Annotated in this window: 199 protein-coding genes and 1 pseudogene (1 of these 200 running past the window's edge); 113 read left to right on the plus strand and 87 right to left on the minus strand. The window is 68.7% G+C overall.

Features of this window, described 5'->3' with window-relative positions:
- The first annotated feature begins 1153 nt into the window (after positions 1 to 1153).
- The 6 genes from ACFYRU_RS17540 to xylA all read left to right on the plus strand — a co-directional run bounded on the left by ACFYRU_RS17540 (position 1154) and on the right by xylA (position 10420).
- Positions 1154 to 3379, plus strand: a complete 2226-nt coding sequence (locus tag ACFYRU_RS17540) for a DUF222 domain-containing protein (protein WP_387659533.1) — start codon at positions 1154 to 1156, stop codon at positions 3377 to 3379.
- Entirely contained in the window at positions 3357 to 4703 is a 1347-nt protein-coding gene (locus ACFYRU_RS17545; protein ID WP_387659536.1) for an amidohydrolase, read from the plus strand. Before ACFYRU_RS17540 ends, ACFYRU_RS17545 begins: the two co-directional genes overlap by 23 nt.
- A 543-nt stretch (positions 4704 to 5246) precedes the next feature.
- Complete coding sequence (locus ACFYRU_RS17550; protein ID WP_387659537.1) at positions 5247 to 5942, plus strand: hypothetical protein; 696 nt, start codon at positions 5247 to 5249, stop codon at positions 5940 to 5942.
- A gap of 863 nt (positions 5943 to 6805) precedes the next feature.
- A complete protein-coding gene (locus ACFYRU_RS17555; protein ID WP_387659540.1) occupies positions 6806 to 8023 on the plus strand; it encodes an ROK family protein in 1218 nt (405 codons plus the stop codon).
- Positions 8024 to 8099: 76 nt separating this feature from the next.
- On the plus strand, positions 8100 to 9263 hold the full coding sequence (locus ACFYRU_RS17560) for a Gfo/Idh/MocA family protein (RefSeq protein ID WP_387659541.1): 1164 nt from the start codon (positions 8100 to 8102) through the stop codon (positions 9261 to 9263).
- Positions 9260 to 10420 (plus strand): xylose isomerase, encoded by a 1161-nt coding sequence (gene xylA, locus ACFYRU_RS17565; protein WP_387659544.1) that lies wholly within the window; start codon positions 9260 to 9262, stop codon positions 10418 to 10420. Before ACFYRU_RS17560 ends, xylA begins: the two co-directional genes overlap by 4 nt.
- Here the strand turns inward: xylA and ACFYRU_RS17570 are convergent, their stop codons facing one another.
- Positions 10421 to 11476 (minus strand): epoxide hydrolase family protein, encoded by a 1056-nt coding sequence (locus ACFYRU_RS17570; protein WP_387659547.1) that lies wholly within the window; start codon positions 11474 to 11476, stop codon positions 10421 to 10423. It lies immediately after the preceding gene.
- Between the two features lie 54 nt (positions 11477 to 11530).
- Here ACFYRU_RS17570 and ACFYRU_RS17575 point away from each other — a divergent pair, with 54 nt between their 5' ends.
- Complete coding sequence (locus tag ACFYRU_RS17575; RefSeq protein ID WP_387659550.1) at positions 11531 to 11833, plus strand: hypothetical protein; 303 nt, start codon at positions 11531 to 11533, stop codon at positions 11831 to 11833.
- Positions 11779 to 12552 (plus strand): YqjF family protein, encoded by a 774-nt coding sequence (locus tag ACFYRU_RS17580; RefSeq protein WP_387659553.1) that lies wholly within the window; start codon positions 11779 to 11781, stop codon positions 12550 to 12552. The genes ACFYRU_RS17575 and ACFYRU_RS17580 overlap by 55 nt, the downstream gene beginning before the upstream one ends.
- Here ACFYRU_RS17580 and ACFYRU_RS17585 read toward each other — a convergent pair.
- The gene (locus ACFYRU_RS17585; RefSeq protein WP_387659556.1) at positions 12494 to 13243 is read right to left on the minus strand and encodes a hypothetical protein; all 750 of its coding nucleotides are present in this window, start codon (positions 13241 to 13243) and stop codon (positions 12494 to 12496) included. The genes ACFYRU_RS17580 and ACFYRU_RS17585 overlap by 59 nt on opposite strands.
- Before the next feature lie 67 nt (positions 13244 to 13310).
- Between ACFYRU_RS17585 and ACFYRU_RS17590 the strand changes: the two genes are divergently transcribed.
- Positions 13311 to 13805, plus strand: a complete 495-nt coding sequence (locus tag ACFYRU_RS17590) for a MarR family winged helix-turn-helix transcriptional regulator (RefSeq protein ID WP_387659558.1) — start codon at positions 13311 to 13313, stop codon at positions 13803 to 13805.
- A gap of 168 nt (positions 13806 to 13973) precedes the next feature.
- Here the strand turns inward: ACFYRU_RS17590 and ACFYRU_RS17595 are convergent, their stop codons facing one another.
- Both ACFYRU_RS17595 and ACFYRU_RS17600 read right to left on the minus strand, forming a co-directional pair.
- A complete protein-coding gene (locus ACFYRU_RS17595; RefSeq protein WP_387659561.1) occupies positions 13974 to 14558 on the minus strand; it encodes a GNAT family N-acetyltransferase in 585 nt (194 codons plus the stop codon).
- Positions 14555 to 15349 carry an SGNH/GDSL hydrolase family protein gene (locus ACFYRU_RS17600; protein WP_387659563.1) on the minus strand — a complete coding sequence of 265 codons (795 nt, stop codon included), beginning with the start codon at positions 15347 to 15349 and terminating at the stop codon, positions 14555 to 14557. The genes ACFYRU_RS17595 and ACFYRU_RS17600 overlap by 4 nt, the downstream gene beginning before the upstream one ends.
- Positions 15350 to 15377: 28 nt before the next feature.
- Between ACFYRU_RS17600 and ACFYRU_RS17605 the strand changes: the two genes are divergently transcribed.
- From ACFYRU_RS17605 to ACFYRU_RS17640, 8 genes are all read left to right on the plus strand, one after another.
- The gene (locus ACFYRU_RS17605) at positions 15378 to 15809 is read left to right on the plus strand and encodes a cupin domain-containing protein (RefSeq protein WP_387659566.1); all 432 of its coding nucleotides are present in this window, start codon (positions 15378 to 15380) and stop codon (positions 15807 to 15809) included.
- Positions 15810 to 15818: 9 nt separating this feature from the next.
- A complete protein-coding gene (locus ACFYRU_RS17610; RefSeq protein ID WP_387659569.1) occupies positions 15819 to 18809 on the plus strand; it encodes a sacsin N-terminal ATP-binding-like domain-containing protein in 2991 nt (996 codons plus the stop codon).
- Positions 18810 to 19049: 240 nt separating this feature from the next.
- Positions 19050 to 20882, plus strand: a complete 1833-nt coding sequence (locus ACFYRU_RS17615; RefSeq protein ID WP_387659572.1) for an ABC transporter substrate-binding protein — start codon at positions 19050 to 19052, stop codon at positions 20880 to 20882.
- On the plus strand, positions 20879 to 21973 hold the full coding sequence (locus ACFYRU_RS17620) for an ABC transporter permease (RefSeq protein ID WP_387659575.1): 1095 nt from the start codon (positions 20879 to 20881) through the stop codon (positions 21971 to 21973). The genes ACFYRU_RS17615 and ACFYRU_RS17620 overlap by 4 nt, the downstream gene beginning before the upstream one ends.
- Before the next feature lie 5 nt (positions 21974 to 21978).
- Positions 21979 to 22854 carry an ABC transporter permease gene (locus ACFYRU_RS17625; RefSeq protein ID WP_387659578.1) on the plus strand — a complete coding sequence of 292 codons (876 nt, stop codon included), beginning with the start codon at positions 21979 to 21981 and terminating at the stop codon, positions 22852 to 22854.
- Entirely contained in the window at positions 22847 to 23656 is an 810-nt protein-coding gene (locus ACFYRU_RS17630) for an ABC transporter ATP-binding protein (protein WP_387659581.1), read from the plus strand. Before ACFYRU_RS17625 ends, ACFYRU_RS17630 begins: the two co-directional genes overlap by 8 nt.
- Positions 23653 to 24540 (plus strand): ABC transporter ATP-binding protein, encoded by an 888-nt coding sequence (locus ACFYRU_RS17635; protein ID WP_387659584.1) that lies wholly within the window; start codon positions 23653 to 23655, stop codon positions 24538 to 24540. Before ACFYRU_RS17630 ends, ACFYRU_RS17635 begins: the two co-directional genes overlap by 4 nt.
- An 827-nt stretch (positions 24541 to 25367) precedes the next feature.
- Positions 25368 to 28517 carry a type ISP restriction/modification enzyme gene (locus ACFYRU_RS17640; protein ID WP_387659587.1) on the plus strand — a complete coding sequence of 1050 codons (3150 nt, stop codon included), beginning with the start codon at positions 25368 to 25370 and terminating at the stop codon, positions 28515 to 28517.
- A gap of 106 nt (positions 28518 to 28623) precedes the next feature.
- Here the strand turns inward: ACFYRU_RS17640 and ACFYRU_RS17645 are convergent, their stop codons facing one another.
- Entirely contained in the window at positions 28624 to 30657 is a 2034-nt protein-coding gene (locus ACFYRU_RS17645) for a phosphocholine-specific phospholipase C (RefSeq protein ID WP_387659590.1), read from the minus strand.
- Positions 30658 to 30732: 75 nt separating this feature from the next.
- Here ACFYRU_RS17645 and ACFYRU_RS17650 point away from each other — a divergent pair, with 75 nt between their 5' ends.
- Entirely contained in the window at positions 30733 to 31371 is a 639-nt protein-coding gene (locus ACFYRU_RS17650) for a histone deacetylase (RefSeq protein ID WP_387659593.1), read from the plus strand.
- On the opposite strand, the gene ACFYRU_RS17655 is transcribed toward ACFYRU_RS17650, so the two are convergent.
- Positions 31339 to 33348, minus strand: a complete 2010-nt coding sequence (locus tag ACFYRU_RS17655) for a M6 family metalloprotease domain-containing protein (RefSeq protein WP_387659596.1) — start codon at positions 33346 to 33348, stop codon at positions 31339 to 31341. The genes ACFYRU_RS17650 and ACFYRU_RS17655 overlap by 33 nt on opposite strands.
- Positions 33349 to 33538: 190 nt before the next feature.
- On the opposite strand from ACFYRU_RS17655, the gene ACFYRU_RS17660 reads away from it, so the two are divergent.
- From ACFYRU_RS17660 to ACFYRU_RS17670, 3 genes are read left to right on the plus strand one after another with little or no spacing between them, the layout of a single operon-like run.
- Positions 33539 to 34900, plus strand: coding sequence for an NAD-dependent succinate-semialdehyde dehydrogenase (locus ACFYRU_RS17660; protein ID WP_387659599.1), 1362 nt, complete (start codon positions 33539 to 33541; stop codon positions 34898 to 34900).
- A 54-nt stretch (positions 34901 to 34954) separates the two neighbouring features.
- Positions 34955 to 36406, plus strand: coding sequence for a tol-pal system YbgF family protein (locus ACFYRU_RS17665; RefSeq protein WP_387659601.1), 1452 nt, complete (start codon positions 34955 to 34957; stop codon positions 36404 to 36406).
- A gap of 33 nt (positions 36407 to 36439) precedes the next feature.
- Entirely contained in the window at positions 36440 to 37300 is an 861-nt protein-coding gene (locus tag ACFYRU_RS17670) for a hypothetical protein (protein ID WP_387659604.1), read from the plus strand.
- Here the strand turns inward: ACFYRU_RS17670 and ACFYRU_RS17675 are convergent.
- The gene (locus ACFYRU_RS17675; RefSeq protein WP_387659607.1) at positions 37258 to 37869 is read right to left on the minus strand and encodes an excalibur calcium-binding domain-containing protein; all 612 of its coding nucleotides are present in this window, start codon (positions 37867 to 37869) and stop codon (positions 37258 to 37260) included. The genes ACFYRU_RS17670 and ACFYRU_RS17675 overlap by 43 nt on opposite strands.
- Before the next feature lie 103 nt (positions 37870 to 37972).
- Here ACFYRU_RS17675 and ACFYRU_RS17680 point away from each other — a divergent pair, with 103 nt between their 5' ends.
- Entirely contained in the window at positions 37973 to 38485 is a 513-nt protein-coding gene (locus ACFYRU_RS17680) for a PaaI family thioesterase (protein ID WP_387659610.1), read from the plus strand.
- On the opposite strand, the gene ACFYRU_RS17685 is transcribed toward ACFYRU_RS17680, so the two are convergent.
- Entirely contained in the window at positions 38476 to 39738 is a 1263-nt protein-coding gene (locus ACFYRU_RS17685; RefSeq protein WP_387659613.1) for an aminotransferase class I/II-fold pyridoxal phosphate-dependent enzyme, read from the minus strand. The genes ACFYRU_RS17680 and ACFYRU_RS17685 overlap by 10 nt on opposite strands.
- A 52-nt stretch (positions 39739 to 39790) precedes the next feature.
- A complete protein-coding gene (locus tag ACFYRU_RS17690; protein ID WP_387659616.1) occupies positions 39791 to 42199 on the minus strand; it encodes a penicillin-binding protein in 2409 nt (802 codons plus the stop codon).
- Between the two features lie 188 nt (positions 42200 to 42387).
- Between ACFYRU_RS17690 and ACFYRU_RS17695 the strand changes: the two genes are divergently transcribed.
- Positions 42388 to 42978 carry a hypothetical protein gene (locus tag ACFYRU_RS17695; protein ID WP_387659619.1) on the plus strand — a complete coding sequence of 197 codons (591 nt, stop codon included), beginning with the start codon at positions 42388 to 42390 and terminating at the stop codon, positions 42976 to 42978.
- A 49-nt stretch (positions 42979 to 43027) separates the two neighbouring features.
- On the opposite strand, the gene ACFYRU_RS17700 is transcribed toward ACFYRU_RS17695, so the two are convergent.
- The gene (locus ACFYRU_RS17700; protein WP_387659622.1) at positions 43028 to 44065 is read right to left on the minus strand and encodes a zinc-binding dehydrogenase; all 1038 of its coding nucleotides are present in this window, start codon (positions 44063 to 44065) and stop codon (positions 43028 to 43030) included.
- 101 nt (positions 44066 to 44166) lie between these two features.
- Here ACFYRU_RS17700 and ACFYRU_RS17705 point away from each other — a divergent pair, with 101 nt between their 5' ends.
- The gene (locus tag ACFYRU_RS17705) at positions 44167 to 45033 is read left to right on the plus strand and encodes a helix-turn-helix transcriptional regulator (RefSeq protein WP_387659625.1); all 867 of its coding nucleotides are present in this window, start codon (positions 44167 to 44169) and stop codon (positions 45031 to 45033) included.
- Between the two features lie 4 nt (positions 45034 to 45037).
- The gene (locus ACFYRU_RS17710) at positions 45038 to 45439 is read left to right on the plus strand and encodes a cupin domain-containing protein (protein WP_387659628.1); all 402 of its coding nucleotides are present in this window, start codon (positions 45038 to 45040) and stop codon (positions 45437 to 45439) included.
- On the opposite strand, the gene ACFYRU_RS17715 is transcribed toward ACFYRU_RS17710, so the two are convergent.
- Complete coding sequence (locus ACFYRU_RS17715; RefSeq protein ID WP_387659631.1) at positions 45408 to 47624, minus strand: HelD family protein; 2217 nt, start codon at positions 47622 to 47624, stop codon at positions 45408 to 45410. The two genes, ACFYRU_RS17710 and ACFYRU_RS17715, sit on opposite strands and share 32 nt — an antisense overlap.
- Before the next feature lie 176 nt (positions 47625 to 47800).
- Positions 47801 to 48322 (minus strand): TetR/AcrR family transcriptional regulator, encoded by a 522-nt coding sequence (locus ACFYRU_RS17720; protein WP_387659634.1) that lies wholly within the window; start codon positions 48320 to 48322, stop codon positions 47801 to 47803.
- Between the two features lie 24 nt (positions 48323 to 48346).
- Here ACFYRU_RS17720 and ACFYRU_RS17725 point away from each other — a divergent pair, with 24 nt between their 5' ends.
- Positions 48347 to 48718: a DoxX family protein gene (locus ACFYRU_RS17725; protein ID WP_387659636.1), complete on the plus strand. Its 372-nt coding sequence runs from the start codon at positions 48347 to 48349 to the stop codon at positions 48716 to 48718.
- Here the strand turns inward: ACFYRU_RS17725 and ACFYRU_RS17730 are convergent.
- From ACFYRU_RS17730 to ACFYRU_RS17745, 4 genes are all read right to left on the minus strand, one after another.
- Positions 48699 to 49886 (minus strand): sialidase family protein, encoded by a 1188-nt coding sequence (locus ACFYRU_RS17730; protein WP_387659639.1) that lies wholly within the window; start codon positions 49884 to 49886, stop codon positions 48699 to 48701. The genes ACFYRU_RS17725 and ACFYRU_RS17730 overlap by 20 nt on opposite strands.
- Positions 49887 to 49956: 70 nt before the next feature.
- On the minus strand, positions 49957 to 50790 hold the full coding sequence (locus tag ACFYRU_RS17735) for a carbohydrate ABC transporter permease (RefSeq protein ID WP_387659642.1): 834 nt from the start codon (positions 50788 to 50790) through the stop codon (positions 49957 to 49959).
- Positions 50791 to 50793: 3 nt separating this feature from the next.
- A complete protein-coding gene (locus tag ACFYRU_RS17740; protein ID WP_387659645.1) occupies positions 50794 to 51735 on the minus strand; it encodes a carbohydrate ABC transporter permease in 942 nt (313 codons plus the stop codon).
- Positions 51732 to 53102, minus strand: coding sequence for an extracellular solute-binding protein (locus ACFYRU_RS17745; protein ID WP_387659648.1), 1371 nt, complete (start codon positions 53100 to 53102; stop codon positions 51732 to 51734). Before ACFYRU_RS17745 ends, ACFYRU_RS17740 begins: the two co-directional genes overlap by 4 nt.
- A 259-nt stretch (positions 53103 to 53361) precedes the next feature.
- Between ACFYRU_RS17745 and ACFYRU_RS17750 the strand changes: the two genes are divergently transcribed.
- The gene (locus ACFYRU_RS17750) at positions 53362 to 55725 is read left to right on the plus strand and encodes a glycoside hydrolase family 3 N-terminal domain-containing protein (RefSeq protein WP_387659651.1); all 2364 of its coding nucleotides are present in this window, start codon (positions 53362 to 53364) and stop codon (positions 55723 to 55725) included.
- Positions 55726 to 55729: 4 nt separating this feature from the next.
- Entirely contained in the window at positions 55730 to 56782 is a 1053-nt protein-coding gene (locus ACFYRU_RS17755) for a LacI family DNA-binding transcriptional regulator (protein WP_387659654.1), read from the plus strand.
- Between the two features lie 7 nt (positions 56783 to 56789).
- Here ACFYRU_RS17755 and ACFYRU_RS17760 read toward each other — a convergent pair whose 3' ends face one another.
- The 3 genes from ACFYRU_RS17760 to ACFYRU_RS17770 are packed head-to-tail and all read right to left on the minus strand — an operon-like array spanning position 56790 to position 59405.
- The gene (locus ACFYRU_RS17760; RefSeq protein WP_387659657.1) at positions 56790 to 57443 is read right to left on the minus strand and encodes a hypothetical protein; all 654 of its coding nucleotides are present in this window, start codon (positions 57441 to 57443) and stop codon (positions 56790 to 56792) included.
- The gene (locus ACFYRU_RS17765) at positions 57440 to 58249 is read right to left on the minus strand and encodes an ATP-binding cassette domain-containing protein (RefSeq protein WP_387659660.1); all 810 of its coding nucleotides are present in this window, start codon (positions 58247 to 58249) and stop codon (positions 57440 to 57442) included. Before ACFYRU_RS17765 ends, ACFYRU_RS17760 begins: the two co-directional genes overlap by 4 nt.
- A complete protein-coding gene (locus ACFYRU_RS17770; RefSeq protein WP_387659663.1) occupies positions 58161 to 59405 on the minus strand; it encodes an MFS transporter in 1245 nt (414 codons plus the stop codon). Before ACFYRU_RS17770 ends, ACFYRU_RS17765 begins: the two co-directional genes overlap by 89 nt.
- 58 nt (positions 59406 to 59463) lie before the next feature.
- Between ACFYRU_RS17770 and ACFYRU_RS17775 the strand changes: the two genes are divergently transcribed.
- Positions 59464 to 60438, plus strand: coding sequence for an ArsR/SmtB family transcription factor (locus ACFYRU_RS17775; protein ID WP_387659666.1), 975 nt, complete (start codon positions 59464 to 59466; stop codon positions 60436 to 60438).
- A gap of 19 nt (positions 60439 to 60457) precedes the next feature.
- On the opposite strand, the gene ACFYRU_RS17780 is transcribed toward ACFYRU_RS17775, so the two are convergent.
- The gene (locus tag ACFYRU_RS17780) at positions 60458 to 62857 is read right to left on the minus strand and encodes a glycoside hydrolase family 3 C-terminal domain-containing protein (RefSeq protein ID WP_387659669.1); all 2400 of its coding nucleotides are present in this window, start codon (positions 62855 to 62857) and stop codon (positions 60458 to 60460) included.
- Positions 62858 to 62903: 46 nt separating this feature from the next.
- Here ACFYRU_RS17780 and ACFYRU_RS17785 point away from each other — a divergent pair, with 46 nt between their 5' ends.
- From ACFYRU_RS17785 to ACFYRU_RS17800, 4 genes are all read left to right on the plus strand, one after another.
- Positions 62904 to 63488: a TetR/AcrR family transcriptional regulator gene (locus ACFYRU_RS17785; RefSeq protein WP_387659672.1), complete on the plus strand. Its 585-nt coding sequence runs from the start codon at positions 62904 to 62906 to the stop codon at positions 63486 to 63488.
- A gap of 3 nt (positions 63489 to 63491) precedes the next feature.
- Positions 63492 to 64280 carry a CPBP family intramembrane glutamic endopeptidase gene (locus ACFYRU_RS17790; protein WP_387659675.1) on the plus strand — a complete coding sequence of 263 codons (789 nt, stop codon included), beginning with the start codon at positions 63492 to 63494 and terminating at the stop codon, positions 64278 to 64280.
- A gap of 72 nt (positions 64281 to 64352) precedes the next feature.
- On the plus strand, positions 64353 to 64670 hold the full coding sequence (locus tag ACFYRU_RS17795; protein ID WP_387659678.1) for a hypothetical protein: 318 nt from the start codon (positions 64353 to 64355) through the stop codon (positions 64668 to 64670).
- Positions 64671 to 64712: 42 nt separating this feature from the next.
- Positions 64713 to 65234: a GNAT family N-acetyltransferase gene (locus ACFYRU_RS17800; protein WP_387659681.1), complete on the plus strand. Its 522-nt coding sequence runs from the start codon at positions 64713 to 64715 to the stop codon at positions 65232 to 65234.
- Here the strand turns inward: ACFYRU_RS17800 and ACFYRU_RS17805 are convergent.
- The 4 genes from ACFYRU_RS17805 to ACFYRU_RS17820 all read right to left on the minus strand — a co-directional run bounded on the left by ACFYRU_RS17805 (position 65231) and on the right by ACFYRU_RS17820 (position 69207).
- Positions 65231 to 65962, minus strand: a complete 732-nt coding sequence (locus ACFYRU_RS17805) for an amidohydrolase family protein (protein ID WP_387659683.1) — start codon at positions 65960 to 65962, stop codon at positions 65231 to 65233. The two genes, ACFYRU_RS17800 and ACFYRU_RS17805, sit on opposite strands and share 4 nt — an antisense overlap.
- Complete coding sequence (locus ACFYRU_RS17810) at positions 65956 to 66684, minus strand: hypothetical protein (RefSeq protein WP_387659686.1); 729 nt, start codon at positions 66682 to 66684, stop codon at positions 65956 to 65958. The genes ACFYRU_RS17805 and ACFYRU_RS17810 overlap by 7 nt, the downstream gene beginning before the upstream one ends.
- A complete protein-coding gene (locus ACFYRU_RS17815; RefSeq protein WP_387659688.1) occupies positions 66684 to 67907 on the minus strand; it encodes a DegT/DnrJ/EryC1/StrS family aminotransferase in 1224 nt (407 codons plus the stop codon). Before ACFYRU_RS17815 ends, ACFYRU_RS17810 begins: the two co-directional genes overlap by 1 nt.
- An 85-nt stretch (positions 67908 to 67992) precedes the next feature.
- A complete protein-coding gene (locus tag ACFYRU_RS17820; RefSeq protein ID WP_387659691.1) occupies positions 67993 to 69207 on the minus strand; it encodes a helix-turn-helix domain-containing protein in 1215 nt (404 codons plus the stop codon).
- An 88-nt stretch (positions 69208 to 69295) separates the two neighbouring features.
- On the opposite strand from ACFYRU_RS17820, the gene ACFYRU_RS17825 reads away from it, so the two are divergent.
- On the plus strand, positions 69296 to 69910 hold the full coding sequence (locus ACFYRU_RS17825; RefSeq protein ID WP_387659694.1) for a maleylpyruvate isomerase family mycothiol-dependent enzyme: 615 nt from the start codon (positions 69296 to 69298) through the stop codon (positions 69908 to 69910).
- On the opposite strand, the gene ACFYRU_RS17830 is transcribed toward ACFYRU_RS17825, so the two are convergent.
- Positions 69911 to 71836, minus strand: coding sequence for a potassium transporter Kup (locus ACFYRU_RS17830; RefSeq protein WP_387659697.1), 1926 nt, complete (start codon positions 71834 to 71836; stop codon positions 69911 to 69913).
- A 76-nt stretch (positions 71837 to 71912) separates the two neighbouring features.
- Between ACFYRU_RS17830 and ACFYRU_RS17835 the strand changes: the two genes are divergently transcribed.
- Positions 71913 to 73154, plus strand: a complete 1242-nt coding sequence (locus ACFYRU_RS17835) for an MFS transporter (RefSeq protein ID WP_387659700.1) — start codon at positions 71913 to 71915, stop codon at positions 73152 to 73154.
- The gene (gene cpt / locus ACFYRU_RS17840) at positions 73151 to 73678 is read left to right on the plus strand and encodes a chloramphenicol phosphotransferase CPT (RefSeq protein ID WP_387659703.1); all 528 of its coding nucleotides are present in this window, start codon (positions 73151 to 73153) and stop codon (positions 73676 to 73678) included. Before ACFYRU_RS17835 ends, cpt begins: the two co-directional genes overlap by 4 nt.
- Here cpt and ACFYRU_RS17845 read toward each other — a convergent pair.
- Entirely contained in the window at positions 73663 to 74268 is a 606-nt protein-coding gene (locus ACFYRU_RS17845) for a TetR/AcrR family transcriptional regulator (RefSeq protein ID WP_387659706.1), read from the minus strand. The two genes, cpt and ACFYRU_RS17845, sit on opposite strands and share 16 nt — an antisense overlap.
- Before the next feature lie 61 nt (positions 74269 to 74329).
- On the opposite strand from ACFYRU_RS17845, the gene ACFYRU_RS17850 reads away from it, so the two are divergent.
- Genes ACFYRU_RS17850 through ACFYRU_RS17860 form a run of 3 tightly spaced genes read left to right on the plus strand, consistent with a single transcriptional unit; the run spans position 74330 to position 76877 of the window.
- The gene (locus ACFYRU_RS17850) at positions 74330 to 75331 is read left to right on the plus strand and encodes a hypothetical protein (protein WP_387659709.1); all 1002 of its coding nucleotides are present in this window, start codon (positions 74330 to 74332) and stop codon (positions 75329 to 75331) included.
- Positions 75331 to 76275, plus strand: coding sequence for an aldo/keto reductase (locus tag ACFYRU_RS17855; protein WP_387659712.1), 945 nt, complete (start codon positions 75331 to 75333; stop codon positions 76273 to 76275). Before ACFYRU_RS17850 ends, ACFYRU_RS17855 begins: the two co-directional genes overlap by 1 nt.
- Positions 76276 to 76292: 17 nt before the next feature.
- Positions 76293 to 76877 (plus strand): TetR/AcrR family transcriptional regulator, encoded by a 585-nt coding sequence (locus ACFYRU_RS17860; protein WP_387659715.1) that lies wholly within the window; start codon positions 76293 to 76295, stop codon positions 76875 to 76877.
- Here ACFYRU_RS17860 and ACFYRU_RS17865 read toward each other — a convergent pair.
- A complete protein-coding gene (locus ACFYRU_RS17865) occupies positions 76864 to 77961 on the minus strand; it encodes an aldo/keto reductase (protein ID WP_387659718.1) in 1098 nt (365 codons plus the stop codon). The two genes, ACFYRU_RS17860 and ACFYRU_RS17865, sit on opposite strands and share 14 nt — an antisense overlap.
- 73 nt (positions 77962 to 78034) lie before the next feature.
- Here ACFYRU_RS17865 and ACFYRU_RS17870 point away from each other — a divergent pair, with 73 nt between their 5' ends.
- Positions 78035 to 79963, plus strand: coding sequence for a GMC family oxidoreductase (locus ACFYRU_RS17870; protein ID WP_387659721.1), 1929 nt, complete (start codon positions 78035 to 78037; stop codon positions 79961 to 79963).
- Positions 79964 to 80049: 86 nt separating this feature from the next.
- On the opposite strand, the gene ACFYRU_RS17875 is transcribed toward ACFYRU_RS17870, so the two are convergent.
- Positions 80050 to 80565: a VOC family protein gene (locus ACFYRU_RS17875; RefSeq protein WP_387659724.1), complete on the minus strand. Its 516-nt coding sequence runs from the start codon at positions 80563 to 80565 to the stop codon at positions 80050 to 80052.
- A 33-nt stretch (positions 80566 to 80598) separates the two neighbouring features.
- Positions 80599 to 81267, minus strand: coding sequence for a LysR substrate-binding domain-containing protein (locus tag ACFYRU_RS17880; protein WP_387659727.1), 669 nt, complete (start codon positions 81265 to 81267; stop codon positions 80599 to 80601).
- Positions 81268 to 81300: 33 nt separating this feature from the next.
- On the opposite strand from ACFYRU_RS17880, the gene ACFYRU_RS17885 reads away from it, so the two are divergent.
- Entirely contained in the window at positions 81301 to 81672 is a 372-nt protein-coding gene (locus ACFYRU_RS17885; protein ID WP_387659729.1) for a DUF5997 family protein, read from the plus strand.
- On the opposite strand, the gene ACFYRU_RS17890 is transcribed toward ACFYRU_RS17885, so the two are convergent.
- Together ACFYRU_RS17890 and ACFYRU_RS17895 are read right to left on the minus strand one after the other, a co-directional pair.
- Positions 81665 to 82384, minus strand: a complete 720-nt coding sequence (locus tag ACFYRU_RS17890) for an alanyl-tRNA editing protein (RefSeq protein ID WP_387659731.1) — start codon at positions 82382 to 82384, stop codon at positions 81665 to 81667. The two genes, ACFYRU_RS17885 and ACFYRU_RS17890, sit on opposite strands and share 8 nt — an antisense overlap.
- Positions 82381 to 83541, minus strand: a complete 1161-nt coding sequence (locus ACFYRU_RS17895) for a pyridoxal phosphate-dependent aminotransferase (protein ID WP_387659734.1) — start codon at positions 83539 to 83541, stop codon at positions 82381 to 82383. The genes ACFYRU_RS17890 and ACFYRU_RS17895 overlap by 4 nt, the downstream gene beginning before the upstream one ends.
- A 31-nt stretch (positions 83542 to 83572) precedes the next feature.
- Between ACFYRU_RS17895 and ACFYRU_RS17900 the strand changes: the two genes are divergently transcribed.
- Entirely contained in the window at positions 83573 to 84448 is an 876-nt protein-coding gene (locus ACFYRU_RS17900; protein WP_387659737.1) for an NAD-dependent epimerase/dehydratase family protein, read from the plus strand.
- On the opposite strand, the gene ACFYRU_RS17905 is transcribed toward ACFYRU_RS17900, so the two are convergent.
- Positions 84391 to 85767 carry an FAD-binding oxidoreductase gene (locus tag ACFYRU_RS17905; RefSeq protein ID WP_387659740.1) on the minus strand — a complete coding sequence of 459 codons (1377 nt, stop codon included), beginning with the start codon at positions 85765 to 85767 and terminating at the stop codon, positions 84391 to 84393. The genes ACFYRU_RS17900 and ACFYRU_RS17905 overlap by 58 nt on opposite strands.
- Before the next feature lie 191 nt (positions 85768 to 85958).
- Between ACFYRU_RS17905 and ACFYRU_RS17910 the strand changes: the two genes are divergently transcribed.
- Complete coding sequence (locus ACFYRU_RS17910) at positions 85959 to 91460, plus strand: carboxyl transferase domain-containing protein (protein WP_387659743.1); 5502 nt, start codon at positions 85959 to 85961, stop codon at positions 91458 to 91460.
- 21 nt (positions 91461 to 91481) lie between these two features.
- Positions 91482 to 93617: a transglycosylase domain-containing protein gene (locus tag ACFYRU_RS17915; protein WP_387659746.1), complete on the plus strand. Its 2136-nt coding sequence runs from the start codon at positions 91482 to 91484 to the stop codon at positions 93615 to 93617.
- Here the strand turns inward: ACFYRU_RS17915 and ACFYRU_RS17920 are convergent.
- From ACFYRU_RS17920 to ACFYRU_RS17930, 3 genes are all read right to left on the minus strand, one after another.
- Entirely contained in the window at positions 93614 to 93949 is a 336-nt protein-coding gene (locus tag ACFYRU_RS17920) for a hypothetical protein (protein ID WP_387659749.1), read from the minus strand. The genes ACFYRU_RS17915 and ACFYRU_RS17920 overlap by 4 nt on opposite strands.
- 91 nt (positions 93950 to 94040) lie before the next feature.
- Entirely contained in the window at positions 94041 to 94265 is a 225-nt protein-coding gene (gene infA, locus ACFYRU_RS17925) for a translation initiation factor IF-1 (RefSeq protein WP_387659752.1), read from the minus strand.
- A gap of 2 nt (positions 94266 to 94267) precedes the next feature.
- Positions 94268 to 95032, minus strand: coding sequence for a GNAT family N-acetyltransferase (locus ACFYRU_RS17930; protein WP_387659755.1), 765 nt, complete (start codon positions 95030 to 95032; stop codon positions 94268 to 94270).
- 230 nt (positions 95033 to 95262) lie between these two features.
- Here ACFYRU_RS17930 and ACFYRU_RS17935 point away from each other — a divergent pair, with 230 nt between their 5' ends.
- Positions 95263 to 98688, plus strand: coding sequence for an error-prone DNA polymerase (locus ACFYRU_RS17935; RefSeq protein WP_387659757.1), 3426 nt, complete (start codon positions 95263 to 95265; stop codon positions 98686 to 98688).
- Between the two features lie 669 nt (positions 98689 to 99357).
- On the opposite strand, the gene ACFYRU_RS17940 is transcribed toward ACFYRU_RS17935, so the two are convergent.
- From ACFYRU_RS17940 to ACFYRU_RS17955, 4 genes are all read right to left on the minus strand, one after another.
- Complete coding sequence (locus ACFYRU_RS17940; RefSeq protein WP_387659760.1) at positions 99358 to 100836, minus strand: FAD-dependent oxidoreductase; 1479 nt, start codon at positions 100834 to 100836, stop codon at positions 99358 to 99360.
- Position 100837: 1 nt separating this feature from the next.
- Entirely contained in the window at positions 100838 to 104092 is a 3255-nt protein-coding gene (locus ACFYRU_RS17945) for a LodA/GoxA family CTQ-dependent oxidase (protein WP_387659763.1), read from the minus strand.
- Between the two features lie 68 nt (positions 104093 to 104160).
- Positions 104161 to 104667 (minus strand): hypothetical protein, encoded by a 507-nt coding sequence (locus ACFYRU_RS17950; protein ID WP_387659765.1) that lies wholly within the window; start codon positions 104665 to 104667, stop codon positions 104161 to 104163.
- Positions 104668 to 104722: 55 nt separating this feature from the next.
- Entirely contained in the window at positions 104723 to 105862 is a 1140-nt protein-coding gene (locus ACFYRU_RS17955) for a hypothetical protein (protein WP_387659768.1), read from the minus strand.
- 87 nt (positions 105863 to 105949) lie between these two features.
- On the opposite strand from ACFYRU_RS17955, the gene ACFYRU_RS17960 reads away from it, so the two are divergent.
- Positions 105950 to 106399 carry an SRPBCC family protein gene (locus ACFYRU_RS17960; protein ID WP_387659770.1) on the plus strand — a complete coding sequence of 150 codons (450 nt, stop codon included), beginning with the start codon at positions 105950 to 105952 and terminating at the stop codon, positions 106397 to 106399.
- On the opposite strand, the gene ACFYRU_RS17965 is transcribed toward ACFYRU_RS17960, so the two are convergent.
- Entirely contained in the window at positions 106387 to 106878 is a 492-nt protein-coding gene (locus tag ACFYRU_RS17965; RefSeq protein WP_387659773.1) for a MarR family winged helix-turn-helix transcriptional regulator, read from the minus strand. The genes ACFYRU_RS17960 and ACFYRU_RS17965 overlap by 13 nt on opposite strands.
- Before the next feature lie 71 nt (positions 106879 to 106949).
- On the opposite strand from ACFYRU_RS17965, the gene ACFYRU_RS17970 reads away from it, so the two are divergent.
- Positions 106950 to 107522, plus strand: coding sequence for an NADPH-dependent F420 reductase (locus tag ACFYRU_RS17970; protein ID WP_387659776.1), 573 nt, complete (start codon positions 106950 to 106952; stop codon positions 107520 to 107522).
- Here the strand turns inward: ACFYRU_RS17970 and ACFYRU_RS17975 are convergent.
- Positions 107519 to 108148, minus strand: a complete 630-nt coding sequence (locus ACFYRU_RS17975) for a LysE family translocator (protein WP_387659778.1) — start codon at positions 108146 to 108148, stop codon at positions 107519 to 107521. The genes ACFYRU_RS17970 and ACFYRU_RS17975 overlap by 4 nt on opposite strands.
- Positions 108149 to 108231: 83 nt before the next feature.
- On the opposite strand from ACFYRU_RS17975, the gene ACFYRU_RS17980 reads away from it, so the two are divergent.
- A complete protein-coding gene (locus tag ACFYRU_RS17980) occupies positions 108232 to 109518 on the plus strand; it encodes a BNR-4 repeat-containing protein (RefSeq protein WP_387659780.1) in 1287 nt (428 codons plus the stop codon).
- A 111-nt stretch (positions 109519 to 109629) separates the two neighbouring features.
- Positions 109630 to 110763 (plus strand): MFS transporter, encoded by a 1134-nt coding sequence (locus tag ACFYRU_RS17985; protein WP_387659783.1) that lies wholly within the window; start codon positions 109630 to 109632, stop codon positions 110761 to 110763.
- Here the strand turns inward: ACFYRU_RS17985 and ACFYRU_RS17990 are convergent.
- The gene (locus ACFYRU_RS17990; RefSeq protein ID WP_387659786.1) at positions 110729 to 111307 is read right to left on the minus strand and encodes a TetR/AcrR family transcriptional regulator; all 579 of its coding nucleotides are present in this window, start codon (positions 111305 to 111307) and stop codon (positions 110729 to 110731) included. The two genes, ACFYRU_RS17985 and ACFYRU_RS17990, sit on opposite strands and share 35 nt — an antisense overlap.
- A gap of 72 nt (positions 111308 to 111379) precedes the next feature.
- Between ACFYRU_RS17990 and ACFYRU_RS17995 the strand changes: the two genes are divergently transcribed.
- A complete protein-coding gene (locus tag ACFYRU_RS17995; RefSeq protein WP_387659788.1) occupies positions 111380 to 112441 on the plus strand; it encodes a serine hydrolase domain-containing protein in 1062 nt (353 codons plus the stop codon).
- On the opposite strand, the gene ACFYRU_RS18000 is transcribed toward ACFYRU_RS17995, so the two are convergent.
- Positions 112410 to 113867, minus strand: a complete 1458-nt coding sequence (locus tag ACFYRU_RS18000) for an alkaline phosphatase PhoX (RefSeq protein WP_387659791.1) — start codon at positions 113865 to 113867, stop codon at positions 112410 to 112412. The two genes, ACFYRU_RS17995 and ACFYRU_RS18000, sit on opposite strands and share 32 nt — an antisense overlap.
- Positions 113868 to 114020: 153 nt before the next feature.
- Between ACFYRU_RS18000 and ACFYRU_RS18005 the strand changes: the two genes are divergently transcribed.
- Complete coding sequence (locus tag ACFYRU_RS18005; protein ID WP_387659794.1) at positions 114021 to 114416, plus strand: hypothetical protein; 396 nt, start codon at positions 114021 to 114023, stop codon at positions 114414 to 114416.
- 183 nt (positions 114417 to 114599) lie between these two features.
- Here ACFYRU_RS18005 and ACFYRU_RS18010 read toward each other — a convergent pair whose 3' ends face one another.
- Entirely contained in the window at positions 114600 to 115865 is a 1266-nt protein-coding gene (locus ACFYRU_RS18010) for a S8 family serine peptidase (RefSeq protein ID WP_387659797.1), read from the minus strand.
- A 48-nt stretch (positions 115866 to 115913) separates the two neighbouring features.
- On the opposite strand from ACFYRU_RS18010, the gene ACFYRU_RS18015 reads away from it, so the two are divergent.
- The 3 genes from ACFYRU_RS18015 (at position 115914) to ACFYRU_RS18025 (ending at position 119652) form a co-directional block, all read left to right on the plus strand.
- Complete coding sequence (locus tag ACFYRU_RS18015; protein WP_387659800.1) at positions 115914 to 118535, plus strand: CHAT domain-containing protein; 2622 nt, start codon at positions 115914 to 115916, stop codon at positions 118533 to 118535.
- A 65-nt stretch (positions 118536 to 118600) separates the two neighbouring features.
- Positions 118601 to 119185, plus strand: coding sequence for an RNA polymerase sigma factor (locus tag ACFYRU_RS18020; protein ID WP_387659803.1), 585 nt, complete (start codon positions 118601 to 118603; stop codon positions 119183 to 119185).
- A 5-nt stretch (positions 119186 to 119190) separates the two neighbouring features.
- Positions 119191 to 119652, plus strand: coding sequence for a hypothetical protein (locus ACFYRU_RS18025; RefSeq protein WP_387659806.1), 462 nt, complete (start codon positions 119191 to 119193; stop codon positions 119650 to 119652).
- Between the two features lies 1 nt (position 119653).
- On the opposite strand, the gene ACFYRU_RS18030 is transcribed toward ACFYRU_RS18025, so the two are convergent.
- Complete coding sequence (locus ACFYRU_RS18030; protein WP_387659808.1) at positions 119654 to 120475, minus strand: IclR family transcriptional regulator C-terminal domain-containing protein; 822 nt, start codon at positions 120473 to 120475, stop codon at positions 119654 to 119656.
- A gap of 15 nt (positions 120476 to 120490) precedes the next feature.
- Entirely contained in the window at positions 120491 to 121984 is a 1494-nt protein-coding gene (locus tag ACFYRU_RS18035) for an amidohydrolase family protein (protein ID WP_387659811.1), read from the minus strand.
- Positions 121985 to 122160: 176 nt separating this feature from the next.
- On the opposite strand from ACFYRU_RS18035, the gene ACFYRU_RS18040 reads away from it, so the two are divergent.
- From ACFYRU_RS18040 to ACFYRU_RS18060, 5 genes are read left to right on the plus strand one after another with little or no spacing between them, the layout of a single operon-like run.
- The gene (locus tag ACFYRU_RS18040; protein WP_387659813.1) at positions 122161 to 123291 is read left to right on the plus strand and encodes a CaiB/BaiF CoA transferase family protein; all 1131 of its coding nucleotides are present in this window, start codon (positions 122161 to 122163) and stop codon (positions 123289 to 123291) included.
- Position 123292: 1 nt separating this feature from the next.
- On the plus strand, positions 123293 to 124111 hold the full coding sequence (locus tag ACFYRU_RS18045) for a citryl-CoA lyase (protein WP_387659816.1): 819 nt from the start codon (positions 123293 to 123295) through the stop codon (positions 124109 to 124111).
- A 10-nt stretch (positions 124112 to 124121) separates the two neighbouring features.
- Positions 124122 to 124985, plus strand: coding sequence for a hypothetical protein (locus ACFYRU_RS18050; protein ID WP_387659819.1), 864 nt, complete (start codon positions 124122 to 124124; stop codon positions 124983 to 124985).
- The gene (locus ACFYRU_RS18055) at positions 124982 to 125341 is read left to right on the plus strand and encodes a hypothetical protein (RefSeq protein ID WP_387659821.1); all 360 of its coding nucleotides are present in this window, start codon (positions 124982 to 124984) and stop codon (positions 125339 to 125341) included. Before ACFYRU_RS18050 ends, ACFYRU_RS18055 begins: the two co-directional genes overlap by 4 nt.
- A gap of 9 nt (positions 125342 to 125350) precedes the next feature.
- Positions 125351 to 126316 (plus strand): zinc-binding dehydrogenase, encoded by a 966-nt coding sequence (locus ACFYRU_RS18060; RefSeq protein WP_387659824.1) that lies wholly within the window; start codon positions 125351 to 125353, stop codon positions 126314 to 126316.
- 339 nt (positions 126317 to 126655) lie between these two features.
- On the opposite strand, the gene ACFYRU_RS18065 is transcribed toward ACFYRU_RS18060, so the two are convergent.
- Both ACFYRU_RS18065 and ACFYRU_RS18070 read right to left on the minus strand, forming a co-directional pair.
- The gene (locus ACFYRU_RS18065) at positions 126656 to 127162 is read right to left on the minus strand and encodes an ATP-dependent Clp protease proteolytic subunit (protein WP_387659827.1); all 507 of its coding nucleotides are present in this window, start codon (positions 127160 to 127162) and stop codon (positions 126656 to 126658) included.
- A gap of 281 nt (positions 127163 to 127443) precedes the next feature.
- Positions 127444 to 128367 (minus strand): nucleoside hydrolase, encoded by a 924-nt coding sequence (locus tag ACFYRU_RS18070; RefSeq protein ID WP_387659829.1) that lies wholly within the window; start codon positions 128365 to 128367, stop codon positions 127444 to 127446.
- A 48-nt stretch (positions 128368 to 128415) separates the two neighbouring features.
- Between ACFYRU_RS18070 and ftsH the strand changes: the two genes are divergently transcribed.
- Entirely contained in the window at positions 128416 to 130443 is a 2028-nt protein-coding gene (ftsH, locus tag ACFYRU_RS18075) for an ATP-dependent zinc metalloprotease FtsH (RefSeq protein WP_387659832.1), read from the plus strand.
- Here ftsH and ACFYRU_RS18080 read toward each other — a convergent pair.
- Both ACFYRU_RS18080 and ACFYRU_RS18085 read right to left on the minus strand, forming a co-directional pair.
- Positions 130433 to 131872 (minus strand): DUF4832 domain-containing protein, encoded by a 1440-nt coding sequence (locus tag ACFYRU_RS18080; protein ID WP_387659835.1) that lies wholly within the window; start codon positions 131870 to 131872, stop codon positions 130433 to 130435. The two genes, ftsH and ACFYRU_RS18080, sit on opposite strands and share 11 nt — an antisense overlap.
- 56 nt (positions 131873 to 131928) lie before the next feature.
- A complete protein-coding gene (locus tag ACFYRU_RS18085) occupies positions 131929 to 133056 on the minus strand; it encodes an ROK family protein (RefSeq protein WP_387659838.1) in 1128 nt (375 codons plus the stop codon).
- 175 nt (positions 133057 to 133231) lie between these two features.
- Between ACFYRU_RS18085 and ACFYRU_RS18090 the strand changes: the two genes are divergently transcribed.
- Entirely contained in the window at positions 133232 to 134212 is a 981-nt protein-coding gene (locus tag ACFYRU_RS18090) for a Gfo/Idh/MocA family protein (protein WP_387659841.1), read from the plus strand.
- Positions 134213 to 134226: 14 nt separating this feature from the next.
- Positions 134227 to 135219 (plus strand): Gfo/Idh/MocA family protein, encoded by a 993-nt coding sequence (locus ACFYRU_RS18095; protein WP_387659843.1) that lies wholly within the window; start codon positions 134227 to 134229, stop codon positions 135217 to 135219.
- Here the strand turns inward: ACFYRU_RS18095 and ACFYRU_RS18100 are convergent.
- Entirely contained in the window at positions 135216 to 136127 is a 912-nt protein-coding gene (locus ACFYRU_RS18100) for an SDR family oxidoreductase (protein WP_387659846.1), read from the minus strand. The two genes, ACFYRU_RS18095 and ACFYRU_RS18100, sit on opposite strands and share 4 nt — an antisense overlap.
- 88 nt (positions 136128 to 136215) lie before the next feature.
- On the opposite strand from ACFYRU_RS18100, the gene ACFYRU_RS18105 reads away from it, so the two are divergent.
- Complete coding sequence (locus ACFYRU_RS18105) at positions 136216 to 136779, plus strand: TetR/AcrR family transcriptional regulator (protein ID WP_387659849.1); 564 nt, start codon at positions 136216 to 136218, stop codon at positions 136777 to 136779.
- Here ACFYRU_RS18105 and ACFYRU_RS18110 read toward each other — a convergent pair.
- Positions 136769 to 137926 (minus strand): low temperature requirement protein A, encoded by a 1158-nt coding sequence (locus ACFYRU_RS18110; protein WP_387659852.1) that lies wholly within the window; start codon positions 137924 to 137926, stop codon positions 136769 to 136771. The two genes, ACFYRU_RS18105 and ACFYRU_RS18110, sit on opposite strands and share 11 nt — an antisense overlap.
- A gap of 124 nt (positions 137927 to 138050) precedes the next feature.
- Between ACFYRU_RS18110 and ACFYRU_RS18115 the strand changes: the two genes are divergently transcribed.
- From ACFYRU_RS18115 to ACFYRU_RS18145, 7 genes are all read left to right on the plus strand, one after another.
- The gene (locus ACFYRU_RS18115) at positions 138051 to 138797 is read left to right on the plus strand and encodes an SDR family oxidoreductase (RefSeq protein ID WP_387659855.1); all 747 of its coding nucleotides are present in this window, start codon (positions 138051 to 138053) and stop codon (positions 138795 to 138797) included.
- On the plus strand, positions 138794 to 139003 hold the full coding sequence (locus ACFYRU_RS18120; RefSeq protein WP_387659857.1) for a hypothetical protein: 210 nt from the start codon (positions 138794 to 138796) through the stop codon (positions 139001 to 139003). Before ACFYRU_RS18115 ends, ACFYRU_RS18120 begins: the two co-directional genes overlap by 4 nt.
- On the plus strand, positions 138996 to 139859 hold the full coding sequence (gene sigJ / locus ACFYRU_RS18125) for an RNA polymerase sigma factor SigJ (protein ID WP_387659860.1): 864 nt from the start codon (positions 138996 to 138998) through the stop codon (positions 139857 to 139859). The genes ACFYRU_RS18120 and sigJ overlap by 8 nt, the downstream gene beginning before the upstream one ends.
- Positions 139860 to 139872: 13 nt before the next feature.
- Positions 139873 to 140226 (plus strand): hypothetical protein, encoded by a 354-nt coding sequence (locus tag ACFYRU_RS18130; RefSeq protein WP_387659862.1) that lies wholly within the window; start codon positions 139873 to 139875, stop codon positions 140224 to 140226.
- A 45-nt stretch (positions 140227 to 140271) separates the two neighbouring features.
- On the plus strand, positions 140272 to 141345 hold the full coding sequence (locus ACFYRU_RS18135) for an LLM class flavin-dependent oxidoreductase (protein ID WP_387659865.1): 1074 nt from the start codon (positions 140272 to 140274) through the stop codon (positions 141343 to 141345).
- Positions 141342 to 142013, plus strand: a complete 672-nt coding sequence (locus ACFYRU_RS18140) for an NADPH-dependent F420 reductase (protein ID WP_387659868.1) — start codon at positions 141342 to 141344, stop codon at positions 142011 to 142013. Before ACFYRU_RS18135 ends, ACFYRU_RS18140 begins: the two co-directional genes overlap by 4 nt.
- Positions 142014 to 142078: 65 nt before the next feature.
- Complete coding sequence (locus ACFYRU_RS18145) at positions 142079 to 142714, plus strand: GNAT family N-acetyltransferase (RefSeq protein ID WP_387659871.1); 636 nt, start codon at positions 142079 to 142081, stop codon at positions 142712 to 142714.
- Between the two features lie 4 nt (positions 142715 to 142718).
- Here the strand turns inward: ACFYRU_RS18145 and ACFYRU_RS18150 are convergent, their stop codons facing one another.
- Together ACFYRU_RS18150 and ACFYRU_RS18155 are read right to left on the minus strand one after the other, a co-directional pair.
- Positions 142719 to 145556 (minus strand): discoidin domain-containing protein, encoded by a 2838-nt coding sequence (locus ACFYRU_RS18150; protein ID WP_387659873.1) that lies wholly within the window; start codon positions 145554 to 145556, stop codon positions 142719 to 142721.
- Between the two features lie 86 nt (positions 145557 to 145642).
- Positions 145643 to 146944: an ROK family protein gene (locus ACFYRU_RS18155; RefSeq protein WP_387659876.1), complete on the minus strand. Its 1302-nt coding sequence runs from the start codon at positions 146942 to 146944 to the stop codon at positions 145643 to 145645.
- Between the two features lie 71 nt (positions 146945 to 147015).
- Between ACFYRU_RS18155 and ACFYRU_RS18160 the strand changes: the two genes are divergently transcribed.
- The 4 genes and pseudogenes from ACFYRU_RS18160 to ACFYRU_RS18175 form a co-directional block, all read left to right on the plus strand.
- Complete coding sequence (locus tag ACFYRU_RS18160; protein WP_387659879.1) at positions 147016 to 148311, plus strand: ABC transporter substrate-binding protein; 1296 nt, start codon at positions 147016 to 147018, stop codon at positions 148309 to 148311.
- Entirely contained in the window at positions 148295 to 149140 is an 846-nt protein-coding gene (locus ACFYRU_RS18165; RefSeq protein ID WP_387659882.1) for a carbohydrate ABC transporter permease, read from the plus strand. The genes ACFYRU_RS18160 and ACFYRU_RS18165 overlap by 17 nt, the downstream gene beginning before the upstream one ends.
- The gene (locus ACFYRU_RS18170; RefSeq protein ID WP_387659885.1) at positions 149137 to 149949 is read left to right on the plus strand and encodes a carbohydrate ABC transporter permease; all 813 of its coding nucleotides are present in this window, start codon (positions 149137 to 149139) and stop codon (positions 149947 to 149949) included. Before ACFYRU_RS18165 ends, ACFYRU_RS18170 begins: the two co-directional genes overlap by 4 nt.
- Positions 149946 to 151952: pseudogene (locus tag ACFYRU_RS18175) on the plus strand (alpha-galactosidase); the annotation flags it as partial. The gene ACFYRU_RS18170 and the pseudogene ACFYRU_RS18175, both read left to right, overlap by 4 nt.
- Here the strand turns inward: ACFYRU_RS18175 and ACFYRU_RS18180 are convergent.
- Entirely contained in the window at positions 151938 to 152828 is an 891-nt protein-coding gene (locus ACFYRU_RS18180) for a DMT family transporter (RefSeq protein WP_387659887.1), read from the minus strand. The pseudogene ACFYRU_RS18175 and the gene ACFYRU_RS18180 sit on opposite strands and share 15 nt — an antisense overlap.
- Before the next feature lie 72 nt (positions 152829 to 152900).
- Here ACFYRU_RS18180 and ACFYRU_RS18185 point away from each other — a divergent pair, with 72 nt between their 5' ends.
- Positions 152901 to 153773: a LysR family transcriptional regulator gene (locus tag ACFYRU_RS18185; protein ID WP_387659888.1), complete on the plus strand. Its 873-nt coding sequence runs from the start codon at positions 152901 to 152903 to the stop codon at positions 153771 to 153773.
- Here the strand turns inward: ACFYRU_RS18185 and ACFYRU_RS18190 are convergent, their stop codons facing one another.
- From ACFYRU_RS18190 to ACFYRU_RS18225, 8 genes are read right to left on the minus strand one after another with little or no spacing between them, the layout of a single operon-like run.
- Positions 153774 to 154199, minus strand: a complete 426-nt coding sequence (locus tag ACFYRU_RS18190) for a helix-turn-helix transcriptional regulator (protein ID WP_387659891.1) — start codon at positions 154197 to 154199, stop codon at positions 153774 to 153776.
- On the minus strand, positions 154196 to 155578 hold the full coding sequence (locus ACFYRU_RS18195; RefSeq protein ID WP_387659894.1) for a M20/M25/M40 family metallo-hydrolase: 1383 nt from the start codon (positions 155576 to 155578) through the stop codon (positions 154196 to 154198). The genes ACFYRU_RS18190 and ACFYRU_RS18195 overlap by 4 nt, the downstream gene beginning before the upstream one ends.
- Positions 155575 to 156810 (minus strand): hypothetical protein, encoded by a 1236-nt coding sequence (locus tag ACFYRU_RS18200; RefSeq protein ID WP_387659897.1) that lies wholly within the window; start codon positions 156808 to 156810, stop codon positions 155575 to 155577. Before ACFYRU_RS18200 ends, ACFYRU_RS18195 begins: the two co-directional genes overlap by 4 nt.
- 1 nt (position 156811) lies before the next feature.
- Positions 156812 to 158971, minus strand: a complete 2160-nt coding sequence (locus ACFYRU_RS18205) for a hypothetical protein (protein WP_387659899.1) — start codon at positions 158969 to 158971, stop codon at positions 156812 to 156814.
- On the minus strand, positions 158968 to 159453 hold the full coding sequence (locus tag ACFYRU_RS18210; protein WP_387659902.1) for a hypothetical protein: 486 nt from the start codon (positions 159451 to 159453) through the stop codon (positions 158968 to 158970). The genes ACFYRU_RS18205 and ACFYRU_RS18210 overlap by 4 nt, the downstream gene beginning before the upstream one ends.
- 5 nt (positions 159454 to 159458) lie before the next feature.
- On the minus strand, positions 159459 to 161444 hold the full coding sequence (locus ACFYRU_RS18215; protein ID WP_387659905.1) for an N-acetylmuramoyl-L-alanine amidase: 1986 nt from the start codon (positions 161442 to 161444) through the stop codon (positions 159459 to 159461).
- A gap of 57 nt (positions 161445 to 161501) precedes the next feature.
- Positions 161502 to 162296: a hypothetical protein gene (locus ACFYRU_RS18220; RefSeq protein ID WP_387659908.1), complete on the minus strand. Its 795-nt coding sequence runs from the start codon at positions 162294 to 162296 to the stop codon at positions 161502 to 161504.
- Between the two features lie 47 nt (positions 162297 to 162343).
- Entirely contained in the window at positions 162344 to 163687 is a 1344-nt protein-coding gene (locus ACFYRU_RS18225; protein WP_387659911.1) for a hypothetical protein, read from the minus strand.
- A gap of 187 nt (positions 163688 to 163874) precedes the next feature.
- Between ACFYRU_RS18225 and ACFYRU_RS18230 the strand changes: the two genes are divergently transcribed.
- On the plus strand, positions 163875 to 165242 hold the full coding sequence (locus ACFYRU_RS18230; RefSeq protein ID WP_387659913.1) for an NAD(P)/FAD-dependent oxidoreductase: 1368 nt from the start codon (positions 163875 to 163877) through the stop codon (positions 165240 to 165242).
- Here ACFYRU_RS18230 and ACFYRU_RS18235 read toward each other — a convergent pair.
- Positions 165188 to 166015: an EamA family transporter gene (locus ACFYRU_RS18235; protein ID WP_387659915.1), complete on the minus strand. Its 828-nt coding sequence runs from the start codon at positions 166013 to 166015 to the stop codon at positions 165188 to 165190. The two genes, ACFYRU_RS18230 and ACFYRU_RS18235, sit on opposite strands and share 55 nt — an antisense overlap.
- Before the next feature lie 39 nt (positions 166016 to 166054).
- On the minus strand, positions 166055 to 167992 hold the full coding sequence (locus ACFYRU_RS18240; RefSeq protein ID WP_387659917.1) for a heparinase II/III family protein: 1938 nt from the start codon (positions 167990 to 167992) through the stop codon (positions 166055 to 166057).
- Between the two features lie 125 nt (positions 167993 to 168117).
- On the opposite strand from ACFYRU_RS18240, the gene ACFYRU_RS18245 reads away from it, so the two are divergent.
- Positions 168118 to 168789 carry a class I SAM-dependent methyltransferase gene (locus tag ACFYRU_RS18245; RefSeq protein WP_387659919.1) on the plus strand — a complete coding sequence of 224 codons (672 nt, stop codon included), beginning with the start codon at positions 168118 to 168120 and terminating at the stop codon, positions 168787 to 168789.
- Here the strand turns inward: ACFYRU_RS18245 and ACFYRU_RS18250 are convergent.
- Together ACFYRU_RS18250 and ACFYRU_RS18255 are read right to left on the minus strand one after the other, a co-directional pair.
- Positions 168725 to 169393: a helix-turn-helix domain-containing protein gene (locus ACFYRU_RS18250; RefSeq protein WP_387659921.1), complete on the minus strand. Its 669-nt coding sequence runs from the start codon at positions 169391 to 169393 to the stop codon at positions 168725 to 168727. The genes ACFYRU_RS18245 and ACFYRU_RS18250 overlap by 65 nt on opposite strands.
- A complete protein-coding gene (locus ACFYRU_RS18255) occupies positions 169390 to 170751 on the minus strand; it encodes an MFS transporter (RefSeq protein WP_387659924.1) in 1362 nt (453 codons plus the stop codon). The genes ACFYRU_RS18250 and ACFYRU_RS18255 overlap by 4 nt, the downstream gene beginning before the upstream one ends.
- A 152-nt stretch (positions 170752 to 170903) precedes the next feature.
- On the opposite strand from ACFYRU_RS18255, the gene ACFYRU_RS18260 reads away from it, so the two are divergent.
- Complete coding sequence (locus ACFYRU_RS18260; protein ID WP_387659927.1) at positions 170904 to 174542, plus strand: GH116 family glycosyl hydrolase; 3639 nt, start codon at positions 170904 to 170906, stop codon at positions 174540 to 174542.
- Between the two features lie 63 nt (positions 174543 to 174605).
- On the opposite strand, the gene ACFYRU_RS18265 is transcribed toward ACFYRU_RS18260, so the two are convergent.
- The 6 genes from ACFYRU_RS18265 to ACFYRU_RS18290 are packed head-to-tail and all read right to left on the minus strand — an operon-like array spanning position 174606 to position 181263.
- Positions 174606 to 175637 carry an ABC transporter ATP-binding protein gene (locus ACFYRU_RS18265; protein WP_387659930.1) on the minus strand — a complete coding sequence of 344 codons (1032 nt, stop codon included), beginning with the start codon at positions 175635 to 175637 and terminating at the stop codon, positions 174606 to 174608.
- Positions 175634 to 176605, minus strand: a complete 972-nt coding sequence (locus ACFYRU_RS18270; protein WP_387659933.1) for an ABC transporter ATP-binding protein — start codon at positions 176603 to 176605, stop codon at positions 175634 to 175636. The genes ACFYRU_RS18265 and ACFYRU_RS18270 overlap by 4 nt, the downstream gene beginning before the upstream one ends.
- Positions 176586 to 177518, minus strand: coding sequence for an ABC transporter permease (locus ACFYRU_RS18275; protein ID WP_387659936.1), 933 nt, complete (start codon positions 177516 to 177518; stop codon positions 176586 to 176588). The genes ACFYRU_RS18270 and ACFYRU_RS18275 overlap by 20 nt, the downstream gene beginning before the upstream one ends.
- Before the next feature lie 4 nt (positions 177519 to 177522).
- Positions 177523 to 178521 (minus strand): ABC transporter permease, encoded by a 999-nt coding sequence (locus ACFYRU_RS18280; protein WP_387659939.1) that lies wholly within the window; start codon positions 178519 to 178521, stop codon positions 177523 to 177525.
- 53 nt (positions 178522 to 178574) lie between these two features.
- Positions 178575 to 180296, minus strand: a complete 1722-nt coding sequence (locus ACFYRU_RS18285) for an ABC transporter substrate-binding protein (protein ID WP_387659942.1) — start codon at positions 180294 to 180296, stop codon at positions 178575 to 178577.
- 31 nt (positions 180297 to 180327) lie between these two features.
- On the minus strand, positions 180328 to 181263 hold the full coding sequence (locus ACFYRU_RS18290; protein ID WP_387659945.1) for an ROK family protein: 936 nt from the start codon (positions 181261 to 181263) through the stop codon (positions 180328 to 180330).
- Positions 181264 to 181393: 130 nt separating this feature from the next.
- Here ACFYRU_RS18290 and ACFYRU_RS18295 point away from each other — a divergent pair, with 130 nt between their 5' ends.
- Genes ACFYRU_RS18295 through ACFYRU_RS18305 form a run of 3 tightly spaced genes read left to right on the plus strand, consistent with a single transcriptional unit; the run spans position 181394 to position 183397 of the window.
- Positions 181394 to 182572 carry an ROK family transcriptional regulator gene (locus tag ACFYRU_RS18295; RefSeq protein ID WP_387659948.1) on the plus strand — a complete coding sequence of 393 codons (1179 nt, stop codon included), beginning with the start codon at positions 181394 to 181396 and terminating at the stop codon, positions 182570 to 182572.
- Between the two features lie 44 nt (positions 182573 to 182616).
- Positions 182617 to 182976 (plus strand): VOC family protein, encoded by a 360-nt coding sequence (locus tag ACFYRU_RS18300; RefSeq protein WP_387659951.1) that lies wholly within the window; start codon positions 182617 to 182619, stop codon positions 182974 to 182976.
- Positions 182977 to 182992: 16 nt separating this feature from the next.
- Entirely contained in the window at positions 182993 to 183397 is a 405-nt protein-coding gene (locus ACFYRU_RS18305; RefSeq protein ID WP_387659954.1) for a hypothetical protein, read from the plus strand.
- On the opposite strand, the gene ACFYRU_RS18310 is transcribed toward ACFYRU_RS18305, so the two are convergent.
- A complete protein-coding gene (locus ACFYRU_RS18310; protein WP_387659957.1) occupies positions 183374 to 183880 on the minus strand; it encodes a winged helix-turn-helix transcriptional regulator in 507 nt (168 codons plus the stop codon). The genes ACFYRU_RS18305 and ACFYRU_RS18310 overlap by 24 nt on opposite strands.
- Before the next feature lie 55 nt (positions 183881 to 183935).
- On the opposite strand from ACFYRU_RS18310, the gene ACFYRU_RS18315 reads away from it, so the two are divergent.
- From ACFYRU_RS18315 to ACFYRU_RS18395, 17 genes are all read left to right on the plus strand, one after another.
- Positions 183936 to 184394, plus strand: a complete 459-nt coding sequence (locus tag ACFYRU_RS18315) for a nuclear transport factor 2 family protein (RefSeq protein WP_387659960.1) — start codon at positions 183936 to 183938, stop codon at positions 184392 to 184394.
- Positions 184395 to 184457: 63 nt separating this feature from the next.
- The gene (locus tag ACFYRU_RS18320) at positions 184458 to 185501 is read left to right on the plus strand and encodes a M4 family metallopeptidase (RefSeq protein ID WP_387659963.1); all 1044 of its coding nucleotides are present in this window, start codon (positions 184458 to 184460) and stop codon (positions 185499 to 185501) included.
- A 122-nt stretch (positions 185502 to 185623) separates the two neighbouring features.
- Positions 185624 to 187375, plus strand: coding sequence for an ABC transporter ATP-binding protein (locus tag ACFYRU_RS18325; protein ID WP_387659966.1), 1752 nt, complete (start codon positions 185624 to 185626; stop codon positions 187373 to 187375).
- Positions 187368 to 189161 carry an ABC transporter ATP-binding protein gene (locus ACFYRU_RS18330; protein ID WP_387659969.1) on the plus strand — a complete coding sequence of 598 codons (1794 nt, stop codon included), beginning with the start codon at positions 187368 to 187370 and terminating at the stop codon, positions 189159 to 189161. Before ACFYRU_RS18325 ends, ACFYRU_RS18330 begins: the two co-directional genes overlap by 8 nt.
- A 37-nt stretch (positions 189162 to 189198) precedes the next feature.
- On the plus strand, positions 189199 to 190215 hold the full coding sequence (locus tag ACFYRU_RS18335) for a ferritin-like protein (RefSeq protein ID WP_387659971.1): 1017 nt from the start codon (positions 189199 to 189201) through the stop codon (positions 190213 to 190215).
- Between the two features lie 117 nt (positions 190216 to 190332).
- A complete protein-coding gene (locus ACFYRU_RS18340) occupies positions 190333 to 191253 on the plus strand; it encodes an ABC transporter ATP-binding protein (RefSeq protein WP_387659973.1) in 921 nt (306 codons plus the stop codon).
- Complete coding sequence (locus ACFYRU_RS18345; RefSeq protein ID WP_387659976.1) at positions 191253 to 192599, plus strand: ABC transporter permease; 1347 nt, start codon at positions 191253 to 191255, stop codon at positions 192597 to 192599. Before ACFYRU_RS18340 ends, ACFYRU_RS18345 begins: the two co-directional genes overlap by 1 nt.
- A gap of 24 nt (positions 192600 to 192623) precedes the next feature.
- Positions 192624 to 195362: an alkaline phosphatase family protein gene (locus tag ACFYRU_RS18350; RefSeq protein WP_387659979.1), complete on the plus strand. Its 2739-nt coding sequence runs from the start codon at positions 192624 to 192626 to the stop codon at positions 195360 to 195362.
- Between the two features lie 60 nt (positions 195363 to 195422).
- Positions 195423 to 196079, plus strand: a complete 657-nt coding sequence (locus ACFYRU_RS18355) for a DNA/RNA non-specific endonuclease (RefSeq protein ID WP_387659981.1) — start codon at positions 195423 to 195425, stop codon at positions 196077 to 196079.
- Positions 196076 to 196459: an immunity protein YezG family protein gene (locus ACFYRU_RS18360; protein ID WP_387659984.1), complete on the plus strand. Its 384-nt coding sequence runs from the start codon at positions 196076 to 196078 to the stop codon at positions 196457 to 196459. Before ACFYRU_RS18355 ends, ACFYRU_RS18360 begins: the two co-directional genes overlap by 4 nt.
- A 172-nt stretch (positions 196460 to 196631) precedes the next feature.
- Positions 196632 to 198659, plus strand: a complete 2028-nt coding sequence (locus ACFYRU_RS18365) for a HelD family protein (protein ID WP_387659986.1) — start codon at positions 196632 to 196634, stop codon at positions 198657 to 198659.
- A gap of 889 nt (positions 198660 to 199548) precedes the next feature.
- Complete coding sequence (locus tag ACFYRU_RS18370; RefSeq protein ID WP_387662909.1) at positions 199549 to 199836, plus strand: hypothetical protein; 288 nt, start codon at positions 199549 to 199551, stop codon at positions 199834 to 199836.
- Between the two features lie 36 nt (positions 199837 to 199872).
- A complete protein-coding gene (locus tag ACFYRU_RS18375) occupies positions 199873 to 201213 on the plus strand; it encodes a glucose-6-phosphate dehydrogenase (RefSeq protein ID WP_387659989.1) in 1341 nt (446 codons plus the stop codon).
- A gap of 85 nt (positions 201214 to 201298) precedes the next feature.
- On the plus strand, positions 201299 to 202870 hold the full coding sequence (locus ACFYRU_RS18380) for a carboxylesterase/lipase family protein (RefSeq protein WP_387659992.1): 1572 nt from the start codon (positions 201299 to 201301) through the stop codon (positions 202868 to 202870).
- Positions 202871 to 202931: 61 nt separating this feature from the next.
- Positions 202932 to 205388, plus strand: a complete 2457-nt coding sequence (locus tag ACFYRU_RS18385) for a X2-like carbohydrate binding domain-containing protein (RefSeq protein WP_387659995.1) — start codon at positions 202932 to 202934, stop codon at positions 205386 to 205388.
- A 151-nt stretch (positions 205389 to 205539) separates the two neighbouring features.
- Positions 205540 to 206466 (plus strand): GTP-binding protein LepA, encoded by a 927-nt coding sequence (locus tag ACFYRU_RS18390; protein ID WP_387659998.1) that lies wholly within the window; start codon positions 205540 to 205542, stop codon positions 206464 to 206466.
- The gene (locus tag ACFYRU_RS18395) at positions 206463 to 207050 is read left to right on the plus strand and encodes a TetR/AcrR family transcriptional regulator (protein ID WP_387660001.1); all 588 of its coding nucleotides are present in this window, start codon (positions 206463 to 206465) and stop codon (positions 207048 to 207050) included. The genes ACFYRU_RS18390 and ACFYRU_RS18395 overlap by 4 nt, the downstream gene beginning before the upstream one ends.
- On the opposite strand, the gene ACFYRU_RS18400 is transcribed toward ACFYRU_RS18395, so the two are convergent.
- Positions 207051 to 207821 (minus strand): NPP1 family protein, encoded by a 771-nt coding sequence (locus ACFYRU_RS18400; RefSeq protein WP_387660004.1) that lies wholly within the window; start codon positions 207819 to 207821, stop codon positions 207051 to 207053. It lies immediately after the preceding gene.
- A gap of 174 nt (positions 207822 to 207995) precedes the next feature.
- Here ACFYRU_RS18400 and ACFYRU_RS18405 point away from each other — a divergent pair, with 174 nt between their 5' ends.
- Positions 207996 to 208247, plus strand: coding sequence for a hypothetical protein (locus ACFYRU_RS18405; RefSeq protein WP_387660007.1), 252 nt, complete (start codon positions 207996 to 207998; stop codon positions 208245 to 208247).
- Between the two features lie 5 nt (positions 208248 to 208252).
- Here ACFYRU_RS18405 and ACFYRU_RS18410 read toward each other — a convergent pair whose 3' ends face one another.
- From ACFYRU_RS18410 to ACFYRU_RS18440, 7 genes are all read right to left on the minus strand, one after another.
- The gene (locus ACFYRU_RS18410) at positions 208253 to 209014 is read right to left on the minus strand and encodes a hypothetical protein (protein ID WP_387660010.1); all 762 of its coding nucleotides are present in this window, start codon (positions 209012 to 209014) and stop codon (positions 208253 to 208255) included.
- On the minus strand, positions 209011 to 209547 hold the full coding sequence (locus ACFYRU_RS18415; RefSeq protein ID WP_387660013.1) for an RNA polymerase sigma factor: 537 nt from the start codon (positions 209545 to 209547) through the stop codon (positions 209011 to 209013). Before ACFYRU_RS18415 ends, ACFYRU_RS18410 begins: the two co-directional genes overlap by 4 nt.
- 42 nt (positions 209548 to 209589) lie before the next feature.
- Entirely contained in the window at positions 209590 to 210783 is a 1194-nt protein-coding gene (locus ACFYRU_RS18420) for an MFS transporter (protein ID WP_387660015.1), read from the minus strand.
- A gap of 184 nt (positions 210784 to 210967) precedes the next feature.
- The gene (gene crcB / locus ACFYRU_RS18425; protein ID WP_387660018.1) at positions 210968 to 211339 is read right to left on the minus strand and encodes a fluoride efflux transporter CrcB; all 372 of its coding nucleotides are present in this window, start codon (positions 211337 to 211339) and stop codon (positions 210968 to 210970) included.
- Positions 211336 to 211818 carry a fluoride efflux transporter CrcB gene (gene crcB, locus ACFYRU_RS18430; protein WP_387660021.1) on the minus strand — a complete coding sequence of 161 codons (483 nt, stop codon included), beginning with the start codon at positions 211816 to 211818 and terminating at the stop codon, positions 211336 to 211338. The genes crcB (ACFYRU_RS18425) and crcB (ACFYRU_RS18430) overlap by 4 nt, the downstream gene beginning before the upstream one ends.
- Positions 211819 to 211861: 43 nt before the next feature.
- Positions 211862 to 214126, minus strand: a complete 2265-nt coding sequence (locus tag ACFYRU_RS18435) for an FdhF/YdeP family oxidoreductase (RefSeq protein WP_387660024.1) — start codon at positions 214124 to 214126, stop codon at positions 211862 to 211864.
- Between the two features lie 111 nt (positions 214127 to 214237).
- A complete protein-coding gene (locus ACFYRU_RS18440) occupies positions 214238 to 215176 on the minus strand; it encodes a hypothetical protein (protein ID WP_387660027.1) in 939 nt (312 codons plus the stop codon).
- A gap of 135 nt (positions 215177 to 215311) precedes the next feature.
- On the opposite strand from ACFYRU_RS18440, the gene ACFYRU_RS18445 reads away from it, so the two are divergent.
- Together ACFYRU_RS18445 and ACFYRU_RS18450 are read left to right on the plus strand one after the other, a co-directional pair.
- On the plus strand, positions 215312 to 215740 hold the full coding sequence (locus ACFYRU_RS18445; RefSeq protein ID WP_387660030.1) for a MarR family winged helix-turn-helix transcriptional regulator: 429 nt from the start codon (positions 215312 to 215314) through the stop codon (positions 215738 to 215740).
- A gap of 104 nt (positions 215741 to 215844) precedes the next feature.
- On the plus strand, positions 215845 to 216261 hold the full coding sequence (locus tag ACFYRU_RS18450; RefSeq protein WP_387660033.1) for a DUF6069 family protein: 417 nt from the start codon (positions 215845 to 215847) through the stop codon (positions 216259 to 216261).
- Here the strand turns inward: ACFYRU_RS18450 and ACFYRU_RS18455 are convergent.
- Entirely contained in the window at positions 216245 to 217060 is an 816-nt protein-coding gene (locus ACFYRU_RS18455; RefSeq protein ID WP_387660035.1) for a PIG-L deacetylase family protein, read from the minus strand. The genes ACFYRU_RS18450 and ACFYRU_RS18455 overlap by 17 nt on opposite strands.
- 81 nt (positions 217061 to 217141) lie before the next feature.
- Here ACFYRU_RS18455 and ACFYRU_RS18460 point away from each other — a divergent pair, with 81 nt between their 5' ends.
- The 9 genes from ACFYRU_RS18460 to ACFYRU_RS18500 all read left to right on the plus strand — a co-directional run bounded on the left by ACFYRU_RS18460 (position 217142) and on the right by ACFYRU_RS18500 (position 224725).
- Positions 217142 to 218155, plus strand: a complete 1014-nt coding sequence (locus tag ACFYRU_RS18460) for a YbhN family protein (protein WP_387660038.1) — start codon at positions 217142 to 217144, stop codon at positions 218153 to 218155.
- On the plus strand, positions 218152 to 219219 hold the full coding sequence (locus ACFYRU_RS18465) for a glycosyltransferase family 4 protein (RefSeq protein WP_387660040.1): 1068 nt from the start codon (positions 218152 to 218154) through the stop codon (positions 219217 to 219219). Before ACFYRU_RS18460 ends, ACFYRU_RS18465 begins: the two co-directional genes overlap by 4 nt.
- Complete coding sequence (locus tag ACFYRU_RS18470) at positions 219216 to 219959, plus strand: FAD:protein FMN transferase (RefSeq protein ID WP_387660043.1); 744 nt, start codon at positions 219216 to 219218, stop codon at positions 219957 to 219959. The genes ACFYRU_RS18465 and ACFYRU_RS18470 overlap by 4 nt, the downstream gene beginning before the upstream one ends.
- Positions 219956 to 220615 carry a response regulator transcription factor gene (locus ACFYRU_RS18475; protein ID WP_387660045.1) on the plus strand — a complete coding sequence of 220 codons (660 nt, stop codon included), beginning with the start codon at positions 219956 to 219958 and terminating at the stop codon, positions 220613 to 220615. The genes ACFYRU_RS18470 and ACFYRU_RS18475 overlap by 4 nt, the downstream gene beginning before the upstream one ends.
- On the plus strand, positions 220612 to 221847 hold the full coding sequence (locus ACFYRU_RS18480) for a sensor histidine kinase (protein WP_387660048.1): 1236 nt from the start codon (positions 220612 to 220614) through the stop codon (positions 221845 to 221847). The genes ACFYRU_RS18475 and ACFYRU_RS18480 overlap by 4 nt, the downstream gene beginning before the upstream one ends.
- A gap of 230 nt (positions 221848 to 222077) precedes the next feature.
- On the plus strand, positions 222078 to 223277 hold the full coding sequence (locus ACFYRU_RS18485) for a ferric reductase-like transmembrane domain-containing protein (RefSeq protein WP_387660050.1): 1200 nt from the start codon (positions 222078 to 222080) through the stop codon (positions 223275 to 223277).
- Positions 223278 to 223521: 244 nt separating this feature from the next.
- Positions 223522 to 223779, plus strand: coding sequence for an FMN-binding protein (locus tag ACFYRU_RS18490; protein ID WP_387660052.1), 258 nt, complete (start codon positions 223522 to 223524; stop codon positions 223777 to 223779).
- Positions 223776 to 224210, plus strand: coding sequence for an FMN-binding protein (locus ACFYRU_RS18495; protein WP_387660055.1), 435 nt, complete (start codon positions 223776 to 223778; stop codon positions 224208 to 224210). Before ACFYRU_RS18490 ends, ACFYRU_RS18495 begins: the two co-directional genes overlap by 4 nt.
- Positions 224211 to 224263: 53 nt before the next feature.
- Positions 224264 to 224725: a hypothetical protein gene (locus ACFYRU_RS18500; RefSeq protein ID WP_387660058.1), complete on the plus strand. Its 462-nt coding sequence runs from the start codon at positions 224264 to 224266 to the stop codon at positions 224723 to 224725.
- An 86-nt stretch (positions 224726 to 224811) separates the two neighbouring features.
- On the opposite strand, the gene ACFYRU_RS18505 is transcribed toward ACFYRU_RS18500, so the two are convergent.
- The 4 genes from ACFYRU_RS18505 to ACFYRU_RS18520 form a co-directional block, all read right to left on the minus strand.
- A complete protein-coding gene (locus tag ACFYRU_RS18505) occupies positions 224812 to 225048 on the minus strand; it encodes an antitoxin (protein WP_387660060.1) in 237 nt (78 codons plus the stop codon).
- 15 nt (positions 225049 to 225063) lie between these two features.
- The gene (locus ACFYRU_RS18510; RefSeq protein WP_387660063.1) at positions 225064 to 225402 is read right to left on the minus strand and encodes a hypothetical protein; all 339 of its coding nucleotides are present in this window, start codon (positions 225400 to 225402) and stop codon (positions 225064 to 225066) included.
- 139 nt (positions 225403 to 225541) lie between these two features.
- The gene (locus ACFYRU_RS18515; RefSeq protein ID WP_387660065.1) at positions 225542 to 225928 is read right to left on the minus strand and encodes an ArsR/SmtB family transcription factor; all 387 of its coding nucleotides are present in this window, start codon (positions 225926 to 225928) and stop codon (positions 225542 to 225544) included.
- Positions 225929 to 225948: 20 nt separating this feature from the next.
- Positions 225949 to 226515, minus strand: coding sequence for an RNA polymerase sigma factor (locus tag ACFYRU_RS18520; RefSeq protein WP_387660068.1), 567 nt, complete (start codon positions 226513 to 226515; stop codon positions 225949 to 225951).
- 149 nt (positions 226516 to 226664) lie between these two features.
- Here ACFYRU_RS18520 and ACFYRU_RS18525 point away from each other — a divergent pair, with 149 nt between their 5' ends.
- The 3 genes from ACFYRU_RS18525 to ACFYRU_RS18535 all read left to right on the plus strand — a co-directional run.
- A complete protein-coding gene (locus ACFYRU_RS18525; RefSeq protein WP_387660071.1) occupies positions 226665 to 227174 on the plus strand; it encodes a DUF2505 domain-containing protein in 510 nt (169 codons plus the stop codon).
- A gap of 73 nt (positions 227175 to 227247) precedes the next feature.
- Positions 227248 to 227760, plus strand: a complete 513-nt coding sequence (locus ACFYRU_RS18530; protein WP_387660074.1) for an NADH-quinone oxidoreductase subunit B family protein — start codon at positions 227248 to 227250, stop codon at positions 227758 to 227760.
- On the plus strand, positions 227757 to 229005 hold the 5' portion of the coding sequence (locus ACFYRU_RS18535; protein ID WP_387660076.1) for a proton-conducting transporter membrane subunit. 743 nt of this gene lie beyond the right edge of the window; 1249 of the gene's 1992 nt are visible here — the first part of the coding sequence; its start codon is at positions 227757 to 227759; its stop codon lies off the right edge, out of view. The genes ACFYRU_RS18530 and ACFYRU_RS18535 overlap by 4 nt, the downstream gene beginning before the upstream one ends.

Consider the following 229005-nt stretch of genomic DNA (forward strand, 5'->3'; position numbering starts at 1 on the left):
GACCCGTCCTGCCTGACCGACCCGTCCTGCCTGACCGACCCGTCCTGCCTGACCGACCCGTCCTGCCTGACCGACCCGTCCTGCCTGACCGACCCGTCCTGCCTGACCGACCCGGCCTGCCTGACCCGGCCCGGCCCGGCCCGCGTGACCCAACCCGACGTCTGGCCCAACTCGATCTGGCTGTCCCGACTCGGCCGGCCTGACCAATCCGGCCTGCCTGACCCGGCCCGGGCGTGCGCCCCCTACGGGGCCTTTAACGGCCCGGCCGAGCAGGTCTCGACGTGCCGGCACTGTCGACCGGCCGCGCCTCCCCGGCCTCCATCCGCACTGCGCGCCGCGCCGGGCTATACCGCGCGCCGCCCTTCCAGCCTGACGCCGCCCCGCCCACCGCGTGGAACTCCCGCCGGGCCCGCTGCGCTGCCGCGCTCCGACACCGCGCTCCGACACCGCGCTCCGACACCGCGCTCCGACACCGCGCTCGGCCTGTCCGCCCTGCTGCGCTCTACTCCTGCCCACCGCGCTTGCCGGCACTGCCCAGCCAGCCCGCCGCCCCCCAGCCCCGCCTGCAGTGTCCGCTCGTGTCGGGGCTTCCGAGCTTCCAGCCCGCTTCGCTCGGCTCGGCTGATAGCTCGGCCATGCCCGTCCTACTCCGCTTGCGTCCGACCTCAATCTCATCGTCGACGCCCGCGCCTGCACACTCGCTCGGGAACACCCGCGCCGCAGACCCACGCCTGTCGCCTGCTCCTGGCCCCGGCTTTCGTCCGCCCTTCTCACTCAGCCCCGCCACCGAGCCCTCGTCCAGTCTCGCCCGTCCTCTTCCAGTCCCGCCCGGCCCACCTGGCGGGGCTCGCTCCGGCACCTGCGAGGCTCGCCTTGGTCGAGCCCCGCTAGGCCCGGCGCCCACCGCCTCCCCGCACAGATCTCTGGCTGGCTCGAAGCTTCGTCGGGCGCCGTCGCGCAACCCTCGGGCGGCCGGTTGGAATTGAAGTTGCTTCTAGCAACGATTTATCTCCCAGCTCGCCAACCGCCTCTGTCTGCAGGGCTGTATATCCGGTTCGGGCGCACGTGGAGTGTGATGTTTTCCCTTGTGGACAAGGGGATTCGGCCTGTCCCGGGTTTGGTTTCCGATCCGCGATCACGTAGAGTCGAACACATGTTCGAGATGGATCTGAATGCACTCGCCACCCGCGCCCTGCTGGAGCGGGCCGCCGGTCGCCGCGCGGTCGCGAACGAGGCCGACGCCGACCTGCTCGAGTGCGCCCAGATCTACGCCGACCGCTTCCACCCCTCGACCTCCCCGTCCCGCCCCACCCACAACGCCCACGACGGCCGTGAACGCGCCATCGTCCTGGGCGGTGAAGGCTGCCCCGAGATCGCGGAGTTCGCGATCGCCGAATTCGCGGTCGTGATCGGGGTATCTCCCGGCGTCGGCCGCGACCTGATCGCCGACGCGCTCGCCCTGCGCCATCGCTTCCCGCTCACCTGGGCCCGGATCCGGGCCGGCGAGGCCACCGCGTGGAAGGCTCGTCAGATCGTGCGGGCCTGCACCAAGCTCGATCACGCCGCGGCGGAGTACGTCGACCGCCGGGTCGCCGCGATCATCGACACGGTCTCGCCGCACCGCCTGGGCAAGATCGCAGACGCCGCCAAGAAGTATGCCGATCCTCAGCGTGCCGCCGACGAGGCCGCGGAGGCGGCGGACGAGCGGGGTGTGTTCGTGGGCCGCGGTGACAAGCACGGCAACAAGACCATTTACATCAAGGCCCCCGCTGCCGCGGTCCATCGCCACGACACAGCCATCGCCGACATCGCCGAGGCCCTGAAGATGCTGGGTGACACCCGCCCGATCCAACACCGCCGAGCCGAAGCCGTAGGTATCCTCCCCGACCCCCGCTTCACCCAAGAACTCCTCACCCAAGCCGCCCAAACCCCCACCCAACCCACCCCGACCCAGTCCGCCCCCACCGAGCCCGCACACAGCGAACCCGCACACAGCGAACCCGCACACAGCGAACCCGCTCCCACCAGGCCCGCTCGCAACCAGCCCGCTGTCACCGAAGGACGCCCCACCGACACACGGTCCACCGAACGGCGCGGCACCGAGTCACGGCCCTCCGAGCCGTGGCCCACTGAGTCACGGCTCTCTGGGGCGCGGCCGTCTGGGGCGCGGCCCAAGGAAGGGCGCCGCATCGAGTCGCGTGCGACGGAGTCTCCTTCCAACGGGTCTCCTTCCAACGGGTCTCCTTCCAACGGGTCTGCATCCAACGGGGCTGAGCCCGTCGGGACCGATCTCGTGGGCAGGGATGATTGGGCTGGCGTGCTGGAACCATTGGGGCCGCCGGATGATCTGTGGCTCGAGGCTGCTGGGCCGGAAGACCCGGATCCGCTGGCCGATCCGTTCGACAACTGTGCTCTGGACCAGGATTCGCATCCGATCGACGCATCTGATGAAGGTGCGCCGATGGACGGTGTCGCCCTCCGTGCACTGAATGCCGTGCTCGCGCAGATCAAGCAGAACGCCTACGCCAACCCGAGCTATCTCGACCGTCCGTGCAGCAAGACGGATCCCGCTAACCTGAACAACTCGCAGAACGTGCGCAGTTCGCGGAACGTGGAGGACTCGCCGAGCCTGGACGACCCGCGGAACCTGGGCAGCTCGCGGAATCTTGGCAACCCGCACAGCCTGGACAACTCGAGGAAGACGAACAACCGCGGCAACCCAGTCGGCTCGACCGACGCGGCAGATCCACCTGAACCGGGCTGCTCGAGTAGCCAGGGCAGGCCTGGTGCGGCGGACCTGGTATCGCGGAGCAAGGGACAGGTACGTCCGGGGAAGACCGAGGTTGTTGTGCATCTGACCGATCACACGCTCGCCAGTGGCAGCGGTGTGCTGCGGGTCGAGGGCATTGGCCCTCTCCTCGCGGCGCAGCTGACCGAGCTTGTCGGCCATGGACCGTACGTCGTCAAACCCGTCATCGACCTCAACGACGCCGTGAGCGTCAACGCCTACGAGATCCCGATGCGCATCCGCGAACGCGTCAAGCTGATCCATCCGGTGGAGCTCTTCCCGTACGGCACCCGCGAGACCACGAACACCATCGACCTCGACCACATCCAGCCCTACGACCCACTCGGCCCACCCGGGCAGACCAGCACCACCAACCTCGCACCGCTCGGCCGCTTCGGCCACCGGGTGAAGACCCACGCCCGCGGCTGGACCGTCCACCGCATCAACGACAGGACGCTCGAATGGACCACACCCCACGGCTTCACCTTCCGCGTCGACCCGGAGGGCACGCATCGGGTGGACCCACGGATCAACCAGACTGCCGTACACAACTCAGTCAGGAGGACGAATGCCGCGACTGTTGATCCGTAACGTCTCCGTCCTGGTGGTTCCCGAGCAGGGGGAGTGCCGTATCGACGACGCGCAGGACGTCCACGTGCAGGACGATCTGATCGTTGCCATCACTCCCACGGACGCAGCCGGCCCGGAGGATGCGGTGATCGACGGGCCCGGGTTGCTGGCGGTGCCGGGGCTGGTGAACTCGCATACGCACAGTCCGATGGTGATGATGCGCGGAGCGGCGGAGGATCTCGCGATCGAGGACTGGTTCAACCAGCGGATCTGGCCGATGGAGATGAACCTGACGCCGGAGCGGGTACGGGTCGGCGCACGGTTGGCCTGTGCGGAGATGCTGCTCGGCGGCGTCACCACGTTCGTCGATCACTACTTTCACGCCGACCAGATCGCTGCCGCCGCAATCGAGTCCGGCATCCGGGCGAATCTCGCGCCGACCTTCTTCTCCGCGACGGACGCTACAGGCTCCACGAACAAGGAGATGCAGGCCGCCTTCGACGTGACCCGTGAGCTTGGAGAGTTGCATCCAAGGATCACCGCGAGTCTCGGGCCACACGCGACCTACACCGTGAACGACGACGACCTGCGGCGTACGGCGGAGGTCGCGCGGGACGAGGGGTTCCGGATCCACCTGCATGCGGCCGAGACCGACGACCAGACGCAGGCCTCGCTCGACAAGTACGGGGTCACGCCGATCCAGGTGCTCGAGCGGACCGGGGTGCTCGACGCCGGTGCACTGATCGCGCACGGTTGCGGGATTCGGCCGGAGGATCTCCCGATCCTGGGGCGGTACGCCGGTCGTACCGCGGTGGCGTCGTGCCCGAAGGTGTACCTCAAGCTTGCGATGGGCGAGGTCACACCGATCAAGGGCCTCATGACCGCAGGCGTCAGCGTGGGCGTCGGTACGGATGGAGCCGCCGTACACAACACCCTCGACGTCTGGGAAGCGATTCGCATGGTTGCCCTCACCCAGAAGCAACGCGAACAAGACGCCGAGTGGATGACCGTGGACGACACGCTCCGCCTTGCGATGAGAGGCAGCGCCGCCGCGGCAGGTCTCACCGGCAAGGTCGGCGTACTCGAACCAGGCCACCAAGCCGACGTGGTGCTCGTCGACCTCAACGCGCCGCACAACCAACCGCTCCACGATCCACGGGCCGCGCTCGTGTACTCGGTCAGAGCCACCGACGTCGTTACGGTCCTCGTCGCCGGGCAGGTCGTCGTACGTGACCACCGCCTGACGAGCATGGACCTCGACGAGGTCGTGGCCGATGCTCGGTCGCTTGCGCACACCCTGGTCGACCTGTCCAAAGGAGGCTCGATACAGCATTACGACCCATGAGTTCGCAAGGAGGAGCAAGAACTCGACAAGATCGAGCAACGGACCCGGGACGACGGGTGCGCGTTCTCGCGGTGCGGTTCGGTCGCGGCCGGATGGCGGTGGTGCGGGAGGTTCGTGACGCTGCGTGCGTAGCTGGGCGACGCGTGCGAGGTGATCGAGGTGGTCGAGGCGATCGAAGTTGAGTCGGCGCCCGGTGGCGCGGAGGGACATCCGCGCAGGGCGGGGCTCGGTGCTCACGGAAGTGCGTGCGGGCCTATCGGACTCGGCGTGTCACTGCCCGCATCCGAATCGCGGAGCACCTGTCAGCAACGGCGTGACGACCGTCCGTTGGGAAATGCAAAGATCGCGTTGGGTAACCCGAACGGTGTGATTCGGTAGCCCTCTGGTGGGGAAGTCTTTCGTTGTCCGGGGGTTGATTGTTGCTGTCCGCAAGACCGGGGGAACGGTGGGTGACACCATCGGTTTTGCTCTGGTCCTGGGTACCGGACACATGGCACGATCGGCCACCGAGGCACCACAGGGGACTGGGACGAGTGAGGCTGTATGAACGGGCGGACTGCGGAGGACAACCGGATCCCGGTGAACGGGACCGCGGGTACGAACGGGGCCGGCAACGGTCACGCTCCGCAACCAGCCGCTAACCTCGGAGCACCAACCGAGTGGCGGTCCGGGCAACAGATCGCCGAGGTCCAGGTGCCGAAGTCGGAGTGGCTGTCCGAGGTTCGCGATCGTCCGCGGGATCCGAGCGGTACGACGCTGCGCCAGTTCAACACCCCGGTCCGGGTGGACGAGATCGCGGTCGCCGCGATGACGCTCGCCGAGGACCTGCACGCGGCGACCCAGAACATGCCCGAGTCCGTCGAACTGCGGCGCTTCCGGCGCGAGCTCGACCAGGCTGCGACCACGTTCCGGGACCTGGCGAGCAAGCTGGAGGTCACCGCCGGCAAGCTGGTCCGGTTGGCCGCGAACGAGGGCCAGGCGTGTGGTGTCGGCTGGGGCGTCTGCCCCGAGCACGGCCTGACGCTGATGAACATCGGCGATGCCGTCACCTGCCACGTACTGGGCTGCGGCCGCGAGAACGTCGGCGAGGTCGAACGCTGCGAACACCCGGTCGGGTACCGGGTCGTCGACGCAGCCGGGCCGTCACTCCTCACCTGCGCCGGCCACGCGATCGCCTGCCGCCTGTACTTCGACAACCCGGTCATCACCGCAACCGCCGACAGCATGGAACTCTTCTAGGAGCCACGCGGTGCCGTCGGACGTACGGCAGTCTGAGGGGTCTGGCGCTTGAACGTGCAGCCGCCGCCGATGATGAGCCGGAGGTAGTAGTCCGACGAGCGCGCCGTCGTCGAGGGCGCGGACGCTCGAGCCGGCCAGGCGTCACCGGAGCCCTCGGCGGTCTTGACGGTCCCGGAGGTCCCGGAGGTCCCGGCGGTCCCGGCGGTCCCGGCGGTCCCGGAGGTCCCGGCGGTCCCGGAGGTCCCGGAGGTCTGGTTGCCCTCGTGGTCTGCGGACTGGCGTGGTTGCAGACGTGATCTGCGGACTGGCGTGGTTGCAGACGTGGTCTGCCGTCCGCCGTCCGCTCCGCAGTCCGTTCCGCAGTCCGATCTGCAGTCCGATCTGCCGTCCGCGTCCCCCGTCGCGGCCGCTGGTCGGGTTGAAGCGCCGCGGTGCGGCGGTGGCGCAGCCGTTCGGCTGCATCCGCTGGACGTGCGTGTCGACGGGTCGTACGACGAGAACAGGCGCGAGCCCGGTGTCCCACGCCGACGGCCTGGTGGCTCGCTCGGTTCGCGTTGCGAGCGCCGGGGTGGTGCCGTCTCCTGACCGTTGCCGAGATTCGGGTACGTCGACGTGAGTCGGGGAAGTCCTGCCAGCTCACGGGCGGTGGCGACGGTGGACGCGGACGGTCGGGCGGAGCTGTGGCGGTGGTGGCGCGGATGTGCCGGATGAGACTCGTTGTGGGCAGGAGTGCGGAGGTCCTGAGGGTACGGATCTCGACAAAGGGCTGCAAGAACTTCACGGGTGTGGAGCTCTTGACGAGCGGCGTGCCTGAACTTAGTTTGTTGGATCAACAGACAAAGTCGACGAAAGGGCTGCAAACGATGGTGATCCGGGGTGTTGCCGCCGATCACGTGTCGTTGCGCCGCAACAACCTCTCCGTCGTCCTGCGGCACGTCCACGACCTCGGTCCGCGCTCGCGGGCACGGATCGCCGAGGAGACCGGCCTCAACAAGGCAACCGTCAGCAGTCTGGTCGCCGAACTCGTCGAGCGCGGCCTGCTCCGCGAAGGTTCCGCCGACTCCAGCCGCGCCCTCGGCCGCCCCGGGCAGCTCGTCGAGGTCGACGGCACCGGCGTCTGCGGTGTCGGCGCCGAGATCAACGTCGACTACCTGGCGGTGGTCGCGCTCGACCTGACCGGCAACGTCGTCTTCGAGAAGCGTGTACCGGTGGACGTCGCGCATCTCGGACCCGGTACGACACTCGACCGGTTCGCCGTACTCGTACAAGAAGCCGTCCAGGCCGTCGCTGCCGGCGGAGGGCAGTTGGCCGGCGTCACGCTCGCCGTACCCGGTCTGGTCGAGGGTGAGACCGGCGAGCTCAAGCTCGCCCCGAACCTCGGCTGGAGCGAGCTGTCCGTCGCCAAGGAGATGCGTACGCGTCTCGGCGACCCGACCTACCCGCTGCACGTCGAGAACGAGGCGAACCTCGCGACGCTGGCCGCGTACGCCGAACTGCGCGAGCACGACCTCGTACTGCTGACCGGTGCCGTCGGTGTCGGTGGCGGCGTGGTGTCCGGCGGCCATCTGCTCCGCGGCGAGCACGGGTACAGCGGCGAGGTCGGCCACATGCCGGTCGCGCCGCCCGGGCAGACCTGTGGTTGCGGGCGTACCGGCTGCTGGGAGACCGTCGTCGGCCTGACCGCACTGTTGCGCAAGGCAACGGATCGCACCGATCCGGTACGGGACCCGGCGCTGGACGTCGAGCGCCGGCTGGCGGCGATCGTCGAGCGCGCCGAGGCAGGCGACGTACGGACCCTCGCAGCGTTGAAGGACGTCGGCAGCTGGCTGGGCGTCGGGGGAGCGATCCTCGTGAACATCCTGAACCCGGCGGTGCTCGTCCTCGGCGGGTACTTCGCCGTGCTCGGACCGTGGCTGCAAGAACCGCTGGAGCAGGCCCTTCGAGAGCGTGTGCTCGCGCAGGACGGCGGCGGCTGCCGGGTGGTCCGCTCCGACCTGGGCTTCGGCGCAGCCGTCCGTGGCGGCGCGCAGATCTGTCTCGACCAAGTATTCGCCGACCCGACACAGCTAGGAGAGTCATGACCGAACGAAGTGCGGTCATCAATTCAATACAGTCGACTCGTGCCTCATCGGCGCCCGGAGCGAAGCGAGGACGCCGATGAGTGACCTGGGCATCGGCCTGATCGGCTACGCGTTCATGGGCGCGGCCCACTCGCAGGCCTGGCGGAGCGCGCCGCGCTTCTTCGACCTGCCGCTCGATCCGCAGATGAACGTCCTGTGCGGCCGGAACGCCGAGTCCCTCCAGGCCGCCGCTGCCAAACTCGGCTGGAAGGCGACCGAGACCGACTGGCGCAAGCTCATCGCCCGCGACGACGTGCAACTGGTGGATGTGTGTACGCCGGGCGACAGCCACGCGGAGATCGCGATCGCGGCGCTGGAGGCCGGCAAGCACGTACTGTGCGAGAAGCCGCTGGCCAACACCGTCGAGGAGGCCGAGGCGATGACCGCCGCGGCGGAGGCGGCGAAGGCCAAGGGGATCCGGTCGATGGTCGGATTCACGTACCGCCGGGTCCCGGCCATCGCGCTGGCGCGGCAGCTCGTTGCCGAAGGCAAGCTCGGGACGATCCGGCACGTCCGCGCGCAGTACCTGCAGGACTGGATCGCCGACCCGGAGGCGCCGCTGTCCTGGCGGCTGGACAAGACGAAGGCCGGCTCCGGAGCGCTCGGCGACATCGGCGCGCACATCGTCGACATGACGCAGTACATCACCGGCGACACGATCGGCGAGGTCAGCGCGCGGCTGGAGACGTTCGTGAAGGAGCGTCCGGTCGCGGCGGAGCACTCGGGACTGTCCGGCACCGCCGGAACGCAAAGAGGTCCAGTGACGGTCGACGATGCCGCGGTGTTCCTGGCGACGTTCCGCGGCGGTGCGTTGGGCGTGTTCGAGGCCACCAGGTTCGCGACCGGGCGGAAGAACGCGATCCGGATCGAGATCAACGGCAGCCTCGGAAGTCTCGCGTTCGACTTCGAGGACATGAACCTCCTGCACTTCTACGACGCAGGAGACGACGCGCGGACGGCGGGCTTCCGCCGCATCCTCGCCACCGAACCCGACCACCCGTACGTCGGCGCGTGGTGGCCGCCGGGCCACCTGCTCGGGTACGAGCACGGGTTCACCCACCAGGCCGTCGACCTGGTCACGGCGATCGCCGACGGCACCGACCCGGCGCCGTCGTTCGCCGACGGGCTGCAGGTCCAGCGTGTGCTGGCCGCGGTCGAGGCCAGTTCGAACTCACGTCAATGGCAGGAGATTGCAGGATGAGTGACTACACCCCGTCCAAGGACGACAAGTTCTCCTTCGGGCTGTGGACCGTCGGCTGGCAGGGCGTCGACGTCTTCGGTACGGCGGTACGCCCGGCGATGGACCCCGTGCACACGGTCGAGAAGCTGGCCGAGCTGGGCGCCGCCGCGGTGACGTTCCACGACCAGGACGTCGTACCGGACGACAGCACCCGCGAACAGGTGCTCGAGCGGTTCAAGAAGGCGCTCGCCGAGACCGGCCTGGGCGTCGAGATGATGACGACCGACCTGTTCAGCCACCCCGTCTTCAAGGACGGCGGCCTCACCGCGAACGACCGGCAGGTACGGCGGTACGCGCTGGCGAAGGTACTGCGCAACGTCGACCTGGCGGCGGAGCTCGGCGCGACGACCTACGTACTGTGGGGCGGCCGGGAGGGCGCCGAGTCGGGCGGCTCGAAGGACGTCCGCGCGGCGCTGGACCGCTACAAGGAGTCGATGGACCTGCTCTGCGCGTACGTCCGCGAGCAGGGGTACGACATCCGCTTCGCGCTCGAGCCGAAGCCGAACGAGCCGCGCGGCGACATCCTGCTGCCGTCGATCGGCCATGCCATTGCCTTCATCAACGACCTCGCCGACCCCGAACTGGTCGGCATCAACCCCGAGGTCGGGCACGAGGAGATGGCCGGCCTGAACTACGCGCATGGCATCGCGCAGGCGTTGTGGCACGGGAAGCTGTACCACATCGACCTCAACGGGCAGCACGGTCCGCGGTTCGACCAGGACCTGCGGTTCGGGGCCGGGAACCTGCGCGGCGCGTTCTGGACGGTCGACGCGCTGCAGGGATCCGGAAAGTACCCGGCGTACGACGGCCACATCCACTTCGACTACAAGCCGCCGCGCACCGAGGACGAGGAAGGCGTCTGGGAGACGGCCCGCGCGTGCATGCGGAACTACCTCATCCTGCGTGAGAAGGCCCTCGCGTTCCGGGCTGACCCGGAGGTTGCCGAGGCGCTGGCCGCGGCGCGGGTCGCGGAGCTGTCCGAGCCGACGCTGGGCGAGGGCGAGAGCCTGGACGAGCTCCGCAACGAGAAGTACGACCGTGATGCGCTGGCCGATCGCGGTCTGGGCTTCGAGAAGCTGGACCAGCTCGCGATGGAGCACCTGCTCGGCGTGCGGTAACTACAGCTTCGCGAAGAAGGCGCGGAGGTCCTCGACGACGAGCCCGGGGACCTCCAGCGCCGCGAAGTGCCCGCCGTGGTCGAACTCGGTGTAGTGCACGACGTCGAACTCGCGCTCGACGAGCTTGCGGACCGTGCTGTCGTTCGGGAACACCGCGAGCCCCGTGCGCACCGGGCAGTACGAGACCTGCGCGCCCCACGCCGACTGCGCCTCGCGGTACAGCCGCGCCTGGGATCCCGCGGTCCGCGTCAACCAGGTCAGCGTGACCGTGTCGAGGATGTGGTCGTTGCTGATGGCACCTTCCCGGTGGCCGTAGTCGTCGTACCACTCGAGGTTCCAGGCGAGCTGTCCGACCGGGGAGTCGAGCAACGAGTACGCGAGCGTCTGTGGGCGCGTGCCCTGGATCGCGGCGTACCCGGATCGTTCGTTCTGCCAACGGTCCAGCCCGCCGAGTCGTTGTTGCTCCGCCTCGGTGAGCTCCTCGCCCTGCGGGAACACGAAGTACCCGTCGAGGTGCAGCCCGATCACCCGCTCCGGCACGATCCGCGCGACGGCAGGCCCGATCCGGGCGCCCCAGTCGTACCCGTGTACGCCGTACCGCTCGAAGCCGAGCTGCTCCATCAGCGCGATCCAGGCACGCGCCATCCGGTCGACGCCCCAGCCGCTCGCGGTCGTCACCCCACTGAACCCGAACCCGGGCATCGTCGGTACGACGACGGTGAAGTCCTGCGCGAGCGCGTCAATCACCTCCAGGTAGTCGGACGCGGCGCCCGGCCAACCGTGCAACAGCAACAGTGGTGCGCCGTGGCCGGTCTGCACGTAGTGCACCCGCTGACCGTCGATCTCGGTCACGAACTGTGGATACGTATTCAGCTGCTTCTCGAAGCGGCGCCAGTCGTACTTCGTCCGCCAGTACTCGGTCACGTCACGCAGCCGGCCGAGCTCCACGCCGTACGACGAACCCGCGTCCGGCAACTGGTCCGGCCAGCGGGCGGCATCCAGCCGGCGCTGCAGCTCGTCCAACTCTGACTGCGGTACTTCTGCTCGAAACTCCATACGAACGACGGTAGAAGCAGTACCGGACAGCCACTGACCGCTACGATCGAATTCATGAAGTACGTTGCGCGGATCGTGGAGGTGCCGGACCACGGCATCAAGCTGGAGCCGGTCGAGGGGACCACCGTTCCGGAGCAGCCGACCGAGGTGAATCTGCTCGGGATGGCGATCGGGTTGGCGCTCGGCGCGGCCGGGTACCGGCATCACGCCGAGCAGCGGGACCCGGAACTGCAGACGCTGGACGCGCTGCTCGCAGGCGACGCGGTGATGCCCTGGAAGCCGGGCACCGGCGGGTTCCTCGTGTGCGAGCTGAACGATGGCCGGCCGACCTGCGAGGTCCGGTCCAGCGCGGAGTGACCTGGCCGGACGCGCCGGTGCTGCCGCGGCCGCGGATCCTGCGGCAGCGGTGGCTCGATCTGACCTTTGTCCATTGGGCTTTCGAGCCGGACGAGGTCGCGCACTTCTTTCCGCCGGGCACGCGGCCGGACACCTTCGAGGGTCGTACGTACGTGGGTCTGGTGCCGTTCCGGATGGTCGACACCGGGCTACCCGTCGGGCCGGGGGTGCCGTACTTCGGGTCGTTCCTGGAGACGAACATCCGGTTGTACTCCGTCGACGAGACCGGTCGGCGTGGCGTGGTGTTCCTGAGCCTGGACGCGGATCGGCTGGCCGTGGTGGCGACCGCCCGGAGCGTGTTCGGGCTGCCGTACCGGTGGGCTCGCATGACCCATCAGCGGGACGGCAATCACCACCACTACAGCACGACTGTGCGACGTTCCGGTGCTGCCGCGACGGTTGGAGTCGAGATGGGGGAGCGGCTGCGGATCGGGCCGTTGGAGGACTTCCTCACAGCACGGTGGGGGCTGCACGTACACCGCGCCGGGCGGACCTGGTACCTGCCGAACCGGCATCCGCCGTGGATCCTGCACGCTGCGACGCTCACGACACTGGACGCCGACAGCCTGCTGCGCTCGGTGGGATTGGAGCCGCCCGGGCGGGCGCCGGATCAGGTCGCTTTCAGCGCGGGTGTTCCTGCGGAGTTCGCCGTACCACCAGCTCCTCGGTCTGCTGGATGATGAAGCCGACGCCGAGTTGACGCGCCCAGCGGTTCACCTCGGTCGCCAGCGCGGCTGAGCCGGCTTCGTCGCCCTCGTCGCGGAGCAGGATCGCCAGGTGGGTCTGCTGGGCGAGCGTCGGACGTAGGTGACCGTTCTGCTGCAGGAGCTCGGTCGAGCGCTCCCACTGTTCTCTCGCGAGCTTCAGATCGCCGGCAGCGTGCGAGTGGTGCCCGAGGTGGCGGAGGGCCTGCGCCATCGTCAGCTCGTCACCCAGCTCCAGCGCGAGGGTGTAGTGCTCGATGGCGTCCGTGGGCTGCTCGTAGATGTTGTCGGCGATCGCGCCGGCCCAGAAGTTCGCCGTACCGCGCCGTGCGTCGTCAGGGGCGTCCTTGATGAGGCCGAGCACGCGGTCGCGCAGGTCGCGGTCGCCTGACTTGAACAGCGCGTTCGCGTAGTCGTTGCGGAGCTTCAGCATCGCGAGGTCCCACGAGTCCTCGGTGACGGCGGCGAGCGCGGCCGTGGCGTGGTCGGACTGCTGGCCGAAGTCGTGGTCGACGGCGACGGTGGCGCGAGCCAGCGCGAGGATCTGCTGCTCTTCGGGATCGTCGGTCTGAGCTGCGGTCAGGAGAGCGGTGGCGGCGGTCCAGTGGCCGGCGAGCATCAGTTTGCTGGCTGCGTCGGCGACGGCGGCGGCTGGGAGTTGGCTCATGCCGTGCAGAGTATTTCGACGTCGAAACATTTGACAACTAACCTTTAGCCACTGAAAAGTTAGTCCGGTGAAGGATTTTGTGGACACCCACATCGACCTCTGGTCCGGAGAGCTGCCCGACCTCGACCGCGACGTCGAGGGGATCACGGTGCGCCTGCAGGTGCTGACGCGGTACCTCGAGCGCCGGCGGGAGGCGGTGCTGGCGACGTACGGGCTGCAGCTGTGGGAGTTCAAGACGCTGCACATGCTGCGCCGCGGCGGTACTCCGTACCGAGCGACGCCCGGTCAGCTCGCCCGGGCGCTGAACATGTCCCCGGCCGCGCTGACGAACCGGCTGGACGCGCTCGAGCGCCGTGGGTACGTCGAACGTACGCACGACCGCGACGACCGCCGCAAGGTCGTCGCCACGCTCACAGCGGAGGGGAACGAGCTGTGGGAACGGAGCATCGGCGACATCGGCCGGGTCGAGGAGGAACTGATCCATCAACTTCCCGGCCCGGACCGAACCGCCCTCGACAACCTGCTCCGCCGGCTCGTCGTCGGCACCGGAGAAAATTTGTAGCCACCGGATGTCAAGAACGCCTGCTCTCCTCCGACGTACCCGTGTAAGCGTCGAGAGAGGACAGACCGATGGAACCCCTGAACCTGATGGTGTCGCTGAGCCACTTCGCCAACGACGACCCGAAGAACAAGCACGGCCTCAGCACTCCGGCGGGCCGGCGCCGCAAGATCAAGCTGTGGAGGCTGGGCGGTAGAGGGCGTAGTGCATGGGGCCGTTATGAGGAAGTTCCAGTTCCGCGATGACGGTGAAGCCGAACGATTCGTAGAAGCCCACGTTGGCGGGGTCCTGGGTTTCTACGAAGGTGGGGGAGTTGGCCGCGTCGGCCATTGCCAGCCCAGGGTTGATGACTGCGTGGCCGAGGCCTTGGCGTTGACGGTCCGGGTGGACGGCGGCCAGGGCCAGGAGCCAGGTGGGGGTTCTGGGATGGAAGAGTGCGATCGCCTGGCCGTACTCCGCGGTGAGGTCTGCTTTTGAGCCTGCGAGCGTCTTGAACTCGGCGGCGTGTGGGGCGAAGGCTTCGGCCGGTAGGTTCGGGGGTAACCAGATCGCGACCGCGCTGACGTCGTCGGTGACCCAGACGCGGCCGTGGGGCAGGCCGATGCCGGTGACGAACAACCGGTGGTACTGCGTGAGCCGGTCGGTGAACCCGTCCGGGTCGAGGCACGCGCGCGTCATCGGGTAGTCGAGCAAGGCCTGCGTCAGCGTCTCGACCGCCGCGTCGACGTCCGCGTCCGTTGCCTCGCGCACCTTCATCGGCCGAGCTCGTCCAGGATCAGGTCGGCGACCGCGCGCATCCCCGCGGCGTTCGGGTGGTACGGGACGAAGCCGCCGAGGTTCGGCGGCAGCATCGTGAAGCCGGTGGTCCACGGTTCGGCTGATCCGATCGCGTGGTCGCGGCTGGCTGCTGACGCCGCGATCAGGTCCGCACCGGTCGCGGCGGCCGCCTTCGCGAATGACGCCGCGAGTCCGTCGGCCATCATCGCGATGCTCGGCAACTGCTCCTCGTTCAGCGGTACGTCGAGGCGCGGGCGGGTGGCCGGGCCGACCAGGGTCAGGTAGTCGACGAGCATGATCCGTGCCTCGGGCGAACGTTCCCGGGCGCGCTCGACGACGGTGGTCAGAGCGTCGGTGACGGACTGGTACGACGCTTCGTCCTTGAGGTAGCTGACGCGCGCGCGGATCCGGTTCGCGACCCGGCGGCCGAGGATCGTGGCCGGTTTCGCGATCGTGTTGAGGAAACTCCCGCGCAGGAACGTACCGACGTACTCGAGGTCGTTGCCACCGACGGTGATCGTGACGAGCGCGGTGTCCGGGGTGAGCGCCTCGAGCTGCGGCGGAGCCTCGTTCTGCGCGGTGTCGATGAGGTTCGCGGTGGTGGCGCCGGAGTACGACACGTCGACCAGTTCGAGACCGCGGTCGGCTGCGACCAGGTGCGCGTAGTTGCCGCCCGAACGACCCGCCGGCGGATCTACGATCGGGCTGATCCCCGGCCCGGCCGCGAACGAGCTGCCGAGTGCGACGTACCGACTGCCGGATGCGATCACCGGATCACCATAGAACGAAGGGGAGAGCATGTTCACTCGGGGAGTACTCGCCGCCGTCGCTGCCGGGGGACTGGCCGTCGGGCTGGTTCCGTCCGCCGCCGAGGCGACACCGAGTTCGGGCGTGACCGCGACGATCATCTCCAAGTCCACGCTCGGGCGGACCGACTACATCCTGCGCGAGATCACCATCCAGCCAGGTGGCACCACCGGATGGCACTTCCACGACGGGACGCTGTACGCGTTCGTGAAGGCTGGGACGCTGACGCACTCGGGGTCCAACTGCAAGACGGACGGGGTGTACCGGACCGGCGCGGCGTTCACGGAGCCGAGCGGATCCGACCACGTGCACGTCGGCCGGAACCTCGGGACCAAGCCGTTGGTACTCGACGTCCTGTACGTACTGCCGACCGGCAGCCCACTGTCCGAGGACGCACCGAACCCGGGTTGCCCGTTCCAGTAGCCTGCCGCCGTGACTGACGACGCGTTCGGAACGGCCCAGCTCCGCCAGAAGGTCCTCGCTGCTTGGGCAGCCTCCCCGGTCCGCTTCCGCGAGGACGCCAACGCCGAGGAGGAACTGGCGCTCGGAGGATACGCCGACCGCGTCGTCATCGAACTGGCCCAGAACGCCGCCGACGCCGCCTCCCGCGCCGGGGTGCCGGGGCGGGTGCTGTACGAGCTGCGCAACAACACCCTGGTGGTCGCCAACACCGGCGCCCCGCTGGACGCCGAGGGTGTGCAGTCGCTGGCGACGCTCCGCGCGTCCGCGAAGCGGGTCGGGGAGGGTTTTGATCCCGGATCGGGCGGAAATCCTCCCCAACCGTCGTCGGTTGGGCGGTTCGGGGTGGGGTTTTCGGCTGTGCTCGCCGTGACGGACGAGCCGGTGGTGTTGTCGCGGACGGGTGGCGTGCGGTTCTCGAAGGCGGACACGTCGGCGGCGATCGCGGAGGTGCCGTCCTTGGAGACGGAGGTGCGGCGACGGGACGGGCACGTGCCGGCGCTGCGGCTGCCGTTCGAGGCCGAGGGGGAGCCGCCGGCCGGGTACGACACCGCGGTCATTCTTCCGTTGCGGGACGAGGCCGCGGTCGCCCTCGTACGCCGACTGCTTGCGGAAGCTGACGACGCGCTTCTCCTCGCGCTTCCCGGGCTCGAGCGGATCGAGATCGAGACCGACGACACCCATCGCGTCCTCGAGAACGTCGTGACCCGCTGGCACATTCAGCGCGCCGGCGGTGTGTTCGGTCCGGGGGAACGCGAACAACTCTTCGCCGACCGCCCCACCGAAGAACGCTCTCGCCCTACCTGGTCGGTCGTGTGGGCGCTTCCTCGTGGTGAGCACACACCACCGTCCGTCGTCCACGCCCCGACGCCCACGGACGAACCGCTGTCGCTTCCAGCGTTGCTGTTGGCAACTTTCCCGCTGGACTCGACGCGCCGGCATGTGGCGAAGGGTCCGCTGACGGACCGGCTCGTGCAGGAGGCGGCAATCGCGTACGCCGAACTGCTTCACGACCGCGCCGCGGCTGGTGATGACGTACTTCACCTAGTACCCACAGGCCTCGCCGCGGGGGCCGTGGATCGAATGCTCCGAGAAGAGATTCTGCACCGCCTGCCCAGCACTGCCATGCTTCGAGCCGTGGACGCCGGTGCCCTGGATGGTGTGTCGGGGGCCGGGTTGTTGCGGCCCGTGGATGCTGTGGTGATGGAGGGGGCCGATGGGGAGTTCGAGGGGGTGTTGGCGCCGCTTGTGCAGGGGTTGATTCATGGGCGGCGGGAGGATCGACAGGCGCTGGATGCCTTGCAGGTAAGGCGGATCGAGCTCGCCGAGGTGGTTGACCAGCTCGGGGGAGAGAAGTCGCCGGCGTGGTGGCGGGACCTGTACCTGGCGCTTGCGAACATGGTGACGGACCCGATGCTCCGGGAGTCGCTGGGTACGCTGCCCGTTCCGCTCGCTGATGGACGGCTGGTGCGGGGTGCTCGCGGGCTGCTGTTGCCCGGTCCGGAGATCCCGCTCGACACGCTCGCGGCGTTCAGCGAGTACGGCGTACGCGTCGTACATCCGGACGCGGTCGCCCCAGCCCTCGAACGGCTCGGCGCGATCCCCGCCACCCCGCGTACCCTCCTCGAGGACAGCGCCGTACGTACCGCCGTGGAGCATTCCGCCGACGCGGACGACCCGGACACGATCGCCCACGCCGTACTCGGCATGGTCGCCGCCGACCCCGCCCAGGCCGACGGACTCTGGTGGCTCTCCGACCTCGTACTGCGCGACGCCGACGGCGAACTGGTCCCCGCGAACGCCCTCGTCATCCCAGGCTCACCCGCACACGCGATCCTCGACCCCGACGAGGTCGCCCCGATCGCGAACGACCTCGTCGAACGCTACGGCCGTTCCGCCCTCGAAGCCGTCCTGAGTACGCTCGCCGTGGTCACTGCCTCCGACGTCGTCCTCGACCAGCTCCCCGAATCTCTTCAGGACCTCGACGGGATCGACGACTGGGTGTACGACGTGGCGCCCGGCGGCTCGCCGTACGGTGCGACGATCGGCGAACTGGAGGTGATCCGCGACCTCGACTGGATCACCGACTGGCCGAAAGCCCTGCAAACACTGGCCTCCGACCCCGACCTACGCCGCGCCCTCGTCACCCAGGTCCGCATCACCGGCCCCGACGACCGCCCCCGCGACGTCCCGTCCTACCCCGCCTGGTGGATCCGCGAACACGTCGACTCGCTCGCCGGCCGAGGGGATCCGGACGCCGAGCCGGTGCTCGCGACCTTCCTCGACGAAGCACCCGGCTGGACCGCCGCCCTCGACCCGGAGGTTCGAACGGCGATCGGGCTGGTGCGCGACGTCGGGGATCTGGACGCCGAGGGCCTCGCGCTCGTGCTCGATCGGCTTGCCGACCCGGAGCGGGACGTCGACGAGGCCGCGGTCCTGCGGCTCTGGTCCCGGCTCGGGACGCTCACGCTGTTCCCCGGCGAAGCGCCGGACCGGGTGCGGGTACTTGATCCGGAAGGTGGGACCCGGGTCACGGACGCGGACCATGCGGTGGTGGTCGACGGTCCGATGTGGGTGCAGCGCGGGGACCTCGGTGGGTTCGTGGTCGGGTCGGGCGCGACCGCGGACGGGCTCAGCGACCTGTTCGACGTACCGCTCGCCCAAGAAGTTGCCGAAGGCAAGATCGACGGCACCGGCACGGCGGCCGACGTACCACCGATCGTCCGCGAACTGGTCCCCGAGGTACCGGCGACCTGGTGGGAGCACGAGGAGCTCACGGTGGACGGCGTCGAAGTCTCGTGGTGGGTCGACGCCGACGGGGCTCCGCACGCGGCGACGTTCGACGGACTGGCGAAGGCCCTCGCCTGGGCTGCCGGCCGGTGGGACCAGCGGCATGTGATCCGCGCGGTTCTCAACGAACCGGACCGTTCCGCCGAACTTCTGGTCGACGCAGTGTTCGACTGACCGGAACCGGCCGGTCGCCACACCGCGTGACGACGCCTGGAAGCGTTTCCGCCTAGAGGCGTCACCCAGAGCGAGCAACGTTGTCATAGGTTGGTATATCGACTGATCTGCGGATATGACGTTGCGGTTCCAACGTAGGAACGAACTCTTGTCAACGTTGTCAACGCTACTTATAGTCCGTGGCACCTCTCGGTCGGTGATCCGCCCGTCCACGCAACGTCAACGGAGGTGACATTCATCATGAATGACGCGCCGCGCCCGCAGTTCGAAGACGTCGAAGATGTCGTCCGGTACCAGCTGAGCCGCCGAGCCATGATGGGAGGAGGCGCCGCCGCGATGACCGCGTTCCTGGCCGCCTGCTCCGGCAAAGGCTCGTACTCCGACAAGCCGGCGAACAACAAGCCCGTCGCCACCAAGTCCATCCAGATCGGCAAGGCGAACATCCCGGTCCCACGCGACCAGACAGTGATCGTCGGTCAGGTCGACTACACGGTCTTCGACAGCTTCAACGGCATGATCCCGAACGGGTCGCCCTCGGGCGCCGGCGTCGAGTTGAGCACCGAGCCCTTGTTCTTCCTCAGCTTCGCGACGGGCAAGCTCACGCCCTGGCTGGCCACGGAGTACAAGTACAACGACGCTTTCACCGAGCTGACCATGAAGTTCGACCCGAAGGCCCATTGGAACGACGGCCAGCCGCTGGGTGCCAACGACTTCAAGTTCACCGTGATGCTGCTGAAGGACCGTCCGGACCTCTTCGGCGGCGGCGGCGACCTGAAGGAGTTCGTCAAGACGGTCGACGTGACCGACCCGCACACCGCGAAGGTCACGTTCCTGAAGCCGGCGCCGCGCTTCCACTACAACTTCATCGCCGCGATCGCCGGTGCGCCGAACAACATCATGCCGGAGCACATCTGGAAGTCGCAGGACCCGACGAAGTACAAGGACAACCCGCCGGTCCGCAGCGGTCCGTACAAGCTGAAGACCGCGATCCGCAACCAGAAGATGTTCATCTGGGAGAAGGATCCGAACTACTGGAACAAGGACAAACTCGACGTCAAGCCCCAGTACGTCGTGTTCCAGAGCACCTCGAAGCAGCTCGACCAGGCGTCGCTGGCGTTCGAGCGGGCCGAGTTCGACGTCGGCTCGGTCGACGAGCCGCACGCCAAGCAGCTGCGGAACACCGGCTACCCGAACCTCGTCACCACGCAGTTCCACGACCCGAACCCACGGGTCCTGTGGCTGAACTGCGACCCGGGCCGCGGCGTGATGGCGGAGCCGAAGATGCGCTGGGCGATCAACTACTGCGTCGACCGGGAGAAGATCGGCAACTCGATCTGGCCGGTGAAGGTGCCGCCGGCGCAGTACCCGTGGGCGGACTACCCGACCAACGACAAGTGGAAGAACGACGACCTCGCGAACAAGTACAAGTTCGAGTTCAGCCCCGACAAGGCGACCCAGTTGCTGGACGAGATCGCGCCGAAGAACGCGGCCGGCAAGCGCACGTACAAGGGCAAGGAGATCAACCTCGAGATCATCACGGTCTCGCCGGTCGACGGTCCCGAGTACGCGATCGCGAACCTGCTGAAGACGCAGCTCGGGAAGGTCGGCGTGCCGGCCACGTTGCGCAGCCTGGCCGGTAGCGTCCACGACGACAAGTTCCAGCGCGGGCAGTACGACATCGACTCCAACTGGGCCGGCTTCGCGATCGACCCGGTGCAGCTGTACACCGACTGGACCAGCGACAAGTACCAGCCGATCGGCAAGAACTCGGCCGGCAAGAACAAGATGCGGTTCCGCAACCCCGACTTCGACAAGATCATCGACCAGCTGGGCCAGCTCAACCCGGACTCGCCGGAGGCCAAGCCGCTGCTCGACAAGGCGCTGGAGATCTACTTCCAGCAGCTGCCGTTGCTCGCCTCGATCCAGACCGGCTACCCGTCGTACTTCAACACGGCGTTCTGGAAGGACTGGCCGACCGACGACGACCTGTACGAGGTGCCGCTGAACTGGTGGCCGCACTTCATCTTCGTGCTCGGCAAGATCAGCGCCACCGGGCAGAAGGGACCGGCGTGACGGCGGAGGCACCGCCGGTCGCAGCTGTCGACAAGAGCCGGGACTCCGCACCCCAGTCCGGGGTGCGGGCCTGGCTGTCGCAGCATCCGCTGGCGGCGTACGCCATCCGGAGGTTCGGGCTCTACCTGGTGGAGTTGTGGGGCGCGCTGACGATCGCGTTCTTCTTCTTCCGGATGATGCCCGGCGACCCCGTCCAGACACTGATCCAGACCCTGCAGCAGAACTACGTCTACAACGCACAGGCCAGTACCGAGCTGATCGCCCGCTACCGGCACGAGTTCGGGCTCGACGGGAACCTGCTGACCCAGTACTTCAAGTACATGGAGAAGCTGATCCTGCACGGGGATCTCGGGCCTTCGCTCATCAACTATCCTACGCCGGCGCAGACCGTGATCCTGCGGTCGTTGCCGTGGACAATCGGTCTGCTCGGGATCTCAGCGGTGATGGCGTGGATCCTCGGCATGATCATCGGCGCGATCGCCGGCTGGCGGCGCGGCAAGCTCGGTTCCGCGATCGCCACCAACCTGTCGATCGCGCTGTCGCACGTGCCGTACTTCTTCGTCGCGCTGATTCTGGTGTACGTCTTCGCGTACTCGATGGGACTGTTGCCTGCGAGATCGGCATACGACTCGAACATCAATCCAGGGATCAGTTTCGCCTTCATCGGCAGTGTGCTGAAGTACGGGTTGCTGCCGGGGTTGTCGATCGTGATCATCGGGACGTTCAGCTGGATCCTGTCCACCCGGATGCTGATGATCCCGATCCTCGGCGAGGACTACCTGGTGTACGCCGAGGCGAAAGGACTGAAGGGCCGCCGGATCCTGACCCGGTACGCGCTGCGGAACTGCTACCTGCCGCAGATCACCGCGTTCGGCATCTCGCTCGGCTTCATCTTCAACGGCAACGTACTGGTCGAGCAGCTGTTCAACTACCCGGGGCTGGGGACCACGCTGGTCACCGCGATCCAGCAGCTCGACTTCAACACGATCCTCGGTGTCACCGACATCGCGATCTTCTCCGTACTGACCGCCGTCCTGCTGCTGGATCTGCTGCTGCCGCTGCTCGATCCGCGCGTGAAGTACTGGAAGTGATGACGATGAGACTACTGACCGCGGTACTGCGAACGATCCGGAACAGCCGGCGGCTGGCGACCGGGCTGGTCATCCTCGGGCTGCTGATCCTGCTCGCGCTCTTCAGCCCACTGATCGCGAAGGCGATCGGCCACGGCCAGGACCCGATCGAGCTGGCGGCGTACGACAAGTGGCTCGTCCCCGGACCGGGCCATCTGCTCGGCACCGACCAGTTCGGGCGGGACGTGTTCGCGATGGTGGTGAAGGCGCTCGCGGTGTCCCTGCAGATCGGGGCGATCGCCGGTGTGATCTCCACCGTCGTCGGCGTGATCGTCGCGTTCGTCGCCGGGTACAAGGGCGGCTGGATCGACGGCATCCTGTCCACCTTCACCGGGATCCTGTTGGTCATTCCAACGTTCCCGTTGCTGATCGCGCTGTCGGCGTACGCGAAGAACGTCAGCCTGTTCCAGGTCGGCGTGATGATCTCGATCTTCTCCTGGCCGTTCGCGGCGAAGACGATCCGTTCCCAGGTACTCAGCCTGCGGACCCGGCCGTACGTCGACCTCGCCCGGGTCAGCAAGGCCCGCGACCTGGAGATCATCGTGACCGAGCTGCTGCCGAACCTGCTGCCGTTCATCGGCGTCGGGTTCGCCTCCTCGGCGCTCGGCGCGATCTTCGGCCTGGTCGGCCTGGAGATCATCGGTCTCGGGCCCGGTGGGGTGATCGACCTGGGGCAGATCATCTTCAACGCGATCGGCACCGGGGCACTGACGCTGGGGGCGTGGCCGATGTTCGTGGTCCCGATCGCCTTGCTGACGTTGCTGTTCGCGGCGCTGAACATGGTGAACATCGGCCTCGAAGAGGTCTACAACCCGCGGCTGAGGGGAGTGGCCGGTGAATAACGTCCTTGAAGTCAAGGGGCTCGAGGTCGCGTACCTCACCAACCGCGGCGATGTGAAGGCGGTCCGCGGGATCGATCTCGACGTACGCCGCGGCGAGATCCTCGGCATCGCCGGGGAGTCGGGCAGCGGGAAGAGCACGCTCGCGGTCGCGTTGCTCCGGCTCCTCAAGGCGCCGGGGAAGGTGACCGGGGGATCGGTCATGTTCCACCCCGCCGGACGGTCGCCGGTGGATCTGCTCAAGGTCAACGGCGAAGAGCTGCGCGTCCTTCGGTGGTCGGCGTTGTCCTATCTGCCGCAGGGGTCGATGAGCTCGCTGAACCCCGTGATGCGCGTCCAGGACCAGTTCAAGGACGTGATCCTGGAACACGCGCCCGCGCGCAAGGACTCCTTGGGCGAGCTGGTTCCGCGGTTGCTCGAACAGGTCGGACTGGAGAAACGGGTCGGCCGGATGTACCCGCACGAGCTGTCCGGCGGGATGAAGCAGCGGGTCCTGATGGCGATCGCGGTCGCGCTCGAACCGGACCTGGTGATCGCGGACGAGCCGACCACCGCGCTCGACGTCACGATCCAGCGGGTCATCCTGCAGTCGCTCGCGGACCTGCGGACCGACTTCGGCGTCACGCTGATGGTGATCTCGCACGACATGGGCGTACACGCGCAGCTCGCCGACCGGGTCGCGGTGATGTACGAAGGGCAGCTCGTCGAGGTCGGCGACGTACGGCAGGTGTTCAAGGATCCGCAGGACCCGTACACCCGGCAGCTGATCGACTCGATTCCGAAGTTCGGCAGGAGGGCCTCGTGAAGTCGTCACTCGAACTAAGGGGCGTACAGCAACGATTCCACGCGCGTGGGGTCGCCGAGGGCTACATCACCGCGGTCGACGACGTCAGCTTCAGCCTGGCCGCGTCGCCGCCGCAGATCGTCAGCCTGGTCGGGCAGAGCGGCAGCGGGAAGAGCACGATCGCCCGCAACGTCCTCGGCCTGCAGAAGCCGACGGCCGGCTCGGTGCTGTACGGCGGCAAGGACATCTTCAAACTGAGCCGGGCCGAGTACGACGAGTACCGGCGCGACGTACAGCCCGTCTTCCAGGACCCGTACGCGATCTTCAACCCCTTCTACCGGGTCGATCGCGTGCTGTGGAAGGCGGTGAAGAAGTTCAAGCTTGCCGACTCCCGGACCAAGGGTCTCCAGCTGATCGAGGAGTCGTTGCGCGCGGTCCGCCTCGAACCGGAGAACGTCCTCGGCCGGTACCCGCACCAGCTGTCCGGTGGCCAACGGCAACGAATCATGCTGGCCCGTGTGCATATGCTCCGGCCGTCGTTCATCATCGCCGACGAACCGGTGTCGATGCTGGATGCCCAGGTGCGCAAGCACTTCCTCGACATCCTGCTCGACTTCCAGCGTGAACATGGCATGACGACGCTCTTCATCACGCACGACCTGTCGACGGTGTACTACCTCGGCGGCGAGGTCATGGTCATCACCAAGGGCCAGATCGTCGAACGCGGCCCGGTCTCCACGGTGATGCACGAGCCCTCCCACCCGTACACCAAACTCCTGCTCGACTCCATCCCCCAACCCGACCCCGACCAACGCTGGACCACCCGCATCGCCGTCGACGAACTCGACCACCTCGACGACAAGACCCCCGGCGACTCAACGGCGCCGGAGGTCCCGATCATCTGATCCCAAAGAAAGGGAGAGAAAGACAAAGGAAGAAGAGGAGAACAGAAGAAGAGGAGAACAGAAGAAGAGAAAGGAAAGAAAAGAGAATTTAGAATAGTGGCTGGCTTGGTGGAGAGTCGGAGATTTGTCTGTGGTGACCTTCAAGAGAACATTTAAAGAAAGACAGAGAAAAAACAGAAGAGGGAGAGGGAGTTGGGTGTTTGGTCCGGTTTGATGCGCCGCCGGCGGCTCGCGTCACGGGCGGACCTGAAGTAACGTCCGACGGCGAGGAGGCAACCAGTCACCTGTTGTCCTCCGTCGGAAACTGCAAGATCCGGTCGAACCTTGGATATCAGGCGGTCGTCTCGCCGGCGACTGGATTGAGGTCCGGCACGAAACCGCCCACTGTTGCTCTTTGCCGTCGATCGAGTAGTGCGCGAGTACACGTACTCAGTCCCCCGGGCAGTAGTTCCGTTTTTCCAAAGGCTCATTGCTCGGGGTGTTGCGCTGCCTCGCGCCGCGCTGGTGAGTCCAGGTCCACCGCGCCTGAGCTGTCTTTCCCGTTGACGACGTCGCTCGCCCCTGCGGTCAAAGGTGGCGCGCCGATTCGAGTCGCCACGCAGAGTTGAGTATCGGAAACTCGGTTGAAGAGGTGCTGTGTGGTGAGGTGAATTCGGGCGTCTGACACCAGTGGGAGGGTGCGCATGCCCCGATCAAGTGCTGCCGAGAACCCAAATGGAACGACCCCGATCGACCTTGCGGTCGCACGATTCGGACGTGAAGTCACACGGAAGCTCCGAACGGGGGCCGGATCTTCCGAGGATCACATACGCGGGCCGTTCGAACGGATGACACGCGCGATCGCCGAAAGCCTCGGTCTCACGGTCACGATGATCGGCGAAACGCGACTGCCGGACTTGTCGATCCGGCCCGACTACGCCGTCGACGTCGCCGGTGCTCGAGTGGGGTATGTGGAGCTGAAGAGGCCGGGGTTCGGCATCCCGGAGACCTGGCAACGCCCGGCCAAGCACGACCTGGAGCAGTGGCAGCGGTTTCAGCAGCTCCCGAATGTTATCTACTCGGACGGCGAGCAGTTCGCCCGCTATAGCTTTGGAAAATTGCAGGGCAGAGTAGCCCGACTGGAGCCTGGGCTCGTCCATGCGTCCGGAAGGTTGCAGACCGTCGGGACCGAGTTTGCGCGCGTCATGACCACCTTCCTGCTGTGGGAGCCAGAACGGCCTCGAAACCTGGACGAGCTGGTTCGGCTGGTCGCAAATCTCTGTCGACTTCTGCGCGACGACATTGCTACGGAGCTGGGAAGGGAAAGAAGAGGGCAGGCAGCGCCCAACTTCACGAGACTTGCCACCGACTGGCGGCAAGTCCTGTTTCCGAACCTCACTGACGATGAGTTCGCAGATCAATATGCGCAGACAGTAACCTTCGCGCTTCTGCTCGCGCGCGTCGAAGAAGTCAGCTTTGATCATCAGTCGATCGGCGAAATCGCTCGCCTGCTCGGAAAGAAGCATTCGCTGATGGGACGAGCGTTGACCGTCCTGACGGATCAGCCGGAGGATGAGCATAGCGTTGCACTGGCGACGATGATTCGCGTACTCAGTGTCGTCGACTGGAGCTCGTTCCCCGACGACTCCTACGAGCTGCTGTACGAGAACTTTCTCGCGAAGTACGATCCGCAGTTGCGCAAGAAGAGCGGCGTGTACTACACGCCAGCGACATTGGTCTCGTTCATGACGAGGTTTGTGGACGACATCTTGCGGGACAGGCTTGATCGATCGCTCGGTTTCGCGGAACGGGATGTCATCGTCGTTGATCCTGCGATGGGTACGGGCAGCTTTCTCGCTGACGTCATCAACAAGGTCGCTGAGACGGTCTCGCACGAGGAGGGGCCAGGCTCGGTGGTCCCGCACCTGCGCGAGCTCTCGAACCGACTGATCGGCTTCGAGAACCAAGCAGCGCCGTACGCGGTCGCGGAGCTCCGCATCCATACCTTGCTGAAGAAGCGCCATCGGGCCGAGGTACCGGCCAAGGAACGGCGGTTCCTGAGTGACACCCTCGACGATCCCGATCTTCAACTTCTCCCACTGGGTCGGATGTACGAAGCGATCGAACAGTCGCGGCACGGAGCCAACCGAGTGAAGCGTGACGAGCCAGTGATGGTCGTCATCGGAAATCCGCCGTACAAGGACAAGGCCAAGGGTACGTCGAGTTGGATCGAGGAGCCGTCCGAGACGGCGGCGTCGCCGAGCCTCTCAGCGTTCCGGAAACCTGGCAACGGGAAACTCGAGTACGTGCTCTCCAACAAGTACGTCTACTTTTGGCGCTGGGCGACATGGAAGGCCTTCGACGCGCATCCGGCTGATCCTGCGGGGGTGGTTGCCATGGTTTGCTCTGCCGGCTTCACGACCGGTCGAGGATTTGCCGGTATGCGAGAGTACCTCCGCAGGACCACCGACGAGGGCTGGTTGATCGACCTTACTCCGGAGGGGCACCAGCCGCATATGCGCACTAGATTCTTCACAGCGAATCAGCAGCCGATCTGTGTTGCCGTGTTCATCCGCCGGGGCCGCCCGGACGCAAACACTCCGGCGCGAATACGCCGGATTGAGGTGACCGGATCAGTCGACGAGAAGGCGGCCAAGCTCAGGGCAATCGGGATCGACGGCAATGGTTGGGTAGAGTGCGCCGCCGGCTGGACCGATCCACTCCAGGCGGTTGCCGACACCCAATGGTCCTCGATGCCTGCGTTGGACGACCTGATGCCGTGGACATCCCCTGGGGTCACGCCCAATCGAAGCTGGGTCTATGCGCCTGATCGGGACTCGCTCGAACGGCGCTGGCACGACCTGATTGTCGCGCCGCCTGAGGACAAGCCGCTCCTTCTGAAGGAGACTGTGACGACAGCCGTGCATTCGGAGGTTTCCCAGCTACCCGGCGTGCGCCCTCATACAAGACCGCTCGCAACCGAATCTGATCCAGTTCCGACGCTGCAACGAGTTGCCCACAGGTCGTTCGATCGGAAATGGCTGATCGCGGACGCGCGGGTTCTCGACCGTCCTCGTACACCCCTGTGGCTCACCTACTCGGATCAGCAGATCTTCGTTGTGGAGCAGCATGATCGGCCGATCACAGCGGGTCCGGGCTTGATGTTTCCCGGCTTGATTCCGGATGTCCACCATTTTATGGGGCGGGGTGGTCGGGTGGCACCGCTCTATCGGGACGCTGCGGCCATGACCCCCAATGTCGTCAGCGGACTGTTGGAGCTTCTCGAGGCCAAGTTTGATTTTGCTGTCGGTGCGCAGGACTTGGTTGCGTACATCGCTGCTGTCACGGCCCACGGCGGGTTCGCCAGGCGATTCGCGCCCTTCCTTGCCACACCTGGCATCCGGATCCCGTTGACGGCTGACGCCGGGGCGTGGGTGGATGCACTTGAGCTAGGCCGTGAGGTCCTCTGGTTGCACAGCTATGGCGAGCGTTCAACCAGCAGAGCGGCAGGACGGCCGCCTGGCCCTCCCCGGATGTCTGTCGGTCGACCGAAGGTGCGAGTAGGCATTCCGGATACAGAGGAAGGCATGCCAACACGGCTGGACTATGACGCGGCGACCTGCACCTTGTTTGTTGGCGCGGGAGAGATCGCACCGGTCCCTCCGGAAGTTTTCGAATACCAGGTATCGGGGATGCTGGTCCTGAAACACTGGTTCGACTATCGGCGGAGTACGCCGTCAGGCAAACGAACATCTCCGCTGAATGACATTGTTGCGACGCGGTGGACTGCGAGGACGACGACGGAGTTGCTCGAACTGCTCAATGTTCTCGGTCGATGCGTCGCACTGGAGCCGGCGCAAGACGAACTCCTGACCCGGATCCTCGATGGCGACCTGATTGGAATATCTGAGCTTGAGGCCGCACAGTTATTGCCGCCACCCACATCTGCTCGCAGGCCACTGGTGCCGTCCGCCGACGGAGATCTTTTCAGCGAGTGACCAACGTCTCAGCCAATCATGAATTGCCGAAGCGTGCTGGGGGCAGCAAGGTCTCAGCAGATCCGCTGCTGCTGAGACCTTGCTGGCTGCGCTGCCTTGTGCGATCTCAGACGGTTTTGATGGCTGGGTCGCTCAGGCCCGGCACGCCCGTTTCGACGTGGCCGGCGAAGCGGCGGAGGTACGTGGAGTCGGTTGTCGTGGTGATGGAGACGTCGTACCAGCAGGTGGTGCTGGTGACGTTGTAGGTGGTCTTGCCCGGCTTGAGGGTGAGCTTCTTCGGTGTGCCGCCGTAGGCGTTGGTGATGGTGACGGTGCGCGCGACGTCCGTCGTCAGCGTCAGGGTGACGTTGCCGGTGGTGGTGTTCTCGCGGGCGATGATCTCCAGGGCGGTTGCGGGCTTGCCCTTGAAGGTGCGGAGGAAGCCGTTCGGGCCATGGACGGTGAGGTCGGTGACGCCGCCCGAGTAGATCGGGTTCCAGCTGTCGGCGACGGTCTTGCCGGCCTCGGTGGTGTAGGTCCACGGGCCGTCGGTGCGGTTCGCGGACGTGATCAGGAACTGCGCGCCGGCGTGCGGGCCGGAGCTGAAGGTCAGCTTGTATTTGCTGTCGGCAACCGTCCCGTCGACGACCGGTGCGTACGGCAACGGACGGGTCCGGCGCCGGCCGCGCTCCTGGGCCGGGAGCGTTCCGGACGCGGGCGGCGTCGGTACGTAGTCCGGGTGCCGCTTGTTGTCCGGCGGCTGGTACGCGCTGGTGTCCGGGAGCTTCGCCGGCAGCGTGGCCGACGTACCGAAGTCGAACGCGGAGCTCAGGTCGCCGCAGACCGCGCGCCGCCACGGCGAGATGTTCGGCTCGTGCACGCCGAACCGGGACTCCATGAACCGGATGATCGACGTGTGGTCGAACACCTCGGAGCAGGTATAGCCGCCGGTGCTCCACGGCGACACGACCAGCATCGGCACCCGCTGCCCGAGACCGTACTGCCCGTGCGCGGCCTTCGATCCGGTGTAGAGGTCGAGCGTCGGGTCCACCGTCGACAGGCCCTGGTTGGCGTCCATCGGCGGGAACGGCGGAACGACGTGGTCGAAGAAGCCGTCGTTCTCGTCGTAGGTGATGAACAGCGCGGTCTTGCTCCACACCTCGGGGTTCGCGGTGAGCGCGTCGAGGACCTGGGAGATGTACCACGCGCCGTAGTTGGCCGGCCAGTTCGGGTGCTCGGTGAACGCCTCGGGCGCGGCGATCCAGGAGATCTTCGGCAGCCGGTTGTTCTTCACGTCGGCGGCGAGCTGCGCGAACAGGCTCTCGCCGGCCTTCGCGTTCGTGCCGGTACGGGCCTTGTCGTACAAGGGGTTCCCGGGCTGCGCGTTGCGGTAGTTGTCGAAGTACAGCAGCGAGTTGTCGCCGTAGTTGCCGCGGTACGCGTCGTTGATCCAGCCCCAACCGCCGTTGGCGTCCAGGCCGTCACCGATGTCCTGGTAGATCTTCCACGAGACGCCGGCCTTCTCGAGGCGCTCCGGGTACGTCGTCCACCCGTAGCCGGCCTCGTCGTTCCCGAGGACCGGGCCGCCGCCGGTACCGTCGTTGCCCGTATAGCCGGTCCACATGTAGTACCGGTTCGGGTCGGTCGAGCCCATGAACGAGCAGTGGTACGCGTCGCAGAGCGTGAACTTGTCCGCGAGCGCGTAGTGGAACGGGATGTCCTCGCGGGTCAGGTACGCCATCGTGGTCGTCGTCTTCGCGGGGATCCACTGGTCGTACCGGCCGCTGTTGAACGCGGCGTGCGCGTCCGGCCAGCTGTGCGCGAGGTCCTGGATGAACTGCAGCCCGAGGTTGTCCGCCTCCGGCCGGAACGGCAGGATCTCCTTGCCGAGAGCGTTCTTCTGGTAGAACGTCGGTTTCCCGCTCGGCATGGTCACCGGCCGCGGGTCGCCGTACCCGCGAACACCGTGCAGCGTGCCGAAGTAGTGGTCGAACGAGCGGTTCTCCTGCATCAGTACGACGATGTGTTCGACGTCCTGGATGTTGCCGAACCGGCGGTGCGCGGGGATCGCGGCGGCCTGCTCGATGCTGTTCGTCATCGCGGCGAACGCGGCCGACGCACCGGCCAGTTGCAGGAACCTCCGGCGGTTGATGTCTGGCATCTGGGTCTCCTTGTCGGGGCGGATGGAGCCTCCGGCACCCTAATCTGATCGTCCGAGCCCACGGAAGGTGCAGGCGTGACGAATCAGGTGTGGTATGTCGCCTACGGCTCCAACCTCGCCTTGGCACGATTCACCTGCTACCTGTCCGGCGGACAACCACCAGGTGGCGCCCGGATGTATCCCGGCTGCCGCAATCCCACCGCCCCGGCGCGCTCCGCAGGCGTCCTGGTGCCAGGCGGTCTGGCCTTCGCCGGTGCGTCGAAGGTGTGGGGCGGCGGCTCCGCCTTCTACAACCCTGCTGCCGACGGCGAGCTGGCTGGACGGGCGTACCTGCTGACCGCGGACCAGTTCGCCGACGTCGCCGCTCAGGAGATGTGGCGCGAGCCCGGCGGGGCGTACGCGCTGGCAGTCGCCGCGGTCCTGCCGTCCGTGACGACGCTGCATTCCGTCGGTGACGGCCGGTACGAGACCGTCGTACGGCTGGGGGAGTTGGACGGGCTGCCGATGTACACGATCACGCACGGGACCATCGGTGTGCCGGTCGCGCCCGCAGAGTCGTACCTGCGGTGGATCGCGACCGGGCTGGTCGAGGCGCACGGGTGGGACGCCGAGCGGGTGGCCTCCTACTTGCACGCGGCGCCGGGCGTTGGTCTTGGGTGGACGCTCGGCGCGCTGATGTCGCTACTTGATGGCGGTGCAGGTGGCGGTGGATGACTTTGTCGGGTCGCTTTCGGAGGTTGCGGTGAGGGTGATCTTGGAGAGGGGGCCGGTGCCTGGCTTCGTGTAGACGGGGACGGTGATCTGCTGGCCGGCGGTTGCGGTGGCGAGGGCGTTCGGGAGGGCGATCGGCCAGTTGCTTGTCTTCGCGGTCAGGCGGTAGACATCGCCCTTCGTGTACGGCGTCGTACCGGGCTTGCCCGTGTTCGTGAGGCGGAAGTTGCACGTGCCGTTCGTGGCGACCGTGGGCAGGACGCGTACGCCGCGCTTCTGGGGTCCGGAGCCGTCGAGGGAACGGATCGCGACGGTGTACGACAGCTCGCCCTTCGCATTGCGGTGGACGTTGGTGATGTAGAAGTGCAGCCGGTTCGCCGTGTCCGTGTATTCGTATTCACTGCCCGAGTTGGTGCCGGCGTGGAACAGCGCGTCCGACAACTGGCGGTAGTCGCCGATCGTGATCGGTACATTCGTACCGTCCGGCAGCACGTAGTCGGTCATGTTGATGTCCTGCGGGTTCGCGTCGATCACCCACTCGAACGGCGCGCGGTCCTGGTTCTTGGTCTTCGCGAGCAGTACGCCGGCATCGGGCGTGAACGAGTCCGTACCCATCCGGTCCACCACCTCGACGGTGTAGTTCTGGTACCCGCGTCCGTCGCAGAGCGGATCCTTCGTCACGTCGCACGGCGCGTCCAGATCGCCCGCGGTACCAAGGTCGATGTTGATCCCGGACAGCTCGGCCGGGCCTGGTTGCACACTGCGCGCCTTGACGTTCGCGACGACGACTCCGGAGGTGGCAAGGCCCGCGCGGTCGAGTCGCAGGACGTTCTGCTCGGCGACCATGTTCAGCTTGATCTTGTTGCGGAGCATGTGCTGGGCGCCCATCGACGCGCCGCCGGTCGCCGGGATCATCCACCGGCTGTGCGGGCCGCCCGGCCCGTTGAAGCTGCCCCGGCTGAGCATCTCCCAGATCCCGGTGTACGCGCGCCGGGGCGGGACGCCGTACGGGTTGTTGTAGTTGTCGCCGATCCCGAGGATGTGGCTGAACTCGTGCGCGAACACCGCCATCCCGGAACTCTCCGCCTGGGTCGACGAACCGCCGCCCGCGTTCGGCCAGATCGACGAACCGGCCGCCCACGAGGTCCAGTCGACGTACCGCGTCTTCGACCAGTTCGGCAGCGCCGGGTCCGGCGGGCCGAAGTCGTCGGTGACGTCCTCCTTGGTCGGGAACTTCATCATCCCGAACTCCTGCCAGGTGGACGACTCGTCCTGCCCGGCGCTGAGGAAGAACACGAAGTCGTACCCGGCCGGTACGTCCGGACCCTGGTCCGCGACCCAGGCGGCCTTGCCGTCCGTACGGATGTCCTTGGTGCACGTGTCGCCGGCCGGACAGCCCGTACCGCCCTGGAACTCCATGCCGTACTCGTGCGACTTGCCCGGCATCCGGTACGGCCCGAACGCGGTCAGGTCCACGCCGTACCGGCCGCCGGAGTCCTCCATCCAGTACTCGTGCAGCGTGTGACCGTGGTTGAGCGGCTCCGGGGTGTTCAGGAAGTCCTTGTAGAACTTCGCGACCTGGTCCCGCGGTACGCCGTTCGCCGCCGCGCTCGGGTTCCCGAACACCGTCGATCCCTTGGGCTTGGTGATGACGAAGTCCTGGTTCGGGTAGTCGAGCAGTACGAGCGCGCCTTTGAACGTCCTGGCCGACCCCTTCACCGCCGGGTCGGCCCAATTCGTCCCCGGCGGTTTCACGTAGTCCGCCCAGGTCATGTGGTCCGGGTTCTCCCAGTTCTGCGGGTCGATCGGCCCCGGCAACCCGTTCGCCAAGGTCTTCGCGACCCGCGAGTCCTTCCCCGAGGTCTGCCAAGGCTGCTTCTGCGGCCAGTGCGGGTACTGCCAGGCATTCACCGGATCCGGCGGAGCCGACCCACCCGGCGAAGCCAGCGCCACCGAAGGCACCGAAACCGCAACCAACACACCAACCACCCGAACAACCCGACGAAACAACCCAGCCACAACAGCCATCCGATCGACGAAGGGGCGGACATCGACCACCCGAGCATGCCTCCTGAGCCCCCAGGTCTCAACCGGTCCCGGCGCGCTTCCCGGATCGCAGAACACTGTATACAGTATGTGCCCTTCGCTGATCTCGTGATGGAGGTGGCTCGTGTACTCGGTGACCGATCCGGTGTGTGGGGTGTTGGTGGAGGAAGTGGCGAATTCGACGGAGGGGGAGGTTCGGGGGGCGATCGGGCGGGTGGCGGGGGCTTATCCGGGGTGGCGGGCGCGGGGGGTGGGGGAGCGGGCGGGGATCGTGGCGCGGGCGGCGGAGTTGTTCGCGGAGCGGGTGGACGAGTTGGCCGCGATCATGACGCTGGAGATGGGGAAGCGGATCAATGAGGGGCGCGGCGAGGTCGGCATCGTCGTCGACATCTTCCGGTACTACGCGGAGCACGGGCCGGCGTTGCTCGCGGACGAACCGGTCGACATCAAAGGCGGCCGGGCCGTCATCACGAAGGGCCCGATCGGTGCGCTGCTCGGGATCATGCCGTGGAACTTCCCGTGCTACCAGGTCGCCCGGTTCGTCGCGCCGAACCTCGTACTCGGGAACACGATCCTGTTGAAGCACGCCTCGATCTGTCCGCGGTCGGCACGCGCGATCGAGGAGCTCCTGCACGCGGCCGGCGTACCGGAGGACGTGTACGTCAACACGTTCGCATCCAGCCGGCAGATCCCGGCGATCCTGGCCGATCCGCGGATCGCCGGCGTCTCGCTCACCGGCAGCGAACAAGCGGGTATCAGTGTCGCCGCCGAGGCCGGCAAGAACCTGAAGAAGACCGTCCTCGAACTCGGCGGCTCCGATCCGCTGATCGTGCTCGACACCGACGACCTCGACGAGACCGTGAACGCCACCGCGACCGCACGGATGCGCAACTGCGGCCAGTCCTGCAACGCACCAAAGCGGATGATCGTGCTCGCCGACCTGTACGACGAGTACGTCGACCGGCTGACCAAGCGCGTCACGGAGTACTACGTACCGGGCGACCCGGCCGACCCCGCGACCAGGCTCCCACCGCTCGCCTCGAACGCCGCCGCGGACGAGGTCGCCGCCCAGGTCGCGAAGGCGGTCGAGCAAGGCGCGACGCTGCGCGCGGGCGGCCACCGGATCACGCCCGGCGCATACCTCGAGGCGACGGTGCTCACCGACGTCACATCGGACATGGACGCCTACTACGAGGAGATCTTCGGCCCGGTGGTGATCGTCTTCAAGGCCGCCGACGAGGACGACGCCGTACGGCTGGCGAACGACACACCGTTCGGGCTCGGCGCGTCGGTATGGGGTACCGACGAGGCCCGGAACCGCCGGGTCGCGGACCGCATCGACGCGGGCATGGTGTACCTGAACCGGGCTGGCGGATCGCAGGCCGACCTCCCGTTCGGCGGCATCAAACGGTCCGGCCTCGGCCGCGAACTCGGCCCCGCCGGCATCGAGGAGTTCATGAACAAGAAGAGCATCCGGCTGGCGTGACAGGAACCGGTCATTCGAGCTGCGGTTGCGTACTGGACCGGTCAGAATTGCAGGGTGAGCTACCAGCAGTTACCGCCCCCGACCGGTCTGCCGTACCTGGGACCGCCACCCAGGCAGCCGTCGAAGTACATCCACGATCCACTGGCCGTTGCCTTGGGCAACGCTTCGCTGCTGGGGCTGGGTTACTTCCTGATCCGCCGCTGGCTCTTCGGCGCGCTCGGTCTGATCGGTACCGCGGTCCTGGTCGTACTGCTGTGCAGCCAGCGTGAACCGGGGTACGAGTTCGCGCTGATCGCGTGGGGTCTGCTGCAGGTCGTTCACGGCTGGTTCCTCGCGAGCCGGCAACCGCTCCGGGCGGCCAACCTCACCAAGCGACTGGTCGCGCTCGGCGTGACGCTGCTGGTGTTCGCGGGCGTCGCCTTCGAGCGGTACGACGCGCACCGGATCGACCAGGAGGCGGTCGCGTCGCGGGACGCGGGCAGCTGCGACGGAGTACGGGACGCGCGGGCGAAGTACAACCTCGGTCACCGGATCGGCGACGCGCCGCGGACGACCCGGGTCGAGACGGACGTAGCCGCCTGCGACCGGATCGACGTGGCGTCCGACCGCCTGCGTACCGCGAAGGCATCCGCCGATGTCGCCGGGATGCAGGGCGGGTTCAACGTACTGGCCTCCGTCCTCGCCCAGCCGAACCAGGAGCACACGGTCAAGACCGCGCTGGACGAGTTCCTCAACGGGCTGCCGGTCAAGGACCCGTGCCAGACGCTCGCGATCAGCGACTGGCTGCGTGCCCGTACGAAGGCCAACAACATCCTCGACCAGGCGAACGCCGCCGTCCCGCGGATCGAGCCGAACGCGCTGCTCGGCTGCGGCGACGCCCAGGCCGCAGCCAAGGACTGGCCGAACGCGCGCAACATCTACGCCCAGCTGGTGACTCGCTACCCGCACTCGAAGCAGGCGGACCGCGCCCGCGCCGGCATGAAGAAGGCCGACCACGAGATTCTGCAGGCGAAGATCCGCGCGGAACTGGCGCGCGTACGCGGCCTGGTCGCCTCCGGTAAGTACTGCGAGACGCCGGCCAAGTTCAGCCTCGCGCCGCGGCTCCGGCCCGGCGTGAATCGTGCCGTGTTCACGGGTGCCGACGACTACGTGAGCAAGCTGCCGTCGCAGTGGAAGGGGACGACGGCCGACAACGCCGCGCTCGTGATCTGTGCGGGCGAGGACAGCCAGGGCCCGGCGGTCCGCACCTGCCAGTACGAAGGCATCAAGGGATACGTCGGCGTCCGGTCGGTGACCTTCCACAAGATCGCCGTACCGGTCAACGTGTACGAGCTACGTACCGGCCGGCTGATCAAGAAGACGACCGTGCAGATCAGCGGCTCGGCCTGTCCCGCGACGATCTCGTTCACGACCTACTACGGCGTCGGCTCGCCCGACCCGGACATGGACGTGACCCCGACAACCGCGACGATTCAGGAGGCGTTCCGGCCACTCGTCGTGCGATAGTGAATCAGCGCATGCACGCCGAGGGGGCCCGCCATGACCGGTTACCCGATCAAGACCTATCGCTACTTGCGGATGGCGATGGTGGCGATGATCGTGCTGCTCGGGGCCGCGGTGGTGATCGAGTGGTCGAAGACCGACCCGCACTGCCTGCAGACCTCGATCAGCGCGTACTACTACACACCGGTCCGGGCGATCTTCGTCGGTGCCCTGATCACGATCGGCGTCTGCATGGTGGTGCTCAAGGGCAACACCGAGACCGAGGACATCCTGCTGAACGTGGCCGGCATCCTCGCGCCCGGTGTCGCGCTCGTGCCGACGCCGGGGCAGGGGCACTGTCATTCGGTGCCGGTGGTGCTCGGGGACGCGGCCGCCAACGTCTCGAACAACATGCTCGCGCTGTTCGTGGTCGGCGTACCGTGCCTGCTGCTGACCGCGGTCTTCATCGTCCGTGACCGGATCCGCGACCCGGACGGCTGGACACCGCTGTACCTACTGGGACTGGGCGTCGCGGTGCTGATCTTCGGCGGCGGGCTGGCCTGGTTCGTGGTCGACCGGTCCGGCTTCATCGGCCACGCGCACTACGCGGCAGCGATCGTAATGTTCGCGTGCATCGTCGTGGTCGTGCTGGCGAACGCCGAGCAGCTCCGGCGCAAGCGCGGCGTACCGCGCTCGCGAGCCAACCGGTACTCGGTGATCGCGGTCGCGATGGTCGTCGTACCGCTGCTGATGTACGTCTGGAAGAAGCTCTTCGGCTGGGACCACGCGGTGCTCGGGATCGAGGCCGCGCTGATCGTGCTGTTCGCGGCGTTCTGGATCAGCCAGACCGCCGAGCTGTGGAACGAGGGTTTGCGTCAGGAGTTGCCGCGGTCGCAGGCCACGCCGTCGCCGTTGTGATCGAGGGCCTCGGAGTAGCCGGGGTCGCCACGGTGCAGTGGTGCCTTGCCGGCGGCGCGGACCTCGGCGCAGTTCTTGTAGACGACCACGGTCGGGGTGGGCGTCGGCGTCACTACCGGCGTTGACGTTGACGACGTGGCGGCCGTCGGCGTCGCCTTGGTTGTGGTGCTCGACCGGGTCGGCGTGGGGGTCGGGGTACGGATCTCCTGGCGGGCCGGGCGCTCGGTCCGCTGCACGGTTGGATGCGCCACAGTGGTCGGCGGCGCCGTCGCGGCGACAGTCGCGCGGTACGGGGGCACCGTACTCGTCGACTCGTTGTGGCCGAACGGGTTCAGCAGTACGAGCGTCATCAGCGCGACCGGCACCACGACCAGCGCGAGCGCGGTCCGCCGGCGAGTGCCGCCGTACCTGCCGATCGGTCCGCGGACGGGCCGGCCGTGCTCGTCGACCCAGAACGCCCAGCGGCGGGGCGCGGCGGGCCAGGACTCGGGTGGTTGCCAGCGCCGTGGTGGCCGCCAGTCCGCTCTCGGTGGTGACGGCCACTCCGGCGGTGCGTTGAACTGCCTCACTTCGATCCTCCCGCAGGGCAGCCTATCCGCAATCCGTCGGGAAGATGGCCAGGAGAGCTAAGTCTCGTTGACAGACTCAGCTCGGCGGTGTGAGGCTCGATCCATGACGGACACTCAGCAGGGGTTGCGGAGCCGGACGTTCGAGTGGAGCGATCCGGCGCAGACCGCGGCGCGGCTCGGACGGTCGTCCGGGTTGGAGATGTTGCGCGCGATGCGCGACGGCGAACTGCCCGCGCCGCCGATCCTGCACCTGGTCGGCGGGACCGGGATCGAGGTCGAGGAGGGCAAGGTCACCGTGCTGATGCCGGCGGCCGAGTTCCATTACAACCCGCTCGGTACCGTGCACGGCGGCGTCATCGCGACACTGCTCGACACCGCGGCCGGCTGCACCGTGCACTCGACGCTGCCGGCCGGGTTCGGTTATACGTCGCTCGACCTGATGACGCGGTTCATCAAGCCGGTCACGGTCGAGTCGGGCCTGATGCGCTGCGAGGGCGGGATCATCAGCCGCGGTCGCCGTACGGCGGTCGCCGAAGCGCACCTGTACGACGAACGCGGCAAACTCCTCGCCCACGCAACCTCGAACTGCCTGATCTTCGAGCTACCTCAGCTCTGATCCGCGAGGCGCTTCTCCAGAGAGACCAGGCGCACGCAGATGGCAAGACCGGTGATGGCGGCCTCGACCTCAGGGAGCTCCGGGTACGTCGGGGCGATCCGGATCACCTGGTCCGTCGGGTCGTCACCGTACGGGTGGGTGGCACCGGCCGGGGTGATCGCGATCCCGGCCGCCTTCGCCTTCGCGACCACCTCGCGGGCACAGCCCTCCGGCACCTGCAGGCTGACGAAGTAGCCACCGGCCGGCGCGGTCCAGGACGCGAGCCCGGTGCCGCCCAGCTCCGCGGTGAGGATCTTGTCGACCGCGTCGAACTTCGGCCGGATCAGCGCGGCCAGCGTACGCATGTGCTCGTGCAGTCCGTCCGCGTCGCGGAGGAACTGGACGTGCCGGAGCTGGTTGATCTTGTCCGGGCCGATGCTCCGCTTGACCGTGTGGCTCAGCCACCACTTGATGTTGTCCGGGGACGACCCGAAGAACGCGACCCCCGCTCCGGCGAAGGTGATCTTCGAGCTCGACCCGAACACGAACGCCCGGTCCGGGTGCCCGTTCTCGGCGCAGAGCGCGAGCACGTCGGCCAGCTGCGCGGGGGAGTCGGTCAGGTGGTGCACGGCGTACGCGTTGTCCCAGAAGATCCGGAAGTCCGGCGCCGCGGTCTCCATCGCGGCGAGCCGGCGGACCGTCTCGTCGGAGTACACCGTGCCGTCCGGGTTGCTGTACTTCGGCACGCACCAGATGCCCTTGATCGCGGCGTCCCCGGCCACGAGGCGCTCGACCACGTCCATGTCCGGGCCGTCGGCCGTCATCGGCACCGGGATCATCTTGATCCCGTACCGCTCACAGATCCCGAAGTGCCGGTCGTACCCCGGCACCGGGCAGAGGAACGACAACCCCTCGACGTCCGCCCAGCGCGTCTCCGCTCCCGGAACCTTCCCGAGCAGCGCGAACACGACCGCGTCGTGCATCAGCTCGAGGCTCGAGTTCCCCGCAGCCAGCAGCTGGTCCACCGGCACCTGTAGATCCGCGGCGAAGATCGCCCGCACCTCCGGCAGCCCGTTCAGCCCACCGTAGTTCCGCAGGTCGGTCCCGTCCGCCGACACCGGATCCCCAGTCAGCGACAGCACCCCTTCGGCCGCATCCAACTGCTTCGGCGACGGCTTCCCCCGCGTCAGATCAAGCTTGAGCCCCTTCGCCACCAACGCCTCGTAATCCTGGCGCGCACGCTCAACCTGACCAACCAGCTCATCCACACTCACGGGGGAGTCCTTTCACAAGTGCTATGTGTCGGACCCCAGCCTAGTGAATACCTCAGCGGCCCCTGCACTTGGGGAACTTGGGGTCCCAGGGTGGGCAGGTGGGGATGTTGGGTGGGGGTTTGATCGTGGGCGGCGGGATGACCGGGGGAGTGATGGGTGGGGTCGGCGGTTGGGCCTTGCTGCCGTTGGAGATGAAGAGCACGACGATCGAGCCTGCGGGTGCGCCGTCCTCCTGGCGGGGGTTCGTCCAGGCGACTGTGCCGGCCGGGGCGTCGGAGTCGACCTGGGGGCCGTGGTCCATGCGGACCTGGAAGCCCATCGACAGGAGCTTGGCGGCCGCGTCCGCGGGGGTCATGCCCTTGAGATTCGGGAGGTCCTTCACGTTGCCGCGGATGATCTTGTCGTCGGCCTTGACGAACTTGCTGCTCGGCTTGCCCTGCAGCGCGAGCTGCATCGCGGTCTCCCAGATCGGGCCCGCGGTACCCGAACCGGAAGCGTCCTTCAGCTTCTTGCCGTTGAACGTCTGGCCGATCATGTTCCTGGCGGGCGGATCCGCGTCGGCGACCACGGCGGCGCCGGCGAGCTGCGACGTGTACCCGGCGAACCAGACCGACAGGTTGTCGTTGGTCGTACCGGTCTTGCCCGCGAGGTCGCTGTTGCCGAACTTCAGTTTCGCACCCGTACCGCCCTTGACCATCACCTGCTGGAGGACGTAGTTGACACCGTCCGCGACGCCCGGCGAGAGCACGCGGTGGCAGTTCGGGCCGGGCGTCGGGATCGTCTTGCCGGTCTTCAGCGACGTGATCGACTGGATCACTGTCGGGCTGCAGTACATGCCGCGGGCGGCGAACGTCGCGTAGGCGTTCGACAGCATCATCGGTGTGACGTAACCGGCCGCGCCGAGCGTGTACGACACGACCTGCTTGAGCGGTTTCAGTTGCTGGGCGTCGTACATGCCGAGCTGGCCCGCGATGGTCGCGATCGGGCACAGGCCGATCTGCTGCGAGAGTTGCAGGAAGTACGTGTTGGTGGAGGCCCGGGCCGCGTCGACCATCGACGGATCGAGGATCGTCTTCGTCGAGTTCTTCGGCACGTAGTTCGGATCGGAGGTCGGGCCGTTGCAGGTCTCGAAGTTCTTGCCGCTCAGGTCGATGGTCTGGGGCGAGCGGATCCGGTACGTGGTCGGTACGCCCTTCGCGATCGCGGCCGCGATCGTGAAGGCCTTCATCGTGGACCCGTTCTGGAACCCACCGAAGCCACCTGCGTAGGACTTCTCGACGTTGTAGTTGTACGCCGTCTGTCCTTTCTTGGCGCCGTACGGGCGGCTCTGCGCCATTGCCCGGACCAGGCCGGTGTTCGGCTCGACCAGTGTGACCGCGCCGATCACGTTGTCGGTGGGCTTGGAATGCTGTGCGACCGCCGTCGCGGCGGCGGCCTGCATGTCCTGGTCCAGCGAGGTCTTGATCACCAGACCCGATGTCTCGATGTAGTTCTCCCGCTCGTCCGGTGTCTTGCCGAAGGCGTTGTTGGCCTTCAACTTCGAGACGACGTACTCGCAGAAGAACGGGTACCTGGAGTTGGCGCAGCCGCTGGGGACGACCTGGACCTTCGCGGGGTCGATGACCGGGGTCTTGATCGCGTCCTGGGCCTGCTTGGCGGTGATGACGTTCAGTTCCTGCATCCGGCGCAGCACGACGTCGCGGCGGGCCTTGGCGCGTTTCGGATTGTCGAGCGGGTCGTAGCCGGTCGGGTTCTTCACGATGCCGGCGAGCATCGCGGCCTGTGGCAGGTTGAGCTTCGCGGCGTGGACGCCGAAGTAGTGCTGCGCGGCGGCGTCGACGCCGTACGAGCGGTCGCCGAAGAACGCCAGGTTCAGGTATCCGTTGAGGATCTCGCCCTTGGACATGGTCTTCTCGACGGCGATCGCGTAGCGCAGTTCGGCGATCTTCCGCTCGTACGTCTCGGCGGTCGCCTCCTTGACCTCTTCGGGCGTGCGGGCCTTGTTGATCAGGCTCTGCTTCACGTACTGCTGGGTGATGCTCGAGCCGCCCTGCTGGACGCCTCCCGAGGACTTGTTGCGCAGCAGCGCGCGGAGCGTGCCCTTGAAGTCGAGCGCGCCGTGCTCGTAGAACCGGTCGTCCTCGATCGCGACGATCGCCTTGAGCATGATCGGGCTGATCTGCTTCAGCGTGACCGGCGTCCGGTTCTGCTGGTACAGCGTGGCGATGGTGCGGCCTTCGGAGTCCTGGATGATCGACTTCTGGGCCAGCGGTGCGGTCTCCAGGTCCTGGGGCAGGTACTGGACCGAGTCGTGCGCCTTCGCCGTGGTCACGCCGACCAGACCGGCGAACGGGAGGGCCAGTCCGGCGGCCAGCGCTCCCGCGACCGCACTGGCCACCAGGAACACGAACACCGACCACACGACATTGGGCCGCTTGGCCCGTCGCTCGCCTCTGTGCATGGTTGGGCAGAGTACGTGACGAGAGAGCCGTTCGGGAGTCTCCTCGTTACGGAATTTACACATTAGCCCAACGATCTCACCCTCAGTGACGACAGGCTCACTGCCAGACGATCATGCCACCTCCCAACCAACGGCTCGTACGCGGCGTCCCATCAGCAGGGGAACAACTCGATCCAAGGGGGAGCGGGATGAAGCGTTGGGGAGCGGGAATCGCGCTGATGGGAACCGCGGGGCTGCTGGTGTCGGCGGCACTGCCGGCGGAGGCATCCGTTGACGGCGCAACCAAGTACGCCGCGGTGAGTACAGCATCGCCGGTGTTCGTGAAGCGGTATTTCAACTGTTACTACGACGAGGGGTGTTTCGCGACCGCCGTACTGCCGAGGACGTGGCGGGCGGTCCGGCTGGGCACCGACGAGTACCGGTTCGCGGACCGGTCGGCGCCGCGGATGATCCGGATCCGGATGAACCTGACCGGTCCGAGCCCGGCGGCGGCCGCGAAGCACAAGCAGGCGGCGCTCAAGGGTACGCGCGGCCTGAAGATCCTGAGCAGGAAGTCGGCAACGAACACGCACGCCCAGCAGGGGCCGCTGACGATGACGACCTTGGTCTACACGTATCGGAGCGGATCGACGACGCGCTGGGTCGCCACCCGGTACGTCGCGCAGTGGGGCATGACGACGGCCAACATCGAGCTGACCGTCGGCGGCCGGCTGCAGGACCGGGTGCTGCTGACGAAGGTCCTCGACAAGGCGACCACGTCGATCGCCCTGGCCGGCTGAGGTACCGCGGCTACCGGGCCCATCCCACCTCACCCGGTAGCCGCACTTGTCACGGCTCGATCAGCACCTTGAGCGCGGTCCGGTCGTCCATCGCGCGGTAACCGGCCGGGATGTCGTCGAAGCTGACGGTGCGGTCGAAGACCTTGCCTGGGGCAACCGTTCCGTCCAGGATGCCGGGGAGTAAGCGTTCGATGTACGCGCGAGCCGGGGCGGGGCCGCCGGTGAGGGTGATGTTCGGGAGGAAGAGCGTGCCGAAACCGATCGGCGCCTCGTCGTACTGCGGCACGCCGACGCGGCTGATCACCCCGCCCGGGCGGACCACGCCGAGCGCCTGTTCGTACGCCGGCAGGTGCCCGACCGCTTCGAGTACGACATGCGTACCGTCTCCGCCGGTCAGCTCACGGACCTTCGCGATTCCTTCCTCGCCCCGCTCGGCCACCACGTCGGTCGCGCCGAACTCGACACCGAGATCGGTACGGTCCTTGTGCCGCCCCATCAGCACGATGCGCTCGGCACCGAACTGCTTCGCCGCGAGCACGGCGAGCAGCCCGACCGCGCCGTCACCGATCACCGTGACCGTGGTCCGCTCGGACACCCCGCCCTTCAGCGCGGCGTGGTATCCGGTGCCGTAGACGTCAGAAAGCGTCAGCAGCGACGGGAGCAACGCGGGATCGGCACCACCCGGCACCTTCACCAACGTCCCGTCCGCCAGCGGTACGCGGACCGCCTCGGCCTGGCCGCCGCCGACGCCGTTCGCGTTCCAGAATCCACCGTGCCAGCAGGACGTTTGCAGGTCCTCGCGGCAGAAGTCGCACGTGCCGTCGGACCATGCGAACGGCGCGATCACGAAGTCGCCCTTCCGCAGCGTGCGCACGTCCGGCCCGACGTCCTCGACGACACCGACGAACTCGTGACCGATGGTCTTGCCGCCCGGGGTGTCGGGCAGGTTGTGGAACGGGTGCAGGTCACTGCCGCAGATGCAGGACCGTACGACCCGCACCAGGGCGTCTGTTGGTTGCTGGATCACCGGATCCGGTACGTCGATGACGCGCACGTCTCCGGCGCTGTAGATGTAAGTCGCTCGCATGGCTCCAGTGAAGGCTGCTCCGGACGGGCGTGGCAGTGCCTGTCGTTCCAGGTAATGGCAGTGCCTCCCTTACCGCCGTACTGCTCCGTAGGCTGGAGGACATGGACCACCGAGCCGAGATCAAGGAATTCCTCAGCTCCCGGCGTGCGCGGCTGACTCCTCAGCAGGCCGGTCTGCCGGCGTACGGCGGCAACCGTCGCGTGAAGGGGCTGCGCCGCGAGGAGGTGGCCCTGCTGGCGGGCGTTTCGGTGGACTACTACGTCCGGATGGAACGCGGGAACCTTGCCGGCGCGTCCGAGAGCGTGCTGGAGGCGCTCGCCCGGGCGCTGCAGCTCGACGAGGCGGAGCGTGACCACCTGTACGCGCTGGCGCGTGAGTCCGATGCCACTCCGGTACGGCGACGTCCGGCGACGAAGGGTGTACGGCCGGCGCTGCAGCAGATCCTCGAAGCGATCACCGATGCGCCGGCGTGGATCCGCAACGCACACTTCGACATCCTCGCCGCGAACCAGCTGTCCCGGGCGCTGTACGCGTCGATGTTCGCCGACCCGCGCCGCCCGGCGAACACGGCGCGCTTCACGTTCCTCGACCCGGCCGCCCAGAAGTTCTTCGTCGACTGGGACCGCGCCGCCGACGACATCGCCGCCGTACTGCGGTTGCAAGCAGGCCAGAACCCGCACGACAAAGCGCTCAGCGACCTGATCGGCGAACTCTCCACCCAGAGCGAGACGTTCCGTGCGCGATGGGCGGACCACAACGTCCGCTTCCACCGCTCCGGCCGCAAGAAACTGCACCACCCGGTCGTCGGTGACCTCGAAATCGACTTCGAAGCAATGGAATTCCCCTCCGACCCAGGCCTCACCATGGTCGTCTACACCGCCCCCACCAACACCCCCACCGCCGACGCCCTGAAATTACTGGCCAGCTGGGCGGCCACCCAAAATACTGTTGCCCAAGACAAGGAATAGTGCTGTGGAAATCCTGCCCAAGCCGCCGACCGCGAAGGGCCCGGCGGAGTGGTTCACCGGCGACGTCTGGTTCGACGTGATCATCCGCGGCGAAGCCCCGTCGCGCGTCCGGGTGAACACCGTCCGCTTCGCCCCCGGCGCCCACACCGCCTGGCACCGCCACGCGAACGGCCAGACCCTGCACGTCACCGAAGGCATCGGCCTGGTCCAGTCGCGCGGCGGCGACGTCACGGTCATCCGCCCCGGTGACGTCATCTACACGCCGCCGGGCGAATGGCACTGGCACGGTGCCTGCCCGGACAACTTCATGACCCACACCGCCATCTGGGAAGGCGCCGACGACGGCACCCCGGAAACCGAATGGGGCGAACACGTCACGGATGCGGAGTACGTCGTACCTGAGTGAGCACCTCCGGGAGGTTGCCGAGGACGGTGAGGCGTTTGGTGGCTCGGGTGATGGCTACGTAGAGGTCGGAGAGGCCGCGGTCGGAGGCGGCGACGATGCCTGCGGGGTCGGCAATGACGACCGAGTCGAATTCGAGGCCCTTGGACTGGGGGACATCGAGGAGGGCGACTGTGCCGTCGAGGACGGACGGGTCGTGGGTGTGGGCAACGTTGGGGAGGGCGGCGGCGAACTCGTCGTAGCGGTGCGCCGGGACGATGACCGCGATCCGGCCGTCGTCGACGGCTCGTTGTTCGGATTTGACGGCGGCTCTGAGGGCGTCGACCAGGCACCCAGTGGGGATCGGGTCGATGAAGGGCTCGGTGCCGGTGTCGCGTACGGACGCCGGGGGCTGGAGGGTGGGGTCGATCGCCGCCAGGACGCCGGCGGCGACCGTCATGATCTCGCTGGGGGTGCGGTAGTTGACGGTGAGTTCGGCGGTGCGCCAGCGGCGTGGGGCGTAGTGGTCGAGGAGCTCGGCCCAGGAGCGTACGCCGGAGGCCGATCCGGTCTGGGCGATGTCGCCGACCAGCGTCATCGAGCGGCGCGGGGCGCGGCGCATCAGCATCCGCCAGTCCATCGCGGACAGTTCCTGGGCTTCGTCGACGATCACGTGGCCGAAGACCGACGTACGGTCGAAGGCGCCGGGCTCCGCCGGGGCCGGGTTCGCGAGTTGCTGGGTGCGTTGGGCGATCAGGTCGCGGAACTGCTCGATCTCCCACGGCATGATCTCGATCCGTTCCGCGGTCAGCTCGATGTCGACCACGCCGCTCGCGTACTCGCGGTTCGCCTCCGCCGCGGCGGCCGCCTCGGACGCCTCGCGTTTGCGGCCGACGACGACGTCCGCGGTCTCGCCGAGCAGTTCGGCCGCCTCGTCGAGCAGGGCGGCGTCCGACGGGGTCCAGTCCGCCGCGAGAGGTCGTAGTACGGCCGCACGCTCGGCGCTGGTGAGGTACGGGGCAGCGGCCGCGAGGCGGTCGTCGGACGAGAACAGCACCGATACCAGCAGCTGGGGTGTGAGCTCGGGCCACAACTGGTCGAGGAGTTCGAGGACCTGGTCGTCCTGGAACAGCTCCTGCTCGAGGTCCTCGACGTCCGCGTCCCCGACGTACTGCTTGCCGATCCGGTCGACGATCTGGTTCGTCAGCGTCTTGATGATCCGCCGGACGAAGATCGGCCGCGCCCGGTTGTGCAGCGGCTGCGCGGTCAGTGCGCCCTGCTGCGCCTTGCGGATCGCGTCCGGCCGGAGGACGAGCTCGTCGGAGTTGACCTTGAACCGGATTGCCTTGGCCGGCACGATCCGGAACGCCGCGACCGCCCGCGCGATCACGTCCGCCATCGCCAGTTCGCCCTTGATCCGCGCCGCCTCGGCGGATTCCGGCGCGGTCGCGGTCACGCCCGGGAACAGCTCGCTCACCGTCGCCAGGACGACGTCGTTCTCGCCGAGCGAGGGGAGTACCTGGTCGATGTAGCGCAGGAACGTGGTGTTGGGGCCGACGACGAGTACGCCGGTACGCCCGAGTTGCTCGCGGTACGTGTAGAGCAGGTACGCCGCCCGATGCAGTGCGACCACGGTCTTGCCGGTCCCCGGGCCGCCCTGGACGACGAGTACGCCGGGAAGCCCGGAGCGGATGATCTCGTCCTGCTCGGACTGGATCGTGGCGACGATCTCGTTCATCCGGCCGGTCCGGCTCGCGCCGAGCGACGACAGCAGCGCGGCCTCGCCGATCAGCGTGCTGCGTTCGCCGTCTCCGAGCGCGGCGGCGTCCAGTAGATCGTCGTCGACGCCGACGACGGTACGGCCGTGCAAGCGGATGTGCCGGCGGCGCTTGACGCCCAGCGGCTCGGCCGTGGTGGCCCGGTAGAACACCTGCGCGACAGGCGTCCGCCAGTCGATCAACAACGGGTTGTAGTCGTCGTCGAACAGCCCGATCCGGCCGATGTGGAACCGTTCGCCTGCGGTCTCGTCGATCCGCCCGAAACACAGTCCACGTTCGACCGACGACAATTGCCCGAACCGGCCGGAAAAGAGTTTGGTGAACGACTCGCGTTCGGAGCGGGCCTGGTCGGTGCCGGTGGTTTCTTCCACCTGGACCCTTCCGAGTTCACCGCGCGCCTTTTCCCGCAGCACGTCGAGCCGTGCGTACATCTGTGTCACTTCGCCTTGTTCTGCGGCGATCTCCTGCTCCAGCACGCCTACCCCCGACCTCTCTTGCATTACCCGAGAAGCTCTGATATTCTGAACCTGTGAGCCCGAAGAGGGCTCTTTTTTATTTCCCGACACAAACACCCAACGGTACCTCTTTGGAGCGGTGCCGTAAAGGTTCAGATCTTCGGGAACAGGACGCGGGCGATCACGTCGCCGACCATCCGTCGGGGAATGGGGCGGTGGGCAACGAAATGACGGTAGAAGAACGGGCTGGTCAGTAGGTCGGTGGTCAGCTCGGGGTCGGTGTCCGGTGGGAGTTCGCCGCGGTCGCGGCCGCGTTGCAGGACGGCGAGCATGGGTTCGCGACGGCGCTTCGTCAGGTCCTGATGGATCTCGGAGAGTGCTGGATCGCGTTCGGCGGCGTCGATGAACGCGGCGAGCAGGCGGGGGAACGGCGTCCGTTCGAGCAGGGTGACGAACGCGGTCAGGATCTCGGTGACATCCTTGGCCACCGAGCCGGTGTCGGGAACCGGGAACGGGCGGTAGGTGGCGTCCATCGCGTCGACCAGAAGAGCGCCGGTGGTCGGCCAGCGGCGGTAGAGGGTCGCCTTGCTGGCGCCGGCGCGGCGGGCGACCGCCTCCATGGTGAACCCGGCCAGACCGGACTCGTCGAGTACGGACAGCGCCGCCTCGAGCATCCGCTGCCGCGCACGGAGAGTCGGATGCGAAGAAGAACCTACTGGGCCACGACCGCGATTGTCGTGGGGGAGTGTGCTGTCGGCGGCGCGATGGACCTGTTCCGGATGGCGCCGTTCTATCCGATGCTGATCGAGCTCGGGTATCCGGGCTACCTGTCGCCGATGCTCGGTGGTGCGAAGCTCGCCGCCGCGGTGGTGATCGCGGTGCCGGGGTTTCCGCGGCTGAAGGAGTGGGCGTACGCCGGGGTGCTGATCAACATGACCGGCGCGGCGGCCTCGAACTTCGCCGCGCAGCAGTACTCCGGGACGGTCGCCCCCGCCGCGTTCGCCGTACTGGCGCTCGCGTCGTGGGCGACCAGGCCCCGGAGCCGGAAGCTCAGCCTGCCAGCGAGATGATGCCCGCCTCGACAGGCCCGGACTTGCCGTACTGCGCGCCCGTGATGACGAACACCAGGCCACGGTTGTGCGGGTCCCCTGGGCCTTCCAGCGGGATCGTGAACCGGCTGTAGCCGGCCGGCATCGGCGACGAGAACCGCCGCCATGCCGCGGGGTCGCCGAGGTTGCGGTTGATCAGGAAGTCCTGGTCGTCGTTGCCCGTGACAATGATCGTTCCGTTCGCGCCCCCGAACTGCGACCACGTGACGACGGGAGCCCCGTTCGGGGTGTAGCCGTACGGGTCCACGAGCGGGATGTCGGGGGAGAACCGGAACGACTCCGGGTCCTTCGCGATCCGGTAGTGCACGTGGTACGAGTAGTTGTTCTGATCGGGGTGCTCCGGGTCGTCGGGCTCCCCGAATTCGTAGGTCATGATCCACAGGTCGCCCCGCAGCCGCGCCACCGTGGTCATGCCGGGCCGTTCGGCGTAGGCGGTTCCGGTCGCGTCGTCGACGACAGGGCCCCATGTGTACAGGTCCGTGCTGGTCTGATGCGCGAGCTTCTGGCCGAAGTTGGGGTCGCGCTGGTCGGAGTAGTAGCAGATGAGATTGTCGTTGTGCAGCAGCAGGAACGGCTCCCACACCGGCGTCGCGCCGTTCGTCGTGTTGGCCGGTCCGCCCTGGGCCACGGTGCTCAGGAACTGCCACGTGATGCCGCTGTCCGTACTGGCGTACAGCTGGATGTTCGTGCTGCCGAAGTTCTTCCCGAGCCAGTTGCACGCGAACAGCAGCGTCCCCTTCGGAAAACCGGCGAACGCGCGCGGCAACTCGTAGAGGTAGGGCTGCAGATACACCCCGGACGGCGCGGCGGGGACGCTGCTCTGCTTCGTCCACGTGCGGCCGTCGTCGTCACTGCGGTAGACAGGGAACCCCGGGCCGCCACCTTGATAGGTGGCGAGCAGGGTCCGCGACTTGCCCGGCGCCGAGGTGCCGAGCCGGACAGCGCGGGCGTAGGACGTGCGCCCGCCTTGACCAGCCACGACGACGGGCCCGAACGGGACTTCACCACCGGGACTGTCCGGGGCTGCGAACGCCGGCCCCGCGAGGCCTACGCCCGCAGCGACTGCTGCGCCCGCACCGAGAAACATGCGGCGGGAAATCTGGAATGCCGGATCGGTCGAACTGGTCATGCGCGCATGGCGATACTGCACTTCTGCCTCCCGGGCGAAAGAATTGAAGCGCTGGTTCCGCAAGCACTGATTAACGGCTGAAGCCTGCGGTGAGGCCGCTGAGGAGCTGCCGGCGGCTGACGGCGTAGAGGATGACGATCGGGAGCGTGGTGAGGACGACGGAGGCGAGCACCGCCGGGACGTTGACGCTGTACTGGCCCTGGAACGTCCACAGCGCCAGCGGGAGGGTGCGCTTGTCCGGGCTCTGCGTCAGGATCAGCGGCAGCAGGAACCCGTTCCACACACCGAGGCCGTTGTAGATCGAGACGGTGACCAGCGCGGGCCGGGTGAGCGGCAGCGCGAGCTTGCGCATCATGCCCCACTCGGTGGCGCCGTCGACCCGCATCGACTCGAAGAGTTCCTTCGGTACGTCGCGGATGAAGTTCGCGAGGACCAGGACCGACAGCGGGATCGAGAACGCGATCGACGGCAGGATCAGCGCCAGCAGACTGTCGTACAGGTGCATCCGGATGATCAGCAGGTAGACCGGGATGATCGTGGCCTGCAGCGGGATCGCCAGCCCCATCAGGAACAGGCCGTTGACCCCGGCGAGGAACCTGCTACCCGCGCCGCGGATGATCGCGTACGCCGCCATGAACGAGATCGCGATCGCCGGCAGGATCGTGCCCGCGGTGACGATCACGCTGTTCAGGAAGTACCGCGGGAAGTCGGACTGGATCACGAGCTTGTAGTTGTTCGTGGTCGGCGCGGACGGCAGCGCGAACGGGTTCTGCGCGAAGTACGCGGTCTGGTCCTTGAAGCTGGTGACGACGATCCAGTACAGCGGGATCAGTACGATCGCCAGCCAGATCCAGCCGGCAAAACCGCCGGCCCAGTTCAGTTGGGTGAGTTTGCGAGCCTGCATCGTTCAGGCACCTTCCTGCTGGCTGGCCGTCGTACTGCCGCCGAGGCGTCGCAGGATCAGCGCGAGCGCGAGGCCGAGCAGCACGATCAACGAGGCGATCACACTCGCCGGACCCATCTGGTTGGACATGAAGCCGCGCTTGTACATGTCGAGCGCGAGTACCCGGGTGGCGTCACCGGGACCACCGGCGGTGAGGACGAAGATCAGGTCGAAGAAGGTCAGCGAACCGACGACCATCAGCGTCGAGGACGTGATGATCGTGTACTTCAGCTGCGGCACCGTGATGCTGAAGAACTGCCGGATCCGCCCGGCGCCGTCGATCGAGGCCGCCTCGTACATCGTGGTCGGGATCTGCCGGACGCCGCCTTGGTAGATCAGCGAGTGGAACGGGATGAACTGCCAGGACACGATGAAGATCACCACGCCGATCGCGAGGTTGTTCCGGCCCAGCCAGTCCTGGGTGAGGAACCCAAGCTTCAGGCCGGGCCCGAGCCCGAAGTTCGGGTCGAGCAGCGCCTTGTACGTGATCGCGATGGCGGCCGAGCTGAGCAGCAGCGGGATGAAGTACAGCACGGCGAGGAACGCGCGATAGCGCTGCCGGCCGGCCAGGAACGTGCCGAGCAACAGGCTCATCGGGGTCTGCACGGCCCACGAGAGGATCATGATCTCGAAGGTCACCAGGATGCTGTGCGGGAGTTGCGAGTCGGTCAGCACCGACTTCCAGTTGGCCAGCCCCGCGGTGTGGATCGGGCCGAGCCCGTCCCACTGGGTGAAGCTCAGGACCAGTACGCCGACCAGCGGGACGACGCCGAACACCAGGAACAGCAGCAGTGCGGGAAGCACCATCCAGGCGACCGCACCGCTCCGCCCGGCGCCGGAGGAGCCGGCGCGGGACGCTGCGGTGCGGCCGGTCGGCGGCGCGACGGGCGGAGCGGTAACTGTCACTGTCCAATCACCGCGTTCATGTTCGTCGCGAACTGCTGCGGGGAGATGGACAGCTGGAAGAGCTTGGCGATGTTGTCGAGCAGGGTCTCGGCCTGGGTCGGGCTGAGCGCCTGGTCCCACGACTGCGCGAAGTTCTTCGCGTTCGCCGCGGTGTCGTAGACGAAGTTCAGCCAGGCATTGTCGTTCTTGTCGGTGATCGAGGAGAGCTTGTCCTTGGCGCTCTTCACGACCGGGATGTTGCCGGACTTCACCCAGGCGTCGACCGTGGCGTCGTCGAGGGTGTTGTTGGCGATGAACTTCTTCGCGGTGTCCTTCTCGGCCGCGGTGGCCTTGGAGGAGATCGACATGTACTGACCCGGGTTGCCGACGGTGTCGCTCGGGTCGCCCTTGCCGCCGTCGACCGGCGGGAAGTTCATGTAGCCCAGGTGCCCGCCGGTCACGAAGTCGCCACCGGAGGACTTCATGTTGCCGTAGGTCCAGGCGCCGTGCAGCATCATCGCGGCCTTGCCGGTGAACAGCAGGGCCTGGTCGGCGTTGGAGTCGGCGGTGATCGAGGAGAAGCCCTTGACGAAGCCGTTCGCCTTGATCAGCTTCTGCATCTCGTCGAGCGCCTTGAGCGCGGACGGGTCGGACCAGCCGTCCTTCTTGCCGTCGAAGATGTTCTGGAAGACCTCGCTGCCGCCGATCCGGTCGAACAGGAACTCCAGCCACATCATGTTGGTCCAGCGCGACTGGCCACCGAGCGAGAACGGCGCGATGCCCTTCTCGTTGAACTTCGGCACCAGGTCCATGATGTCGCCCCACGACTGCGGGGGCTGGGCACCGATCTTCTCGAACGCGCGCTTGTCGTAGAACAGCACGATCGGCGTCACGGTCTCGCCCGGGATCGCGTAGAGCTTGCCGTTCACGGTCGCCGCCCCGAAGGCGGACGGGAAGATCTCGCTCTTGAGGGCGGACTGCTCGGTGTTGAACCAGTCGGTCAGGTCCTCGACCTGGCCGGCTTCCACGTACGCCTTGAGGCCGCCGCCGCCCCAGCCCCAGATCAGCGTCGGGCCCTGGCCCGCACCGATGGCGGTCTTGATCTTCTGCTTGAAGGCGTCGTTCTGGAACTCGCTCGTCTTGAGCTTGGTGTTCGGGTTCGCGTCGTTGAACCGCTTGACCTGGGCCTCGCGGATGGCCTGCTGCGGCTGTCCGGTGAGGAACCAGTACGACGCACCGCTGCCGGCGCCCCCGCCGCCTCCGGCGCTCGTGGTGGAACCGGGCGTGCTGGTCGGCCCGGAACTACCGCACGCTGCGAGGCCGGCTGCCAGCGCGCCACCGCCGACCAGGCTGAGGAAAGTACGCCGGGATGTCGTGTTGGGATCCACAGTGATCTCCGTACTCCGTGCTGCCCCCACAGGTTGCGGAAGCACCTGCCGATATGACTTGTTTTCGAAACATAGATTTCGAGGATTGTGCTGTCAAGACTTGAACTAAGGACTTTTCAGGGTCACAGTGAGGTCACGTAATCGCCTGGTCATACAGGGGATACAGAGACCGGCGACCGGCAGCCTCGATCGCCCGGGGAGCATCGAAAAGTTTTCGATAATTGCTCACCGAAACGAAAGTTCAGTAAGGGAGATTTTCTTGTCCATCTCGACCGACCGCCCCTGGAGCGACCCCGCCCTGCCCGCTGCCGAGCGTGCCGGTCTGCTGCTGGCGGCGATGACGCTGGACGAGAAGATCGCCCAGCTCGGCAGCCGCTGGGCCGGCAACGACATGGCCGACCACGACCTGCCCGCGGACGAGACGATGAACGTCGCGCCGATGGAGGACGTGTTCTCGACCGGCGGGTCGGTGTCGCTGGAGGACGCGAGCCGGGACGGTCTCGGGCACCTCACCCGGGTCTGGGGCAGCTACCCGCAGACGGTCGGGCAGGGCGTCGCCGAGGTCATCCGCCAGCACGAGGTGGTGCTGAAGGGATCGCGGCTCGGCGTACCGGCGATCGTGCACGAGGAGTGCCTGACCGGGTTCACGACGTACGGCGCGACCGTGTATCCGGCGTCGATCGCGTGGGGCGCGACGTTCGACCCCGGGCTGGTCGAGCGGATGGCGGCCGCGATCGGGCGCGACATGGCCGCGGTCGGCGTGCACCAGGGGCTCTCGCCGGTGCTGGACGTGGTCCGCGACTACCGGTGGGGCCGGGTCGAGGAGACGATGGGCGAAGACCCTTATCTGGTAGCGATTCTGGGCTCGGCGTACGTCCGCGGTCTGCAGAGCGCGGGCGTGATCGCGACCCTGAAGCACTTCGCCGGGTACTCCGCCTCTCGGGCCGGCCGCAACCACGGGCCGGTGTCGATGGGACGTCGCGAACTGCTCGACATCATCCTGCCGACGTTCGAGACGGCGATCGCGACGGCCGCCGCCGGTTCGGTGATGAGCTCGTACGCCGACCTCGACGGACTGCCCGCGAGCGCCGACCCGTGGCTGTTCACCGACGTACTTCGTGACGACTGGGGCTTCGAGGGTACGGTCGTCTCCGACTACTGGGCGGTGCCGTTCCTCTCCTCGATGCACCGCGTCGCGGCCGACGACGCCGACGCCGGAGCGCTCGCACTGACCGCCGGCACCGACGTCGAACTGCCGGACACGATCGGCTTCGCCGGGCTGGCGGACAAGGTCCGAGCCGGCGAGATCTCCGAAGACCTGATCGACCGAGCAGCCCGAAGAGTCCTGCAACAAAAGGCCGAACTGGGCCTCCTGGACGCCGACTGGACCCCCCAAACCTCGGTCAGCACCGAGACCATCGACCTGAACTCGGAACAGAACAGGGCCATCGGAGCCGAGCTGGCCGAGAAGTCGATCGTCCTCCTCGACGCGGGCACAGCCCTCCCACTCACCGACCTGACGAAGATCGCGATCGTAGGACCGTGCGCCGACGACCCGCGGACGTTGATGGGCTGCTACGCGTTCCCGAACCACGTCCTCCCGCGCTACCCCGAGCGTGGGCTGGGCATCACGATCAACTCCCCGTTGGATGCCTTGCGCAACGAGTTTTCCGCGGCGGAGTTGTCGTACGCCAAGGGCTGTGAGGTGATGGGTGACGATCGCTCCGGGTTCGAGCAAGCTGTTGCGCTGGCCCAGGACTGTGAGCTGACGGTGGCGTTCGTTGGTGATCTGTCGGGGTTGTTCGGGCATGGGACGTCTGGCGAGGGGTGCGACGCGGAGGACCTGCGGTTGCCGGGTGTGCAGGGGGAGCTTGTCGACGCGTTGCTTGCTACTGGGAAGCCTGTCGTACTTGTTGTGGTGTCGGGGCGGCCGTACGCGTTGGGTGAGTTCGACGGGCGGCTGGCCGGGTTGGTGCAGGCGTTCCTGCCCGGCCAGGAGGGCGCCGCGGCGATCGCCGGTGTGTTGAGCGGACGGATCGTGCCGAGCGGGAAGTTGCCGGTGCAGATCCCGCGGCACGTGGGTGGACAGCCCGGTACGTACCTGCAGCCGGCGCTCGGGAGTGTCGAGAGTGCGGGGATCAGCGGGCTGGAGACGCGCCCGTTGTACCCGTTCGGCTACGGGGCGTCGTACACGAGCTTCTCGGTCGGCGAGCTGCGGCTGAGTGCGGACGAGATCGCCAGTGACGGCGAGTTCACCGCGACGGTGCGGGTGACGAACACCGGCAGCCGGGCCGGCGACGAGGTCGCGCAGTTGTACCTGCGGGACGTGGTGGCGCAGGTCGCGCGTCCGTTGAAGCTGCTGACCGGGTTCGCGCGGGTGTCGCTCGAGCCGGGACAGGCCGCCGAGGTCACGTTCCGCGTGCATGCCGATCGCACCGCGTACACAGGCCCTGACCTGCGCCGGATCGTCGAGCCGGGCGAGTTCGAAGTGATGGTCGGCACGTCTGCGCTGGACCTGCCGTGTCGTGCGATGCTGCGGATGACGGGGGATGTGAGGGTGGTGGGGCACGACCGGGTCCTGACGACGCCGGTCTCGATCAGCGCGGACCCAGGAGGAGGGTGATGAGGTGTCGCGGTTGAAGGGTCGCGTCACCCTGGCGACGGTCGCCGGTTCGGCCGGCGTCTCGGTCGCCACGGTCTCCAAGGTGCTGAACGGGCGCAGCGACGTCTCGCCGGGCACCCGCGCGCGGGTGCAGGAGATCCTGGAGCGGCACGGGTACGTCGGACGCCGGCCCGAGCCAGCGCAGCGGGAAACGGTCGAGCTGTTCTACCAGGGCGTCGTCAATGCGTACTCGGTCGAGGTGATCCAGGGCGTGGTCGAGGCCGGTCAGGCGGCCGGCGTCGACGTCGTCCTGACGTCCCATCCGAAGCATCCACCGGGCACCGCCACCGCGGCGCCGGGCCGGACGGCGAGCTGGATCCGGCAGCTGATCGCGAACGGCCGGCGGGCCGCGATCGGTATCACCAGCGAGCTGTCCGCCGCCGACCTGGCCGCGCTGGCGCGGGCGCGGCTGTCGCTGGTCGTCATCGATCCGGGCAACGTCCCCGAGCCCGATGTGACCAGCGTCGGCTCGACGAACTTCGCCGGCGGCATGGCGGCGACCCAGCACCTGCTGTCGCTCGGTCATCGCCGGATCGCTTACGTCGGCGGACCGCCGACGTCGACGTGCAACCAGGCGCGGATGAGCGGCTACCGCAGTGCGATGGAGTCGGTCGGCGCCAGCGTGCCTGCGGAGTACGTCTGGCTCAGCGACTTCCTGTACGACGACGGGGTGGTCGGTGGCACCAAGCTGCTCGACCTGCCGGAGCGGCCGACAGCGATCTTCGCCGGCAGCGACGAGGTCGCACTCGGCATTCTGGAGGCGGCCCGGGCACGCGGCCTGCGGGTGCCGGAGGACCTCAGCCTGGTCGGCTTCGACGACACCGAGGTCGCCCGGCTCGCGTCACCGCCGCTCACGACGGTCCGCCAGCCGCTCCGCGAGATGGGCGCGGTCGCCCTGCGGACAGCGCTGCAGCTCGCGGCGGGCGAGCCGGTCGCATCGCACCACGTCGAGCTGGCGACCACCCTGATCGTCCGCGGCTCGGCCGCCCACCACGGCCTGTCGGTCGCCGCCTCCTGACTAGGCCCTACTCCCTCCGGTCGGAGATCGTCCGCGCGACGAGGACGGCGGCGACCAGTACCGCGAGGCAGACGGCCGCGAGGAGGGTGGCCGGTACCGCGTTGGTCGCGGCGGACTTCTCGTCCGACAGCACCTTCATCAGCGCACTGACCGGCGAGATCCGGCGCACCATCATCAGCAGGATCAGCGTCGCCGCGGTCAGCATCGCGATCCCGATCCGGCGGATCAGCAGCCGTGAGCACAGCACCCCGATCGCGATCCCGACCATCGCCGAGGCCAGCTGCGCGACGGTCCCGATCAGCAGGTCGCCGATCGTCACCTTGTGGTCGCCGGTGACGAGCGGGCAGATCAGCCCGAACAGCAGCAGCGGAACGCACCACGTGACGACGACGGCGATCGTGACCGCCAGCACCCGGAGCGAGTCGCCGACGGTGACCAGCGTGATCTGCCGCTGCCGCGGGTCTTCGTGGTTGACGATCGCGACCGTCAGCCAGGTCGAGCAGACGAGCATCACCAGTACGCCGAACGCGTACGACGACTGCAGCGGCCCGTTGTCGGACGCCGTACCGACGGCCAGCGCACCGAAGAAGATCAGCATCGGCGGGAGGTAGCGCTGGGAGAGCAGCACGCTGTTCATCAGGTACCGGTACAGGGAGGTCATGGCACCCGCCGTACGGTCGTGACCGACCAGCCGTGGTTCAACGCAGTCAGCAATGCGGCGTCGTGCCGTCCCGTCGGCAGGGTCAGCGTGACGTGGCCGTTCTGGCGGCGTACGTCGATGATGTCGGGGTGCTCGGACCAGTCGATGTCTGCGCCTGGGATCAGCGAAACCTCGGTGATGCTCAGCTGCTCGGACGTGGTCGTGAGCCGGCCGTGGTCGAGCTCGCAGACGCGGGTCGCGGTCGTACGGACGGTCTCGGCGGAGTGCTCGGTGAACGCGACGGCGGCACCTTGCGCGGCGGTCTCGGTGAGGAGCTCGCGCAAGGTGCTGTGAGCGTTGACGTCGAGGCCCGACCACGGTTCGTCGAGGACGAGCAGTTGTGGTGGTGCGAGCAGGGCCTGCGCCAGCGCTACCTTCTGCGCGTTGCCCTTCGACAGCTTGCGCATCGGCGTACCGGCACCGCCCGACAGCGCGAGCCGTTCGAGCAGCTCGTGCGCGCGGTCGTGCGCGGTCCGGGTGCCGAGGCCGCGGATCCGTCCCAGGTGCGTGAGGTACGCCGAGGCGGACAGCCGATCGTGCGACGCGAAGACGTCCGGCACGTAGCCGACGATGCGGGCCGCGCGCTCCACCGAACCCGCGGACGGCTGCGACAGTCCGACCAGCAGCCGCAGTACGGTCGACTTCCCGGAACCGTTGGCGCCGATCAGCGCGACCAGTTCACCCGCGTTCAGGTGCAGGTCGACGTCGGTCAGGATCTCCCGCCGTCCGTACCGTTTGGAGACCTTCCGCAGCCGCGCCACTTCCATGCAACGAGCTTAGAGGGCGGGTCAGGGCAACCGAGACCAGCAGCGAGGCCGCGGCGCAGGCCGTCATCGTCGGCGCGGGTGCCGTCAGGTCGGCGAACGTGCCGGCGAGGATCGCGACCACGCCGAACGTCGTCATCCGCAGCGCGGACTCCAGTCCGAGCACCTGGCCGCGAAGGTCGGCCGGCGTGACGTCGACGAGCAACTCCTGCTGCGCAAGCGAAGCGGCGTACCCGCTGCTGCCGATCCCGACGAGTACGCACAGCACCGGGATCGGCAGGCCGAACGCGAACCCGAGGAACGGTACGGCGAGTACGAACCGCAGGAACCGCGCCGCGATCCGCCGGCCGTTCCGGGTCAGGAACCGGCCGACCACGAGGTCGCCCGTCATCATCCCGGCGGCGCCTGCCGCGAGCAGCCAGCCCGCGCGCGAACCGGCGTACGGGACGAACAGCGCCTCGCAGCCGACGATCAGACCGTTCGGCAGCGCGAGCGCGAGCAGCAACGGCCGGGTACGGCGCTGGGCGAGCAGTGTGCGGTTCCCGCGCCAGGTCTCGGCGAGCCCGGTCCGCGCGGTCCGGCGCGGCGGGCGGTCCCGCAGGCCGAAACGGTTGACCAGTACGGAGACCGCCGAGCATCCGGTGGCGAGCCACAGGACGGTCGACGGGCTGAGGGTCTGCAGCAGGATGCCGGCGATGCCGAAACCGGCGATCTGCATCGCGCCGACCGACAGGTTGATCGCGGACCGGGCGAGGACGAACTGGCGCTCGTCGACCACCTCGCTCAGCAGGCCCCAGCGCGCACCGGACCCGATCGACAGGCCGTACGCCAATGCGAGCGCCAGCACGAGCCGCGCGGCCGGCGGGAGGTCGAAGGCGGCCTGGGCCGAGACCTCGACAGTCGCCAGCACGCTCAGCATCGTGAGAACCTGCCGCGGGCGGGCGGTGTCGGCGGCCGACATCAGGGTCGAGATACCGAGCACCTGCGCGAGCGACGGGCCGAACATGATCATCGCGGTGAGCAGAGCGGAACCGGTCGTGGTGTCGACCAGCAGCGCAAGCGTCAGGCTCGTCATCGTTGCCGACGCGTTGCTCAGCGCGCTGCCGATCCACAGGTTCCGGAACTCGGAGTTGGCGAAGATCGCCCGGTAGGTGCTCATGGTGTGCAGGATCGACGGCACGCCGGATGCGGCCTAGAGTTTCGGGTGGAGGCGAAACGTGTCCGAATTCCTGGTCGATGCCGACACCCTGGCGAACGCCAGGTTCGGTACGTCGCAGCTCACCGAGACGGTGTCTGCGCTGAAGCTGCTGCGGATGCCCGTAGAGCCGTGGTACCGGCCGTGGAAGGACGCGCACGTGGCTGCGTACGAGGCCGTGCTGGAGGCGAACCCGTTGTGGGCGACGCTGATCGACTGCTCGTTCGGAGTGAGCTGGGCCGCGGACTTCCTGACCTTCCCACCTCTCGAGCCCGACCTCACGTTGGAGGAGGAGCTCGAGTACCTGACCTCGCTGGACGACGACCACATCCGCGCCGATCTCAGCGTCGTACGTACGCCGCTGCCGGCGACGATCCTTTCGGCTTCAGGGCTCGCCGCGGAGGCGGCGGAGTTGCTGCGGTGGGTGTGGAAGGAGACGGTAGAGCCGGACTGGCCGCGGCGGTTGCGGGTACTGCAGGCCGACGTGGTGTCCCGGACGTCGCGGCTCAGTGAGCAGGGCTGGTCCGGCGTACTGCGTGGGCTCGGGCCGGACGTGCAGTGGCTCGGCGACGGGCGAATCCAGGTGAACCGCTGGGACTACCCGGTGACCGATGTCCGCGGGCGCGATCTGATGTTCATCGCCGCGCACACGCAGCGGGTGAACGTGAGCTGGCGGTTGCCGGACCGGTTCGCGCTGACCTATCCGGTGACGGGGATCTTCGCTGCTCCTTCGCAGGAACCGGCCGAGCCGTTGGTGCAGCTGCTCGGGCGGAACCGGGCGCGCATCCTGGTCGAGGCGGCGTCGCCGGTGAGTACGACGTTGCTGGTGGCAACTACTGGGTTGTCGCTGGCAACGATCTCGGATCACCTACGGGTGTTGACCGATGCCGGCCTGCTGGAGCGGCGGCGGTCCGGTCGGTCGGTGCTGTACTGGCAGTCCGATACCGGCCGCCGCGTCGTACGACGGCCGGCATCGAACCCTTCCGAGCCCGGTTAGAGCTCGTTCAGCCGGGCAGCTAACGAACCTGCAGCTCCGTGGAGAGCGGCAGGTCCGAAACCGACGAGCCGGCTCGGATCGTGAAAGCACCAGGCTCTGTGGTCCAGCCGTTCGTCCAGTGCTCAAAGGTGTGCTGGTGCAGGTTGACGGTGATCTCGCGGGCCTGCCCGGCGTCGAGCCGTACGACGGCGAACCCGGCGAGCCAGCGCACCGGACGGTCCACCGCGCTGTCCGGGCGTTCGACGTACACCTGGACGACGTGCTTGCCGGCCCGGTCGCCCGTGTTGCGAACGGTCAGCGCGACCGACGACGGGTCGTTCGCTCGCAGGTCCGACAGCTCCCACGTGGTGTAGCCGAGACCGTGGCCGAACTCGTACGCCGGTTCGGTCCCAGCCTTCAGCCAGGCGCGGTACCCGATGTGGATGCCTTCGTCGTACCGGACGACGCCGTTGTCCGGCGTGACGTTGATGACCGGTACGTCGGCCTGCTCCCGCGGCCACGTGGTGGGAAGACGGCCGCCCGGCTCGGTCCGGCCGAGCAGTACGTCGGCGAGCGCGTCGCCGTACTCCTGACCACCGAAGTACGTCACCAGCACCGCGGCGACGTCGTCGCGCCAGGGGAGGAGGACGGGGGAGCCGGCGTTGACCACGACGACTGTACGGGGGTTCGCAGCCGCGACAGCGCGGACCAGATCGTCCTGGCGGCCGGGGAGGTCGAGCGTGGTGCGGTCGTAGCCCTCGGACTCGACCTTCGAGTTGGTGCCGACGACAACGAGTGCGACGTCCGCGTCGCGAGCCGCCGCGACCGCCTCGTCGATCAGCGCCTGCGGGTCGTCGTTGGCCGGCTCGACGCCGACTGTGATGCTGAGCGCGTTGCTCAGACCGCCGTCGCGCTCGGGCAGATCGAGTTCGATCCGTACGTCGACCGGCTGACCGGCGGTCACCTCCAGGGGCGCCGAGATCGACGGCGGGGAGAGCAGCGCGGCACCGAGGTCGTTGCCGACCGGTACGGCGGTGTCCTCGCGGAGGAGGTTGCCGTCGGCAAAGATCCGGCCGTGGCCGACCGACGCGAACCCGAGGTTGACCGTACCGGACTCGGCCGGGGTCCAGGTGGTACGGAACTCGAACGTCGCGGACTCGCCGATCGGGGCGTTGCCGCCGAGGTACACCAGCGCGCTGGAGAACCGGTCCTCGGCGAACAGCTCCGCGCCGTCGGCCGCCAGGAACCGGACGCGGGCGCCGTTCGCACCGGACTGCGGGTTGGTGATCGTACCGAGCGGGAACTCCGCGACACCCTCCTGAACAACCGCACCGATCGAGTAGGTGATCTCCGCATCCGGAAGCGCCGCCCGCAAACCGTCCAGCGGCGACACCACCTTCTTCGGGATGACGGTCGCGCTACCACCACCTTGCGTACGAGCATCCCGCGCGTTGTGCCCGATAACAGCAACCTTTTGTACGTTCTTCCAGGGGAGGGCGCCTTCGTTGCGGAGCAGAACGGTGCCTTCGGCCGCTGCCGTTCGTGCGAAGGCTTGTCCGTCTTCCTGCGGTAGATCGGCCGGCTTCGCAGTGCCTTCGAGCGCGCCGACCCGAGCCGCGAGTGCCAGGATGCGTAGTACCTTCCGGTCGATCGCGTCCTCCTTCACCTCGCCGGACTGAACCGCCTCGACCAGCGCATCACCCCACGCGCCGATCGGCCCCGGCATCGCCAGGTCCTGCGAGTGCTTCGCGCTCTCGATGCTGCGAACCGCGGTCCAGTCGCTGACCACCACACCGTCGAACCCCCAGTCGGTGTTGAGCGGCGTCTCGAGCAGCTCGTTCTCCGAGGCGGTGGCGCCGTTGATCGAGTTGTACGCGCTCATCACCAGCCACGCCTTCGACTCGGTGACGGCCTTCTCGAACGCGAGCAGGTACACCTCGCGGAGTGTGCGCTCGTCCACCTCGACGTTCGCGGTGAAGCGGTCGGTCTCGAAGTCGTTCGCCACGTAGTGCTTCGGGGTGGCGCCGACGCCGAGCTCCTGGACGCCCGCGACGTACGCGGCGGCGAGATCCGCGGTCAGTACCGGGTCCTCGCTGAACGCCTCGAAGTGCCGGCCGCCCAGGGGCGATCGATGGAGGTTGATGGTCGGGCCGAGTACGACGTCGACGTTCTTGCGGCGCGCCTCGAGCGCGGACACCACGCCGTACCGATGCGCGATGCCGACGTCCCAGGACGACGACAGCGCGGTCGCGGACGGGAGGTTGAGCGACGGGTCGCGCTCGTCCCAGACCGCACCGCGGACACCGCTCGGGCCGTCGGACAGCACCATCGAGCGGAGGCCGATCGACGGCAGGGCGTGGGTGGACCAGAAGTCCTGGCCGGTGAGGATCCGGACCTTCTCCTCCAGGGAGAGCCGGCCGAGCAGCTCGTCGAAGTTCATGGCGACGATGCTACGACTGAAAACCGAGTGATGCTAGGTTTTGGATATGGCTACTTCCCGGGGTCCGTACGCGAAAGGGGTCGCGAAGCGCGCCGAGATTCTGCGCGCCGCGCTGGAGGTGATCGCGCGGCACGGCTACCGGAAGACGTCGACGCGCGAGCTCGCGGCAGCCGCCGGGTTGAGCGAGGCGGGGATGCTGCACTACTTCGGCTCCAAGGAGAAGCTGTTCGAGGAGGTGCTGCGCGCCCGCGACGAGGCGGACATGGAACGGATCGACGCCACCGACTCGATCGACGGCCTGCGGGCGGTCATCCGGCACAACGGGACCGTTCCGGGGCTGGTCCAGCTCTACTCCACGTTCTCCGCCGAGGCCGGCGACCCCGAGCACACCTCCCACGACTTCTTCGTCGACCGCTACGCCACCCTCCGCAGCCGCCTCGCCGAAACCGTCCGCACCCGCCAGTCCGAAGGCACCCTCACCGCCGACGCCGACCCGGACACTATCGCCACCCTCCTGATCGCCCTCTCCGACGGCCTCCAGGTCCAATCCCAGTACGAACTGACCACCGACCCCGCGGACGCCTTCCACCACCTCCTCGACCTACTGTCCGCCCCACCGCGCAATAGTTGACCCATGACGAAGTCTGCTGACCCGCCTGAAGCTCCGGTGGGTGTCGAGCGGCGCCTACTGACCAAAGAGGTTTGGTTGGTGTTGGCGCTGTCGTTGGGGGCGTCGGGGGTGGCGGCTGTTATTTCGTTTGCGGGGGTGTTGACCTCGGGGAAGCCGCTGGGTGGGCAGACGGCGGTGATTGTGGGGTCTCGGGCGCCGGGGCGGCCGTGGCTGGATCTGGCGTGGCAGGTGTTCGCGGTGGCGACCGCTCTCGTACCGGTCGCGCTGGTGGGGCATCTGCTGGTTCGTACGAAGGAGTCGTTCCGGACCATCGGCTTCGACCTGCGGGAACGCGGCCGCGATCTCGGGCGCGGTACGGCGATCGCCGCGATCATCGGCGGTGCGGGTCTGCTGTTCTACATCGGTGCACACGCGACCGGCGCGAACCTGACCGTCGACCCGTCGCAACTACCGGACTACTGGTGGCGGATCCCGATCCTGATCGCCGTCTCCGCGCAGAACGCCGTACTCGAGGAAGTCGTCGTACTCGGCTACCTCAACCACCGGCTCGACCAGCTCGGCTGGTCCGTCCGCCGCGCGACCGCGACCAGCGCCCTGCTCCGCGGTTCGTACCACCTCTACCAAGGCCTGGGCGGCTTCGCGGGCAACGTGATCATGGGCGTGATCTTCACGTACCTGTACCGCCGCTGGGGCCGCGTCATGCCGCTCGTCGTCGCCCACACCTTGATCGATACAACAGCTCTGATCGGCGCGACGTACCTGCTGGGCAAGGTCTCCTGGCTCCCCAGCTGACCCCTGTTGAGCGTTAGTCAACTGTCAAGAGTCACACGTAACCGATCCGCCCCCCGGCGGGTTGTTGGTGTCGTGACAGTCAACGGGGAAATCACGAATCCGCCTGAAATCGATGCCGGACTGGCCGCCGCCGCGCTGGCCGTGTTCGCGCACCGGCACGAGGTCGTCCATCTGCTGTACGCCGCCACCGACGAGCCGGACGCGCTCGCCCGGATCGGCGGCCTGCTGAAGGTCGACCAGGCGACCATCGCACGCGTACTGGACCAGCCGTTGCGCTGGATGCTTCCGCAGTTCCGTTCCGAACTGGAGACGATCGCGGCGACGCCCGACGCGATTCCGGTTCCACCGCCGGCTCCGGCGGACCTGGAAGAGGCGGCCGCGGCCCAGTAGACGCGCAGTACGACGCACCGCTCGATCGCCTAGGTTGGAGCGGTGCAGACGTATGGGCGGGACATCCTGGACATCGCGGACGAACTGACGGCGGCGTACGTGGAGGTGTTCACGGCGCCGCCGTTCGAGCGCCGGCACCCGGAGGAGACCCGGATCGCGTTCCGGAAGCGGCTGGACGGTGACGCCGAGCGGGCCGGGTTCCAGGCGTGGGTGGAGCGCTCGGACGACGGGCGGATCGCCGGGTTCGTGACCGGGTGGACGACGCCGGCGCCGTTCCGGACCGACCGGTCGTACGGCAGTGTGCTGGACCGGCTCGGCGCGGAGCAGGTCGAGGAGTTGTTGATCGGCGCGTTCGAGGTGGACGAGCTCGGCGTCCGCGCGCACGCCCGCGGCACCGGCCTGGCCCGTCGCCTCCTCGAAGCTGCGACCCAGGCGAACACCCGCGCCTGGCTGCTCGCCTGGAACCAGAACCACGCCGCGATCGCCTTCTACCGCCACCTTGGCTGGCACGAGCCCGAGGTCCGCGGCCCCGAACGCGACATTCTCGTGTTCGTGAACAGTTAGAGCCCGAACAGGGCCTGCGCGTTCCGGTGGGTGATCGCGGCGTGCTCGTCCGGTGTGAGTTCGGCGGCCTCGAGGGCGCCGAGCGCGACGGACGGGTCGATCAAGGTCGCGTCGGTGCCGAACATCATCCGGTCGGGCCCGATCCGGTCCAGGATCCAGCGGATCCGGTTCGCCTCGGGGGCGGACCAGCACGGTTCGAACCAGATCCGGTCGGAGCGGTCCGCGGCCTCCGGAACCCGCGGCCAGCCGTTCGCGCCCATGTGACCGGCGAGCACCCGCGCGCCCGGGACCCGCGCGGCGACGTCCGCGAGATCGACGACCGTGTCGCCCCAGGTGTGGACGAGCGTCGGCAGGCCGTACTCCGTGGTCAGTTCGATCGCGGCCTGCATCGGCGGCGTGCGGATCGGCGTCCGGCTGTACTCGCTGTGGATCTTCGCGCCGACCCACCGCGTCCGCCCGTCCCCGGCGAGCAGTTCGTCGAGGTCGTTCCGCGCCTCGTCCAGCCGGCGCGGGTCGACGACGATCATCCCGCGCAACCGCGGGTCCGCCGGCAGTTGCGCGGCGAGCGAGCGGTTGCCGAGCGGAGCGTCGTACACGATCGCCTCGATCGCCGAGACCAGCTGGAGGTCGATGCCGAACCGGTCGAGACCGTCGACGTTGACGTCGATGCTCGCCACGTCCATCGAGAAGAACCACGGGCCCCAGTGGGCGTGCACGTCGATCAGCATGCCGGCTCCAGGAGGGTGGTGAGGCTGCGGCTGCCGGCTTGTGCGATCTCGTCCGGGGTGAGCTTCGAGGAGAGCAATCGCCGGACGACCGAACGCGTCTCGTGGAACGGCGTACGGCTGCCGAAGACGAGCCGCTCCGCGCCGACTTCCGCGGCCACGATCTCCAGCGAGTCCGGCCCGGTGAGCATCCGCGTCGACGTGTGGAACCCGGGCTCGGACCGGGCCAGCAGTACGAAGTCGCCCAGGTAGTAGAAGTGCGTGTCGAGGAATACCACCCGCGCCCCGAGGCCACGCAGCGCCGGGCCGACCTTTCGTACGTCGCCCTCGGTGAAGATCGTCAGTCCTGCGTCGACGAGCAGCTGTACGACGTGCCCGAACGCCGGGTACCCGGGCTCGACCGCCTGCGCAGTCGGCGCCAACCGCACCGCCCGCGGCGGCTTCGCACCGGCGAGCTGTCGCTCCAGCTCCTGCTCCGCGCCGAGCGGATCCCGCAGGTCGAGCACCGGGACCGCCGTCCATCCGTTGCCGTCGGCAACCTGCGACGCCTCGTCGTTCCCGGACGGTACGTCGAAGTGCACGGCCCGCAGCGCCGCCACCAGACCGCCCGAGATCCCGCTGTCCGCGAGCACCTTCGCGATGTTCTCCGGCCGCCCCCAGCGCCCGGTCGTCACGTCGTGCCCGACCAGGAGGTCGCAGTCGAGCAGCGGGGGAGTGTCACTCATCAGGGCTCCAGGGCGTGGTGGACTTTTCGGATCGCGGCGGCGATGTCGTCCACGTCCGCGTCGGTGTAGTTCTCGTTCCAGGGCAGGACGAGCAGCGTCCGGCCGATCAGTTCCTCGGCGTTCGGGCACAGGCCGACCGGGTACTCGACGTCCCGCAGCGGGAACCCGGACCGGCCGTACGTGATCCGCTCCCGGACGGCGGGTGCGGCGTACAGCGGGCTGGTCAGGTAGCCGCCGTTCGCCGGAATGCCTTCGGCAGTGAGCGCGGCCGCCCACTCCCGTACGTCACCGGAGACGATCAGCGGGTACTGCCAATACACGTGATCGCCGCCGTCCGGCGGTGCCGTCACCCCGGCCAGATCCACGATCGCGGCGGACAGCCGGGCGGCCGCCGTACGGCGATCCTGCACGACGCCGCGGAGCTTGGTGAGCTGCGCGCGGGTCACCGACGCGACCAGCTCGGTCATCCGGTAGTTGAGCGCGAGGAACAGGTACGTACGCTCGTCGGTGTCGCGCGGCCAGCCCTTGTCCGCGAACAGCCGCATCCGCCGCGCGTGCTGCGCGTCGTCCGTGACGGTCAGCCCGCCGTCGCCGGCGCTGATGTGCTTCGTCTGCTGCAAGCTGAAGCAGCCGATGTGCCCGATTCGGCCGACGTACGTGTCGCCGACCGGCGCGAGGTACGCCTGCGCACAGTCTTCGATCAGCAGGATCCCGTGCCGGTCGCACAGCTCGCGCAACTCCCGGACCGCGGCCGGTTTGCCGAACAGGTGGACGACGATCACCGCTTTGGTACGCGGCGTGATCGCGGCCGCGACCGTCTCCGGCGTCAGGTTCCCGGTGATCGGGTCGACGTCGGCGAACACCGGCACGGCGTTCTGCATCATGATCGGGAACACCGTACCCATGTCGCTGATCGGCGTGGTGATGATCTCGTCACCCGGCTCCGGGTTCACCGCGGCGACCGCCAGGTGGAGGGCCGCCGTACCGGAGCTGCACGCGACCGCGTACCCGGCGCCGAGCAGCGACGCGAACTCCAGCTCCAGCGCGGGTACTTCAGTACCCCAGGTCCCGGACAGCATGCCGCTGCGCAGCACCCGCTCGACCGCCTTCACCTCGTCGTCATCGAACCGCCGCCCGCTGGCGTCCATCGTCGACGGTAGCGGATCGGTTCGGACCGGCGTACCGCCGTCCCTTGCCAGCCGGCTGTTGGATCGCTTGTCCACAAGGCCTCCTGGGACGGTGCGCGCCGAATTACGGTCATGGCTGAAATTAGCCGGACGTGCGTGAGTCCGTCAACCGTTCCGAGGTTTACAGGTGTACGCGGTAGACCACCAGTGGGCGGCCGCTGCCGGTGCCGAGTTGGGTGCCGGTGGCATCGGCCAGCCCGGCCCGCTCGAGGCGGTTCAGGACGCGGCGGGCGGTCCGCGGCTGGATGCCGAGGTGGTCGGCGACCGAGCGGGTGGTGAGGCCGTCCTCCGGAGTGGCGCGGACGAGTTCCTGGAGACGTTCCAGCGTCGCCTTCGAGAGGCCGGCGCGTTGCGCGAGGAGCTGCAGCTTCGAACGCTGCTGGGCCCGCGGCGGTGCGCCGCCGACCAGGACGAGGTCGATGTCGTTGCGCAGCGACACGACGGCCGCCGTACGTCCGGCCGTCTTCGCGCGGCCGAGGGCGCGGCGGGCCAGCGCCTCGGTCTCGGTCCCCGAACCGCCGATGCCGAAGCCGATCCGGACCGGCCCGAACTGCTCCTTCAGCCGGGTCAGCATGCTCAGTTCGGTGAACGCCGACGACGCCTGCTCGAGCGGGCCCCGGGTCGCGACCAGCATCCAGCGCTTGTCGTCGTAGCGGATGATGCTGCCGCCGAGCGTGCCGGCCTCGCGGCGCAGCGCGCTCTCGGCGTCCGGCGAGATCTCTACCAGACCAAGCGCGATCTGCGCGTCGTCGCTGCGCAGGGCGTCATGGACGAGCAGCAGGCTGTTCACCGCCGAACGGACCGAGTGCACGGACGGCGCGAGCCGCAGCGTGGTCTGCTCCATGCGGAGCTTCTCGTACGCCGACCGCAGACAGGTGATCGCGACCTTCGCCCGCGCCTGCTGGTGGAACTCGACGATGTCGTCGACGCTGAGGCCGGGGCGGTACGGCAGTACCTGGACGCCACGCATCGGCAGCCCGACCTCGTCGAACGTCTCCCGTACGTCGGCCTCGTCCAGTACGTCGATGCTCAGCGAGGTCACGTCGTGGCCCTCGCGGAGCAGTTGCACCAGGGCGCGCATCAGCGTGGCGCCGGTGTACTCGACGTACGCGGCCGGCCGGTCGAGCAGGTCCTGCGCGGCGGCGATCTGGTACGGCACCACGCCGGTGAACAGCCACGCGTCCACGCTGCCCGGCGCGTCGGCCATCACCTTCGGCGTGTCGGTCTCCCGCCGGTACCGCAGCGGGATCACCTCGACACCACGCAGCCCCTTCACGATCCGGCTGCTCGAGGTGACCAGGTCCGACGGCCCCACCACTCCGATCGTCGTCACCATGCGCTGGTCCCCTCCTTCATGCGGGTCAGTCTCACCACAAGACCCCACCGCTGCAAGAACCCGCGCCGTCGTGGGCTACGTTCCCCTCATGGACCGGATGCTGGACTGGATCGACGAAGGTACGAAGTTGTGCCGCAGCGCGCTCAAGGACCTGGACGCGCCGTCACTGCTCCCGGGCTGGTCGCGACGCCACGTAGCCGCGCACCTGGCCCTCAACGCCATGGCCCTCGGCAACCTCGTGCACTGGGCAAAGACCGGCGAGGAACGTCCGATGTACCTGTCCGCCGAGGCGCGCAACGCCGACATCGAGGAGGCTGCGACCCGCGACGCCGTCCTCCTGCGCGGCTGGTTCGACCGCTCGGCCGCCGCACTGAACGCCGAGCTGGCGACGCTGTCCGACGCCCAATGGCAAACCCAGGTCCGCACCGCCCAGGGCGACCCGATCCCCGCCACTCGCATCCCGTGGCTCCGCTCGCGCGAAGTCCTCATCCACGCCGTAGACCTGAACACCGGCCTGACCTTCGCCGACCTCCCCGAAGACTTCCTCACCACCCTCTGCCAAGACATCCAAACCCAACGAGCCGACGTACCACCCGTCACCGGCCCCCTACCCGACCTAGCCGCCTACCTGTCCGGCCGCCCCTACACCAACGTCACCACCTCAGACGGCACCCCCGCGGAACCACTCCCGCCCTGGCTCTGATCAGAGTTCGATGTGGGAGCCGATGATTACGGTGCGGTCGCGGGGGAGGGCGAAGTGTTCGGCTGCGTCGGCGGTGATGTGGGAGGTGGCCAGGAACAGTTGTTTGCGCCAGCCGGCCATTGTGGGTTCCTTGCCGCGGCGTAGCTCGATCTTCGACAGGAAGTACGACGCCTTGTCGAGGTCGAGCGGGCCCTCGGAGTCGGACGGATCGAGTCGCGCCAGGGCGGCCGGTACGTCGGGCGACTCCATGTAGCCGAACTTGATCGTGACGTGCGTGATCCCGTCGTCGCCGTACCCGAGGTCGTCGACCATGACCCGGTGCTCGTCCGGGACCCGGGGCACCGGCTCGGTCTCGATCGCGACGATCACCACGTGCTCGTGCCGGACCTGGTTGTGCTCGACGTTCGCCCGCAGCGCGAGCGGTGCGCTGACACCGCCACGGTTCAGGAAGATCGCCGTACCCGGGACCGTCCGGACCGGCAGCTTGCCGGAGCTCAGTTCGTCGATGAACTCCTGCAGCGAGCCCTCGGCCCGTTCCCGCTCGCGGGTGACGACCTCGCGGCCTCGCTGCCACGTCGTCATCACGGTGAACGAGGTGAGCGCGATCAGCAGCGGCAGCCACGCGCCGTGCAACAGCTTGGTCAGGTTGGCGGCGATGAACAGCCCGTCGATCAGGAGCAGCGGTATCGCGCCGGCGAGGATCAGCCAGCGAGGCACGTTCCAGCGGTAGTGCGCGACGTAGAAGAACAGCAGCGTGGTGATGGTGATCGTCCCGGTGACGGTCATGCCGTACGCGTACGCCAGCGCGGCCGAGCTGCGGAACGCGAAGATCAGCGTCAGCACCGACACGAACAGCAGCCAGTTCACGAACGGTACGTAGATCTGCCCGATCGTCGTCGCCGACGTGTGCGTCACCCGCAGCCGCGGCAGGTACCCGAGCTGCGCGGCCTGCGCCATCACCGAGTACGCGCCCGTGATGACCGCCTGCGACGCGATCACCGTCGCCGCGGTCGCGAGTAGTACCAGCGGGAGCCGGCCCCAGCTCGGTACCAGGAGGAAGAACGGGCTGCTGATGTTCTCGTGGTTCTTGAGGATCAGCGCGCCCTGGCCCAGGTAGCTGAGCGTCAGCGCCGGCAGCACCAGGAACAGCCAGCCGCGGCTGATCGCCTTCCGGCCGAAGTGGCCCATGTCGGCGTACAGCGCTTCGGCGCCGGTGATCGACAGCACGACCGCCGCGAGCGCGAAGAACGCGATGTGGAAGTGCCCGGCGAGGAAGCTGATCGCGTACGTCGGGGACAGCGCCTTGAGGATCTGCACGTGCTCGACGATGCCGCCGATCCCGGCCGCGCCGATCACGGCGAACCACACGATCATCACCGGCCCGAACGCCCGCCCGATGGACTCGGTGCCGCGGCGCTGGACCATGAACAGCCCGATGATGATCACCGCGGTGATCGGGATCACGTACTCGCCGAGCGACGGCTGTACGGTCTTGAGTCCCTCGACCGCGGACAGTACCGAGATCGCCGGCGTGATCATGCCGTCGCCGAAGAACAGCGACGCGCCGAACAGGCCGACCGTCGCCAGGATCGCGGCGGCCTTCCGGTTCGGGTGCGTACGGCGCCACTTGCGGAGCAGCGTGATCAGCGCCACCACGCCACCCTCGCCGTTGTTGTCGGCGCGCATCGTGAGCAGGATGTACGTGACGGTGACGACGATCATCACCGACCAGAAGATCAGCGACACCACCCCGTACACGTTGTGGTCACTGAGCGGCACCGGATGCGGGTCCTCGGGGTTGAAGACCGTCTGCAGGGTGTAGATGGGGCTGGTGCCGATGTCGCCGAACACGACACCGAGGGCGCCGACCACGATGGCGAGCTTCACCGTGTCGCGCGCCGTGGGGTGGGCATGCTGATCCGTCACGGGATCGGACGATACCCGCCCAGGGAGCTATCGACGCGCATGTCGAGCATCGGCGGACGGCTCCGACGTACCGGACATGACAGCCGAACGGGTACTGCGGACCTACCTGACGCTGGTCGTGGTGTCGACCGGGGCGTCGTCGATGATCTGGGGCATCAACACGGTGTTCCTGCTGGACGCGGGGCTGAGCGTCGGGAAGACGTTCGCGGCGAACGCGTTCTTCACCGCGGGGATGGTGCTGTTCGAGGTGCCGACCGGGGTGGTCGCGGACACAGTCGGGCGGCGTACGTCGTACCTGCTGGGGACCGCGACGTTGATCGGTACGACGCTGGCGTATCTGCTGCTGTGGCGGGTGCATGCGCCGTTCGTCTGGTGGGCGGTGGTGTCGGCGTTGCTCGGGCTCGGGTTCACGTTCTTCAGCGGGGCGACCGAGGCGTGGCTGGTCGACGGGCTGCACGCGACCGGGTACAGCGGGTCGCTGGATGCCGCGTTCGCGAAGGGGCAGGTGGCGAACGGTGTCGCGATGATGGTGGGGTCGATCGGCGGTGGTGTGCTGGCCCAAGTGACGAACCTCGGTGTGCCGTACGCCGTGCGTGCGCTGTTGCTGACGGCCACGTTCGTGGTCGCGTGGCGGGCGATGCACGACATCGGCTTCGCCCCGAAGCCCCGCGTGTCGGTCCGCGGCGAGCTGACGTCGATCGTCCGGGCATCCCTGCGCCACGGCCTCCAGAACCCCAGAGTCCGCTGGGTCATGCTCGCCGGCCCCTTCACCGCCGGTGTAGGCGTCTACGGCTTCTACGCCGCCCAGCCCTACCTACTGGCCCTCTACGGCCACACCCACTCCTACGCCATAGCCGGCCTCTCCGCCGGCGTCGTAGCCGCCGCCCAAATAACCGGCGGCACCACCGCCCCCCACCTCACTCGCCTGTTCCGGGACCGGATCCGGACACTCGTCGCGGCGGTCGTCGTGTCCGGGGTGGTGATCGCCGGCCTCGGACTGGTTACCCACTTCTGGGCCGCCCTCCTGTTGTTGATGGTTTGGGGTTCGATGTTTGCCGCGATGGGGCCGGTGCGGCAGGCGTATTTGAACAGTCATATTCCGTCCGGGCAGCGGGCGACCGTGTTGTCGTTCGACAACCTGCTCGGGTCCGCGGGTGGGGTTGTGCTGCAGCCGGCGCTCGGCCGTACGGCGGACGTCTGGGGCTACGGACCGGCGTACGTCGTGTCCGCAGTCGTCCAACTGCTCGCCGTACCGGTCCTCGCCCGAAGTAAACCGGTCGAGACCACGGGCGACCAACCTCTAGCCTTGCGGGCGTGACAGCCCGACTGATCATCGTCAACGGCGGTTCGAGTTCCGGGAAGACCGGGATCGTACGGTGCCTGCAAGCCGTGCTGCCCGACCCGTGGCTCGGGCTCAGCGTGGACGACTTCGTCGACGCGCTGCCGGCCGTGATGGAGGGCGGGATCGAGTTCGGCCCGGACGGTGGCGTGTCCGTCGGGCCGGCGTTCCGCGAACTCGAAGCGGCCTGGACCGCGGGCATCGTCGCGCTGTGCCGCGCCGGCGGCCGCGCGATCGTCGACGACGTGTTCCTCGGCGGAGCGTCGTCCCAGCAACGCTGGCGTACCGCGGCCGGCGACCTGGAGATCGTCTTCGTCGGCGTCCACTGCGACCCGCAGACAGCGGCCGGCCGCGAGATCGCCCGCGGCGACCGCGCCCGTGGAATGGCCGAGCAACAGGCGTACGTCGTCCACGAAGGCATCGAGTACGACGTGGAGGTCGACAGCTCCCACACCGAGTCCATCGACTGCGCCCGCCGGATCGCCGCCTACTTGCAGAGCTGATCCACAGCGGCGAGCGTACTGATGATCCGCGCCCGGTGGTCCGCCGCAACGACCGCCGCGTCCTCCCCGGCAAGGATCCGCCGTACCGCCTCCAGATGCACGACCCGATAAGCAGCAACCGTCAACGCCGCCGTCAACCGCGGATCGGGTACGCCGGTCCGCTCCATCGCGCTGGCGATCGCTTCCTCAAGGTGCTGCAGCAGCTCCCGCGCCCGGGCCTGCAACGCCCGCGACTCCGCGACCACCTCCCAGAACCGGCTGAACTGCCCGCGGATCGTCGACAACGGATGCCCTTCGTCGGCGAGGCGGACCAGCAGCCCGGACAACGCCGCCACCGCCGACGTACCAGCGGGCCGATCGTTGACCGCGGCAACGACCAGCGCCACGGCCTCCGGATACCGGTCGAAGAGCAGGTCCTCCTTGCGCGGGAAATGCGCGAACACCGTAGGCCGGGCTACATCGGCCGCCTCGGCGACCTCCGACACCGACACCGCGTCGAACCCGCGCTCGAGGAACAGCCCGGTCGCGACGTCGGAGATCCGCGCCCGGACCTCCGCCTTCTTCCGCTCCCGGCGGCCCTGGTGCTCCACGGCGTAACCATACTGGATAAAAAGATGTACCGAGTATGGCTTCAGCTGTAGGCTGCCGAGCATGGTTTCGATCGGGGTGAACTACGACACCGGATTCGTGTACGGCGGACGAAACACCCGGCGGCACTTCGACGCGGACGCGGTGCGCAACGACATGACGGTGATCGCCGAGCAGCTGCACGCGCCGGCGGTCCGGATCTCGGGCGACAACCCGGACCGGCTGGTCGCCGCCGCCGAGGCGGCCCTCGCCGTCGGCCTGGAGGTGTGGTTCTCGCCGATGCCGATCGACCTGGAGCCCGGCGAGTTCATCCCGTTCCTCGCCCACTGCGCCACCCGCGCCGAGGCGCTGCGATCAAGCGGCGAGGTGGTCATGGTCCTCGGCTGTGAGCTGACGCTGTTCTGCAAGGGATTCATACCGGGGGAGACCTCGCAGGAGCGGATCGCGCTGATGTCGGATCCGGCGACCTGGACCGACCCGGTCAAGGTCGGCGAGTTCCAGGCCGGCTTGGCCCGGTGGGCCACCGTCCAGGCCGAGCTGGCCGCAGCCGCGCGGAAGGTGTTCGGCGGCCGGATCACGTACGCCGCCGGAATGTGGGAGGACGTGAACTGGGACCTGTTCGACATCGTCGCCGTCGACGCGTACCGGGACGCGCAGAACACTGCGACGTTCGCCGACGAACTGGCGTCGCGGTCGAAGTGGGGCAAGCCAGTGGTGGCGACCGAGTTCGGCTGCTGTACGTACCGGGGTGCCGCGGACCGCGGCGGTCTGGGCTGGGCGATCGTCGACCCGAAGTCCGACCCGCCCGCGCTCGACGGCGCGTACGAGCGACGGGAGGAGGAACAAGTGGAGTATCTGCTCGAGCTGGTCGAGGAGTTCGAACGGATCAACCTCGCGGCCGCGTTCTGGTTCAGCTTCGCCGGCTTCGAACTGCCGCATCGGCCGGACGATCCGCAGCACGACCTGGATCTGGCGGCGTATGGTCTGGTCGCGGTCGACGACGACGGCAACTGGCAGCCGAAGCAGGTCTTCGGCAAGCTCGCCGAGCTGAACGCGGACCGCTGATGGAACAGGTCAGGCTCGGCCGGACCGGTCTGCGGGTGTCGCGGATCTGCCTCGGCATGATGAGCTTCGGCACCGGCGGCGCCCGCGAGTGGCATCTCGACGAGGACGCGGCCGAGCCGATCGTACGGCGGGCCGTCGACGCGGGCGTGACGTTCTTCGACACCGCGGACGCGTACTCGAAGGGCACCGGCGAGGAGCTGACCGGCCGGCTGCTCCGCAAGTTCTTCGAACGCCGCGAGGACTACGTACTCGCCACCAAGGTCTACTACCCGACCGGCCCCGGCCCGAACGACCGCGGTCTGTCCCGCAAGCACATCCTGGACGCGATCGACGCCTCGCTGCGACGGCTCGGGACGGAGTACGTCGACCTCTACCAGATCCACCGCTGGGACGACGAGACGCCGATCGAGGAGACGATGGACGCGCTCGCCGACGTCGTCCGCGCGGGCAAGGCGCGGTATCTCGGCGCGTCGAACATGGCGGCCTGGCAGTTCGCCAAGGCTCAACGAGTGGCGCCGGTCCCGTTCGTGGCGATGCAGAACCACTACAACCTCGTGTACCGCGAGGAGGAGCGCGAGATGATCCCGCTCTGCATCGACCAGGGCGTCGGCGTGATCCCGTACAGCCCGCTCGCCCGCGGCCTGCTCGCCCGGACCGGCAGTACGACGAGAGCCGGTACGGATCCTGTCGCCGACGACCTGTACGGCGCGAACGACCGCGAGGTGGTGGACGCCGTCCATGCACTGGCCGCCGAACGCGACGTACCACCGGCACAGGTCGCACTCGCCTGGCTGCTGGGCTCGGCCGGCGTGACCGCACCGATCCTCGGGGCGACCAAGACGCGGCACATCGACGACGGCGTGGCCGCAGTGGAGCTGGTGCTGTCGGCGGAGGAGCGTGCGCGGCTCGAAGCGCCGTACCGGCCGCACCCGGTCTTGGACTGACGGGTACATTCGACGGTGTGCTGACTGCGAAGGGTGCCGCGACCAGAGACCGGATCGTCGCGGCCGCCGCGGCGGAGATCCGCGAGCGCGGGATCGCCGCTGTGAAGCTCGACGACATCGGCCGCCGCAGCCGGACCGGGAAGAGTCAGCTGTTCCACTACTTTCCGGACGGCAAGGAGCAACTGCTGCTCGCGGTCGCCCAGCGCGAGGCGGAGCAGGTGCTCGAGGACCAGGAACCGCACCTCGGGCAGCTGACCAGCTGGGGCGCGTGGCGCGACTGGCGGGACGCGGTCGTCGAGAAGTACCGGCGGCAGGGCGTGAACTGCCCGCTCGGCGTACTGATCACCGAGATCGGCCGCCACACCCCGGCCGCGCAGGCGGTCACCGGGCAGCTGCTCGCGCAGTGGCAGCGGCGGCTCGAGCTCGGGATCGAGGAGATGCAGGCGGCGGGCGAGATCCGTACCGATGTGGATCCCGCCCGCGCCGCGGCCGCACTGATCGCCGCGATCCAGGGCGGGGTCGCGATCCTGATGTCGTCCGGATCGGCGACCCACCTGGAGTACGCGCTCGACCTCTGCCTGGACTACCTCAGCGCCAGTTGAGGACCGGCGGCCGGTAGCCGGCCGGCTTGTCCGCGACCTTCGCACCCGGGCTGACCATCCAGCCCTGGTACTCCGGCGTGAACATCCGATAGACCGACGACGGCGGTACGGCGCTCGCCTGGTCGAGCTGCGACCGCAACTCGGCCGGGAGCTCGAACCCGAGCGCCGCGATGCTCGACCCGAGCTGCGCCGGGTTGCTCGCGCCGACGATCGCCGAGGCGACACCGGGTTGCGTGGCGGCCCAGTTCACCGCGACCTGCGCCATCGTCACGCCGAGCTCGTCCGCAACGTCGCGGACCGCCGGCAGCAGGTCCCACTGCCGATCGGTCCAGCTCTGCCCGGCCGCGCCGTCCCCCGTCAGCCGGCCGTCGCCGGACATCCTCTTCGCCTCGTCGCGGAGGTACTTCCCGGTCAGGAAGCCGGCGCCGAGTGGACTCCACGCGGTGATCCCGAGCCCGAGCTGCTGTGCCATCGGTACGTGCTCGGTCTCGATCCCGCGCTCGATCAGCGAGTACGGCAGCTGCAGGCTGACCATCGGCGTCAACGCGTGCGCGTCGGCCAGCGTCTGCGCGCGAGCGGCGTACCAGGACGGTACGTCGGACAGTCCGGCGTACCGGATCTTGCCGGCCCGGGCCAGGTCGTCGAGGGTCCGCAGTACCTCGTCGACCGGGGTGATCCGGTCCCAGGTGTGCAGCAGGAACAGGTCGACGTAGTCGGTGCCGAGCCGGCGCAGCGAGTCGTCCAGCGCGCGGATCAGGTGTTTGCGGCTGTTGCCGCCGGCGTTCGGGTCGCCGGTGTCGACGCTGTTGGTCGCCTTGGTGGTGAGTACGATCCGCTCCCGGACGCCGGCCTCGGCGATCAGCCGGCCGACGATCCGTTCGCTCTCGCCCGCGGTGTAGAAGTCGGCGGTGTCAATGAAGTTGCCGCCGGCATCGATATAGGTACGGAAGATCGCCCGCGCCTCGTCCTCGGTCTTCCCGTACGGTGCGTGGAACCCGTCCTGTCCGAAGTTCATCGTGCCCAGAGCCAGCCGGCTGACCCGCAGTCCGGACCGCCCGAGCAGGTAGTAGTCGTCAAGTGCCATACCCACAGCGTTACGCGGCAAAAATGGACCAGCAAGTACAAACTGCTCCGTGGTCGCGTGAAAGGATTCAGGGGTGCGCCTGTCTGAACAGCAACGGATCGAGCTGGAGCGGTTTGCGGAGTCTGTTGTACCAGGGGAGGGCTGGGAACGGTCCGCGGTCGCGTTCGTCGAGCGGGTGCTGACGGAGGACCGGCCGGACTGGACCGGGCGAGTCGAGCGGGCGCTGGCCGGTGCGGACCGGGACTGGCTGACCCGATTGGTTGCGCAGGGCTACTACGCGCAACCTTCGGCGTGGAAGTCGGTCGGGTGGTGGACGGGGGAGTTCGCGACTGTACAGACCGAGCTGCGGGTGACGCCCTGGGAAGCGCTGGGGGACCGGTACGACTGCGTGGTGATCGGGTCCGGCGCCGGTGGTGGCGCGGCGGCTCAGGTGCTTGCGGAGTCGGGGCGTACCGTCCTGGTCGTCGAGTTGGGCAGCTACCCGTCGACGGATGCGCTGGCTCGTGATCACCTGCGCAATCCACGGTCGACGCTCGGGTTGCCGGCGCCGACCGATCCCGATCCGACCGGGCGGCCACGGGTCGCGATCGCGGACGGCGTACGTTCGCAGGTCCTGCCGCCTGACGGAGCGTGGGGGAACAACGCGTTCACGGTCGGCGGGGGCACCCGGGTGTACGGCGCGCAGGCGTGGCGGTTCGTCCCGCGGGACTTCCGGATGGCCAGCACGTACGGCGTACCGGAAGGCAGTTCGCTCGCCGACTGGCCGATCTCGTACGACGACCTCGAGCCCTACTATTCGTTGGCGGAACAGCGGTTCGGGGTGAGCGGTGGCGGAACGGATCCGTGGCACGGGCCGCGGTCGATCCCGTTGCCGATGCCGCCGCTGCCGCGGACCGGACCGGCGGAGTTGCTGGCCGGTGCCGCCGAGCGGCTCGGATGGGGCACGCTCGACGTACCGCTTCTGATCAACTCGGTCGACTACCAGGGACGCGCGGGATGTGTGCGGTGCGGGCAGTGCGTCGGGTTCGCCTGCCCGGTCGAGGCCAAGAGCGGTACGCACAACACGGCGCTGCCCGCCGCCCTCGCGACCGGCAACTGCACTCTCGTCGTCGAGACCACCGCCGAACGTCTGGTCACCGACTCAGCCGGCCGCGTCGTCGGCGTGGCACTGGTCGGCGCCTTCGGACGACGGACCGTTCTGTGCGACGACGTGGTGGTGGCCGCGGGTGCCTCGGAGACGCCGCGGCTGCTGCTGAACAGCGCGCACGACAGCGAGCCGCATGGGATCGGCAACAACCAGGACCAGGTCGGGCGGCATCTGCAGGCGCATGTGTACGCCGGTGCGGTCGGGTTGTTCGAGGACGAGGTGCTCGACCTCGTCGGTCCGGGCGTGTCGATCGCGACCTGCGACTTCCGGCACGGGAACGACGGGATCGTCGGTGGTGGGATGCTCGCCAACGAGTTCGTACCAACGCCCGCGTCGACGTACGACTACCTCACCGGCGCCGGGTTGATCCCGCCGGCCGGGGCCGAGAGCGTGCGGGCGATGCGGTACGCCGTACGGCGGATGGTCCGGGTGGTCGGGCCGATCCAGGAGATGACGTCGGCGGACTCCCGCGTCCGGGTCGACCCGTCCGTGGTGGATCGGTACGGGAACCCGGTGGTGGTGTCGAGCGGCTCGATCCATCCGGAGGACGCGCGCGTACACGACTACATGAGTGACAAGGCGTTGGAATGGCTGACCGCGGCCGGTGCCGTCCGGGTGTCAGCTTCGAGGCTCGGCAGCCTGGGAAGGCCGAGCATCGGACAGCATCAGGCCGGGACGTGCCGGATGGGCGACGACCCGGCCCGCTCGGTCACCGACCCGCACGGCCGCGTCTGGGGCCACGACAACCTGTGGATCGCCGACGCCTCGGTCCACGTCACCAACGGCGGGGTCAACCCCGTGCTGACCGTCTTGGCCACTTCCCTGCGGACCGCCCAGGGGATCTGCGGTCCCTAACGACAGGACGTAGTCGTATACGTACGTCCCGGTCCCCGCCTAAGCGGGCCGCGGATGAGGCCGGCAAGCCGGACACCTCCTGTCGTTCAGCCCACCCGCGAGATCCCCACGCCGCTGCGGGCGTCGGCGCCGTACTTGGCCAGCTCGGAGGGCAGGTCCAGCCGGGAGATGCCGGTCTTGTTGCGGTCCTCGTCGGTGAGCAGGTCGGCGGGGATGATCCAGACGATCTCGAACTCCAGACCGTCGGGGTCCTTGCCGTACAGGGACTTGGTGGTGCCGTGGTCGGACGCGCCGACCAGCGCACCGGCTTCACTCAGCGCACCGGCCAGCGACTCCAGGTCGCCGAGCGTGTCGACCTCCCACGCGAGGTGGTACAGCCCGACCGTGGTCCGGCCCGCGCCGGACGGACCGGCCTGGGACCCGATCTGGAACAGGCCGAGGTCGTGGTCGTTGCTGGACCCGGGCGCGCGCAGGAACGCCGCGCCGGGAATCGCGTCGCCGGTCTCGGTGTAGCCGAAGCCGAGGACGTCTCGGTAGAACGCGACGCTCGCCGCGACGTCGCGCACGTACAGGACCGCGTGGTTCAACCGGAAGATCGCCATGTCACCGATGATAGTTGAAGGCTAAACTTTTTTCTAGCGCCGGCGTCTGAATTTCTTCTGCGGGGTCTTCTGGGCGGTCTTCTGGGGCGCGCGCTTGGGCTTGGGGAGATCTGGACCACGTGAGCTGTTCACGGTCCGGCCGCGGACGATCCCGATCAGGTGCTCGACCAGTTCGCGGTCGTCGCCCTCCCGCCAGCTGAGCGCGACCTGCGACTCCGGTACCCCGGTCAGCGGGCGGTAGGTGAGGTCCTTGCGATGGTGCAGCCGGGCCAGCGACTGCGGGACCACCAGCAGACCGGTGCCCATGGCAACCAGTTCGACCGCGTCCCGGGTCCGCTCCGGACGGTCCTCGATCAGCCGGCCGGGTGGGTGTGCCCAGTCGAGTACGTCGTCCAGCGGGTGCAGCATCAGCTCGTCGGCGAGGTCGTCCGTACCGATCTCCTCCGCGGCCGTGATCACGTGGTCCTTCGGCACGACCACGACGCTCTGCTCGACGTACAGCGGGATCGCGTGCAGGCCGGTGCGGTCGATCGGGAGCCGGAGCAGTACGGCGTCGAGCTCGCTGCGCCGGACCAGGTCGGGGGCGTCGGCCGCGCCCACCTGGACGAGCTCGAGCGGGATGCGGGGGAGTCGCTCCGCCCAGATCCGGGACCATTTGGCGGGCGTCACGCCGGGGACGTAGCCCAGCCGGAATCCGGTCACGGTCGCCAGGCTACCGGGCACTACGCTGCTGCCATGACAGCGCGTAAGGCCCAGACCATGAAGCCCGCCACCGCGGCGAAGAAGCTGGACGTGTACCTGCCGGCCACGCCGGCCGAGTTCCAGGAAGGCGTCGTGTCCCGGGACGAGCTGAACGCGCTGCAGACGGACCCGCCGGAGTGGCTCCGCGAGCTCCGCAAGAACGGCCCGCACCCACGCTCGGTGGTCGCGGCCCGGCTCGGTGTGTCGATCAGTGGGCTCGCGCGGGCCGGGATCACCGAGGCGCTCACGACCGAGGACATCGAGGCGATCCGGGCCGAGAACCCCGACTGGCTGGAGCGCGAACGCGCCACCCAGGCCGAGGTCCGCCGCCAGGAGGCCGAACTCCGGAACCGCAGCTCTAGCTGATCCGGACCCGCAGCCGGCGGAAGCCGCGGCCCTTGCTCTCCATCTTCACGACCTCCATCCGGCCGATCAGCGCGGTCGAGGCGACATGGGTGCCGCCGTCGGCCTGGGTGTCCAGGCCCGCGATGTCGACGATCCGGACCACCTCGAGGTCCGGCGGCAGCAGGTTGGTCGCGGTCCGGATGATGTCCGGGATCGCGAACGCCTCGTCCCGCGGCAGGTTGCTGACGGTGATCGCCCGGTCGGTCCGGATCTCGGCGTTGACCGCCTCCGCGACCCGGTCCTTGAAGTCCGGCGGCACTTCGTCCAGGCCGAAGTCCATCCGCGCCGACAGCGGCTCCATGTTCCCGCCGGTGACGAGTGCCCCGAAGTCGCGGAACACCACGCCGGTCAGCACGTGCAGCCCGGAATGGGTCCGCATCAGCTGGGTACGCCGCTCGTCGTCGAGCGCGCCGCGGACCGCCGTACCGACGACCGGAACCGGGTCGCCTTCGTGCGGGACCAGGTACAGGTCGTCGCCCTTGACTGTTCCGGTGATCCGGGTCCGGACGCCGCCCCACAGCAACACGCCTTCGTCCGGCGGCTGGCCGCCGCCGCCCGGGTAGAACGCGGACCGGTCGAGTACGATCCCGCGCTCCGGGTCCACGCCGACGACCGTCGCGTCCCACTCCCGTACCGATGCGTCGTCCAGGTCGAGCCGATGGGTATGGGTCATGACTCGACCAACGCCGTGAACGCTTCGAGGGCATGGTTGATGTTGTCGATCGAGTTCGCGTACGAGAACCGCAGGTGCCCCTCGCCGTACACCCCGAACGACGTACCGGGCAGGCAGGCGACGCCGGCCTCGGCCAAGAGGCGGTCGGACAGGGTTGCGGCCGGTACGCCGAGTTCGGTGATGTTCGGGAACGCGTAGAACGCGCCGCCGGGCTGCACACACGACACACCCGGTACGGCGTTCAGGCCGGACACGATCACCTCGCGCCGTTCGCGGAACGCTTCGAGCATCCGGTCGACGTCGTCCCACGGACCTTCGAGTGCGGCGATCGCGGCGTACTGGCTGAACGCCGACGTACACGACACCGAGTTGATCATCAGCCGGGTCACGGGTTCCACCAGCGGCTCCGGGAACACGCCGTACCCGAGCCGCCAGCCGGTCATCGCGAACGTCTTCGACCAGCCGTCGAGCAGCACGGTCCTGGACGCCATGCCGTCGACGTCGAGCACGCTGTGGTGCGCGCCGTCGTACCGCAGGGCCCAGTAGACCTCGTCGCTCAGTACGACCAGGTCGTGCTCGATCGCGATCTCCGCGATCGCCTGCAACTGCTCCGGCGTGGACGCGCTGCCACACGGGTTGTGCGGCGAGTTGAGGATCAGCAGCTTGGTCCGCTCGGTCACCAGCGAGCGCAGTTCCTCGGGGTCGACGACGAACCCGTTCTCCTCGCGCAGCGGGACCGGGACCGGGGTGGCGCCGGCGAAGGACGCGATCGATGCGTACATCGGGAAGCCCGGGTCCGGGTAGAGGACCTCGTCGCCCTGCTCGCAGAGCGCCAGGATCGTGAAGAACATGATCGGCTTCGCGCCCGGGGTGATCAGAACCCGGTCGGGCGTGGTCCGCAGCCGGTCGGTCCGCTCCAGGAAGTCCGCTACCGCGGTCCGCAGCTCGGGGATGCCGGGCGCCGGCACGTAGTGCGTGTAGCCCTTGTCCAGCGCCTGCTGTGCCGCGGCGATCACGTGCGACGGCGTGTCGAAGTCCGGCTCGCCGATCTCCAGGTGCACGATCTCGCGGCCCTGTGCCTCCAGCGCCTTGGCCTTGGCCAGCACCTCGAACGCCGACTCGGTTCCCAACCGGTCCATCCGTTGAGCAAGTTTCACGCCACCACCCTAGGCCTGCGAGGATTGCTACGTGGCACAGGTAGCGGTTACCGGAAGCAGCGGCAAGCTCGGGCGAGCGGTCGTCGACCATCTCGCGGAGCACGGGTGGGACGTGGTGGCGCTGGACCAGGCGCCGCCGGCGCGGACCGACGTGACGTCGACGCGGGTGGACCTGACCGACTTCGGCCAGACCTACGAGGCGATCGCGGGCCTCGACGACCGGCACGACGGGGTCGACGCGGTGGTCCATCTGGCCGCGGTGCCGGCGCCGGGCCTGCGGCCGAACGCGGCGACGTTCCACAACAACATGACCGTGACGTACAACGTGTTCTCCGCGGCGCTGCGGGCCGGCGTCCGGAACGTCGTCTGGGCGTCGAGCGAGACCGTGCTCGGGCTGCCGTTCGACGAGTTCCCGCCGTACGTGCCGGTGGACGAGGACTACCCGCCGCGGCCGAACAGCACGTACTCGCTGGTCAAGACGCTGGAGGAGGAGCTCGCCCGGCAGCTGTGCCGGTGGCACCCGGACCTGAAGCTGATCGGGCTGCGCTTCTCGAACGTGATGTACCCGGAGGACTACGCGCGGTTCCCGTCGTTCGACGCCGACGCGCAGGCCCGGAAATGGAACCTGTGGGGCTACATCGACGCCCGCGACGGCGCGCAGGCGGTCCGCAAGGCCCTCGAGTACGACGTGACCGGGACCGACGTGTTCATCGTCGCCAACGCCGACACGGTGATGTCGCGGCCGAACGAGGAACTGCTCGCCGAGGTGTTCCCCGGCGTGCCGGTCAAACGACCGTTCGGACCGAACGAGACGCTGCTGTCGATCGACAAGGCACGCCGGTTGCTCGGCTACGAGCCCGAGTACTCCTGGCGGGGCCCGAACGGGAACAGCCCGTCCGGGTCGTAGGCGGCCCGTACTTCGGCCAGCCGGGCGAACGTGTCCGCCGGCCAGGACGCCTCGTACGAACCCGGTAGCGCGAACCCACCCGCGAAGTTGACCGTGGTCTCGGCGCAGACCCACGGCGCCAGCTTCGCGAGCAGGGCGTCGACCGTTGCCGGGAGCACCTTTTCGAACAGGCTCGGGTCCGGTACGCCGATCATCGTCATCGTGCACGCCCCGCCGCGGCCGCCGACCGCGCTGCCCTCGGGGACGTCGCGCTCGGTGGCGCCGCCGAGGTGCCGCACCTCGACCGCGATCAGCGGGAGCTGCTGGTCCGGGCCGGCCACGTCCAGGAAGGCCGCGACGAAGTCGGCGTCGGGTTCGTCGAGCAACAGCCCACGGTCCCAGGCCGGCGTCGGGTCCTTGGGGTCGTTGTGGATCAGTGCGATGTCGGCGGCCGGCATCTCGCCGACGGCGTCGATCAGCGTCGTACCGGCGTCCCGGATCGGCTGGAACAGGCGCTTGCCCGCGGCCGCGTCACCGACGTACGCGAACCGGACGCTGAGTACGGTCTTGCCGCGCAGCGGTGCCGGGATGAACTCCAGCGGCGGCAGCCGGAGGACGACGACCGACGAGTTCGCCTCCTCGGGCAGCGTCTTGGTCCACTCGACCCAGGTGCCGAACACCGGCGCGATGTGCTCGGCGTCGAAGAACACCGAGCCGCCGTAGAGCGTGCTCAGCTCGACCAGCGCGAAGTCCATCGAGGTGACGATGCCGAACCCGCCCTTGCCGCCGCGCAACGCCCAGAACAGGTCGTCGTTCTCGGTCGTACTGGCTGTCACCGCGCCGGTCGCCGTCACCACCCGGAAGCTGCGCACCCAGTCGGACGAGAAGCCGTACGTGCGGGCCAGCGGGCCGAGGCCGCCGCCGAGGGTGTACCCGATACAGCCGACCGCGTCGGACGCGCCGGTGATCGGCGCGAGCCCGTGCGGCGCGGCGGCCGCGATCACCTCGGCCCAGCGGGAGCCTGCGTTGATGTGGGCGGTCTGCGTCTCGGCGTCGACGGTCACGCCGGTCATCCGGGTCGTGGTGACGACGATCCCGCCCTGGATCGGGTTCGGGATGCCGTGGCCGGTGGCCAGCACGCGGACCGGCGTACCGGTCGCGGCGGCGGCGCGTACGACCGCCACGGCGTCGTCCTCGGACGTCAGCCCGACCACGACGTCCGGGGTGTGCGTCACCGCCAGGTTGAAGCCGGACAGTTCCTCGGCGTACCCGTCGTCGGTGGGCGTCAGTACCGGTCCGGCAACCTCGTTGCGCAGCCGGGTGATCAGCTCTTCAGTCATGTGGTTTCCCCTCCTGCGCGGCAGTTTTCCGCACACCGGGGTCATGCTCTAGCAGAGCTGAGAACACGCCTTGGAAGGGGGCCGACTCGACGGTAACAGGCCAAGCCTGAAAGCCTGTGCCAGCAACGGCCAAGCTTTTGCGATCCAAAACGGCCCGTTGGCGGACGCAGGGTGAGACACGGAGGCGGTCTATGTTCAAGCGTATCGCAATAGTGAACCGGGGAGAAGCCGCGATGCGGCTGATCAACGCGGTCCGGGAGGTCAACGCCGAAGGCGGTGACCCGATCGAGACCGTGGCCTTGTTCACCGACGGCGAGCGCACGGCCACGTTCGCGCGGGCCGCGGACATCGCGTACCCGCTCGGGCCGGCGTCGGCCCGGCCGTACCTGGACCTGGCCGTGTTGGAGCGTGCGCTGCTGGAGACCGGGGCGGACGCCGCCTGGGTCGGCTGGGGGTTCGTCGCCGAGGACCCGGCGTTCGCGGAGCTGTGCGACCGGATCGGCGTCACCTTCATCGGCCCGTCGGCCGAGGCGATGCGCAAGCTCGGCGACAAGATCGGCTCGAAGCTGATCGCCGAGGAGGTCGGCGTACCGGTCGCACCGTGGAGCCGGGGCGCGGTCGAGTCGCTGGACGCGGCACTCGCGGCCGCGGAGCGGATCGGGTACCCGTTGATGCTCAAGGCAACGGCCGGCGGCGGTGGCCGCGGCATCCGGGTCGTGCGGTCCGCGGAGGAGCTGTCCGACGCGTACGCGCGCACCAGCGAGGAGGCGGCCCGCGCCTTCGGTAGCGGCATCGTCTTCCTGGAGCGGCTCGTCACCGGCGCCCGGCACGTCGAGGTCCAGGTGATCGCGGACGGCCAGGGTACGGCGTGGGCGCTCGGCGTCCGGGACTGCTCGGTGCAGCGCCGCAACCAGAAGGTGATCGAGGAGTCGGCGTCGCCGCTGCTGTCCGCGTCCCAGGTCGAGGACCTGAAGGCGTCGGCCGAGCGGCTCGCGATCGCGGTCGGGTACCGCGGCGCGGCCACGGTCGAGTTCCTGTACCACCCGGGGGAGAAGTCGTTCGCGTTCCTCGAGGTGAACACCCGGCTGCAGGTCGAGCACCCGATCACCGAGCTGACCACCGGGTTCGACCTGGTCAAGGCCCAGCTGCACGTCGCGAACGGCGGCCGGCTCGAGGGCACCAAGCCGGTCGAGAGCGGGCACGCGGTCGAGGCCCGCCTGAACGCCGAGGACCCGGACCGCGACTTCGCGCCGTCGCCCGGCCGGATCGCCGTACTGGACCTGCCGGCCGGTCCCGGGATCCGGGTCGACACCGGGGTGAGTGCCGGCGACAGCATCCCGGCCGACTTCGACTCGATGATCGCGAAGATCATCGGGTACGGCCGGACCCGCGAGGAGGCGCTCGCGCGGCTGCGGCGGGCGATGCAGGCGACGACCGTACTGATCGAGGGCGGCGCCACCAACAAGAGCTTCATCCTCGAACTGCTCGACCAGCCCGAGGTGATCGACGGCAGCGCGGACACCGGCTGGATCGACCGGGTCCGCGGCGAGGGCCGGCTGGTCTCGCACCGGCACTCCGGGATCGCGCTGGTCGCAGCCGCGATCGAGGGGTACGAGGACGCCGAGCAGGTCGAGCGGACCCGGCTGTTCGAGACCGCGCACGGCGGCCGTCCGCAGGTGCAGCACGAGGTCGGCCGCGCGATCGACCTGAAGCTGCGCGGCGCGAGCTACCAGGTGACCGTGGCGCGGATCGGCCCCGAGCGGTTCCGGGTCGGCGTCGGCAACGGGCAGCTGAAGATCGTGGACGCCGAGCTCGAGCGGCTGGACGAGTACACGAGCCGGCTGGTCGTCGGCGGGCAGCGGTTCCGGCTGGTGACCGCGACGCACGGCCCGGTGCACCTGATCGAGGTCGACGGCGTCACCCACCGGGTCAGCCGCGACGAGGGCGGCGTACTGCGGTCGCCCGCGCCCGCGCTGGTCGTCGCGACGCCCGTACAGGCCGGTGCCGAGGTCGAGGCCGGCGCGCCGGTGCTCGTACTCGAGTCGATGAAGATGGAGACGGTGCTGTACGCGCCGTTCAAGGCCACCGTCAAGGAGCTGCAGGTCTCCACCGGTAGCCAGGTCGAGACCGGCGCGCCGCTGCTCCGGCTGGAGCCGGTCGCTGACGAGGGCGAGTCGGCCGAGGCCGCTCCGGTGCACAACGGCGTCGAGCTGGACCTGCCGAACGGGAGCGGCGAGAAGTCCGCGGCCGAGCGGGTGGAGCGCGGGCTGGACGACCTGCGGAGCATGCTGCTCGGGTTCGACATCGACCCGCAGGACGAGGGCGGCATGCTCGCCGACTACCTGACCGCGCGGTCGGAGCTCGCGCATCAGCAGTCCGGGCCGCCGGTCGGCTCCGAGATCCAGCTGCTGACCGTGTTCGCGGACTTCGCCGAGCTGAGCCGGAACCGGCCGGCCGGTGCGGACACCAGCATCGAGAACCGGGTGCACAGCCCGCGCGAGTACTTCTACACGTACCTGCAGAGCCTCGACCCGGACCGCGGCGGGCTGCCGCCCGAGTTCCAGGCGCGGCTGACCCGGGTGCTCAGCCACTACGGCGTGAACGGTCTCGAACGGAGCCCGGAACTCGAAGAGGCGGTCTTCCGGATCTTCCTGGCGCAGCAGCGGTCGACGCCCGACGTACTGATCGTCACGTCGGTGCTGCAGCGGTGGATCGCCGAGCCGCTGCCGCTGGACGAGTCCGTGCACGACCTGCTGGACCGGCTCGTGCTGGCCACCCAGCTGCGGTTCCCGGTGGTCGGGGACCTGGCCCGGAGCGTGCGGTTCCGGTGGTTCGACCAGCCGCAGGTGGACGCCGAGCGGGCGTCGATCATCGCGGGCGTGGGTGACGAGGTCGCGGACCTGGCCGAGCGGCCGGACGCGCCGGACCGGCAGCAGCGGATCGACGCGCTGGCCGCGATCCCGGAGCCGATCGTCCGGTTCCTGGCCCAGCGGCTGGAGGCCGGCTGGGGCGAGCGGGAGCCGATGCTCGAGGTGCTCGTGCGCCGGCACTACCGCGAGTACGAACTGCACGACCTGCGCGCGTTCGCCGTCGACGGGCGGCCGTTCGCGACCGCCGACTACTCGATCGACGACAAGCCGAGCCACCTGGTCACGACCGTCGGCACGGTCGCCGAGCTGGCCGACCCGGACAGCGGCCTGTCCCGCGCGCTGACCGACCGGATCGACGCCCGGACCGCGGGCCACGAGGCCGTCGTCGAGCTGTACCTGTACGGCCCGGACCTGCCCGAGTCGCAGCAGGAGGCGTCCGACCTGTACCGCCGGATGGTCGCCGGCCTGCCGATCGCCCAGCGGGTCCGGCGGATCTCGGTCGCGGTCGCGCCGGGGCAGGGCCGCCCGGTCTCGTACTTCACCTACCGCCCGGCCGGCGGGTCGATGGCCGAGGACGACAACGTCCGCGGCGTGCACCCGATGGTCGGCCGCCGGCTGAACCTGTGGCGGCTGCGGGACTTCCGGATCACCCGCCTGGACGCGCCGGAGGACGTACTGCTCTACTACTGCGTCGCGCGCGACAACGAGGCCGACCGGCGGCTGGTCGCGCTGGCCCAGGTACGCCAGTTCGCGGTCGCCCGCGACGAGGACGGCCAGGTCACGTCGCTGCCGCACGCCGAGCGGGCGATCTCGAACTGCCTGGAGGCGATCCGGCGGGCCCGGACCGCGCGCGGCGCGGCCGGCGCCAAGCTCGACATGAACCACGTGTGGGTGCAGATCTGGCCGGTGGTCGACGTCCAGGTCGACGAGGTGACCGCGCTGCAGCGCAACATCGCCCCGATGACCGCGGGCGCCGGCATCGAGGAGGTCCTGGTCCAGGGCGACGTGGTCGCGCCGGACGGTTCGGTCAACCCGGTCGCGGCCCGGTTCTACTACCAGCACGGCGCCGGGGTCGTGACGTCGATCGAGCAGCCGCCGACCGGGCGGTTGCTGCCGCTGGACGATTACGCGCAGAAGGTGCAGCGGTCCCGGCGGCGCAACACCATCTACCCGTACGAGGTCAGCGGGATGGTGGCCGGCCAGGGCGGGTCGTTCGTCGAGCACGACCTCGACGACGCCGGCAACCTGGTCCCGGTGGACCGGCCGAAGGGCCTGAACAAGGCCGGCCTGATCGTCGGCATCGTCACCACGCCGACCGAGCGGTACCCCGAGGGCGTCACCCGGGTCGCGATGAGCGGCGACCCGACCAAGGCGCTCGGCGCGGTCGCCGAGGCGGAGTGCTCGCGGATCATCGCGGCGCTCGACCTGGCCGAGCGGCTCCGGATCCCGGTCGAGTGGTACTCGCTGTCGGCCGGCGCCCGGATCTCGATGGACTCCGGCACCGAGAACATGGACTGGGTCGCGAAGGCGCTGAAGCGGATCGTCGAGTTCACCCAGGACGGCGGCGAGATCAACGTCGTGGTCGCGGGCATCAACGTCGGCGCGCAGCCGTACTGGAACGCCGAGGCGACGATGCTGATGCACACCAAGGGCATCCTGGTGATGACGCCGGACAGCGCGATGGTGCTGACCGGCAAGCAGACGCTGGACTTCTCCGGCAGCGTGTCGGCCGAGGACAACTTCGGCATCGGCGGGTACGACCGGGTGATGGGCCCGAACGGCCAGGCGCAGTACTGGGCCGCGGACCTGAAGGGTGCCCGGGACGTCCTGATGACGTACTACGACCACACCTACATCGCGCCGGGGGAGCGTGCGCCGCGGCGGGCGGTTTCCACTGACCCGGTGGATCGCGACGTCACGCCGTACCCGCACGAGGCGGCCGGCAGCGACTTCAAGACCGTCGGCGAGATCTTCTCGGCCGCGACCAACCCGGACCGGAAGAAGGCGTTCGACATCCGCACGCTGATGCGGGCGGTCACCGACCAGGACCACCCGGTGCTGGAGCGCTGGGCCGGGATGGCCGACGCCGACACCGCGGTGGTGGTGGACGCGCGGCTCGGCGGGTTCCCGGTCTGCCTGGTCGGGATCGAGTCCCGGTCGGTGCCGCGCCGGGGCTTCCCGCCCACCGACGGCCCGGACACCTACACCGCGGGCACGCTGTTCCCGCGGTCGTCGAAGAAGGTCGCCCGGGCGATCAACTCGGCCAGCGGGAACCGGCCGCTGGTGGTGCTGGCGAACCTGTCCGGGTTCGACGGCTCGCCGGACTCGATGCGGAACCTGCAGCTCGAGTACGGCGCGGAGATCGGCCGCGCGATGGTCAACTTCCGCGGGCCGATCGTGTTCTGCGTCGTCTCCCGGTACCACGGCGGCGCGTTCGTGGTGTTCTCGAAGTCGCTGAACCCGTCGATGACCGTGCTCGCGGTGGAGGGATCGTTCGCCTCGGTGCTCGGCGGCGCGCCGGCCGCGGCGGTCGTGTTCGCGGGCGAGGTCGACGCCCGGACGGCCGCCGACCCGCGGGTCGCGTCGCTGGCCGAACGGGTCGGCGAGGCGTCCGGTGCGGAGCGGGCCGCCCTCGCGACGGAGCTCGCCGACGTACGAACCGTCGTCCGGGCGGAGAAACTGGGCGAGGTGGCGACCGAGTTCGACCGGGTGCACAGCATCGAACGGGCCCGCGAGGTCGGGTCGGTCGACGAGGTGATCAAGGCCAGCGAGCTGCGGCCGAAGTTGATCGAGGCAATCAGTTCCGGGGTACCCGGACAGTGATCGGTGGTCTAGCCTTGAGTAATGCGTGCCGACAGGGGCGGTCGCAACTGGGCTCGGTCGTTGATCATGTTCATCGGCGTGAGCGCGCTTTCCGGTGCGCTCGCGGCCGGACTGGCGATCCCGTTCGCGGGGTTCGTCGGGCAGGGATCGGCACAGGTCGCGGCGACCGTTGAGAACCTGCCCCGAGAGTTCGAGAGCGATCCACCCGCCGTCCGCAGCCGGATCCTGGCCGCGGACGGCACCCTGCTCGCCACCCTCTACGAGCAGAACCGGGTACCGATACCGCTGAGTTCGGTCGCGCCGATCATGCGCAAGGCGATCGTCGCGATCGAGGACTCCCGGTTCTACGACCACGGCGCGCTCGACCTGAAGGGCACGCTGCGCGCGATGGTGCGCAACCAGACCGGCGGTGAGGTGCAGCAGGGCGGGTCCAGCATCACCCAGCAGTTCGTCAAGATGAGCCTGGTCGAGAAGGCGAAGACCGCGGCCGAACGCGCCAAGGCGACCGAGGTCTCGTACGAACGCAAGCTGACCGAACTGCGCTACGCGATCGCGGTCGAGAGCGAGTTCTCCAAGGACGAGATCCTCGAGCGGTACCTGAACCTGGCGAACTTCGGCGCCGGGACGTACGGCGTACAGGCCGCCGCGCAGCACTACTTCCGGACCTCGGCCGCCAAGCTCACGCTGCCGCAGGCGGCGATGCTGGCCGGCATCGTGAAGAACCCGTCCGGCTACAACCCGACCCGCGATCGCGCCCGCGCCCGGGCCCGCCGGGACGTGGTGATCAAACGGATGCTCGAACTCGGCGTGATCACCGTGGGCCAGGCGAACCAGGCGCTGCGGACGCCGATCGACCTCTCGCAGATCGAGCCGGTGCCGAACGGCTGCGCGAACTCGCGGTACCCGTTCTACTGCGACTACGTCGTGTCGAAGCTGCTCGCCAACCCGGCGCTCGGTGCCACTGTGAAGGACCGCGACCACTACCTGAAGACCGGCGGGCTGCTGATCCGGACCTCGATCGACCCGCAGATCCAGGCCGCCGCGCAGGCGTCGATCGACAAGCACAGCAAACGGACCGACAGCACGATCGCCGCGATCACGATCGTCGAGCCGGGGACCGGTCTGGTGAAGGCGATGGTGCAGAGCAAGCCGTACGGGAACGGGCGGCATGAGACGAACTACAACTACAACGTCGAGAAGTCGTACGCCGGCGGGTACGGCGGGTTCCAGAACGGCTCGACGATGAAGGCGTTCACGATCGCGGCCGCGCTGGCCAAGGGCATCCCGATGGACTACCGGATCAACTCGCCGGAGCAGATCGACCTGACCAACGCGCGGTTCCAGACCTGCCACGGGTGGACGCGGGACCCGACGTACCGGCCGAAGAACTCGACCCACAGCGGCAACCTGACCATGGTCGAGGCGGCGCGGTTCTCGACGAACACGTACTTCCTGCAGCTGTCGGAACGGACCGGCCTGTGCTCGATCGCGAAGATCGCGGGCAAGCTCGGGATGTACAACGCGCAGACCGGCGAGCCGCTGGACCAGGTGATGTCGATGACGCTCGGCGTCGGGTACGTGACGCCGCTGATGTTGTCGAACGCGTACGCGACCTTCGCGGCGCGCGGGAAGTACTGCAAGCCGCTCGTGGTCACGTCGGTGCGGGACAAGGCCGGACGGCCGGTGCCCGGGCCGGGCTTCGACTGCCGGCAAGCCATTCCGCGGCAGGTCGCCGACGGGGTGAACCGGATGCTCAGCCAGGTGATGATGCCGGGCGGGACAGGTGGGCACCTGCGGTTCGGGAGCCGCGACATGGCCGGCAAGACCGGAACGATCCAGCAGAACCTGGCCGTCTGGTTCTCCGGCTACACCCCGAACCTGGCCGCGGCCGCGGTCGTCGCGGACGCCAGCCTGCCGTACAAGAACCTGATGCGGCAGACCCTGAACGGGGAGCGCATCGCCGACCCGACCGGCTCCGGCACCGCCGGACCGCTGTGGGAGACCGCCATGCAGGGCGCCCTGCACGGCCTCCCGGTCGAGCGGTTCGTCGCGCCGCCGAAGAAGATGATCGGCGACCCGAACGCCGTCGGGGACACCAGCAAGAAGAACGACCCGAAGAACCCGAAACCGAACCCCAAACCGAAGCCGCACGGTTAGAGCGGGCGGAGGTCCTTGCCGGACACCCAGGTGAGCTCGCCGTCCTTGGTCCGGAACCGGCCGAGCCACTCGCCGTTGTGCCGGATCCAGACGTCGAGCTCACCGGTGGTCCAGGTCGCCCGTTGCACCTCCTGGGCCGGATCGACGTGCCGTACGGCGTCCGCGGCGCGGGGGCCGTGGGCGTCGTACTGCACGTCCAGATCCGACGCGAGCTCGCGGGCCCGCGCCTCGTCGTCGATCCCTGTTGCACGCCACCCGTTGACCGCACCGTCCCAGACGCCGAACCTGTTGGATCCGTCGTCGGACGGGCGAACCGTGAACCGACCAAGCATGTTTTCAGATTAGCGCTTCATCGAACACATGTTCTAGTCTTGATCGGGACGGGAGGTGTGTGTGATGGCTGACAGCTCAGGTTCGGTGGTGTCAGGTCCGGTAGCGGAAGACGATCCGCCCGCGGTCCAGGTCGTAGGGGCTGAGTTCCACCAGGACGCGGTCCTCGGGGAGGATCTTGATGTAGTTCTTCCGGATCTTCCCGCTGATGTGCGCGAGCACCCGGTGACCGTTGGTGAGCTCGACCCGGAAGTTGGCGTTCCGCAGGCACTCCACGACGGTGCCCTCCATCTCGATACCACCTGCTTTTCTGGGCATGGTCAGGCCCTCCCGGTGGTGAGTTCGAGACTGCGGCCGGTGCGGTCCCCGCATGCTCCGAACAGAGCCATCGCGGCCGTGTTGGTCTCGTCGACCTCCACGGTGGCCGCTTCCGCGCTCAGCTGGTTGAGGGTGTGGCTGAGGAGGGCTCGGCCGACACCTTGCCTGCGTTCGGCTTCCAGGACCGCCAGGAGGCCGATCCGCGGGCGGCGGGTGTGCGTGGCGACGCGGAGCAGGCCGACATACCTGCCGTCCCGGATCGCGACCGTATAGGCCGAGGGGTCGAGCGGTCGGGTTCCGCCCTGCCAAGGCAGCACCTCGGCCGGCATCGTGTGCCAGCCGGGGCCGGCCTCGATCTCGGCGCGGATCGCCTTGTCGAGTTCACGCAACGGTGCTTCGTCGGCGGTGGTGATGGTGACGCCGGGTGGGGTTGGTGCCGGCTTGTCGCGGGTGGGTACGAGGAATTCCGACTCGCGGCGCCAGATCGTGAGGCCGGCGCGTTCCCAGTTCGCGATCAGCTCGTGGTCGGTCTCGTCCACCACGGTGTACAACGGGTCCGGCTGATTGGCCAGCATCACCGCGGCGAGCTGGTCGAAGACTGCGTCCTGCCAGGTGTCGATGCTGAGGAAGATCCGGCCGTCGAGCCGCCGGGACGCGTAGCCGCGGCCGACGGTCAGATCGTTCCGGATCGCGTGCCACTGGTTGCCGGCGACCTGCGAGATCGTCACGCCGGTCCGGTGGCGCCGCTGGATAGGCAAAGGGTTCATAGGTGTTTCCTTTCGGGAGTAGCGGCGCTCCCGACGACACCTACGTCAATCGCCCGCCCGTGACCACGAGAGGGGGAGCACCCACAGCGCTTCAGCGTTCATGCGGGCCTCACCTCCAACTGTGATGTCACGGACCGGAGAACCGTACCAACCCGCCGGTTGCGCGGGCCAACCGGTTTTTGATTCCTCGAACAGGTGTTCTATTCTTGATCTCGAAGGGAGGTGCTGGGATGGGGTACAACAACCCTCCGATCAAATGGTCGGAGTTGGAGCGGAAGCTGTCGGATCGCTCGCGGCCGGGGAGTCACGGCGGGCGGCCGGTGACCGCCGACGGTGGGGACAGTCCGGCCTGGTCGCAGCACCGCGGGCCGTACGTTCCGGAGCCGGTGCACCGGCCGGCGCACTCGGTGCCGTACGCCGAGCTCCACGTCCATTCGAACTTCTCCTTCCTGGACGGCGCCTCCCAGCCGGAGGACCTGGTCGCGGCCGCGGTCCGGCAGGGGCTGCACGCGCTGGCGCTGACCGACCACGACGGGTTCTACGGTGCGGCGCGCTTCGCCGAGGCCGCCGCGGCGTACTCGCTGCCCACGGTGTTCGGGGCGGAGCTGTCGCTGGGACTGACCGGCCCGCAGAACGGGGTGGCCGATCCGGAGGGCAGTCACCTGCTGGTGCTCGCCGAGGGACAGGAGGGGTATCACAAGCTCGCCGGTGCGATCACCGAGGCGCAGTTGGAGGGCGGCGAGAAGGGCAAGCCGGTCTACTCGTTGGAGGAGCTGGCCGCTGTCGGCCGGACGGACTGGGTGATCCTGACCGGTTGCCGCAAAGGGCTGGTCCGGCAGGCGCTCGAGCTCGGCGGGCACGCCGACGGCCCGGCCGCGGCCGGGCGCGAGCTGGACCGGTTGACCGCGCTGTTCGGCCGGGACCGCGTGGTCGTCGAGCTGATCGACCACCACCTTCCCGCCGACACCACCCGGAACCGGATCCTGGCCGGCCTGGCCGCCGACCGCGGCCTCCCGGTAGTTGCCACGAACAACGTTCACTACGCGACCCCGGCGCAGTACAAGCTGGCCGCGGCCCTGGCCGCCGTACGGGCTCGCCGGGACCTGGACTCGATGGACGGCTGGCTGCCGTCGAGCGGGATGGCGTTCCTGCGCTCCGGCGCGGAGCTGGCGACGCGCTTCCAGCGGTACGACGGGGCCGTGGCCCGCTCGGTGACGCTGGCGGACCAGCTCGCGTTCGACCTGGCGCGGGCGAAACCGAAGCTGCCGCTGCGGGACGTGCCGGACGGGGAGACGCCGATGTCGTGGCTGCGGGTGCTGACGTTCCGCGGGGCCGCGAAGCGGTACGGGACCCGCGCGCAGCGCCCGGACGCGTACGAGCGGCTGGAGCGGGAGCTGGCCGTCATCGAGGAGAAGGAGTTCCCGGGGTACTTCCTGATCGTGGAGGACATCGTCCGGTTCGCCCACGACAACGGGATCCTCTGCCAGGGCAGGGGATCCGCGGCGAACTCCGCGGTCTGCTACGCGCTCGGGATCACCGCGGTGGACAGCATCCTCTACAACCTGCCGTTCGAGCGGTTCCTGGCGACGACCCGGGCCGAGGAACCGGACATCGACGTCGACTTCGACTCCGGGCGGCGCGAGGAGGTGATCCAGCACGTCTACTCCAAGTACGGGCGGCGCAACGCGGCCCAGGTGGCGAACGTGATCTCCTACCGCCCGAAGTCCGCGGTCCGGGACATGGCCAAGGCCCTGGGGTACTCCGTCGGTCAGCAGGACGCCTGGTCGAAACAGGTGGACGGCTGGAGCCCCGAGATCACCTCGACCGAGCACGACATCCCGCCGCAGGTGGTGGCGATGGCGAGTGAGCTGCTGAAGTTCCCGCGGCACCTGGGGATCCACTCCGGCGGGATGGTGCTGACCGAGCGACCGGTCGGCGAGGTGGTGCCGATCGAGCACGCCCGGATGGACAACCGCACGGTCCTGCAGTGGGACAAGGACGACTGCGCGTGGATGGGGCTGGTGAAGTTCGACCTGCTCGGGCTGGGCATGCTCGCCGCCCTGCAGTACTGCCTGGACATGGTCCGCGAGCAGCTCGGGGAGCACTGGGAGCTGCACACGATCCCGCGCGAGGAGGCCGGCGTCTACGACCAGCTCTGCCGGGCGGACTCGGTCGGGGTGTTCCAGGTCGAGTCCCGGGCCCAGATGGCGACCCTGCCGCGGCTGAAACCGCGCCGGTTCTACGACCTGGTCACCGAGATCGCGCTGATCCGCCCCGGCCCGATCCAGGGCGGCGCCGTGCACCCGTACATCCGCCGCCGGACCGGGGAGGAGCCGATCACCTACCTGCACCCGAAGCTGCAGCCGGTGCTGGAACGGACGATGGGCGTACCGCTGTTCCAGGAACAGCTGATGCAGATGGCGATGGCGGTCGGCGAGATCGACGGCGACGAGGCCGACCTGCTCCGCCGCGCGATGGGGTCGAAGCGCGGCATCGAACGGATCTCCTCGCTGAAGGCGAAGCTGTACGCGGGGATGGCCGGCAACGGGATCACCGGCGACCTGGCCGACGACATCTACGCCAAGATCGAGGCGTTCGCGAACTTCGGGTTCGCCGAGTCGCACTCGATCAGCTTCGCGCTGCTCGTCTACTCCAGCACCTGGCTGCGCCTGCACTACCCGGCCGCGTTCCTCGCCGCACTGCTCCGGGCCCAGCCGATGGGGTTCTACTCGCCGCAGTCGCTGGTCGCGGACGCCCGCCGCCACGGTGTCGAGGTACGCCGCCCGCACCTGCACCTGTCCGGTGTCGACGCCGGGCTGGAGTACCTGGTCGACGGGCAGGAGCTCACCGGGCCGACCGGGTCCCCGGACTGCCTCGCGGACCCGCAACCACCGGTGGGTGAGTTCGACCCGAAGGCGCCGTTCGACACCACCGTGCACCGGCGCGACGGTGCGTTCGCGGTCCGGCTCGGACTGGCCGAAGTACGCACCGTGGGGGAGAAGGGGGCGGAGCTGATCGTCGCCGAACGCGACCGCGGCGGGCCGTTCACCGAGATGGCCGACCTGGTCCGGCGGACCGGCATCACCGCCGCCCAGGTCGAGGCGCTCGCGACCGCCGGCGCGTTCGACTGCTTCGGCCTCGACCGCCGTCAGGCGTTGTGGGAAGCCGGTCGCGCCGCCGAGGAACGCCCCGGCCAGCTCGCCGGTATCACCGCCGCCGGCCCACCGCCGACCCTGCCCGGGATGAGCGACATCGAAGCCGACATGGCCGACCTGTGGTCTACCGCGATCACCACCACCAGCCACCCGATGCAACGCGTCCGCGAACAACTCCGCGCCGAGGGCATCCTCTCCGCCGCCGAACTCCGCGAAGCCCCCAACGGCGCCCGCGTCCGCGTCGCCGGCGTCGTCACCCACCGGCAACGCCCTGCCACCGCCTCCGGCGTCACCTTCATGAACCTCGAGGACGAAACCGGCATGGCCAACATCGTCATCACCGTAGGCTGCTGGCACCACCACGCCGCCGTCGCCCGCAACGCCGCCGCCCTCATCATCCGCGGCCGGGTAGAACGCGCCGGCGAAGTAACCAACCTCTCCGCCGACCACCTCCAACGCCTCCCCCTAACCGCCCGCACCAAATCCCGAGACTTCAGATAAACCCCTCCCACCCCGACCCCCCCGCCCCACCGCACCCCACCTCGGCCCAGTTCGCCCCGGCCCGCCCGGTTGTCCCGCCCGGGCCCGGCTCGGTTCGCCATGCCCCACCCCGGTTCGCCACGTCCCGCCTCGGCCTGGTTCGTCCCCCCGTCCCGGTTGTCCTGCCCGGGCCCGGCTCGGTTCGCCATGCCCCACCCCGGTTCGCCACGTCCCGCCTAGGCCTGGTTCGTCCCGTCCCGTCCCGGTTCGCCAGGCCCCGGTTCGTCCCGCCCCGGTTCGTCTCGCCCCGGTTCTCCGCCTCGGCTCGGCCCGGCCCGGTTCGCAGGCCCCGGTTCGGCCCGCCCCGCCCCGGTTCGGTTCGGCCCGCCATGCCCGCTCCGCCCGCCCCGCCATGCCCGCCCGGCCCGGTTCGGTTCGCCCCGCCACGCCCGTCCGCCCGGCTCGCCACGCCCGCTCTGTCCCGGCTCGCCCCGGTTCGCCTCGTCCCGGCCCGCTCCGTCCCGGCTCGTCACGCTTCGCGCCGACTCGGCTCGCCATGTCCCGGCCTGGATCACCCGGCCCGGTTCGGGTCTTGTTGTGCGTCTTGGGTCGTGGGGGCTCGGTTGATTATCGGAAACTGTTCGTCGTCTGCTGCCGAAAAACTTCCGGAAATCGGCTTGTACGAAGGTGTCACGACCCAGCGAGACTGCTGTTCTGGGGTGATCGGCGGCGGGTCCAGAACGGGGTGGGGTGTGGGGTCGCGGCTGCGTAGTAGGCGGCTCGGGTTGTCAGGTAGGTGGTGCATTCGGTGTTTCGGGTGGACTCGTAGGCCTCGATCAGCGCGGCGGCCTGGTCGGGGTGGGTCAGAAGGGCGGCGGCGGTTCGGGCGGCGGATTCGGCGGTGCGGAGGGCTCGGGGGACTCCGCTGCCGGAGATGGGGTCGACCGCCAGGGCAGCGTCGCCTACTGCCAACCAGGGGCGTGGGTCGTCCGGGCGAATGACTCGGTGGCTGGCGGCCGAGTAGACCCGGAGCCGGCTCGGAGCGCCGAGGCTGAGCGGGGGATGGGGCCGGCTCGGGGTGTCGAGGTTGAGCGGAGGATGAGGCTGGCTCGAGGGGTCGAGGTTGGGCGGGGGATGGGGCCGGCTCGAGAGGTCGGGGTTGGGCGGGGGATGAGGTTGGCTCGGGGTGTCGGGGTTGAGCGGGGGACGTGGCTGGTTCGGCGTGTCGGGGTTGAGCGGGGGATGGGGCCGGCTCGGGGTGTCGCGGTCGGGCGAGTGGGTCGCGGGGAGATTGGTGTCGGCGGTTGGGGGGTGGTGGTGGGGTTTGGTTGTGCTGTTGGTTGCTAGGCGGGTTGCGGTGGTGGGGGCTTGGGATTGGTGGGAGTGGTAGGCGGCGAGAGTCGACAGGTGGTGGTGACGGCAGAGGTCGGTGTCGGTGATGAGCATGGCTATCAGCTGGTTTTGGGGGAGCGGGGCCGTGTACCACCACCCGAGAGGGGTGGGTTCGATCAGTAGGTATTGCTCGTTCGTGGTGTCCTTGTCGGGGTAGCGGGCGGTGATGCCGACCAGGTGGTCGAAGAGGATTCGGCGGGCGCCCAAGGAACGCGCGATGGTGGCTTGGCGACCGGTGGCATCTATCAGGACTCGAGCGGTCAGGCGGAGGCCGGTGGCACACGTCAGGTGCCAGATGCCGGAGGTGTAGAGGCAGCTGGTTAAGGAAGTGCCGGGGAACGCTGAGGCGCCAGCGATGGCGGCGGCGTCGAAGAGCATCTGGTCGAACGTACGGCGGTCCACGTGCCAGCCGGAGTCGTAGCCGCTCATCAGATGCGAGTGGGAGGCCGGTTCCGCCCAGAGACTGCGGGTGCCCCAGGACGGGAGGTGGCCCGCGGCAACGAACTCCTGCCAGACTCCGAGGTCGCGGAGCAGCGGTTGGATGCTCGGGGCAAGAGTTTCGCCGACGCGGGGACGGTCGAAGGTGGTGCGTTCCAGCAGCGCGACGGAGTACCCGGCCCGGGCCAGCCGGAGCGCTGTCGCCGCGCCGGCGGGTCCACCGCCGGCAACGACGACGTCATACCCGCCGGCAACGACGACGTCGTACCCGGCGCCGTGGTCGTCCCGTCCCACGTGGTGGAGCACGTGGGACGGGACGGTGTGCGGTGCGCTCGACATGTCAGTCCCCGCTACAGCCGCAGGCTTCGAGGCACTTATGCAGGGCACCCAGGTCGAGGCCCGAGCGGCGCAGTTCTTCGATGAGTTTGTCGTTGATCACGCCGTTCTTGAACAGGCAGGACAGGAAATCGCAGAACGAGTTGGTCTCGGGCCGCGGAGGTGGCGTGTCGCCGCCGTGCCAGACGGTTGCCGTGAGCAAACGTTCGCGCGTGAACGGCTGCCCCGAGCGCGTACGCCCACGTGCGCGGACCCGGATCCGGTACGCGCCGGGCAGCGTTGCGATGAAGCTACCCACCAGCGAACTCAGCTCGACGTTCAGGACAGAGCCGTCCGGCTGCGTGACCTCGGCCCAGAGGTACGGATCGCCGTCGACGGGTACGCCGGACTGCGTCAAGGTCGCCCGCACCACGATCTCGGCGCCGGGCTCGTACGAACGCTGGTCGGCGGTCGCACTCAGCGAAACGTTCGAGTACGAGTGCACCACCAGGCTGTACGGCAGACCGCGCTGGACGACGGCCGGTTCGTTCGCCACCGCGAACGCCCGTTGGAACTCGAACGGGCGTGACGCGACCGCCGGAGCGTTCCGCCCGCGGAGGATCGACAGGTCCGCCCCGTCGGTGCCGTCCGGATCAGGGTCCGTGTGCGGTCGTCCGATGGTCAGCAGCGCATGCCAGGTGCCGGCTTGGTCGAAGCGGCCCGGTACGAGCTGGGTCGGCAGCGTGAGGCGGTAGTACGAGACACCGTCGCCGGCCACGTACCGCATCGCCGGCTCGGCCATCGCCCGCCACGGCTCGAGCAGCAGCCCGTTCGGAGTCTGCAGCCGGAAGTCGACGATGTCCGGCCGCGGTGTCAGCAGTACGACGTCCACGCCCGAGTCGCCGTCGGTGAGCTGGAACGGGATGCGTTGCACCGTGCCGCGGGTAAGTACGCCGTCCGGGTCCAGGACGATCTCGGCGTTGCTGATCCCGGCCAGGATCTGCAGGAAGTACTTCTGCAGCAGGAACCGGTTGTCCGCGGTGATCGCCCCGGTCACCAGCAGGTACCCGCCGTTGTTCCCGGAGATGGTCTGCAACGCCGGAACGCTGATGTTCTGCGGCTGCCCGAGCCCGACCGCGTACGTCCGCGAGTTGATCTGCGCGGCGACATCGGAGATCCAGCGCGGGCTGTTCTCCATTCCGTCCGTCAGCACAACCAACGATTTCACGTCGTACGCGGGCGCCGCGTCGAGCAGACCGCGTCCTTCGAAGATGCCGTCGCCGATCGACGTCGAACCCGACGGGTCGAGGCCGGTGCCGTTGATCGTGTCGTGGGTCGCGTTCCGGTTCAGGTCGGACAGCCCGCCCGGACCGAGTTCGAGGACGGACTGCAGCGGCTGCGCGTCCTCGTTGAACCGGACGATCCCGACGCCGTCGCCTTCGAGCATCACGTCGACGAAGATGTTCGCGGCCTGCTGCAGCGCGGTGTGCTTGCTCTGCCCGTCGCCGCGGTCCTCGCTCATACTGCCCGAACGGTCGAGTACGAGCGCGGTCGCGGCCGTAGTACGGGCGACCGTGTTGCCGGTGACCGTGACCTGCCACGTCTGCCCGGCGCCCTCGAGCGTCAGCACCTGCGGTGGGATCGAGGACGGCGCCGCGCCGGTACGGTAGACGACCCACAGCCGGGCGGTGGCGACCGCGTTCGGCGCGGTCGGGCCGACGGTGACCGACGTGGTGACCGCGACGAGTTGCGGATGCGACGGCGCGCCGCCGGCCGCATAGTCGATCGTCACGGCGGACGACGGCGAGATCACCTCGAAGGCGATCGCGAGTGCTGCTTCCCGCACCATGCCGAGAGGGCCCTGCGGTACGTCGACGAAATGCAACTCGGGCGTCAGCAACGTGATCGATGCCTCGTCGCAGTGTTCGACCTCGACGTGCTGGGATCCCTGCTGGACAACGAATCCGAGCGTGTGCCACAACGACACCATGTCGTCCATGCTGGCCACGTCGCGGTCCCACCGGGCCGTGCCGCCTCCCTCAGGGATGACGTCGTTCGGACGGGGGACCGGCCACCAGTTGTCGCCGCACGCCTTGAAGTCGGCCTGCCACGGCAGCGCCATCGCCTGGCTGATCGTGCCGGCCGGCACCGAGGACGCGATCCGGAACGCCCCGGCGTACGACGTCTCGATGATCGGCCGGTCGCCCGCGGACAGGCCACCGGCCTCGATCCCGGGGAAGAACGCGCCGCCGACGCACGCTTCGAGCGCGGCCCGGTCCATGCCGTCCGGGGTCAGGTCGGTCTGCGCCGGTGGTACGCCGGTCCAGTCCGCGGTGTAGTTGCCGGCCTGCCAGCGTTGCATGTGCGCGTACTGCGTCGGCGTCAGCGCGGAGTCGCCGCCGTTCAGCCGCGGCATGTCGCCGGACGGACGCAGCCGCGCGAAGATCGCGTCGATCACCGGCTGCGAGGTGACCGGGTCCGGCCAGGTGTGCGCGCCGAAGATCCCTTCCACCCAACGCATGTCGCGGGCACGCTGCAGGATCGGGTAGATGTCGTTCGTGTACGACGTGGTCGTTGGCGCCGGGGCCAGTCCGAGGTCGATCATCCGCTGTAGCACCCGGTCGTACAACGTGGTCACGCTGTCCTGGTGCGGCGCGAACTTCGGCGGTGTGACGATCACCCACGCGCCCTCGACCGCCGGCGTCGAGTTGTCCGCGCGCAGCGTGATCGTCGCGGTCACCGGCCCGTCCGACACGTCGTCGTACCAGCCCGCGTTGCCCCAGAACGTACCGATGACGTTGCCGGCTGGGGACGCGGAACTGCCGTGCCCGCCGAGTACCAGCAGGTGGTTGTCGTCGTCGCTGCGGAGCTCGCCGAGCGGTACGGTCACCGTCGACTGCCCGGCGAAGCTGATCGTCCCGGTGTCGAACAGTTGCCGCTGATCCGGTCCGGTCAGTGTCCGCGGGCCTGGATCGATCGTGACCTGCCCGGCCGGTTCGCTGTTGCCGCGGCTCGGGTGCGCGGCCTTCGCGTTCACCAGGTGCACGGTCCACGAGATCTCGGCGGTCGCGTCGGTCAGTTCCTCGACTGTTCCGTCGTCGTTGTGCGCGAAGATCCGGAACCGCGCCGCCTGCCGCTTCACCCGGCACTGCGCGTCCTTGAACCCGCCCGCCGGATCCGGCCGCTCACCGAGATGCTCCGGCCCGACGAAGAACTCGTCCGGGCTGTTCCCGACCCGCGCGATCCCGATCGCCGGATGAACCTTGTACGTCGTCACCATGACCGATTCCCCCTAGTCCTCAGGCCCCTTGTCACCTCGGAGTCCGGAGAACCGGCCACAGATACACCTCACCCCGAACGAGGCCTGAGCATCCGCCGCAACCGGCCCAGCACCTGGTCGGTGAACAGACCGGCCAGACAGCCGGTCAGGACGAGTACGGCGACCGCGGCGCTCGAGGTCGTCTCGTCGCCGATGCTCAACAGACCGGTGTTCACGGCGACGACCGAGACAGAGCCGAGCAATGCGGACCACAGTGGGCGCATCACGTACCAGCTCACCTGATGATCCGGTGCGCTGCTCCGTCCGAACGCCATGCTCTGCCGGATCACACTCCCGACCGCCCCCGCGGCCGCACCCACGATCAACAGGCTCATGTTCAACGTGACGGCGACGCCCACGACCGACACATTCGCGACCTGATGAGCCCCGGCAACTTCCTGTGCAGCAACAAGCCGCTCAGCCAACCCGTACGCCACAATCAAACACGGCAACGCGACCACGGCTTCGACAACGTTGACCCCCACAATCACCCGCCGCAAAAACCGAACCCGCCCCACCCGAACTGTGTTCCCCATAACAACCCCTCCCCCCACTAGGTCGGAGTCGCGAACGGGCGGCGCGATACATGTATCAGCTGTTTGAGCCTCCGAGGCGGTCGAGGATGGAGGCGGCAAGCACGGAACGGCTGGTGTCGCCTGCCCACTTGTTGCGGACTTCGTCCGCCTCCAGGGTCTGCCGTAGTTGTGCCTTGGCGTCCGCGGACAGCGAGTCCGCCATCATGTTGGCGACGGTCAGCGCGTGGTACTGCTCGAACGCGGACCGCGAGTTCCGGATCGCGCTCAGCACCGACGGGAAGTCGGCCAGGCGCAGGTCGCTCTCCATCAGAGCGAGCGCGACGATCCGGCTGCCGTGGGTGGCCTCGTTGAAGAGTTGGACGACATCGAGCGCGGTGAAAGGCTGGCTGTCTGTCAGGCGCCTTGCCTGGCGGACGATCTCGGACATCTGCGAGGTACGCCGCGTACCGGCCGGCGTGTCACGCAGCCGGTTGTACTGCTGGATCAGGTCGGTCGTCCCGACTGGGGTGGCAGGGGCAGCGTCGCTGGCCAGGCTCACCTGGCGGTTGGCTTCCTGGCGCGCGGTCTCCGCGGTCAGCGGATCGCCTGCCCGCTCCGCCCGGAGCGCGAGCAGCAGGAGGGCGTCGGTGTTGCTCATCAGGAGACTGAGCCGGAGCCGTGCGTACAGCCAGCCGCTCAGGAAGCCGACCACGAAGAAGTAGATCACCACGCTGCCCGCGAACGAGGTCCGTCCGCTGCCGTCTCCCAGCGCGGGAGCGAGCGCATGGAAGAGTTGCGCGCTCTCACGTTTGATCGCCGGGAACTGGGTCAGACTGACGCCGACGAGGATCTTGGTGAGCCAGTCGGAGATCTGTTCCAGATTGGTGTTCGCACCGATGCCCGGTACGACGGGATGTCCCTCGGCCGGCCGATCGGTACCGGCGGTGGTCCGCGGTACGCCGAAGAGGATCCCGATCAGGACACCGCTGCCGAGTGCGGCGACCGCGATCATCACGGAGGCGGACACGACGGTCAGACTCGCCTTCGGGCCGGTTGCTGCGTACGCGATGGTTGCGAGGAGGCCGCCGATGATGTCTGTTCCCTCGACGGCGTAGACGGCCGAGACCCTTGATCCCGGCGTCGCGTCGCGTGTCGAACGGCTTCGCCAGAAGCGCCACCAAGGCCTCCGGCTCGTTTCCTGCTGATTGTCGGACATGAGCCCCACCCCGCCCCCTGAGACCGAGAATGGACGTGTGGTCACGTGCTGTAAATGGCTCGGGAGGGTGGTCGTACAGTCAAACGTATGGCTGTCGATGTGGTGACGGAGACGGTGATCGGGCGGGCGGTTGGGGTGGTGGCCGGGTATGCGGGGGATCCGGCGAATGCGCCGGAGTGGTACTCGAACATCGAGTCGGTGCAGTGGCGGACCGAGCCGCCGGTTGCGGTCGGGTCGCGGATGGACTTCGTCGCGCACTTTCTCGGCAGGCGGCTGGCGTACACGTACGAGGTCGTCGAACTGGTGCCGGACCGGCGGTTGGTGATGCGGACCGCGCAGGGGCCGTTTCCGATGGAGACCAGTTACGAATGGGAGCCGATGAGCGAGAGCAGTACCCGGATGACGTTGCGGAACCGTGGTGAGCCGAGCGGGTTCGCCGGGGTCGCCGCGCCGTTGATGGCGGCGGCGATGCGGCGCGCCAACACGAAGGACCTGGCGAGGCTGAAACAGGTGCTGGAACAGGGTCAGCGGCGGTAGACCGCGCTGAGGTTGCCTTCGAGGTCCACCGATTCGAGGATCGCGCCGGTGATGCCGGCGAGTTGGGTGATCTGTTCGGGAGTCAGTACGTCGATGACGTGCCGGCGGACCGTTTCGACGTGGCCGGGTGCGGTCGCCTTGATCTTCTTCCAGCCGGACGCGGTGAGCCGTGCGTTGGTGGCGCGGGCGTCCTGGGGGCAGGGGAAGCGTTCGATCAGGCCGCGGTCCTCGAGGCGCTTCACGACGTGGGAAAGGCGGGGGAGGGTGGCGTTCGTACGTTGCGCGAGCTCGGTCATGCGCAGCGTTCGCTTCGGGGCCTCGGAGAGCATCGCCATCACGTAGTAGTCGTAGTGGGTCAGCTCGGCGTCCCGGCGTAGTTGGGAGTCGAGGACGCCGGGCAGCAGTTCCAGTACGGCGGCGAGCCGCACCCAGGCGGTCATCTCGGCGTCGTCCAGCCATCGTGTGCTCACGGCCACCATTCTAGTGGTTGTAGCTACAACCATCGTGCGCTACCGTATTGGTTGAAGGTACAACCAAAAGGAGCGAGAGCATGACGCACGTCAGCATCATCGGCAGCGGCAACATGGGCCAGGCGATCTCCGCGGTCGTCGCGAAGGGTGGCAACACCGTCGAGCTGTTCAACTCCACCGACAAGGACAAGGCGGTCACCGGCGAGGTCGTGATCCTCGCGACGCCGTACCCGGCCTACGAGCAGGTGCTCGCGGACCGCGCCGACCAGTTGGCCGGCAAGGTCGTGGTCGACATCAGCAACCCGCTGAACTTCGAGACCTTCGACTCGCTGACCGTTCCCGCCGACGGTTCCGCGGCCGCCGAGCTGGCCGCGAAGCTCCCGGACTCCAAGGTGCTGAAGGCGTTCAACACGAACTTCGCCGCGACCGTTGCCACCGGCAAGGTCGGTGAGGCCGCTGCGACCGTGCTGATCGCCGGCGACGACGCGGACGCCAAGGCGCAACTGGCCGGGATCGTCTCCGCGGGTGGTCTGCGCGCGGTCGACGCCGGCTCCCTCAAGCGCGCCCGCGAGCTGGAAGCGGCCGGCTTCCTCCAGCTCACCCTCGCCGTCGGCGAGAAGACTTCCTGGACCGGCGGTTTCGCCCTGGTCTAACGCAGCAGCGCAAGGCGTACGCCGAGCCCGATGAAGATCCCGCCCGTGGCCGTGTCGATCCGGCGACGGGCGGTACGCCGGGTGCGCAGCCAGTTCCCGATCCGCCCCGCCAGCAGGCCGACCGTCCCGTCGACGAGGAACTCGAGGACGATCAGGATCGCGCCGAGCGCCGCGAACTGCAGCCACACGTGACCCCGCGCCGGGGACACGAACTGGGGCAGGAACGCGATCGTGAACGTGACCATCTTCGGGTTCAGCAGGTTCGTGGTCAGGCCGGTCAGGTAGACCCTCCGGCCGGACATGGCGACGTCGCCGGATGCGTCGTCGACGGGATCGTTGCGGTGCCGGATCAGCTGTACGCCCAGATAGATCAGGTACGCCGCGCCGGCGATCCGTACCGCGGTGAACGCGACCGGTACCGCCGCCAGCAACGCGGCCAGCCCGGCCGCGGCCACCGCGACGTGCACCAGCTCGCTCGTCGCGACGCCGGCGGTCGCGAGCAGTCCTGCCCGCGGCCCGTTCCGCATGCCGCAGCCGAGGATGAACAGCATGTCCGGCCCAGGCGTGATCATCGCGACCGTGGTGGTCAGCAGGAACGCGAGCAGCAGGTGCGATTCGACGGGCATGTTCGCGATCCTCGCACGAGGTTCCGACACTATTTGGGCAAGCGCTTACCCATGGACGCCGAAGTCTGCGAGCATGGCTGCCCATGGCGCGAGTGATCAACGACAACGGTGCGTGGTGCTGGTTCCAGGACGAGCGGGCGCTGGTCGACCCGGACAGCGGCGTCCTCGTCGTCGGGTCGATCGCGGCGCCCGAGGGTCCGGGTGGAGACGCGCGGGCCGGGAACGTCGAGCTGACGGTCGTCGAGCTGCGGACCGGTACGGCCGACGTCGTCGTACTGCACGAACGCTTCGAGGCCGACGACCACGACGTGCCGGCGTTGTGGCGGCGTACGGACGGTCGCTGGCTGGCGGTCTACACCAAGCACAAGACCGACGACCTGACGCGCTGGCGGGTGAGTGAGCCGGGCGATCCGCGGACCTGGGGGCCGGAGCGGACGTTCGACTGGAGCGAGTTCACCGGCGGTCGCGGTGTCACGTACTCGAACCTGCACGAGCTCGACGGCCGGCTGTACTGCTTCGCGCGGGCGGTGAACGACGACCCGTGTGCGCTGGTGTCCGACGACGAGGGCGACACGTGGACGTACGCGGGCAAGCTCTTCACCCGCCCGAAGGTCGGCTACGTCAACGGCTACACGCGGTACGTCTCCACGCCGACGCGGATCGACCTGATCACCACGGACCATCACCCGCGCGACTACAACAACTCGATCTACCACGGCTACCTGGAGAACGGCGCCCTGCACCGCACCGATGGCACCACCATCGCCGCGAAGGCACTGGACGCCGACGCGCCGTCGCAGGTCGAGTTGACCACGATCCTCCAAGCCGGCTCGGTGTGGGACGGCGAACCGATGACGCACTGCTGGACCGTCGACATCCGCAACGCCCCAGACGGAACGGTCGCGGCCGTCATGCTGGCGCGGCACGACACACCGGAGAACCCGGAGGACACCTACGAACGGCAGCATCCGGTGCCAGACCACCGCTTCTTCTACGCGCGCCTGACCCAAGGCGCCTGGCAGGTCCACCAACTGGCCAAGGCCGGCCCCGGCCTGTTGCCGCACGAGAACGACTACACCGGCCTGGTCGCGATCGACCCGTACGACCTCGACTCGCTCTACGTCTCCACCCCGATCGACCCACGCGATAGCACCGAGCTGAACCATCACGAGATCTTCCATGCCCGTACGGCGGACGCCGGCGAAACGTGGACCTGGACCCCGATCACCGAGAACTCACAGGCAGACAACCTCCGCCCGATCGTCGCGCCGGGCGACCCAGGCCGGATCCCGTTGCTGTGGTTCCGCGGGGAGATGACCGCCTCGCAGCACTACAACTGCGAGGTCGTCCTGCACGATCAGCTCAGGTGACGGTCGCGGGCCCGTCCGCCGGTGCTTTCCGGAAACAAAGTCGCTCTCCGCGACGAATTTGTTCCGGAAAGGCGGATGCGGATAGATGGTAACGGGCGGTACTATCTCTCGGTGACGGTTCCGGTGCGGCGGTTGTGGGTGGCGGTGTTGTGCGGGTACCTGGCGTTCGGGGCGGCGTTGCAGGTGTTGCCGACGTACGTGCCGGAGAAGTTCGGCGGCGGCGCGCTGGCGTCCGGGACCGCGGTCGGGATCGCCTTCCTGGCAACGGCTTGCGGGCGCCCGTTCGCCGGGTGGTTGGCGGATGCGGGCTGGTCTCGCCCGGTCGTGATCACCGGGGGAGTGCTGGCGGCCGTCGGTGGCCTCGGGCAACTACTTGCGCCTTCCTTGCTGGTGCTGCTGCTCGCGCGCCTGGTGATGGGCGCAGGCGAGGCGGCCCTGTTCTCAGCCGCCCTCCCATGGGTCCTCTCCGGCACCCGGACCACCAACCGAGGAAAGCTGGCCGGCTGGTTCGGCCTCTCCATGTGGGGCGGCCTAGCCGCCGGCCCGGTCCTTGCAACCGCCCTTGCGGGGAGTCGGGTGGTGGTGGTTTGGGGGGTGATTGTTTTGCTTTGTGTTGTGTCGGTTGGGCTTGTGGTTACTACTCGGGGAGAGGCGGGGCGGGAGGTGGGGCGGATTGGTGGGGTGCGGGAGTTCGTGCCGGTGGGGGTGCCGTTGCCGGGGGTGGTTTTGGGGTTGGCGGCTTATTGCTACGGGACGGTGGCTGCGTTGCTGGTGTTGTGGTTGCGGGCCGGGCGGTTGGGGGTGGACGGGTTTGCGTTGAGTGTGTTTGCGGGGGCGTTTCTGGTGCTGCGGTTCGCGGGGAGTCCGTTGGTTGATCGGTACGGCGGACGCATCGTCGCTGTGGTGACGATCGGGGTGGAGATCGTGGCGTTGACGGGGATCGCGGTCGCGAGCAACCCGGCGGAGGTGGTCGTTGCGACGGCGTTCGCGGGGTTCGGGATGGCGTTGGTCTACCCGGCGTGTGCCTCGATGACACTGGACCGGGTACGCGGACTGAGGCCCGGCGTGTCGATGGGGGTGATGACGTCGTTCTGGGATCTCGGCGTGATGGTCGCGGGGCCGCTCGGCGGATTGATCGCGGAGCGAGCCGGCTTCCGGGATGCGTTCCTCGTCGCGGCCGGTGCAGGAGTCGCGTGTGTCGTCGTACTGCTCAGAATGCCGCGTCCAGCAAGGTCTCCACGATGATCCGCGCCTCCGCGCCCAACCCGGGATCCTGGTCGATCGCGCTGATCAGCGTCGCGCCTTCGAGTACGACGACCAACTGCCGCGCCGTCACCTCGGGCTTGCGCGCCCCGGCCAGCAACCGCTCGAACAGCGCCCGGTAGAACCGCAGATGATCCTGCGCGAGCCGCCGCGGCGCACCCTCCTGCCCGCGGTCCTCGGTGGCGGCGTTCATCATCGCGCACCCGCGGAACCCGGGCTCGGCGTACCAGGTCGCGATCAGGTCGAACACCGCAAGGATCTGCCCGCGCCCAGCTGGCGCACCCTCGACGGCCTCGTTGTGCCAGGCCCGAACCCGCTGCGTACGGTCCAGGAGAACGGCCTCGACGAGACCCTCCTTGGAGCCGAAGTTCTTGTAGATCGTCAGCTTCGACGCGCCGGCCGCCTCGACGATCTCGTTGATCCCGGCCGCGTGGATCCCGCGCCGGCCGAACACCTCCGCGGCCGCCTTCAGGATCCGGGCGCGGGTCGCCTCGGGATCGAGTCGTTCCCCAGCCTTCACCGGCATCGTGCGATCACCTCCACGAGGTCCACCCTACCGAGCTGGACCAAGATAAGAACGATCGGTACTATCAACTCCATGTGGGAACAGGTGGCCGAGGCGTTCGAGCGGAACTTCACCGAGCGGGACGAGCTGGGCGCGGCGTTCGCGGCGTACCACCGCGGTGAACTGGTGGTCGACCTGTGGGGCGGTACGGCGGACCCGGACACCGGCCGGCCGTGGGACCGCGACACCATCCAGCTGATGTTCTCCGGTACGAAGGGCCTCACCGCGGCGTGCGTCCTGCTGCTTGTCCAGCGCGGGCTGATCACGCTGGACGATCCGCTCAGCCGCTACTGGCCCGAGTTCGGTGCCAAGGGCAAGGAGTACACGACGATCGCGGAGGTGCTGTCGCATCAGGCGCGACTGCCTGGGGTGGAGGCGGGGTACGCCGATCTCCTGGACCACGACGCGATGGCGGCACGTCTGGCTGCGCAGGCGCCGGCGACGGATGTGCGTACCGGGTTCGTCTACCACCCGATCACCTGGGGATGGTTGCTGGACGAACTTGTGCGGCGGGTGGACGGGCGGAGCGTTGGGCAGGTCTTTGCTGACGAGTTCGCTAAGCCGCTCGAGCTTGAGGTGTGGATCGGGTTGCCGGAGGAGCTGCACCATCGGGTGGCGACGATGGTGGCGCCGGAAGGGGTGCTGGTAGAGGGGCCGAACCCCTTGTGGGTGCCGGGCGCGGAGAAGATCTGGAACAGCACGGAGTACCGGAGCGCCGGACTGGCGGCGGTCGGTGGCTATGCGACGGCCCGCGGGATGGCCAAGTTCTACGCATCGCTGCTGGACCCGGCCGGTGTCCTCGCGCCTGAGACCGTCGAGCTGGGACGACGCGAGATCCGCCGGGGGACCGAGCCGAACTGGGGCACCCCGATGGCGTACGGCGCCGGCTTCGAACTCCAGACCGGCGACGGCCGGATGGGCGACGACCCGGACGCGTTCGGGCATGCGGGAGCAGGTGGTTCCCGGCACGGCGCCTGGCCGAGCCGGGGAACCACCTTCTCCTACTCGATGAACGAAGTACGCAACGCCCCGGACGAGCGTCCGGTCAGCCTGTTGCGGGCGCTCAGCCGAGGTAGTCGCGCCACGGGCCGGTGATCGCCAGCGTGATCCCCGGGGTCTGGATGTTGACGAACAGGACCTTGCCGTCGGCCGAGAACGACGGCCCGGTGAACTCGGAGTCGTTCAGCATGTTGCGCGCGATGGCGTACGCCGGACCGCCCGGGGTCGCGCTCAGCACGTGGCTGCTGGCGTTGCCGTCCTCGGCGAGGACCAGCGAGCCCCACGGGGTGACGGTGACGTTGTCCGGGCTGTCGAAGTTGTAGTCGTCGTACTTGGCGTCCGGGCCGAGGTCGGCGGCCGCGTTGTCCGGGAAGTACGTGACCAGCTGGATGGTCTCGGTCCGGTAGTTGTAGAACCAGACCATGCCGTCGTGCGGGACGGCGTCCTTGGGCAGGTCCGCCGTACCGGACTCGGCGTACGAGTTCACCACGTACACGCCCTGCTCGGTGCCGAAGACGCCCTCGAACTTCTTGCCGCGGGTGATCTGGCCGTCGGTGAACTGCTTGCGGACCGACGTGGTGGTGCCGTCGCGGTCCGGCACCGCGACCCACTTGACCCGGAACGGGCGGAGCAGCTGCGCCGACGTCAGGTACGCGACGTCCGGGATCGGCTTGCCGTCGTCGCCGAGGATGGCCAGCGCTTCGAGGGTGCCGAAGTCCTTGTTCTGCAGGTCCTGCCAGCTGCGCGGGCCGAGCTTGTAGCCGCGCGGCGCGGTCCACCGGTAGAACGTACCGTTCGGGCCGGAGGCGTCCTCGGACAGATAGACGTGGGTACGGTCCGCGTCGATCGCGAGCGCCTCGTGGGCGTACCGGCCGAGCGCCTTCAGCGGGACCGGGTGCGCGGTCTTGCCGTCGCCCCAGACCTCGAACACGTAGCCGTGGTCCTTCAGCCGGGTGGTGCCGTTGGCCTTGTTCTCGGTCTCCTCGCAGGTCATCCAGGTGCCCCACGGGGTCGGACCGCCGGCGCAGTTCGTCAGCGTGCCGGAGATGCCGACCCACTCGCCGAGGTTGTTGCCGTCGCGGTCGACGTCGATGACCGTGCAGCCGCCGGCCGCGCCGACGCCGCTGTCGTAGACGGTGCCCTCGAGCTGCGGTACGCCGAGCTCGTTCGCGCTGCCGATCTCGTGGTTCTGGATCAGCTGGTAGCGGCCGTGGTTCGCCGCGAACACCGCCGTGCCGTCGTGCAGGCCCGGCGTCGGGTGGCCGCTCTTCAGCTTGGTCTCGCCGGCCTTGGTGACGATCTTGTACTTGAATCCGGCCGGCAGCGCGAGGATGCCCTTCGGGTCGTCGAGCAGCGGCGGGAATGGCCGGTGCTGCGGGAACGGCGCGCCCGTACCGCCGTGGCCGCCGTGCGCTGCCGGTGCGGCCTCGGCGAGCGTCGGTACGGCGCCGACGGTGGTGAACCCGACCCCGGCGGCACCCACAGCGGCACCACGGAGGACGGAACGACGATCGACAGACATGGTGTTGACTCCTTGGCAATGGCGGTTCCCGAGGTTCGAATCCTTCCGGCCATTGGCTGACACGCGGGAAACACCAGGTGAACTGCTCTCAGCCAACTCTCAGTTCCGGTGGTGCAACGAACGGTCACGGTACGGCGTCTACTGTGAGAGGTGATGGCGATGCGCACGGTACTGACCGTGGTGGCCGCGGCCGCACTGCTGGTTGCGTGCGGCAACGAATCGACGAGTGGAGGACAACCGTCCATGACGCCGAGCACGAGTAGCAGTTCCGAACCGGCCACCCCCGCGGGCGGGCTGGTCGAGCAGGCCAAGGCCGACCTGGTGAAGCGGCTGGGCGTGGACGCCGCCGCGGTGCAGGTGGTCAGCTCGACCGAGGTGACCTGGCCGGACGGGAGCCTCGGCTGCCCGGAGCCGGGCATGTTCTACACCCAGATGCTGGTGAACGGGAACCGGACCGTTCTGGAGGTCGACGGCAAGCAGTACGCGTACCACTCGAGCGCACACCGGGCACCGTTCCTCTGTGAGCATCCGGCGCCGACCGTTCGTTGAAAACTTTCCGGACCACCGGGTGTATCAATCCGCGCCGAGGGTGACTCCGCAGAAATGTGGGGGGAAGCCTTCGGGCCGTTGCAGGGGGGAGGGCGGCGCGGGGCTGCGTAGAGGGGGAGCCTGACGCGGTGCGGAGGGTCCGGTTGGTCAGGCCGGAGGTCCGCACCGCGTCGGCGCGTCCAGCTAAGGCAGGGAAGCCAGGGCGTCGCCGGCCCGCAGGACCGGGCCGGTGCCCGGCTCGGGCTGGGTGAGCGCGTACGCGAGCAGCGCGTCCGAGGCCTGCTTGGCCGATTCGCCGGTGACCGACATCCGGCCGGCGATCAGGCCGGCCACCAGCGGCGTCGCGAACGACGTACCGCTCCAGCGCGCCATGCCCTGGAACGAGCGAACCTGGCCGCTGTACGGCGGTTCGGTGCACTGGTAGTCGCCGGTGAGGAACGCGTTCACCAGGCCCGTACCCGGTGCGTACACGTCGACCCAGCCGCCGAAGTTGCTGTACGACGCGCGGTCCCGGCCGTTGTCCGCGAGCGCGCCGACGCCGACCACCTCCGGGAACGCGGCCGGCCAGAAGTAGTCCCTGGTCGACTCGTTACCTGCGGCGGCGACCAGCGTCAGGCCGTTGATCCGGTCGAGACGCGTCTTCACGAACACGTCCAGCCCGAGCGGCGCCAGGTTGTGGCGGGTCCGGGTCCCGGCCGACAGGCTGATGATGTCCGGCGCGAGGTCGAGTACCTCGTCCAGCGCCTGCGCGAGGTCGAACTCCCAGATCGCTCCGGCCGTGGTGAAGTAGCTCTTCACCACGATCTCCACGTTCCGCGCGATCGCCCGCATGACGCCGGCGATGAACGTACCGTGCCCGGCGTACGGCCGGATCCGGCCGGAGCCGTCGAACGCGTTCTCCGGGTCACCGGTGACGTCGTTCAGCCAGTACGCCGCCGGGGCGTCCGACCAGCCGACGTCGAGTACGACGACCTTGACGCCACGGCCGTCCGCGGCGCCGGCGGACAGGAACGGGGTCGGCAGCACCGGGTCCGGCGGGATCCCGGGCGGTACCTCCTCCGGCTCCGTCGCGGGACACGGGCTGACGCTCGGGCAGACGTAGAAGAGGTGCTCGGGCGTGACCACGCCACGCCCGAGGCGCAGGTCGGCGTACCGGAGGAATCGTTGGGTCGGCGAACGATCTTCCGGTGCCTGCTCCGGCACCCGCTCCGGCAGCAGCAGGCGGGTGACGCCACCGATACCGCCCTCGGCGGGCCGGCCGCCCTCGAACAGTTCGATCACCCGGCCGAGGTCCTCGTCGCGGATCAGTACGACGCCGGCGCGGTACAGGTACTGAGCCCCCTCCGGCTCCTTCTCCCAGTCCAGCGGGTAGACCTCGACGTCCTTGAACGCCTCCAGAATCAGTTCGATCTGGGCGACGTACTTTCGTTCGTTTGATTGATTTTCCATCTCCTGGTTTCCCCCCTCGAGCAACGAAATGCTCGTTATCATTACAGAGTGCCACCGGCCGGGGGGAGTGCCGAGGCAGTAGAAAATCTGCTGCCGCTCGCGTTGTCGCGTCCGCACGACGCGATCGCTTCCGCACGCACCCTGCTGGCCGCGGACCCGGCTACGGCCGAGGCGTCGATCGCCCACCAGGCATGCGGGATCGGTCTGCGCCAGCTCGGCGACGTACCGACGGCGGTTCGCGAACTGCGGACGGCGTTGCGGTTGGCGGAGCAGTCCGGGCGGTCGGAGCGTGAGGCGGATGTCCTTGCCACGTTGGGCGCAACGCTCGGCCGGGCCGGGCGGAGCCGCGAGGGACTGGCCCGGCTCGACCGCGCGGTGGACCTCAGCCGGGGTGCGTTGACGGGGCGCGTGCTGCTGCGGCGGGCCGACGTACTGCTGGTGCTCGGGCGGCATCGCGAAGCGCTCGACGACCTGCGCGCGGCGATCTCGCGGTTGCGGCGGTCCGGCGATCAGGTGTGGGAGGCGCGGTCGCGGAACTACCGCGGCTTCATCCAGCTGGCGTTGGGCGGGACCAAGCGGGCGGACGCGGACTTCGCGGTCGCGGAGAAGTTGTACGCCGCGACCGGGCAGGAGTTCGAGTACGCCGAGGCGCGGCAGAACCGCGGGCTGGTCGCGTACTCGCGAGGCGATCTGCCGGCCGCGCTGCGGTACTTCGACGAGGCGGGCCGGCGGTTCGCCGCGGTCGGCGTGGTGTGGCCGGACCTGGTGATCGATCGGTGCGGCGTCCTGCTGGCGGCGGGGCTCGCCGCCGAAGCGGTTGCCGAGATGGATCAGGCGCTGGCTACGTTCGGTGGTACGGCGACCAAGCGGGGAGAGCTGTGGTTCGCGGCGGCCACCGCGACGCTGGCGGCGGGGGATGCCGCCGGGGCGCGGGAGCGGGCGGAACGGGCGCGGCGCTTGTTCTCGGCGCAGCGGCGCGAGTGGTGGGCGGTCCGGTCGTCGATGGTCGTGCTGGAGGCGCGGTACCGGTCGGGGGAGCGGGGTGAGGCGCTGCTGCGGCGCGTACGTTCGGTGGCGCAGCGGTTGGATGTGCTGGGGGCTTCGGAGGCGTCGGCCGCGCATCTGCTGGCCGGGCGGTTGGCGTTGGACGTGGGGCGTGCCCGGGCCGCGGATCGGCAGTTGGAGCTGGCCGGGCGGCACAGCAAGGACGCGCCGCCGATCGCCCGGAGTGCGGCGTGGTTGGGGAAGGCGTTGCGGGCCGAGGCTCGCGGCGAGGTGCGATCGATGTTGTCGGCGTGTGCTCGTGGGCTCGATGCGTTGGACGAGCATCGGTTGACGATGGGGGCTACCGAGCTGCGGGCGTTGGCCACGGGGCAGGGCGCGGAGTTGGCCGGGTTGGCGTTGCGGGACGCGTTGCGGCGCGACGATCCGCGGCGGTTGTTGCTGTGGGGCGAGCGGTGGCGGGCGACGGCGCTCGGCGTACCACCTGTGCGGCCGTCCGACGACGAGCAGCTGGTGGGGGAGCTGGCGGCGTTGCGGGATGTCGTACGGCGGTTGGACGCGGCGCCGGATCCGTCACTGGACAAGGAACGCCGACGCCTGGAGAAAGCAGTCCGCGACCGAGCCCTCCGCGCCGCCGGCGGATCACTCGAACACACCAACCGCCTACAGCTTGACGAGCTGATCGAAGCGCTCGGCGAAACAGTCCTGATCGAACTGATAGAAATCGCCGGCACCCTCCACGCAGTAGTTGTAAAAGACGGCAAACTCACCCGCCACGAAGTAGGCCCCCTCACAACAGCCGCCCTCGAAGTAGAACGCTCAAGATTCCGCCTCCGCCGCCTCGCCCACGCCCGCCCACTTGGTGGGGAGGACAGCGGCCGGAGCGGCACCTCTCACACCTCCTTTCCGGGGCCTTCGCTGGACGTGCTCGGGAACCGATTGGGGGAGGCGATCCTGGGACCTGCGCGGACCCTGATCGGGGATCGGGATGTGGTGGTTGTGCCGCCGGGGCGGTTGCAGGCTTTGCCTTGGGGGATGGTGTTGGGGGATCGGGCGGTGAACGTGGTGCCTTCGGCGGCGGCTTGGTTGCGGGCGCGAGGGCTGCGGGCGCCGGGGGATCGGCGGGTGGTGCTGGTGCTGGGGCCGGGGTTGTCGGCGGGACGGACGGAAGTGATGCGGCTGGCCGAGCAGTACCCGGACGCGACTGTGCTCGCCAACGGCGACGCGACAGCCGAGAAAGTACTGCGTGCCCTCGACGGCGCGTGGATCGCGCACATCGCCGCGCACGGCACCTTCCGTTCCGACAGCCCGTTGTTCTCGTCGTTGCGGCTCGACGACGGACCACTGACCGTGTACGACTTCGAGCGGCTGCGCAGAGCCCCGTACCGGATGGTGCTCTCGAGCTGCGACTCCGGACTCGCGAAACCGGTCGGCGCGGACGAGCTGCTCGGGTTGAGCAGCAGCCTGATCCCACTCGGCGCGGCCGGCATCCTCGCGAGCGTCGTACCGGTCAACGACCCGGCCACCGCCCCGCTGATGCTCGCCCTCCACGAGAACCTGCGCGCCGGCCAGACCCTCGCACAAGCCTTCGCGACCGCCCGCCAGGAAGCCCGCGGCGACCCGGTCGCGGACGCGGCGGGCCGGTCGTTCGTCGCCCTCGGCGCTTGATGTATCACCAGTCGTCCGGAGCGCTCTGTACCAGTAAGAGAGCGGTCCGGTGAAAGGGGGACGGCATGCGGGACGACCCGACGGTCGTCGACCTGGTCGCCAGGGCCAGGGACGGCGAGAAGAGCGCATGGGACGAGCTGGTCGAGCGGTACGCGCCGCTGGTCTACTCGATCTGCCGGCGGTACCGGTTGGCGCAGCCTGACATCGACGACGTCGGGCAGAGCGTGTGGCTGCGGTTGGTCGAGCACCTGCCCGGCCTGCGCGAGCCGGCCGCGTTGCCGGGCTGGATCGCGACCACGACCCAGCGCGAGTGCTTCCGGCTGATCCGCGCGAGCAGTCGCGTCGAGCCGGTCGACCTGGCGGATTCGCCCGACGTACCCGAGCAGGCCGTCGCCGAGGAAGAGGTCCTCCGGCACGAACGCGGCACGATCCTGCGGACCGCGTTCGGCGAGCTGTCGCGGCGCTGCCAGCAGCTGCTGTCGTTGCTCATGCAGGACCCACCGGCGCCGTACGACGAGATCAGCCGGCGACTGGAACTACCGATCGGCAGCATCGGCCCGAACCGCGCGCGGTGCCTGGGCCGGCTCCGGCAGACCCCCGCACTGATGCGGCTGGCAGCAGACGGACCCGACGACGGAACAGGGAGGTGAGACCCGTGATGGACCCGGACTGGAACGACGACGAGAAGTTGATCGAGGCCTTGCGTGAGGCATTCGCCGCCACGGACGACGTACCGGCGGCGTTCGTCGAGGCCGGCAAGTCGGCGTTCGCGTGGCGCACGATCGACGCCGAGCTCGCGGCGCTCACCTACGACTCCGCGCTGGAACCGCTGGCGATCCGGTCCGAGAGCGCGATCCTGCGATCGCTCACCTTCGCCTCGGACAGCTGGACGGTCGAGCTGGAACTCACCCCGAACGCGATCCTCGGCCAACTCGACCCACCCGAGGTCGGCACCGTCACCGTCCGCGCCGACGGCGGCAAACTCGACCCCGGCCTCGCCGCCGACATCGACGAACTGGGCTTCTTCGTCCTCGGCCCCCCGCCGACCATTCCATACCGTTTGGTATGCACGACGCGGTCAGGCATGACGATCCTGACCGGCTGGATCACGCCCTAGTTCAAGCGGTCGTCTCGGTGCGTTGGGGGAGTTCGACGTGGGGGCGGGACTGCCAGAGTGCCCATTCGGCGCTGACGTCTCCGGCTGTGCGTAGCAGGAGGGGGAGGTGGTCGTGGAGGAGTGTGTCGACGCTGGTTTCGGCGGCGTGGACTGTCACGTTCATGGCGGCCCGGACGGTTCCGTTGCCGTCTCGCACCGGCGCGGCGACCGAGCGGACCCCGGGGGCGAGTTCCTCGTCGGCGAGGGCCCAACCGCGGGCCCGGATCTCGGTCAGCTCGTCGCGTAGCTGGTCGCGGGTGCGGCCGATGTACGGCGGGAGCCCGGCGCGGCTGGGCTGCGCCAGTACGTCGGCCAGTTCGTCGGGTGTGAGCGCCGACAGCAGTACCTTGCCCTGCGACGTCTGCACCGCCGGGAAGCGCGTCCCGATGTCGACGCGTAACGCGATCAGCTTCGGCACCGACACGCGGGCGACGTACACGATGTCCGACCCGTCGAGCTGCGCCATCGACGACGACTCGCCGGTTCGCGCGACCAGCGACTCGAGGTGCGGCTTCGCGATGTCCCACAGGCCGAGCGAACCGACGTATGCCATCCCGAGCGTGAGCACTTTCGGCGTCAGCTGGTACGCACCGCCGGCGGTGCGCACGAAACCGAGCTCCTCCAGCGTCAGCAGCAACCGGCGCGCCGTCGGCCGGGCGAGCCCGGCCGCGGTCGCGACCTCGGACAGCGACATCGTGCGGTGGCCCGCGTCGAAGCAGGCGAGCACGTCCAGCCCGCGAGCCAGCGACTCGACGAAATCCGGACCCGAGCCACGCCCTGCCATCTGTCCTCCTGTCGGCTAGTGACCTTCACCGAAGATGGTGCCACGTGCCTCGCGGGTCGAGTCGGACTTGTAGTCCGTGTACTGGTACGGGTTGTCCAGCACCTCGCCCGCCGGCAGCTCCGGATTCATCCCGCTCTTCCACGCCTCCTCGCCGAGCGCCGACCGCAGGTGCTCGACGGTCGCCTCGACCTCCCGCCGTACGGCAGCCAGGTCGCAACCGACCAACTGGTGGTCCTGCTTCACGATCCTGCCGTCGACGATCACCGTGTGGACGTCGCCGCGCTGCGCCTGGAACGCGACCTGTCCGTACGGGTTGATCAGCGGGAACGAAACCGGCGACGCGTCGTTCTTGATCAGGATCACGTCCGCCGTCTTGCCGACCTCCAGGCTGCCGAGGTCGTCGCGCCCGAGGGCCTTCGCGCCGCCGCGGGTGGCCCAGTCGACGACCTGCTCGGCGCGCAGATGGCTGTGCGTCACGGTGGCGCCCTTCATGTGCGCCTCGAGGTGTTCGCGGGCCCGGTCGGCGCCGAGGGTCGTACGCATCGCGCTGAACAGGTCGCCGCTCCACCACACACTGGTGTCCATCGAGAGTGAGACAGGGATGTTGTGCCGGCGAACCTGCCAGGTCGGCGGGTAGCCCTGGCCGGCGCTCTGTTCGGACTCGGTGGAGACCGAGATCGAGCCGCCGGTCGCGGCGATCCGCTGGTACGAGTCGGTGGTCAGCGTGGCCGCGTGCACGTAGATGTTCTTCGGCGTCATGAAGTCGTTCTCGTGCATGAGCTTGATGCCGTTGTCGTTGGTCGCACCCCAGACGCCCGCGTGCGTGGTGACGGCGAGGTCGAGCTCGCGGGCGACCTCGAACGCGGCCCGCTCCGGGAACGCCGGGTCGCCGGTGACGTCGAAGGCCAACTGCAGTCCGATCCGGTCGTCGTCGCGCAGTCGTTCGAGGAACGCCCGGACCGACGGGTCCGCGGACCACTCCCACGGGCCGGCCTGGATGTTGCCGTAGGCAAGTACGAACCGGCCGGGTACTGCTCGGAGCGCGTCCACCGCGGCCTCGGCGTGGTCGACGCTCTGCAGGCCGTGCGACCAGTCGACCGTCGTGGTGACGCCGGCCTCGAGCGACTCCCACGCCGACGTCAGGTTGCCGGCCCGGATGTCCTCGGGACGGAACGTCTTGCCGTGCTCGAGGTAGTACCAGACGAAGTACTGCGTGAGCGTCCAGTCGGCGCCGTACGCGCGCATCGCGGTCTGCCACATGTGCCGGTGGGTGTCGATCATCCCGGGCATCACGATCCCGCCGGACGCGTCGATGATCTGCGCGCCCTCGGGTACGTCGAGGTCCGGGCCGACGGCCGCGATCCGGTTGCCGGCAATCAGGACGTCGGCATCCTGCAGGACCGTGTGCCGGTCGTCCATCGTGAGCACGGTCCCGCCCTGCAACAGCACCGGCCGCCCGGCCGCCGGCGCGGAGCCGCCCTCCGGGCCCGGCGTTTGGTTCGTCGTCATGATCCCCTCCAGAGCTCTCCGGACATACGTCCGTATCACGGTCAACGGGGCGATGGAGCTCACTCTCTGCTCGCCGTGTGGTGCTGTCAAGGGCTCGGCGCGAGTGGTTGACATGCCTTCTTTGCCAGCTGAGACTGAGGCGGACAGATGTCCGCGAATGCGTGCGGGAGGCTCGAGTGACTGGTCCGTTGTCGGGGCTGCTGGTGGCCGACTTCTCGCGGATCCTGGCCGGTCCGTACGCGACCATGCTGCTTGCGGACCTCGGCGCGGACGTGATCAAGGTCGAGGCGCCGGCCGGTGACGACACCCGGTCCTGGCAGCCACCGGTCCGCGACGGCAGCTCGACGTACTACCTCGCGGTGAACCGGAACAAGCGGTCGATCGCACTGGATCTGAAGGACCCCGCGGACCTCGCGGCGGCGCAGGAGTTGGCGCGGCGAGCCGACGTACTGGTGGAGAACTTCCGGCCCGGTGGGCTGGCGCGGTTCGGGCTCGACTACGAGACCGTTGCCGAGGGCAACCCCGCGGTGATCTACGCGTCGATCAGCGGGTTCGGGTCCGGGCCGCGGGGGGCGGCACTACCTGGGTACGACCTGATCGTGCAGGCGATCTCCGGGTTGATGAGTCTGACCGGTGATCCGGACGGGGAACCGTTCCGGGCCGGGATCTCGGTGTTCGACGTGATGGCAGGCCTGCACGCGACGATCGGCGTACTGTCCGCGCTGCATGTGCGGGCGGAGAGCGGCCGCGGGCAGCACGTCGAGGTGAACCTCTTGTCGTCGGCGTTGTCCGGGCTGGTCAACCAGTCGAGCGCGTACGTCGCGGGCGGCGTCGTACCGCAGCGGATGGGGAACAGCCACCCGAGCCTGTTCCCGTACGAGCCGCTGCCCTGCGCGGACGGGGAGCTGATCATCACCGCCGGGAACAACGGGCAGTTCCGCAAGCTGGTGGAAGTACTCGGGGTGCCGGAGCTGGCCGACGATCCGCGGTTCGACCGGAACGAGAAACGTACCGCCAACCGGGACGAACTGCGCCCGCTGCTGGTGGAGCGGCTGCGGACACGTACCCGGATGGAGTGGTTCGCCGACATCATCGCGGCCGGCGTCCCGTGCGGTCCGATCAACACCGTCGACGGAGGCGTCGCGTTCGCCGAGGACATCGGCCTGGACCCGGTCGTCACGGTCGGCGGCATCCCCGGCATCCGCAACCCGATCACGTTCTCCGGCACCACCGCGTCGTACCGCCTACCCCCACCGTCCCTCGACGAACACGGCCCCGAGCTGAGGAAGTGGCTGACCAATGAGTGACATGCCGAGATTTCCGACGTCGTTGGGGACGTCGACGGCGGACGAGATCCGGCTGCTCGGGCAGGACTTGACGGCAGATCTGATGGGCAAGGTCGGCTTCGGTGAACTCGCCTTCTGGCTGGTCGCGATGCGCCGCCCGACGCCGTCCGAGACGCGGGTCTTCGAGGCGGTCCTGGTGGCTCTTGCCGACCACGGCTTCACGCCGACCGCGATCGCGGCACGCCTGACGTACTTGTCGGCGCCGGACTCACTGCAGGGCGCACTCGCGGCCGGCCTTCTCGGCGGAGGCTCCCGCTTCCTCGGGGTGACAGAAGACTGCGCAACCTTCCTCCACCAAGCCCTAACCACCCACCACCCCGACAGAACGGAGAACGCCGGGCTGCCGACAGAGGACGCCGGGCTGCCGATGGATGACGCCGGGTGGGACACCCTCGCGTTAGAGCTCGTCCAACAGTCCAAGGCCAACGGTACGTTCATCCCGGGGTTGGGGCATCCGGTGCACAAAGTAGAGGATCCTCGGACGCCTGTGCTGATTGGGATTGCCCGTGCGGAAGGGCTGGAAGGCCCACATCTGAAGCTGTTTCAAGCTGTCGGGCGAATGCACGAGCAGGTGTTGGGGCGCCGGCTTCCTCTGAATGGTGCAGGGGTGTGTGGGGCTGCGCTGGCTGATCTGGGGTTGCCTGTCGAGCTGTTGCGTGGGTTTGCGTTGTTGGCCCGTGCGGCGGGGTTGCTCGGGCAGCTCGCTGAGGAGCGGCGGCGGCCGATCGGTATGGACGCCTACCTGACCATCGACCGCAACGCCGAGTACGTCGAACCCTAAGGAGCACCAGATGGCCACAGTCGCCGCGGTGATCGCCTCCACCCACCACCCGTTCTACTACCGCGCGAGCACCGCGACCGGTGCAGACCGGCCGCCGTTCGCCGACGAGTGGGTCGCGAAGATCACCGCGTTCCGGGAGACCCTGACGAAGGCCCGCCCCGACATCCTGGTGATGGTCGGCAGCGACCACTTCCACCAGTTGTGGCTGGACAACATGCCGCAGTTCCTCGTCGGCAAGGCGCCGTACTTCGACGCCAACTGGTACAACGAGGAACGCGAGTTCGGCTTGCCCCGGATGCGTCTGGCGGGCGACGAACAGCTGGCGTCACACATCCTCCGCAACGGCCTGGACGCCGGGTTCGATCTTGCCTTCAGCAACGAACTGCGGATCGACCACAGCATCACCTGCCCGATCATCACGCTCCGCCCGGACGCGGACCTGCCGATCGTGCCGATCTACACCAACATCTTCGCCCCGCCGCTGCCCCGCCCGGGCCGGTTCGTCGAACTCGGCCGGACGATCCGGCAGTTGGTCGAGTCGTGGCCGACCGACCAGCGGGTCGCGATCATCGGCACCGGGCACCTGTCGCTGGAGCTCGGCGGGCCGCGGCAGTTCGGCGCGCACGGGCCGGACCCGGAGTTCGACCGCAAGGCCGTCGACTGGATCGCGAGCGGGGACATCGAGGGCTGTCTGTCCGAAGTGACGCTGGACAGCCTGCATCTGCCCGGCAACGCGACCCACGGGTTCATGGACTTCATGCTGATGATGGGCGTCGCGGGCGCCGGCGCGAAGGCGGATCACGTGGACTCGCTCGACCTGTTCCACACCATGGAGGCGTACTTCACCTGGTACCCGAACGGAGTGCCCGCATGAGCAGGTACCTGCTGAACAAGTTTCTGTACACGGTCGACCGGGACCCGGAGTTGGTCGAGCGCTACCGAGAGGACCCGGGAGCGACGGTGACGTGGTGGGAGGCGGAGGTCGCGAACCAGCTCCTCAACTGTGCCGTCCCGGAGAAGTCCACGTGGCAGTCGTTCACCGAAGCGGAGCGCAAAGCGTTGCGCGAACAGGACCACGTGGCGCTGTTCGACTTGGGCGCGCATCCGTTTCTCACGCTGACGCTGTTCATCGCGATGTTCGAACGGGACAACGGGCCGCTCGAGTACCAGAAGGCGTACGGACGGGCGCTGCAGACGCACTCGTTACCCTATCCGGACATCGCCACCTGAGGAGGACGCGTGCGCGCCGCAGTACTGCACACCCACGGTGAACCGCCGACGCACACGGATCATCCCGATCCGGTTGCGGGCGAGGGCCGCTCGATCGTGCGCGTGACGGCGGCGCCGATCGTGCCGCTGGACCTGTTGTGCGCTTCCGGTACGTCGTACTTCGGCGCTCCGGTGCTGCCGTACGTACCCGGTGTGCAAGGCGTCGGCGTGGTGGAGGAGTCCGCGACGGTCGCGCCCGGTACGCGGGTGTTCTTCGCGACCTCCGCCGGGATGGCTCCTGGAGATGGCAGCTTGGCCGAGCGGGCCGCCGTACCGGATGAGGATCTGGTGGTTCTGAAGGCAGCAGCAGACGATGCGACCGTGGCGGCGATCGGGTTGTCGGGGGTCGCGGGGTGGATGACGCTCACCTGGCGGGCCGGGATGCGGAGCGGGGAGCAGGTGCTGGTGCTCGGCGGCGGTGGTGCGGTCGGGCAGGTCGCGATCGGGGCGGCGCAGGTGCTCGGGGCGTCGCGGGTGGTGGCCGTCGTACGGTCGGCTGCTTCGCGGGAGCGGGCGCTCGCGGCCGGCGCCGACGAAGTAGTTGCCTTGAGCGACGATGTGGACGAGTTGACGGCACGGCTAGGGGAGCCGGCGTACGACGTGGTGATCGACCCGGTGTTCGGGGTGGCGGCGACGGCTGCTTCGCGCGTACTGGCGCCGGGTGGTCGACTGGTGAACCTCGGCGGGTCGTCGGGCGACGAGGCGGCGTTCTCGTCGGCCGTACTGCGGAGCAAGTCCGCGAGCGTACTCGGCTACACGAACAACGCGCTGACCGCGGCGCAGCGCCGCGACGCGTTGACCGCCGTACTCCAGCACGCCACGACCGGAGCCATCCGAGTGGCCCACGAGACCGTCACGCTCGCGCACGTGACGGACGCATGGACCCGGCAGGCGACCGGCGCCGGCTCCGGTCGCCTCGTCCTTACCTTCGACTGAGCCGCGCCAGTTTGCCTGGCCAACCCGGCAATTTGCCTGGCAGACCCACCAAATGTGGGGTTCGTGCTGGAGGTGTGGGCGGTTGGAGTTGTGGTGATGCAGCGTGCAGTTCGACAGGATGTGTCGACTGCTGAGGTAGTGCACCTGAGCGTGACTGGCTTCGCGTGTACACCGTCCCGCGGGTGTACTACCTGTCGATCTTGCACAGCAAGGTGATCCGGAAGAACCCAATTTGATGGGTAGACCCATCTGGTGCCGGGTTCCCCACCCCGGCTGTGGCTCCGGAACCCTGGATTTGGTGGGTCTGCCAGGCAAATGCTTCCGGGGATTCGGCTTGGATCAGCGGAGGTTGGTGATCAGGCCGTAGGTTTCGGCTTCCTCGGCGGAGAGGATGCGGCCGGCGCTGAGGTCCTCGGCCACCTCGTCATCGGTGCGGCCGGTGGCCTGGGTGATGAGGTCCCGGAGGCGGCCGACTTCGCGTTCGTGCTGGGAGACGAGAGCGGCGAGCTCGTCAGCGGTTCCGTTCGCGGTGAACGGCGGGACCGACAGCGTGAACGTCGTATGCCGGTGGGCCTCACGTTTCGCGGCTGCCGCGAGTACAGCCACCGCCGGACCGCGAACGGTGCCACGGGCAACAACCTCGACGGGTGAGCTCACCAGGTCCATCGCGGCCGCTACCGAGAGCGCTGCCTCCAGCTCCGAGTCCGTCGACGACAGGTGGAGCTTGATCGGGTCGTTGCTGCTGGCATCCAGTAACAGCAGTTGCGCCGCCACATGATTGGCCAGTCCATCATCCAGCCGCCCGCCGATCAGCACCACCCGCTCGGCCAGCAACCGATCAGCCACCTCCCGCTCCACAGAAACCGAAACCGGCTCGTACCATGCAGGCAAGATCGGCTGCGGCGCAGGCGCCTCCGGGCTCGGCGGAGCACCAGGAACTCCCGGCCGAGGACCCGGCACCCCCGGCCACGGCCGCCCGGGCACATCACCCCGCGTTGACCTCGGTCCTGGGGAAGCGGGGCCTAGGGGCGGCAGTGGGGCGATCCGCTGTTCGACGTACATCATGTCCTCCTTCGACATGCTCCAGCCTGGGGGAGTGAGCTGGTGAGGAGAAGGGTGTTCCGCTGTCAGCAGACGGAGATGGCGGTGAGGAGCCTGTTCCAGAAGGCTTCGCGGTCGAGGGCAACCGCGATACGGGCGTTGGGCGAGCGGCCGGTGTAACCGTCGAGGTCGACGACCGTGGCACCGGCGGTCCACTGACCGGCTGTTTCGATCACCAGGTTGGCGTCGACGCACGCGACGATTGCGGGGTCGATGACTCGGGCTACCGCGACCGGATCATGCAGGGGTGGGAATTCGAAGCCGAACAACCGCGTGTACGTCGACGCGAAGAACGTCATCCACTCGGCGCAGATCCCGGCCAGCGGTGTGCCGATCCGGGCCAGGCGTTCGAGGACGTCGGGCGTGACCAGCGCCCGGTGGGTGACGTTCAGGCCGCACATCGTGAACGGGATGCCGGAGCGGACGACCAGGTCCGCCGCCTCCGGATCGACGTACGCGTTCGCCTCGGCCAGTGGGGCGATGTTGCCGCGGTCCGTCGAACCACCCATCCACACGATCTCGGTGATGTTGGCGGCTGCCTCCGGCGACTCGGTGATCAGCCGCGCGATGTTCGTCAGCGCTCCGGTGGCTACGACAGTTGCCGGAGTACGCAGTACGTCGGCCAGCAGTTCCTGCGCCGGCAGCTCGGACTCCGGCACCGACGGCGAGCCGGTGAACGTCGGCCCGTCCAGCCCCGTCCCCCCGTGTACGTCGTCGGCGATCCGGAGCGGGCGGACCAGCGGCCGGTCGGCGCCGCGTGCCACCGGGACCGACGTGACGCCGGCCAGCGACAGCACCCGGCGCGCGTTCAGTGTGCACTTGTCGACGGTCTGATTCCCGGCGACTGTGGTGACGGCCCGGAGGGAGACCGCGGGATCGGCGACGGCCAGGAGGATCGCCAGAGCGTCGTCGTGGCCGGGGTCGCAGTCGAGGATCAGTGGCGTGGCCATGTGTCAATCTACTGTGTGCGGGTTGCGAAAGGTCCTATGTTTGACTCCATGAGCGAGAAGGAACCGCCGGTCAAGGACCAGGCCTCCGAGCCGAGCGGCGCCGACCAGAACGGCGACCGGAAGGACGACCGGCCCCGCCCGCCGCACAAACCGTGGCGCACCGAGGGCCTGCCGGCCGGGCACGGGGACGACGACAAGCCGCGTCGGCCGCGTTGGTGGAAGTGGGCGGCGTGGATCATCGGTGGCTACCTGGTGCTGTTCCTGCTCACCACGATGCAGGACCAGTTGGCCGGCGGCGAGCAGACGGTTGCGTACACCGACTTCACCGCGCAGGTGCAGAAGCAGAACGTGGCCGAGATCTTCTCCCGCGGCGACACCATCGAGGGCCGGTTGAAGCAGGCCGCCGAGGTGCCGGGCAAGTCCGGCCAGACGTACACGAAGTTCACCACCGAGCGGCCGACGTTCGCGAACGACAACCTGTACGGCGACCTGCAGAAGGGCGGTGCCACGGTCCGGGCCACCCCGGTGGTCGCGCAACGTGGCGTGCTGCTGAACCTGCTGATCTCGCTCGGCCCGTTCATCCTGATCGCGGCGTTCTACTTCTGGCTGTTCCGGCGCAGCCGCGCCGGTGGCGGGATCGGCGGGTTGCTCGGCGGCGGCGGTCAGCAGAAGAAGCCGATCGATCCGAGTACGGTCCGGGTGACGTTCGCGGACGTGGCCGGGATCGACGAGGTCGAGGCCGAGATCGAAGAGGTCGTCGACTACCTGAAGGATCCAGGCAAGTACCGGCGGCTCGGGGCGCGCGCTCCGAAGGGCGTGCTGCTGGCCGGCGCACCCGGTACCGGCAAGACCCTGCTGGCCCGGGCGACCGCGGGTGAGGCCGGCGTACCGTTCTTCTCCGCGAGCGCGTCGGAGTTCATCGAGATGATCGTGGGTGTCGGCGCGAGCCGGGTGCGGGAGCTGTTCGGCGAGGCGCGGAAGGTGGCGCCGGCGATCATCTTCATCGACGAGATCGACACCATCGGCCGGGCCCGGGGCGGTGCGCGGTCGGTCGGCGGGCACGACGAGGGCGAGCAGACGCTGAACCAGATCCTCACCGAGATGGACGGCTTCTCCGGTACCGAAGGGGTCGTCGTACTCGCCGCCACCAACCGGGCCGACGTACTCGACCCGGCCCTGCTTCGCCCCGGCCGCTTCGACCGGACGATCACCGTGCACGCGCCCGACCAGCCTGGACGCGAGGCGATCCTCAAGGTGCACGCCCGCGGCAAGCCGCTCGCACCCGACGCCGACCTGGCCGCGCTGTCGCGGTCCACACCGGGCATGACCGGGGCCGACCTCGCCAACCTGCTGAACGAGGCGGCCCTCGCGGCGGCCCGGCAGGGCGAGTCGCAGATCACCATGCGGGACCTCACCGACGCGCTCGAGAAAGTCCAGCTCGGTACGGCGCGCAACGTCGTGATGCCGGAGGAGGAGCGCCGGCGGACTGCGTACCACGAAGGCGGTCACGCGCTCCTCGGCATGATCCAGAAGGGCGCGGACCCGGTCCGGAAGGTCTCGATCATCCCGCGCGGGCGGGCGCTCGGCGTGACGCTGTCGACGCCCGAGTCCGACCGGTACGGGTACGACGTGGAGTACCTGCGAGGCCGGATCATCGGTGCGCTCGGTGGGATGGCGGCCGAGCAGGAGGTGCTCGGCGTCGTCACCACCGGCGCGGAGAGCGACCTGGAGACCGCGACCCGGATCGCCCGCTCGATGGTCGGCCGCTGGGGCATGTCCGAGGCGATCGGCCCGGTGTCGGTGCTGCCGGCCGAAGGTGACGCCCGGACGGCGGGGGTGTCGGACGAGCTGCTGAACACGGTCGACGAAGAGGTACGCCGGCTCATCGAGCAGTGCTACGCCGAAGCACGCCGGCTGCTCCGAGAGAACCGTCCGAAGCTCGACTCGATCGCGGAGCAGCTCCTCGAACACGAGACCCTGGACGAAGCCGACGCCTACGCGGCAGCCGGCATCGCCCGAGTGGCGCGCGTACCCGAGCCCCAGGCGGCCCGGGTCGACGGCAGCGCTAGCCGATAGTCACCGTTTGTTGTAGATCGTTGTAACCGGTGGCCGGCTGCCAGGTTCCGTTGTTCGCGAAACGTACGGCGTACACCGCGTTGTATGTCTCGCTCGAACCTGGTAGCCGGCCCTGGCCCTGGAGCTTCGGATCGGCCACGTTGAGCAGCACGTGGTACTGGCCTGGTACTGGGGGAGCGTTCACTGTCCAGTTCAGGGAGATCGGGGTGCCGGGGCCCCAGCGGCGGGGGTCGGCGGGGACGTTGTACTTGAAGGTGTGTTTGCTGTTCTGGAAGATCAGCTGCACCTGGCGCGGGTTGTAGGGCGCTGCCCAACCGTCGTTCCGGAGCTGCACGTTGACCTTCACCGTCCCGCGCTGCGCCGACACCGTGGACTGCGTGAGTGCGAACCGGTAGCCGAGCTTCTGCTTGGCGATCTCGATGTTCGAACCCCAGCTCGCCAGCACGTCCGGGTGGTACTCGATGTTCAGGAACGAGAAGTGCAGCCGCGCCATCTCCGCCGACGCGGACGGCCACTCCGACCGCGGCGGGTTCACCCCACACGTCTCGCCACCCTCGGGCACGTAATTGGTGTCCTGGGCAACGAAGTCCTTGTCCAGCTCGATCGGGTCGCTCAGGTACGTACCGTAGTCGTCGGGACTCGCGAGGAAGCAGTCGTTGTGCTGCCCGATCCGCGCTACCGCGGACCCGTCGTACGCCTGCGCCGCGGTCAGACCACCAGCGGTCCCGGTCGGTAGGCCGTACATCCGTTGCTTCATGTACGGCGTCCGTACCTGGACCATCTTGTCCTTCGGCAGCGCCTGGAGCAGCGCGTCGATGACCGCCTTGCGGTCCGCCCAGTTCTGGTTCGAGACCTGGCTCGGGTCGGCCGGGTCGGAGAAGTAGTCGGTGTAGTAGCCCTCGCCCCAGAGCCCGACGAACCCGGATTGGACGACCGCGATCATGTCGGAGTTCGCCCGCAGGATCGGCGTCAGCTGCTTGATCTGCTTGACGACACGCGACACCGGAGCATCGCCGTACGGCGTGGGCGGCGGCCAGCCGTCGCCTGGCAGCGCGTACGCGAACCGGACGATCATCTTCACGCCGGCGGCGCGTGCGGTGTCGAAGTCGGCCTGCATCAGGTCGAGGTAGTGCTTGTCGATCACGTCCTGCTTGCTGAACTTCTCCAGGTAGAACAGGCGGAGGATCTGGGTGATGTGCTCCTGGGTGCGGAAGTTGCGCAGCTTGGTGACGTCCAACGGGACGTACCCGGAATTGTTCGCGTAGTAGTGCGTCTCGGCGTGGTGGTAGAAGCCGCGTTCCTGGTTGGCGATCACCTCGTCGTTCGTCGTGTAGGTGACCGTCGTCGCGGGTGCTGCGTCGTGGGCCATCGCTGCTTGGGCCGGCAGCAGCAGGCCGAAGGCTGTGAGCGCTGTGGCAAGCCGTCTCATGATGCTTCCTCTCGCTGGCGGGCGATGGGATAATCATGGAGTCCAGGGAAATTATGTCAAGGCCTGAGTCCGCTGGTGATGGTCGCGTCCACCTCGTCCAGCGCCAGCCGGACCGCTCCGAGTGCCACCCCTTCGTCCGCGAACGCCGATACCCGGATCTCGGGTGTTCGCAGACACCAGCGGTCCAGCTCCCGCCGCAACGGCTCCACCATCACGTCCGCCGACCGCGAGAACCCACCTCCGATCACCACGAGCTGCGGATCCAGCGTGAGCACCAACGCGGACGCACCGACGGCCAGGTCTCGTACGTACGCCTCGACAGCTCCCTGCGCGCTCTCGTCCCCACCCCGAGCAGCCACAAACACCCGTTCAAACCCATCACCCGAATCACCTACCTGGCTGCTACTGAGCCAGGTTTCGAGGTGGGTTGGGGCCTGGAGCCAGCCGGCTGCGGGTAAGGCGCCTATTTCGCCGGACCAGTTGGCGAAGCCTCGGTGGAGTTTGCCGTCGATGATCAGGCCGGCGCCGGTGCGCAGGCCGGCCAGGAGGAAGACGACATCCTTGGCGTAGCGCGCAACTCCGCGCCACGTTTCGGCCAGTGCGGCGAGCTTGCAGTCGTTCTCCACGCGCACCGGTCCTGCGACCAGACGCCGTACGTGCGCCGCCAGATCCACCCCGGTCCACTCCGGCAACGAGTCCGACAGCATCACCTTCCCGCTGCCGTCCACCAGTCCGGTAGATGCGACGCCGGTCGCCCAGATCTCCCCGGCACCAGCGACGGCCTTATCGACACACCGGTCCACCGCCGCGAGCCGCTCGCGGCGGCCGGCGTCGGCAGGTACGTCGACGCGGGCCTGGTGGAGGACCTCGCCGTCCAGGTCGGTCACCAACGCGAGCACCTTGTGGCCGCCGACGTCGATCCCGAGCAGCCGGCCGGCGCCGGCGTTGAAGCGATAGCGCCGGGCGGGGCGGCCGACCGAGCCGGAGGCGGGTGCCACCTCGGCCAGCCAGCCGCGGCCGAGCAGGTCTCGAGCCACGTCCTCGGTCGAAGCGCGCGACAGACCTGTTCGTTTCGACAGTTCGGTGAGCGTCAGCGGCTGGCCGCCGCGCAGTTCCCGCAGTACGGCGGTCGCGTTCAGTTGGCGCAACCGCGACAGATCCCCGCCGGCCGGCTCCTCGCTCATCCGCGACTCCTAATCCTGGACTCCTGGATAACTATAAGCATCCGGACTGCGCGCGGGTCTCACCGTGTGAACGCCCCGGGAAGAAGTCTGTTGCGGACTCCTGACAACGTTGTACCGTGATCAGCCGACGGTCGATCAGAAACGTTTCCGCAGGTTTCCACTGAGGAGGACCAGCGTGTCCAATCCACTGAAGATCGCGACGCTCAGCTTCTGGCACGTTCATGCCGGCGACTACTCGAAACAGGCCCAGGCGCATCCCGGGACGGAGCTCGTGGCCGTCTGGGACGACGACGCCGAGCGCGGCCGCGAAGGCGCCGAGCGGTTCGGCGCCGAGTACGTCGACGACCTGGACGCGCTGCTGGCGCGCGACGATCTCGACGGCGTGGTGATCACGACGCCGACCGATGTCCACCGCGACGTGATGGTCCAGGCTGCCCAGGCGGGCAAGCACATCTTCACCGAGAAGGTACTCGCGCCGACGGTCGCCGAGGCCGAGGAGATCGTCGCCGCCACCGACGCCGCCGGGGTGAAGCTGATCGTCTCGCTGCCCAGGCTGTACCACGGCTACACGACCGCGATCCGCGAAGTGCTCGACAAAGGCACGCTCGGTACGTTGACGTACGGCCGGGTCCGGCTGTCGCACGACGGCGCGATCGGGCGCGACGGCAAGGAGGGCTGGCTGCCGCAGCGGTTCTTCGAGCCGAAGGCCGCGATCGGCGGCGCGCTCACGGACCTCGGCTGCCATCCGGTGTACCTGACCCAGCTCTTCCTCGGCGCGACGCCCGAGACGGTGAGCGCGACCTACCGTTCGGTGGCCGGGCGCGGGCTGGAGGACAACGCTGTCGTCGTCGCCGGGTACGGCGACCAGCGGATCGGGGTGATCGAGGCCGGGTTCGCGAGCAACAACCCGTTCACGATCGAGCTGTTCGGTACCGAGGGGACGCTGACGTACACGGACGCGGGGAACGTACTCCTGGTGAACGGCGAGCAGGTCGACGTACCTGACCACTCGCCGGATGCGTTCGCGCAGTGGGTTTCGCACATCAACGACGGCACGCGGGCGGACGACAACATCGCGCGCGCCGTCGAGCTGACGCGTCTGGTGGTGGCGGCGAATGCTGCGGCCGAGTCCAACCGAGTGATTTCCTACAGCTGATCGGGGAGTGGCGCATGATCAAGGTTGGGCTGATCGGGGCGGGTGGGATTGCCTCGGCGCATATCAAGGGGTATCGGGCGCACTCCGGCAAGATCGGGGTGACGGCTGTCGCGGATGCGGTGGAGGAGACCGCCAAGACGCGTGGCGAGGAGCTGGGTGCGGCCGCGTACACGGACTACAACGAGATGCTGGCGAACGAGGAGTTGGATGCGGTCGACATCTGTCTGCCGCACCACCTGCACCGGGACGCGATCGTCGCCGCGGCGCAGGCCGGTAAGCACATCCTCTGCGAGAAGCCGCTGTGCCTGTCCGCCGAGGAGGCAGCGGAGGTTCGCAAAGCGGTGACCGAGAACGGCGTGACGCTGATGTGTGCGCACAACCAGCTGTTCATGCCGGCGGTCGCCAAGGCGCGGGAGCTGTTGCAGGGCGGCACGATCGGCACCGTCTACGAGGTACGGACGACCGACAGCTTCTACAACGACTTCGACCCGAGCTCCATGGGCTGGCGGGCGAGCAGCAAGACAAGTGGTGGTGGCGAGCTCATCGACACCGGGTACCACCCCACTTATCTGATGCTGCACCTGGCCGGCGGGATGCCGGTCGAGGCGACCGCGATGCTCTCCACGCACCGGTTGAAGTTCATGGAGGGCGAGGACTCCGCGCAGGTACTGATCAGGTTCGACAACGGAGTCGTCGGGCAACTCGTGACCAGCTGGGCCTACCAGCCGGCCGAGTCGACCGAGCGGTTCTCCGCCGTCGGCGAGCTGGGCGCGTTGACCAGCGACGGTACGACGCTGACGTACCGGCTGCGGTCCGGCGAGACCGAGACCTTCGAGTTCGAGCCGGTCGACACGTTCGTCGCCGAGATCGGGCACTTCGCCGACTCCCTCGACGGCAAGCAGCGCCCGCTGCACACCGAGGAAGAAGGGATCGCCGTCCTCGGCATCCTGCTGGCCGCGTACGAGGGCTCGAAGTCGAAGACCATCGCGCCGGTGCTGAAGGTCTAGTTCTCCTTGAAGTAGAAGCCTTCCGCGAGGTCGGCGAGCAGGTCGGGGTGAGTGGGCTGCCAGTCGAGCAGCTCACTCGTCCGGGCCGCGGACGTGGGGTTGTCCATCACCGCGAACCGGCTCAGGAAGCCGATGTACTCCGCCGCCTCGTCCGGCGTGACCGAACGAGCCGGCAGGTCGAGCCCGCGGCCGATGGCCGCCGCGATCGTCCGGAACTCGATCCCTTCGTCCTGGACCGCGTGCAGCCGGCTGCCGGCCGGCGCCGATTCCAGCGCGAGGCGGTACGCGCGGGCCGCGTCGAGCGTGTGCACCGACGGCCAGCGGTTGGTGCCGTCGCCGACGTACGCGGCGAATCCGTTGCGCCGGGCGAACGAGATCAGCGACGGGGCGAACCCGTGCAGGTCGAGCCGGCTGTGGGTGATCGCCGGCAGTCGCAGGACCGACGTACGGACGCCCTTGCCGGCCAGCTCGACGACGTAGTTCTCGGCGTCGATGCGGTAGCCGCCGTTCGGGTCGTAGTCCGCCTCGGTCGCGACCCGGTCGTGCACGATGCCGGCGAGCATGCCGGTGCCCGACGTACTGACCAGTGGCTTGTCGGTGCCGGCCAGGGCGTCGCCGATCGCCTGCAGTGCGGCGAGGTCGGACTCGGCCGCGCCGGCCAGGTCGCCGACCATCATCGCGTCGTGGCGGAACGCGAGGTGCACGACGCCGTCCGCAGCCGCGGCGGCCGCGCGCAGGCGGTCGAGGTCGTGCAGGTCGCCGCGGACCACTTCGGCGCCCCAGTCGGTGAGCCGCTTGGCCGACTCGTCGGAGCGGGCCAGGCCGAGCACCTGGTGGCCGTTGTGCAGGAGCTCCGGGACCAGCGCCGAGCCGACGTGTCCGGACGCTCCGGTGATGAAGACGCGCATCAGAGATTCCTTCCGAGTGATGTCATTGACTGACATCAGTGATGCTACACCCTGATGTCATTCGATGACATCGGTTAGGATCGACCTCATGGGACGGTGGGAACCGGACGCGGCGGGACGGCTGCGGGAGGCCGCGATGGCGCTGTACGCCGAGCGCGGGTACGACGGCACGACCGTCGCCGAGATCGCCGACCGTGCCGGAGTCACCGCGCGGACGTTCTTCCGGCACTTCGCCGACAAGCGCGAGGTGCTGTTCGCCGGGTCCGAGTTGCTCCAGGAGCAGATGGTCGCGGCGCTCGCGGCCGCGCCGGCGGACGCGACGCCGATGGAGGCGATGACGACCGCGGTGCTCTCGTCGGCCGCGTTCTTCGACGACATCCGCCGCGACTACTCACGCCGTCGCGCCGCGGTGATCAGTTCGACCCCGGAGCTGCTGGAACGCGAGCTGATCAAGATGGCCAAGCTCACGACCGCACTGAGTCAGGGTCTGCTCGACCGTGGTGTCGCGCCGGACGTGGCCGCGCTGGCGGCCGAGACCGGTGTCGCGGTCTTCCGAGTGTCGTTCGAGCGCTGGATCGCCGCGGCGGACGACGTGCCGATCGTGGACGTCATTCAGTCGACGCTGAAGAATCTCGCCGCGCTCACTGCCTAGCGTTCCAGGCGGCGACGACCGCGACACAGGTCGCCGCCATCAGCGCGAGGTCCGCGACCGCTCCGATCGCCGGCGTGACGAGCGGCAGCAGGAGCAGCGTCGCGACGCCGGCGAGCGCGGTTCCGAAGTGAGAGGGCGCCGCGAGCGAGTGGTGGATGACCCACAGGAGCCCGATGAAGCACGCGGCCGGTACGGCGACCGCGTAGCTCGCGCCGGTAGGGGAGAGCCGCAGGTCCCGCCCGGTCTGCTCGACCGCGACCTCCAGCCCGGCCCCGAGTGCGGCGAGCGAAGCGAACAGGCCGTAGTGGACGTAGCCCCAGCGGTACGAGCGGTCGCGGCGGTCCTCGAGCCGCGGGCCGGCCGGATGCAGGAAGTACAGCCACCAGAGCGCGAACAGGATGACCAGTCCGCACCCCGCGACCGCGAACAGTTCGGCTCCGGCCTGCGAGACGGCCCGCCGTACGGCGTTGGACGCGGCCAGCACCGCCTCGCCGAGCAGGATGATCGTGAACAGCCCGTACCGCTCAGCGATGTGATGCGGGTGCCAGGTCGTCGTCCAGTGCCGCTCGGCCCAGCGCGGCACCGACAACTCGAGTACTGCGAGCGCGACGAATGCTGCGAGCAGTACTCCCTGGGACGCGCCGGCGTCGGCGAGGAACAGCCGGCCGAACCACCCGACCTGCAACGCCCCGATTCCGACCGCGTACCGGAACGCTGTCCGACGAGACGCCGGATCCTCGATGCCCGCGCGCAGCCAGAGCGAGATCAGCCCGAGCCGCATCACCAGATAACCGCAGGTCATCAGCAGGTAGTCGCCGTGGTCCGCGGCGGCCGGGACGCCCGCGGCGAGCAGCAGTACGCCGGCCATCTGGACCATGGTGAGGAGCCGGTACGTGACGTCGTCGGTGTCGTACGACGAGGCGAACCAGGTGAAGTTCATCCACGCCCACCAGATCGCGAAGAACACCTGCAGGAACGGCAGTACCCCGGCGTGACCGGCGGAGATCGTGTGCGCGAACTGTTCGGTGACCGCGGCGACCGCGACCACGAAGGTCAGGTCGAACAGCAGTTCCAGCTGGCTGGAGACCCGGTGCGGCTCGTCGATCGGGCGCGCCGACATCCGTACGCGGATCCGGACGGTGGGCACAGGTCGTTCCTTTCGCAGGCGTCACTGATACAGACCGGACAGCAGGCCCGGATGTGACTCGTCACAACTCGACGGGCTGCCCTGTCTTACCTGTGACAGCTCAAACAAGCGAAGGGGATCAGTGATGAAGATCGTCGTGATCGGCGGCACCGGTCTGATCGGTACGAAGCTGGTGGCGAAGCTCACCGAGCACGGGCATGAGGCGGTGCCGGCCGCGCCGAACACCGGCGTCAACACGATCACCGGCGAGGGACTGGCGGACGTGCTGAAGGGCGCCGACGTGGTGGTCGACGTGGCCAACTCGCCGTCGTTCGAGGCCGGGCCGGTGATGGAGTTCTTCAGGACGTCGACGGCGAACGTGCTCGCGGCCGAGCAGGAAGCCGGCGTCGGGCACCACGTCGGCATCTCGATCGTCGGCACCGAGCGGCTGGCCGACAACGCCTACTTCGCCGCGAAGATCGCGCAGGAGGACCTGATCAAGGCCTCCGGTCGCCCGTACTCGCTGGTGCACGCGACCCAGTTCATGGAGTTCGTCGCGGCGATCGCCGACGAGGGCACCTGGGACGACGGCAAGGTGCACATCGCGCCGGTGGCGTGGGCGCCGATCGCGGCCGAGGACGTCGCGAAGAACCTCGCCCGGGTCGCCGTCGGCGCGCCGCTGAACGCGCGGATCGACATCGCCGGGCCGGACGAGTACCGGATGGACGAGTTCTTCCGGAAGGCGCTGGCACAGCGCGGCGACACCCGCGAGGTGGTCGGGGACGTCCACGCCAAGTACTTCGGCTCCGAGCTCACCGAGCGCAGCCTGGTCCCGATCGGCGAGGCCACGCTGGGCGAGCTGCACTACGACGACTGGTACGCGGCCCAATGACCGGCCCTGAGAACGAGTTCCTCCGCGAGCTCGAGGTAGAGGTCGAGGACGACATCCAGCTGGACGCCTCCGCGGTCCCGCCCGAGGAGGAGTCGCCGGCCGAGTGGCTCCTGGACCCGTACGAGGCTCAGGTCGAGTCGGCGGACCTGAACAGTCTGCACGGCGCGATCGAGGCGCTGGAGCCGTATCGTCACAGTGATGACTGATCTCGACGACGCGGTCGCGGTCTTCAACCAGGTGCGGCCGCGCCTGATGGGGATCGCGTACCGGATGCTGGGCAGCCACGCCGAGGCCGAGGACCTGGTCCAGGAGGTGTGGCTGCGCTGGCAGGCCGCGGACCGCAGTACGGTCCAGAGCCCGGTGGCGTACCTCTCGACAGCGGTGACCAGGCTCGCGATCAACGCGAGCCAGTCCGCGCGCGCCCGGCGCGAGACGTACATCGGGCCGTGGCTGCCGGAGCCGGTCGACACCAGCGCCGACCCGTACCTCGGTGCCGAGCACGGGGAGGCGCTGAGTTTCGCGGTCCTGCTCGTACTCGAGCGGCTGACGCCGACCGAGCGGGCCGCGTACATCCTGCGCGAGGCGTTCGACTACCCGTACGACGAGCTCGCGGTCGTGCTGCAGTCGACCGCGCCCGCCGTCCGGCAGCTGGTCAGCCGGGCCCGGAAGCGGATCCGCGCGGAAGGCCGTACGGAGGTGTCCGGCACGCAGCAGAAGAAGTTGCTGACGGCCTTCATCGCGGCGGCCCGGGCGGGCGACCTGGGCGCGCTCCAGGAGTTGCTGGCCGCGGACGCGATCAGCTACTCCGACGGCAACGGCGCGCGGCAGGTGTCGAAGTTCCCCGTCGTCGGCCGGGAGCGGGTCGCGAAGTTTCACCGGGCGTTCGCGTCGCACTTCTGGACCGGGGTCGAGGTGGAGTTCGGTACGGCGAACGGCGGCCCGGCCGCGTTCCTCTCGCGCGACGGCAGGCTGTTCGCGGTCTGCACCGTGATCGCGACGGCCGACGGGATCAACGACGTGCTGTGGCAGCTGAACGGCGCCAAGCTCGGCGCGATCGCCTGAGCGGGAGGTGGCTGTGTTCAGGGGTGATCATGCCGTCGTCCATCGGTTCGCGACCGCGTGCCGGGCCGGCAGCAGCGCGGCGATCCGGAGTCTGCTCGCGGCCGAGGTGACAGCGGTCAGCGACGGCGGCGGGCAGGTCGCGGCCGCGATGGAGCCGGTCCACGGGCCGGTGCAGGTCGCTCGGTGCCTGTCCGAGCTGCTGCAGCCGGAACTGGCGCTGACGGTCGAGGCGGTGAACGGCGAGCCCGGCGTGGTCCTGCGGTCCGTCGAGCGCGTGGTCGCGGTGATGAGTCTGAAGGTCACCGGGCCGAAGGTCTCCACGGTCTGGATCGTGCTGAATCCGGACAAGCTGCGGCACTGGGAATGAACCCCGGCCGGTCTGGTGTTGACATGTCAACCTAGACTTTCAGCCGTGGTGAGTGAACAGGAGCGTGCAGAGATGGCCGACAGCGTCGGGACGGCGTTCGGTTTGGATACCTTCGGGGACATCCCGGTCGACGACAGCGGTGCGCCGGTGACGGCTGCCGCCGCGATCCGGCAGGTGGTGGACGAGGCGGTGCTGGCCGACCAGATCGGGGTCGACGCGATCGCGCTCGGCGAGCACCACCGGCCGGAGTTCTCGATCTCGACCCCGGAGACGGTGCTGGCCGGGATCGCGACGAAGACGTCGAACATCAAGCTCGGGTCCGGCGTGACGGTGCTGAGCTCGGACGACCCGGTGCGGGTGTTCCAGCGGTTCGCCACCGTGGACGCGCTGTCGAACGGTCGCGCCGAGGTGATCCTCGGGCGCGGGTCGTTCACCGAGTCGTTCCCGCTGTTCGGGTACGACCTGGCCGACTACGACAAGCTGTTCGAGGAGAAGCTGCAGCTGTTCGTGCAGTTGCTCGACGAGAAGCCGGTGACCTGGGAAGGGACCGTACGGGCGGCGCTCGACAACGCCGACGTCTACCCGAAGACCGAGTCCGGCCGGCTGACCACCTGGGTCGGCGTCGGTGGCTCGCCGCAGTCCGTCGTCCGGACGGCGTACTACGGGTTGCCGTTGATGCTCGCGATCATCGGTGGCTCGCCGGAGCGGTTCGCGCCGTACGTCGATCTGTACCAGCGGGCGGCGCAGGAGTTCGGTACGGTCGCGCACCCGGTCGGCATGCACTCGCCGGGGTTCGTCGCGGAGACCGACGAGCAGGCGAAGGAGATCTACTACGCGCCGTACAAGGTGATGCGCGACCGGATCGGCGCGCTCCGCGGCTGGCCGCCGCTGAAGCGCGAGGAGTTCGAGTCCGAGGTGCTGCACGGATCGATGTACGTCGGGTCGCCGGAGACGGTCGCGAAGCGGATCGCCGCCGCGGTGCAGGCGCTCGGGGTGGCGCGGTTCGACCTGATCTACTCGGGCGGCCCGCTGCCGGCGAGCGCCCGGATGAAGGCGGTCGAGCTGTACGGCACGAAGGTCGTCCCGCTGGTCCGCGAGATCCTGGCGGAGTCCAAGTGACAACCGTTGGGATTCTCGGGGCGGGCAAGGTCGGCACCGTGCTGGCGCGGCTCGCGGTCGCGGCCGGGTACGAGGTGCTGATCGCCGGGTCGGGTGAGGTCTCGAAGATCTCGTTGATCGTGGAGGTCGTGACGCCTGGCGCGGTGGCGGTGACTGCCGAGGAAGCTGCCGGGGCCGACGTGGTCATCCTGGCGTTGCCGCTCGGGAAGTACCGGACGATCCCTGTGGACGCGTTGCGCGGGAAGCTGGTTGTCGACGCGATGAACTACTGGTGGGAGGTCGACGGCATCCGCGACGACCTCACCGATCCGCGAACCTCGTCGTCGGAGCTCGTGCAGGAGTACCTGCCGGAGTCGCGGGTCGTGAAGGCCTTCAACCACATGGGCTACCACGACCTGGACGAAGGACCTCGGCCGGCCGGAGCGCCGGACCGCAAGGCGATCGCGCTCGCCGGCTCCCCCGCCGACGTCGAGCAGGTCGCGGCGCTGGTCGACGCGCTGGGCTTCGACCCGGTCGTCGCCGGTCCGCTTGCCGAGGGCAAGCGTCTGGAGCCGGGTACGGAACCGTTCGGGGCGAACGTCGACGCCACGGAACTCCAGGCCATGCTCGACCGCTACCCACGAACCGTCCGCGGCCAGGAGATCGCCCACGCCCGAGCTGTGTCCTAGCCGCACCTCCCGGAAAGCGGTTGTGGGTGGCTTCGTCCGGCGCATACGGTCCGATGGTGACCTCCATGTACCCTCCACTGAACCTTCAAGTGCGGACTCCTCGGCTGACGTTGGCCGGGGCAACAGACGACTTGCTCGAGCAACTGGTTCCGATCGTCCGGGCCGGGATCGCGGACACCGAGCCGTTGCCGTTCGACGATCCGATCTCGTTCTACGAGGACAGCCCGGAGCGCGAGTGGCGGTGGCTGCGGAGCATCTGGCGCGGGCGTTCCCGCGTGGAGCCGGCCTCCTGGCGCCTGTACTTCGCCGTCGTCGTCGACGGTGAGCCGGTCGGGATGCAGGACGTGTCCGGCGTCGACTTCGACAGATTCGGGACGGTGACCTCGTTCTCGTGGCTGGCGCCGGGGCAGCGCGGGCGGGGGATCGGGAAGGAAGCCCGCGCGGCCGTACTGCATCTCGCCTTCGACGGCTTCAACGCACGCGAGGCCGAGAGCGACGCGTTCATCGACAACCATGCGTCGAACCGGGTGTCCCAGGCGCTCGGCTACGAGCCGAACGGAACCACCTGGGACACCCGCCGGGGCGAGGTCGCCCCCATCCAACGCTGGCGCCTCACCCGCGAGACCTGGCTGCAGACCCGCCGCGACGACATCGAACTCTCTGGCGTCGAGGCCTGCCTCCCGGTCCTCGGACTCACCTGACGCCTCAGCCGATCGAGATTCGGTCCAGGTCTGGGGCGGCCGAGGTCTCGTTGTAGATGCGGATGGTGTTGGTGGTGGCGGTCAGGTGGAGGGGGAGCTGGGCGGTTTGGACGGTGTTGTTGCCGATGCCGTCCACCTTGACCTCCGCGGGCGGTCCTCCGTTGACGGAGACGAAGTACGACTTCGGGCCGTTGACGGTGTAGTCGAGGTAGAGCGTGTAGTCGCCGGCCGCCGGGACGGTGACGTCCGGGAACACCACGTGGGCATCCGGTGCCCCGCCCAGGTTGCGGACCTTCTGCGCGCCGGAGCACGGTGAGCAGGTGGTGATACCTGCGGAACCGATCTGATTGAGCGAGCTCTCCGCCTCGCGCATGAAGACGCGGTCGGCGGGGCGGATCTGGATCGGTACCGTCTTGCTGATCTTGTGGGGGAGGCCAACGGTGTCGAAGGTGACGTCCACCGGGATCTGCGCGGCGGTCGAACCGGTCAGGGTCCAGGTGCCGGTGATGGTTTGACCTAGGCGCAGGCGGGTGGTGGTGACCGGGGCGCCGGTGATGGTCCAGCCTGCTGGAGGGGTCGGGGTCAGTTTGACGTTGTCGATGGCGTCTTCGTCCAGGCGGAGGGTTGCGGTCAGCTTGACTTGTTGTTCGCCTGGGCCTACCCAGACTATGCCTGAAGGTTGGACAGTCATTGTTGTCTTCGGGATGTACGAGGTGGGTGGTAGTGGGCCTACTGTGATGCGGTCGAGGGGCGAATCTCCCTTGATTTGAACGATGTTCGCGCCTGCCCGGAGCTGCACAGGAAGCGCGAGGGTGGTTGGTACGTCCGGGTTGCCTGGGTCCAGAGTTGCCCGCCGGGGTGCGCCGCCGTTGGTGCGTACCTCGTAGGTGCGGGTCTGGGTGGGGAGGGCGTGGAGCTCCAGTTTGTAGGATCCGTCGGTCGGGGCTTGCACGTTCTTGTAGGTGATGGTGCCGACCGCGGCGGCGGACCCGGAGCATGCGTCGCACTTGCGTACGTGCACACCGGGGACGGACTCGGCTTCCAGCGGGAGTGGGTTGCGGAGGTTCTGGGGGTACGCGTACCCGATGCGGATCTCGTCGATCCTGAGTTTGCCGTAGTAGGTGGGGGACTGCGGGCCGGCCCACGTGTTCAGCACGTCCAGCTTGATGTAGCGCGCGACCTGGTTGCCGATGTCGATGAACTGGACACCGCGGCGGCTCGGCATCGCGGCGGCGCTGACCTGCTTCCAGCGCCGGCCGTCGACGCTGACAGAGATCTGGTAGTCCTTGATCCGGGCCGAGTCCTCGGGGCGGCCGAAGGATTCGCGGGCCTGCGTGGGGGACCACTCGGTCTGGTTCACCGCGAGGTACTTCGCCGGGCGCGGGCGGCCGAGATCCAGGGTCATCGTGGCCGGGAGCTTGCCGTCGGCGTCCCAGTAGCTCGGGTAGCTGCCGTCCACCAGTGCGGAGGCGGGATGTCCCGCCGCGGCTGACGAAGCGGTTGCCTTGAGCAAACTGTTCGGATACACCCCAGACTGTTCGGAGGTGGTGACCTTGAAGACCGTGTCGTACGGGTCCCCGTCAGTGATGCCGAGGATTGTCAGGTAGCCGGCGGACTGGTTGAAGGCGAACTGCTTGCCGGTGCGGACGTCGGTGACGGAGGTGACCAGGTAGCCGTTGTCACGGAGGCGGATCAGGTTCTGCGACGTGGGCTTGGTGAGGACGTGGACGTACTGCACGTCACCCGACAGCGTGATGACGCCGTGCGCGCCGTCGTTCCAGAAGCCGGGTTGCATGCCGCCGTACATGTAGCCGCCGCCCTGGGTCTTCGCCAGCGAGGGCCAGATCGGCGGCAGCCACTGGGCCATGAAGTTGTTGAACGCGACCTGCTGCGGCGGGAACTTGCCGTTCACCATCGCGGTCTCGGCCATCAGCGACTTGATCGACGAGCCGGCGTTCGCGACGTACCGGCCGACGCTCAGTCCGACGTCGACCTTGCTGTCGCTGCCGTCGTACCACCACTGGCCGGACGTCGGCAGTTTGTAGTCGGCCTCGGTCAGCCGCGGCATCGGCGTCCAGACGGCCTGGGGATAGTCGTACGCGGGGGTCATGCCGGTCTTCTGCTCGTTGCTGACCGTGTCCATGATCGGCGTGTCCTCGTTGTTGTTGCTGAGCAACCACGAGGGTCGTTGCTGGCGGATCTGTTCGTAGAGTCCGTGCTGTTCCCAGTACTCGTTGTCGTTGTCGATCCAGAAGCCGCCGAGGTCCGGATAGTTGTCCATCACCTCATGGAACAGGTCGTAGCTGTACATCCCGAAACCCTGCCGGGTGGTCAGGTCGACCTGCTGGCCCTTGTAAGCCGAGTACGCGGCGGAGTCGAGTGTCTCCACGCCGGGGACCTCGTTGTGCCACTGCGGGTCGTCGGTCATGTAGAGCAGTACGTGCACGCCTTTCGCCTTGCCCGCGGCGATCAGTTCGCCGAGGAAGTCTCGTTGCGTCGCGCAACTACCGGGAATCTTGGACGGCCACGGGCGGGCGTAACCGAGGCGGCTGTGGAAGGTCGCGAGCACGATGTACGACGCGTGCAGCTTCTGGGCCTCGTCGACCCAGTAGCCGGCGTCCCAGCCGCCGGCAGTGACGTCGCGCTCCCAGGCGGCGCAGTCGGTGTGCCGGGGCGCGGTGAACATGCCCCAGTGCAGGAACAGGCCGGCGGTGGAGTCACGCAGCCACTGCTGGCGGGGGTTCTCGACCTCGGCGCGGGCCGAGGTCATGACGAGGAAGGTCGAGAGCAGGGCCAGGGCGAGCAGGAGGGCACGGGATCGCCTCGGGGGTCGGAGGGCCATGGGGGATCTCCAGGGTGGGCGGAAGAATTACGGCAACTAGATTGCCTATTTAGAGATCCGATCTTTCATTGCCCGGCCGGTCCAGGTCAAGACCCCGGGACGGCCAACAGGTCGGCAACGACGGCGTCGAGTGCGGTCCGGGCGGCTCCGAGCGCGACCGAGTCGGCGCCCATGGTCGAGGTGACGACGTCGACCGGGACCAGTGTCAGCTTGGCCAGCTCCCGCCGGAACGGCTCGGCGATGATCGCCCCGCCCCGCGACATACCGCCGCCGAGCACAATCACCTCGGGGTCAACCGCCAGCGCCAGCACCGCCGCACCCCGCGCCAGCACCTCCGCGAACTCGATCAGCACCGCAAGACTCTCCGCATCCTGCCGAGCCGCCGAAGCAATCACCAGTTCACCCTCCCGCCCGGACTCGGGCACCTCCCGCCCGCCCGCCGCTCTCCCGGCGTTGCCGCGCTCAGGGCCGCCGTGCTCAGGGCCGCCCGCGTCCTGGCCGGTGCGGCCGCGGTCGCTCGCTTCGGTGCGCGCGAGCTCGCGGCCGCGGGCGTGGAGGCGTTCCATCGCCGGGGCCCAGCCGAGGGCTGGGAAGACGCCGATCTCGCCGGCGGCGCCGTGCCTGCCCTGGTGTACCTGACCGTCGATCAGCACGCCCGCACCCGCCCGATGCCCGGCGAACATGTACACGACATCCCGGTACTCCCGCGCCGCCCCCTTCCAGTGCTCGGCCAGCGCCGCCAGCTTCACGTCGTTCGCCACCACGACCGGCTTTCCCAGTCCCGCGGACAGTTCCGCCGCGACATCGAGCTCGGTGAAACCAGGCAGCGAGTACGGCGCCAACGCCGACCCGAACGGCCCCTCGCGGACGTCGTGCACCCCCTCACCCGCCCGCAGTGCACCGGTCACCCCGCACGCGATCCCGGTGATGTCCGCCGGATCGATCCGGGCCTGCGCCCAACTGGCCCGCGCCACGTCGATCGCCGCGCGGATCCGGTCCCGCGCCTCGAGCGCCGGATCCAGCGAGACCCGGTGCGTGGCCAGCAGGTTGCCGCGCAGATCGGTGACCACTGCCATCGCCTTGTGCGCCCCGATGTCGAGCCCGGCCACGTACCCGGACTCGGCCCGGAAGCGGAAGTGCCGGGCCGGCCGGCCGGCGCCGCGCGACGACGACGGCGTACGCGGGGCGGTCGTCTCCTCGACCCGCCCCTCGGTGAGCAGCTCGGCGAGCAGGTCCTCGGCGGTCGGCCGGGAGACGCCGACGACCGCGCGGAGCTCGCGCAGGGTCAGCGACTCGGCGGACAGGAAGGCGTCCAGGGCCGCGGCCAGGTTGAGCCTGCGCAGCAGCGACGAGTCGCCCATCCGTCCGGTCACTCGATCTTGACTCATCCGATCAGTCGTCCTTATGCTCACGCCGATATTGCTAACTAGATTGCATATTACCGCCGAGAGGAACCCTGATGAGCTCACGGTTGACGGTCGCCCTGGCCTTCCTGGCTGCCTCGACGGTAGCGCTTGCCGGCTGTACCCAAGGGGGCAAACCCGCCGACAGTGCCAAGAGCGGCGGAACGGTCGAGCTGACCATGCTCACCTTCGAGACGCCGAACCTGCCGGCCTCGCTCTGGGACTCCGCGATCGCCCGCGTCGAGCAGAAGGTCCCGGGCGTGAAGATCAAGAAGCTGGTCACGCCGAACGTGGACCGGACCACGTACGCGAAACAGCTGGCCAGCTCCGGGCAGCTGCCGGACATCATGATCGCGGTGAACCCGCAGGGCTTCGCCGAGGGCGGTCAGCTGGCCGCGTTCACGCCCGACGAACTGAAGGACTTCGCCGACCCGGCGTCCGGTGCGATCAAGGGCAAGATCTACCAGCTGCCGACGAACGCGCAGCCGCAGTCGTTGCTGTACTACAACAAGGACGACTTCGCGAAGGCCAAGATCGCCGCGCCGCCGAAGACCTGGTCCGAGTTCCTCGCCGACTGCGCCAAGCTGAAGGCGGCCGGCATCACGCCGATCGCGGTCGGCGGCGGTGGCCAGGACACGTTCGCGAGCATGTACACCTGGGTCGGCACCGTCGGTACCGACGTGTACTTGACCGATCCGGACTTCTCGAAGGAGATCACCAGCGGCGCGAAGACGTTCGACGACCCGCTGTTCGTGAAGGCCACCGACAAGGTCGCGCAGCTGGCCAAGCTGGGGTACCTGGACAAGCAGGGCACGAGCCGTTCGTACGCCGACCACGAGAAGGCGTTCCGGGCCGGGTCCGCGGCGATGTACCCGATGGGCTCGTGGTTCGCGACGTCGGCCGACAACGACAAGCCGAAGTTCGGCGTCGGCGTGTTCGCGTGGCCGTCCGACGACGGGAAGGCCGTCGTACCGAACCTGACCGGCGGCGGGCTGAGCGTCAGCGCCAAGGCGGACAACGTCGACCTGGCGAAGAAGTTCGCGCTGGAGTGGACCAAGGACAAGGAGACGTCGGACGCCTTCACCAAGGCGGACGGGACGTTCAACACCATCAAGGGCTACCAGCCGCCCGCCGACATGGGTCCGTTGTTCAAGCAGACCCTGGCGATCTACAACCAGGCCGTGAAAGACGGGACCGTGACGCCTGCGCTGTCGATCGAGCAGGGCGACAACGGGCTGCCCGCGGACCTGACCGTGCCGGTGCAGCAGATCGCCGTCGAGTTGCTGAACGGGAAGTCCGACGCCAAGGCCGCGGTGACGAAACTGAACAAGGAATATGCGTCGCTCAAGTAAGGCGGAGTTCGCCGGCTTCGCGTTGCCCGGACTGTTCCTCTACACGCTGCTCGTGCTGGTTCCGATCGGCTGGACCGTGGCTCTCGGGTTCACCGACCGGAACCGGTTCGCCGCCGCGACGCACTGGGTCGGGTTCGGGCAGTTCCACAAGCTGTTCACCGACGACCAGTTCTGGCTGGTACTGCGGAACACCTTCGTCGTGACGGCGATCGTGGTCGTCGTACCGAACCTGCTCGGCCTGGCCCTCGCGCTGCTGCTGAACCGGAACACGCTGCTCTACCGCCTGCTGCGGTCGGTCTTCTTCACGCCGGTGGTCCTCAGCGGGATCGTGGTCAGCGTGATCTGGCAGAGCATGCTGCGCCCCGGCGGCGTGCTCGACCAGGTCGGCTGGCTGTCCGATCCGAGCATCGCGTTGTACTCGATCTCCGGGATCATCTGCTGGCAGATGCTCGGCTTCTGCGTGGTCGTCTACCTGGCGGGGCTGAACGGCGTACCGCGGGAGCTGTACGAGGCGGCGATCGTCGACGGGGCCGGCTGGTGGCGTCGGTTCCGATCGGTGACCTGGCCGTTGATCGCGTCCGCGGTGACGATCAACACGGTGATGCTGCTGATCAGCGGCTTCAAGGTGTACGAGCACATCCTGGTGCTCACCAACGGTGGCCCCGGGCGGAACACCACCGCGTCGATCGCGTTCGACGTGATCGAGAAGGGTGTCCGCGGTGACCGGATCGGGTTCGCCGCGGCCGAGGCGACCGTGATGCTCGCGATCATCGTCGTACTGAGTGGCGTCGTACTGCGGCTGCTCCGCCGCCGGGAGGTTCACCTGTGAGGACCCTGCGACCGATCGCCGCGATCGCCCTCGCCGCGCTGTTCTTCTTCCCCGTGTACGTCGCCGTGACCGGCATGCTGAAACCGGTCAAGGACATCCAGTCGTCGCCGCTCGGCCTGCCGGCACCACCGACCGGTGCGAACCTGCAAGCCGTACTGGGTCGCGAGGACGGGCTGTACTGGTCGGCGTTGCTGAACAGTGTGCAGATCACGGTACTGTCCGTGGTCGCCCTGACGTTGCTGTCGGCAATGCTGGCGCACTACCTCGTCCGTTCGACCGCACGCTGGACCCGTCCGGCGTTGCTGATGTTGTTGTCCGGGCTGATGATCCCGCCCGCGGTGATCCTGCAGCCGGTCACGCAGGTCCTCGGCGCGGTCGGCTTGATGAACTCGGTGGTCGGCGTCGTCTGTGCGAACGTGGCGTACTACCTGCCGTTCGGCGTGTTCGTGTTCGCCGGCTTCATCGGCGGGGTACCGGTCGAGATGGAGGAGGCGGCGAGTATCGACGGCGCGAACCGGTTCCGGTTGTTCTGGCAGGTGGTGTTCCCGACGCTGCGGCCGGCCGCGGCCAGCGTGATGATCTTCCTCGGCGTCTGGGTGTGGAACGACTTCCTCACCCCGTTGATCGTGCTCGGCCCGGAGTCCGGGACGACCGTGACCGTCGGGGTCTATCGTTCGGTCGGGGAGTACTCGACCAATTTCGGCACGTTGTACGCGTTCTCGTTCCTCGCGTCGCTGCCGGTGCTGTTGTTCTTCGTCGCACTGCAGAAGCAGTTCGTCGCCGGTCTCACCGCGGGGGCGGTCAAATGAGCATCCAGTTCGCCGATGGAGTCCTGCTGGTCGGTACGCCAGGTACGTCGTACTCGGCGTACGTCGGAGACGACGGCATCCCGATCCACACGCACTGGGGTGCCCGGATCACGTTCGCCGACGCGGTGTGGCTGGCAAGGTCGACGGCGGAACGGCTGGCGGGGGAGTGGGAGAGCTTCCGGTCGGCGGCGAACGGGCACGAGGAGTACCCGCTGGACGGGCGCCTGCAGTTCGGGCGGGCAGCGTTGTCGCTCGCATACGGCGACATCCGCAGCACCGAGTGGTCGTTCGTCGAGGCGGTTGTCGACGGCAACGATGCGCAGTTGGTGTTCGACGCGCACGGCGTACGGGTTTCGCTGCACTACAAGGTCTACGACGACTGCGACGTGATCGATCGATGGGTGTCGGTGCGGAACGAGTCCGGCGCCGAGGTCGACGTACATCGGCTGGACTCCGCGGCCTGGGTGCTGCCGGAGCAGCCGGCGTACCGGATGTCGACGCTGACCGGGCGGTGGGCCGCCGAGACGCGGCTGAGCCGGCACGCACTCGCGGAGGGGCGGTTCGTGCTGGAGAGTCGTCGCGGGATCACCAGTCACCACGTGAACCCGTGGTTCGCGATCGACGACGGGACGGCGACCGAGGAATACGGCGACGTGTACAGCGCGGCGTTGCACTGGAGCGGGTCGTGGCGGATGCTCGCGCAGCACGAGCTCGGCGAGCCGGTGCAGGCGTTGTTCGGCTGGGGCCACGAGGACTTCGGACCGCTCGCGCTGGAGCCAGGATCGGAGCTGGTCACCCCGGTGAGCTCGGGGATGTTCAGTCCGGGCGGCTTCGGTACCACGAGTCGCGCGTGGCATACGTATTCATTGCGGCACGTCCTCCCGCGGGCGGACGAGGTACGGCCGGTGCTGTTCAACTCGTGGGAGGCGACCGGGTTCGACGTCGGCGAGACGGGACAGCTCCAGCTCGCCGGTCGCGCCGCGGAGCTGGGCTGCGAGCTGTTCGTGCTGGACGACGGGTGGTTCGGTGGTCGCACCAACGACCGCGCCGGCCTCGGCGACTGGTGGGTGAACCGGGACCGGTTCCCCGACGGGTTGCAGCCGCTGATCGCGAAGGTGCACGCGCTCGGCATGGGGGTCGGTCTGTGGGTCGAGCCGGAGATGGTGAATCCCGACTCCGACCTGTACCGCGCGCATCCGGACTGGGTCTACCACTTCGAGGGCCGCGAGCCGTCGCTGCGCCGCAACCAGTTGGTGCTGAACCTGGCCCGGCCGGACGTCGCGCGCTGGGTGCTGGAGACCCTCGACGCGTTGCTGTCCGCGCACGACGTGCAGTTCGTGAAGTGGGACATGAACCGGCCGTTCGCCGACACCGGCTGGCCGGCCGAGCCGTCGAGGCAGAACCGGATCTGGTTCGATCACGTGACCGCGGTGTACGGCATCCTCGACGCGTTGCGGGCGAAGCATCCCGCGGTGGCGTTCGAGGGGTGTTCGGGCGGTGGCGGCCGGGTCGATCTCGGCATGATGGCGCGCACCGACCAGTTCTGGACGTCGGACAACACCGACGCGCTGGACCGGCGCTACATCCAGCACGGGTTCAGTCAGGTCTACCCGGCGCGGACGATGTCGTGCTGGGTGACCGACGTACCGACGTTCATCAACAAGCGGTCGGTACCACTGCGGTACCGCTTCCACGTGGCGATGGCCGGCGTACTGGGGATCGGTGGCGACCTGACGGCGTGGTCGCCGGACGAATTCACCGAGGCGCGGGAGCTGGTTGCCGACTACAAGCGGATCCGGCATCTCGTACAGCACGGCGCGCAGTACCGCCTCGGCGAGCCCGGGCGGGCCGCGTCGGCCGTCCAGTACGTCAGCCCGGACCGGCGCGAGACAGTCGTGTTCGTGTACCAGGAGGCGCAGCAGTACGACGCGGCACCGTTCCCGCTTCGGCTGCGCGGGCTCGATCCGCAGGCGACGTACGGCGAGCTCTCAGGCGCTGCACTCATGTCCGCGGGCCTGGTCCTCGACCTGACCGGCGACTACGCGAGCGAGCTGATTCACCTGCGCGCGCTCGGCGCCGATGCCCGCGGCCACGACGCAGCCGATGCCGACGACCTGGAGCAGGCCGGGGGACTGCCCGAGGAGTAGCCAGCCGATCAGGAGGGCGAGCGCCGGTTCGAGGCTCATCAGCGTGCCGAACACGCCCGCGTCGAGCCGACGGAGCGCCAGGTACTCGAGGCTGAACGGGATCACCGGCAGCAGCAGCGCGAGCCCGAACCCGATCGCGACCAGTTGCCAGGTCATGACCGGGATCGTGGCCGGTCCGGCGACGGCCGTGGCCACCACGGCGGCGACGGGGAGCGAGACGCCCATGCCCTGCAGACCGGTCACGGTGCTGCCGACGTGCTGCGTCAGGACGATGTACGCCGCCCAGCACGCCGCCGCGCCGAGCGCGAACAGCACGCCCGCGCCGTCGACCGAGCCGTGCCACGGCTGGGTCAGGAGCAGTACGCCGATGAATGCCAGCACCGGCCAGATCAGCCGCCCGCGACTTCGCAGTACCGCGACCGTGAGCGGACCGAGGAACTCCAGCGCGCTCGCCGTTCCGAGCGGCAACCTGGCCGCGGCCGCCATGAACAGCAACGTGACGCCGGCCGTCGCGACCCCGAGACCGACGGCCGCCAGGAACGAGTTCCGGTCGAACGAACTCGGCCGCGGCCGGAACAGCACCAGGACGATCAGCCCCGCACACGCCAGCCGCAGCCAGGCGGCACCCTCCGGACCGACCCGGTCGAACAGCCCGACGGAAGCGGCCAGCCCCAACTGAACCATCGTCATCGACAGCACCGCGAAGGCGATCCCGGTCTCACGTGTGCGCATACCGTCCAGTGAAGCCTGCGCATTCGTTTGCGTCCACGTGAGAATCCTGGACACATCGTTCATGATTGATGAATGGACGTACGCCGCCTCGAACTGCTGCTCGCGCTGTCACGGCTCGGCTCGATGCACGCGGTCTCGGAGACCCTCGGCGTCACCACCTCGACCGTGTCGCAACAGATCGCCGCGCTCGCCAAGGAGGCCGGACTCCCGTTGATCGAGCCCGACGGCCGCCGCGTCCGGCTCACGCCGGCGGGCCGCCGGCTGGCTGGTCACGCCGTCGACATCCTTGCCGCGCACGAAGCCGCCCGCGCCGATCTCGACCCGTCCGCGGAACCCGCCGGAACGGTCCGGATCGCTGCGTTCCACACCGCGATCCGGGACACGTTGCTGCCCGTCGTACCGCGACTGCCACCCGCCGTCCGGGTCGAGATCCAGGAACAGGAACCACCCGACGCGATCGCACTGCTCGAACGCGACGAGGTCGACCTCGCGCTCACCTACGACTACAACCTCGCACCGGCGCCGTTGGACCCCGCCCTGCACGCCACCCCGCTGTGGGAGAACAGCTGGAGCCTCGCGGTCCCGTCGCGCTCACGCCGCAGCTCCGGTACGGCGGGCGAGGTCGTCGCGGCGTTCGCGGACCACGACTGGATCGTGAACTCGCGGCACACCGCGGACGAGCAGGTACTCCGTACCCTCGGCGCGCTGGCCGGTTTCGAGCCGCGCGTCACCCAGCGCGCCGACAGCCTGCAGCTGGTCCAGGAAATGATCAGCGCCGGCCTCGGCGTCGCGCTGATGCCCGCCGCCTACCCGAAGACCACCGGCATCTCCCTCCGCCGCCTCCGCAACCCCGAGCCCCGCATGCGTGCCGTCGCCCTCACCCGCCGCGGCCGCACCGGCTGGGCGCCGCTGACGTTCCTGCTCGGCCTGCTGGCGCCCGGCTGATCAGGCGCCGAAGAACTGGGCGACCATTTCGGCGCGGCTGGTGACGTCGAGTTTGGCGAAGATCCGGCGCATGTGGGTCGAGACCGTCCAGGGGCTGATGTCCAGTGAGCTCGCGATCGCGCGGTTGGTGGCACCGTCCGCGACCAGGCGGGCGATCTGCAGTTCCCGCGGGCTGAGGGTGTGCCGCGGGACCTGGGACGAGACGACGAGGACGCAGCGCACGTTGTCGTGCTCGAGCATCACCGACACCCCGCTGTCGCTGGTGGTGGTCTCGACCGAGTACAGCTCGACGTGGTCCAGCATCGCCTGGAGCGCCGCCACGATGCACTGCCGCAGCGCGGTGTCACTCTCGTCGTCGGCAGGCGGCGGCGACGGTCCCACAACGACAGGCCCCCCGGCTGACGCAGGTGTGACGGTAGCAGTCATTGTTCCTCCCCCTCGAAATGCACCGGCAATTCGCCGTGGCGAAACAGCCGGTGCTTCCCATGGTGATCCTTTCGCCGCAATACCGGTACCGGATCGGCTCGGATCGGGCCGGACAATGCGCACAACAGTGCCGCGGAAACCTTCACCGCGGCCGCCCAGCCGGCGATGTCCATCGTTTCGTCCGGTCCGTGCGCGTTCCCGCCGGGTGGCCCGAATCCCAGCAACAGCGGGTTGATCCCGAACGCGCGGCGGAGCATGCCGACCGCCGGAACGGTGCCGCCGGACCCGACGTACACCGGTGGCCGGCCGATCGCCGAAACACACGCTTGATGAACGGATTTCCTGGTAAATTCGTCCGGCACGCTCTCTTGTGCGGCTATTCCACGAGTGAAATGCAGTTCGACCCGCGTGCCTCGCGGAGCGCGGCCGTCGAGCAGCCGACGGGCACGGCGTACGACCTCCGCCGGGGCCGACCGTGGTGGCAGCCGCAGGTCGAGGGTTGCCTCGGCGCGGGACGGGAGCGCGGCCCGGCCGGAGCCGGCGGCGAGACGAGTGACGCCGACCGATCCGTTCCGGGTGATGCGGCTGTCGAGGTCGGTCCCGACGGTGGCCCGGCCGCGAGCGGCCCGACGGACGGCGTCGTCGGTACGGGTACCTGCGGCCGGCCGGACCGTGAAGAGTTGTTCGCGGAGGACGCGGAGCGCGTCGGCCAGGACCAGGCTCGGGTCGACGACGGCACCACCCAGGCGGCCGGCGTGTACCGCCGTACCGCCGGTGTCGACGACCAGCGTCGCGGTGAGCTGACCACGCTGGCTGATCGTCACGCTCGGGGTGCGGTCGTCGTACCGCTCGGTGTCGGAGACGATCACCGCGGCCGGGCGGAGCCGCAGCTCGCGGACGACCTCGGCGAAGCCGGGACTGCCCACCTCCTCGGCACCTTCCGCGATCACGACGACCTCGACCGGGAGGAGACCGGGCCACGCATCGAGGGCGCAGAGATGCGCGAACAGCTGGCCCTTGTCGTCGTTCGCGCCACGCGCGTGGATCAGGCCGTCGCGGATCACTGGCCGGAACGGATGCGACGACCAGCCAGGACCGGGAGGTTGTACGTCGTAGTGCCCGTAGATCACCACTTGCCGCGCACCCGTCGGCGCCGGCCATCGCGCGACCACGACATCACGTCCCAGGCGGGTCGGGCGCAGGTCGACGGTCGCGCCACGTGCCCGCTGCCAGGACGCGAGCCAGCGGGCCGCGCGGCGGACGTCGGGCTGGTGGCGTGGATCCGCGCTGATCGAGGGCATCGCGAGCCAGTCCAGGAGTTCGATCAGGCGTCGTGCCTGCCGCTGCTCGGCAGCGGCAAGCACGCCCGGTGGAATCACTGGCGTGCCCTGACCGGCACACCACCCTGACCACCGCGATAGGTGCCGAGGCCGCCGCGTTGCGGATACATCGGTCCGCCGGACCGCGCGGACGACGGCATCTGGGCGGGCGAACGTTCACCGTACCGGGCCGCGACGCCGGACTGCCCGAGCTGCTCCCACGGCATCACGCGGTCGGTCCCGGTCCGCCGGGCCAGGCTCATCGCCTGCGCGGACGTCAACCACTCCTCGGCCGGTTCGGCGATCTCCATCAGCAGCGTCTCGAACTGACCGCGGCCCGTCTCCATCACGTGGTTGCCGGACAACCAGCGCAGTACCTCGCGGCCGTTGACCGCCATCCGCTGCCGCGGGCTGCTCTGCAGGCGTACGTCGAAGTACCTGATCAGGACCTCGTCGACCACGTCCCACGCGTTGGCCGCACCGAACAGGTCCTTCACGTCGTCGGATCCGAGGATCGCGAAGCACTCCTCGAGCAGCTGCATGACCTCGACCCGGAGCACGTTCAGGTGACCGTACGACGTGAACTTCAGGTTGTTGCGCAGATCGAGCCCGGCTCGCCGGACGACCGCGATCGACCCGAAGCTCGGGTCCAGCGCGCGTTCCCGGATCACGTCGGAGATCCGCTTGTCCCGCCAGAACAGCGTGACCTGGTTGATGAAGTGCGAGAACAACATGTGGAAGTCGGTGTTCGGCCGGCTCTGCCCGGCGCCGAGCCCGCGCCCGTAGCCGAGCACCCGGCGGTACGCGGCGGTGCGGTCCTTCGCGGTGTAGCGCAGTACATCTCTGCGGTCGAACTGGTAGAGCCGGTACGCGCCCTCGCCGCCGGACAGCCGGATCGCGCCGCCTTCGAACAGCTGCTTCAAGCGCTGGACGACCTTGAAGACACCGATCTTCTCGTGCTGGTAGATGTAGTACAGATCCCCGACCGCGACGACGCGCTCGGAGTTGACGTTCTCGTCGTACTCCGCGACGCCCTGCGGAATCTTGACGTCCCCGAACTTCTGCGCGGCGTCCGGGCCGACGCCCACCAACTCGGCCAGCCCACGGTCGGGCGGCTGCGGACCCTTGGCATCCGCGAGCTCCGCGGCGGTCACGAGGTCGTCCAGCTGCTTGTTGATCTCCTCGGCCAGCGCCGGGTTCGACACCAGACTGCCCGACAACCGCTCGGCCACCTGGCTGCGCAGCGCCTGCACCCGATCCAGCAGATCCTGGTAGTCCCGCTCGGTCAACATGTCAGCGCTCCTCTCCGTTGGAGCTGGGTCGGCCGTCCGTCGGTGCCTCCAGGAGGCTCAACAGGAGCCGCTGGAGTTCCGGCTTCGTGGTGAGTCTGGCCACCTTCGTCGCCGGCTTGCCCCTCCCTTGGTTGACTTCTTGGCGGATGACTTCCAGGTCTGGCACCGCTTCGAGCGGAACCTGCCACGTGCGTCCGGCCTGCCACACGGACGGGTTGCCGGACGGCGTCGGGGTGCTCCGGCCGTCGTCCGCGGGATGTGCGTCGTCGTTCGCGGGGTGCGAGTCGTTCTCGTCGTCCACGTACCAGTCCGCCGGAAAGTCGAATTCGTCGGCCTCGTCGACGGCCGGCTCGATCGGGCCGGGTGGTGCCTCCGGGACGAACCGCTGGTCGGACGGGATGCTGCCCCAGGCGTCCGGCAGGTCGTCGACGTTCGTGTCGTCGAGGTCGTCGGCCCGCCGGAGCCTCGGCCAGGTGGTGACGGCCGGGCCGGCGACCACGCGACCGAGCTCGCCGTCCAGGACAGCGATCGGGACCGCGCTCGCCGCCGTCAGCACGCCACCGGGGTTGACCTGGACGAGCCGTTGCAGCTCGGCCGGCAGTTGGTGGAGCTGGAAGATGCCTGACAGGTGATCGTCGTCGGCGCTTGCACTGCCCTGCAGTGGAAGCAGGAAGTCGGACAGCGACGTACCGTCCCCGACGACGAGTGCCGGGATGTACGTCGGCTGCAGGTTCAGGCCTCGTACTTCGACCCGCGCGAACTCCGGCCGGGTCTCGAACGGGACCACCGACACATCCAGCAGGACCGCGCCCGCGTACCGGCCGATGCGCATCGACCTCGCGGTCAGGCGTTCCATCAGGCCGCAGAGTGTCGAGGCTGCGATCTTGACGCGACCGGAGTACATGCCCGGTGGGAGCGGCGTGTAGCAGCCGAGCGGTATGCAGCTGGTCCGGTTCTGTGCGCCGCAGTGGCAGCCGTTCGCGCACCCCGGCCCGGCACACGGCACGAGCCGCTGGACGAGCTCGGTCCGGAGCGTGAGCATCAGCTCCTTCACGGTCGGCGTGAACGTCGACACCAGCCCGTCGCGACCGGTGTCACGGACGATGTTGGGGCCGTCCTGCGTGACGAAGACGCGCAGCCACTGCACGAGGTCGTCGAGGGTCAGGCCGGTGCTGCGGTCGAGCAGTACGGTCTGGCGTTCGGCCCCGGACACCAGGACCGAGTCGAGGACGGCTTCGAACTCGTCGACCTGCTCGGACGTGGCGGCGAGCAGGCGGCTGATCTGGACCAGGTCGGTGCCGAGGAACCCAGCGCCGTTGCCGAGGGTGAAGCCGATCCGGCGGTTCGTCCAGGAGTTCTGCAGGTCGACGACCAGATCGACCAGCGTCCAGAAGCTCGTCCGCTGCTTCTCCTCGTCGACCGTGTTGACGTGGTTGTCGTCGAGACCGAAACGGTCCCGCAGCGCACCGAGCTGGCCGGGAATGGTGTCGGGGTCGGTTCCCGGCGACACGGCCGGGACCGTCGGCACCTTGCCGTTCGCCGCCACCCTCCGCCCACCGTGGCGCCACGCGGTGACATGGCTGAAGTCGTCGTCGAGCACACCGAACGGGACGCTGGCGGAGGGCTCCGCGGACGGGTCGACGCCGGTCAGCACATTGAACGTAGAGTCGACCAGCGCCACCCGCGGACCGCCTTCGCGCCCGAATTCGGTGACGATGCGGCGGACCGAGTCGCGGACCAGGGTGCGGTACGCCTCGCAGTCCTGTGGGTCGGCGTCGGTGCGCAGCGGCTTCAGGCTGTCGAGCATCCGGGTGATCTGCTCGTGCGCCGACTTGGCCCGCAGGTACAGCGACGCCTGGCCGCCGGTGACGCCACCGAGGTCGGCCTGTACGGCGACACCGCGGGGGACGTACTTCGCGATCACGTGGTCCTCGAACGTGGACAGCTCGAAGGAGGCCGAGAGCGCGGCGGTGAAGGCCTGCGGGTCCTCGACCCGCGGGCGCCAGCCGAGCACGTCCCGGATGGCGGCGGCCACCACCGGGGCCTGGTCGTTGGTGCCGCCCGCGGCGGCCGGCCGGGCGACCGCGGCTGTCGTCAGCAACGGGAAGGCCTGGTCCACCTCGACGACCGGGAGTCCTGGCTGCACCTGTTTTTCGGTCACGACGACCTCCTGGAGGTATTCGTCCGGGCCGTCGCGAGAGACGGTCCGGTGACGAGCTCGTGCCACGCGTCGCCGACCGCCGTACCGGCGGCGACGAGCGGGTCTTCACAGCGTTCGAGGCTCTGCTCGACGCCGGTCCACCACGACGGCCAGGTACCACCCCGGCGCCGGGTCGATCCGCGCAGTCGCGAGACCGCCTCGTGGGCGCGCAGGTCGCGCCAGTAGATCAGGTTCGCTTCGCGGAGCAGCCGTTCCACCGCGGCGAGCTCGAGGCCCGTACCGGCGGGTGGGGTGCTCACCGCGGACAGTGCCTCGGCGAGCCGGGCCTGCAGTTCGACGGTCAGCTGCGCGACGTGTTCGGCCGACGCCAGGTCGCTCTCGACCGGCTGGTCGTCGTTCGCGGTCAGCACCAGTTCGGCGACCGCGAGCCAGAGGGTGCGGAGCGCCTGCTGCACGGCCGTACGGCGGTCTGCGATCGTCATCGCGTTCACCGCCTGGCCAGCTGGGTGTAGAAGTTCCGCATCAGCCGGTCGGGTTCGGCCCGGTGCTGGTCCAGCGCGGACCGGACGGCGCCGATCAGGAACCGTTCCGGCACCACCCCGGGGTCGACGCCTTTCGCGAGCCGGACGCCGGCCTCCTCGATCATCGCCTGGTGGCGTGGTTCGAAGAAGATCACCTGCCGCAACGACTTGCCTCCGAGGCCCTTGAACGGGGTGTAGCAGACGGCCTCGACGACGGCGGGGATCGCGGTCCGCGCAGTGGACAGCAACTTCGGTGGCAGCATCGACTCCCGCGGCACCGGGTAGAGCTCCGACCACGCGCGACTGAACTCGGCCGCGCGCTCCGGAAAACCCATCCGCCGCAACAGCTCGCAGGACAGGAACGTCCGTAGGTACGGCGTCGGATGTACCGACCGCGACGTGTAGCCGAACGCCTGCGCCGGCGCGCGGCCGATGACGTCCATCAACGACGAGACGAAGGCCTCGCCGCCCAGCAGGCAGCCGACCATGTCCCCGAAGATCTCCCGGTTCCACCTGGTCCAGATGTTGCTGATGGCAACAGGTACCCCGGCGGCGCGGAGCCGGTGCCGGATCGAGGCGGGAACGGCCTGCTCGAGCTGGAGCTCGTTCTGCAGGTTGTGCGAGACCTCGTGCAGGATCGCACCGATGGTCCACGGGTTCACCAGCCGGTGATATGGCAACTGGACCAGGGGAAACGGGTTCAGTTGCCGTCCCAGCCTGCGCAGCGGAATGCCGCGGCGGAACGTCGCCGGCGAGAACCCGGTACGCATGTAGCAGAACGGCGGTGGCGCCGGGATACTGCGCTCGTTGCCCAGGTGCATGAACACGTGCTGATAGCAATCAAGGGTGATCCGGTCGCAGGCGTCGAGCCAGTCGCCGAACGCGCTCTGCCGCTGGCCGAACAGTTCGAAGTAGAAGTCCCACACCCGCTCCGTGGCGCGGACCAGGTCGTGGGCCTGCGTCTTCAGGTCGAGGGCCAGGCCGATGCGATGTGGCGACGGGTTGGTCTGGGCGGCGTCGGCGGCGCGGTCGAGGCGTTCGACCAGGGTGTTCAAGGGGCCGCGAAGGGTTGCCAGCAACGCGTTGACGGCCTGTACGTGGCCCTCGCTCGGGCGGGCCGGCTGGCCGCCGAACTCGTCGCGGCGGAAGTCACGGAGGGCGGTCAGGTGGCGGCGGACGTTGAGCGCCTGGCCGGAGAGGTAGGCCGGGAGTACGTCGTGCTCCACGGATCTCGGAGCGGTGACGGGTACCGGGCCGGAGGACTCGCCCTCGAACCAGGGCAGCGAGGGCAACCACGACGGCCAGGAGCTGTCGGATGCCGGCGCCGGCGGCAGGGCGGGGGAGACCGGGAGCGTCGGCGAGACCGGGACGGTGGGTGAGCTCGAGAGGGCCGCGGCCGGGGCGAGAGCCGGGGGGTTCGCCGTACCGCTCAGGGCGTTGATGCGGGCGCGGAAGGCGGGCATGTCGAAGTTCGGGTCGATCTTGCGGCCCGGGGGATCGGCGACCTCCTTGTGGCCGAGGACGGCGCTCGCGCTGAGGCCGAAGTGGTCGATCAGCACCCGGCACAGCTGCGCGAACGCGGCCAGCTGGACCTCGGGCCAGGTCGCGTCGGTACCGGTCGCCTCGGCCTCGATCCCGATCGCGTGGCTGTTGCCCCAGGACGGATCGCGGACCGTACCGGCGTGGTTGCAGCGGCCGGCTGCGATCACGTACACCTTGCCGGACCTCGACAGCCCGAAGTGCGCCAGCGGACCGGTCAGGTCCGGGCGGCCGTCGACCAGGGTGTCCAGCGACGGCATGTCGGCGGTCCGGTTCAGCGTCGCGGTGTGGTGGCAGACCACCGCGCGGACGTCGCTCATCTCGCCCCGCCCACGGGTCTCCCAGCCGGGCACCTCGATCACCTCGAGGCTGGTCTTGCGGGCGACGCCCGCGAGGTCCGTCAGGTACGGCATCGTCCCTCCCCACCAGAAGTCGTACGGTCAGAACTCGTCCGGCCGGAACTCGTACGCTCAGCGCCGGCGCCGGCGCCTCGGCGCGGGCGGCCGGGTACGACGGACGCCGGGACCGGCCGGCCCGGTCGCACCGGTCGCGCGGCGGCGGTAGCGGCGGTCGAAGGTGCTCACGGCCCGCATCGCGCGGGTACGCTCCGGGGCCTGGCGGAACATCCGCCCGGCGATCCGGGTCAGCGTCGCGATCGCGGTCTCCGGCGTGACCGGGCGCCCGGAGGCGGCCTGGTCGGCGAGGCTCTGCGCGGTCCGTTGCAGGATCACCGGCAGCGCCAGCACGTACCTGCGGGTCGCCGGGTTGCGGCGCAGCCTCCGGCCGAGTGCCGTCGTACCGCGGATCAACGCCGGTGCGCTGCGGGCCAGGACGCCGGCGGCGCGCGGGATCAGCTTCGAGACCAGCGGAACCAGCGCACCGAAGAACGCCTCGGCCTCGCCCTCGCTGGCGGTCTGCGCGGCGCGGGCCGACAGGTGCGCCATCAGCTCGGCGTCGGGGTAGATCCGCCGGACCGGGTTCACGAACGCCTCGTCCTCGTACTCCTCCTCGGCCTCGTCCTCGGTCTCCGCCTCCGCCTCGAACTCGAAGTCGGCCTCGTACTCGCCGTCGCCGCCACCCAGCAGCCCGCCGAGCGCCTTGCCGATGCCGCCGATCGCGCCGAGGAAGTCCTCGTCCTCGTCCTCGGCTTCGAACTCGTCCTCGAGTTCGTACTCCGCCGTCGCGACGGCCTCGTCCTCGAACTCGTCCTCCTGCTCGAACTCACCCTGGATCTCCGGGTAGCTCCGGTTCAGCGCGGATGCCATGGTCGGTGTCCCTCCCAGCTCGATGTGGTTCAGCAGCTCGATGTGGTTCAGCGCCGCGGCCGGTGTCCACCGGCGCTGGTCGGCCGCCCGGCCGGTACGGCGCCCCGCGGGACCTTCACGTCGCTGACGACCCGGACGACCCGCGCGGGCCGGCCGCCCTTCGGCGGGATCCGTACCGGGGTGGTGATCCGGACGACACCCGGCCGCGGCCGCGGGACCCGCCCGGCGCCGACGGTGCGGGTGCGCAGCGGCTGCCGGCGTACGGTCAGCGTCCGGCGGCTCGCCCCGGAGCGCGGACCTCCGTGGCGGTGACCGGTACGGCGCCCGTACCCGTCGTAGCTGCCGTACCCGCGGCGGTACGAGCCGTCGTACCAGCCTCGGCCCCCGTAGCCGCCCCCGTAACCGCGACGCGAGCGGCCGTGGTACCGGCGGCTGCGGCCGAGGCCGCGGGCGTGCCGGCGCAGGACGGCCTGCCGTACCCGGCCCGGCATCAGTGCGCGGGAGGTCGCGGCGCCCATCACCTGTCCGAGCTCGACCGGTCCGACCGGCTCGCCGGCGGCGATCCGCCGGACGATGGTCCGGGCCGCCCCGTCGGCGATGCCGGGAACCAGGCGCACGGCCTGCCGCGTGCTGCGGTTGCCGTGCAGCATCCGCGTGATGGTCGCGGCGCCGCGCAGCAGGTGTGGCAGCAGCCGCTCGAGTTCGCGGCGGTCCTGCGGGCTGATCGCCGAGTAGGCCGCCGCGCCACCGAGCGCCTCCGCTTCGGCTTCGGACTCACTGGCCGCGGCCTGCGCCGCGAGGTATTCCGCGAACGACTGCGAAGGTGCGAGGGCTGTCGCGGCCATGTCCTCGAACTCGGCCTCGAACTCGTCCTCGTACTCGCCTTCGAGCTGGGAGGTGACGGCTCGCGCGAGTGCCCCGGCGGCCGGTCCGCCGATGGCGGTGGCGACCAGCGGGCCGGCGGTCTTGGCGAGCGTCCGGAGGAACGGCGCGGCCTTGCGGAACACGCCCTTCAGCCGCTTGAAGAACTCCTCGGCCTCTTCCTCGGACTCGAACTCGTCCTCGTACTCACCGTCGCCACCGCCGCCGAGCAATCCGCCGGCGACCTTGGCGATCGGGCCGAGCAGCCCGAGGAAGGCCTCGTCCTCGTACTCGTCCTCGCCCTCTTCTTCCCACTCGTACTCCTCCTCGCCGAGCAGGCCGCCGATCGCGTTCACCACGCCGCCGAGGCCGGGGAAGAAGTCCTCGTCCTCGTACTCCTCCTCGAGCTCGGACTCGTCCTCGAGCTCGTCCTCCCACTCGGCTTCGTCCTCGGTCTCGTACTCCGCCTCCCATTCGGCCTCGTACTCGGTCTCGAACTCGTCCTCGTAATCCGTGGTCTGACGCGCCATGGTGGCCCTCCTCGCTCGGCCGGGACAGCTTGCCCCTCCATGGCAGCCCCGATCGGTGGCGGCGGTCAGTCACCTCTCGGGGTGAAGCACATCGGTGCTCCACCACCCGTGCGACCCGGACCGAAGTACCCCATCCGCGCGACGGGTCGGCTAGCGTCTGCGGGGACAGGCGACGAAGGGAGTTCCGGTGCGCAGGATCCTGGTGGTGGGTGGCGGGTACGCCGGGTTCTACACGGCGTGGCGGCTGGAGAAGAAGTTGCGCCGTGGTGAGGCCGAGGTGGTCGTCGTCGACCCGCGGCCGTACATGACCTACCAGCCGTTCCTGCCCGAGGTGGTCGCCGGCTCGGTCGAGGCGCGGCACGCGGCGGTGTCGCTGCGCCGGAACCTGCGGCACACGAAGCTGATCGCCGGCATGGTCACCGGGATCTCGCACGCGGACCGTACCGTCACGATCCGGCCGTCGTCGGGCGACGAGTACACGATGACGTACGACGTGATCGCGGTCACCGCGGGCGCGGTGACGCGGACGTTCGACGTACCGGGCGTGGCCGAGCGCGCGATCGGGATGAAGCACGTCGAGGAGGCGGTCGCGATCCGGGACCGGCTGTTCACCGCGTTCGACGAGGCGGCCGGGCTGGCGCCGGGCCCGCAGCGGCGCAAGCTGCTCACGGTCACGTTCGTCGGCGGTGGGTTCTCCGGCGTGGAAGGGTTCGCCGAACTGTTGTCGCTGGCGCGGGCGCTGCTGAAGAAGTACCCGGAGCTGTCCGAGAGCGACCTGGGGTTCCACCTGGTCGAGGCGTCCGGGCGGATCCTGCCCGAGGTCAGCGACAAGCCGGGCGACTGGGTGGTGAAGATGCTGGAGAAGCGTGGCGCGGCCGTGCACCTGAACACCACGATGGACTCGGCCGACGACGGTCATGTCGTCCTGTCCGACGGGTCCGAGTTCGACTCGGAGCTGATCGTCTGGACGGCCGGCAACGCCGCGACCCGGCTGCTGCGCAACCACACCGACCTGCCGCACAACGAGCGCGGGATGGTGCAGGTGCGGGCGGACCTGCGGATCGGTACCGAGACCGAGGTGATCCCGGACGCGTGGGCGGCCGGCGACGACGCGGCGGTGCCGGACCTCGCGACCGGTTCCGGGTACACCGTGCCGAACGCGCAGAACGCCGTCCGGCAGGGGAAGGTGCTGGCGAAGAACCTGCTGCGGTCGTTGCGCGGGAAGGCCCCCAAGAACTACGTACACCACAGCCTCGGCGTGATCGCGACGCTCGGGCTCGGGTCCGGGATCTTCCAGTACAAGGGGATCGTGATCAAGGGCCTGCTCGCGTGGCTGATGCACCGCGGCTACCACGTGCTCGCGGTGCCGACGTGGGACCGCAAGATGCGGGTGCTGGCGATCTGGCTGGTGGCGTTCTTCTACGGCCGCGACATCGTGTCGCTGGCCTCGGTCCAGAGCCCACGTGAGGCGTTCCAGACCGAGGCGAAGGCCCGCACCGCTCAGAGTGAAACGAGTACTACTGTCGCCGCGGCACAAACGAGTCCGACTGCCTGACGTCGGGTCAGGCGTTCGCGCAGCACGGTCAGGCCGAGGAGGACTGTGACCGCGGGGTAGAGCGAGGTGAGTACGACCGCGACCGAGAGTGCCTGCGCTCGGGTGGCGATCATGAAGGCGGCGATCGCGGACGTACCGAGGATGCCGGATCCGATCGCCAGCAACGCGGTCCGGCGGCTCATCCGCAGCCGTTCGCGGCGGACGGCGATCGGGGCGACCGTGAGGACGGCGACGAGCCGGTTCATTGCCAACGGCCACAATCCGGCGGCGGCGTCGGCGCGGGCCAGAGCGACGTACTGCAAGGCGAACGCGGCGCCGGACAGCAACGCCCAGCCGGCGCCCGCGGTCGGCGTGGTCCGTGCTCCTCGACCGCTGGTGATCAGCCAGATCGCGGGGACGGCGATCACGCAACCGGCCCAGGCCCACCAGCCGAGCCGGTCGTGCAGGAGCGCCACGCCGATCACCACCGGGATCGCGACTCCGGCGACATCACTGAGCGGTACGACGAGGCTGAACCGGCCGACCTTCATCGCCTGGAACAGGAACGCCGCGCCCAGCCCGGTACCGATCCCCGAGAACGCGCCCCACCCGACGGCGACCGGTGTGAGGTTCGGCGCGGCGACGAACAGCGCGAGGACACTGACGAGGACGACGCCGCAGAGTTGCCCGATCAGCACGACCGCCGCGCTGTGCAGCCGACGGGCCGCGAGGCCGGCCGCGAAGTCCGACAACCCGAAACACAGCGCGGAGGCCAGCGCCAGAGCAACACCCATAGATGCTTGGTAACCGGTTAGCGGCCGGGCAAACGGGTCTCAGTTGATGCGCGTGAGGCGGCCGTCCTGCGTGATGCGGACGGTGGTTTTGCGGGATCCCACCGTCAGGTCCACGAAGTACATGCCGGCGACCGTACGGGTCTTGTACGTGACGGCTTCGGTCGGAGCGGTGGGGACGATCGCGGAGAGGATTGTCGCGTCGTTGCCGTTGCGGTTGAACTTCACCACCGGGGCCGACTCTCGGTGGAAGATGTCCGGGTAGTACCAGCCCTGGACCGGGTCCTGTTGTCCTTCGACGACGGTGATGCCGTCCTTGGCCGGCTGCTGCTGGTACGGGATCTGGAGCAGGTACGTCTTGGCGTCGCGGCTGGTCGCGACCGCCTCCGTCGGCGATTGGACCGTCACCTTCTGACCCGGTGCGAGGTGCCAGAGCGTCTCGTACCGTTGGGTGCTCGTCGCCTGGCCACGGTCGAGGGTGACGATCAGGTCCGGGTCCTTCAGCACGAGGACGTCGCGTTTGCGGGTGATGCCGGGCGCGGGGGAGTCGGCCAGCGAGTACGACTCCCAGGTCGGGGTGATCGACGCCCGGGTCAGCTGGGTCGGAACGGACGCGGTGTCCGCGGACGGGATCGTCATCACGTTGTGCGCGGCAGCGCTCTTCGACCACGCCTGCCACTTGTCGAGCTGGTACCCGGAATGGCCCGGGTCGATCAGGATGTCGCGGCCGTGCGACGAGTACGTGATCGACGTGTGGTCGTCATGACCGTGCAGTGTCCGCGCAGCGCCGTACCGGATGCTGTAGGTCGACTCCTGCGCGAACGGGCGCGTCTCGCCCCAGCCGGTGCGGCCGAAGACGTACCCGGCGTCGAAGACCGCGACACGCTTGCCTGGCTTGGCGCCGTGCTTGCCCAGGGAGGCGACGTAGTCGAGGGCCGTCCCGGCCGCACCGGTCGGCTTCTGCCGTACGGCGTCGCCAACCTGCTGCAGTTCGCCGGTGGACTTGGTCGCGAGCGCGAGCCATTCGGAGAGGGCGGCTCGTCGTTGGGCGATCACTGTACCGGGGCTGGAACCACAGCGTTGCAGGGCAGTCGTGGCGCGGCCCCAGAGGAGGTAGTTGAACATCGCGTACCCGACGGACTGCTCGTTGGTCGAACCCTGCGGATCGATCGCGGTCGTGATCGCCTGCGTCAGCCGGTTGACGGCGAGCACCTTCAGCTCCGGGCGCTTGAGCGTGCAGCCGACACCGAACAGCGCGATGCTCTCGTCGGTACCGTGGTTCGACTGGCCGCTCCAGTTCACGATCATGAACTGCGCGTGGTCGACGAGCGCCTTGTCGAGCCAGGCGTACTGCGTGGGCAGCTTGGTGACGTGCGTCCCGGTGAGGACAGCCTGGCGGGCGCACAGCAGGACGTTGGTCCGGTGCATCGTCGCCTCCCACGCGCCGACGTCGCCCTTCCAGCTGTACGGGTTGTCACGGACCCAGTCGTGGATGATCGCCAGCACGTGATCGAGCGTCTTGCGGTCGCCGCGCGCACCGGCCTCGATCCCGGCGCCGAGCCAGCGCAGCGAGTGCAGCCACATGTACCAGCTGGGCTTCTTGTACGGGTTGGAGCGCCAGTTGATGTCGCCGCTGCCGTTGCCGACCTTGTACGGCGGGTCGTCGCCCCACGCGAACGTGTCGCTCATCAGCATCGGGACCGGTACCTGGATACCGCTGTAGCCCGGGCACTCGTACGTTCCGGTGTTCGCGACCGGGGTCGACGGCGGGGGAGTCGCCGGGGTGTCCACACCCGGCAGTGGCTCGTCGGTGGACTGCGGGACGGTCGGGGTTGGTGTCAGTGTCGGCGGCTTCGGCGTGGTGCTGGTTGGTGAGCTGGCGGTGGTCCTACTGCGGGTGCCCGGCATCAGTACGAGCACCGCGCCGGCGAACGCGACGCCGCAGACCAGTACGCAGGCAAGCGTCAGCGCGACGGTCACACCCAACCGCCTCTTCCGCTGCGCCACTCGCCCCCCTCTCCATCAACAAGACGCCGCAACCCACCCGCCAGGTTGCGAGCGATTTCTTCAAGCCAGACCACCCACCCCGGAGGAAAGCTACCCGCATGCCCGAAAACACGTTCACTCCGGCCCTGGGCCGTTTCCTCCCCGCCCGCTTCTTCGACCTGGTAGCCCTGCTCCTGCGCCAACCCGTCTGGCGCACCCAGGTGGTCACCATGGCCGCCTTACAGCCCGGAGAGGTGGCCGTGGATGTGGGTTGCGGCACCGGCACCCTCGCCCTGCTCCTCCACGGCTCCGAACCCACCGCCCAGGTGATCGGCGTAGACCCCGACCCCCAGCTCCTCGCCCAAGCCAGCCAGAAGGCAGCCGGTCGGGGAGTCGAGTGGCGGGAGGGGTTCGGGGATGAGTTGGTGGGAGTGGTTGGGGCGGGGAGTGCGGATGTGGTGGTGTCGAGTTTGGTGTTGCATCAGTGTCCGTTGGGGGTGAAGCGGGGGATTCTGGCGGCTGCGTATGACGTACTGCGGCCCGGTGGGCGGTTGGTGATCGCGGACTACGGGTTGCAGCGAACGCGGCTGATGCGGACGGCGTTCCGGATTGTGCAGTTGGTGGACGGGCGCGAGGACACCCAGCCGAACGCGGACGGGATCCTGCCGGAGCTGATCACCGCGGCCGGGTTCCTGGACGTTCGCGAGGTGAGCGTCGTGCTGACGGTCACCGGTTCGATCTCGGTGCTGACGGCGTACCGCGGAGCGCCGGAAGAACCTCCCGCGGAGTGAGCCCCATCATCTCGCGCATCCACCGGCTCAGATGCGCCTGATCGGAGAACCCGGCCACCACCGCCGCCTCCGCCAACGAACGCCCGGCCGCCAGCTCCTCCGCCGCCCGCCGCAACCGCGCCCACACCCGCCACCGCGCCAACGACATCCCCAACCCCTCCCGAGCGACCGCCCGCAACCGCGCTCCCGACAACCCGACCCGCCCGGCGACTTCTCCCATCCCCAAGCCCGGCTCCGCCACCACCAGTTCCATCGCCGCCACCAAGCGCGAATCCACCCGCCCCGCCCCGGTCGCCTCCCACGACAGCTCCTCGGGTGGAGCGGACAGGGTCGTGATCGTGGTGTAGGTGCGGAACGCGTCGGCGAACACTGACTGCGGTTCGATGAAGTAGGTGAGGAGGTCCGTACAGGGGAGTAAGCGATGCCAGGTCATGGGTGGTACGACCAGTGCCGGACCGTGGTGTTCGACCCCAGCGTCGTCGATCATCGTGACCTCGGCGCCGATCGCCAGCTGGTACGCCGCGTGCCGGTGGCGGCTCGCTCCGGCGACCGGGCCCTGGTAGCGCGCGTAGCCGTCCCGGATCAGGAACCGCGTGCGAGTCATGTGGCCGAGCGTACGAGTTCCGGCGCGCGGCGGCCGAGTGCCGTCACGACCAGTCCCAGAAGGCTTGCGCCGGCGGCGACGACTGCGCACGTCACGAAGCCGCGGGCGAGGTTGTGGGCCGTGCCGAGCAGGGGGCCGAACGTGGCGACGCCGATTGCTCCGCCGATCTGTCGGGAGGTGTTGAACGCGGCCGAGGCGGCGCCGTGCAGCGCGGGTTCGACGGCGGCGATCGACTGCGCTGTCATCGTCGGTACGAGCAGTCCGGAGCTGAACCCGATCGGCACCAGCGCCAGCACCATCGGCCAGACCGCGGACGACGTACTCGCCCATGCCAGCCCGAGCATCGCGACCGTGATCACCGCCTGCCCGAGTGCGAGTACGGCGGGACGCCCGATCCGCCGGACCAGCGGTGCGGACCCGATGTTCGCGATCGAGATCAGCCCGGTCAACGGCAGGAACAGCAACCCGGTCACCAACGCGCTCAGGTGCCGGCCCTGCTGCAGCAGCAGGCTCATCGAGAAAAGTACGCCGTAGAAGGCGAAATTGAGCAACGAACCCTGGATCGCCGTGGCCGCGAACCCGCGATCGGCGTACAACCCCGGCGGCAGCAACGGCGACCGTACCGACCGCTCCACCCACACGAAGCTCACCAGTCCAGCAACCGCCAGCGCCGCCGCGCCCAGGACCGCCGGATCGGACCACCCGCGCACCGGTGCCTCGATGAGCGCGAACACCAGCCCACCGATGAACGCCGTCGCCGTACTCATCCCGGCAACGTCCAGCCGCCGCGACCCGCGGCGAACGGTAGGCATCGCCCGCCACGCCCAGAGCGCGGCCGGGATCCCGATCACCACGTTGACCGCGAACACCGCGCGCCAGTTCGCGAGCGCGACCAGCCCGCCGCCGAGCAACGGCCCGGCCGCCATCCCGGCGCCACCGGCCGCGGCCCACCAACTGACCAGACGGTGCCGCGTGTGCTCGTCGGTCGCGGACGCCGTCGCCAGCACGAGTGCGCTCGGCAGCAGCAGGGCCGACCCGGCACCCTGGACGAGCCGGGCGAGGTTCAGCATCAGCATCGAGCCGGCCGCCGCGCAGACCGCCGACGACAGCGTGAACACGAGCAGCCCGGTGAGGAACGCCCGCTTCGCGCCGAGCGTGTCGGCGATCGCGCCGGCGCCGAGCATCAGCGCCGCGAACGACAGCGTGTACGCGTTCAGCGACCACTCGAGCTCGGCGCGAGAGGCCTGCAGATGGGTGCCGAGCTGGGCGAGGGTGACGTTCACGATCGTGCTGTCGACGAAGACCATGAACGAGGCGATCAACGCGAGCGCGACGACCGACCGGCGGGTTGGGGGCATGCCGCCCACCCTACGTCGCTGTTCGATGTACGTCGAACAATTTCTCGGCGAGCGGACCGTTGACCCGGGCGCGCGGGCTGGCTACGGTGTTCGAACCGTATCTCGGAAATCGATTTCTCCCGCGTCCGCCCGCCCAGTCAAGGAGAATCCGAATGACCGTCCCCGAGCTCCCGGCCGGTTGTGCGAACCGTTCCTGCGCCGGCGACTGCCCCCGCGCGCACCTCAGCCGCCGCACGTTCATCGCGCTCGGCGCCACCGCGCTGGGCGCCGTCGGCCAAGTCGCACTGGGGGCCGACCCGGCCGCAGCTGTACCGGATCAGGCCTTCGCGTCTCCACCGAGGACCGATCGTGCGGTGCTGTACGACCGCGGTACGCCGACGTCCTACGCCGGCGCCGCCCTGCAGAAGATCGGCATGCCCGTCGGGGGCGGCACGACCGGCCAGGTGTACCTGGCCGGCGACGGCCGGCTCTGGGCGTGGGACATCTTCAACCCGACGTCGTTCCCGCTCGGCGGCGCGGACTTCTCCGGCCACCACTACGCGTTCCCACTGTCCGCGGACGAGCCTGGCGCGTCGCACTTCGCGCAAGGCTTCGCGCTGCGTACGTCGACCCGCGGCCGGACGACGACCCGGAGCCTGGACGCGAACGGCTTCGCCGGCATCCGCTTCACCGGCTCGTACCCGATCGGCCGGGTCGCCTACTCCGGCAACCCGGTGACGGTCGAACTCGAGGCGTACTCGCCGTTCGTCCCACTCGCGACGCTCGACTCGTCGTTGCCCACGACAATCATGTCGTTCACGCTGCGGAACACGTCCGCGGCCCCGGTCCGCGCGACCCTGCTCGGGTACGCCGCGAACCCGGTCTGCATCGACAGCCGCAAGAGCCAGCCGACCACCTTGCAGGCGCGGGCGTTCGACGGCGGTGTCCAGTTCGGCGCCGTCGACGATCTGGGTGCGGATCAGGGCGACATCCTGTTCGAGGACTGGGAGAAGGACACCTACGACGGCTGGACCGTGACCGGCGACGCGTTCGGATCCGGCCCGGTGCGACCGCTCGACGTACCGAACCTGATGAAGCGCTTCGGCGACCTGAACGTGTCCGGCACCCGGTTCGTCACCTCGTACGACTTCCGCGGCGGCACGAACGATGCCGCCGTCGGATCGTTGACCAGCAGAGAGTTCACCATCGAACGCCGCTACGTCGCGATCGGACTGAGCGGAGGCCGGCACCCGGGCGACACCTGCGTCAACGTCGTCGTGGACGGGCAGGTGGTCGCGACCGCGACGGGTGACGAGAGCGAGCCGCTGGTTCCGCAGCTGCTGGACGTCGGCGCGTACGCGGGGCGGATCGCCCACATCGAGATTGTCGACAACGGTACGGGCGCCTGGGGACACGTCAGCTGCGACGCGATCGTGTTCACCGACCAGGCCGACATCCTGTTCGAGAACTGGGACAGGACGACGTACGACGGGTGGACCGTCACGGGTGATGCGTTCGGTTCGGGGCCGGTGACCGCGGCGGAGACGCCGGACGGGTTCCGGCGGCCGTTCGGCGTACGGACCGAGCTGAACGTGAGCGGACGGTTCGTGACGTCGTACAACTTCCGGGGGACAGGGGACCCGGACCGGTTCACGGGGTCGCTGACCAGCCGGGAGTTCGTCGTCGAACGGCGGTTCGTGACGGCGTGGGTCGGTGGCGGCAGCCATCAGGGCGAGACCTGCCTGAACGTGGTGGTCGACGGTGAGGTGGTGGCGTCGGCGACCGGGACCGACATCGAGCCGCTGACCGCGGTGTCGATGGATGTCGGGAAGTACGCCGGGCGGCGTGCCCACCTTCAGATCGTCGACAGTCACACGGGTGGCTGGGGTCACGTGAACGTGGACCGCATCCTGTTCAGCAACCGCCCGATCCGCCGGCGGCCGGTCGCGGAACGCCCCGACGGCGGGACCTTCGCGCTCGCCGCGCTCACCCCGGGCTCCGTTGTCCGGCCGTCGATTGCTGACTGGACGACCCTCGACGGGCTGTTCGACTCGGCCGATGCTCCGGCGGACTCGGACGGGCCGCAGGCGGGGACTGTTGCGGTGACGGTGACGTTGCGGCCGGGGGAGTCGCGGACGATCCGGTTCGCGTACGGCTGGTTCTTCCCGAACCCGGAGCGCGAGTTGTTCGCCGAACTCGTCGGCGCCTCGACCTTCCGCCGGCACTACGCGACCCGGTTCGCGTCGGCTCGCGATGTCGTCCAGTACGTCGGCAAGAACCTCGAACGGCTCGAGCGCGACACCAAGCTCTGGGTGCAGACCTGGTACGACGACTCCTCCCTCCCGCACTGGTTCCTCGAACGGACCCTGGCGACGGCTTCCACGATCGCGACGAGCACCTGCTACCGCTGGGACGACGGCCGCTTCTACGCGTGGGAAGGTACGTACTGCTGCGCCGGCACCTGCGAGCATGTCTGGAACTACGCGCAGGCCATCGCCCGCCTGTTCCCCGATCTCGAACGCGACACCCGCGAACGCGTCGACCTCGGCATCGCGTTCCGCCCGACCGGCGAGATCGGCAACCGCGGCGAGGCCGGCGACGCGTCGAGCTCGTTCGCGGACGGTCAGACCGGCACGATCCTGCGCCTCTACCGCGAACACCAGATGAGCAAGGACTTCACGTTCCTGCACCGCGTCTGGCCGCGCGTCCGTACGGCGGTCGAGTTCCTGGTCACGCACCGAGACGGTCCAGACGAGGACGGGATCTTCCGTGGCAGCCAGTGGAACACCCTCGACACCGAATGGTTCGGTGAGGTTCCGTGGATCAGCGGCCTGTACGTCGCCGCGCTCCGGGCCGCGGCCGCGATGGCGACCGACGTCGGCGACACCGCGAGCGCGACCCGCTACGGAACGATCGCCGACCGCGGGTCGAAGTACCTGGGAAGCAACCTGTGGAACGAGGAGTACGGCTACTACGTCCAGAAGGTCGACCCGGCCCACGCGACCGCGGAGAACAGCAACCGCGGGTTGTTCATCGACCAGATGTACGGGCAGACGTACGCCGCGCAGCTCGGACTGCCGCGGGTGTTCCCGGCCGACCAGGCGCGGACCGCGCTGCGGAAGCTGTACGAGACGAACTTCCGCCAGGATCCGGGTACGTACCGGCCGCCGGGGATCGACGCGGGACGCGTCTACACGACCGACGGGGAGAGCGGCGTACTGATGGCGACCTGGCCGCACGGTGGTTCGACCGAGACACGTGGGTTGATGTACTTCAACGAGGTGTGGACCGGCCAGGAGTACCAGTTCGCCGCCCACCTGTTCGCGGAGGGCATGACCGACGAGGCGCTGGCCGTCACCCGTGCCATGTACGACAGGTACTCCGGCCAGAAACGCAACCCGTACAACGAGATCGAGGCCAGCGACCACTACGCCCGCGCGATGATGGGCTACGGCGTCTACCTAGCTGCTTGCGGTTACGAGCACCACGGCCCGCGCGGTCACCTCGGCTTCGCCCCACGCATTCGTCCGGAGAACTTCCGGAGTGCGTTCACCGGGGCCGAAGGGTGGGGCCTCTACAGCCAGCGCCGGACGCCGAAGTTGCTCGACGCAACGATCGACGTCCGCTACGGCCGGCTGAACCTCACCACACTGTCCTTCGAGACCGTCACACCTGCACGGCGGGCCGAAGTCCGCCGCGGGCCTGAGCGCCTCGCCGCGACGGTGGTTGCTGCTGGCAACCGGGCGGTCGTCACGCTCGCCAAGCCCACGGCGATCACCCCAGGGAACCACCTGGAGGTGGTGCTGAGTTGACCCGGCCCGCCGCCGATACGGGGGAGTCGGCGGCGGGCACGGGCCGGTCGGTGGGCCTGCGGATCACGCCGAGGTGATGTCCGGTTCGGCGACATGGCAGGCGGCCTGGTGGTTCGGGCCGAGGACCCGGAGGGTCGGGGTGACGTCGTGGCACTTGTCGATGGCGAGCGGGCAGCGCCAGCGGAACCGGCAGCCGGGGGTGGGGTCGATGACCTTCGGCGGTTCGCCGGTGTCGCCCTCGATACCGGTGCTGAGCGGAGCGCGCGGGTCGGGGACGGCGCCCAGCAGAAGATCTGTGTACGGGTGCTTGGGGTTCTGCAGCACCGACTCGGTCGGACCGGTCTCGACCACGTGGCCGGCGTACATGATCATCAGCCGGTCGGCGACGTACCGGGCGCTGGCGATGTCGTGGGTGATGTAGAGGAACGAGACGCCCTGCGACTCGCGCAGTTCGGCCATCAGGTTGAGCAGGCCGATCCGGATCGACACGTCGAGCATCGACACCGGCTCGTCGGCGAGGATCAGTTTCGGCTTGTGCGCAAGGGCCTGCGCGAATCCGATCCGTTGCCGCTGGCCACCACTCAGCTCGTACGGGAACCTGTTCATGATGTCCGCGGCCGGGGACAGCCCGACCGCCTCGACCACCCGTTCCGCCTCGGCGTACCGCTGTGCCCGGTCCAGCTCCGGCCGGTGCAGCTTCAGCGAACGCAGCACGCCGTGCGACACCCGGAACGCCGGGTTCAGCGAGCTGAACGGGTCCTGGAACACCATCGGTACGTCGCCGCGGTAGGACAGCTGGTCCTTGCGGGAACGGTACGTAGACATCGCCCGGCCCTGGTAGAAGATCTCGCCGCTGGTCGGCTTGTACACGCCCGCGAGCAGCCGCGCGATCGTACTCTTCCCACTGCCGCTCTCGCCCGCCAGCGCGACGATCTCCTGCCGCCCGATCGAGAAGCTGACCTCGTCGACCGCGTGCAGCAGTTGCCGCGAGAACCCACGCCCGACCCGGAAGTGCCGGGTCAGGTCTCTTGCCTCGAGCAACGGCGCGGCGGCCGACTCGGTCACGCCCGCGGTGTCTGCTTCGGTCGTGGTCATTTGGCCTCCCGGACGAGATCAGGTGCGTGCAGCAGGCACCGGGCCTGCACGCCGCCCACCTGGTAGAGCTCCGGCTCGATCTTCGGGCAGTCCTCGAACGCCTTCGGGCAGCGCGGCTGGAACCGGCACCCCGGCGGCGGGGACGCAAGGTTGGGCGGCGCCCCGGGAATCCCGGTCAACGGCACCTTGGGACCACGAATCGATGGGAAGGCATCCAGCAGCCCAGCACTGTACGGATGTTCGGGGTGATCGAACACCGCGCGGGTGTCGCCGAACTCGACCACCTGACCGGCGTACATCACCACGAGCTTGTCCGAGAAGTGGCTGACCAGCGACATGTCGTGGGTGACGAAGATGACCGCGAACCCGAGCTTGCGCTGCAGTTCCTTGATCTGCACCATCAGCGACCGCTGCGCGACCACGTCGAGCGCCGACGTCGGCTCGTCCATGATGATCAGGTCCGGGGTGAACAGCAGCGCCATCGCGATCATCGCCCGCTGCCGCATCCCGCCGCTGAGTTGATGCGGGTAACTGCGAAGGTGGATCGGGTCGATGCCGACCAACCGCAGCACCTCGGCGGGCCGGCCCTCGTCGACCACCTCGTCGTGCGCCATGATCGTGTCCCGGAACTGCGCGCCGATGCTCTTCACCGGGTTCAGCGCGTTCATCGCGCTCTGCATCACGACCGAGAAGTCCCGCCAGCGCATCTCGGCCAGGTGCTTCTCGTTCATCCCGACGAGTTCGCGGCCCTGGAAGCGCACGCTGCCGCCGGTAATCGCGGCCGGCGGCGTCAGCAGTTGCGCGATCGCGAACAGCAGCGTCGACTTGCCGCAGCCGGACTCGCCGACCACCCCGACGAACTCACCGGCGTGTACGTCGAGATCCACGTGGTCGACCGCGACGACCGGCTTGGCGCCGGTGTCGTACTCGACGGTGAGATCGCGGACCTCAAGAAGCTGATCTGGCACGTCGCCTCCGAACCGGCCGCAGCGCGGGATTGCTGATCTCGTCGAACGCGTAGTTGAGCAGGGCGAACGAAACGCCGAGCAGCGCCACCGCCAGACCCGGCGACAGCGCCCACGCGGGCAGGCCGTTCACCAGGGCGCCCTGGTTCTGCGCCCAGTAGAGCATCGTGCCCCAGCTCAGCGAGTTGGGGTCGCCGAGCCCGAGGAACTGCAGCCCGGCGGCGGTGAGTACGGAGTACAGCGCGGCGCCGAGGAAGTTCGCGACGATCAGCGAGATCATCGTCGGCAGCACCTCGACCACGATGATGTACGAACGCCGCTCGCCGCGGACCCGCGCCGACTCCAGGAAGTCCCGGTTCCGCAGCGACAGCGCCTGGGCCCGCATCTGCCGGGCGCCGTACGACCACCCGGTGAGGACCAGCACGATGATGATCACCGTGAGGTTGCCCTTGCCGGCGTACGTCGCCAGCACGATGATCAGCGGGAACGTCGGGAGGACGAGAAAGATGTCGGTCAGCATCGACAGACCGTCGTCGGCGAACCCGCCCAGATACGCCGCTGACACGCCGATGATGACCGACAAGATCGTGGCACCCAGCCCGGCGACCACGGCGATCACCAAGGACTCACGGGTGCTGTAGATGAGTTGCGCGTAGACGTCCTGCCCGAGTCCCGTCGTACCGAGCCAGTGGCTGCCCGACGGATGCTGCAGCGGCAGGTCGCCGATCGCCTGTGGATCGTGGTGCGCGCCCGGGACGAACAACCCCGGGAACGCGGCGAGCAGGATGAACAACAGGAGCAGCGCGGCCCCGACGACAGCCTTGCGATTGCGCAGGATGGCGCGGATCAATCCACCGCGCGGGCGGCGCGTGGCACCCGCGACGGGCGCGGACGCACCAGCAACGACGGCGCTCATCTGGTCATCCCTTCGTCCGGGCGCGGGGGTCCAAGAGGAACACCGCGAAGTCGCACAGCAGGACACAGATCAGCACCGCGAGCGTCACCAGCAGGAACAGTGCCTGCAGCAACGGGTAGTCGGTGCTCACCGTGGCGTTGTAGAACATGTAACCCAGGCCGGGGTAGTTGAACACGTACTCGACCAGGATCGTCCCGGAGATCACGAAGCCGAGCGACATCGCGAACCCGGACAGGTTGGGCAGGAACGCGTTCCGGCCGGCGTAGCCGAACATGATCTTGCGGCCCGGGATGCCCTTCGCGCGGGCCATCCGGACGTAGTCCTCGGCGAGCGTGGTGACCATGTTGTTCCGCATGGTCAGGATCCAGCCGCCGACCGCGGTGACCAGGATCGTCGAGGCCGGCAGGATGCCGTGCTTGATCACGCTCCAGATGAACTCACCGCTGAACGCCGGGGTGAGTCCCTGGTCGTAGTTGAAGTCGTTGGGCAGGATCGGGTTGTCGCCGATCGCGAACAGCGAGATCAGCAGCAACGCGACCCAGAAGTACGGCAGCGCCGAGGTGACGATGAACACCGGCGGCACGATGCCGTCGATCAGGCCGCCGCGCCGCCAGCCGGCCACCGTCCCGATCAGCGTGCCGATCGCGAACGCCAGTACGGTCGCGATGCCGACCAGGCCGAGCGTCCACGGCAGCGCGCTGCCGATCAGGGTCGTCACCGGTACGCCGAGGCTGCTGCCGATCGAGACACCCCAGTGCCCGGTGACCATCGACCTCAGGTACTCGCCGTACTGCAACAGGACGTTCTTGTCCGGGTCGAAGCCGAACTCCGCCAGCACCGTGCGCAGTTGCTCGGGTGTGACCACCGCGCCGCCCTTGCTGAGGCGTTCCCGCAGTGCTTCCTCGGGACTGCCCGGCATCAGCCGCGGGATGAAGAAGTTCAGCGTCATCGCCGCCCACAACGTGAGCACGAAGAACCCGAGACGTCGTATCAGGTATCGCACTCCCACCAACTCCTCGTGCTCACGCTTTTACCCATCTTGGTTCTACACAGTCCTTACTTCTGGGCGGACTTCGAGTACAGGTTGGCCAGCACCTGACCGACGTCAGGGATGTTGTACGGCGCCGGCTGCGCGTACGGGTTGTCCTGTGTCGGCCAGCCGTCCAGGTCCTTGGTGTTGTACTGGTACCAGTCGACCGACTCGGTCGTCGGGATCACCGGGACGTCCTTGATCATGTACGACGAGATCTGCTTGATCAGCTTGACCTGCGTGTCCGGGTCGGCGGAGGCGTACTGGTCGAACAGCTTGTCCACCTCGGGCTTCATGTAGCGCGAGTAGTTGCTGCTGGCCTGCTTGCCGATCGGCGCGGAGTTCTTCGAGTACAGCAGTTGCCGCAGCTCGTAGTACGGCGTCGGGCCGCCGGACTGGCTCGCGTACGCGAGGTCGTAGTCACCGGTGAACAGCTTCTGGTTGTACGACTGCTGCTGCAGGTCCTGGATCGTCAGGTCGATGCCGGCCTTCGCGAGCTGCTGCTTCACGACCGCCAGCGACGCGTCCCAGTCGGTGTAGCCGGTGACCGTGATGATGCTGAGCTTCAGCTTGTTCGAGTCGGAGTACCCGGCACTCTGCAGGAGCTGCTTGGCCTTGTCCAGGTTCGGCTTGTCGTACCCGGCCGCGCTCAGCGCGTCCTTGTCGAAGTACTTGTCGAACGTGGGCGAGACGACACCGGTCTGGTTCGCGGCCGGCTGGTACCCGCTCTCACCGATCTTCGAGATCTGCTCGCGGTCGAGGGCGTACGCGATCGCCTGCCGGACCGCCAGCTTGCTGGTCGCCGGGCGGGACGGGTCGTTGTTCGGGACGATCGCGACGTTCGCGGTCGGCGGGAACCAGTAGTTGTTCTCCGGCGACTTCGCCTTGTAGAAGTTGTCGATGTTCGGGATGTACTGACCGCCCCACTGCGCCTTGCCGCTGGCCAGGTCGAGGTTGGCGGGGTTGTTGTCCAGGTAGGCCGGGTACTGCACCTTCTGCACGTACGGCTTGCCGGGCTGCCAGTACGACGGGTTCGCGACGTACGAGATGTTGTTCGAGCTGCAGGACTCGACCGTGAACGGCCCGGTGCCGACCGGCTTCGGGTCCGCCCAGGTCGCGGGCTTGGACGCGGCCTCGCCGGTGGACCAGATGTGCTTCGGCACGATGCCGACCTGGCCGGCGAAGTTGAAGAAGTACGGCTCGGCCGCGGACTTGAACTTCAGCGTGACCTTGTTGCCGGCCGCGGTGACGCTGGTCAGCCCGGCGCCGCTCCACAGCGAGTACAGGTCGAGGGCCGGCTGTTCCTTCATCCGGTTGAAGGTGTACACGACGTCGTCGGCGCTGAACGGCTGCCCGTCGCTCCACTTCACGCCGTCGCGAATGGTGAAGACGATCGAGTCCTTCTTCGGCGACCAGGTGAAGTCGGTCGCCAGCATCGGCGTGGTGGCGCCGGCCTTCAGTACGTTGACGAACGTCAGCGTCTCGTAGACGAAGCCGTTCGCCTCCTGGTTCACCGCCGGGTTGAACGGGTTGAACTGGCACGGCCAGGTCTGCCCGCCGACGTTGGCGATGGTGACGGTGCCACCCTGCTTGTGCTCGCCGGTGCCCCCGCCTCCGCCGCTGCTCGTCGACGAGGACGGGTTGGACGAGCTCGCGCTCCCGATCGGCTTGTCGCCGCCACCGCAGGCCGCGGTCAGTGCCCCGACCGCGATCGCGGCGACCGCGATCCGTGTGATGCTGCCCCTCATCGTCTTCTGCCTTTCGCTACTGGATTCCTGCTCATGCGAATGCTTCCGCACCGAGGACGACCCCCGCGGCCTCGACGCCCAGGGCGAGCGCTCCGATCAGCGGTGCCTCCGTCGGGAACCGGGCCACCGACAGCTCCGGTGGGAACGGGACGGCTGCGTCGAGAGCGCGGCGCAGTCCGGGTTCGAGCTGGTCCCAGGAACGGACCAGGCCGCCGCCGACGACGATCCGGTCCGGATCGATCGCGATGGCCAGGTTGGCGAGATGCGTCGCCAGCTCCCGGACGAACTCGTCGGTGAGGACGGCGGCATCCGGCTGGGTACGCGCCATCGTGAAGACGTCGGCGGCCGTGACGGTACGCCCGAGCCGGGCGGACCCGGTGGTCTCGAGCGCCTGGCCGCTGACGACGTGTTCCAGGATCGTGCGTTCGTCCGGACCGACGTACACGTCGGCGGGCGAGCGCAGGTTGTAGCCGATCTCGCCGGAGGCGCCGTGCGCCCCGGTGATCACGGTGCCGCCGGCAACGATCGCGATCGCCAGACCGGTGCCGAGATTGAGGTAGAGCCCGGGGTCGGAGCCGGCCAGCGCGCCCCAGCGCAGTTCGGCTTCGGCCGCCGCTTTGACGTCGGTCGCGAGCTTGACCGGTACACCGGGGAAGCCGTCGCGGATCAGCCGCCCGAACGGGAGTTCACCCCAGCCCGGGAAGGTAGGTGCCAGTTCGACACGGTCGTCGTACGGGATGCCCAGCGTGGCGGCGCCGACACCGGCGAGCTCCTGGTCCGGCGCGACCTCGGCGAGCAGGTCGCGGGCCGCGGTCAGTCCGCGGGTCATCGCTTCGGCGGCGCCGCCGGACTCGACCTGGCTGTCGACGGTCGTCGCGCCCAGCCGGCGGCCGGACAGCTCCCCGACCGCGACGGCGATCTTCGTCCCGCCGAAGTCCAGTCCGAGGACGACCGGTGTCGAAACCACGGGGTGGCACCTCCTCGCGCCGACCAATAGAATCGATAGGAAACTAACTTAACTATCACCGGCACCACAAGGGATCAGTGGAACTTGTTGGCCGAGTTGTTAGCGAACGAGGGGAACGAGGGGGCCGACTGTGACGGTTACTGCCGGGGGAGCACGCCCGCAGCTGATCCGCGAGATCAACGAGCAGGTACTGCTCGACCACATCCGGCGATCCGGCCCGATCTCGCGGACCGAGCTCGCCGGGTTGACCGGACTCTCCAAGCCGACGGTGTCCGCGGCGCTGGGCTCGTTGGAGCGGACGGGTCTCGTGCACGTGACCGGTCAGCGCACCGGCGTACCAGGGCCGGCGGCGAACCTGTACGAGGTACGCCCCGAGGCCGGGTTCGTCCTAGGGCTGGACGTCGGACGCGAGTACCTGCGCGGAGCGATCGCGGATCTCGCCGGAACCGTCCGGTCCCGGTTGAGTGTGCGGACGAAGGCCGGCGACGCAATGGCGCGGATCCAGGAGCTCGTCGACCTGGCCAGGACGCTTGCGGCCGACGCGGGGATCGATGCCGATCAGCTCACCCAGACCGTGCTCGGGAGTCCCGGTGTGTACGACCCCCGGCTCGATGCACTGACGTTGACGGGGCGGCTGACCGGATGGGATTCGCCGGCGACGCTCGCCGCGTTGCGCGATCGGTTCGGGCCGACGTTGATGATCGAGAACGACATCGACGCGGCCGCGATCGCCGAACGGGTGCACGGTCACGGCCGGGACGTCGACAGCTTCGCGTTCGTCAGCGTCGGCACGGGTATCGGCATGGGCCTGGTACTGGACGGGAAGCTGCGGCACGGATCGCACGGCGTCGCGGGCGAGATCGGGTACCTGCCGTTCACCGAAGGCAGCGGCAGCGATCCGCGGGACGCCCGTAAACGTGGAGGTTTCGACGCATCCGCTTCGGCCGCGGCCGTCGTACGTGCGGCTCGCCGGGCAGGGATGCGCGGCGCACCAACGGCCGAGAAGGTGTTCGCGGCCGCAGCGCGCGGCGATGCTCTCGCCGCCGCCGTCGTCGCCGAGGAAGCGTTGCTGGTGGCGAAGGCGGTGTGCACCGTCATCACTGTCGTCGACCCGGACCTCGTCGTGCTCGGCGGTGGTATCGGTCAGGCACCTGGATTCCTCGAGGCCGTCACCAAGCAGTTGCGCGTGCTGGCGCCGGTGATGCCGGAGGTGAAGGCGAGCGTGCTCGGCACCGAAACAGTGGTGGCCGGATGTATCGCCGCCGGGCTCGATCGCGCCTGGCAGACGTTGGTCGGAAACTCTGCGTAAGAACCGGACGCAAACCGTCCGCAACCCGGATTACTGTGCGAGCCATGACTATCGCTATGTACCCGAGTTTCGTGCTGGACTGCCCGGACGCGGCGGTGCTCGCCCAGTTCTACGGCGAGCTGCTGGGGTGGAAGGTCAAGACCGACGAGGGCTGGGCGGAGATCCGTCCGGAGGACGGCAGCAACTGCATCAACTTCCAGCAGGTGAAGGACTACAAGGCGCCGACCTGGCCGACCCAGGACGTGCCGCAGCAGCTGCACCTCGACGTGATGGTGCGCGATCTCGACGAGGCCGAGCAGGAGGTGCTCGCGATCGGGGCGACCAAGGCGGAGCATCAGCCCGGTACTACGTTCCGCGTGTTCCTCGACCCGGCCGGACACCCGTTCTGTCTGTGTGTGGACTGACAAATAGAGTGAGGGTGTGACGAGCTGGCGCGAGGAACGACGGCAGGCGGCGGTCGAACATGCGGCCGCCCTGGAACGGAAGAAGGCCGCCGAGACCGCGCAGGCGCGGGTGCTGCTCACCTCTTTCATCGAGACGATGCGGGAACGCGGTGTCGAGCCGGAGCCGCTGCGCGCCCAGGTCGTCGGGTCCAGCGCCAGCTACCGGACCAACCTGACCGGGTGGTACCTGCGCCGCAACCGCTCGCTCGCCGTCGACGTCGACGGGAACTTCTACATCCTCGGCGTACCGGCCAGCCTCAAGGCGCGGGTCGCCGGCGTCCACGTCGAGCCGTCCGATCCGCCGCTCGTGGTCGGCCAGGGCGCCCGCGACGGCGAGTCGATGCCCCTCGCCGAACTACTACGCCTTCGCCTCGAGTCCTAACACGCTCGCGATCAACGCCGTGCCAGGAGCGGTCCGGCCGCCTGGGCCTGGGGACGGTACGACGTCCTGCATCGCGAGGGTCTCGCCGCACTCGGAGCAGCACACCGTCGGCGTCGTGACCTTGCCGCAGGTCCTGTGCGTGAAGCGGATCGGCTGGCCGGCCGGGGGCGTGGCCCAGCGGTCGCCCCATGCCGTCAGTGCCATCAGGATCGGTACGAGTTCCCGTCCCGCGTCGGTCAGTTCGTAGCTGTAGCGGACCGGGTTCTGCTGGTACGGCGTACGTCGTACCAGGTCGCCGTCGACCAGTGTCGCCAGCCGGTCGGTGAGCAGGTTCCGCGAGATGCCGAGATCCTTGGCGAACTGGTCGAACCGGTCCATGCCCAGGTACAGGTCGCGCAGGATCAGCGGCGTCCACCAGTCGCCGATCAGCTCCAGCGACTGGGCGAGCGAACAGTGCATCGAGGCGAAGCTGGTGTTCCGCATGCCCCGCAGTCTAGTCAGTTGCGGCATTGAACTCACTACCTCTACGGTGGGTGACATGGGCATTTACCACTGGATCGTGGCGCGGCAGGTGCGGAACGCGTTCGCACAGATCAGTGCGGGGAACTGGGAGGCGATGGTGGCCGGCATGGCGCCGTCGTTCACGTACCGCTTCTACGGAGAGCACGCGCTCGGCGGCGAACGCCGTACACACGAGGCACTCCGGCGCTGGTGGGAGCGGTGCTTCCGGCTGCTGCCCGGTACGCGGTTCGACGTGGACGACGTGATCGTCAGTGGCTGGCCGTGGAACACGCACGTCGCGACGGCGGTGACTGTTCACGTGAAAGTGGTGGACGGGTCGACGTACGAGAACGTCGTGCACCAGTTCCTGCGGATCCGCTGGGGGAAGATCACTGAGGTCCGCACGCTGGAGGACACGGCGGTGCTGCAGCGGACCCTGGACCGGCTCGCGGCCGCCGGGTACGACGAGGCGCGCGCGGAGCCGATCGTCGGCTGAGATCTTCCGTAGGTCGAGGCAACGATCTACCTTGTGGGCACATTCCCCTGCGAGGAGCACGAGATGCGACACCTGACCCGAACGACGGTTGCGCTCACCTCGGCCGCGGCGCTCACCCTGGCTGCCGTTGCCGCACCTGCCGCCGCGAAGCCGCCGACCGGCACGACGACCGCGAAGGCATGGGTCTTCATCCCGAACCCTGTGCAGTCCAGCGGCGACGAGAACCTGACCGACCAGAAGGACTCGGCGACCGCGGTCCCGCAGGGCGACTACTACCAGGTGACGCTGACGGACCTGGACGGGTCGGGCTATCTGCGGGGCACCTGGGCGAACGTACGCAGTACTACTGGTACGCCGGCGTACACGACGAACGGGACGTATTTCTACAACCGCCACGACGACCAGTTCGAGCAGGTGATGGCGTACTTCTGGGGGACGCAGTCGCAGAAGTACCTGCAGTCGCTGGGGTTCGGGCGTGACCTGCCGCCGGTGAACGCGGAGAGCCAGGACTACAGGGTCGACCAGTACGGCCAGGACAACTCGTTCGAACGGGACAACCCCGACATCATCACACTGGGCAAGGGCGGCGTGGACGACGCCGAGGACGGCGAGGTGATCGTGCACGAGACCGGTCACGCCGTACACGCCGCGCAGGTGCCGGGCTTCGGGTCGTCAGAGCAGGCCGGCTCGATCGGTGAGGCGTTCGGCGACTACTTCGCGGTCACGGTCGGCGACTGGGTGGCCAAGCAGTACGGCGTACCCGAACGCGAGGACCTGGCGTGCGTGGCGGACTGGGACTCGACGTCGTACACCTCGGGTCCGATTCACTGCCTGCGGCGGCTCGACATGAACAAGCACTATCCGCAGGACGTGGTCGGCGAGGTGCACGCGGACGGCGAGATCTGGTCGCAGGCGCTCTACCAGCTCCGTACGGCGCTCGGCCCGGCGGTAGCGGACCGGATCATCATCGACGCGCAGTTCGGGTTCGCGCCGGACACCAGTTTCGCGGCGGCGGCACAGCAGACGGTCGCGACCGCGCGGTCGCTGTACGGGCCGAGCCAGGCAGCAGTCGCGCAGAAGGCGTTCGCTGATCGCGGAATCCTCTGACTGATTGCGGTCCTGTCCGGAAACTCGGATGCATTCTGTCGGTGGGCCGGTCTACGGTCGGTCACGTGCTGACTCTCTTCCGATACGGCGTTCGAGTTGCACCTGGAAGCACCCTGCTGACGATGGGTCTGGCTGTCCTCGGCTCACTGCTGGGGCTGGCGGTCACGTTGCTGACCGGTCGGGTCGTCGGGGCGGTTCCAGGTGTGGTGAACGGCGGCCCGGGCGCGATGCCGTTCGGGGAGTTCAGCTGGCTGCTCGCCGCGTTGCTCGTGGTGTTCGTCGTCGACAGCCTGAAGCCGGCTGCGCAGCAGGTCGCGTCGATGGTGATGGACGCCGGCCTGGTGCGCGCGATCGGCACCGGCATCACCGAGCCGCTGCTGAAGCCGCGCCGGATCGACCACCTCGAGGACTCCGACGTACTCGACGTGCAGGAGCGCGCGAAGGGCAAGGGCGGGTTCCATCTCGCCCAGGGCCTGAGCCAGCTGCCGTGGTTGCTCGCCAGCCGGGTCACGCTGGTCGGGTCGTCGCTGATCGTCGGTGCCATGTTCGCCTGGTGGGTAGCGGCGATGCTGCTCGCGATGACGCTGCTCTCCGAGTGGTACCACGGCCGGCTGATCGAGCGTGAGATCGACACGTGGTGGGGCAACACGGAGGAGCAGCGCCGGGCGGGCTACGCGTTCAACCTCGGGATGCGCGACGCGCCGAAGGAGCTGCGGGTCTTCGGCCTGCACCACTGGATCGTCCAGCGGTACGTGCGCGAGTGGACCGACGGCTACCGCCCGGTCTGGGACCGGCGCCGGCGCAACACCAAGTGGACGCTGGTGCTCGGCGCGGTGCACCTGACCGTGAACGGCCTTGCGATCCTCGCCGTCGGCCGGGCAGCCCTGCACGGCTCGCTGCCGTTGACGCAGGTCGCGACCACACTGCCCGCGATCCTCGCGATCGGCCAGTCCGCCAACGGGTTCGGCGTGGTGCAGGTCCGGCGCGGGCTGTCGGCGTACCGCGCTATGCGCGACCTGCCGGAGGTGATCGCCACCCGGCACCCGGAGTTGGAGGTCGCCGGCGAGCACCGGGTCGCCACGATGCCGGCGCGCGAGATCCGGTTCGAGAAGGTGAGCTTCCACTACCCGGGCTCGGACAAGGCAGTACTGCGCGACCTCGACCTCACCATCCACGCGCACGAGGCGCTCGCACTCGTCGGCATCAACGGCGCGGGCAAGTCCACGCTGGTGAAGCTGCTCGGCGGTGCGTACAGGCCGACGAGCGGGCGGATCCTCGTCGACGGCGTCGACCTCGCGGAGCTCGACCTGGCCGCGTGGCAGCGACGGGTCGCAGCGATCGTCCAGGACTTCGTACGGTTCCCGTTGTCGGTCACGGACAACGTCGTGTTCGGCGCGATCGAACGTGAAGGCGACGAGCTGACGCTGGCCCGGGTCGCTCGTGAGTCCGGGATCGACGACGTCGTCCGCGGTCTGCCGAAGGGCTGGGACACCGTGCTGGACAAGACGTTCGACGGTGGCGTCGACCTGTCCGGCGGCGAGTGGCAGCGGGTCGCCCTGGCCCGGGCGTTGTTCGCCGTCCACGCGGGCGCGGGTGTTCTGGTGCTGGACGAGCCGGCCGCTGCTCTCGACGTACGCGCCGAGGCGGAGCTGGTGGAGCGATACCTGGAGCTGACGTCGGGGGTCGCCTCGCTGATCATCTCGCACCGGTTCTCCGTGGTGCGGAACGCGGACCGGATCTGCGTGCTGTCCGACGGCCGGATCGTCGAGGACGGCACACATGAGGAACTGCTTGCCGTCGACGGGGAGTACGCCGGGATGTTCAAGCTGCAGGCCGAGCGGTACGTGACCGGACCGGAGGCCGTGGATGCCTAAGTTCAAGCAGAGCTTGCGGATCTTCCGGCTGTGGATCACCACCTCGTTCCGCGCGGCGCCCTGGCTGATGACGGCGTCGACCGTGCTCGTCGCGCTCCGGGCGATCACGGCACCAGCGCAGACGTACGGAGTGAGCCGCCTTGTCGACGGGATCGCGTCGGACCGGGAAAGCACGATCGCGCTCGGTATCGCCATCATCGTCGGCGGTCTCGCGGTGTCGTTCATCGCCGACACACTCGGCTGGCCGTTGCAGGACACCGCGCAGGAGCGGATGGCCGGGCGTGTGCACGCCGACCTGCTGGACGTGACGACCGGGATCCCCGGGCTGTCGCACCACGAGCGGCCCGAGGTCGCGGACAAGCTCGAGCTGGTCCGCGAACGGGCGTGGCGGATGGGCGTCGGCGCCGAAGTACTGCTGTGGGCGTTCGCCACCGTGACCAACACGGTGACGGTGTTGACGTTGCTCGGCTCGGTGCATCCGGTGCTGCTCATCCTCCCGCTGCTCGGTGGCGCCCGGATCTGGTCTGCGTACCTGAGCAGTACGCGGCAGCAGAAGGCGTGGGAGGACTCGATGCCGCAGGAGCGGCTGGTCGACCGGCTGATCGACGTCGCGAAGGACCCGCGGACCGGGCTCGAGGTACGGGTGTTCGGGCTGGGGAAGGTCCTGCTGGACAGGATCTTCGCGTTGCAGACCGAGCGCTTCGACCGCCGGGTCGCCGCGGCGCGCTGGGGTGGAAAGGTCGACGGCGCCGTCCGGCTGGTGTTCGGGCTCGCGTACGCGGTCGCGATCATCTGGGTCGTCGCGCGGGCGCGGAACGGGCAGGCGACCGCGGGCGACGTCGTGCTCGTGCTGCTGCTCGCGCCGCAGGTCGATCAGATGACGGGCGGTATCGCGCAGAACGTGTACTGGGTCGGCGAGGTGATCCGGAGCTTCAGCCGCTACGACTGGTTGCGCGAGTACGCCAAACAGAACTCGTGGCGCTCCAGCCGGACGCCGGCACCGGAGCGGATCCGCGAGGGCATCGAGCTGCGGGACGTCGGATTCTGCTACCCGGGTTCGGAGTCCGCGGTGCTGAGTGGGATCAACCTGACAGTGCCGGCCGGCGCGGCGGTCGCATTGGTGGGGGAGAACGGTGCCGGCAAGACGACGCTGGTCAAGCTGCTCGCCCGGATGTACGACCCGACCACCGGGCGGATCCTGGTCGACGGCGTGGACCTGGCGACGATCCAGCCGGACGCGTGGCGGTCGCAGCTGTCGGCGGGGTTCCAGGACTTCGTGAAGTTCGAGTTCACCGCCCGCGAGGTGGTCGCGATCGGCGATCTCACCCGCGCCGGCGACGAGGGCGCGGTCCTGACCGCGATCGGGCGCGGCGACGCCGAGTCGGTGGTCGCCGGGTTGCCGAACGGCCTGGACTCCCAGCTGGGCAAGAAGTTCGCCGACGGCGTCGAGCTGTCGGGTGGTCAGTGGCAGCGACTCGCGCTGGCTCGGGCGTTCATGCGTGAACGTCCACTGCTGCTCCTCCTCGACGAGCCGACGGCGGCCCTCGACCCGGAGGCCGAACACCGCCTCTACGAGCAGTACGCCGAGGCCGCCAAGGTCGCGGCCGCCGAGACCGGTGGCATCACCGTGCTGGTCTCGCACCGCTTCTCCACGGTCCGGATGGCCGACCTGATCGTCGTCATGCACCGAGGCCGGATCGAAGAGTTCGGCACCCACGAGGACCTGCTCGCGGCCGGCGGCCGGTACGCCGAACTCTTCGAACTCCAGGCCCGCGCGTACCGCTGACGGTCACAAACGATCGCGGTGTCCTGTCTGAACAGATATGACGCAGCGGATCGACACTCTCGACAGTCTTCACCAGCACCTGCAATGGGCGATCGAGCTCGAGCACTCGACGCTCCCGCCGTATCTCTGTGCGCTCTACTCGCTCGACCCGGCGCGGAACCCGGACGCGGTCGAGGTGGTGAGCAGCGTCTTCGTGGAGGAGATGATCCATCTCTCACTGGCGTGCAACCTGCTGAACGCCGTCGGCGGCGAGCCTCGGCTGGACGTCCCGGATCAGCTCCCCGGGTATCCGCGCCGGCTGCCGCACGGATCCATGGAGCTTTCGCTGCTGCCGTTCGGCCCGGAGGCGTTGGAGATGTTCCTGCGGCTCGAGCAGCCCGAGGCGCCCGGTGCGCCGGGGGAGAGCGACCACTACGAGACGATCGGGCAGTTCTACGACGCGATCGAGGACGGCCTGCGGTACCTCTGCGAGACGCTCGGCGAGGACAAGGTGTTCTCCGGCGACCCGGCCCGGCAGGTGACGGCCGGCCCGTTCCACCACACCGACGGCCTGGTCCGGCCTGTCACCGGCCTCGACTCGGCGCTGGCCGCACTGGACGAGATCGTCGAGCAGGGCGAAGGCTCGGCCCGCGGCGAGGTCTGGGACGGCGACCACGACATCTTCCACCCGGACCGCGACGAGGTCGCGCACTACTACCGCTTCAAGGAACTCGAACTAGGCCGCCGCTACCAGCGCGGCGACACCCCACAGTCCGGCCCGACCGGCGAGCCGGTGACGCTCGACCTGACCGGCGTCTCCCCGATGCAGCCGAACCCGCGCCGTTCGGACAACCCGCAGATCCGCGCCGCCCAGGAAGAGTTCGACAACACCTACTGCACCCTGCTGTTCCTGCTCGAACAAGCCTTCACCGGCGAACCCGCGATGATCCGGGACGCCACCCGCGCCATGTTCGGGCTGAAGGCCGAAGTACTGAAACTGATGCAACTCAGCGAGGACGCGCAGACCACAGCCGGCCCGACCTTCCGTTACGTTATGCCCGCCGAACGGACGTGAGACTGTGATGGAACTGAGAAGCCGCTGAGACGTTGACTGCAATCGGTTGCCGCTAGTTCGCCAATAGTTAACGTTCGGTCTTCACGTGGCGGTACATCTCTTCCTAATGTATCCACCATGGACACACCGCCCGCTGTCCGTGCCCGCGGCATCACGAAGTACTTCGGTGAGGTCGTGGCGCTCGATGGCGTCGACCTCGACGTCGCACCAGGTCAGCTGCACGGCCTGGTGGGACCGAACGGAGCCGGCAAGACCACGCTGCTCGGTCTGTTGCTCGGACTCGCTGTTGCCGACAAGGGCACGTTGGAGATCCTCGGTACGCCGGTCGGCCGCGCCCTGGCCGTCCCCGAAGGGGTAGCCGGCTTCGTCGACGGCCCAGGTCTGTACCCCTCCATGACCGCCCGCCAGAACCTGTCCGCACTCGCCGCCCTGCGCGGGGACGGCACGATGAAGATCGACGAGGCGATCGACCAGGTCGGCCTGACCGATGTCGCCGACGACCGGGTGCGCGGTTTCTCGCTCGGCATGCGCCAGCGCCTCGGCCTCGCGGCCGCACTGCTGACCAGGCCGCGGCTGCTGATCCTGGACGAGCCGTCGAACGGTCTCGACCCGGCCGGCAAGAAGCACGTGTACGGCGTACTCACCAAGCTGGCCGCCGACGGTACGGCGGTGATCCTGTCCAGCCACCGGATGGACGACGTCGAGGCGCTGTGCTCGGAGGTGACGATCCTGGCCACCGGCCGGGTCGCGTTCACCGGCCCGATCAGCAAGCTCGCGTCGGAGGACAGCGAACTCGACTACCGCGTCCTCACGTCGAACCCGGCCGTCGCCCGGCACGTGGCCCAGACGACCCCGGGCGTCCGCTTGCACGAATCCGACGGCGGGGAGTTGCTGATCATGTCGGCCTCGGTGCCCGCACTGGACGAGTTCGTGAAGCAACTGGTGCAGCAAGACGTCGCCGTCCGCGAACTGGCGCCGGTGGTGTCGCCGCTCGAAGCGGCCTTCCTCGCCCTCACCGAGCAGCAGGAGACCAACTGATGACAGCCGTAGTGGCTGCCCCCGACACCCCTGTCGTCCGCCCGGTACCGATCACCCGCGGGTACCGCTTCGAGCTCGCCAAGCTGCTGTCCCAGTGGCGGATCCGCGTGCTGGTCGTCGCGTGCTGGCTCGCTCCCGCGGTGTTCGTCGCCGTGATCAGCAGTCAGGCTTCGCTGCCGTCGGACACCTTGTTCGGCCGGATGATGCACGCCTCCGGCTGGGCCGGACCCCTGGTGCTGTTGGGTTTCTCCGGTTCCTGGGCGCTGCCGTTGCTGACCTCGCTCGTCGCCGGTGACGTGTTCGCGTCCGAGGACCGCCTCGGCACCTGGCGGCACCTGTTGGTCGCGGTGCGCTCGCCCCGGCGGATCTTCGTCTCGAAGGCACTGTCCAGCCTGACCGTGATCGTCGTGCTGGTGATTGGTCTGGTTGTGTCGAGTACGGTCAGCGGCTTGCTTGTCGTCGGCAACCGTCAGCTGATCGGCCTCGACGGTCACCTGCTCTCGCCGGGCGATGCGGCCGGCCGGGTTCTGCTCGCCTGGCTCTGCGCACTTGCGCCGACGCTCGCGCTGGCCGCCATCGGTCTGCTCGGGTCGGTCGCGATGGGCCGCTCGCCGATGGGCCTGCTGCTTCCGGCGGTCGTCGCACTCGCGATGCAGATCGTGCAGCAGTTGCCGGTAGCGGTCGCCGTCCGGCTGGCGCTTCCGGGCTATGCCTTCATCAGCTGGAACGGCCTGTTCACCAGTCCCGCGCAGCGCGGACCGTTGGTGATCGGTGTCGTCGTCAGCCTGGTCTGGGCAGTCGTCGCGACCGGCCTCGCGTACTTCCTCTTCGTACGCCGGGACTTCACGAACCCGGCGCACGACGGCTCCGGCCGCCTGGCGTTGACGGCCGGCCTGGTGCCGCTCGTCGTACTGCTCGGTCTCAGCACCGCGGCGCTCGCACCGGTCACCGGCTTCGGTTCGGGGATCGACCAGGACAAGGTGCAGCGTTCGGTCGCGATCGAGTTCGCCCATCTGTACCGCCTGCAGACCAAGCAGCTGAATCGGGCCGATGTCACCGAGGCTCAGCTGCAGACCGCTGCCGAGTGCACGAAGGGCGGCGACCAGGTCGCCGCGCGCGGGCCCGGCAACGACTGGCGGTGCGTGGTCAGCTGGCATCTGCCGGGGGTGGCCGTGGCCGGCTCGGCGATCTACCAGCTCGACATCAACCCACTCGGTCGGTACGTCGCCGACGGGGACGGACCGAAAGAAGTGAACGGCTTCTTCCTGGTCCGTACCCCGTCCGGGGACGAACCGAACCCACTGTGGCAGTTCGACGGCAACATCGAACTGCTACCCGTCAAGTAGTGCCAACCCGAAGGGACTATCCCCATGCAGGTAACACGCCGCCGCAGGCGTGACGAGACGGGCCCGTCCAGCCCCCTCCGGCGCAGGGTACCACTGGTCACGGCGGGTGCCACGGCCGTTGCCGTGACGCTGGCCGGGACCGCGGTCGCCTCGACGACCGGGTTCGGCGAGGAGCAGGTCGGGCAGGTCACCGACAAGGGCCAGGTCGTCTCGTCCGACCAGTACATCAAGCCGATCGGCGACCGTCTCGTCCTCCAGAAGGGCAAGATCATGTCGTCCTCGGTCAGCCCGGACGGCACGCACCTGGCTGCCGGAGTGACCGACGGCGGGATGGCGATGGCCATCGTCGACCTGAAGAACTGGAAGGTCCAGCAGTACATCGGCAACAACGCCGCCGCGGATCTCAAGATCCCCGGCAACGACATCGGCCAGGAAGGCCCGTCGTACTCGCCTGACGGCAAGCAGGTCTGGCTCGGGCAGACCGACGGCTACCGGAAGTTCACCGTGAACGCCGACGGCTCGCTCGCGAACCCGACGTTCGTTTCGATCCCCGCCGACGGTGCGAAGCACTCGCTCGCGGCCGCGGCCGTGTTCTCCGCGGACAGCTCGACCGTGTACTCCGCGGTGAACGGCCAGAACCGCGTGGTCGCGATCGACGCCGCGACCGGGACCATCAAGCAGAGCTGGGCGACCGGCAATGCGCCGCGTGGCCTGGTCATGGTCGGCGACAAGCTGTACGTGAGCAACGAGGGTGGCCGGACCGCGAAGGCCGGCGACACCACGCTCGACTCGTACGGCACCGGCGTCGTCGCGAACCAGAACGCGATCACCACGACCGGTACCGTCAGCGTGATCGACCTGAAGGACCCGTCGGCCGCCGTCGGCAGCATCCCGGTCGGTCTGCACCCGACCGCGCTGTACGCGAAGAACGGCGCGGTGTTCGTCACCAACACCGCGAGCAACACGGTCTCGGTGATCAGCACCCGCTGGGACAAGGTCACCCAGACGATCGCCACGCAGCCGTGGCCGCAGGCCTCGGTCGGCTACGAGCCGGACGGCGCCACGCTCACCGACGACGGCCACCTGCTGGTGTCGCTCGGTCGCGCGAACGCGATCGCGGTCTACAAGTACAAGAGCCCGCTGGAGCCGGTCAGCTACGTGGGTCTGCTGCCGACCGACTACTTCCCGGCCGAGCTCGCGCAGGTCGGCAAGGACATCGTCGTCTCGAACACCCGCGGCATCGACGCCCGCCGCGACACCACGGCCGCCGGTCACGGCACGCACGACACCACGTCGAGCCTGACCAAGTTCCAGCTGCCGGACGACCAGACGATCAAGAAGTACACCAAGACCGTCTTCGACCAGAACGGCTGGACGAACGGCTCGGCGCAGGTCGCCACGGACAAGGGCCACCGCAACCCGGTGCCGGTCCCGGCGAAGCTCGGTGACCCGTCGACGATCAAGCACGTGTTCCTGCTCGTCAAGGAGAACCGCACCTACGACCAGGTGTACGGCGACATGCCCGAAGGCAACGGCAACCCGGCGCTGACGCAGTACGGCGAGAACGTGACGCCGAACCAGCACGCACTGGCCCGGCAGTTCGGGCTGTACGACAACACCTACGACATCGGTACGAACTCCGCCGAGGGTCACAACTGGCTGATGCAGGCCGACAACCCCGAGTACACCGAGTCCTCGGCCGGTGAGTACCTGCGCAGCTACGACACCGAGAACGACCCGCTGGGCCACCAGAAGAGCGGCTTCATCTGGACCGGCGCGCAGGCGGCCGGCAAGTCCGTCAAGGACTTCGGCGAGTTCCTCTCGATCGAGCAGAAGCCGGCCGGCGCGAGCTGGCAGAACCTGTACTGCGACACCAAGCAGATGCAGACCGGCGCCGACACGAAGTACCCGATCCAGGTCGGCTCGGCGATCCCGTCGCTGAACAAGGTCGCCGTCCAGGGCTTCCCGCAGTTCGACACCACGGTGCCGGACATCTACAAGGAACAGGTCTGGGAGAAGGACTTCAAGAAGAACGGCCCGGCCAACCTGAACATGTTCTGGTACTCCAACGACCACACCGGCGGGACCGCGAACGGCCCGGCGCAGGTGGCCGACAACGACCTGGCCGTCGGCCGGACCGTCGACGCGATCACGCACAGCAAGTACTGGAAGGACTCGGCGATCTTCATCGTCGAGGACGACTCGCAGGCCGGGCTCGACCACGTCGACGGGCACCGGGCGCCGATCCAGATCATCAGCCCGTACGCGCAGCACGGCGTCACGGACAGCCACTACTACACCCAGATCACGATGATCCGGACCATCGAGCAGATCCTCGGGATCAGCCCGATGAACCAGAAGGACACCGCGGCCACCCCGATGTTCGGTGCGTTCACTCCCAAGCCGAACTTCGCCCCGTTCACCGCGCTCCCGAACCGGACCTCGCTGACCGGCGGCGTGAACCCGCTGCCGACCTGTGGCGCGGATGTTCCCGCGGCGCAGAACCCGAACGTCGCAGCGGCTCCGACGGCGGCCGTCCCGGCCGGCATGACGGCCATGGCGGCGCAGTGGTCGGCCTGGAAGGACCAGCAGCACACGACCGGCCCGAACGCCAAGGCCGACTTCGCGAACCCGTCGCAGATGAACCACTACGACTGGTACGAGGCGCACAACTGGTCGACGCCGTACCCCGGTGAGAGCCAGATCGTCGCGCCGCAGAACGTTCCCGGCGCTGTCATCCCTGGCGCCGAGAACGACGGCTGAACATTCAGCTGAACACTCTGCGGTAACCACAAGTTAAGAACCGGCCTGTAGAAACACTGCATGCCACAGCGCACGCGGGCGTCGGCCCGGATCGAGCAACCCGCCGATCCGGACGACGTCCGCGTCGTCGGTTACGGCCCGGACGACGAACCGGTGGTACCGGACAAGTACGCGGATCTCCCTGTACACAAGGAGAAATCGGGTCACGGCGACGACTGGAACGCGGCCCTGATGGACCCGGAGCCGTCGTCGGTGTACATCGTCGACGAGCGCTACCTGTACGTCACCGACGAACACGCCCGGGTCACGCACGCGGAGGGTTGGCTCGGCTGGCTCCCGTCTGCGGACAACGAGGACCGCCGCAACCTCGAGGCGCAGCGCGACGCCGGCAAACCCGACCGGCAGCGCACCGACCAGGGCGGCCATCTGTTCGGCACGTCGTTCGACGGGCCCGGTGAGTCGATCAACCTCACCGCCCAGTCGCAGAACCAGAACCAAGCGGTGAAGGGCGTGACCGACAACTGGCGCCGGATGGAGGAAGGCTGGCAGGCGATGCGCGCCGCCGGCGTCCAGGTGCATGCCGCGATCGACGTCCAGCATCCGAACCGGCGCACCCTCCGGCCGTCGAGCCGGACCGTGGTCGACCACCATGACGGCGCGCGGTCGCCGCGGCGTATCTTCAGGGAGACCAAACCCGTCGGCAAGGGAGCCGGATGAGTGAGATCGGCGTCATCGACACGATCGCTCGCGCGTTGGTCGCGGCGCTTCCGGCGGGCTGGCGTTCGGTGACCGCGGTCTACCGCGCAACCTCGTCGTACGCCGAACTGGACGCGACCGTCGACGGTGCACAGGTCGACCCGCTGCCCGAAGGCCTCGAGGACCACTTCGAGGAACTCCGTCGCGAGATGTACCAGCCGTCGAAAGGCACCTGGCTGACGGCTCAGCTGACGATCACGTCCGACGGCCACTTCACCACAGACTTCGACTACGACAACAAGCCGAACTGGTCCCTTCCGGTAGACGAGCGCATCTACGCAGACGACTTGTCCGTATTCCCCCGAGACCGCGAGAACACCCCGGGTTGGATGCGTAGCTGATTCGAGTGGGGTGCGGGCGGGGCTGTGGCGGGCTGTGGCGGGCTGTGGTTAATTCGGTGGTTGGCGACGGGGCGTGGTGGTAACGTCCTTCGCCTGTCTTTTCGGGATCGAATCGAACCGGATGGATCTGCTCCGGGGCGGGACCCAGCTTACGATTCGAGGCTCTCTGCAGATGGTCGAACCTGAGTTGGCGGCCGAACGCGCCTACCTTTCCACCGCTCGTACCGCACTCCGCTCCATGTACGCCGAGGTCGTCGACCGCGAGGTCCAGATCATCGGCGGCGAGGACAACGACGAGCGCTTCACCAACGAGGCCAACCAGCGGGCCAAGGAGATGCGGACCCACGCGCTCCTCGACCTGCCCGACGTACCGCTGTTCTTCGGCCGGCTCGACTACGAGCACGGCACGATCGAAGGACACGACCAGATCTACATCGGCCGCCGCCACGTCCACGACGGCACCGGCGTACCGCTGGTGATCGACTGGCGCGCACCCGTCTCGGTGCCGTTCTACCGTGCCACCACGACCGACCGGCAGCGCGTCCTGATGCGCCGCCGGTACGGCTTCTCCGACCACGCCGACCTGACCGGCTTCGAGGACGAGTCGCTGACGGCGGTGATGGAGATCGACCAGGCCGACGCCTTCCTGCGTGCCGAGATCGAGCGCCCACGTACCGGCCCGATGCGCGACATCGTCGCTACGATCCAGCCCGAGCAGGACGACCTGGTCCGCGCCCCGCTGCACCCGAGCGTCTGCGTGCAAGGCGCCCCCGGCACCGGGAAGACCGCCGTCGGCCTGCACCGCGTCGCGTACCTGCTCTACACCGAGCGCGAGCGCCTCGGCCGTGGCGGCGTCGTGATCGTCGGCCCGAACAAGTCGTTCCTGTCCTACATCCGCAAGGTCCTGCCCGCGCTGGGCGAGGTCGACGTACGCCAGATCACCATCGACGAGCTGCTGATGCGCCCGGCCGGCGCGATCGACGAGCCCGCCGCGGAGGCGCTCAAGGGCGACGCGCGGATGGCCGGCGTACTGCGCCGCGCGCTCTGGTCGTACGTCGGTACGCCGACCGCCGGAGTCCTTTACAGCAAGGGATCCCGGCGCTACCGGGTGCACGACTACGAGGTCGTCGACATCGTGTCCGACCTGCGCGAGTCGACCCGGTACGCCCCCGGCCGGAACGCACTCGCGCAACGGATCGCGCACGTCGTCCTGGTCCGGATGGAGGAGCGCGCCGAGTCGCCGGACGACCGCGTACAGAACGCCGTCGCCCGCTCGAAGCCGGTGAAGGAGGTCCTGGACGAGGTCTGGCCGCGGGTGGCGCCCGAGCAGATCCTGCACCGGCTCTTCTCCGACGCCGAGTTTCTCACCGCGGCTGCCCCCGAGCTCACCGACGACGAGCGGACGGCACTCTTGTGGGCGAAGCCGGCCCGCTCGTGGAAGTCGGCGAAGTGGTCGTTCGCGGACACGGTCCTGCTCGACGAACTCGAGGACCTGATCGAACGCCGGACCGGATCGCTCGGCCACCTCGTCCTGGACGAGGCCCAGGACCTGTCGGCGATGCAGCTGCGGGCGCTCGGCCGGCGCTGCCGGAGCGGATCCGCGACCGTGCTCGGCGACCTCGCGCAGGCGACCACGGCCTGGGCCGCCGGCCCGTGGGACCAGGTCCTCGGCCATCTCGGCAAGAGCGACGGCGTCGTCGCCGAACTCGACCGCGGGTTCCGGGTGCCCGAGCAGATCATCAACTTCGCCGCGAAGCTGCTGCCCGCGATCGCCCCGACGCTGAGCACCCCGACCGGCGTCCGTACGGTCGCGAACGCACTGAGCATCGTCGCCGTGGACGAGACGTCGTACCAGGACCGGATCGTCGCGGAGTGCCGTACGGCGCTGGCCGGTGAAGGATCGGTGGCGCTGATCGCCGCCGACGACCAGGTCGCCGAACTGCGGGACGCCCTGGTCGCCGACGGGCTGGAGGTCGCGCTGCTCGGCGAGACCGAGGACGAGATCGACACGGTCCGCCTGGTCTGCGTACCGGCCACGCTGGCGAAGGGCCTCGAGTTCGACGCGGTCGTGGTCGCCGAGCCCGCGCACATCGTCGCGGCCGAGCCCCGCGGCCTGCACCGCCTGTACGTCGTCCTCACCCGCGCGGTCAGCCGCCTGCAGATCGTGCACGCCGAAGCCTTGCCCGCCGGACTGACCTGAGAGCGACGCTAAGGTCCCGGGGTGAGCTTCTTGGTCGTCCTCCTGGTGATCGCGATCGTGCTGGTGGCAGGCGGGATCGTTTGGGGGATCGTGGCGCTGGTCCGCCGGCAGCGGTACATCAGCTCGATCCGGCAGCGTGGCTGGACGTTCGTGAACACTCCGACCTGGGAGTCGGTCGGCAGGTTGAGCAACCCGCCGTTCGGGGTCGGCTTCCACCGTTACCCGAACGATCAGATCACCGGGACGACCCCGTCCGGCAGGCCGTTCCAGGTGATCGAGTACAGGACGACGTACTGGCACGGGTGGGTCGGCATGGTGACGCTGACCCGCCGCCTTCCGGAGCTGTGGGTCGCCGGCGGGGAGACCTGGCTGCGGTACGGCATTCGCGCGTATGCCATGACTGCTCCGCCTCAGCTCGGTCATGGCTGGCGGGTCGGTGCGCTCGACCCGGCGTACGCGCACGACGTGCTGACGTCGCGGTTCTGCCAGCAGCTGATCGCGCTCGCCTTCGCTCAGCCAGGCGTGAACCTCAGCATCGACGGCGACCAGCTCGTCGTACTCGATCCGCCGCGGAAGAACCTCGAACAGCTCGGTCACTGGCTCGGGTACCTCGACGCGATCGCCGCCGCGATCGACGAGACGCCGCTCGACCGGTGGATGCAGCCGGAGCCGCCGGCGCGGCTGACGTTCTACCACCATCCGGACTGGTACTGGATCGGCCGCGACGACAGCCTGCTGCACCTCGCGCCCGCGAACCGCGGCGGGTCCGGCCATCGCACCGCCGACGTGATCTGGGGACGGGACGCCGACGGACCCCCGTTCGTGGCGTTCAGACACCCCTGGGACACCTCTGACCGTCGGGCGTCGGAGTCTGAGCAGGGGTGGGGGGATCGAGTTCGAGAGTGCGGAGTTCAACAAGCAGTTTGCGGTCTTCGCACCGGATCCGAAGTATGCCTACGACATGATCCACCCGCGGCAGATGGAGTACCTGATGGCGACTCAGGGCATGCCGTTCCGGATCGTGCAGGACTGGGTCTGGTTCACGCCGGGGGAGCACAATCAGTTCGCGATCGAGCACTGCTCGGCGTACCTGCAGGGATTTCTCGGGCGGGTGCCGCGGTTCGTGTGGCGGAATCTCGGGTTGGCGGACAGTCCGTTCCCAGCCGTGGACAGTTAGGGAATGCGGTTCCCGTCGGCGTGGTTGGATTTGAGCGTGTCGAATCAACGAACCGTCGTCATCTTCGGTGCCAGTGGTGACCTGAGCTCGCGGCTGTTGCTGCCTGGGCTGGGCAGCCTGCTCGCCGGGCCGCGTGCCACCAGCGTGCGGATCATCGGTACCGGCCGGTCGCCGCTCGCCGCGGAGGAGTGGACCTCGCGGGTTCGATCCGCCTTTGGTGAGGAGCTGAGCCCAGCCGCGGCAGAGACGCTGGCGAGCACGCAGTACGTCGCCGGCGATCCGACGGACATCACTCACCTCCGTGCGCTGCTCGCGCTGGCCGGACCCGCGCCAGTGCTGTACTTCTCCCTGCCACCGGCCGTCGCCAGCGCGATCGTGGAGCGGCTGCAGAGCGTCAACCTCCCCGAGGGGACCGAGCTCGCGTTCGAGAAGCCCTTCGGTACTGATGCCGCGTCCGCCGCCGCCCTGAACAAGCTGGTCGGCACGCTGGTGCCGGAGGAGAACGTGCATCGCGTCGACCACTTCCTCGGACGCACCGCGGTGCTGAACCTGATCGGTCTACGGTTCGCGAACCGGCTGTTCGAGCCGGTGTGGAACGCGGAGAACATCGAGAGCATCGAGATCGTGTACGACGAGACGCTCGGGCTGGAGGGGCGCGCGCAGTACTACGACAACGCCGGCGCGCTCGTCGACATGATCCAGAGTCATCTGCTGCTGGTTCTCGCGCTGCTCGCGATGGACGCTCCGGCGACGATGGACGCGGTCGAGGTGCGGAGCGAGATGGCTCGGGCGCTGCGGAGTACGCATCTGTACGGGCCGCCGTCGACGGCGAGCCGGCGGGCGCGGTACACGGCCGGCGGCGGAGTTCCGTCGTACGCCGACGAGGCCGGGGTGAACCCGGCGCGGGAGACCGAGACGCTCGCGGAGCTCACCGTCGAGGTGGACACGAACCGCTGGGCCGGTGTGCCGATCACGCTGCGCTCCGGGAAGGCGCTCGGGGTCGGGCGCAAGGAGATCGTGATCAAGTTCAAGCCGCTGCGGCACCTGCCGTCCGGTCTGCACGGTGGTCGCGACGGCGAGACCTTGCGGATCGGTCTGAAGCCGGGCGAGCTGTCGCTGTCGGTGCCCGCGCTCGGTGTCGACGGGCCGTACACGATGGGCCAAGTCTTCCTCGACGCGACGTTGCCGAGCTCCCCGGTCCTCCCGTACGGCGAGGTCCTGAACGGCATCCTCCGCGGCGACCCGCTGCTGTCCGTCCGCGGCGATGTGGCCGAACGCTGCTGGGAGATCGTGGAGCCCGCGCTGGACACGTGGCGCACCGGCGAAGTCCCCCTGGACGAGTACGAGGCGGGCTCGAACGGCCCCACCCACTGGTAACCACCAGGCATTTACCCTGGGGCGACGGATCACCCCTTCGCTGGAGAGTTGTAGCCGACAAACTCCCCAGCAAAAGGTGCACCACATGAGATCCGTCCTGTCCCGACGCACCCGCATCACCCTCGCCGCAACCACGGCAACCCTCGCGGCCGCAGTAGTCGGCTTGAACGCCGCAGGTTCCGCAGACGCAAGCCAGACCAACAGTCCAGTAGTAGCCACTGGCAACGGTCCCGTTCAGGGGCTGTCTGTTGATGGAACCTCGGCGTTTCGGGGGATTCCGTATGCTGCTGCGCCGGTTGGGAACTTGCGGTGGCGGGCGCCGCAGGCGGTACGAAGTTGGGCGGGGGTGCGGGATGCTACGAGGTATGCGCCGGGGTGCCCGCAGGCGGCGGGGATTGCGCCGCCGGGGGTGTTGAGTGAGGACTGCCTGTATTTGAACGTGTCCACGGCGAACCTGCACCCGGTGAGCAAGCGGCCTGTGCTGGTGTGGATTCACGGCGGCGGGCTGACCGCGGACAGCGGGTCCAACTACGACGGTACGAAGCTCGCAAAGGCGGGTGCCGTCGTGGTGACGATCAACTACCGGCTCGGCGCGCTCGGTTTCCTGGCGCACCCGGCGTTGGCGTCGCGCGGGGGAGCGGCCGGCAACTACGGGCTGATGGACCAGCAAGCGGCCCTCCGCTGGGTGCAGCGCAACATCGCCCAGTTCGGCGGCGACCCGCACAACGTGACCATCGCCGGTGAATCCGCGGGCGGCCTGTCCGTCCTCGCCCACGTCACCTCGCGCAGCTCGCGGGGCCTGTTCCAGAAGGCAATCGTCGAGAGCGGCGCGTTCGCGCTCGAGCAGCAGTCGCTCGCCGAGGCGGAAACCTTCGGCAAGGAGTTCGCCACGAAGGTCGGCTGCGCGGACCAGTCCGCCGCCTGCCTCCGCAAGGTCCCGGTCCAGACCCTTGTCGACAACCTCGACAACCTCATCCCGGGCGCGATCGACGGCGCGGTCCTGAAGGAATCCATCGGCACCGCCCTGGCGGCGGGCCGCTTCAACCACGTCCCGATCCTCAACGGCAGCAACCACGACGAGGAAGCCCTCTTCACCCTCGGCGGCCACGTCGTGAGCCGCGGCTACAACATCCCGTACACCACCCCCGTCACCCCGGAGAACTACGAACAAAACATCGCCACCGCCCTCCGCACCACCCCCACCCAAGCCGCAGCCATCGCTCAGGCCTACCCCCTCAATGCCTTCTCATCACCTGACAAGGCCTTCGGCACCTTGGTCGGAGACGCCACCTTCGCCTGCCCAGCAGCACAGGTCGACAACTGGACCAACGCCCACGCCTACGAATTCAACGACGACACCGCCCCCTTCCTGTTCGCCCCCGCCGGCACGATCTCGGTAGCAACCCACGGCTCGGAGCTCTGGTACCTGTTCGACCTCCCGAACGCCCCCTTCCAACAGCCGCTGAACGCAGCGCAGACCAAGCTCGCCGACACCATGCGAGCCGACTGGGTGAGATTCGCGGCCACCGGCAACCCCTGGCCAACCGCCGGGCACGGAACCGTGTCCTACCAGCTCCCCGCACCGACGCTCTCGACGGACTTCGCCGCCAGGCATCACTGCGCCACTTTCGCACAGAATCTTGACAAGGTTAAGTAATAGTTCCAATATCCTATCCGATTCGGTTTCTCTGGTTCGCTGAGAAGAAGAGGTCACCGCCATGACCAGATCCATTCGGAGCAGGGTGTTACGGGCTGCACTTGCCGCAGTCGTCGTCGCCGGGCTGCTGCCGACAGGTTTGAGTACGTCGTCAGCAGCGCCGGCAACGGCCGTCACCGCCGCGACCCCGCTGCCGGGTCCGGCGGGGGACAAGGCCGCCAAGCCCTACATGGGCTGGAGCAGCTACAGCATGCAGGTCTTCAACCCGAACGGCGGCAGCTGGATCACCGCCGACCAGCTGATCAAGCAGTCCGACGCGATGCACGCGAAGCTGCAGCAGTACGGGTACAACTACATCAACATCGACGCCGGCTGGAACGACGGCGTCGACGCGTACGGCCGCCCGACCCCGAGCAAGAAGCTGTTCCCGAACGGCCTGCAGGCGGTGATCGACCACATCCACGCCAACGGCCAGAAGGTCGGCCTGTACACGATCCCGGGCATCAGCAAGGCCGTCATCGACGCGAAACTCCCGATCTACGGCGCCCCGGAGTGTACGACTGGTGACCTTCCGGTGCTGCCACTGCAGAAGGGCGACTACTGGGGGATCGGCTACCGGATCGACTTCTCCAAGCCCTGCGCGCAGAAGTACGTCGACTCGATCGCGGACCTGTTCGGCTCCTGGGGCCTGGACTTCCTGAAGTTCGACAGCGTCACCCCGGGCTCGGGGATCAGCGACCTGTCCGTCGACGCTCGCGACGACGTCAAGGCCTGGTCGCAGGCGCTCAAGCGGTACAACATCTGGCTCGAGCTGTCCTGGGCGCTGGACATCAACTACGCCGACACCTGGAAGCAGTACGCGAACGGCTGGCGGATCGAGTGGGACGTCGAGTGCTACTGCACCGGTACGGCGCTGACCGCGTGGCCGAACATCAACCGGCTGTTCCCGAAGCTCGCCGACTGGTGGCGGCACGCCGGTCCGGGCGGCTGGAACGACCTGGACTCGCTCGACGTCGGCAACGGCTCGATGGACGGCATGACCAAGGACGAACGCCGGACGGCGGCCACGTTGTGGGCGGTGTCCGCGGCGCCGATGTACATCGGCAACGACATGACGAACCTGGACTCGTACGGGCTCAGCCTGCTCACCAACCCCGAGGTGATCGCGGTCGACCAGGCCGGCCGTCCGGCGCACCCGGTGTCGACGAAGACGAACCGGCAGGTGTGGTACGCGCTGAACGCGGACAGCTCGTACACCGTTGCCTTGTTCAACCTTGGCCAGACCGACGCCGACATGACGATGAACTTCGCCGACCTCGGCCTGAACGGTTCCGCGAAGGTGCGCGATCTGTGGGACCGCAAGGATCTCGGGACGTTCGCGTCGGGCTACACCGCGAAGAGCGTGCCGATCCACGGCGTCCGGCTGTTCAAGGTGACGCCGCAGAAGGGCGCGTCGATCAGCGTGAACGACGACGACCTGCGGGTCTTGTACGACGGCGCCTGGGAGCGGAACAACAACTACGAGGTGCCCGCGGTCTCGCAGGCGCTGACCGTCGGCGTGACGGACTCCTCGCAGGCTCTGTCGAACAACTTGGCGAAGGTCGCCGACCTGCCGACGCGGACCATCGAGGTGAACAACAACAACTCCGGCATCGTCTACACCGGCAACTGGAACTACAGCTCCGGACGTGGGCTCGGTGACTACCAGGACGACGTCCAGTGGACGGAGACGAACGGCGACTCGTTCTCGTACCAGTTCGTCGGTACGGGTGTGGACTACGTGACCGAGACGGATCCGGGTCAGGGTGACGTGGACATCTACATCGACGGCGAGCTGAAGCAGACCGTGAGTACGTACCTGGATCCGTCGCAGGGGCACAACAAGCCGCAGCAGGTGGTGTACAGCATCTCGGACCTGCCGAACGGTACGCACACGATCCGCGGCGTGAAGAAGTCCGGACAGTTCATGCTGCTGGACAAGCTCAACATCCGCCAGGAGAGCCTGCTCAACCCCGACACCGCGGCGTTCGACAAGAACGCGCCGGCCGACGTGAACGTGACGCTGGGACGCGACCCGGGCGAGCTCGACGGGATCGCGTACGGCGGGAAGGACCTGGTGAAGGGCACCGACTACACGGTGAACGGGAACGTCGTCACGATCAGCAAGACGTACCTCGCGACGCTGCCGGTCGGGAACGCGGCGCTCGACGTCCGGTTCCGCGGTGACTACCGCGACGACATCCACGCCACGAAGGCCGATGGTGCTTCGGTCAGCTTCACCTTCACCGGCACGGGAGTCGCCTGGGGTACGGCGCTCGCACCGGACCAGGGCGACGCCGACGTGTACGTCGACGGGAAGCTCGTACAGCGGGTGAACCTGCACGCGGACGCCCGCCTGACCAACCGAACCGTCTTCACCACAACCACCCTGAAGAACGGCCAGCACGTGCTGAAGATTGTCAAGGTGAACGGCGACGTCCTCCGCAACGACATGATCCGCTACACACTCGCGAAGTAACCACCGCCAGGGAACAACCAGGGTCGCCACCGATACAACCCCGCCCCCGAGCGAAGCGAGGGGGCGGGTCCTTCGGTCTTTGTCCCTGGTTGTTCCCTGAGTCACACCTGAGGAACTGACTGATCAGTCAGTTAGTGGTTAACCTTGAGCGGTGTCCTTGAGTGACTTGACCATCCCGCGCCGCCGCGCCCGCCGCAGGGAGGACTCACGGCTGGCCGACCACGTCGACCGGCTCGGTGAGGAGCACCCGCCGATCCCGCTCGGTGGCGTCGACTACACGATGAAGAAGCCCAGCCTGCTCGCCGACCGCTTCGGCCCGGTGCTGGCCTACATGACCCGCGTCGAACTCGAGGTCGAGCGGAACGTGCTCGAGCTGAACATCCTGCTGCCCGACCCGCCCGAGGTCGACCGGCACTTCTACGCCGACGTCTGGATGCCGCAGGAGACCCGCCACGGCCAGATCCTCGACAAACTCCAGGAACTGCTCGGCGTCGAACCGCACGAGGCGAACCTCGACGAGGTGTCGTTCAGCCTCAAGCTGCTCGGTGCGCTCGGGAAGGTGCCGGGCGTGCAGGACGTCAGCCGGATGCTCTACTACCTGACCGGCCTGGCGACCGAGCGTTCCGCCGTACTCGCGTACAACAAGTTGCACACCGGACTGGTCGAGCTCGGCGAGCGCGCCATCGCCGCCACGGTGGTCGCGCCGATCCGCCGCCAGGAGCCCGGCCACTTCGCGTACTACCAGTTGGCCGCCCAGCAGTTGTGGGAACAGCTGTCGGGTTGGCAGAAATGGCTGACGCGCGGGCTGCGGAAGCGTACGTTCGAAGTAGTGGGTGCCTACAACAAGCTTCAGGTCACCCAGTTCGGGGACGTGATGGACAAGCTGAAGTTGAGCAACGGCGGCGAAGCGGAGCTGCGGAAGTACGCACAGCAGGTCGGGCGGGCCGAACACGAACTGCTGTGGGCACATCGCCGGGGTCTCCGCGTACCCGACTACGTGTTCAAGTCCCTCAAGCGGGCCGCCGTGCTCGCTGCCGAGCGCAAAGGTGAGGTCTGGCCCGCTCCTCAACCCTCATGACCGCGTCGGCACACCACCACAGCACCCGCTCGACCAAGCGGCAGGTCATCATCGAGACCGCCGAGCGGCTGTTCGCGGAGCACGGGTACGACGCGACCTCGACGGCCCGGATCGCCACCGAGGCGGGCGTGCCGTCGGGGCTGGTGTTCTACCACTTCGCGACCAAGCTCGACCTGCTGCTCGCAGTGGTGCAGGAACGGCCGGCGCCCAGCGAGGTACTGCGATCCGCGGCCCGCGGCCGGACCGTACGGGGACGGTTGCGGGCGATCGTCGCGACGATGGCCGCGGAACTGGAGAACGACCGTGCCGTCCGGATCATCGTGTTCCGGGAGGCGCAGGGCCGGCCGGAGATCGCTTCGCGGGCGAGTGAGATGTTCGCGGACGCGAGCGCGACCGTGGCCGACGTACTGGCGGGTGCCGACGACGTGATCGCGGATCGGGCCCGAGTGCGGACCGCGGCCGAGTTGGTGGTGAGCCGGGTGTTCCTGGACACGGTCGCACTCGGGCAGGTCGAGCCCGCCACCAAGCGGCACGCGGCGATGATCGACCTCATTGTGGAGACGCTGACCAGCCCGCCGGGTTGATCAGCCCCAGGGGTCGAACGGGATCCCGGACGGCTTGGACGCGTTCAGCAGGTTGCGGAACCGGTCGTCCTTGTCGGTGATCTTGATCGTGGCGGCGCCGAAGTCCGCGGTCATCAACGTGTCGCGCAACGACGTACTCGGGTAGCCGTTCCAGCCGACCAGCGGCGGGTAGCGCCAGTTGTGGTAGTGGTTCTCCGGCGGTTCGTCGTTGCTGTTGGCGAGCCGGAAGAAGTGCGTGCTCGCGCCGTCCTTGTGGTACACGACCTTCGGGTGCGTACCGTCGAAGCGGACCTGCGAACGGGCGTAGGTGACCTGGCTCGAGTGCTGCGTGGTGGTCACGTACTCGACCTGGTTGGTGGCCTGGTTCACCCAGGAGATGACGTGCTCCCAGTCGTGCCGGTGGCCGCCGAGACTGCTGCCGGGCAACGCCTGGTCCTTCTCGAAGTAGCTGGCGTACACGATCGCGCACCAGCCGTTGTTGCACTTCTCCCGGGAGTAGGTCTGGGAGTTGTCGAGGTCGGACTGGTCGCGGCAGTTGCCGTTCAGCGCGCCGGTCGGGTTCAGGCCCGGGTTCAGCGTGCCGTCGGGTCCGATCGCGGGGGTGGCGTAGCAGCCGTCGGTGTCGTAGTCGTACGCGGGCGAGAACGACTGCTCGTAGCCGTCCGCGTTCTGCGGGAGATTGTGCGGCGGTTCGGCGAACGCGATCGCGGCCGAGGTGACCATCAGCGCCGCGGTGCCGAGGGCGACCCCGAGCACTCTCTTGAGATGCATCGCTTGCTCCTCACTTATTTCAGGGCGGAAAGGAACTACACGACAATGACAGGGCGAGGCCACCTGCGCCTATACGTCACGTGGCTACAGGTTGACCGTCGGTGAAAGCCCGAATCAGGGGGTGCCAAGAGCGCTTGGCATGCGGCACAGTAAGAGGGTCTTTGGGGAGGAGACATGCCTGCTGAGGAACAGGCGGGGTACCGGCCGCCGCCGGCATTGCCTGACGGGTCAATGCCGACGTACGGCCGTCACACCATGCCGAAGAGTCCGTCGCCACCGTTCGGCTGGGGGCCGAACCTCAACCGTCTCGACAACTTGGGTCGGCACAGCCCACGTGGCGAGAGCCCGCTCCTGGTCGTTGCCTTGATCATCCTGGGTGGCGTCGCGGTGTCGGTACTAGTTGCCGCGCTCTCGGCCCACGCCTGAACGGCTCAGAGCTTCAACTTGAGCGTCGCCGTGGAGCCGTCGCGGTAGGTGACCTGCACGGGTACGCCGGCCCGGTTCGCGTCGAGGAGCTCGTCGCCAGGGAACCAGAGCGCGAACTGCCCTGCATTGACGCTCGCCACGACCTTGCCGTGCGAGGCGCTGGCATAGCTGACCGCGGTGACGTCCTTGCCTGCCAGGCCGGTGATGACCGAGAGGTCGCGGCCGTCGCTCGAACCGGTGCCGAGGGTGACCGGGGACAGTGCGCGGGCCGCCGGAAGGCCCGGTGTGGTTCCGATCGCGCCGAACTGGTCGCGGAACAGGTGCCGGGACTCGTCGGTGATGCAGAGGGCGCCGAAGCCCTGGTGATCCGCGAGCACGACGAGAGTCCACGCGCCGCGACGTTCTGCGATCGCGGTGCTTGCGGTCGCCAACTGCTTCTTGTACTCCGGCCGGGAGTTGTCACGGCAGGCCTTGGATGCGTCGAGTGCGGCCTTTCCGGTCAGCCCGCTCGGCGTCCCGGTCCAGGTGGCGAACGCCTGATCGCCGCCGACAGCCGAGGGAAGGAGGAATACCGCCGCTGTCGCTGCTGCAACCAGGCCCGTGCCGACCGCGACCCGCGGTACCCAGCGCCTGGGGCGACGGGCCGGTGGTGGAACGGGCGAGGTGAGGACGTGGTGGAGCGTGGCTTGGGCTCGCGGGCTCCGGGGGTCGGCCCCGGTGGCCGGGTCGAGAGTTCGGAGGACAGCCAGGTCGTCGAGTGTGGTCATGACGAATGCCTTTCGGGAGTCGGTGCGGGGAGGTGGTCGAGCAACGAGCGGAGCGCCCGGCGTGCGCGGCTGAGACGCAGCCGGAACGCGACGGGGGAGATGCCGAGTACGGTGGCGGCCTGCGGCGCGGTGAGGTCGTCGAGAACCGCGAGCGCAAGCGCCTCCTGATGTACCTCGGTCAGCCGGCCCCATGCCCGGGTGAGGTCGACCTGCCGGGCCACCAGGTCGGCGTCGTCGTCCACTCCGGACCCGAAGGCAGCTGTCGTCTCGGCCAGCCGTACTGCGACTGCGTGTTGCCGCCGCGCCCCGCGATGGGTGTTCAGGATGACGTTGCGCGCAATGCCGAACAACCACGCCCGCGCGTCCGCGGGCCCCTTCGGGATGTCGTCCGGTCGGCGCCAGGCCACCAGGAACGCCTCGGCGACGATGTCTTCGGCTTGCGGCTCAGGTACTCGCCGCTGCGCGAACCGGACCAGATCGGCGTACGTCGCCTCGAACAGCGCGACGAACCGCTCCTCGTGATGGTTGCTCATGGCCCATACCTGTCCGGCACACCGCTCAGTGTGTCGCAGGGTCTAGGTCTGCTCGCGCCGGCTCAGCAGGGTGAAGCCGACGATCGAGACAGCGGTCAGGCAGGCGGGGATGAAGAAGACGTGCGGGAGGCCGATGGCGGCGACGCCGATGCCGCCGATGGTGCCGCCGATCGCGGAGCCGAGTGAGATCGCGCTCAGGAAGATCCCGGACGCGGTGCCGACACCTTCGGGGTAGAGGCGCTGGGCGATCGTCACGCCCAGCGCACCGACGCACGACCACAGCCCGGCCGTGAGGGCCTGGCCGAGGAACAGGCCGGCGACCGAGGTGCTGAGCGCGTACGCGAGGTTGCCGGCGAGTCCCAGTACGGCGCCGGCCGTCATCGCGCGGATCGCGCCGAACCGGTCGGCGACGCGGGCCACCACCGGGAGCAGGGCGAGTTCGATCAGCGGCTGGATCCCGATCACCGCGCCGCGGACCGAGTCCGACACGTGCAGTTGGTCGGCCATGTAGAGCGGGAGGTAGCCGAACTTGATCGTGTCGCCGGTCATCGCGAGTACGCAGACCGCGGTGAACGTCAGCAACGGCAGCATGTGGTCGAGCTGCCGCCGCTCGGTCGAGGTGTCGCGGGCCGGGGCGGCGTACCGCTCGACGCGCTGCCGGCCGAGCGGGAGGAGCTGCGCGAACACGCCGACAGCCGTTGCCACCAGCAACGGCCGGAGCCCGAAGACGCCGCCGAACCAGCTGCCGAACACCGGCCCGAGGATCCAGCCGGTGGTGAACGCCATCCGGATCGTCGCGACCACCCGGTTCTCGGCGCGCGTCGGGTGCCGGGTGAGCTCGTCCCGGCAGGCCGCGAACAGCTGCGCCATCGAGCCACCGGCGACACTCAGCAGCAGCGCGCTGATCGCGAACGGCATCCACACCGCGGTCGAAGCCGCCATCGCGAGCCAGCCGGCCGTCCCGATCAACGCACATACGCGGAACCACAGCAGCCGGTCGTGTGCCCGGTCGGACCAGCGTCCGACCAGGTACCCGGCGAGCGGCGCGGCCAGGTTCGTCACGTAGTACAGACCGGCCACCGGCAACGGCGTGTGGAGTTCGCGGACCATGAACAGCGTCAGCTGCGGCGTCGCCGCCGAGACCCCGACACCGCCGATCAGCAACGACAGGAACGCGGAGCGGTAGAACCGCGAACGGAGAACGATGCCGAGCGCGGACTCCGGCCGGTTGTGCATCGATCCTCCCTGGAAAACGCCTACCCGCAAACGATAGGTGGCTAGGGTTCGGAGCATGAAACTGACTGCCCTACCGGTAGCCGCATCGTGGACGCACGTCGGCTACGAGATCGCGGTCGACCCGGACTGGGGCACCGCGGCGGGGACTCGTGCTGGACTACCCGGGGATCGCGGTCCGCGACCGCTAGCTCCAGATCGACTGGCTGACGGCGACGCCGAGGAAGACACTGCCCAGCCCGGCGACGATGCTGGCGGCGACGTTGGCGACGGCGAGGAACCGCGCCCGGTCCTCGAACAGCCGGATGGTCTCGTAGGAGAAGGTCGAGTACGTCGTGAGCGCTCCGCAGAACCCGGTGCCGACGAACAGCTGGACGTTGTGCGGCAGCGACGTCGACGCTCCGGCGAGGAACCCGAGGATCAGTGAGCCGACCACGTTCACGCTGAACGTTCCCCACGGGAACAGCGAGTCGTGCCGGGACTGGACTGCGCGGTCGGCGAGGTACCGCAGTGGGGCGCCGAGCAGGCCACCGGCGATCACCAGCAGGAGGCGCGTCATCGGCTCCTCCAGGTGATCAGTGCGCGCGTCGCGGTCACGGTCGTACGGACCGCCAGCAGCGCACCGACGACCGTCGCGACCAGATAGAGCAGCGCGGTCCCGGCATGCCGTCCGGAGATCAGTTGCTCGATGTCGACCGCGTACGTCGAGAACGTGGTGAAGCCTCCGAGGACGCCGGTACCGACGAACGGACGGAGCAAGCGCTGCTGGGTGAGTACGTCGGTGACGAGCACCATCAGGATCCCGATCAGGCCGCAGCCGACGATGTTGATCGTCAGCGTGCCGTACGGGAACCCGCCCGGCGGAGTCGGCCAGCCGAGGCCGACGAGGTAACGCGCTGTCGCGCCGATCGCGCCGCCGACCGCGATCACGCCGACGATCACCGGGTCGCGCGTCCGCCGGTCCCGGCCGTCGATGCGCAGGTCGACGTCAGAGTCGACCGCCCCCTTGGGCAAGGGGCTGACGGGCTGCTGCTCCACAGATCCTCCCGGTCACATGCTATGGGAAGACCTGTGGCGTGCTTCAGCTGGACCGGGTGACGCGGACGTGGATGTTCTTCATCAGCGGCTGGTCGCTCTGCGTGCTGTAGTCGGTCGCCGCGATCAGGACGTTCATCTCAGGCATGTACCCGGCGGCGTTCCCGCGCGGCACGTTGTAGCGCAGTGCGCGGTACTGGCGGAGCTCTCGGGTGGAGCCGTCGCGGGCGGTGGCGACGATGTCGACGAGGTCGCCCTGCGCGATACCGCGGGCCTGCATGTCCTGGGCGTTCATCAGGATCAGCGTGCGCAGGTTCTTCACGCCGCGGTAGCGGTCGTCGTCGGAGTAGATCGTGGTGTTCCACTGGTCGTGCGACCGCATGGTCTGCAGGATCAGTACGTCGTCGTCCGCGGGCAGCAGGTCCGGGAGGTCCGCGGTGGAGAACTCGGCGCGGCCGCTCGGCGTGAGGAAGACCAGTTCGCGCGCGGGCTGGCGCAGCCGGAAACCGAGTGGATGCCGTACCCGCCGGTTGAAGTCCTCGAATCCGTCCAGGGCCCTCGACATGATGTCGCGGATCCGGTCGTAGTCCTCGACGTACGACGCCCAGGGGGTCCGGGTCCCGGGCAGCGTCGCCTGCGCGATGCCGGCGATGATGGCGGGCTCGGACAGCAACGCCGGAGACGCTGGACGCTTCCGGCCGCTCGACAGATGGACCATGCTCATCGAGTCCTCGACCGACACCGACTGTGGGCCGGTCGACTGGACGTCCGCCTCGGTCCGGCCGAGACAGGGGAGGATCAGTGCCTGCCGGCCGTGGACGAGGTGGCTGCGGTTCAGCTTGGTGCTGACCTGAACCGTCAGCTCGCACGCCCGCAGACCTTCCGCGGTCGCGACCGTGTCCGGCGCGGCGAGCGCGAAGTTGCCACCCATCCCGACGAACGCCCGCACCGAACCGTCCCGCATCGCCGCGATCGTCCGGACCGTGTCGAGCCCGTGGTGGCGCGGCGGGACGATCTCGCAGGCGGCCTCGAGCCGGTCGAGGAACGTCGTACTCGGCCGGTGGTCGATCCCACAGGTCCGGTTGCCCTGGACGTTGCTGTGCCCGCGGACCGGCGACGGCCCGGCGCCTTCGCGGCCGAGGTTGCCGCGGAGCAGCAGCAGGTTGACGATCTCGCGGACCGTGTCGACGCCGTGCTCGTGCTGCGTGACCCCGAGACACCAGCTGATCAACGTACGGCGGGACCGCGAGTAGATCGTCGCGGCCCGGCGGATGTCGGCCTCGGTCAGCCCGGACTGCTCGACCAGCTCGGCCCAGTCGGTCTGCTCGCAGATCTTCCGGTACGCCGCGAAGCCGTCGGTGTACCGTTCGAGGAAGACTTCGTCGAGGGCCTTCCGGTCGGTCTCCGCCTCCTCGAGGACCGCCTTCGCGATCCCGCGGAGCAGCGCGAGGTCGCCGCCGACCCGGACCTGCAGGTTCAGCGTGCTGGTCGGCGTCGACTTGTTCAGCGCCATGTCCACGAACTCGTGCGGCACGATCGTCCGTCCGGCCGCGGCCTCGACCAGCGGGTTGACGTGCACGATCTGGGCACCGCGCCGGTAGGCGTCCGACAGCGCGGTCAGCATCCGCGGCGCGTTCGACGCCGCGTTCACGCCGACGACGAAGATCGCCTCGGCGGTCTCCCAGTCCTTCAGGTCCGCCGTGCCCTTGCCGGTGCCGAGGGCGGCCTGGAGCGCCCGGCCGGACGCCTCGTGGCACATGTTCGAGCAGTCCGGGAGATTGTTCGTGCCGAACTCCCGGGCGAACAGCTGGTACAGGAACGTCGCCTCGTTGCTGAGCCGGCCCGACGTGTAGAACGCGGCCTGGTCGGGGGAGTCCAGCGCGCGCAGCGCGGTCCCGATCAGGTCGAACGCGGCGGACCAGCTGATCGGTACGTAGCGGTCGGTCGCCGCGTCGTACGCCATCGGCTCGGTCAGCCGGCCGACGTCCTCGAGCGCGAAGTCGGTCCAGCTTTCGAGCTCGGTGACCGTGTGCGCGGCGAAGAACTCCCGGCCGGCGCGTTTCGGGGTCATCTCCCAGACGACGTGCTTGACGCCGTTCTCGCACAGGTCGAGCTTGAGCCCGTCAATGGCGTCCGGCCAGGCGCAGCCGGGGCAGTCGAAGCCGCCGTTCTCGTGGTTCATGCGGAGCATCGCGCGCGGGCCGGACATGACCGCGTGCTCGCGGCCGAGGACCTTGGCCACCGACTTCGCGGCGCCCCACCCCGCGGAGGGGTGGTGATAGTCCTTCTGCGACCAATCAGCATCGCTCATCGTCTCGTGCTCCCTCCGCCTGGGGTTCTAGAGACGAGTCTGCACCCTCCGGGCCGCCACCCTCCGGACGTGGTGGGCCGGAGGGTGGCGTGGTGGGGGGCGTGCGAGTGATCAGCCGCCGTTGAGCACGTCGTACTTCGGGGCGATCCGGAAGTACTGCGGGTCGGAGAAGGTCAGCGGGACCTTGCCCAGGCTCTTGATCACCGTGCTGGTGCCGTTCGCGTGGCTGACGGCGTACAGGTAACCGGACTTGGTGTCGCGGTCGATGCCGAGCAGCAGCGTGCCGTTCGTGCCGCACTTGGTCGCGATCAGCTGCTCGAAGCCCTGCCAGGTGGTGCCCCGGACGACCTTGCTGGAAGGTGCGGCCAGGTACTTCGTCGGCCAGGTGACCGTGACGAGCGAACCGGACCGGGTGTTGGCCAGGAACGTCTCGGTGGTCGCGGTGCGCCCGATCAGCGCGATGCCCTTGACCGTGCTGAGGCCACCGGCACCGGCGGTGCCCCGCCAGCCGGTGCCGTCGAAGGTCCAGCGCATCGTGGTGCCGTCGGTGCGCTGCCCGTACAGCTGGATCCGGGACGGGTTCTGGGCGTCGTGCGGCTGCAGCACTGACTGCTCGATCCAGCGGTAGTTGCCCCAGCCGCCGCCGATCCGGAGGTTGTTGTGCGGGTAGTGCGGGTCGAGCTGGCTCTCGCTGTCGACGGTGAACGTGCTCGAGTACAGCGCGCCGCCCATCACGGTGAGCCCGGTCCGGGTCTCGCCGCCGGCGCCGAGCAGCGTGCCGTTGAACGTGCTGAGGTGCTGGACCTGGTTCGCGCCGAACACGCCGGCGGTGCCCCGGACCCCGCCGACGGTGATCGGCGCGGTGGCGTTGATCATCCGGCTGGTGAACGCGCCGGTCGACGTCACCGAGCCGAGCCGGAGCGCGCAAGCGGTCGCGGTGGTCCCTGTTGTCCCTGCAGTGCTGTTCTGCTGCGCCTGAGCCGTCGCGGCAGACCCGATCCCGACGGCCAGTACGGCGGCCGCGGCCAGTCCTACGGTCTTGCGAATCATGCTGGTGTCCTCCCCTGACGCGGAGGCATCCCCGGCCTCCGTCGTACCGGATTGGAATCCGGGCGTGCCCGAAAAGTTGCCGCCGATCTCAGCTGAATTTCAGGCACTATCGTGGGGTCCTGGAAAGGGGTGCAGATGGCGGTGAAGCCGAAGGTGCTGGCGGCCGGTCCGGCGTTGATCCGGGCGGCCACCGCGGTCACCGAGGAGTACGAGCGGATCAGCTCGGAGCTCGGCCTGACCATGCAGCAGGCCCGGCTGCTGTTCATCCTGCACCGGCAGCCGACGAACATGCTCGGCCTCGGGTCGGCGCTGCGGCTGACCAAGTCGACGATGACCGGAGTGGTCGCCCGGATGGAGGCGGCCGGCCTGGTCGTCCGGGTTCCGGACGAGGCCGACCGGCGCAACTTCGTGGTTACCCCGACCGAGCGCGGCGCGCAGGTGGCCGAGGAGTTCGAGCGGCTGCTGCGGACCGAGGTACGCCGGATGCTCGCGGTGCTCGAGCCGGCCGAGCGGGACACGCTCGCCGTGCTGCTGACCGCGGTGATCGCCGGCCACGAGGACTAACAGTACGAGTTTCGGACTGATTCGGCCGAACCCCTGGCCATCGCCCGGGCCGTCCGCTACCTTCGAATTAGTACGAGATGCGTACCGATTGCGGAGGTGTTCCGATGGCTTCGATCGATGTCCAGCCGGTGGCGGTCGGCCGCCGGACACTAGTGCTGTTCGCCGCCGCGCTGGTCGCGGCCGGTCTCAACTACCTGGTCGCGCAGGGTGTGGTCGCGCTCGGCGCCGACGCCGGCTTCGCGCCGCTGACCCCACAGGTGTTCGTCCCGCTCACGCTCATCGGGACCGCGGCCGGTTACGCCGGCTGGACGGCGGTCGTCCGGCGTTCCGCCCGCCCGGCCGTGGTGTTGCGGGTGCTCGTCCCAGCCGTACTTTTGCTGTCCATGATTCCGGATTTGTTGCTGATGGCCACCAAGTTCATCCCGTCGGCGTCAGTGACCGGCGTCGCGGGCCTGATGCTGATGCACGTGGTGGTGACCGCGGTCGCCGTACCGGCGTACCAGTTCACGCGTCGGGTCTGAGCGACGCGAACAGGTCGTCGAGCGGTGCGCCCGGGGTGCGGCCGTGTTCGACGTACCACTCCCGCCCGAGCATGGAGCGGAACAGCCGGCGTGGGAGTTTGAGCAGTAACGACAGCGTGCGTGCGCCTTCGTCGGAGCTTGCCTGGCTGGCATGCGCCGCGAAGGACGCACGCTTCTGTTCGGCGTAGCGGCGTACGTCGACCCGATGCGTGATCGCGTCGCGGTCGGCGTAGGCATGGTCGTACGACGCCGCGGTGACCCCGGGCAGTACGCCGGGGATCGCCTCGACGATCCGGATCAGCCGGCGGATCAGCCGCCGGTCGATCGTTGCCTCCAGCACCAACCGGGTGCCGGCCGCGGCCGCGGCGTACGTACCGACGATGTGGACCTGGCGATGGTCCGGATGCCCGTACCCGCCCGCCGGGTCGTAAATGGTCAGCGCGTCCGCCTGCTCTTCCCGCAGCAGCTCGATCAACGGCCTCGCGGCCTCCTCGACCGGGAGCGTACTGAAGCCGCCGTCGGTCGGCGGCCCCGACGACCCCGAGTCCTTGAACCCGAACCGGACCACCCGCGCACAGCCGAGCGCGGCCGCGGACTGCTCGAGCTCGTCCCGGCGCACCGCGGCCAGTCCGGCTCCGGAACGGTACGGCGAAGCGGCCGCCCCCGCCTCGCCGTCCGTGGCGACCGCGAGCACGACGCGATGTCCCTCCGCGGCGAGCCGCGCCAGAGTGCCGCCCATCAGCAGGGCCTCGTCGTCCGGATGCGCGTGGAACGCGACCAGGGTGTAGGACCCCGCCATCGGACGAGCATGTCACGCCGCTCGCGGCCGGGCTAGTTGCTCTCAGCACCCTCTCAGCGTCGGAGCGACAGGCTGTGCCTGATGAACGAGCGAGAACGGCGTGCGGGATGGCAACGGCGGCTGCTGACCTCCGTCCTGAGTGCGTTGGTAACGGGGGCCCTCGTGGTGTTCCTGCCACGAGCGGTCGGGTCGACCTGGCGCGAGGTCGGGAACGTACTCGAACGGGTGTCGGTCGGCTCGCTGGTGCTGCTCGCGGTCGTCTGGATCGCCGGGCTGTGGGCGCATTCGTTCGTGCTCGCGGCGTCCCTGCCCGGGCTGACCAAGCGCCGCGGGCTGACGCTGAGCCTGACCGGCAGCGCGGTGGCAAACGTTCTCCCGCTCGGCGGCGCGGTCGGTACGGCGCTGAACTTCACGATGGTGCGCCGCTGGGGCTTCACCCGGCGCGCGTTCGGCGGATTCCTCGCCGTGACGACGCTGCTGAACGTGGCGTCGAAGCTCGGCGTGATCGCGGTCGCGCTCGGCCTGACGCCGATCCTGCACAGCGCGGCGGCCTTCGGCAAGGGGAGTCTGCTCTTCCTCCCGGTACCGGCCGCCGTCCTGCTCGGGGTGTGGATCCTCGCCGACGAGCGGGTCGCCGAGACCATCGGCCGCCGGCTGGACCAGGTGTTGCGCCGGTCCCGCCTGCAGGAACGGCTTCCCCGGTTCCGGCGGACGGCCCTGCACCTGATGCGCACCGGCTGGCGGCCGATGACCGGCGGGATGGTCGCGTACCTCGCGCTGCAGCTCACCCTGCTCTGGCTGTGCTTCCAGGTCCTGCACGTCCCGCTCGGCCTGGCGGTGCTGTTCACGGCGCTCGCGGTGGAGCGGTTGCTGACCCTCGTACCGATCACGCCTGGCAGCGCGGGCGTCGTCGAGATCGGGACGTCGGCGGCGCTCGTCGCGCTCGGTGGGGACCCGGCCGGCGTGGCGGCGGGGTTGTTGTTGTTCCGCGGGTTCACGTTCCTGATGGAGATTCCGGTCGGCGGGGTCCTGCTCGCGATCTGGACCTCGCTGCAGCGCCGTTCGGCCGGTGGTCCGGAGGCGGTGGCGGCGTGAGGATCGCGCTGGTCAGCGACGTCTACCTGCCGCAGCTCGGCGGGATCGAGTTGCAGGTCCACGATCTCGCCGTACAGCTGATCCGCGCGGGCCACGACGTCACGGTCTACACGCTGTCCGAAGGACCTTCGGACGACGTTCCGGTGGTGCGCCTGCCTTCGACGGCGGGCTTCCCGGTCCGGGCGGCCGTGGATCGGTTGCGCGGGGAGTTGACCTCGTACGACATCGTGCACGCGCACTCGTCGATCGTGTCGCCGTTGGCCTGGCGGGCGGCCCGGCTGGCGCGGGCGGCCATCGTCACCGTGCATTCGTTGCCCGGGCCGACGATGCCGTGGCCGTTGGCCCAGCTCGACCGGTACGTCGGCGACGTCGGGTGGACCGCGGTGAGCGCGGCGGTCGCCTCCGTGATGCGGCGGTCGCTGCCGGGGCGAGTGGTCGACGTTCTGCACAACGGAGTGGATCGGGCGGCGTGGCGACCGGCTGCGCGGCAGCCGCATCCGTTGACGATCGTCAGCACGATGCGACTCGCCCGGCGGAAGCGGCCGCTGGCGTTGCTCGACACGCTCGCGGCGATTCGCGCGATGGTTCCATCCGGGATTCGGCTCCGCGGCGTGATCGCCGGATCGGGGCCGCGGGAGCGGGCGCTGGAGTCCCGGCGGCGCGACCTGGCGCCGTGGGTGGAGCTGCCGGGGCGGTTGACCCGGTTCGAGCTGCGGGAGTTGTACGCGTCCGCCGATGTGTACCTGGCGCCGGCGGAGCTGGAGTCGTTCGGCGTCGCGGCGCTCGAGGCACGCTGTGCCGGGTTGCCGGTGGTGGCGATGTCGACCGGTGGGGTGGGTGAGTTCATCAGGAACGGCGTCGAGGGGTTCCTGGTCGACACCGACGCGGAGATGGCACGTACGACGGCGGCGCTGTTGACGCAGCCCGCCGTACTCGATCGGCTGCAGGTGCACAACCGGCACACGACACCTCGGATGACGTGGGAGCGAGTGGTGGCGCAGCATGTTGCCGCGTACCAGGCTCAGCTTGTCCTCAGGGAGCGGGCTCTAGCGTCGGCATCATGAGGCGGAGCTGGGTCGAGCAGGTGATGGGGATGCCCGTCAGCGTGCTCGCCCGGGGTTCGTCCGCGGGGTCGGATGCGGCCGACACGGCAGTACAGGCGCTGTTCACCTCGTTGCGCGAGGTCGACCGCGTGTTCTCCCCGTACAAACCGGACAGCGATGTGAGCAGGCTGGGGCGCGGCGAGATCGGGTGGGACGACGTCTCCCCGGACGTGAAGGACGTGCGCGAGCGGTGCGCCGCGGCGGGGGAGCTGACCGACGGGTTGTTCTCCGCCGAGCTGCCCGACGGCGGGTGGGATCCGTCCGGACTGGTCAAGGGCTGGGCGGTCGAACGCGCGGCCGAGCTGTTGCGTTCCGTCGACGGGCTCGACTGGTGCTTGAACGCGGGTGGCGACGTACTGGTCGTCTGCCCGAGTGCGGAGCCGTTCACGGTCGGGATCCAGGACCCGCGGGATCCCGGGCGGGTGGTCGCCGCCCTGGCGCGGCAATCGGGAGCGGTGGCGACGAGCGGTACGGCGGCGCGGGGCGCGCATCTGTACGATCCGCGAACCGGGCGGGCGGTGCGGAGCCGGTGGTTGTCGGTGTCGGTGAGTGGGGCGTCGCTGGAGTACGCCGACATCCTCGCGACGGTGGCGTTCGTCGCCGGTGACGAGTGGCCCGCGGTCCTGCCGCCGGGGTACGAAGGACTCGGTGTCCTTGCCGACGGCCACCTTCATGCGACGGCGGGCTGGGGAACGGGATGAGCCCGCGGGTCCTGCTGATCGAGGACGACACCGACCTGGCCGGGATGCTCACCCGGGTGCTCGGCGACGAGGGGTACGCCGTCCAGCGGGCGGCCGACGGTCATACCGGGTTGCATCTCGCGCTGACCCGCCCGTTCGACGCGATGATCGTGGACCGTGGACTGCCGGCCGTCGAGGGCCTGGACCTGATCGCCCGGCTGCGCAGCCGTGGGGTCGGTACGCCGATCCTGGTGCTGTCGGCCCGGAACAGCACGGAGGACCGGGTCGACGGGCTGGACGCCGGTGCCGAGGACTACCTGACGAAACCGTTCGAGCTGACCGAGCTGCTCGCTCGGGTCCGGGCGCTGCTGAGGCGGCACCTCGACCAGGCGGTGCAACTCGCCGTACCCGGAGGACTGCTGGACCTCGCGAGCCGGACGGTGCAGCAGGCTGCAGGTGGGCGGGTGGAACTGTCGGAGCGCGAGGCGGACCTGCTCGGACTGCTCGCGGCCCGGCCCGGGGTGGTGTTCAGCCGGGCCGACCTGCTCGACCGCGTCTTCGACGACGCGGAGTCGGAGACTGTCGTCGACACGTACGTGCACTATTGCCGAAGGAAGCTCGGGCAGGGCGTGATCAGCACGGTGCGCGGGCTCGGCTACCGGCTGGGCGGCACATGAGCGGACGTCCGATCGGCGACGAGGTGCTGGTCCGGCGCGCCGCGCGTGGAGTCGCCGTCCAGGCCGCGGCGCTGGTGGCGGCCGCGATGCTGCTGCTGATCGCGCTCGTCACGGTCGTGATGGTGCGCGGGCAGGCCGGTGCGGAGGACGACCTGCTGCGGTCCGCGATCGCCACCGCGGACGACGTCGGCGATCCGCCGGCCGGGACCTGGCTGGTGATGGGAGGGTCGGCCTCTCCTGGTCTTCCGGACGACCTGAAGGCCGACCTCGCGGCGCTCCGCACCGACGCCGTGGTGAAGGTCGACGTGACCACGATCGAGGACGACGACGGCGCGTACCGGATCGCGACCGGTCTGGTGAAGGGCCGGCCGGTGCAGGCTGTCCTCGACCTGGCATCCGCACGCAAGGAACGGGTGCGGATGCTGCAGGCGATGGGGTTGGCGGCTGTCCTGGCGCTGATACTCGCCGGGCTGCTGGGCGTACTGATCGGGCGGCGCGCCGTACGGCCGTTGGCGCAGGCGTTGACGCTGCAGCGTGCCTTCGTGGCGAACGCGGGGCATGAGCTGCGGACGCCGTTGACGTTGCTGAGCACGCGGGCACAGTTGCTCGGGCGGGCGCTGCACCGCGACGGGGCGAGCGAGCAGGTGATCGACGACGCGGACGGTGTGATCCGAGACACGCGGCGATTGACCGGGATCGTCGACGATCTGCTGGCGGCGGCCGATCCTCGGCGGTCGGAGGCGCACGAACCGGTCGACCTGGTGAGCCTGGCGCACGAGGTGGCCGATGCGGCGAGCGCGCACGCCGAACAGGTCGGCGTACGGCTGCTGCCGGCCGCCGATCGCGACAGCGCTCCCGCGCTCGGGTCGGTGACCGCGATCCGGCGGGCGGCGATCGCTCTGGTGGACAACGCCATCGACCACACGCCACGCGGGGGAGAGGTACGCATCACCGTACGCCGGCACCGCCGGGACGTGATCCTGTCGGTCAGCGATACCGGGCCGGGCCTGGCGCCTGAGGCAGCCCAGCGGGTGTTGCGGCGGTTCGACTCCGGTGGACAGCGCCGGGGTCGCGCACACTACGGCCTGGGCCTGGCGCTGGCGCATGACGTCGCCAACCGCCTGGGCGGGCAACTCCGCCTGGTCCCCGGCGACGTGGGCGCGACGTTCGAACTCGTCCTCCCTGCGCTCCCAGAAACAACTAAGAATCCGCAGGCATCGTCGGATGCATGACGTCCCGCGGAGCAGCTCCGGTGACGGCGGTCGCCCCGGGTGACCGCCGCCGCCCGCATCTCAGGCGGCGTCTGCGTAACACACCCATTTGGTGGCGGGATCTCATCGGTGTCCTGTGCTGGGGAAGCGTGCTTGTGGTCGTTGCGCTCTGGGTTTCGGGGCGTGGTGTGCAGAGTTTGGCGAACGGCCCGGCTGACCTGATCACGTCCCTCGGCCGTTTGTGTGGGTTGGTGGCGGCTGATCTGCTGCTCGTGCAGGTCTTCCTGATGGCGCGGGTTCCGATGATCGAGCGCAGCTACGGGCAGGACGAGTTGGCGCGGCGGCATCGGCTGGTGGGCTTCTGGTCGTTCAACCTGCTGCTCGTACACATCGTGCTGATCCTGGTCGGCTACACGCTGCGCGATCACAACGACCTGGTGCACGAGACGTGGACGGTGGTGACGACGTACGGCGGCATGTTGCTCGCGACCGCCGCGGCCATCGCGCTGACCGTCGTCGTGGTCACCTCGGTGCGCGCCGCACGGAAGGTCCTGCGGTACGAGTCGTGGCACCTGCTGCATCTGTATGCGTACGTCGGTGTCGGGCTTTCGGTGCCGCACGAGATCTGGACCGGTGCGGATTTCACCACCTCCCACGTGGCCCGGCTGTACTGGTGGACCGCGTACGGTGTCGCCGCCGGCGCGATCGTGTTGTACCGGCTGTTGCTCCCTGCGTGGCGTACGTTGCGGCACGGGCTGACCGTGCGTGAGGTGATCCACGAGGCGCCCGGTGTCGTCACCGTCGTCCTCGGTGGTCGCGGGCTGCACCGGTTGCCCGTACGGGCCGGGCAGTACTTCGTCTTCCGCTTCCTCGACGGCCCGGGCTGGTCGCGCGGCAACCCGTACTCGCTGTCGGCCTCACCGTCGCCCGACCGGCTCCGCGTCACCGCGAAGGCGGCCGGCGACGGGAGCAGCCGGCTCGCGTGGTTGCGCCCTGGAACCCGCGTCGTGGTCGAGGGGCCGTACGGGCGGCTGACCGCCGAGCGGCGCGTCACCGAACGGGTCGCGATGTTTGCCTGCGGCATCGGAATCACGCCACTGCGCGCGCTGCTCGAGGAGCTCGAGTACGAGCCGGGGAACGCGGTCCTCGTCTATCGCGCGCACAGCGCGGACGATCTCGTGTTCCGGGACGAGCTGGAGCAGCTCGCCCGCCGGCGGGGGATCGCGGTGCACTACTTGCTCGGTCCGCGGTTGCGGCGCCGCGTCTCTTGGCTGCCGGACGGGGCGGCGGCATGGTCGGACGAGTATGCCGTACGACGGCTGGTTCCTGGGGTCTCCGAGTACGACGTGTATGTGTGCGGGCCGGACAGCTGGATGGACGCGGTCGCGAAGGCGGTCCTCGCGGTCGGGCTGCCGGCGAACCAGTTGCACCAGGAACGGTTCTCATGGTGAGAGGAGAAGCTGCGTGAGGCGCGGACTCAGGTTGTTGATGACGGTGGTGACAACCGCGGTGGTCGCGGTGGCGTTCCGTGCCAGCACGCACCCGAACACTGTCGCCGGTCCAGCCGTCGTGGTCACCTCCGAGAGACCGACTCCCAGGCCAACAACACGCCCGGCTCGTAAACCGACAACTCCGTCCAGGTCGACCCGCCGAACGGCAGCGCCAGTTGCCGATGCTGTTGTGGCAGGACCTGTCGTGGACACACAGTACGGACCCGTGCAGGTGCAGATCACCGTACGCGGCGGGCGGATCGTCGACGCGCACGCGGTGCAGCATCCGAGCGGTGACGGGCAGACCGATCGGATCAACGGGTACGCCGTACCGCAGCTCAACCACGAAGCCATCGCGGCGCAGAACGCCCACATCGACACCGTTTCCGGGGCGACGTTCACGTCCGGCGGCTACCGGCAGTCGCTGCAGTCCGCGCTCGACGCCGCGCATCTCCGCCGATGACGCGGCTGCGGCGCAACCTCGTCGTCGGCGGGAGTACCGGCGTACTGCTCCTGTTGCTGTTCCTTTATCCGACGAGTACGAACCGGGTGGATCATCCCGCGGCGGCCGCTGCGGCACCGGGTGTGGTGCATTCCGGTACCGGCGACGTGACGGTGAACGGTACGTCGGAAGGTACGCGCTACGGACCTGTGCAGGTCCGGATCACTCTCCGCGCGAACCGGCTGGTCGCGGTCGACGCGCTCGTCTACCCGTCGTCCGGTGGTCGCGACCGGGAGATCAGTTCGTTCGCGCTGCCACAGCTCCGGCAGGAAGCGCTTGCCGCGCAGGGCGCGCACATCGATACGGTGTCGGGGGCAACGTTCACCTCGGACGGCTACCGCCGTTCCTTGCAGTCGGCCTTGGACGCCGCGCACTTCCGTGCCTCACGCTGAACTAAGGTGCCAGTCGGGACTGGTACGTGTGGCGGACAGGGAAGCGGCTTCCGATGGTGATGGCATGGCGGTTCGGCGCCGTTGGCGTGGACGCCGTCATGGCGGTGATCCAGGACCCGTCGACGTTCGCGGACTGGATGGCCGGTGTACCACCTCAAGTCCGCGCGAGCCCCAACTGGCCGCAGAAGGGCAGCGTCGTCCAGCGGTACGACGGCCAGGAACCGCGCATGCGGCACGCGCAGAACCGGCACCTGACAGTCGCCCTGGTCGAACGCTGGCGCCCCGAGGACGAACTCATCCTGCGGCTGCGCAGCGGCCTCGGTGGATGGGTCCGGATCTGGATCTCGGTGCACGCACGCCCAGGCGGCGCGATCATCGAGGTCCGCGCCGAGCCCCTCAGCGCAACAGCCCGCCTGCGCTTCTCCAGCAGCTCCCGCAACGCCGAAGAACGCTGCGCCCAAGTAGCCGAACGCCTCATCGAACTCGCCACTACGGAGCCGGTCGAAGAGGACTAGATCGCTTGCTGTGCAGGGGTTTCCGACCTTGACATGCCTGAGGCGGCCGTGGAGGGCTCCACGACCGCCTCGGTCACCGCCTGCGATCAGCCCTGGCTGTCCGGGATGTCGTCGTTCTGGCCGTCCAGGTTGTCGAGCTGGTCTTTGGCCACGCCGACACCCTTGTCGATCTGGTCGCCGTACTTGCCGCCGGTCTTCTCGTCGACGAAGTCGCCGGCCTTGTCCAGACCCTCGCCGACCTTGTCACCGTGCCCGTCGACCAGGTCAGACGCCTTGTCCTTCAGACTTTCCGCAGCGTCCTTGAGGTTGTCGAAAACACCCATGATCCAAATCCCCGTTCAGTTTCCGTAGTTGTTGTCGTCGTCGCCGGAGCCGTAGCTGTTCCCGGAGTCCTCGCGCTGACCGTAGTCGCCACCGTTCGAGTCGTTGTCCGACCCGTAGCTGCTGCCACCGTCGTTGGAGTCGTTGTCCGAGCCGTAGCTGCTACCCGAGTCCTCGCGCTGACCGTAGTCGCTGTCGCCACCACGGTCACTGTCGTTGCCGCGGTCGTTGTCGTTGTTGCCGTAAGAGTCCTGACCGGATTCCCCTCCGCTGGAATCCTGGCCGTACTCCTCCCGACCACCCTGCTCGCCGTACTGGCTCTCGTTGCGTTGGTCTTCGTCGTACGAGTTGCTCATGCGATATCTCCCCGTGAGATATGAGGTGTTCCGGATGGGACCCGCCCTTTCCTACCGGAAGGTAGGAGACGGCGCAAGCTCTTCTGTCCCGTGTTTCGCACGCCTTCACGAACCGGCCACCCGCGTACTCAGCGCCCTCTCAGGCGGTCCGCCGGGAACGCCTTCCGTTGCTCGACGTACGCCGATCCTTCGACGCGGCCAACGGTTCCTTGAGGTCCTGCAGCAGCTCGACCTGCCCCGACAGCATGCCGGTCAGGATCGACCGCGCCACCCGCAACAGTTCCGCGACCTCGGGACTGGTGAGGGAGTAGATCACCGTCGCCCCGTCCTTGCGGCTCGAGGCCAGCCCGGACCGGCGCAGGACGGCGAGTTGCTGCGACAGGCTCGTCGGCTCGATCCCCACGTCGGTGAGGATCTCGGCGACCGAGTGATCGCGTTCGCTGAGCAGTTCCAGCACCCGGATCCGCGCCGGATGGCCGAGTGTCTTGAAGAACTCGGCCTTGACCCGGTACAGCGGCGTACTCACGCCTCCACAATAGTGGTCGGCTAGAGGTCCTTGAGTATTCGGCGCAGCCTGTTGGTGGCGCGGAACTGGAGTTGTTTGATCGCGCCGTCGGTACGGTCCATCGCAGTGGCTGTCTCGCTGATCGACAGCCCCGCGAAGAACCGGAGCAACAGACACTCTCGCTGGTCGTCCGGCAGCCGGGTCATGGCGCCGCGCAGCGACGCCTCGCCGACCGACGCGAGTGCGGCCTGTTCGGGTCCGATCGACTCGTCGACCTGCGGGTCGACCTCGTCGGTGACGATCGCCAGCCGGCTCCAGCCGGAGCGGTGGTGGTCGATCACCACGTTCCTCGCGATCGTGACCAGCCAGGCCGCGAAGTTCAGCTGTGCCCGCGGCCGGCGGGCGATCGCGCGGAACGCCCGCAGGAACGTCTCGCTGGTCAGGTCCTCGGCCGCACTGCGGGACGAGGTCTTGCTGTAGGTGTAGCGGTAGATCGACGGCAGGTACCGATCGTAGAGCTGCCCGAAGGCGGCTCCGTCGCCCGACTGTGCGAGCCTGATCAGCTCCTGTTCGTCGTCCTCCTTGGTCTGGACGGCATTGATGTGCATGCGCTTCCCAAGCCCCGTTCTCAGTCAGCTACGCGTTGAACATCACGAAAAGATTACTTGAAGGTTGCCCACCGTGTCACCACCCTTCCGCTGAGTACTCACGGACGGGTGCCGTAGTTGGTTTGTTGCGGGCAGTGCAAGATGGCCGAATGGATCTGACCCTCGCCACGTCCTACGACGCCTCTCCGGAGGAAGTCTTCGCGATGATCACCGACGTCACCTTCCAGGAGCAGGTGTTCGAGCGGTTGCGGGCGCGGTCGTACGACGTGACGGTGGCGGACAAGGGCGAGGACGTCGCGGTGCAGGTCCACTGGCAGGTCGCGGACGTACCGGTCGTCGCGCGCAGGTTCGTCGGGCCGCGGCTCGACCTGGCGCAGTCGAAGCTGTGGCACCGGGCCGGCGCCGACGGTGCGCGCGAGGCGGACGTGGACGGCGGCGTGACCGGCGCTCCCGGCGTCACCGGCGCGTCGGTGAAGGTCACCGGCACGACCCGCATCCGGCCGGCCGGCCGCGGTACGACCCAGGCGTTCGACCTGCGGATCACCGCCTCGGTCCCGGTCGTCCGCGGCACCCTCGAACAACTCGTCGCCGACGCCGTCCGGGCCCGCCTCGAGAACAAGTTCGAGGTCGCCTCCCGCTGGCTGTCCGGCTCCCTCTGACGGCGCTGCCGCAGCTCCGCGCTGAACGTGTCGATCAGGTGCCGCGATCACGAGTTGCAGAATTCTTCAATTCATGATCGCATGCATTGCGCAGCGCGTGGAGGGTGGTTCGTTGAGAGGCCTGGTACGGAAGATCCGGGCGACCGGCCGGGTCGCGGAGCCTGCGCCCGAGCGGGCGCCCGGGCGCGATGACGTGTTGCGTGGTTCGGTCCAGGTGCGGCACGTCGACGCGGGTTCGTGCAACGGCTGCGAGATCGAGATCGGGTCCGCGTTCGGTCCGGTGTACGACGCGGAACGGTACGGCGCGCGCCTGGTCGCCTCGCCCCGGCACGCCGACGTCCTGCTGGTGACCGGTCCGGTGACGCGCAACATGGCCGATCCGTTGCGGAAGGCGTACGACGCGACACCGGCGCCGAAGCGGGTCGTCGCGGTCGGCGACTGCGCGCACAACTGCGGCGTCTTCGCGGGCGGGTACGGCGTCGAGGGCGCGGTGAGCGACGTGATCCCGGTCGATGTCGTGGTCCGTGGATGTCCGCCCGAGCCGCCGCAGATCGTCGCGGCGCTCCGGGACCTGACCGGGCGATGACGATCGGGTGGGTGCTGCTCGGTGTACTGGTCGTCGCCGGGCCCGGAGCACTGGGAGCTGCGCTGCTCGCGCCGCGGGCGCTGATCTCGGGCGTGTCGACCGCCCTGGCCGGCGGACTCGGAGCCGTGGTCGGAGCCGCGGCGCTGAGCGGAACGACGTACGACGCACACGTACGTCAACTGCTCCCGCTGAGTGAGGCCGCGATCCACGTCGACCCGTTGTCCGGAGTGTTCTGCGCGCTCATCGGTGGCGTCGCGGTCGTGGCCGGCCTTTACGCCATCGGGTACGCCGACCACGCCTCGCGTACGGAACACGCCCTGCTCCCGCTCTTCGTAGCCGCGATGATCCTGGTCCCGGCCGCCGCGAACGTCACGACCTTCCTGGTCCTCTGGGAGCTGATGGCGCTCACCTCGCTCGCCCTGGTCCTCGCCGAACACCGCCTCCGCCCGGCGGTTCGCGAGGCCGGTGTCTGGTACGGCGCGATGACCCACGCCGGCCTGATCGCGATCCTGCTCGGCCTCGTCCTTTTCGCGTCGAAGGCCGGAAGCGAGTCGTTCGACGCCCTGCGTACGGCGCACCTCTCGGCGGCGACGCGCTCGGTCGTCTTCGTCCTGATCCTGATCGGCTTCGGCTCCAAGGCCGGCCTCGTACCGCTGCACGTCTGGTTGCCGAGGGCCCATCCCGAAGCGCCGAGCCATGTTTCGGCCCTGATGTCGGCGGCGATGGTGACGCTCGGGCTCTACGGCCTCCTCCGCGTCGGCTTCGACCTGCTCGGTGGCGGCCGGCGCTGGTGGTGGCTGCTGGTACTGTCACTCGGCGCGTTGTCGGCCGTGTACGGCGTACTGCAGGCGAGCGTCGCGACCGACCTCAAACGGCTCCTCGGCTACTCGACGACCGAGAACCTCGGCCTGATCATGCTGGCCGTTGGTGCGGGCGGAATGTTCGCCACCGCGGGCAACCGGACGCTCGCGAGTCTGCTCGTCGCGGCAGGCGTCCTGCACGCGCTCAACCACGCCGCTTTCAAGACCCTGCTCTTCCTCGGAGCTGGTTCCGTACTGCGCTCGACCGGGACTCGCGATCTCGACGCACTCGGCGGGCTCGCATCGCGGATGCCTGTGACGACCGCTCTGTTCGGCGTCGGTGCCCTCGCGGCCGCGGCGCTGCCACCCGGCAACGGATTCGTGTCCGAATGGCTGCTCGTCCAGGGCCTGATCCACGGGCTGCCGGGCGCGGACACTGTGGTCG

Origin of the sequence: Kribbella sp. NPDC004536 (assembly GCF_042873835.1) — a bacterium.
Taxonomy (GTDB): domain Bacteria; phylum Actinomycetota; class Actinomycetes; order Propionibacteriales; family Kribbellaceae; genus Kribbella.

Bases quoted from the DNA above. Each gene is read 5' to 3' on its own strand.
- ACFYRU_RS17540 (WP_387659533.1), top strand. From the start codon at position 1,154: ATGTTCGAGATGGATCTGAATGCACTCGCCACCCGCGCCCTGCTGGAG.
- ACFYRU_RS17545 (WP_387659536.1), top strand. From the start codon at position 3,357: ATGCCGCGACTGTTGATCCGTAACGTCTCCGTCCTGGTGGTTCCCGAG.
- ACFYRU_RS17550 (WP_387659537.1), top strand. From the start codon at position 5,247: ATGAACGGGCGGACTGCGGAGGACAACCGGATCCCGGTGAACGGGACC.
- ACFYRU_RS17555 (WP_387659540.1), top strand. From the start codon at position 6,806: ATGGTGATCCGGGGTGTTGCCGCCGATCACGTGTCGTTGCGCCGCAAC.
- ACFYRU_RS17560 (WP_387659541.1), top strand. From the start codon at position 8,100: ATGAGTGACCTGGGCATCGGCCTGATCGGCTACGCGTTCATGGGCGCG.
- xylA (WP_387659544.1), top strand. From the start codon at position 9,260: ATGAGTGACTACACCCCGTCCAAGGACGACAAGTTCTCCTTCGGGCTG.
- ACFYRU_RS17570 (WP_387659547.1), bottom strand. From the start codon at position 11,476: ATGGAGTTTCGAGCAGAAGTACCGCAGTCAGAGTTGGACGAGCTGCAG.
- ACFYRU_RS17575 (WP_387659550.1), top strand. From the start codon at position 11,531: ATGAAGTACGTTGCGCGGATCGTGGAGGTGCCGGACCACGGCATCAAG.
- ACFYRU_RS17585 (WP_387659556.1), bottom strand. From the start codon at position 13,243: ATGAGCCAACTCCCAGCCGCCGCCGTCGCCGACGCAGCCAGCAAACTG.
- ACFYRU_RS17595 (WP_387659561.1), bottom strand. From the start codon at position 14,558: ATGAAGGTGCGCGAGGCAACGGACGCGGACGTCGACGCGGCGGTCGAG.
- ACFYRU_RS17605 (WP_387659566.1), top strand. From the start codon at position 15,378: ATGTTCACTCGGGGAGTACTCGCCGCCGTCGCTGCCGGGGGACTGGCC.
- ACFYRU_RS17615 (WP_387659572.1), top strand. From the start codon at position 19,050: ATGAATGACGCGCCGCGCCCGCAGTTCGAAGACGTCGAAGATGTCGTC.
- ACFYRU_RS17625 (WP_387659578.1), top strand. From the start codon at position 21,979: ATGAGACTACTGACCGCGGTACTGCGAACGATCCGGAACAGCCGGCGG.
- ACFYRU_RS17640 (WP_387659587.1), top strand. From the start codon at position 25,368: ATGACACGCGCGATCGCCGAAAGCCTCGGTCTCACGGTCACGATGATC.
- ACFYRU_RS17645 (WP_387659590.1), bottom strand. From the start codon at position 30,657: ATGCCAGACATCAACCGCCGGAGGTTCCTGCAACTGGCCGGTGCGTCG.
- ACFYRU_RS17670 (WP_387659604.1), top strand. From the start codon at position 36,440: ATGACCGGTTACCCGATCAAGACCTATCGCTACTTGCGGATGGCGATG.
- ACFYRU_RS17680 (WP_387659610.1), top strand. From the start codon at position 37,973: ATGACGGACACTCAGCAGGGGTTGCGGAGCCGGACGTTCGAGTGGAGC.
- ACFYRU_RS17690 (WP_387659616.1), bottom strand. From the start codon at position 42,199: ATGCACAGAGGCGAGCGACGGGCCAAGCGGCCCAATGTCGTGTGGTCG.
- ACFYRU_RS17695 (WP_387659619.1), top strand. From the start codon at position 42,388: ATGAAGCGTTGGGGAGCGGGAATCGCGCTGATGGGAACCGCGGGGCTG.
- ACFYRU_RS17700 (WP_387659622.1), bottom strand. From the start codon at position 44,065: ATGCGAGCGACTTACATCTACAGCGCCGGAGACGTGCGCGTCATCGAC.
- ACFYRU_RS17705 (WP_387659625.1), top strand. From the start codon at position 44,167: ATGGACCACCGAGCCGAGATCAAGGAATTCCTCAGCTCCCGGCGTGCG.
- ACFYRU_RS17715 (WP_387659631.1), bottom strand. From the start codon at position 47,624: ATGTACGCACGGCTCGACGTGCTGCGGGAAAAGGCGCGCGGTGAACTC.
- ACFYRU_RS17720 (WP_387659634.1), bottom strand. From the start codon at position 48,322: ATGCTCGAGGCGGCGCTGTCCGTACTCGACGAGTCCGGTCTGGCCGGG.
- ACFYRU_RS17725 (WP_387659636.1), top strand. From the start codon at position 48,347: ATGCGAAGAAGAACCTACTGGGCCACGACCGCGATTGTCGTGGGGGAG.
- ACFYRU_RS17730 (WP_387659639.1), bottom strand. From the start codon at position 49,886: ATGACCAGTTCGACCGATCCGGCATTCCAGATTTCCCGCCGCATGTTT.
- ACFYRU_RS17735 (WP_387659642.1), bottom strand. From the start codon at position 50,790: ATGCAGGCTCGCAAACTCACCCAACTGAACTGGGCCGGCGGTTTTGCC.
- ACFYRU_RS17760 (WP_387659657.1), bottom strand. From the start codon at position 57,443: ATGACCTCCCTGTACCGGTACCTGATGAACAGCGTGCTGCTCTCCCAG.
- ACFYRU_RS17765 (WP_387659660.1), bottom strand. From the start codon at position 58,249: ATGGAAGTGGCGCGGCTGCGGAAGGTCTCCAAACGGTACGGACGGCGG.
- ACFYRU_RS17770 (WP_387659663.1), bottom strand. From the start codon at position 59,405: ATGAGCACCTACCGGGCGATCTTCGCCAACTCCGAGTTCCGGAACCTG.
- ACFYRU_RS17780 (WP_387659669.1), bottom strand. From the start codon at position 62,857: ATGAACTTCGACGAGCTGCTCGGCCGGCTCTCCCTGGAGGAGAAGGTC.
- ACFYRU_RS17785 (WP_387659672.1), top strand. From the start codon at position 62,904: ATGGCTACTTCCCGGGGTCCGTACGCGAAAGGGGTCGCGAAGCGCGCC.
- ACFYRU_RS17790 (WP_387659675.1), top strand. From the start codon at position 63,492: ATGACGAAGTCTGCTGACCCGCCTGAAGCTCCGGTGGGTGTCGAGCGG.
- ACFYRU_RS17805 (WP_387659683.1), bottom strand. From the start codon at position 65,962: ATGCTGATCGACGTGCACGCCCACTGGGGCCCGTGGTTCTTCTCGATG.
- ACFYRU_RS17810 (WP_387659686.1), bottom strand. From the start codon at position 66,684: ATGAGTGACACTCCCCCGCTGCTCGACTGCGACCTCCTGGTCGGGCAC.
- ACFYRU_RS17820 (WP_387659691.1), bottom strand. From the start codon at position 69,207: ATGGTGACGACGATCGGAGTGGTGGGGCCGTCGGACCTGGTCACCTCG.
- ACFYRU_RS17825 (WP_387659694.1), top strand. From the start codon at position 69,296: ATGGACCGGATGCTGGACTGGATCGACGAAGGTACGAAGTTGTGCCGC.
- ACFYRU_RS17835 (WP_387659700.1), top strand. From the start codon at position 71,913: ATGACAGCCGAACGGGTACTGCGGACCTACCTGACGCTGGTCGTGGTG.
- ACFYRU_RS17850 (WP_387659709.1), top strand. From the start codon at position 74,330: ATGGTTTCGATCGGGGTGAACTACGACACCGGATTCGTGTACGGCGGA.
- ACFYRU_RS17855 (WP_387659712.1), top strand. From the start codon at position 75,331: ATGGAACAGGTCAGGCTCGGCCGGACCGGTCTGCGGGTGTCGCGGATC.
- ACFYRU_RS17865 (WP_387659718.1), bottom strand. From the start codon at position 77,961: ATGGCACTTGACGACTACTACCTGCTCGGGCGGTCCGGACTGCGGGTC.
- ACFYRU_RS17875 (WP_387659724.1), bottom strand. From the start codon at position 80,565: ATGGCGATCTTCCGGTTGAACCACGCGGTCCTGTACGTGCGCGACGTC.
- ACFYRU_RS17885 (WP_387659729.1), top strand. From the start codon at position 81,301: ATGACAGCGCGTAAGGCCCAGACCATGAAGCCCGCCACCGCGGCGAAG.
- ACFYRU_RS17890 (WP_387659731.1), bottom strand. From the start codon at position 82,384: ATGACCCATACCCATCGGCTCGACCTGGACGACGCATCGGTACGGGAG.
- ACFYRU_RS17905 (WP_387659740.1), bottom strand. From the start codon at position 85,767: ATGACTGAAGAGCTGATCACCCGGCTGCGCAACGAGGTTGCCGGACCG.
- ACFYRU_RS17910 (WP_387659743.1), top strand. From the start codon at position 85,959: ATGTTCAAGCGTATCGCAATAGTGAACCGGGGAGAAGCCGCGATGCGG.
- ACFYRU_RS17915 (WP_387659746.1), top strand. From the start codon at position 91,482: ATGCGTGCCGACAGGGGCGGTCGCAACTGGGCTCGGTCGTTGATCATG.
- ACFYRU_RS17920 (WP_387659749.1), bottom strand. From the start codon at position 93,949: ATGCTTGGTCGGTTCACGGTTCGCCCGTCCGACGACGGATCCAACAGG.
- infA (WP_387659752.1), bottom strand. From the start codon at position 94,265: ATGCCCAGAAAAGCAGGTGGTATCGAGATGGAGGGCACCGTCGTGGAG.
- ACFYRU_RS17930 (WP_387659755.1), bottom strand. From the start codon at position 95,032: ATGAACCCTTTGCCTATCCAGCGGCGCCACCGGACCGGCGTGACGATC.
- ACFYRU_RS17935 (WP_387659757.1), top strand. From the start codon at position 95,263: ATGGGGTACAACAACCCTCCGATCAAATGGTCGGAGTTGGAGCGGAAG.
- ACFYRU_RS17940 (WP_387659760.1), bottom strand. From the start codon at position 100,836: ATGTCGAGCGCACCGCACACCGTCCCGTCCCACGTGCTCCACCACGTG.
- ACFYRU_RS17945 (WP_387659763.1), bottom strand. From the start codon at position 104,092: ATGGTGACGACGTACAAGGTTCATCCGGCGATCGGGATCGCGCGGGTC.
- ACFYRU_RS17950 (WP_387659765.1), bottom strand. From the start codon at position 104,667: ATGGGGAACACAGTTCGGGTGGGGCGGGTTCGGTTTTTGCGGCGGGTG.
- ACFYRU_RS17955 (WP_387659768.1), bottom strand. From the start codon at position 105,862: ATGTCCGACAATCAGCAGGAAACGAGCCGGAGGCCTTGGTGGCGCTTC.
- ACFYRU_RS17960 (WP_387659770.1), top strand. From the start codon at position 105,950: ATGGCTGTCGATGTGGTGACGGAGACGGTGATCGGGCGGGCGGTTGGG.
- ACFYRU_RS17965 (WP_387659773.1), bottom strand. From the start codon at position 106,878: ATGGTGGCCGTGAGCACACGATGGCTGGACGACGCCGAGATGACCGCC.
- ACFYRU_RS17970 (WP_387659776.1), top strand. From the start codon at position 106,950: ATGACGCACGTCAGCATCATCGGCAGCGGCAACATGGGCCAGGCGATC.
- ACFYRU_RS17975 (WP_387659778.1), bottom strand. From the start codon at position 108,148: ATGCCCGTCGAATCGCACCTGCTGCTCGCGTTCCTGCTGACCACCACG.
- ACFYRU_RS17980 (WP_387659780.1), top strand. From the start codon at position 108,232: ATGGCGCGAGTGATCAACGACAACGGTGCGTGGTGCTGGTTCCAGGAC.
- ACFYRU_RS17990 (WP_387659786.1), bottom strand. From the start codon at position 111,307: ATGCCGGTGAAGGCTGGGGAACGACTCGATCCCGAGGCGACCCGCGCC.
- ACFYRU_RS17995 (WP_387659788.1), top strand. From the start codon at position 111,380: ATGTGGGAACAGGTGGCCGAGGCGTTCGAGCGGAACTTCACCGAGCGG.
- ACFYRU_RS18000 (WP_387659791.1), bottom strand. From the start codon at position 113,867: ATGTCTGTCGATCGTCGTTCCGTCCTCCGTGGTGCCGCTGTGGGTGCC.
- ACFYRU_RS18005 (WP_387659794.1), top strand. From the start codon at position 114,021: ATGGCGATGCGCACGGTACTGACCGTGGTGGCCGCGGCCGCACTGCTG.
- ACFYRU_RS18010 (WP_387659797.1), bottom strand. From the start codon at position 115,865: ATGGAAAATCAATCAAACGAACGAAAGTACGTCGCCCAGATCGAACTG.
- ACFYRU_RS18020 (WP_387659803.1), top strand. From the start codon at position 118,601: ATGCGGGACGACCCGACGGTCGTCGACCTGGTCGCCAGGGCCAGGGAC.
- ACFYRU_RS18030 (WP_387659808.1), bottom strand. From the start codon at position 120,475: ATGGCAGGGCGTGGCTCGGGTCCGGATTTCGTCGAGTCGCTGGCTCGC.
- ACFYRU_RS18035 (WP_387659811.1), bottom strand. From the start codon at position 121,984: ATGACGACGAACCAAACGCCGGGCCCGGAGGGCGGCTCCGCGCCGGCG.
- ACFYRU_RS18045 (WP_387659816.1), top strand. From the start codon at position 123,293: ATGCCGAGATTTCCGACGTCGTTGGGGACGTCGACGGCGGACGAGATC.
- ACFYRU_RS18050 (WP_387659819.1), top strand. From the start codon at position 124,122: ATGGCCACAGTCGCCGCGGTGATCGCCTCCACCCACCACCCGTTCTAC.
- ACFYRU_RS18055 (WP_387659821.1), top strand. From the start codon at position 124,982: ATGAGCAGGTACCTGCTGAACAAGTTTCTGTACACGGTCGACCGGGAC.
- ACFYRU_RS18070 (WP_387659829.1), bottom strand. From the start codon at position 128,367: ATGGCCACGCCACTGATCCTCGACTGCGACCCCGGCCACGACGACGCT.
- ftsH (WP_387659832.1), top strand. From the start codon at position 128,416: ATGAGCGAGAAGGAACCGCCGGTCAAGGACCAGGCCTCCGAGCCGAGC.
- ACFYRU_RS18080 (WP_387659835.1), bottom strand. From the start codon at position 131,872: ATGAGACGGCTTGCCACAGCGCTCACAGCCTTCGGCCTGCTGCTGCCG.
- ACFYRU_RS18085 (WP_387659838.1), bottom strand. From the start codon at position 133,056: ATGAGCGAGGAGCCGGCCGGCGGGGATCTGTCGCGGTTGCGCCAACTG.
- ACFYRU_RS18095 (WP_387659843.1), top strand. From the start codon at position 134,227: ATGATCAAGGTTGGGCTGATCGGGGCGGGTGGGATTGCCTCGGCGCAT.
- ACFYRU_RS18100 (WP_387659846.1), bottom strand. From the start codon at position 136,127: ATGCGCGTCTTCATCACCGGAGCGTCCGGACACGTCGGCTCGGCGCTG.
- ACFYRU_RS18105 (WP_387659849.1), top strand. From the start codon at position 136,216: ATGGGACGGTGGGAACCGGACGCGGCGGGACGGCTGCGGGAGGCCGCG.
- ACFYRU_RS18115 (WP_387659855.1), top strand. From the start codon at position 138,051: ATGAAGATCGTCGTGATCGGCGGCACCGGTCTGATCGGTACGAAGCTG.
- ACFYRU_RS18120 (WP_387659857.1), top strand. From the start codon at position 138,794: ATGACCGGCCCTGAGAACGAGTTCCTCCGCGAGCTCGAGGTAGAGGTC.
- sigJ (WP_387659860.1), top strand. From the start codon at position 138,996: ATGACTGATCTCGACGACGCGGTCGCGGTCTTCAACCAGGTGCGGCCG.
- ACFYRU_RS18145 (WP_387659871.1), top strand. From the start codon at position 142,079: ATGTACCCTCCACTGAACCTTCAAGTGCGGACTCCTCGGCTGACGTTG.
- ACFYRU_RS18150 (WP_387659873.1), bottom strand. From the start codon at position 145,556: ATGGCCCTCCGACCCCCGAGGCGATCCCGTGCCCTCCTGCTCGCCCTG.
- ACFYRU_RS18155 (WP_387659876.1), bottom strand. From the start codon at position 146,944: ATGAGTCAAGATCGAGTGACCGGACGGATGGGCGACTCGTCGCTGCTG.
- ACFYRU_RS18160 (WP_387659879.1), top strand. From the start codon at position 147,016: ATGAGCTCACGGTTGACGGTCGCCCTGGCCTTCCTGGCTGCCTCGACG.
- ACFYRU_RS18165 (WP_387659882.1), top strand. From the start codon at position 148,295: ATGCGTCGCTCAAGTAAGGCGGAGTTCGCCGGCTTCGCGTTGCCCGGA.
- ACFYRU_RS18180 (WP_387659887.1), bottom strand. From the start codon at position 152,828: ATGCGCACACGTGAGACCGGGATCGCCTTCGCGGTGCTGTCGATGACG.
- ACFYRU_RS18185 (WP_387659888.1), top strand. From the start codon at position 152,901: ATGGACGTACGCCGCCTCGAACTGCTGCTCGCGCTGTCACGGCTCGGC.
- ACFYRU_RS18190 (WP_387659891.1), bottom strand. From the start codon at position 154,199: ATGACTGCTACCGTCACACCTGCGTCAGCCGGGGGGCCTGTCGTTGTG.
- ACFYRU_RS18200 (WP_387659897.1), bottom strand. From the start codon at position 156,810: ATGTTGACCGAGCGGGACTACCAGGATCTGCTGGATCGGGTGCAGGCG.
- ACFYRU_RS18210 (WP_387659902.1), bottom strand. From the start codon at position 159,453: ATGACGATCGCAGACCGCCGTACGGCCGTGCAGCAGGCGCTCCGCACC.
- ACFYRU_RS18215 (WP_387659905.1), bottom strand. From the start codon at position 161,444: ATGCCGTACCTGACGGACCTCGCGGGCGTCGCCCGCAAGACCAGCCTC.
- ACFYRU_RS18220 (WP_387659908.1), bottom strand. From the start codon at position 162,296: ATGGCATCCGCGCTGAACCGGAGCTACCCGGAGATCCAGGGTGAGTTC.
- ACFYRU_RS18225 (WP_387659911.1), bottom strand. From the start codon at position 163,687: ATGGCGCGTCAGACCACGGATTACGAGGACGAGTTCGAGACCGAGTAC.
- ACFYRU_RS18235 (WP_387659915.1), bottom strand. From the start codon at position 166,015: ATGGGTGTTGCTCTGGCGCTGGCCTCCGCGCTGTGTTTCGGGTTGTCG.
- ACFYRU_RS18245 (WP_387659919.1), top strand. From the start codon at position 168,118: ATGCCCGAAAACACGTTCACTCCGGCCCTGGGCCGTTTCCTCCCCGCC.
- ACFYRU_RS18250 (WP_387659921.1), bottom strand. From the start codon at position 169,393: ATGACTCGCACGCGGTTCCTGATCCGGGACGGCTACGCGCGCTACCAG.
- ACFYRU_RS18255 (WP_387659924.1), bottom strand. From the start codon at position 170,751: ATGCCCCCAACCCGCCGGTCGGTCGTCGCGCTCGCGTTGATCGCCTCG.
- ACFYRU_RS18260 (WP_387659927.1), top strand. From the start codon at position 170,904: ATGACCGTCCCCGAGCTCCCGGCCGGTTGTGCGAACCGTTCCTGCGCC.
- ACFYRU_RS18265 (WP_387659930.1), bottom strand. From the start codon at position 175,637: ATGACCACGACCGAAGCAGACACCGCGGGCGTGACCGAGTCGGCCGCC.
- ACFYRU_RS18275 (WP_387659936.1), bottom strand. From the start codon at position 177,518: ATGAGCGCCGTCGTTGCTGGTGCGTCCGCGCCCGTCGCGGGTGCCACG.
- ACFYRU_RS18285 (WP_387659942.1), bottom strand. From the start codon at position 180,296: ATGAGGGGCAGCATCACACGGATCGCGGTCGCCGCGATCGCGGTCGGG.
- ACFYRU_RS18300 (WP_387659951.1), top strand. From the start codon at position 182,617: ATGACTATCGCTATGTACCCGAGTTTCGTGCTGGACTGCCCGGACGCG.
- ACFYRU_RS18310 (WP_387659957.1), bottom strand. From the start codon at position 183,880: ATGCGGAACACCAGCTTCGCCTCGATGCACTGTTCGCTCGCCCAGTCG.
- ACFYRU_RS18315 (WP_387659960.1), top strand. From the start codon at position 183,936: ATGGGCATTTACCACTGGATCGTGGCGCGGCAGGTGCGGAACGCGTTC.
- ACFYRU_RS18320 (WP_387659963.1), top strand. From the start codon at position 184,458: ATGCGACACCTGACCCGAACGACGGTTGCGCTCACCTCGGCCGCGGCG.
- ACFYRU_RS18325 (WP_387659966.1), top strand. From the start codon at position 185,624: ATGGGTCTGGCTGTCCTCGGCTCACTGCTGGGGCTGGCGGTCACGTTG.
- ACFYRU_RS18330 (WP_387659969.1), top strand. From the start codon at position 187,368: ATGCCTAAGTTCAAGCAGAGCTTGCGGATCTTCCGGCTGTGGATCACC.
- ACFYRU_RS18335 (WP_387659971.1), top strand. From the start codon at position 189,199: ATGACGCAGCGGATCGACACTCTCGACAGTCTTCACCAGCACCTGCAA.
- ACFYRU_RS18340 (WP_387659973.1), top strand. From the start codon at position 190,333: ATGGACACACCGCCCGCTGTCCGTGCCCGCGGCATCACGAAGTACTTC.
- ACFYRU_RS18345 (WP_387659976.1), top strand. From the start codon at position 191,253: ATGACAGCCGTAGTGGCTGCCCCCGACACCCCTGTCGTCCGCCCGGTA.
- ACFYRU_RS18350 (WP_387659979.1), top strand. From the start codon at position 192,624: ATGCAGGTAACACGCCGCCGCAGGCGTGACGAGACGGGCCCGTCCAGC.
- ACFYRU_RS18355 (WP_387659981.1), top strand. From the start codon at position 195,423: ATGCCACAGCGCACGCGGGCGTCGGCCCGGATCGAGCAACCCGCCGAT.
- ACFYRU_RS18360 (WP_387659984.1), top strand. From the start codon at position 196,076: ATGAGTGAGATCGGCGTCATCGACACGATCGCTCGCGCGTTGGTCGCG.
- ACFYRU_RS18365 (WP_387659986.1), top strand. From the start codon at position 196,632: ATGGTCGAACCTGAGTTGGCGGCCGAACGCGCCTACCTTTCCACCGCT.
- ACFYRU_RS18380 (WP_387659992.1), top strand. From the start codon at position 201,299: ATGAGATCCGTCCTGTCCCGACGCACCCGCATCACCCTCGCCGCAACC.
- ACFYRU_RS18385 (WP_387659995.1), top strand. From the start codon at position 202,932: ATGACCAGATCCATTCGGAGCAGGGTGTTACGGGCTGCACTTGCCGCA.
- ACFYRU_RS18395 (WP_387660001.1), top strand. From the start codon at position 206,463: ATGACCGCGTCGGCACACCACCACAGCACCCGCTCGACCAAGCGGCAG.
- ACFYRU_RS18400 (WP_387660004.1), bottom strand. From the start codon at position 207,821: ATGCATCTCAAGAGAGTGCTCGGGGTCGCCCTCGGCACCGCGGCGCTG.
- ACFYRU_RS18405 (WP_387660007.1), top strand. From the start codon at position 207,996: ATGCCTGCTGAGGAACAGGCGGGGTACCGGCCGCCGCCGGCATTGCCT.
- ACFYRU_RS18410 (WP_387660010.1), bottom strand. From the start codon at position 209,014: ATGACCACACTCGACGACCTGGCTGTCCTCCGAACTCTCGACCCGGCC.
- ACFYRU_RS18415 (WP_387660013.1), bottom strand. From the start codon at position 209,547: ATGAGCAACCATCACGAGGAGCGGTTCGTCGCGCTGTTCGAGGCGACG.
- ACFYRU_RS18420 (WP_387660015.1), bottom strand. From the start codon at position 210,783: ATGCACAACCGGCCGGAGTCCGCGCTCGGCATCGTTCTCCGTTCGCGG.
- crcB (WP_387660018.1), bottom strand. From the start codon at position 211,339: ATGACGCGCCTCCTGCTGGTGATCGCCGGTGGCCTGCTCGGCGCCCCA.
- ACFYRU_RS18435 (WP_387660024.1), bottom strand. From the start codon at position 214,126: ATGAGCGATGCTGATTGGTCGCAGAAGGACTATCACCACCCCTCCGCG.
- ACFYRU_RS18440 (WP_387660027.1), bottom strand. From the start codon at position 215,176: ATGATTCGCAAGACCGTAGGACTGGCCGCGGCCGCCGTACTGGCCGTC.
- ACFYRU_RS18445 (WP_387660030.1), top strand. From the start codon at position 215,312: ATGGCGGTGAAGCCGAAGGTGCTGGCGGCCGGTCCGGCGTTGATCCGG.
- ACFYRU_RS18450 (WP_387660033.1), top strand. From the start codon at position 215,845: ATGGCTTCGATCGATGTCCAGCCGGTGGCGGTCGGCCGCCGGACACTA.
- ACFYRU_RS18455 (WP_387660035.1), bottom strand. From the start codon at position 217,060: ATGGCGGGGTCCTACACCCTGGTCGCGTTCCACGCGCATCCGGACGAC.
- ACFYRU_RS18460 (WP_387660038.1), top strand. From the start codon at position 217,142: ATGAACGAGCGAGAACGGCGTGCGGGATGGCAACGGCGGCTGCTGACC.
- ACFYRU_RS18470 (WP_387660043.1), top strand. From the start codon at position 219,216: ATGAGGCGGAGCTGGGTCGAGCAGGTGATGGGGATGCCCGTCAGCGTG.
- ACFYRU_RS18475 (WP_387660045.1), top strand. From the start codon at position 219,956: ATGAGCCCGCGGGTCCTGCTGATCGAGGACGACACCGACCTGGCCGGG.
- ACFYRU_RS18480 (WP_387660048.1), top strand. From the start codon at position 220,612: ATGAGCGGACGTCCGATCGGCGACGAGGTGCTGGTCCGGCGCGCCGCG.
- ACFYRU_RS18495 (WP_387660055.1), top strand. From the start codon at position 223,776: ATGACGCGGCTGCGGCGCAACCTCGTCGTCGGCGGGAGTACCGGCGTA.
- ACFYRU_RS18500 (WP_387660058.1), top strand. From the start codon at position 224,264: ATGGTGATGGCATGGCGGTTCGGCGCCGTTGGCGTGGACGCCGTCATG.
- ACFYRU_RS18505 (WP_387660060.1), bottom strand. From the start codon at position 225,048: ATGGGTGTTTTCGACAACCTCAAGGACGCTGCGGAAAGTCTGAAGGAC.
- ACFYRU_RS18510 (WP_387660063.1), bottom strand. From the start codon at position 225,402: ATGAGCAACTCGTACGACGAAGACCAACGCAACGAGAGCCAGTACGGC.
- ACFYRU_RS18520 (WP_387660068.1), bottom strand. From the start codon at position 226,515: ATGCACATCAATGCCGTCCAGACCAAGGAGGACGACGAACAGGAGCTG.
- ACFYRU_RS18525 (WP_387660071.1), top strand. From the start codon at position 226,665: ATGGATCTGACCCTCGCCACGTCCTACGACGCCTCTCCGGAGGAAGTC.
- ACFYRU_RS18530 (WP_387660074.1), top strand. From the start codon at position 227,248: ATGATCGCATGCATTGCGCAGCGCGTGGAGGGTGGTTCGTTGAGAGGC.